At 45.0% G+C, this 230,686-nt stretch carries 208 protein-coding genes, 5 tRNA genes, 1 pseudogene and 1 CRISPR repeat array (1 of these 215 only partly in view); of the genes and pseudogenes, 127 read left to right on the top strand and 87 right to left on the bottom strand.

All coding sequences use genetic code 11. The annotated features are described in order from the left end of the window. A protein-coding gene (gene htpG, locus Q7A_RS12285) for a molecular chaperone HtpG (RefSeq protein WP_014707933.1) crosses the window boundary here: on the top strand, positions 1–777 show its 3' portion. 1,131 nt of this gene lie to the left of the window's left edge; the window shows 777 of its 1,908 coding nt (coding positions 1,132–1,908); its start codon lies off the left edge, out of view; it ends in the stop codon at positions 775–777. Between the two features lie 67 nt (positions 778–844). On the opposite strand, the gene Q7A_RS12280 is transcribed toward htpG, so the two are convergent. Beyond that, a complete protein-coding gene (locus Q7A_RS12280; protein WP_014707932.1) occupies positions 845–2,035 on the bottom strand; it encodes a Fic family protein in 1,191 nt (396 codons plus the stop codon). A gap of 263 nt (positions 2,036–2,298) precedes the next feature. Between Q7A_RS12280 and Q7A_RS12275 the strand changes: the two genes are divergently transcribed. The 8 genes from Q7A_RS12275 (at position 2,299) to Q7A_RS12240 (ending at position 16,241) form a co-directional block, all read left to right on the top strand. Continuing rightward, positions 2,299–3,183, top strand: coding sequence for an IS982 family transposase (locus Q7A_RS12275; protein WP_014707931.1), 885 nt, complete (start codon positions 2,299–2,301; stop codon positions 3,181–3,183). Positions 3,184–3,330: 147 nt separating this feature from the next. After that, entirely contained in the window at positions 3,331–4,362 is a 1,032-nt protein-coding gene (locus tag Q7A_RS12270) for a hypothetical protein (protein ID WP_014707930.1), read from the top strand. 127 nt (positions 4,363–4,489) lie between these two features. Then, positions 4,490–5,386, top strand: coding sequence for an Hsp33 family molecular chaperone HslO (gene hslO / locus Q7A_RS12265; protein ID WP_014707929.1), 897 nt, complete (start codon positions 4,490–4,492; stop codon positions 5,384–5,386). A gap of 12 nt (positions 5,387–5,398) precedes the next feature. Beyond that, the gene (locus tag Q7A_RS12260) at positions 5,399–6,670 is read left to right on the top strand and encodes an NAD(P)/FAD-dependent oxidoreductase (protein ID WP_014707928.1); all 1,272 of its coding nucleotides are present in this window, start codon (positions 5,399–5,401) and stop codon (positions 6,668–6,670) included. Between the two features lie 149 nt (positions 6,671–6,819). Then, the gene (locus tag Q7A_RS12255; protein WP_014707927.1) at positions 6,820–9,531 is read left to right on the top strand and encodes a DEAD/DEAH box helicase family protein; all 2,712 of its coding nucleotides are present in this window, start codon (positions 6,820–6,822) and stop codon (positions 9,529–9,531) included. Between the two features lie 165 nt (positions 9,532–9,696). Beyond that, complete coding sequence (locus Q7A_RS12250; RefSeq protein ID WP_014707926.1) at positions 9,697–10,860, top strand: Fic family protein; 1,164 nt, start codon at positions 9,697–9,699, stop codon at positions 10,858–10,860. A gap of 9 nt (positions 10,861–10,869) precedes the next feature. Beyond that, a complete protein-coding gene (locus tag Q7A_RS12245; RefSeq protein WP_014707925.1) occupies positions 10,870–12,891 on the top strand; it encodes a site-specific DNA-methyltransferase in 2,022 nt (673 codons plus the stop codon). Positions 12,892–12,989: 98 nt separating this feature from the next. Continuing rightward, positions 12,990–16,241, top strand: coding sequence for an SNF2-related protein (locus Q7A_RS12240; RefSeq protein ID WP_089418545.1), 3,252 nt, complete (start codon positions 12,990–12,992; stop codon positions 16,239–16,241). Positions 16,242–16,607: 366 nt separating this feature from the next. Here the strand turns inward: Q7A_RS12240 and Q7A_RS12235 are convergent, their stop codons facing one another. From Q7A_RS12235 to Q7A_RS12225, 3 genes are read right to left on the bottom strand one after another with little or no spacing between them, the layout of a single operon-like run. Next, positions 16,608–16,955 carry a DUF3325 domain-containing protein gene (locus Q7A_RS12235; protein WP_014707924.1) on the bottom strand — a complete coding sequence of 116 codons (348 nt, stop codon included), beginning with the start codon at positions 16,953–16,955 and terminating at the stop codon, positions 16,608–16,610. After that, positions 16,948–18,648 carry a PepSY-associated TM helix domain-containing protein gene (locus Q7A_RS12230; protein WP_089418544.1) on the bottom strand — a complete coding sequence of 567 codons (1,701 nt, stop codon included), beginning with the start codon at positions 18,646–18,648 and terminating at the stop codon, positions 16,948–16,950. Before Q7A_RS12230 ends, Q7A_RS12235 begins: the two co-directional genes overlap by 8 nt. 3 nt (positions 18,649–18,651) lie before the next feature. Next, positions 18,652–18,957: a hypothetical protein gene (locus Q7A_RS12225; RefSeq protein WP_014707923.1), complete on the bottom strand. Its 306-nt coding sequence runs from the start codon at positions 18,955–18,957 to the stop codon at positions 18,652–18,654. A 271-nt stretch (positions 18,958–19,228) separates the two neighbouring features. On the opposite strand from Q7A_RS12225, the gene Q7A_RS12220 reads away from it, so the two are divergent. The 10 genes from Q7A_RS12220 (at position 19,229) to Q7A_RS12180 (ending at position 28,116) form a co-directional block, all read left to right on the top strand. Next, positions 19,229–20,161: an aldo/keto reductase gene (locus Q7A_RS12220; RefSeq protein ID WP_014707921.1), complete on the top strand. Its 933-nt coding sequence runs from the start codon at positions 19,229–19,231 to the stop codon at positions 20,159–20,161. Then, positions 20,158–20,829, top strand: a complete 672-nt coding sequence (locus Q7A_RS12215; protein WP_014707920.1) for a DUF6064 family protein — start codon at positions 20,158–20,160, stop codon at positions 20,827–20,829. The genes Q7A_RS12220 and Q7A_RS12215 overlap by 4 nt, the downstream gene beginning before the upstream one ends. 17 nt (positions 20,830–20,846) lie before the next feature. Next, positions 20,847–21,305, top strand: a complete 459-nt coding sequence (locus Q7A_RS12210; protein ID WP_014707919.1) for a GNAT family N-acetyltransferase — start codon at positions 20,847–20,849, stop codon at positions 21,303–21,305. Positions 21,306–21,373: 68 nt separating this feature from the next. Continuing rightward, positions 21,374–21,970: a GNAT family N-acetyltransferase gene (locus Q7A_RS12205; protein WP_014707918.1), complete on the top strand. Its 597-nt coding sequence runs from the start codon at positions 21,374–21,376 to the stop codon at positions 21,968–21,970. A gap of 462 nt (positions 21,971–22,432) precedes the next feature. Beyond that, positions 22,433–23,614 (top strand): DUF4339 domain-containing protein, encoded by a 1,182-nt coding sequence (locus Q7A_RS12200; protein ID WP_014707917.1) that lies wholly within the window; start codon positions 22,433–22,435, stop codon positions 23,612–23,614. Continuing rightward, positions 23,605–24,528, top strand: coding sequence for a DMT family transporter (locus tag Q7A_RS12195; RefSeq protein WP_014707916.1), 924 nt, complete (start codon positions 23,605–23,607; stop codon positions 24,526–24,528). Before Q7A_RS12200 ends, Q7A_RS12195 begins: the two co-directional genes overlap by 10 nt. Before the next feature lie 401 nt (positions 24,529–24,929). Further along, complete coding sequence (locus Q7A_RS15650; protein WP_014707915.1) at positions 24,930–25,055, top strand: hypothetical protein; 126 nt, start codon at positions 24,930–24,932, stop codon at positions 25,053–25,055. A 152-nt stretch (positions 25,056–25,207) separates the two neighbouring features. Next, positions 25,208–25,528, top strand: a complete 321-nt coding sequence (locus Q7A_RS12190) for a DUF2089 domain-containing protein (RefSeq protein WP_014707914.1) — start codon at positions 25,208–25,210, stop codon at positions 25,526–25,528. Continuing rightward, complete coding sequence (locus Q7A_RS12185) at positions 25,515–26,435, top strand: LemA family protein (RefSeq protein ID WP_048480996.1); 921 nt, start codon at positions 25,515–25,517, stop codon at positions 26,433–26,435. The genes Q7A_RS12190 and Q7A_RS12185 overlap by 14 nt, the downstream gene beginning before the upstream one ends. A 61-nt stretch (positions 26,436–26,496) precedes the next feature. Then, a complete protein-coding gene (locus Q7A_RS12180; RefSeq protein ID WP_014707912.1) occupies positions 26,497–28,116 on the top strand; it encodes a TPM domain-containing protein in 1,620 nt (539 codons plus the stop codon). Between the two features lie 169 nt (positions 28,117–28,285). Here Q7A_RS12180 and Q7A_RS12175 read toward each other — a convergent pair whose 3' ends face one another. Beyond that, on the bottom strand, positions 28,286–29,455 hold the full coding sequence (locus tag Q7A_RS12175) for a PRC-barrel domain-containing protein (RefSeq protein WP_014707910.1): 1,170 nt from the start codon (positions 29,453–29,455) through the stop codon (positions 28,286–28,288). Between the two features lie 392 nt (positions 29,456–29,847). Here Q7A_RS12175 and trhA point away from each other — a divergent pair, with 392 nt between their 5' ends. Beyond that, positions 29,848–30,435, top strand: a complete 588-nt coding sequence (gene trhA / locus Q7A_RS12170; RefSeq protein ID WP_202971533.1) for a PAQR family membrane homeostasis protein TrhA — start codon at positions 29,848–29,850, stop codon at positions 30,433–30,435. Between the two features lie 60 nt (positions 30,436–30,495). On the opposite strand, the gene Q7A_RS12165 is transcribed toward trhA, so the two are convergent. The 4 genes from Q7A_RS12165 to Q7A_RS12150 form a co-directional block, all read right to left on the bottom strand. Beyond that, positions 30,496–32,712, bottom strand: coding sequence for a TonB-dependent receptor plug domain-containing protein (locus tag Q7A_RS12165; protein WP_014707908.1), 2,217 nt, complete (start codon positions 32,710–32,712; stop codon positions 30,496–30,498). Between the two features lie 182 nt (positions 32,713–32,894). Beyond that, positions 32,895–33,623, bottom strand: a complete 729-nt coding sequence (locus Q7A_RS12160; protein ID WP_014707907.1) for a copper resistance protein B — start codon at positions 33,621–33,623, stop codon at positions 32,895–32,897. After that, the gene (locus Q7A_RS12155) at positions 33,610–34,392 is read right to left on the bottom strand and encodes a multicopper oxidase domain-containing protein (RefSeq protein ID WP_014707906.1); all 783 of its coding nucleotides are present in this window, start codon (positions 34,390–34,392) and stop codon (positions 33,610–33,612) included. The genes Q7A_RS12160 and Q7A_RS12155 overlap by 14 nt, the downstream gene beginning before the upstream one ends. Positions 34,393–34,472: 80 nt before the next feature. Next, positions 34,473–34,805 (bottom strand): hypothetical protein, encoded by a 333-nt coding sequence (locus Q7A_RS12150; protein WP_014707905.1) that lies wholly within the window; start codon positions 34,803–34,805, stop codon positions 34,473–34,475. A gap of 246 nt (positions 34,806–35,051) precedes the next feature. Here Q7A_RS12150 and Q7A_RS12145 point away from each other — a divergent pair, with 246 nt between their 5' ends. From Q7A_RS12145 to Q7A_RS12120, 6 genes are all read left to right on the top strand, one after another. After that, a complete protein-coding gene (locus Q7A_RS12145; protein WP_014707904.1) occupies positions 35,052–35,294 on the top strand; it encodes a type II toxin-antitoxin system RelE/ParE family toxin in 243 nt (80 codons plus the stop codon). A gap of 10 nt (positions 35,295–35,304) precedes the next feature. Then, entirely contained in the window at positions 35,305–35,619 is a 315-nt protein-coding gene (locus Q7A_RS12140) for a HigA family addiction module antitoxin (RefSeq protein ID WP_014707903.1), read from the top strand. After that, positions 35,588–35,821 (top strand): BrnA antitoxin family protein, encoded by a 234-nt coding sequence (locus Q7A_RS12135; protein WP_331231495.1) that lies wholly within the window; start codon positions 35,588–35,590, stop codon positions 35,819–35,821. Before Q7A_RS12140 ends, Q7A_RS12135 begins: the two co-directional genes overlap by 32 nt. 79 nt (positions 35,822–35,900) lie before the next feature. Further along, entirely contained in the window at positions 35,901–36,395 is a 495-nt protein-coding gene (locus Q7A_RS12130; protein ID WP_041354678.1) for an AAA family ATPase, read from the top strand. A gap of 104 nt (positions 36,396–36,499) precedes the next feature. Continuing rightward, positions 36,500–36,778 carry a type II toxin-antitoxin system RelE/ParE family toxin gene (locus tag Q7A_RS12125; protein WP_041354677.1) on the top strand — a complete coding sequence of 93 codons (279 nt, stop codon included), beginning with the start codon at positions 36,500–36,502 and terminating at the stop codon, positions 36,776–36,778. Next, on the top strand, positions 36,778–37,071 hold the full coding sequence (locus tag Q7A_RS12120) for a HigA family addiction module antitoxin (protein WP_041354675.1): 294 nt from the start codon (positions 36,778–36,780) through the stop codon (positions 37,069–37,071). The genes Q7A_RS12125 and Q7A_RS12120 overlap by 1 nt, the downstream gene beginning before the upstream one ends. Before the next feature lie 35 nt (positions 37,072–37,106). Here Q7A_RS12120 and Q7A_RS12115 read toward each other — a convergent pair whose 3' ends face one another. Next, complete coding sequence (locus Q7A_RS12115; RefSeq protein WP_041354673.1) at positions 37,107–37,403, bottom strand: type II toxin-antitoxin system RelE/ParE family toxin; 297 nt, start codon at positions 37,401–37,403, stop codon at positions 37,107–37,109. Continuing rightward, a complete protein-coding gene (locus tag Q7A_RS12110) occupies positions 37,403–37,642 on the bottom strand; it encodes a type II toxin-antitoxin system ParD family antitoxin (RefSeq protein WP_041354672.1) in 240 nt (79 codons plus the stop codon). Before Q7A_RS12110 ends, Q7A_RS12115 begins: the two co-directional genes overlap by 1 nt. Positions 37,643–38,090: 448 nt before the next feature. Between Q7A_RS12110 and Q7A_RS12100 the strand changes: the two genes are divergently transcribed. The 6 genes from Q7A_RS12100 (at position 38,091) to Q7A_RS12075 (ending at position 42,395) form a co-directional block, all read left to right on the top strand. After that, the gene (locus Q7A_RS12100) at positions 38,091–38,795 is read left to right on the top strand and encodes an NYN domain-containing protein (protein ID WP_014707897.1); all 705 of its coding nucleotides are present in this window, start codon (positions 38,091–38,093) and stop codon (positions 38,793–38,795) included. Between the two features lie 217 nt (positions 38,796–39,012). Further along, positions 39,013–40,422: a hypothetical protein gene (locus Q7A_RS12095; RefSeq protein WP_238595911.1), complete on the top strand. Its 1,410-nt coding sequence runs from the start codon at positions 39,013–39,015 to the stop codon at positions 40,420–40,422. Between the two features lie 171 nt (positions 40,423–40,593). Then, positions 40,594–40,839, top strand: a complete 246-nt coding sequence (locus Q7A_RS12090) for an NYN domain-containing protein (protein ID WP_331231971.1) — start codon at positions 40,594–40,596, stop codon at positions 40,837–40,839. Beyond that, positions 40,829–41,128, top strand: coding sequence for a hypothetical protein (locus Q7A_RS12085; protein WP_052501231.1), 300 nt, complete (start codon positions 40,829–40,831; stop codon positions 41,126–41,128). Before Q7A_RS12090 ends, Q7A_RS12085 begins: the two co-directional genes overlap by 11 nt. A gap of 95 nt (positions 41,129–41,223) precedes the next feature. Continuing rightward, positions 41,224–41,799, top strand: coding sequence for an antibiotic biosynthesis monooxygenase (locus Q7A_RS12080; RefSeq protein ID WP_014707894.1), 576 nt, complete (start codon positions 41,224–41,226; stop codon positions 41,797–41,799). A gap of 86 nt (positions 41,800–41,885) precedes the next feature. Next, entirely contained in the window at positions 41,886–42,395 is a 510-nt protein-coding gene (locus tag Q7A_RS12075) for a DUF6653 family protein (protein ID WP_041354668.1), read from the top strand. Between the two features lie 163 nt (positions 42,396–42,558). Here the strand turns inward: Q7A_RS12075 and vapC are convergent, their stop codons facing one another. Together vapC and Q7A_RS12065 are read right to left on the bottom strand one after the other, a co-directional pair. Continuing rightward, positions 42,559–42,960, bottom strand: coding sequence for a type II toxin-antitoxin system VapC family toxin (vapC, locus tag Q7A_RS12070; protein WP_014707892.1), 402 nt, complete (start codon positions 42,958–42,960; stop codon positions 42,559–42,561). Next, on the bottom strand, positions 42,957–43,151 hold the full coding sequence (locus tag Q7A_RS12065; protein WP_014707891.1) for a type II toxin-antitoxin system VapB family antitoxin: 195 nt from the start codon (positions 43,149–43,151) through the stop codon (positions 42,957–42,959). Before Q7A_RS12065 ends, vapC begins: the two co-directional genes overlap by 4 nt. Positions 43,152–43,549: 398 nt before the next feature. On the opposite strand from Q7A_RS12065, the gene Q7A_RS12060 reads away from it, so the two are divergent. The 3 genes from Q7A_RS12060 to Q7A_RS12050 all read left to right on the top strand — a co-directional run bounded on the left by Q7A_RS12060 (position 43,550) and on the right by Q7A_RS12050 (position 45,176). Continuing rightward, the gene (locus Q7A_RS12060) at positions 43,550–43,900 is read left to right on the top strand and encodes a class II fructose-bisphosphate aldolase (protein WP_041355270.1); all 351 of its coding nucleotides are present in this window, start codon (positions 43,550–43,552) and stop codon (positions 43,898–43,900) included. 79 nt (positions 43,901–43,979) lie between these two features. Continuing rightward, positions 43,980–44,258, top strand: a complete 279-nt coding sequence (locus Q7A_RS12055) for a fructose-1 6-bisphosphatase type I (RefSeq protein WP_014707888.1) — start codon at positions 43,980–43,982, stop codon at positions 44,256–44,258. Positions 44,259–44,306: 48 nt separating this feature from the next. Beyond that, on the top strand, positions 44,307–45,176 hold the full coding sequence (locus Q7A_RS12050) for a phosphoribulokinase (RefSeq protein WP_014707887.1): 870 nt from the start codon (positions 44,307–44,309) through the stop codon (positions 45,174–45,176). 187 nt (positions 45,177–45,363) lie between these two features. On the opposite strand, the gene Q7A_RS12045 is transcribed toward Q7A_RS12050, so the two are convergent. Genes Q7A_RS12045 through Q7A_RS12035 form a run of 3 tightly spaced genes read right to left on the bottom strand, consistent with a single transcriptional unit; the run spans position 45,364 to position 47,755 of the window. Beyond that, positions 45,364–46,293 carry a 5-oxoprolinase subunit C family protein gene (locus tag Q7A_RS12045; protein WP_014707886.1) on the bottom strand — a complete coding sequence of 310 codons (930 nt, stop codon included), beginning with the start codon at positions 46,291–46,293 and terminating at the stop codon, positions 45,364–45,366. After that, positions 46,290–46,982 (bottom strand): 5-oxoprolinase subunit PxpB, encoded by a 693-nt coding sequence (gene pxpB / locus Q7A_RS12040; RefSeq protein WP_014707885.1) that lies wholly within the window; start codon positions 46,980–46,982, stop codon positions 46,290–46,292. Before pxpB ends, Q7A_RS12045 begins: the two co-directional genes overlap by 4 nt. Next, entirely contained in the window at positions 46,982–47,755 is a 774-nt protein-coding gene (locus Q7A_RS12035; protein ID WP_014707884.1) for a 5-oxoprolinase subunit PxpA, read from the bottom strand. Before Q7A_RS12035 ends, pxpB begins: the two co-directional genes overlap by 1 nt. Positions 47,756–48,137: 382 nt before the next feature. Here Q7A_RS12035 and Q7A_RS12030 point away from each other — a divergent pair, with 382 nt between their 5' ends. Together Q7A_RS12030 and Q7A_RS12025 are read left to right on the top strand one after the other, a co-directional pair. Beyond that, complete coding sequence (locus tag Q7A_RS12030; RefSeq protein ID WP_014707882.1) at positions 48,138–48,710, top strand: hypothetical protein; 573 nt, start codon at positions 48,138–48,140, stop codon at positions 48,708–48,710. Positions 48,711–48,739: 29 nt separating this feature from the next. Next, entirely contained in the window at positions 48,740–49,282 is a 543-nt protein-coding gene (locus Q7A_RS12025) for a cytochrome b (RefSeq protein WP_041354666.1), read from the top strand. Positions 49,283–49,353: 71 nt separating this feature from the next. Here the strand turns inward: Q7A_RS12025 and Q7A_RS12020 are convergent, their stop codons facing one another. Genes Q7A_RS12020 through Q7A_RS12005 form a run of 4 tightly spaced genes read right to left on the bottom strand, consistent with a single transcriptional unit; the run spans position 49,354 to position 52,548 of the window. After that, the gene (locus Q7A_RS12020) at positions 49,354–50,361 is read right to left on the bottom strand and encodes an alpha/beta fold hydrolase (protein ID WP_202971531.1); all 1,008 of its coding nucleotides are present in this window, start codon (positions 50,359–50,361) and stop codon (positions 49,354–49,356) included. Between the two features lie 51 nt (positions 50,362–50,412). Further along, positions 50,413–50,868: a DUF4112 domain-containing protein gene (locus tag Q7A_RS12015; RefSeq protein ID WP_014707878.1), complete on the bottom strand. Its 456-nt coding sequence runs from the start codon at positions 50,866–50,868 to the stop codon at positions 50,413–50,415. Continuing rightward, the gene (locus tag Q7A_RS12010) at positions 50,865–51,764 is read right to left on the bottom strand and encodes a diacylglycerol/lipid kinase family protein (RefSeq protein ID WP_041354663.1); all 900 of its coding nucleotides are present in this window, start codon (positions 51,762–51,764) and stop codon (positions 50,865–50,867) included. The genes Q7A_RS12015 and Q7A_RS12010 overlap by 4 nt, the downstream gene beginning before the upstream one ends. Then, on the bottom strand, positions 51,754–52,548 hold the full coding sequence (locus Q7A_RS12005; protein ID WP_014707876.1) for a metallophosphoesterase family protein: 795 nt from the start codon (positions 52,546–52,548) through the stop codon (positions 51,754–51,756). Before Q7A_RS12005 ends, Q7A_RS12010 begins: the two co-directional genes overlap by 11 nt. A 197-nt stretch (positions 52,549–52,745) precedes the next feature. Here Q7A_RS12005 and Q7A_RS12000 point away from each other — a divergent pair, with 197 nt between their 5' ends. After that, positions 52,746–53,528: a hypothetical protein gene (locus Q7A_RS12000; protein WP_014707875.1), complete on the top strand. Its 783-nt coding sequence runs from the start codon at positions 52,746–52,748 to the stop codon at positions 53,526–53,528. Between the two features lie 11 nt (positions 53,529–53,539). Then, positions 53,540–53,830, top strand: a complete 291-nt coding sequence (locus tag Q7A_RS11995) for a hypothetical protein (RefSeq protein ID WP_041354661.1) — start codon at positions 53,540–53,542, stop codon at positions 53,828–53,830. Positions 53,831–54,006: 176 nt separating this feature from the next. Here Q7A_RS11995 and Q7A_RS11990 read toward each other — a convergent pair whose 3' ends face one another. Genes Q7A_RS11990 through Q7A_RS11975 form a run of 4 tightly spaced genes read right to left on the bottom strand, consistent with a single transcriptional unit; the run spans position 54,007 to position 59,763 of the window. Continuing rightward, positions 54,007–54,336 (bottom strand): DUF3240 family protein, encoded by a 330-nt coding sequence (locus Q7A_RS11990; protein WP_044326399.1) that lies wholly within the window; start codon positions 54,334–54,336, stop codon positions 54,007–54,009. Further along, on the bottom strand, positions 54,333–57,419 hold the full coding sequence (locus Q7A_RS11985) for an efflux RND transporter permease subunit (RefSeq protein ID WP_014707872.1): 3,087 nt from the start codon (positions 57,417–57,419) through the stop codon (positions 54,333–54,335). Before Q7A_RS11985 ends, Q7A_RS11990 begins: the two co-directional genes overlap by 4 nt. After that, the gene (locus Q7A_RS11980) at positions 57,419–58,510 is read right to left on the bottom strand and encodes an efflux RND transporter periplasmic adaptor subunit (RefSeq protein ID WP_014707871.1); all 1,092 of its coding nucleotides are present in this window, start codon (positions 58,508–58,510) and stop codon (positions 57,419–57,421) included. Before Q7A_RS11980 ends, Q7A_RS11985 begins: the two co-directional genes overlap by 1 nt. After that, positions 58,507–59,763, bottom strand: a complete 1,257-nt coding sequence (locus Q7A_RS11975; protein ID WP_089418543.1) for a TolC family protein — start codon at positions 59,761–59,763, stop codon at positions 58,507–58,509. The genes Q7A_RS11980 and Q7A_RS11975 overlap by 4 nt, the downstream gene beginning before the upstream one ends. A gap of 156 nt (positions 59,764–59,919) precedes the next feature. Between Q7A_RS11975 and Q7A_RS11970 the strand changes: the two genes are divergently transcribed. Together Q7A_RS11970 and Q7A_RS11965 are read left to right on the top strand one after the other, a co-directional pair. Then, positions 59,920–60,603: a response regulator transcription factor gene (locus tag Q7A_RS11970; protein WP_014707869.1), complete on the top strand. Its 684-nt coding sequence runs from the start codon at positions 59,920–59,922 to the stop codon at positions 60,601–60,603. An 86-nt stretch (positions 60,604–60,689) separates the two neighbouring features. Next, on the top strand, positions 60,690–61,883 hold the full coding sequence (locus tag Q7A_RS11965) for a sensor histidine kinase (RefSeq protein WP_169712031.1): 1,194 nt from the start codon (positions 60,690–60,692) through the stop codon (positions 61,881–61,883). A gap of 375 nt (positions 61,884–62,258) precedes the next feature. On the opposite strand, the gene Q7A_RS11960 is transcribed toward Q7A_RS11965, so the two are convergent. The 3 genes from Q7A_RS11960 to Q7A_RS11950 form a co-directional block, all read right to left on the bottom strand. Next, positions 62,259–63,188: a radical SAM protein gene (locus Q7A_RS11960; RefSeq protein ID WP_014707866.1), complete on the bottom strand. Its 930-nt coding sequence runs from the start codon at positions 63,186–63,188 to the stop codon at positions 62,259–62,261. Next, positions 63,175–63,687, bottom strand: coding sequence for a pyridoxamine 5'-phosphate oxidase family protein (locus Q7A_RS11955; RefSeq protein ID WP_014707865.1), 513 nt, complete (start codon positions 63,685–63,687; stop codon positions 63,175–63,177). The genes Q7A_RS11960 and Q7A_RS11955 overlap by 14 nt, the downstream gene beginning before the upstream one ends. Positions 63,688–63,822: 135 nt before the next feature. Beyond that, positions 63,823–64,224 (bottom strand): hypothetical protein, encoded by a 402-nt coding sequence (locus Q7A_RS11950; RefSeq protein WP_048480995.1) that lies wholly within the window; start codon positions 64,222–64,224, stop codon positions 63,823–63,825. 286 nt (positions 64,225–64,510) lie between these two features. On the opposite strand from Q7A_RS11950, the gene recC reads away from it, so the two are divergent. Genes recC through recD form a run of 3 tightly spaced genes read left to right on the top strand, consistent with a single transcriptional unit; the run spans position 64,511 to position 72,938 of the window. Then, positions 64,511–67,714: an exodeoxyribonuclease V subunit gamma gene (recC, locus tag Q7A_RS11945; protein ID WP_014707862.1), complete on the top strand. Its 3,204-nt coding sequence runs from the start codon at positions 64,511–64,513 to the stop codon at positions 67,712–67,714. Then, on the top strand, positions 67,711–71,187 hold the full coding sequence (gene recB, locus Q7A_RS11940; RefSeq protein ID WP_014707861.1) for an exodeoxyribonuclease V subunit beta: 3,477 nt from the start codon (positions 67,711–67,713) through the stop codon (positions 71,185–71,187). Before recC ends, recB begins: the two co-directional genes overlap by 4 nt. After that, complete coding sequence (gene recD / locus Q7A_RS11935; protein WP_014707860.1) at positions 71,184–72,938, top strand: exodeoxyribonuclease V subunit alpha; 1,755 nt, start codon at positions 71,184–71,186, stop codon at positions 72,936–72,938. The genes recB and recD overlap by 4 nt, the downstream gene beginning before the upstream one ends. On the opposite strand, the gene Q7A_RS11930 is transcribed toward recD, so the two are convergent. Continuing rightward, the gene (locus Q7A_RS11930; RefSeq protein WP_014707859.1) at positions 72,935–73,372 is read right to left on the bottom strand and encodes a YhcB family protein; all 438 of its coding nucleotides are present in this window, start codon (positions 73,370–73,372) and stop codon (positions 72,935–72,937) included. The two genes, recD and Q7A_RS11930, sit on opposite strands and share 4 nt — an antisense overlap. A gap of 211 nt (positions 73,373–73,583) precedes the next feature. On the opposite strand from Q7A_RS11930, the gene Q7A_RS11925 reads away from it, so the two are divergent. Then, a complete protein-coding gene (locus Q7A_RS11925) occupies positions 73,584–75,044 on the top strand; it encodes a helicase HerA-like C-terminal domain-containing protein (protein WP_014707858.1) in 1,461 nt (486 codons plus the stop codon). Positions 75,045–75,052: 8 nt separating this feature from the next. Here the strand turns inward: Q7A_RS11925 and Q7A_RS11920 are convergent, their stop codons facing one another. Continuing rightward, positions 75,053–75,823 carry a lipopolysaccharide kinase InaA family protein gene (locus Q7A_RS11920; RefSeq protein ID WP_089418542.1) on the bottom strand — a complete coding sequence of 257 codons (771 nt, stop codon included), beginning with the start codon at positions 75,821–75,823 and terminating at the stop codon, positions 75,053–75,055. A gap of 259 nt (positions 75,824–76,082) precedes the next feature. On the opposite strand from Q7A_RS11920, the gene ubiK reads away from it, so the two are divergent. The 7 genes from ubiK (at position 76,083) to Q7A_RS11885 (ending at position 81,345) form a co-directional block, all read left to right on the top strand. Then, positions 76,083–76,331, top strand: a complete 249-nt coding sequence (gene ubiK / locus Q7A_RS11915) for a ubiquinone biosynthesis accessory factor UbiK (protein WP_014707856.1) — start codon at positions 76,083–76,085, stop codon at positions 76,329–76,331. A gap of 60 nt (positions 76,332–76,391) precedes the next feature. Continuing rightward, positions 76,392–76,706, top strand: a complete 315-nt coding sequence (gene ppnP / locus Q7A_RS11910; RefSeq protein WP_014707855.1) for a pyrimidine/purine nucleoside phosphorylase — start codon at positions 76,392–76,394, stop codon at positions 76,704–76,706. 195 nt (positions 76,707–76,901) lie between these two features. Continuing rightward, positions 76,902–77,756, top strand: a complete 855-nt coding sequence (gene phnC / locus Q7A_RS11905) for a phosphonate ABC transporter ATP-binding protein (protein WP_041355256.1) — start codon at positions 76,902–76,904, stop codon at positions 77,754–77,756. Next, on the top strand, positions 77,756–78,619 hold the full coding sequence (phnD, locus tag Q7A_RS11900; RefSeq protein WP_089418541.1) for a phosphate/phosphite/phosphonate ABC transporter substrate-binding protein: 864 nt from the start codon (positions 77,756–77,758) through the stop codon (positions 78,617–78,619). The genes phnC and phnD overlap by 1 nt, the downstream gene beginning before the upstream one ends. A gap of 9 nt (positions 78,620–78,628) precedes the next feature. Further along, entirely contained in the window at positions 78,629–79,435 is an 807-nt protein-coding gene (phnE, locus tag Q7A_RS11895; protein WP_014707853.1) for a phosphonate ABC transporter, permease protein PhnE, read from the top strand. A gap of 9 nt (positions 79,436–79,444) precedes the next feature. After that, the gene (locus Q7A_RS11890; protein ID WP_014707852.1) at positions 79,445–80,461 is read left to right on the top strand and encodes a phosphonate dehydrogenase; all 1,017 of its coding nucleotides are present in this window, start codon (positions 79,445–79,447) and stop codon (positions 80,459–80,461) included. Next, on the top strand, positions 80,449–81,345 hold the full coding sequence (locus Q7A_RS11885) for a LysR family transcriptional regulator (RefSeq protein WP_014707851.1): 897 nt from the start codon (positions 80,449–80,451) through the stop codon (positions 81,343–81,345). The genes Q7A_RS11890 and Q7A_RS11885 overlap by 13 nt, the downstream gene beginning before the upstream one ends. Here Q7A_RS11885 and Q7A_RS15575 read toward each other — a convergent pair. Then, entirely contained in the window at positions 81,330–81,644 is a 315-nt protein-coding gene (locus tag Q7A_RS15575; protein WP_014707850.1) for a DUF481 domain-containing protein, read from the bottom strand. The genes Q7A_RS11885 and Q7A_RS15575 overlap by 16 nt on opposite strands. Positions 81,645–81,664: 20 nt before the next feature. Continuing rightward, a complete protein-coding gene (locus tag Q7A_RS15570) occupies positions 81,665–81,844 on the bottom strand; it encodes a hypothetical protein (protein WP_014707849.1) in 180 nt (59 codons plus the stop codon). Positions 81,845–82,020: 176 nt separating this feature from the next. Between Q7A_RS15570 and Q7A_RS11875 the strand changes: the two genes are divergently transcribed. Next, positions 82,021–83,721 (top strand): methyl-accepting chemotaxis protein, encoded by a 1,701-nt coding sequence (locus Q7A_RS11875; protein ID WP_014707848.1) that lies wholly within the window; start codon positions 82,021–82,023, stop codon positions 83,719–83,721. A 2-nt stretch (positions 83,722–83,723) separates the two neighbouring features. Here Q7A_RS11875 and Q7A_RS11870 read toward each other — a convergent pair whose 3' ends face one another. Continuing rightward, positions 83,724–84,599 carry a LysR family transcriptional regulator gene (locus Q7A_RS11870; protein WP_014707847.1) on the bottom strand — a complete coding sequence of 292 codons (876 nt, stop codon included), beginning with the start codon at positions 84,597–84,599 and terminating at the stop codon, positions 83,724–83,726. 120 nt (positions 84,600–84,719) lie between these two features. Between Q7A_RS11870 and Q7A_RS11865 the strand changes: the two genes are divergently transcribed. From Q7A_RS11865 to Q7A_RS11850, 4 genes are all read left to right on the top strand, one after another. Beyond that, entirely contained in the window at positions 84,720–84,986 is a 267-nt protein-coding gene (locus tag Q7A_RS11865) for a hypothetical protein (protein ID WP_014707846.1), read from the top strand. Positions 84,987–85,367: 381 nt separating this feature from the next. Then, positions 85,368–86,870: a YifB family Mg chelatase-like AAA ATPase gene (locus tag Q7A_RS11860; protein WP_014707844.1), complete on the top strand. Its 1,503-nt coding sequence runs from the start codon at positions 85,368–85,370 to the stop codon at positions 86,868–86,870. A gap of 6 nt (positions 86,871–86,876) precedes the next feature. Next, positions 86,877–88,889 carry a DNA helicase Rep gene (rep, locus tag Q7A_RS11855; protein WP_014707843.1) on the top strand — a complete coding sequence of 671 codons (2,013 nt, stop codon included), beginning with the start codon at positions 86,877–86,879 and terminating at the stop codon, positions 88,887–88,889. 43 nt (positions 88,890–88,932) lie between these two features. Next, a complete protein-coding gene (locus tag Q7A_RS11850; protein WP_014707842.1) occupies positions 88,933–89,784 on the top strand; it encodes a YcnI family copper-binding membrane protein in 852 nt (283 codons plus the stop codon). Positions 89,785–89,865: 81 nt separating this feature from the next. On the opposite strand, the gene Q7A_RS11845 is transcribed toward Q7A_RS11850, so the two are convergent. After that, complete coding sequence (locus Q7A_RS11845; protein WP_014707841.1) at positions 89,866–90,084, bottom strand: hypothetical protein; 219 nt, start codon at positions 90,082–90,084, stop codon at positions 89,866–89,868. Between the two features lie 649 nt (positions 90,085–90,733). On the opposite strand from Q7A_RS11845, the gene Q7A_RS11840 reads away from it, so the two are divergent. The 12 genes from Q7A_RS11840 to Q7A_RS11785 all read left to right on the top strand — a co-directional run bounded on the left by Q7A_RS11840 (position 90,734) and on the right by Q7A_RS11785 (position 100,790). Next, the gene (locus tag Q7A_RS11840; protein ID WP_014707839.1) at positions 90,734–91,207 is read left to right on the top strand and encodes a cupin domain-containing protein; all 474 of its coding nucleotides are present in this window, start codon (positions 90,734–90,736) and stop codon (positions 91,205–91,207) included. A gap of 399 nt (positions 91,208–91,606) precedes the next feature. Further along, complete coding sequence (locus Q7A_RS11835) at positions 91,607–92,968, top strand: MBL fold metallo-hydrolase RNA specificity domain-containing protein (RefSeq protein ID WP_014707838.1); 1,362 nt, start codon at positions 91,607–91,609, stop codon at positions 92,966–92,968. A gap of 195 nt (positions 92,969–93,163) precedes the next feature. Continuing rightward, on the top strand, positions 93,164–94,192 hold the full coding sequence (locus Q7A_RS11830) for an IS110 family RNA-guided transposase (RefSeq protein WP_041354658.1): 1,029 nt from the start codon (positions 93,164–93,166) through the stop codon (positions 94,190–94,192). 652 nt (positions 94,193–94,844) lie between these two features. Continuing rightward, positions 94,845–95,324 carry a hypothetical protein gene (locus Q7A_RS11825; protein ID WP_041354656.1) on the top strand — a complete coding sequence of 160 codons (480 nt, stop codon included), beginning with the start codon at positions 94,845–94,847 and terminating at the stop codon, positions 95,322–95,324. Between the two features lie 199 nt (positions 95,325–95,523). Beyond that, entirely contained in the window at positions 95,524–95,856 is a 333-nt protein-coding gene (locus Q7A_RS11820; protein WP_014707836.1) for a DUF2200 family protein, read from the top strand. 40 nt (positions 95,857–95,896) lie between these two features. Beyond that, a complete protein-coding gene (locus tag Q7A_RS11815; RefSeq protein WP_089418540.1) occupies positions 95,897–96,535 on the top strand; it encodes a hypothetical protein in 639 nt (212 codons plus the stop codon). A gap of 90 nt (positions 96,536–96,625) precedes the next feature. Then, positions 96,626–96,976: a DUF2200 domain-containing protein gene (locus Q7A_RS11810; RefSeq protein WP_014707834.1), complete on the top strand. Its 351-nt coding sequence runs from the start codon at positions 96,626–96,628 to the stop codon at positions 96,974–96,976. Positions 96,977–97,056: 80 nt separating this feature from the next. Continuing rightward, complete coding sequence (locus Q7A_RS11805; RefSeq protein WP_014707833.1) at positions 97,057–97,248, top strand: AAA family ATPase; 192 nt, start codon at positions 97,057–97,059, stop codon at positions 97,246–97,248. A gap of 462 nt (positions 97,249–97,710) precedes the next feature. Continuing rightward, positions 97,711–98,349, top strand: coding sequence for a SatD family protein (locus tag Q7A_RS11800; protein WP_014707832.1), 639 nt, complete (start codon positions 97,711–97,713; stop codon positions 98,347–98,349). After that, a complete protein-coding gene (locus Q7A_RS11795) occupies positions 98,342–99,175 on the top strand; it encodes a DUF3307 domain-containing protein (protein WP_014707831.1) in 834 nt (277 codons plus the stop codon). Before Q7A_RS11800 ends, Q7A_RS11795 begins: the two co-directional genes overlap by 8 nt. 220 nt (positions 99,176–99,395) lie before the next feature. Further along, positions 99,396–100,244 carry a DUF3883 domain-containing protein gene (locus Q7A_RS11790; protein ID WP_014707830.1) on the top strand — a complete coding sequence of 283 codons (849 nt, stop codon included), beginning with the start codon at positions 99,396–99,398 and terminating at the stop codon, positions 100,242–100,244. A gap of 72 nt (positions 100,245–100,316) precedes the next feature. Further along, complete coding sequence (locus Q7A_RS11785; protein ID WP_041354654.1) at positions 100,317–100,790, top strand: hypothetical protein; 474 nt, start codon at positions 100,317–100,319, stop codon at positions 100,788–100,790. Positions 100,791–100,913: 123 nt separating this feature from the next. Here Q7A_RS11785 and Q7A_RS11780 read toward each other — a convergent pair. The 4 genes from Q7A_RS11780 to Q7A_RS11765 form a co-directional block, all read right to left on the bottom strand. Then, positions 100,914–101,989, bottom strand: a protein-coding gene (locus Q7A_RS11780) for an IS3 family transposase (protein ID WP_151903925.1) whose coding sequence is annotated in 2 segments (ribosomal slippage) — positions 100,914–101,740 and positions 101,740–101,989 — 1,077 coding nt in all. Because the reading frame shifts where the segments join, the coding sequence is not laid out codon by codon here. A 104-nt stretch (positions 101,990–102,093) separates the two neighbouring features. Continuing rightward, positions 102,094–103,377, bottom strand: coding sequence for an MFS transporter (locus tag Q7A_RS11775; protein WP_014707826.1), 1,284 nt, complete (start codon positions 103,375–103,377; stop codon positions 102,094–102,096). A gap of 257 nt (positions 103,378–103,634) precedes the next feature. After that, complete coding sequence (locus tag Q7A_RS11770; protein WP_089418539.1) at positions 103,635–103,901, bottom strand: hypothetical protein; 267 nt, start codon at positions 103,899–103,901, stop codon at positions 103,635–103,637. 59 nt (positions 103,902–103,960) lie between these two features. Beyond that, positions 103,961–104,047, bottom strand: a complete 87-nt coding sequence (locus tag Q7A_RS11765) for a hypothetical protein (protein WP_238595972.1) — start codon at positions 104,045–104,047, stop codon at positions 103,961–103,963. 357 nt (positions 104,048–104,404) lie between these two features. Between Q7A_RS11765 and Q7A_RS11760 the strand changes: the two genes are divergently transcribed. Next, positions 104,405–105,727 carry a lipocalin-like domain-containing protein gene (locus tag Q7A_RS11760; RefSeq protein WP_014707823.1) on the top strand — a complete coding sequence of 441 codons (1,323 nt, stop codon included), beginning with the start codon at positions 104,405–104,407 and terminating at the stop codon, positions 105,725–105,727. An 83-nt stretch (positions 105,728–105,810) separates the two neighbouring features. Here Q7A_RS11760 and Q7A_RS11755 read toward each other — a convergent pair whose 3' ends face one another. The 21 genes from Q7A_RS11755 to Q7A_RS11655 all read right to left on the bottom strand — a co-directional run bounded on the left by Q7A_RS11755 (position 105,811) and on the right by Q7A_RS11655 (position 124,294). Beyond that, positions 105,811–106,284: a YaiI/YqxD family protein gene (locus Q7A_RS11755; protein WP_014707822.1), complete on the bottom strand. Its 474-nt coding sequence runs from the start codon at positions 106,282–106,284 to the stop codon at positions 105,811–105,813. 1 nt (position 106,285) lies between these two features. Next, positions 106,286–106,603 carry a Na+/H+ antiporter subunit G gene (locus tag Q7A_RS11750; RefSeq protein WP_014707821.1) on the bottom strand — a complete coding sequence of 106 codons (318 nt, stop codon included), beginning with the start codon at positions 106,601–106,603 and terminating at the stop codon, positions 106,286–106,288. Between the two features lie 8 nt (positions 106,604–106,611). Beyond that, positions 106,612–106,881: a K+/H+ antiporter subunit F gene (locus tag Q7A_RS11745; protein WP_014707820.1), complete on the bottom strand. Its 270-nt coding sequence runs from the start codon at positions 106,879–106,881 to the stop codon at positions 106,612–106,614. After that, positions 106,875–107,372 (bottom strand): Na+/H+ antiporter subunit E, encoded by a 498-nt coding sequence (locus Q7A_RS11740; RefSeq protein WP_014707819.1) that lies wholly within the window; start codon positions 107,370–107,372, stop codon positions 106,875–106,877. The genes Q7A_RS11745 and Q7A_RS11740 overlap by 7 nt, the downstream gene beginning before the upstream one ends. Continuing rightward, a complete protein-coding gene (locus tag Q7A_RS11735) occupies positions 107,369–108,895 on the bottom strand; it encodes a monovalent cation/H+ antiporter subunit D (protein WP_014707818.1) in 1,527 nt (508 codons plus the stop codon). Before Q7A_RS11735 ends, Q7A_RS11740 begins: the two co-directional genes overlap by 4 nt. Then, positions 108,892–109,284 (bottom strand): Na+/H+ antiporter subunit C, encoded by a 393-nt coding sequence (locus Q7A_RS11730; protein WP_014707817.1) that lies wholly within the window; start codon positions 109,282–109,284, stop codon positions 108,892–108,894. Before Q7A_RS11730 ends, Q7A_RS11735 begins: the two co-directional genes overlap by 4 nt. Further along, a complete protein-coding gene (locus tag Q7A_RS11725) occupies positions 109,284–112,103 on the bottom strand; it encodes a monovalent cation/H+ antiporter subunit A (RefSeq protein ID WP_014707816.1) in 2,820 nt (939 codons plus the stop codon). The genes Q7A_RS11730 and Q7A_RS11725 overlap by 1 nt, the downstream gene beginning before the upstream one ends. 146 nt (positions 112,104–112,249) lie before the next feature. Further along, the gene (locus Q7A_RS11720) at positions 112,250–112,744 is read right to left on the bottom strand and encodes a c-type cytochrome (protein WP_014707815.1); all 495 of its coding nucleotides are present in this window, start codon (positions 112,742–112,744) and stop codon (positions 112,250–112,252) included. A 58-nt stretch (positions 112,745–112,802) separates the two neighbouring features. Next, a complete protein-coding gene (locus tag Q7A_RS11715; RefSeq protein ID WP_014707814.1) occupies positions 112,803–113,807 on the bottom strand; it encodes a zinc-binding alcohol dehydrogenase family protein in 1,005 nt (334 codons plus the stop codon). A 2-nt stretch (positions 113,808–113,809) separates the two neighbouring features. Next, positions 113,810–114,244, bottom strand: a complete 435-nt coding sequence (locus Q7A_RS11710; RefSeq protein ID WP_014707813.1) for a DUF1841 family protein — start codon at positions 114,242–114,244, stop codon at positions 113,810–113,812. After that, a complete protein-coding gene (nth, locus tag Q7A_RS11705) occupies positions 114,244–114,894 on the bottom strand; it encodes an endonuclease III (RefSeq protein WP_014707812.1) in 651 nt (216 codons plus the stop codon). Before nth ends, Q7A_RS11710 begins: the two co-directional genes overlap by 1 nt. 2 nt (positions 114,895–114,896) lie before the next feature. Next, positions 114,897–115,586, bottom strand: a complete 690-nt coding sequence (locus Q7A_RS11700; protein ID WP_014707811.1) for an electron transport complex subunit E — start codon at positions 115,584–115,586, stop codon at positions 114,897–114,899. Continuing rightward, positions 115,583–116,221 carry an electron transport complex subunit RsxG gene (gene rsxG, locus Q7A_RS11695; protein ID WP_014707810.1) on the bottom strand — a complete coding sequence of 213 codons (639 nt, stop codon included), beginning with the start codon at positions 116,219–116,221 and terminating at the stop codon, positions 115,583–115,585. The genes Q7A_RS11700 and rsxG overlap by 4 nt, the downstream gene beginning before the upstream one ends. Further along, positions 116,218–117,249: an electron transport complex subunit RsxD gene (gene rsxD, locus Q7A_RS11690; RefSeq protein WP_014707809.1), complete on the bottom strand. Its 1,032-nt coding sequence runs from the start codon at positions 117,247–117,249 to the stop codon at positions 116,218–116,220. Before rsxD ends, rsxG begins: the two co-directional genes overlap by 4 nt. Then, complete coding sequence (gene rsxC / locus Q7A_RS11685) at positions 117,249–118,775, bottom strand: electron transport complex subunit RsxC (protein ID WP_014707808.1); 1,527 nt, start codon at positions 118,773–118,775, stop codon at positions 117,249–117,251. The genes rsxD and rsxC overlap by 1 nt, the downstream gene beginning before the upstream one ends. Next, positions 118,772–119,332, bottom strand: a complete 561-nt coding sequence (gene rsxB / locus Q7A_RS11680) for an electron transport complex subunit RsxB (RefSeq protein WP_014707807.1) — start codon at positions 119,330–119,332, stop codon at positions 118,772–118,774. Before rsxB ends, rsxC begins: the two co-directional genes overlap by 4 nt. Positions 119,333–119,335: 3 nt before the next feature. Then, positions 119,336–119,917: an electron transport complex subunit RsxA gene (gene rsxA, locus Q7A_RS11675; RefSeq protein WP_014707806.1), complete on the bottom strand. Its 582-nt coding sequence runs from the start codon at positions 119,915–119,917 to the stop codon at positions 119,336–119,338. A gap of 249 nt (positions 119,918–120,166) precedes the next feature. Beyond that, entirely contained in the window at positions 120,167–121,234 is a 1,068-nt protein-coding gene (locus Q7A_RS11670) for a 3-deoxy-7-phosphoheptulonate synthase (protein WP_014707805.1), read from the bottom strand. 75 nt (positions 121,235–121,309) lie between these two features. Continuing rightward, entirely contained in the window at positions 121,310–122,725 is a 1,416-nt protein-coding gene (gene nhaD, locus Q7A_RS11665; RefSeq protein ID WP_407939579.1) for a sodium:proton antiporter NhaD, read from the bottom strand. Positions 122,726–122,914: 189 nt separating this feature from the next. Then, positions 122,915–123,400, bottom strand: a complete 486-nt coding sequence (locus Q7A_RS11660; protein ID WP_014707803.1) for a low molecular weight protein-tyrosine-phosphatase — start codon at positions 123,398–123,400, stop codon at positions 122,915–122,917. Positions 123,401–123,406: 6 nt separating this feature from the next. Beyond that, positions 123,407–124,294, bottom strand: coding sequence for a fructosamine kinase family protein (locus Q7A_RS11655; protein WP_014707802.1), 888 nt, complete (start codon positions 124,292–124,294; stop codon positions 123,407–123,409). A gap of 85 nt (positions 124,295–124,379) precedes the next feature. Here Q7A_RS11655 and rpiA point away from each other — a divergent pair, with 85 nt between their 5' ends. Next, the gene (rpiA, locus tag Q7A_RS11650) at positions 124,380–125,081 is read left to right on the top strand and encodes a ribose-5-phosphate isomerase RpiA (protein WP_014707801.1); all 702 of its coding nucleotides are present in this window, start codon (positions 124,380–124,382) and stop codon (positions 125,079–125,081) included. A gap of 54 nt (positions 125,082–125,135) precedes the next feature. Here rpiA and Q7A_RS11645 read toward each other — a convergent pair whose 3' ends face one another. After that, entirely contained in the window at positions 125,136–125,648 is a 513-nt protein-coding gene (locus tag Q7A_RS11645) for a peroxiredoxin (RefSeq protein WP_014707800.1), read from the bottom strand. Positions 125,649–125,796: 148 nt separating this feature from the next. Here Q7A_RS11645 and Q7A_RS11640 point away from each other — a divergent pair, with 148 nt between their 5' ends. Continuing rightward, positions 125,797–126,813: a Gfo/Idh/MocA family protein gene (locus Q7A_RS11640; protein ID WP_014707799.1), complete on the top strand. Its 1,017-nt coding sequence runs from the start codon at positions 125,797–125,799 to the stop codon at positions 126,811–126,813. A gap of 23 nt (positions 126,814–126,836) precedes the next feature. On the opposite strand, the gene Q7A_RS11635 is transcribed toward Q7A_RS11640, so the two are convergent. The 7 genes from Q7A_RS11635 to mfd all read right to left on the bottom strand — a co-directional run bounded on the left by Q7A_RS11635 (position 126,837) and on the right by mfd (position 136,409). Next, a complete protein-coding gene (locus tag Q7A_RS11635; RefSeq protein ID WP_014707798.1) occupies positions 126,837–127,895 on the bottom strand; it encodes a PA0069 family radical SAM protein in 1,059 nt (352 codons plus the stop codon). After that, a complete protein-coding gene (locus Q7A_RS11630; protein WP_014707797.1) occupies positions 127,895–128,614 on the bottom strand; it encodes an SIMPL domain-containing protein in 720 nt (239 codons plus the stop codon). Before Q7A_RS11630 ends, Q7A_RS11635 begins: the two co-directional genes overlap by 1 nt. Positions 128,615–128,633: 19 nt before the next feature. Next, positions 128,634–129,635 (bottom strand): alpha-L-glutamate ligase-like protein, encoded by a 1,002-nt coding sequence (locus Q7A_RS11625; RefSeq protein ID WP_014707796.1) that lies wholly within the window; start codon positions 129,633–129,635, stop codon positions 128,634–128,636. Further along, complete coding sequence (locus Q7A_RS11620; RefSeq protein WP_014707795.1) at positions 129,632–131,143, bottom strand: inactive transglutaminase family protein; 1,512 nt, start codon at positions 131,141–131,143, stop codon at positions 129,632–129,634. The genes Q7A_RS11625 and Q7A_RS11620 overlap by 4 nt, the downstream gene beginning before the upstream one ends. Before the next feature lie 9 nt (positions 131,144–131,152). After that, a complete protein-coding gene (locus Q7A_RS11615; protein ID WP_014707794.1) occupies positions 131,153–132,022 on the bottom strand; it encodes an ATP-dependent zinc protease family protein in 870 nt (289 codons plus the stop codon). Positions 132,023–132,111: 89 nt separating this feature from the next. After that, positions 132,112–132,879 (bottom strand): methyltransferase domain-containing protein, encoded by a 768-nt coding sequence (locus Q7A_RS11610; protein ID WP_014707793.1) that lies wholly within the window; start codon positions 132,877–132,879, stop codon positions 132,112–132,114. Then, positions 132,879–136,409: a transcription-repair coupling factor gene (mfd, locus tag Q7A_RS11605; RefSeq protein WP_014707792.1), complete on the bottom strand. Its 3,531-nt coding sequence runs from the start codon at positions 136,407–136,409 to the stop codon at positions 132,879–132,881. The genes Q7A_RS11610 and mfd overlap by 1 nt, the downstream gene beginning before the upstream one ends. A gap of 80 nt (positions 136,410–136,489) precedes the next feature. On the opposite strand from mfd, the gene Q7A_RS11600 reads away from it, so the two are divergent. The 9 genes and pseudogenes from Q7A_RS11600 to azu all read left to right on the top strand — a co-directional run bounded on the left by Q7A_RS11600 (position 136,490) and on the right by azu (position 142,773). Next, on the top strand, positions 136,490–136,699 hold the full coding sequence (locus Q7A_RS11600) for a hypothetical protein (RefSeq protein ID WP_014707791.1): 210 nt from the start codon (positions 136,490–136,492) through the stop codon (positions 136,697–136,699). A 12-nt stretch (positions 136,700–136,711) separates the two neighbouring features. Next, on the top strand, positions 136,712–138,553 hold the full coding sequence (uvrC, locus tag Q7A_RS11595) for an excinuclease ABC subunit UvrC (RefSeq protein WP_014707790.1): 1,842 nt from the start codon (positions 136,712–136,714) through the stop codon (positions 138,551–138,553). A 53-nt stretch (positions 138,554–138,606) separates the two neighbouring features. After that, on the top strand, positions 138,607–139,164 hold the full coding sequence (pgsA, locus tag Q7A_RS11590) for a CDP-diacylglycerol--glycerol-3-phosphate 3-phosphatidyltransferase (protein WP_014707789.1): 558 nt from the start codon (positions 138,607–138,609) through the stop codon (positions 139,162–139,164). A 38-nt stretch (positions 139,165–139,202) separates the two neighbouring features. Further along, positions 139,203–139,277 (top strand) — tRNA-Gly (locus tag Q7A_RS11585). 80 nt (positions 139,278–139,357) lie between these two features. Further along, positions 139,358–139,431: transfer RNA gene (locus Q7A_RS11580), tRNA-Cys, on the top strand. Between the two features lie 252 nt (positions 139,432–139,683). Continuing rightward, a pseudogene (locus Q7A_RS15745) lies at positions 139,684–139,989 on the top strand (transposase); the annotation flags it as partial. Positions 139,990–140,099: 110 nt separating this feature from the next. After that, positions 140,100–140,726 (top strand): hypothetical protein, encoded by a 627-nt coding sequence (locus tag Q7A_RS11570; protein ID WP_014707787.1) that lies wholly within the window; start codon positions 140,100–140,102, stop codon positions 140,724–140,726. Positions 140,727–140,956: 230 nt separating this feature from the next. Next, positions 140,957–141,946: a hypothetical protein gene (locus tag Q7A_RS11565; RefSeq protein ID WP_014707785.1), complete on the top strand. Its 990-nt coding sequence runs from the start codon at positions 140,957–140,959 to the stop codon at positions 141,944–141,946. A 377-nt stretch (positions 141,947–142,323) separates the two neighbouring features. Beyond that, on the top strand, positions 142,324–142,773 hold the full coding sequence (azu, locus tag Q7A_RS11560) for an azurin (RefSeq protein WP_014707784.1): 450 nt from the start codon (positions 142,324–142,326) through the stop codon (positions 142,771–142,773). Positions 142,774–142,827: 54 nt separating this feature from the next. Here azu and Q7A_RS11555 read toward each other — a convergent pair whose 3' ends face one another. The 3 genes from Q7A_RS11555 to Q7A_RS11545 all read right to left on the bottom strand — a co-directional run bounded on the left by Q7A_RS11555 (position 142,828) and on the right by Q7A_RS11545 (position 145,187). Continuing rightward, entirely contained in the window at positions 142,828–143,598 is a 771-nt protein-coding gene (locus tag Q7A_RS11555; RefSeq protein ID WP_014707783.1) for an EAL domain-containing protein, read from the bottom strand. 201 nt (positions 143,599–143,799) lie between these two features. Continuing rightward, positions 143,800–144,795 (bottom strand): PA2778 family cysteine peptidase, encoded by a 996-nt coding sequence (locus Q7A_RS11550; RefSeq protein WP_014707782.1) that lies wholly within the window; start codon positions 144,793–144,795, stop codon positions 143,800–143,802. Between the two features lie 14 nt (positions 144,796–144,809). Then, positions 144,810–145,187, bottom strand: a complete 378-nt coding sequence (locus Q7A_RS11545) for a DUF6627 family protein (protein ID WP_014707781.1) — start codon at positions 145,185–145,187, stop codon at positions 144,810–144,812. 226 nt (positions 145,188–145,413) lie between these two features. Here Q7A_RS11545 and Q7A_RS11540 point away from each other — a divergent pair, with 226 nt between their 5' ends. Further along, positions 145,414–148,233 carry a sensor domain-containing diguanylate cyclase gene (locus Q7A_RS11540; protein WP_014707780.1) on the top strand — a complete coding sequence of 940 codons (2,820 nt, stop codon included), beginning with the start codon at positions 145,414–145,416 and terminating at the stop codon, positions 148,231–148,233. A gap of 5 nt (positions 148,234–148,238) precedes the next feature. On the opposite strand, the gene Q7A_RS11535 is transcribed toward Q7A_RS11540, so the two are convergent. The 3 genes from Q7A_RS11535 to Q7A_RS11525 are packed head-to-tail and all read right to left on the bottom strand — an operon-like array spanning position 148,239 to position 152,575. Beyond that, on the bottom strand, positions 148,239–149,294 hold the full coding sequence (locus Q7A_RS11535; RefSeq protein ID WP_014707779.1) for a YcjF family protein: 1,056 nt from the start codon (positions 149,292–149,294) through the stop codon (positions 148,239–148,241). Next, positions 149,294–150,703, bottom strand: a complete 1,410-nt coding sequence (locus tag Q7A_RS11530) for a YcjX family GTP-binding protein (protein WP_014707778.1) — start codon at positions 150,701–150,703, stop codon at positions 149,294–149,296. The genes Q7A_RS11535 and Q7A_RS11530 overlap by 1 nt, the downstream gene beginning before the upstream one ends. Before the next feature lie 39 nt (positions 150,704–150,742). Then, positions 150,743–152,575, bottom strand: a complete 1,833-nt coding sequence (locus tag Q7A_RS11525) for a diguanylate cyclase domain-containing protein (RefSeq protein WP_169697794.1) — start codon at positions 152,573–152,575, stop codon at positions 150,743–150,745. A 206-nt stretch (positions 152,576–152,781) separates the two neighbouring features. Here Q7A_RS11525 and Q7A_RS11520 point away from each other — a divergent pair, with 206 nt between their 5' ends. From Q7A_RS11520 to cas6f, 16 genes are all read left to right on the top strand, one after another. Beyond that, complete coding sequence (locus tag Q7A_RS11520) at positions 152,782–153,306, top strand: MarR family winged helix-turn-helix transcriptional regulator (RefSeq protein WP_014707776.1); 525 nt, start codon at positions 152,782–152,784, stop codon at positions 153,304–153,306. Positions 153,307–153,323: 17 nt separating this feature from the next. Beyond that, a complete protein-coding gene (locus Q7A_RS11515) occupies positions 153,324–153,782 on the top strand; it encodes a YybH family protein (RefSeq protein WP_104934927.1) in 459 nt (152 codons plus the stop codon). A gap of 144 nt (positions 153,783–153,926) precedes the next feature. Beyond that, the gene (locus tag Q7A_RS11510) at positions 153,927–156,020 is read left to right on the top strand and encodes a putative bifunctional diguanylate cyclase/phosphodiesterase (RefSeq protein ID WP_014707774.1); all 2,094 of its coding nucleotides are present in this window, start codon (positions 153,927–153,929) and stop codon (positions 156,018–156,020) included. 109 nt (positions 156,021–156,129) lie between these two features. Beyond that, positions 156,130–157,569 carry a sensor domain-containing diguanylate cyclase gene (locus tag Q7A_RS11505; RefSeq protein ID WP_014707773.1) on the top strand — a complete coding sequence of 480 codons (1,440 nt, stop codon included), beginning with the start codon at positions 156,130–156,132 and terminating at the stop codon, positions 157,567–157,569. A 198-nt stretch (positions 157,570–157,767) separates the two neighbouring features. Continuing rightward, a complete protein-coding gene (gene nirB, locus Q7A_RS11500) occupies positions 157,768–160,197 on the top strand; it encodes a nitrite reductase large subunit NirB (protein ID WP_014707772.1) in 2,430 nt (809 codons plus the stop codon). Between the two features lie 5 nt (positions 160,198–160,202). Beyond that, on the top strand, positions 160,203–160,511 hold the full coding sequence (nirD, locus tag Q7A_RS11495) for a nitrite reductase small subunit NirD (protein ID WP_014707771.1): 309 nt from the start codon (positions 160,203–160,205) through the stop codon (positions 160,509–160,511). 10 nt (positions 160,512–160,521) lie between these two features. Further along, the gene (locus Q7A_RS11490) at positions 160,522–163,173 is read left to right on the top strand and encodes a nitrate reductase (RefSeq protein WP_014707770.1); all 2,652 of its coding nucleotides are present in this window, start codon (positions 160,522–160,524) and stop codon (positions 163,171–163,173) included. A 395-nt stretch (positions 163,174–163,568) separates the two neighbouring features. Further along, positions 163,569–164,801: an EAL domain-containing protein gene (locus Q7A_RS11485; RefSeq protein ID WP_014707769.1), complete on the top strand. Its 1,233-nt coding sequence runs from the start codon at positions 163,569–163,571 to the stop codon at positions 164,799–164,801. A 451-nt stretch (positions 164,802–165,252) separates the two neighbouring features. Then, positions 165,253–166,719 (top strand): NarK family nitrate/nitrite MFS transporter, encoded by a 1,467-nt coding sequence (locus Q7A_RS11480; protein WP_041354647.1) that lies wholly within the window; start codon positions 165,253–165,255, stop codon positions 166,717–166,719. 14 nt (positions 166,720–166,733) lie between these two features. Beyond that, positions 166,734–168,446 carry a bifunctional protein-serine/threonine kinase/phosphatase gene (locus Q7A_RS11475; protein ID WP_014707766.1) on the top strand — a complete coding sequence of 571 codons (1,713 nt, stop codon included), beginning with the start codon at positions 166,734–166,736 and terminating at the stop codon, positions 168,444–168,446. Positions 168,447–168,551: 105 nt separating this feature from the next. Beyond that, positions 168,552–169,514 carry a helix-turn-helix transcriptional regulator gene (locus Q7A_RS11470; protein ID WP_014707765.1) on the top strand — a complete coding sequence of 321 codons (963 nt, stop codon included), beginning with the start codon at positions 168,552–168,554 and terminating at the stop codon, positions 169,512–169,514. A 65-nt stretch (positions 169,515–169,579) separates the two neighbouring features. Continuing rightward, entirely contained in the window at positions 169,580–170,539 is a 960-nt protein-coding gene (gene cas1f, locus Q7A_RS11465) for a type I-F CRISPR-associated endonuclease Cas1f (RefSeq protein ID WP_014707764.1), read from the top strand. Further along, on the top strand, positions 170,536–173,511 hold the full coding sequence (locus Q7A_RS11460) for a CRISPR-associated endonuclease Cas3'' (RefSeq protein ID WP_014707763.1): 2,976 nt from the start codon (positions 170,536–170,538) through the stop codon (positions 173,509–173,511). Before cas1f ends, Q7A_RS11460 begins: the two co-directional genes overlap by 4 nt. 24 nt (positions 173,512–173,535) lie before the next feature. Continuing rightward, positions 173,536–174,480 (top strand): type I-Fv CRISPR-associated protein Cas7fv, encoded by a 945-nt coding sequence (gene cas7fv / locus Q7A_RS11455; protein WP_014707762.1) that lies wholly within the window; start codon positions 173,536–173,538, stop codon positions 174,478–174,480. 15 nt (positions 174,481–174,495) lie between these two features. After that, positions 174,496–175,515 (top strand): type I-Fv CRISPR-associated protein Cas5fv, encoded by a 1,020-nt coding sequence (gene cas5fv, locus Q7A_RS11450; protein WP_089418538.1) that lies wholly within the window; start codon positions 174,496–174,498, stop codon positions 175,513–175,515. A gap of 11 nt (positions 175,516–175,526) precedes the next feature. Further along, positions 175,527–176,078, top strand: coding sequence for a type I-F CRISPR-associated endoribonuclease Cas6/Csy4 (gene cas6f, locus Q7A_RS11445; protein WP_014707760.1), 552 nt, complete (start codon positions 175,527–175,529; stop codon positions 176,076–176,078). Positions 176,079–176,359: 281 nt separating this feature from the next. Beyond that, a CRISPR array of direct repeats spans positions 176,360–182,628; the repeat unit is 28 nt; unit sequence GTTCACTGCCGAACAGGCAGCTTAGAAA. A gap of 452 nt (positions 182,629–183,080) precedes the next feature. Here the strand turns inward: cas6f and Q7A_RS11435 are convergent. Genes Q7A_RS11435 through Q7A_RS11425 form a run of 3 tightly spaced genes read right to left on the bottom strand, consistent with a single transcriptional unit; the run spans position 183,081 to position 186,802 of the window. Then, on the bottom strand, positions 183,081–185,021 hold the full coding sequence (locus Q7A_RS11435; protein WP_014707744.1) for a PQQ-dependent sugar dehydrogenase: 1,941 nt from the start codon (positions 185,019–185,021) through the stop codon (positions 183,081–183,083). A gap of 33 nt (positions 185,022–185,054) precedes the next feature. Beyond that, positions 185,055–186,044 (bottom strand): zinc-dependent alcohol dehydrogenase family protein, encoded by a 990-nt coding sequence (locus tag Q7A_RS11430; RefSeq protein WP_014707743.1) that lies wholly within the window; start codon positions 186,042–186,044, stop codon positions 185,055–185,057. A gap of 23 nt (positions 186,045–186,067) precedes the next feature. Further along, positions 186,068–186,802, bottom strand: a complete 735-nt coding sequence (locus Q7A_RS11425; RefSeq protein ID WP_202971530.1) for a TetR/AcrR family transcriptional regulator — start codon at positions 186,800–186,802, stop codon at positions 186,068–186,070. A gap of 67 nt (positions 186,803–186,869) precedes the next feature. Here Q7A_RS11425 and Q7A_RS11420 point away from each other — a divergent pair, with 67 nt between their 5' ends. From Q7A_RS11420 to Q7A_RS11405, 4 genes are all read left to right on the top strand, one after another. Continuing rightward, entirely contained in the window at positions 186,870–187,862 is a 993-nt protein-coding gene (locus tag Q7A_RS11420) for a catalase family peroxidase (protein WP_041355235.1), read from the top strand. Between the two features lie 414 nt (positions 187,863–188,276). Next, positions 188,277–188,879, top strand: coding sequence for a cysteine hydrolase family protein (locus tag Q7A_RS11415; protein ID WP_014707740.1), 603 nt, complete (start codon positions 188,277–188,279; stop codon positions 188,877–188,879). A gap of 304 nt (positions 188,880–189,183) precedes the next feature. Then, positions 189,184–190,935 (top strand): pyrroloquinoline quinone-dependent dehydrogenase, encoded by a 1,752-nt coding sequence (locus Q7A_RS11410; RefSeq protein ID WP_014707739.1) that lies wholly within the window; start codon positions 189,184–189,186, stop codon positions 190,933–190,935. A gap of 178 nt (positions 190,936–191,113) precedes the next feature. Continuing rightward, positions 191,114–191,347 (top strand): hypothetical protein, encoded by a 234-nt coding sequence (locus Q7A_RS11405; RefSeq protein ID WP_169712030.1) that lies wholly within the window; start codon positions 191,114–191,116, stop codon positions 191,345–191,347. A 146-nt stretch (positions 191,348–191,493) separates the two neighbouring features. Here the strand turns inward: Q7A_RS11405 and gdhA are convergent, their stop codons facing one another. Continuing rightward, positions 191,494–192,846, bottom strand: coding sequence for an NADP-specific glutamate dehydrogenase (gdhA, locus tag Q7A_RS11400; RefSeq protein WP_014707736.1), 1,353 nt, complete (start codon positions 192,844–192,846; stop codon positions 191,494–191,496). A 466-nt stretch (positions 192,847–193,312) separates the two neighbouring features. On the opposite strand from gdhA, the gene Q7A_RS11395 reads away from it, so the two are divergent. After that, positions 193,313–194,893: a methyl-accepting chemotaxis protein gene (locus Q7A_RS11395; RefSeq protein WP_014707735.1), complete on the top strand. Its 1,581-nt coding sequence runs from the start codon at positions 193,313–193,315 to the stop codon at positions 194,891–194,893. A gap of 259 nt (positions 194,894–195,152) precedes the next feature. Here Q7A_RS11395 and Q7A_RS11390 read toward each other — a convergent pair. The 3 genes from Q7A_RS11390 to rnr all read right to left on the bottom strand — a co-directional run bounded on the left by Q7A_RS11390 (position 195,153) and on the right by rnr (position 197,696). Then, positions 195,153–195,228: transfer RNA gene (locus Q7A_RS11390), tRNA-Thr, on the bottom strand. A gap of 122 nt (positions 195,229–195,350) precedes the next feature. Beyond that, positions 195,351–195,426: transfer RNA gene (locus Q7A_RS11385), tRNA-His, on the bottom strand. Positions 195,427–195,527: 101 nt separating this feature from the next. Continuing rightward, positions 195,528–197,696, bottom strand: coding sequence for a ribonuclease R (rnr, locus tag Q7A_RS11380; RefSeq protein ID WP_014707734.1), 2,169 nt, complete (start codon positions 197,694–197,696; stop codon positions 195,528–195,530). Between the two features lie 40 nt (positions 197,697–197,736). On the opposite strand from rnr, the gene Q7A_RS11375 reads away from it, so the two are divergent. From Q7A_RS11375 to coq7, 4 genes are all read left to right on the top strand, one after another. After that, positions 197,737–197,823, top strand: a tRNA-Leu gene (locus Q7A_RS11375). 208 nt (positions 197,824–198,031) lie between these two features. Continuing rightward, complete coding sequence (locus Q7A_RS11370) at positions 198,032–198,985, top strand: chemotaxis protein (protein ID WP_014707733.1); 954 nt, start codon at positions 198,032–198,034, stop codon at positions 198,983–198,985. Between the two features lie 85 nt (positions 198,986–199,070). Further along, positions 199,071–200,141, top strand: a complete 1,071-nt coding sequence (locus Q7A_RS11365; protein WP_014707732.1) for a GGDEF domain-containing protein — start codon at positions 199,071–199,073, stop codon at positions 200,139–200,141. 18 nt (positions 200,142–200,159) lie between these two features. Then, a complete protein-coding gene (coq7, locus tag Q7A_RS11360) occupies positions 200,160–200,804 on the top strand; it encodes a 2-polyprenyl-3-methyl-6-methoxy-1,4-benzoquinone monooxygenase (protein WP_014707731.1) in 645 nt (214 codons plus the stop codon). Between the two features lie 7 nt (positions 200,805–200,811). Here coq7 and Q7A_RS11355 read toward each other — a convergent pair whose 3' ends face one another. Next, a complete protein-coding gene (locus Q7A_RS11355; RefSeq protein WP_014707730.1) occupies positions 200,812–201,117 on the bottom strand; it encodes a PilZ domain-containing protein in 306 nt (101 codons plus the stop codon). An 82-nt stretch (positions 201,118–201,199) separates the two neighbouring features. Between Q7A_RS11355 and Q7A_RS11350 the strand changes: the two genes are divergently transcribed. The 5 genes from Q7A_RS11350 to Q7A_RS11330 all read left to right on the top strand — a co-directional run bounded on the left by Q7A_RS11350 (position 201,200) and on the right by Q7A_RS11330 (position 206,759). Continuing rightward, on the top strand, positions 201,200–203,593 hold the full coding sequence (locus Q7A_RS11350; protein WP_014707729.1) for a Lon protease family protein: 2,394 nt from the start codon (positions 201,200–201,202) through the stop codon (positions 203,591–203,593). Positions 203,594–203,665: 72 nt separating this feature from the next. Further along, complete coding sequence (locus Q7A_RS11345; protein ID WP_014707728.1) at positions 203,666–204,082, top strand: hypothetical protein; 417 nt, start codon at positions 203,666–203,668, stop codon at positions 204,080–204,082. 204 nt (positions 204,083–204,286) lie between these two features. Continuing rightward, positions 204,287–205,414, top strand: coding sequence for a hypothetical protein (locus Q7A_RS11340; protein WP_014707727.1), 1,128 nt, complete (start codon positions 204,287–204,289; stop codon positions 205,412–205,414). A 73-nt stretch (positions 205,415–205,487) separates the two neighbouring features. Next, on the top strand, positions 205,488–206,129 hold the full coding sequence (locus tag Q7A_RS11335; protein ID WP_014707726.1) for an MBL fold metallo-hydrolase: 642 nt from the start codon (positions 205,488–205,490) through the stop codon (positions 206,127–206,129). Between the two features lie 3 nt (positions 206,130–206,132). Further along, the gene (locus Q7A_RS11330; RefSeq protein ID WP_014707725.1) at positions 206,133–206,759 is read left to right on the top strand and encodes a carbonic anhydrase; all 627 of its coding nucleotides are present in this window, start codon (positions 206,133–206,135) and stop codon (positions 206,757–206,759) included. A gap of 18 nt (positions 206,760–206,777) precedes the next feature. Here the strand turns inward: Q7A_RS11330 and Q7A_RS11325 are convergent, their stop codons facing one another. Continuing rightward, positions 206,778–207,356 (bottom strand): outer membrane protein assembly factor BamE, encoded by a 579-nt coding sequence (locus tag Q7A_RS11325; RefSeq protein ID WP_014707724.1) that lies wholly within the window; start codon positions 207,354–207,356, stop codon positions 206,778–206,780. Between the two features lie 77 nt (positions 207,357–207,433). Here Q7A_RS11325 and fur point away from each other — a divergent pair, with 77 nt between their 5' ends. Further along, positions 207,434–207,850: a ferric iron uptake transcriptional regulator gene (gene fur / locus Q7A_RS11320; protein WP_014707723.1), complete on the top strand. Its 417-nt coding sequence runs from the start codon at positions 207,434–207,436 to the stop codon at positions 207,848–207,850. A 6-nt stretch (positions 207,851–207,856) separates the two neighbouring features. Here the strand turns inward: fur and recN are convergent, their stop codons facing one another. Together recN and Q7A_RS11310 are read right to left on the bottom strand one after the other, a co-directional pair. Then, positions 207,857–209,530, bottom strand: coding sequence for a DNA repair protein RecN (gene recN / locus Q7A_RS11315; RefSeq protein ID WP_014707722.1), 1,674 nt, complete (start codon positions 209,528–209,530; stop codon positions 207,857–207,859). Then, positions 209,524–210,396: an NAD(+) kinase gene (locus tag Q7A_RS11310; RefSeq protein WP_014707721.1), complete on the bottom strand. Its 873-nt coding sequence runs from the start codon at positions 210,394–210,396 to the stop codon at positions 209,524–209,526. Before Q7A_RS11310 ends, recN begins: the two co-directional genes overlap by 7 nt. Positions 210,397–210,563: 167 nt before the next feature. Here Q7A_RS11310 and ndk point away from each other — a divergent pair, with 167 nt between their 5' ends. Genes ndk through pgi form a run of 7 tightly spaced genes read left to right on the top strand, consistent with a single transcriptional unit; the run spans position 210,564 to position 217,847 of the window. After that, positions 210,564–210,995, top strand: a complete 432-nt coding sequence (ndk, locus tag Q7A_RS11305; RefSeq protein ID WP_014707719.1) for a nucleoside-diphosphate kinase — start codon at positions 210,564–210,566, stop codon at positions 210,993–210,995. A 10-nt stretch (positions 210,996–211,005) separates the two neighbouring features. Next, entirely contained in the window at positions 211,006–212,112 is a 1,107-nt protein-coding gene (locus Q7A_RS11300; protein WP_014707718.1) for a bifunctional tRNA (adenosine(37)-C2)-methyltransferase TrmG/ribosomal RNA large subunit methyltransferase RlmN, read from the top strand. Further along, positions 212,109–212,864 (top strand): type IV pilus biogenesis/stability protein PilW, encoded by a 756-nt coding sequence (gene pilW / locus Q7A_RS11295; RefSeq protein ID WP_014707717.1) that lies wholly within the window; start codon positions 212,109–212,111, stop codon positions 212,862–212,864. The genes Q7A_RS11300 and pilW overlap by 4 nt, the downstream gene beginning before the upstream one ends. Positions 212,865–212,869: 5 nt before the next feature. Then, positions 212,870–213,796, top strand: a complete 927-nt coding sequence (locus Q7A_RS11290; protein WP_089418537.1) for a RodZ domain-containing protein — start codon at positions 212,870–212,872, stop codon at positions 213,794–213,796. Beyond that, a complete protein-coding gene (gene ispG / locus Q7A_RS11285) occupies positions 213,796–214,914 on the top strand; it encodes a flavodoxin-dependent (E)-4-hydroxy-3-methylbut-2-enyl-diphosphate synthase (RefSeq protein WP_089418536.1) in 1,119 nt (372 codons plus the stop codon). The genes Q7A_RS11290 and ispG overlap by 1 nt, the downstream gene beginning before the upstream one ends. Before the next feature lie 2 nt (positions 214,915–214,916). Beyond that, positions 214,917–216,185, top strand: coding sequence for a histidine--tRNA ligase (gene hisS / locus Q7A_RS11280; protein WP_014707712.1), 1,269 nt, complete (start codon positions 214,917–214,919; stop codon positions 216,183–216,185). Positions 216,186–216,209: 24 nt separating this feature from the next. After that, positions 216,210–217,847: a glucose-6-phosphate isomerase gene (pgi, locus tag Q7A_RS11275; protein ID WP_014707711.1), complete on the top strand. Its 1,638-nt coding sequence runs from the start codon at positions 216,210–216,212 to the stop codon at positions 217,845–217,847. Positions 217,848–217,898: 51 nt separating this feature from the next. Here pgi and glgB read toward each other — a convergent pair whose 3' ends face one another. Continuing rightward, a complete protein-coding gene (glgB, locus tag Q7A_RS11270) occupies positions 217,899–220,070 on the bottom strand; it encodes a 1,4-alpha-glucan branching protein GlgB (protein ID WP_041354639.1) in 2,172 nt (723 codons plus the stop codon). Between the two features lie 106 nt (positions 220,071–220,176). Here glgB and glgC point away from each other — a divergent pair, with 106 nt between their 5' ends. From glgC to gcvH, 4 genes are read left to right on the top strand one after another with little or no spacing between them, the layout of a single operon-like run. Continuing rightward, positions 220,177–221,445, top strand: coding sequence for a glucose-1-phosphate adenylyltransferase (gene glgC / locus Q7A_RS11265; protein WP_014707709.1), 1,269 nt, complete (start codon positions 220,177–220,179; stop codon positions 221,443–221,445). Next, positions 221,435–223,117: a glycoside hydrolase family 57 protein gene (locus Q7A_RS11260; protein WP_014707708.1), complete on the top strand. Its 1,683-nt coding sequence runs from the start codon at positions 221,435–221,437 to the stop codon at positions 223,115–223,117. The genes glgC and Q7A_RS11260 overlap by 11 nt, the downstream gene beginning before the upstream one ends. A gap of 3 nt (positions 223,118–223,120) precedes the next feature. Next, positions 223,121–224,578: a 4-alpha-glucanotransferase gene (gene malQ, locus Q7A_RS11255; protein ID WP_014707707.1), complete on the top strand. Its 1,458-nt coding sequence runs from the start codon at positions 223,121–223,123 to the stop codon at positions 224,576–224,578. After that, positions 224,571–224,960, top strand: a complete 390-nt coding sequence (gene gcvH, locus Q7A_RS11250; protein WP_014707706.1) for a glycine cleavage system protein GcvH — start codon at positions 224,571–224,573, stop codon at positions 224,958–224,960. Before malQ ends, gcvH begins: the two co-directional genes overlap by 8 nt. Here the strand turns inward: gcvH and Q7A_RS11245 are convergent. Beyond that, positions 224,936–226,042, bottom strand: coding sequence for an anhydro-N-acetylmuramic acid kinase (locus Q7A_RS11245; RefSeq protein ID WP_238595910.1), 1,107 nt, complete (start codon positions 226,040–226,042; stop codon positions 224,936–224,938). The genes gcvH and Q7A_RS11245 overlap by 25 nt on opposite strands. 32 nt (positions 226,043–226,074) lie before the next feature. Further along, positions 226,075–227,667: a M23 family metallopeptidase gene (locus Q7A_RS11240; protein WP_014707704.1), complete on the bottom strand. Its 1,593-nt coding sequence runs from the start codon at positions 227,665–227,667 to the stop codon at positions 226,075–226,077. A gap of 122 nt (positions 227,668–227,789) precedes the next feature. Between Q7A_RS11240 and tyrS the strand changes: the two genes are divergently transcribed. Then, positions 227,790–228,989 carry a tyrosine--tRNA ligase gene (gene tyrS, locus Q7A_RS11235; protein ID WP_014707703.1) on the top strand — a complete coding sequence of 400 codons (1,200 nt, stop codon included), beginning with the start codon at positions 227,790–227,792 and terminating at the stop codon, positions 228,987–228,989. A gap of 62 nt (positions 228,990–229,051) precedes the next feature. Here the strand turns inward: tyrS and Q7A_RS11230 are convergent, their stop codons facing one another. After that, on the bottom strand, positions 229,052–229,525 hold the full coding sequence (locus Q7A_RS11230; RefSeq protein ID WP_014707702.1) for a hypothetical protein: 474 nt from the start codon (positions 229,523–229,525) through the stop codon (positions 229,052–229,054). Positions 229,526–229,630: 105 nt separating this feature from the next. Here Q7A_RS11230 and Q7A_RS11225 point away from each other — a divergent pair, with 105 nt between their 5' ends. Then, positions 229,631–230,506 carry an AraC-like ligand-binding domain-containing protein gene (locus Q7A_RS11225; protein WP_014707701.1) on the top strand — a complete coding sequence of 292 codons (876 nt, stop codon included), beginning with the start codon at positions 229,631–229,633 and terminating at the stop codon, positions 230,504–230,506. Next, on the top strand, positions 230,507–230,653 hold the full coding sequence (locus tag Q7A_RS15565) for an AraC family transcriptional regulator (RefSeq protein ID WP_331231970.1): 147 nt from the start codon (positions 230,507–230,509) through the stop codon (positions 230,651–230,653). Positions 230,654–230,686: the final 33 nt, after the last annotated feature.

Below are 230,686 nucleotides of genomic sequence, written 5' to 3'. Positions count from 1 at the left end.
CAATATGCTGAATTCTGGAAAGAATTCGGTCAGGTGATCAAAGAAGGTCCAGGCGAAGACTTTGCCAACAAAGAAGCGTTGGCCAAATTACTGCGCTTTGCCAGCACTGAAACCGGTAATGCTGATCAAACCGTTTCATTGGAAGATTATGTCAGCCGGATGAAAGACAAGCAGGACAAAATCTTTTACATCACTGCCGAAAGCTATGCCGCGGCGAAAAACAGTCCGCATCTCGAAGTATTCCGTAAGAAAGGCATTGAAGTCCTGTTGCTCACCGACCGCGTCGATGAATGGCTGGTCAATTCTCTGACAGACTTTGATGGCAAACACCTGCAATCCGTTGCTAAAGGCGATCTGGATCTGGGTGAGCTGGAAGACGAAGCAGAAAAAAAAGCGCACGAAGAAGTCGAGAAAAACTTCGAAGATCTGGTTGATCGGGTCAAGAAAACGCTGGATGAGAAGGTCAAGGATGTTCGCATTACTCATCGTTTGACCGATTCACCGGCCTGTCTGGTAGCCGACCATTACGATATGAGCGGAAATCTGGAACGCATGCTAAAAGCGGCAGGCCAACAGGTTTCAGCCAGCAAACCGATTCTGGAACTCAATCCGGAACATCCAATGGTCGCCAAATTGAAAGACGAACAGAACGATGAACAGTTTAGTGACTGGACATCTATCCTGTTTGATCAGGCCTTGTTGGCCGAGGGTGGACAGCTGGACGATCCAGCCAGCTTCGTCAAAAAACTGAACGCGATGTTATTACAACGCGCCTAAACTGAAATCAGCCCATTACTCGGTTTGTAAGAGTAATGGGCTTTTTCATTTCAGTCTTTTTTCATGTTTATTGTTCAGGAAATAAACCTGGCATCCAACGACCGGCCAACGTGGCTGGAAAAGCTATGCGTAAAGGAGCTCGCGAACTCTCAGATTTTAAGGCACCAGATTCGATAAGTGCTGCGGTGACCCGCCGGGCTGACCGATCGCTAACCCCCAATATTTCAGAGACTTCTCCACGTTCCAGTTCCCCTCGATAGAGAATTTCTCGTAGAATTGAATCTGATTTAGGTGCAAGTCGCCCTCCCCGCATTTCCTCCTCTGCCCACAGCACAATGCGATCTTTTAATCTCTCAGGTTTCATCAGATTCTTCATGAATTGAATCTGATCGATACAGATCTGCAGAAAGAATTTAGTAAAAGCGGCTAGTGCCGCTTCACTCAATGTACCGCGTCCATCAAGATCACCATCTCTTGTTGCGTCGCAAGCTTGTAGATGTCTTTTATACTCTGATTCCTTGCGAGCGAGTCCTCTGGCAACAGACCATAATCCAGTTGTGTTTAATGAATTACATAGCATGGCATAAGACATTAGTCGTGCTGTTCTTCCATTTCCATCAATAAAAGGGTGAATCCACAGTAATCGGTGGTGGGCATATCCAGCCGCGAGGATCGATTCAATTCGCCCAGCCGTGCTGTAAACCTCATCCATACGATTCATAAATCTGGATACCGCGCCTGGGCTAATAGCGATATGGTGACCGACTTTGACGTCTCTTTCCCTGAATACCCCAGGTGTGACAGGAATACGTTCGCCCGTTTCTGGCATTTCTACAAAAAGAAGCTCTGCAGGTAACTGCTCACAAAAACGACGATGAATTTCTTGGAGCATCATTGGGGATGTCGGCGCTTCAGTTAAGCCTTCTTCATCAATCCATTTCTGCACGGCGATATGTGCTTCTGCCTCAAACTGAAGATCTCGCTTTTCTGGATCAGAACTGTAATCACCTTTTAAGGCACGTTCAATATCAATGGGATGGGTAGGATGACCTTCAATTAAGTTACTGTAATAGCAGTTCATGGAACGGATCAGTTCTACCAAAGACGATGCGATTGACTCGGGCAAACTGCTACGGAAATCAGCTGCATGGGCAACTAGATCAACTGCAAGATCATTAAGTTCTTCTTTATAAGGAGAGCTTGCGCTAACCATTAAAGGTTCAAATAATCTGGTTGATTCATTGTTATCTCTGATCATTTCACTTGCCTGTATTTTGGCCGCTTTATATGCCGGTTTTTAATGCTTGTTTTTTTAAATATAACATGTACTTGGTATGTTTGTAAGATAATTAATGGCCGGTTAAATGGCCGGTTGGATTGTAAGGCAGAAGCTGAATCGTAATTTCCTGAAAGCCACACAATATTCTTATTAACCTGAGCTGCGCATAAGAAAAGAGGAACTAAAAGCCTGAGCCACGATCGAATCGTTTGACCAAAAACGAGAAACGAAAGGGCTCAAGTATGTACAATTTAGAGAAAATGTATTGCGAAGTCGATGATTTTTGCCAAAGATTTATCCCGGCCTGGCAACACCAGCAGATAGCAGCCGGAGATAAATGCCGGAACAAGCCTGGCAAGTTGTCGGAAAGTGAAGTCATCACTATTCTGATTTTATTTCACCAGCTCCGCTTCAGAGACTTCAAGACCTTTTATACACACTATGCCCGGAAGCACTTGAAGCAAGCTTTCCCCCAACTGGTTAGCTATACCCGCATGTTGAAACTGCTGCAAAGTGTGCTGGTTCCCCTGTGTGCCTTTATGACACAACGTTACGGCAAACCAACCGGCATCGCCTTTGTTGATTCAACCAAACTGGCGGTATGCCACAACATTCGCATTCCTCGGAACCGTGTCTTTAGCGGTGTTGCAGAGCGAGGCAAGGGCACCATGGGCTGGTTTTATGGCTTCAAGCTACACCTGTTAGTGAACGAACAAGGTGAAATACTTTCAGTAAAAATCACAACGGCCAATATTGATGACCGCAAGCCCATACCGGACATGGTCAAACAGCTATGGGGCACCTTGTATGGCGATAAAGGTTATCTGTCTCAAACACTTAAAGAGCCATTAGCCGAACAAGGCATTAAGCTGGTCACCGGCATTCGCAAGAATATGAAACCGCAACTGATGACGTTATGGGACCGGTTGATGTTGAGAAAACGCTATGTGATTGAAACAATATTTGACCAATTGAAGAATATTTCTCAAATCGAACACTCACGGCACCGCAGCCCTGTCAGCTTTATGGTCCACCTCATGGCTGGATTGGTGGCTTATACCTTCCAACCCAAGAAGCCTTCTATCAAGTTGAACAGGAATGAAAAGGGCGCGCTTATGCAGATCTGAGGTTTATTAGGAATTGATTAAGAATGATCAAGCAGTACTAACCTATTAATCACACCAAAATCCGTACCACTTGATAAAACCCTGGCAGCAACTCACAATCAACCTCTTGGATATAACACACTATAACCATCGCGAAGGACAGCGCTGATGAATATTACAAAAAAACAGCTTGATTCAGCTGTTAAACAACAGCTTATCTCCCAGGAACAAGCAGAAAAGCTATTCGATTTTTTCAAATCCCAACCATCGACTGGCCCCAGCTTTGACTTTACTCATGTGCTTTATTACATGGGCGCTCTGATTGCCATTGGTGCAATGACCTTATTTATGACTTTGGCATGGGAAAACTTTGGTGGCTGGGGGATCTTTTTTATCAGTCTGGCCTATGCGGGCGTGGGACTGAAGCTGGTGAATCGTTTTCAAGCAAAAGGCTTTGCCATTCCCGCAGGGATTTGTGCGACCTTTGTGGTGGCGCTGACGCCTCTGGCGATTTACGGGCTGCAGCAGGCAATGGGCTGGTGGCCGGATGATAGTGTGTATCGTGATTATCATCGTTATATCCAGTGGCATTGGTTATTTATGGAGCTGGGCACTTTGGCAGTGGGGGCAATTATTTTCTATCGCTACCGCTATCCTTTTTTACTGATGCCGATTGCGGTGACGTTGTGGTATCTGTCGATGGATATTGCGGCAATGATTGTCGGTGGCTACGCCAATTTTGAATTACGGGCATTGGTGTCGCTGTATTTTGGTCTGATAATTACGTTGTTTGCTTTCTGGGTGGATATGCGTGGCTACAAATCCGGCGATTATGCGTTCTGGTTATATTTATTTGGAGTTCTCGCTTTCTGGGGCGGGATGACGTCGCAATACTCGGACAGTGAGCTGGCGAAGTTTTTCTATTTCACCATCAATTTATTGATGATTGGTGCTGGTGTGGTGATTTCCCGCCGCGTATTCGTGGTATTTGGTGCGATGGGATCGGCGTTTTATCTTGGGCATCTGGCCAATGTCGTTTTCAAGGATAGTTTGCTGTTTCCAGTTGCCCTGACGGCTATCGGTCTTGGGCTTATCTATCTCGGTGTTTTGTGGCAGAAACACGAACAACAAATCAGTGAGCGTATTCAAGCATATTTACCAACCGCCCTGAGGGATTTTTTAGTCAACAGAGGCCGTTGACGATTTATGGCTTGATCTTCTCAGCCTTAAACCCCACTTGTTAGCAGATACGTTAAAATGTTGCTATCATCCGGCAGCTTTATTTGCCACATAACCACCCGCTATTGAAGCAGTGTGAGGATTCATCATGCAAGACGACGCCATTCAGGCCGATCATTTACAACGTTTTATTTTTGATAACGCTGCCATTCGTGGTGAATGGGTGCAACTTAAAAAAACTTGGCAAACCGTTAAAGTCCAACGTGAATATCCACCTGCAGTGGCTGGTTTGTTAGGAGAAATGTTGGCGGCAGCGGCGCTATTGGCAGAAACCGTTAAAATGTCTGGCCGTCTGGTATTGCAATGCCGGTCAGATGGGCCGGTATCATTATTAATGGTGGAATGCACCAGTGAGCATACTCTTCGTGGTTTAGCCAACTGGGATGGCGACATTGCCGAAGACGCCACCATGCAGGAATTATTAGGTGAGGGTAACTTGGCGATCACCATTGAAAATATTGACGCTAAACAACCCTATCAAGGAATCGTCAATGTGCAGGGTGAAACCATTGCTGAAATGCTGGAAATGTATTTTGCCCAATCCGAGCAATTACAAACCCATATTTGGTTAGCCACAGACGAACAGACTGCTGGTGGTTTGATGTTGCAACAATTACCCGATCAAGATCCTGAACAACATGATGAAAACTGGACTCGAATCAACGTTCTTGCTGAAACGGTCACTCATGAAGAACTGTTAAAACTGGATGCAGTATCTTTATTATATCGATTGTTTCATGAGGAAATGGTACGTTTATTGAGTACAACGGTCTTAGAATTTTCCTGTACCTGTTCACGTCAGCGGGTGGCTGACACCATCAAATTACTCGGCAGGCAGGAAGCAGAAGATATTATTGCTGAGCGAGGTTTCGTTGAACTTGCCTGTGAATTTTGTAATACCCATTATCAGTTTGATCCAGTGGATGTAGCAGGCTTATTCAGTGACCCGCTAAACATTCAGAATGATTCAGACACTCTTCATTAAACTGGAATAACCATGTCACATATTATCATTATCGGAGCAAGCACCGGTGGTTTGCCTGCTGCTTTTGAATGCCGGGCGGCTCTCGGCAAATCACACCGTATCAGTGTGGTGTCCAATACCCCAATTTTTCATTTTGTTCCCAGTAATCCCTGGGTTGCCGTTGGCTGGCGTAAGCGCGAAGATATCAGCTTTGAATTGGCATCGGTATTATCCGACAAAAACATCGATTTCTATGCATCCGGGGTAACAAAAATAAAGCCGGAAGCCAATCAGCTCCTGCTTGGCGATAACAGCATCCTAAACTACGACTATCTGATTGTCGCGACTGGACCTAAACTGGCTTTTGATGAAATCGAAGGTTTTGGTCCAACTGCTCACACCCATTCCATCTGTACCGTGGATCATGCTGAAGACAGTTACCATGCCTGGCGTCAATTTCTGAAAAAGCCTGGCCCGATAGTCGTGGGAGCCGCCCAAGGTGCTTCCTGTTTTGGCCCAGCCTATGAATTTGCCTTTATTATGAACCGTGCATTGCGTAAGGCCAAAATACGTGATCGGGTACCGATGACCTTCATTACCCCTGAACCCTTTATTGGTCATATGGGGTTAGGTGGGGTGGGTGATTCAAAAGGATTGCTTGAATCAGAGCTTCGCAAGAATGATATCAAGTGGATCACTAATGCCCGAGTCAAATCCATTAGCAAAGATACAATGTTGGTTGAACAGGTGGATGAGAATGCCGAGGCTATCAAAACACATCAACTGGCATTTGATTTCAGTATGTTGATTCCAGCGTTCAAAGGCGTGGATTGCGTTGCCGATTTGGGTGAAGAATTGGTCAATCCCCGAGGTTTTCTTAAAGTGGATGAATTCCAGCGTAATCCTGCTTACCCGAATATTTACGGTGTCGGAGTTTGTATTGCGATTCCACCAGTTGAAGCCACAGCTGTACCGGTAGGGGTGCCAAAAACCGGCTATATGATAGAAAGCATGGCTAAAGCAGCGGTTGCAAATATTAAGGCAGCAATTGAAGATCGCCCAATCGAAACACGAGCTAGTCTGAATGCTGTTTGTCTGGCCGATATGGGACACACTGGGGCTGCGTTTGTTGCCTTGCCACAAATTCCACCGCGTAATTTGGCCTGGATGAAAAAAGGTCGTTGGGTGCAATGGGCCAAAATCGCTTTTGAAAAATACTTTCTGTACCGGATGAAGCGTGGTCTTCCCGAATCTTATTATGAACGCTGTCTGTTGCGCTGTTTTGGGATCAGCAAAATAAAATAGCTTTATTTTGTGGTTGGGGTGTGGGTTTAATACGAGGGCTTGTTTATCTTTCATCTCCGCCTTGTAGGACGAAAAAATAGCCTCCAGCAGTGGTGGATATGAAAGATAAATAAGCCCTAATGCTTTAATGGAAGGGTTACGATATTAACGTGCACTTACATCAAAAACTGACTTACTGTGTTAATGAATGGCGTGACAATAATTATCCGTCGGAACAGTATCCTGCGATTGCCGAGATATTTTCACATGCCTATCTTGATGCCGAATCAAAACAATACCGATTTTTGCGTCATGCTCAGATAGTGGCTTTGGAAACCTACTGGTATCTTCGGATTGTACTGGAGACACCGACCATTCCGGAACTTTATGAAAAGCTTTATCCAAAATTAGCTGACAGGCTCAATGCCATGGGTATTTCAGCAAAGCTTTTTGAAGAAGCAGACTATGATTACGATGCATTATTGGACAGAGTCAGAACGGATAATAAATTCGTCCGTGAGCATCATCTGGAGAGTCTCCGGGAAACGTTGAATCTCAATTATTCCAGTTATATTCTCGCCTTGGCTATGGGCGCTGGAAAAACCATATTAATGGGCACGATAGCCGCAACAGAATTTGCCATGGCCCAAGAATATCCAGACGGCCCATTTGTTCAAAATGCATTGATATTTGCCCCGGGTAAAACGATTATTGAATCGTTGCGTGAGATTGCCGATATCCCCTTTGATCGCATTCTGCCAGAACGCATGAATAAACTGTTTGCTGCAACGTTAAAGCTGACGTTTACGCGTGATGGGGATAAAGAGCTTTCCGGTGTGGTTTGGGGAAGCCGCTTTAATATCGTTGTCACCAACACGGAAAAAATCCGAATTCAAAAAAATTCTGCTCGCGGCGCAAAAAAAGCGCAATTTTCGCTTCCCTTTAATGGCGTTGAGGATCACGATGCTGAAATTGCCAACCTTCGTTTACAGGCCATAGCTTCTCTGCCACATCTCGCGATCTTTTCGGATGAAGCACACCATACCTATGGCCAGAAATTACTGGGGAAATGGCAAAAAAACAAAGACAGTGGTGAAATGGAATTTGTTGAGCAAGGGATCAAAAAAGTCCGTCGCACGGTCGACTATCTTGCTAAGGAAACCAATCTTCTCGTGGTCATTAATACGACCGGCACCCCATATTTTGAACGGCAACCGTTGCGTGACGTGGTGGTTTGGTATGGGTTGGGAGAAGGCATTCGAGATGGCATTCTTAAAGAAGTTGCCAACAATATTCAGGTGTTTGATCTTGATACCAACAACAGTGATGATCTCATCACGCGGATTATTCATGATTTTGTAGCGGATTACTGGTCAGTCACAACGGAAGAGGGTGCACCGGCCAGACTGGCACTGTACTTTCCGCAAACGGACAGCCTGGATGAATTAAAGCCGGCAGTGGAATCTGCTCTGGCTATAAAAGGCATTGATCCGACCACGGTGTTACCTGTCCACAGCAAATCACCTGAAGAAAATAAACGCGCTTTTTATCGTGTCGCTAACGATCCGCAATCGCCGCATCGTATTATTTTGCTGGTCAATATGGGCACAGAAGGCTGGAACTGCCCGAGCTTGTTCGCGACAGGGCTTATTCGACAGCTGAAAAGCAGTAACAACTTTGTATTACAGGCGGCCACGCGTTGTTTGCGACAGGTACCCGGTAACACAAAGCCGGCACGTATCTATCTCACCAAGGACAATCGCAAAATCCTTGAGAAACAATTACAGGAAACATACGGTACAACCATTCAGGAGTTACTGCACAATCAAACTGAACGGGTGGAAAAAGAGGTTAAATTAACCAAGTGGTCGATGCCGCCATTGTTATTGAAAAAGAAAATCCTGCGTTACCGACGCAAAAATGCGGCTCAGCAAAATGAAATGCTGGCTTTCAGACTGCCCGAGGTGAGTTATCAACCGAAAGCGACCATAGAAACCTGGACGATCGCTGAACCTAAATCTGGTACGACCCGGATGGCCAAGGTAGACAAGGACAGTGAATCGGTCTCATTGGAACCGGACTTTTTTGATCTGTATGCTGCCGCAACCATGTTGTCTGCAAACTATCATTTGCCACCGAATCGCGTGTTAGTTGCTTTACGTAAGATCTACGGACATGCTGGACGGATCCCTGAACACCACATCGAGCCATTATCACGCCAAATTGAGCATCAATGCTGCCAATATGAAGAAGATTGGCAAGAACTGGATGTTGCTCTGGCCCTGGTCAAACCTGAAGGTTTTGACCAGCAGTTAATCGACGGCGAACCCACTTATACTGCAAAAATAAGCTTTGCCAAACATCGCGAACATTTATACAAAATACCTGAAGATCTGCCGGATCATGAATTGGCACGACAGGTTTCGTTTCACTATGAAGGCTATAACTTTGATTCCGCCCCGGAAACGGAATATCTGCAACGTGTTATCGCGCTTATCGGCGAGCATCAGGACAATATTGAAGGCGTCTGGTTTACCGGCGGTCTGACTGACCCGAATAAAACCGATCTGTTTGCTGAATATCTGGGCGAAGATGGTCGCTGGCACCGTTATACCCCGGATTTTGTCATTCAACGTAAAGATGGCAAGCACCTTGTGGTTGAAGTGAAAAATGATCGCTTTAGTGCTGAAGTGCATACCGATTTAGCGCGTCATTCAAAAGGAGAAGAGGCGTTGAGTCAGGAGGGACGTAAAGCGGTCGCACTTAAACAATGGCAAGACCTCAATCCTGAAATACTGCATTATCAAGTAATTTTTGCTGATTCCGTTCTAGCCGTGGATGCCATGGACGAAACACGGGCATTTCTGCAAAACAACAGTTAACGTTAACGAACTGCTCATTTCTGCAAAATGAGCAGTTCATATGAAATATGGAATATCAAAACACACCCATATTTCTGTTATTGAAAATATGGGTGTAATATCAATCCCTAATTATTGTTTAGTGAAATATAGAGTGAAAAATGCAGCCATATTTCAGGGAAAGTCATGAGTCGTAGCGGCGTATATCGACAGACGCTGACAGGCTATAAGGCCTTTCACCCAACAGACTTACCACCTGAACCGCCACTCAGTTTGGACGGAGAGTTATCGTTACTACTGTCTGATGCAGACAGAGCCCTGGGCGCAATCAATACGATAGCGAGTGTGCTTCCCAGCCCCGAGCTTTTTGTGGCGATGTTTATTCAAAAGGAAGCCTTGCTCTCCTCACAGATAGAAGGAACCCAATCTTCGCTGACCGATGTATTAGGGGCAGATGAAGAACATATCCCCACTGTCGATGTTGGCGAGGTCGTCAATTACGTTAAAGCGATGCGTTATGGACTGCATAGATTGCAGCAGGATGAATTCCCCATGTCCTTGTGCCTCTTACGTGAAATTCATGATGTGTTAATGCAGGCAGTTCGTGGTGGCATGTCGACCTTAACACCTGGTGAGTTTCGTAGCGGACAAAACTGGATTGGCGGTGCTAACCTGAAAACAGCACGATTTATTCCACCGCCAGTGGAAGAAATGCAGGCGGCGCTGGATAAGCTTGAAAAGTACCTGTATCAGGAAAATGATTTACCCGTGTTGGTCCAGTGTGCGCTGATCCATTATCAGTTTGAAACGATTCATCCTTTCAATGATGGTAATGGCCGTCTGGGCCGGTTGCTGGTTACTTTCTTTCTGGTTTGGCGTGGCGTGCTGGAAGAACCGATGCTGTACTTGAGCGCCTATCTCAAAACGCACCAGCAGGAATACTATGATCGGTTGATGCAGGTTAGAAACAGCGGTAATTACGAAGCATGGGTGAAGTTTTTCCTGGAGGGGGTCATTACCGTTTCAGAGCAGGTGGTCAGCACCACCAAACGCTTGCAGCAACTTGAGCGTGATCATACCGACCGTTTGATCGCCGCCAATGCCGGGCAGGAAGGCATTCGTCTATTACGTTATTTAATGCAGCAACCTGTCGTCATGGTGAAAGACATCACCAAAGCACTGAAAATCAGTTACGGCAAAGCCAATAAATTGATTGCCACGTTTGAGTCGACAGGTTTGCTGCAACAGATAAATCACGGAAAACGCAACCGCCGATTTGCCTATAAAGACTATATCGATATTCTGGCTGAAGGCACAGAAATGACCATGGATGACACCGCTAATGGATAACAGACAACAATGAGCAACACTAACGACATCAAAATCAATAAAGCCAAAGGCCGGCCGATGCTCACCTGGGTGGGCAAACGCACCCTGGATAAAGTCACCCCCTACCCGGCGCAGAAAATTGAAGCATTCAATGTCACCTCGTCCTTATTGGGCGAAGGCTGGGGGCAAGGTGAAAGCTGGCAAAACTGGCCCGATAACGTTGATAAAGGCGGTTTACTGTTTCATGGTGATAATAAGGATGTGCTGGCACACCTGCTGGCCAATGGTTTTCGTGGTAAGGTCAAGCTGATTTATATCGACCCGCCATTTGATTCCGGCGCCGATTATGTGCGTAAAGTGCAACTGCGTGGCCAGGATGGCAGCACCAAGATTGAAGGTGAAGAATACACCTTGGGCGAACAAGTCCAGTACACCGATATCTGGGCTAATGATAATTATCTGCAGTTTATGTATGAGCGGTTGTTGATGTTGAAAGAATTGTTGTCAGAGGATGGAATACTCTGGTTACATTGTGATCATCATAAAAATTACTATTTAAGACTTCTTATAGAAGAGGTATTTGGTCCTGATAATTTTAAGAATGAAATTATCTGGGTAAGGTCAACAAATCCTAAAGGATCGCAACATGAATCTAGTAGTTTTGATATTTTTACTGACACCATTTTAGTTATAGGTAAAAGTAAAACTTCTAGGTTAAATGTTAATAGTATTAGGGTTCCACTATCTCAAGAAGAAATAATTGAAAAATATCATCGAAGGGATGAGAAAGGAATTTATTATGATGGACCAATAATTCGATCAGCATCAATGGGGGCAAGACCGAATTTAGTTTTTGAGTACAAAGGATATACTCCTCCACCATCTGGGTGGCGTGTAAAAAAAGAGAATCTAATAGAAATTGATAATAAAGGAAATTTAGGCTGGTCATCAAATGGAGCTCCATTTAGGAAATTGAGACCAGAAGAGGATAAGGGAAAGCCAATAGGTAATTTCTGGAATGATATCTCTCTCATAAATTCACAAGCAGAAGAACGTGTAGGTTACCCAACACAAAAGCCTATTCAATTGATTGAAAGAGTTATCAAAACAAGTACTTCGGACAAAGATATTGTTCTGGATTGTTTTTTAGGTTCTGGTACAACTGCTATTGCAGCCCAAAAACTCGGCCGACGTTGGATTGGCTGCGATATTAATAAAGGCGCGATCCAAACCACAGCCAAACGTTTGCAAAATGTGATGCGTGAGCAGGCGCAGACGTTGGATAAACAAAAACAGGGCAAGCTGATTGAGGAAGAGTCTGAAGCCGTTTTGCCTGCTCAACTGGCCTTTAGCAGCTGGCGGGTCAACGATTATGATTTGCAGATCCAACATAACGAAGCCGTGGCATTAGCCTGCGAGCATATCGGCATTACCCGCTCGCGATCTGATAGTTTCTTCGATGGCCGCTTGGGAAATCGTCTGGTCAAAATCATTCCGTTTAATCATCCACTGACGCCGCTGGATCTGGAAGATATTGATAAAGAACTGCAACGCCGCCCGGAAGAACAGCGGGATGTCACCGTGGTGTGTTTGGGGATGGAGTTGGCCGCCAAAGCCTGGGTCGAACAACACAACCGTAACCGACCGATTAACCGTTATCACATCATCGAACTGCGTACCGATGGTAAATACGGCGGCTTTATCAAACATGAACCCTTAATCGCCAGCATTGCGGTGAAACGTGATGGCGAGCAACTCGATATTGAAGTGGCCGATGTGTTTTCGCCCACAATTATGCAGCGACTGAATATGGAAGAAGGTTTATTCCGTGCCCATATAGATGATTGGCGGGCTGTGGTGGATTGCATCATGATCGATACCGACTACAACGGTGATGTGTTTAATGTGGCGTTATCGGACATTCCGGCAAAGAAGACCGATCTGGTCTCCGGTCATTACCAGTTGCCTGTCCCCGATAAACATGACGTGATCGTGGCTGTTAAGATTATTGATATGCTGGGAGAAGAAATCATTGTGACTGCCCAGCTATAAGGTCTGACATCAGGCCACTGGCTGGCGTTGGGTTGGTTAATGCATTAATTGCAGCAATGCGTTGCCATGCCCGAGTCGAGCGTTAGGGAGCGCGCCTTGTGAAAAAACGAGACAGCCAAAATCTGCTTTTACCGTTATTTGACGAAGAGGCAGACAGCACAAAAGGTTTGTTGGATAGCTGGCCAGATGGGCATCGTTTTCCGGTCAATGAGCAAGGGCACACCGTCGCCCAAACGGTAGAAGCCGATTTACGGGCATCTGATCAGCCCTTATTGATAACCGGATATGCTTCTCTGGATCGGTTAATTGATTTTGCCGCCAGTTGTGAAGCGTCATCCTGCATACGATTAGTGTTAGGTGCTGAGCCTTTTGATTCCCGGCGTGACAGCTTCGAACTGGGAAGCCATTCCTTTACCCGCGAAATAGAAAACTTCTGGCTGCAACGGGGCATTTCTCTGTTGTTAAGTGCCAAACTGATTATCTGCCTCGACAAACTTAAAACTGGACACTTACAGGCACGTTATCTGGCCGGTAACAAACGCCTGCATGCCAAAATATACCTTGCTGATGAAGCCGTCAGCATAGGTTCGAGCAACTTTACCTATCCTGGGTTTCAAGGACAGCACGAGGCCAATGTGCGTTTTGTGCGTAAAAAAGAATCGGCACGTTATCAGGAAGCGCGAAAGCTTGCCGAAAATTTCTGGCAATTGGGACGGGATTTTAATGACAGGCTGATCGCCTTGCTTGAGCGTTTATTGCAATTGGTGCCGTGGCCTGAAGCCTTGGCCAGAGCATCTGCCGAGTTGTTGGAAGGCGATTGGGCACGTGACTATCTGGAACGGGATAACCTGAATGATATTGAGAAGCTTTGGCCATCACAACGCAAAGGTATTGCCCAGTCACTCTACATTCTCGATAACCATGGCAGTGTGTTAGTGGCGGATGCCACCGGTGCTGGAAAAACCCGAATGGGGGTGAATCTGATTGGGGCGGTTCGCGATCATATTGTCCGTAGCAACCGCCTGAGGCAGGGTATGGCAGTGATGATCAGCCCGCCAACCGTTAAGGAAAGCTGGGAACGGGAAGCGACGCAAAGTTCAACACCATTGCGGGTACATTCGCATGGCGAACTCAGTCATTCACGCAGTCGATCACATGATCATACGATTGAATCGCTCAGAAGATCACAGATTTTATGCGTGGACGAAGGACATAATTTTTTGAATATGGGCTCGGCCAGAACCCAGCAAGTGCTCCGGAATATGGCCGATCATGTGATACTTTTCACTGCAACCCCCATCAATAAAAGTGCGTCAGATCTGTTAAGAATCGCCAATATGCTGGGGGCTGATAACTTGGATGACAAGACGGTAGACGCCTTCAGGCAAATGCTTGGTGCGAAAAAACTCAGCCGTTCTTTGACCGACTCCGAAATTGAAATGCTGAGAACAGCAATCAGAAAATTTACGGTACGCCGGACCAAAAGCCAGTTAAACCAAATGGTGGATATGGAGCCGGAAAAATATCGTGATCATATGGGAAAAACCTGTCGCTATCCGAAACATCAAGCGCAACTCTATCAACTCGGTGAGCCAAAAACCGATCAGGAGTTCGCTTTAAAAATCAGAGCATTATCAGAACAGTTATATGCCGTTTCACATTTTGTAAAACCGATTGAAATGCCCAAAATATTGCGACAGCAGGGTGTCAATGAGGAGAAATATTTACAGGGAAGATTAAACTCAGCCAAAAAAATTGCCAGCTATATCATCATGTCCTCTTTACGCTCTTCACGTATTTCGCTCGCAGAGCATATTGAAGGCACCCGAAAAGCCATAGCAGATTTTGATTTAAAGGGCTTTACCAAGCAAAACACTACTGCCGGAGCAATAGAAAAGTTAGTTGAGCTTGAGGGCAAACTTCCACAAAACAAGTTATCTATTCCTCTGCCGGACTGGTTGACCGATCCCGCAGCACATAAAGATGCGACGGCCCATGACTGGAAAATCTACAAAGCTATCTATGCGCTTATCAAAAAAATGAGCGATACCCGAGAACGAGCAAAGGCTGGCTTGGTTGTAACGTTATTAAAACAACATCATTTAGCACTGGCTTTTGATAGTCGTCCTATCACGTTGGCTTATCTGGAAAAACTGATTAAAACGATAGATAGTCGGCTTCGGGTTTTGGTCGCTACAGGGGAAAGCCAGGATAAGAAGAAACAAATGATGGAAGCCTTCAAACATGGTTCAACAGAAACACAGTTGATTGGTCTTTGTTCTGATAGTTTGGCAGAAGGTGTCAATCTTCAGCAGGCTTCGGTGATGGTGCATCTTGATATGCCTAGTGTGGTACGAGTGGCCGAACAACGTGTTGGTAGGGTAGATCGCATGGACAGTTCTCACGACCAGATTGAAGTTTGGTGGCCTGACGATGCTGTTGAGTTTGCGATTTCATCGGATGAGCGCTTTATTGAGCGATATGAAACCGTCGAAAACTTACTGGGTTCCAATATGCCTTTGCCTGAAGGCATGACTTTAAATAAGGCTGAACCTGTGGCCTATAAAGATATGTTGCAAGAATTTGAGCGGCAGATGGCAATGGATGAATGGGACGGTATAACGGATGCTTTTCTGTCGGTTAGAACATTGGTAGAAGGTGAAAACTCACTTATCAGTAAAACGCTCTACGAAAGGTACCGGCATGTCACCAGCAAGGTTTTATCTCGTGTCAGTCTGGTGAAATCCCGATCTCCATGGGCTTTCTTTTGTTTGTCATCTGGCAGTTTTGCTACACCTCGCTGGTTATTCCTTCCTACATTTTCCGCCAAACCATTACACGATTTAGATGAAATCAGTAACGCACTGCGGGAAAAATTAACCAATATCCCGATAGAGTCGCTACCACTGGATCAACATTCCTCAAAAATACTCGAGCATTTTATTAACCAGCTACCTAAAATTGAGCGTGGTCTACTTCCAAGACGAAAACAACGAGCTCTTGAGCAACTTGAAGAGGTGCTGCAACACTATATAAAAATAGCCAGTTCCACTCGAAACCAGAAAAGATTAGATGTCTATCAAGCTTTATATGCTGTTATTACACGACCTCTTCCAGACTATCAGCCTAACTGGGATGAAGTTGCTTCAAGGTGGCTGGACCTGATTCGCCCGACGTGGTACGAAAAGTTACATAGTTCGCGTTTCAAACTTTTACTGTTAAAAGATATCAAAAAAGAGTTGTTGGCAAACGAAGACACCCTTGGCCCAGCCATTATTGATGCCTTTTCAATGTTTCCCAGACAACAAAAAATTGATGAGAGGATCATGGCCTGTATCGTCGGGGTTTAGCGAAGCAAGAAAATTTGGCCTGTTAAAGTGGTTATTGAATGTTAGATGTTAGGGCTTGTTGATCTTTCATCTCCGCCACTGCTGGAGGCTATTTTTGTGTCCGACAAGGCGGAAAGCGCGCAGTGTAGCCATCCTACATAAGTGATTGACAACGCAGGCGGGCGCAAAAATAGTCCCAGCCCTACGGGTTGTGACTGAAAAAGCGCCACTTATGTCCACGGATGGACTGTATGCTGGCGCGCCAGGGAGGTGCGCGCCGGTCTGCGTTGCTCGTCGCTTATTTAGAATAACTAAAAGGCGCTCCTCGTGCCTTGATTGACGCTTTTTCAGCTCACAACAGAGGCGGAGATAAAAGATTAACAAACGCTAACCAGAACGTTTCGCCTGGCTGGTTTGGTTGAACAGCCACAATAATGGCTTCAACCAATGCTGGCGCCAAGTAAGGATCGTCGCAATGCCTTTAGCCGCTAAACTTAATAACATTACCCAGACTAAAACGGCCATCGTAGGATGATCGGCAGCAAGACACAAAAGCAATGCCACAACCAGACTGGAATAACCCAAAATACGCAGGCTAAGTTGCTCTGATCGTGAGGGGAGGCTGGTTTCAATACCTGTAACCTGCCGCCAATGATTCGGCAGGCTGAGTGAAAGCGACGCCATGCCCAACATAGTGGTAAAAATGGCGGCTATCCAACAAATGATCTCAACCATGTTTAGCCTCCAGATTTTGTGCAGAAAATTCGATGGCCTTATGTACGGCAACATTTTCACGTTTTTTCAGATATCTCGCGGCATAAATCGCAATAGCACTGCTGACCAGCAAGCTTAAATCCACCCCGGCTACCGGCCAGTAATGAAATGCAGTTTTCAACAGATGATCGCCAGTCGTGATCCAGTTAAGGATTACCGCAGCAACGGCCAGCACAGCAAATAATATACTTTGTTCACGCCATGCCGGTGAAATACGCATATGACGAACGGCAGAGCTGCGCCAGAAAGCATGCAGTAACATCACACTCCAGCTTCCCCAGAACACTACCTGCTCCCAATAACCTTTCCCCACCATTTCGGCGGGTAGTAACCGGTTAGCCACTAACATACTCACCGTAGCCACTAACATGCCGGTCACGGTCGTTACCACCAAAGCATCGACCACCTGACTGCCAGAACTGCCCTGCAGCGTATGCTGACGTTTACGTTTTTCAACAAAGAAGATAAAACCGGTGGCAATGCAGATGGCGCCAACCAGACTACCAAACACATACAACCAGCGTAACAACCAGTGTTCAAAATGCTGCAAATGCAGCCCGGTCAGAAATTCGTTGATTTCAGACACTGCAGAACGTGGCGGTTCTTCACGAATTAATTTACCGGTAGTAGCGTTAAAATGCATGCCTTCTCCGACGAGAGCGACGCGGTCACTGCCCGCACGATAAATGCTCACATAGCTATTGGCATCATCCACATGATTTATCTGTAAAAAGCCAACTTCACCTGGCATGTCTTTTTCGGCCCAGCGTTGTTTGGCCTTGGCAACCATCGCATCAATAGAGGTAATTTGAACAGGTACACCAGCACGATCATGTGGCAGACCGGTTTCATTGGCTTCGACCATTTCATGATGGTCATGCAAAGGCTGCAGTTGGGTCTGGGTTACCGGAAAAAAGAAAAAACTGGCAAAGATCAAAATGCCGGTAAAAGTAAAAAAGAAATGAAAGGGTAACGCTACCATGCCAGTGAGGTTGTGCAAATCCAGCACACTACGTTGGGGTTGTTTGTCAGGACGGAAGGTAAAAAATTCACGGAAACGCTTTCGATGAATAATCACACCACTGACCAGAGCAGCCATCATGATAAACGCCGCGATGCCAATGATATAAATTCCAATGCGATTCCAGTTCCAGTTCAAACTAAAGTGCATGGGATAGAAAAAGTCACTACCGATTTTTAATTGATCATCAGGCAGGGCTTTGCCGGTACGCGGATCAATGGTGATATTGCCGTGAATATGATTATGTCCTTCTGGATCCAGTGGGTGTGGCACCCGAAAACCAACGCCCATGATTAATACCGGATCACGATGCGTGGTGTAGGCCCAGAACTCATCGGCAGGTAATTCAGTGCGAGGCGTCATCGGCCCCTGACTCAAATCATGCAGCAATGGCATGTTGGTGTTGTAATCCTGTTCATTGGGTTGAACCGAACGCAGAATTGGTAACAACATCTCATCAAATGATGGCATTACCTGTGGTTCAAACCGGGTTTCCGGGATCGACCAGCGATCAATCTCGCGATCAAAAACCGACAGGCTTCCAAAAAAGAAGACCACCATCAGAATAAAACCCAAGGTCAGGCCAAACCAGGTATGCAGCCAAGCCATTGCCTGTCGAAAGCTACTGAACATGGTTTATATTCCTTGTAAAAATGACTGTTGTACAACACTGGCCAGTACGGTCATCACCACACCACCGCCAAACAGGATTAGCCACAACTGAATTAAGTTATCGGTGGCCATACCCCACAAAAACAGGCTTAAATAGATCAGCAAGGCCAGCATCAACATGCCCATCTCAGCATCATGAAACTCCACACCCAGCGGAATTAATCCGGCAATGGTGATGGCAATCAAACCCCAGGTGAACAAATAACCACCCACCAGACTGGCAAAAATTCGGCTGGCAATAGGCCAGGCAGGAGATGAAAAATTCGGCATGAAAACGGACCTATCTGAAAACAAAAATGCACTATGATAATTAAGCGAACCGGGATGCAAATAAAGCTCAATGCTAAATGATAATAATTAAGATTCACATTGTATAGCGATTAGTGATGTAATTCAAAATTGAGAATGTGTCTGAAAATGATAAACACAACAGGTTTGTCAGCACGGTATTTGTGCTGGTAAGGTTTGATTAAGTTTTGAGCAATTCCTCTATCGATATTTTGCATGCTGGTACGGTGCTGTTAAAGAAGGAGCGCTTACCATGAATAATCGCTTCACCCGCAGACAGAGTCTCAAGATGATCGGTGTCGGCCTGGCTACTACTTTGTTGCCGACCATACCGATCTTTGCGGCAAGTAATGAATTGCATCAGAAACGTTATTCCGGTGACAAAACGTTGCCAGTTATCGGTATGGGAACCTGGCGTACCTTCAATGTCGGTACCGACCCAAAGTTGCTTGATGTCCGAACCGAAGTGGTAAGGACATTTTTCGAACTTGGTGGTGGCTTGATTGATTCCTCGCCCATGTATGGTTCTGCGCCGGATGTTATGGGCTATGCCCTGCAGCAGCTGGGGATTCCCGACAGCCTTTTCTCAGCAGAAAAAGTCTGGAGTCCTGCTGGTGGTTCAGCACGTGAGCAGGTCGCAGACCTGCAAGCACGCTGGAATGTCGAACAATTTGATTTAGTGCAGGTACACAACCTGACAGACTGGCGCGAGCATCTGGCAGCACTGCGGGAAATGAAAGACGAAGGCAAAATCGGCCATATTGGCATTACCACCTCGCACGGCCGTCGCCACCAGGAGTTCGAGCAGATCATGGCTTCCGAAGATATCGACTTTGTTCAGCTTACTTACAATATTGCTCAGCGTGAAGCAGAAAACCGTCTTCTGCCACTGGCAGAAGAAAAGGGTATCGCAGTCATCGCCAACCGGCCCTTTGATGGCGGTAGACTGATTAAAGGGATGAAACGCCGCGATGAACCACTTCCGGAATGGGCTGAAGCAGAATGTGGCTGCTCTAACTGGGCAGAGTTTCTGTTGAAGTTTATCGTTAGTCATCCGGCGATTACCTGCGCCATTCCCGCGACCACAAAAGTTGAGCATCTGCGTGAAAACATGCATGCGGGTACGAGCCCTATGCCTTCGGCCAGCACCCGGCAAAAGATGGCAGATTATATCGAGTCGTTATGAACACCTGGTCCAGCTACACGCTGCAGGATTTTATTCCCTTTACTGCTGATATCTATTTCCGCCTGCTTGAACGCATGAGTGAAACCTTCTGGCCGCTGCATCTGATGACGCTGGCGTTAGGCGTTGCAGCAGTTTGGCTGGCACTCAAAAACCGCACCCGGCTTGCCAGTGTTCTTATGGCAGCTGTCTGGGGCTTTGTTGGCTTTGCATTTTTTATCCAACGTTATGCTGAACTTAACTGGGCTGGTGGCTATATTGGTTACTGCTTTCTTGCTCAAGCAACATTGTTGCTATTAATAGCACTGACTGGAGTTGGCTTTGGCAGCAGGCCCCGTAAAAGTCCTGCTACGGATATCGGTGTAGCCATCGCCCTTGTCGGATTAATTGGTTTGCCGTTAGTTACACCGTTCACCGGCGGTTCCTGGTTCCGGGCAGAAGTCTTTGGCATCCATGCCGATCCAACTGCCATAACCACGCTAGGGTTGCTATTGATCATGTTCCGAGGATGGGGCCTGTGGCTTATTGCTATTATTCCAGCACTTTGGCTGCTGATCTCGGGACTGACTTTATGGGTGCTGGGCGCGCCATCAGCCATTGTGTTATTTATCGTATTGGCAATAGGACTGATCGGCTTGGTTTGGAAGAGTGTTGAGTACAGATCTGTTTAAACAGGAACAAAGAAAATATGAAGCTCGAGTTTAAATGGTCTCGATTGGAGTCTTTTACAGCGTCTGAGCTTTACGAGGTTATCAAGGCTCGCGAATCCGTTTTTGTTGTGGAGCAGCACTGTCCCTATCAGGAAACAGATGAGTTGGATCCTTATGCATGGCATCTATCTGCCTTGGTAAATGGCGAGCTGGCAGCCTATGCCAGAGTGGTTGATCCGGGAATTGATAACCGCCAGCCTTCGATTGGTCGCGTGATGACCCTTAAAAAATTCAGAGGACAAAAGATTGGCCGTACACTGATGGAAGAAGCTTTAAAATTCACCGAGCAAAAATACCCGGGGAAAGACATCAAAATTTCAGCACAGGTCTACCTGCAAAAATTCTATGGGTCCCTGGGCTTTCACTCTTCCGGGGAGCCGTATGATGAAGATGGCATCCTCCATGTTGATATGATTATGTCGGTCAACAAATCTTAAGGACACACAGGTCAATGTATCCGAAGGCCTGACTAGCAGGTTGTTAGACGAAATGGAGTGCATTAACAATGGATATTCAAATCCAGAAAGGATGGAACCTCGAGCAAGCTGACTCAGCCGCCGAGCTTTACGAAGAAGCTTTCGGTGCCAAATTTACAAGGGCGATACCTGATAAATTGAAACGTATCGCCATACTTTCAAAAAGTTTTGTTCCAGTGTTTTCTTTTGCTGCAACATCTGGAAATGACATTATCGGAATAGCCGGTTTTCAAGTGTCTGACGGTTCACTTACCGGTGGAATTGGAGCAAAAAAGTTAATTCAGGAGCTCGGTTTTTTCAGCGGATTGTGGGCTTGTTTAGTCTTTAGTCTCTTTAAACGACAACCTAAAGCGCGTGAATTGGTCATGGATGGGATAGCCGTAGATAGCGGTTTCAGAGGGCAAGGTATAGGGTCTGAGCTACTAGATCAAATAATTCATTATGCTGCTGAAAATGGATTTGATTCGGTTAGGTTAGATGTTATTGATAGCAATCCAAGGGCCAGAAAGCTTTATGAATTAAAAGGATTTGTTGAAGTAAGTAGCGAGAGCTTCCCCTACTTGAAGTGGCTAATAGGGTTTTCTGGCTCAACAACAATGGTCTTAAAAGTTGAGAATATCGTATAACCAAACCAACGATTTTCCTGCTTTCGTTCGTCTTTTGAAGATTCATCCACCTGTTGAGATAAGCAAGACAAAGGAGGCTATAGATCAATAGAATTAAAAAAAGAAAAGCTAAGCTAAGCTAAAACCGGACGGATTTTTGATGTCTCCCGGAAAGTAGCGTTGTCAAGAGGTGAGATAGCTGATAAGACAAGGATAAAATAATCCTTTTTTTTTAATACCGATTTTCTTTGAAATCAAGTTTTCTGGTCAAAATATCCGCCTGATTTACGATAATTAAATTGGTGATTACGATTCTGAGTGATCATAAATATGCGGTTATGCAGGTTGCAAAAACTGAACTTGTTTATCATTCATAACTCGATTGTGTGAAACCCCAGAGCGTAAACCCAAATAATGCTAGCGAAGATTTTGATAGTATCGAGCTTGTAAGTGTCCCGCAATCAGTCAAGAGGAGATTTGCTAATGTCGGATGATGATCACCCAGCCTGGTACTATTTTAATGAAAATCGTTGGCATGGACCTGTCAGTATAAACAAACTCAAATCATTGTATTTTGGAAAGGAAATATTTGAATCAACCAAGGTGGTTAAGCATTCGGATATCGCTCAGCTATCCAAGAATGAAGTAAAAGAAAGTGATTTGTTAGTCAGAGAGTTGAGTCAATGTGACTTCTATCAAGACACAATTGCCAAGTTGAATCTGCTTTACAATGAAGAAGAAGAGATCAAAAACTGGTCTTCCAATAGTGCCATCATTCCCATTATGGGGTATGCCTTACTGGTTTTCTTTTTAATGTACATTGCCATTACCGCTTTACCAGAGAGTTTGCTGCATTTCAGATTATCCGCCTCAAGAATTGTGTATCTACTCTCGTTGAGTGTCTACATCGGATTTTGGTTAGCCTATTTCTCATCCAGTAAAAACGTGAAATTCCTCAATATTGCCACACTTAGACGAATGCTAACCGCCTCCAGCCAACAATGGAAAAGTGACGACGAGAATGCAGGTCTTGTGGATGACCCGTTTTCTGTTAAGCACCAGCTTGAAGAATCCTACCGTGAGAAGGCGCGTGCTGCGATGACGGTAATCGCTATTATGATTGCAGGGAGTTTGATTCTTCTTGTGCAGACGAACCAATATCTGGTGGCGAGGGTGGACTTCCTGACTTTACCGTTCATTTGGGAAAGCTTTTTTTTGACCTTGTCAGCTTTGTCATCATTCATCGCCTTCATTTCCTTTTTGTTATCGGTGGATGCGTTGGACTCTATGTTTAACCGATATCTGACAGACAAAATCGAACTGAGAATGGTCAGAAAATTCTATAGATTCACTCTGAACCCCAAGTATATGGGGCTCATATTTCTCATATTGGGTATTACTTCTTTTGCAGCAATACATAACGGGTTAATTGCTTCTATTATGCTGTGGATTACTATGTCGGTCGGCTATTACCACTGGTTTCCCCATCATGCGACCCTTGATGATCTTTGCTCCGATAATAACGCTGAGAATAACCACGGTCTGGGAGTGAGACTTCTGTATTCGGGCTTTGCCAGAGAGAGGCTCAGGTTAATCATTAGAATTCCATTTTTTGGGGTGTTAACACCTTGTCTAATTTATGCATACTTGGTTCTATGCAACTAATCGATATTTTCTCAAACTGGCCAGACTATGCCTTGCCCGTGATGAGCGCTGTATTGTGGGCGTTGTCCGCCCCGGTTGTTAATCTGGGCTTAAATAAAATCCCTTCAAGGCTGGGTAGTCATGGTGTTTTGTTAGGCTTGTTTGTTGCCCTAAGTTCCGCCGCGTTTTGCCTGGCGATATGGGCTTGGCTTAGTGGTGCAGCGATAACGATAAATTGGCGTCTGGCTGCGGCGGGAGTGTTCACCTTTCCCGTGGCAACCGGCATGTACTACGTTACGGCGGTTGCTTTTAAAGGTCAGGCTGAGGTAGCAGCTCAATTTGCAAAACTCAAACCATTGATCTCGATTATCTTTGCAGCGGTCTTCGTCGGTGAGGTGCTGAACGCCGATATGGTGCTTCCGATTGCACTGATCGCTGCTGGTATAAGCATTTTTATTGTCACCGCAATACGTGGAAAAATTACCATGCAGGCGGTGCTTTTGGGGGCTCTTACGGCGATGGCCTGGTCTGTAGGTGAAACCTTCATGATTCTGGGACTGACAGGCAGTGCTCCTCTGACGGATAATTTTGTCTCGTTAGTATTTGGTGCCTTAGCAATCGTCCCGGTTATGCTGATTTTTAGTAAAAAATTGTATATTGAAAGACATTCCTTGGGATGGTGGTTATTGCCTTTTGCAGTGCATGGCATTATCAGTTTTAGTTTGGCTTATGCGTTCTTTTTCGCGGCGCTGGAGTCGGTTGGAATGTTGAAAACAGTTGTAATTAATGCTTTTTGGCCAGTGCTGGCACTACTTTTTACCTATGTGATTAATCGCGTTCGAAGTGTGAATTACAAGGTTCCCTACTATGCATGGTTCGCCGGGCTTCTTCTTTGCAGTGGTAGCGCCGTACAAATATGGAATATGGCAAGTTAACTAAGTCCAGCTTGGTTTGAGAAAAGGGACTAAAAGCCTGTTCCATGATCCGATCTTTAGATCAAAAAAGAGATGGCTCTACAATGAAACAGCCTTGAAGAACGTAGTTGAATTATTTTGTGAAACCGATGATTTTTGTCACGTCTTCGTTCCACAATAGCAAAAGCAGCTGATTGAAGATGGCACACGCAACCGAAGACGTGATAGTCGTATGAGTTTGAGCGAAATCATCACTGTCTTCATCGGGTTTTACATGCCGTATCATTGCGGCTTTAAAAATTATTAAAAAGGATTCTTAGCTCGCTTGGTTCTATCGCAGTGACTTTTCCGCATGGTTAAGCAATATACGTTTTCTAGGGCTTGTTTGTCTTTCATAGCCACCACTGCTGAAGGAAATTTTTGTGTCCGACAAGGCGCAAACCAACCGTGATTTCTTCCTTGCCAGGCTGAACAAGTATGTTCGTGTGGAAGAGGGGCACAGCGGTTTTATTTACGCCATTAATGGTGGTGTTTTACCCGACTTATGATGTTGCTGTATATTAATGTATAGTAAAAATTTTACTTGTTTTAATAATTATATTAAAAATAATTAAAAGAAAATATTAATAATATTAAAAATACCTGGAAATAAGTTGGATTAATGAAACATTGTCTTGCATGCCAAAGCAGCTTAACACCCATGAAACTCAAATGTGATTCGTGCGGTGTGACCTATGAAGGTGTGTTCAGCTTTCCAAGGATTATGCGGCTTTCGACAGAAAGCCTGAAGTTGGCTGAAGCTTTTTTATTATGTAGCGGCAACTTCAAGGAACTCTCTGAGCAGCTAGGCGTGAGCTATCCAACCTTACGCAAACATGTCGATACTATGATTAATGAACTGGTAGGGCTACGACAACAGGATCAGCAGACCATCGAATCGATTTTGGATGACATTGATAAAGGAAAGCTCAAGTCTGAAGAGGGTTTGAGATTAATCAGGGAGATTAATGGTGAGCATTGAAGAAAAAATCAAAGCGATGATTGCTTCCGGCGCATTAAGTGAGGAGCAAGCAGCACAATTTCGCGCCAGTATCAGCCCATCCCCAAACATAAAATCTGCACGAGTTCGTCAAAAATTACCCGTTGCCAAAATCATTGCTGCGCTTTTTATCTTGGGCATTATTCTCATAATATCGATGAGTGGCAGTGATGTTGGCAGCCATTCGGAAACTATTCAAAACGTTGCTGAATCAATGAATCAACCAGGAGAGAGTGGAGCAATGAATAAGTCCTTACAAAATTCGCTAAGTATGATCGTCATCTTTCTGCCTGTGTTGTTGTGTGTGTTGCTGGTGATCTACTTGTATAACAATCTCGTCAGTAAAGAGGAAGACGTTTTTGTCAGTTGGTCACAAGTTGAAAGTCAATATCAGCGCCGTGCAGACTTAATCCCCAACCTTGTCAGTACCGTGAATGGTTATGCCGAGCAGGAAAAAGAAGTGCTAATGGGCGTGACAGCTGAACGAGCAAAAATTGCCGAAGCCCTTGCCGCACTGCAACAGAGCGATGCGAAAACCGAGGCGCTACGCAAAGAGGCGGCCAATCACCTTGAGGATGAAGCTTTTATGACAAAACTGGCCGCGGCACAGGAGCGGTTCAGCAAGGATATTACCGGTATCTTCGCTTTGGTCGAAAGTTACCCCGAGCTGAGATCATCAGATAACTTTATGGCTTTACAGGACCAGATTGAAGGTACTGAAAACAGAATCAATATTGCCCGTATGGTGTTCAATGAAGCTGTTCGTGATTACAACAAGCTCATCAGAATTATGCCCAGCAGCCTGATTGCGAGTACAGCTGACTTCAAACGCAAGGCTTATTTCGAGGCTGAAGATGCAGGTGATGAAAGTCCGAAGGTGTCGTTTTAGGGCTGTTGAGACTGCAAACCATGACAATGTTATGAAACGGAATTGGTAACAGGAGAAAAAAATGGATTTACCAAGAGTTCGTCTTCCTTATATCTTTATATTATTCATCGTTCTGGCCATTTATTTTCTGCAGTTATCGGCAACGAAGAATCCGGAGAAAATAGGCCTTATCAGGGATGAGGCACTCATTTTTTCTGAGGAAGAGAAAACACATATCTCCAGCTATCATCAAATGATGCTGGATAAATACGATATTGATTATCGGGTGCTTACCTGGAAAGAAAATACCGACATTGATGTACAGGCTTATAACGTCTTTAACGACAATGATATCGGCAGCCAGAGTCAAAGACAGCGTGGTTTATTGCTGGTGATTAACACCCGTAATGATGAAGTGAGGCTTGAAGTTTCCGGGAGCCTGGAATCAGTCTTTACCGATGCCTTTGTTGGTTATATCGAAAAGCGACAGATGGTGCCATTCTTCCGCCTGGGGCGGGTGGGGGACGGGGTATTTGCTACCAGTGAGCTGATTCGTATCAGAGCTGAGGAGGCTCGCCAGGGTAAAGCGTTCGATCCAACCAGTATTGAAGGCAGTTTTGGTGCGGGCGCCAGAACGGACGCCAAAATTGGTGCCGGTAAAGAGACTGCATTTGCTGAAGGAAAAGCAGATGTCATGGCTGCGGATACGCCAGAGGAAACCCTGAGCCGCCTTTTCAAGGCAATGCGAACGCGTAATGCCCGGAGTGATCTGGATATTTATACGCCAGATACCAGGACATTCATGTCAGACATGGTGGTCTCGCCAGCGCAAATGGACAATTCTGCCAAGCGCTATGATACCTGCGAGTTAGATCGTGTGGTTTATAGCGAGGATGGTCAGCGCGCTGTTTTACTGCATAACCTTAAAAACCGTAGCTGTGACCCTTTTACCTTCGACAAAGGGGATGACGGTAAATGGCGGGTGAATCTTAAAGCGATTGGTCTTGGCTTAGGGCATACTTTTGGCAATGTCTGGTACCTGCACTACGGCAGGCAGAAAGAGTCAGGACTGCACAATTATTATTTTGGCTTCAGAGATTATTTTTTCCGTCGTCCAGGTGGTGAGCAGTTCGAACATCAGGGCTTTCCTTATTATCGCAGCTGGGGGCTTACTATTAACCATGTTTTCGAGGGCAGCAGGGTCATTGAAATTCATGGAGAAGATAGTTTTGCAGCCAGGGCAGGTTTGCAAGAAGGTGATGTCATTCTTCGCTGGGAAGGCCTTGAATATCCACACAATCAAGTCATCGGCAACCGTATGGCAGAGGTACGGGAAGACCTGGATGTCGATATTGTTTTTCGCCGAGGGGAAGAAATACATCAGCTGCTGATCAAAGCGCCGTCCAGACCTGAAAAGAAAGACAAGTTGCGCTGGGGACTGACCGTTAGAAGTGATGGTCCAAAAATGCCGCTGGTCCACTACGTGACGCCAGGTTCTCAGGCAGACAAGTTGGGCCTGAAGGCTGGTGATTTCATATTACGCTGGAATGACGCCCTCACCCCATCCACATCTTATGTTTACAAACTGATGCGACAAGCTCAGCCGGGTGACCCGGTTTCAGTCGACGTTATTCGTGACAGTGGCAAAATAACTCTGGAAGGCACAGCCGGAAAGAGAAGGGAAATGGCCAAGGTTCAGTGAATATATGGGCGTTTTACGTCATATGCGAAATAGAGCCAATGTCAGTCAACTCGATTCGCCCATCTTTAGCCCCTCAAAAAAATACCCGGTGAAACAAGTGTTCCATCGGGCAAATTATGATTATCTGCAAGGTTAGATGATCAAAAAATCAATCTGATTATTCGTTATCTTAAGGCTGTAATGCCGTGCTTACTGCAGCATCACCTTCGAGTTCAACAAAGTCCTCTGTCCCATAATCGATCATCGCTTCAAGCTGTGATAGTGTTGCTTTAGCATGCAACTTATCATTTTTTTGGTTGATTTCGTCGAGTGATATTAGAATGGTTTTCGCTCCTAGACCGAGCAAGCCGCCGACAGAAATTACGGCATGAATGTCTTGGTTATCTGGACTGATAACAACTTTTTGCACTTCACCGACATCTTCTCCATCACTAGTGATTACTTCCATGCCATTCAGATCATCGGCTGACATGTCGTATAGTCCACCCCTGTTAGCTGGTGTGCCTGCACCGGTTGGGCCATGAGGTTGCTCATCCATCTCAACATCATTATTTCTATCCATTTGACCTTTCATCTCAACATCACTGTCGTTATCCATTTGTGTATTGCTGATTTCTTCTTCCTCTTCTTCTTCCTCAGTTACATTACTCTGATGATCGGTTAATGGGCGATCAGTCTCTTCTGACGCAGCTCTATTGCCTGCACTGGGTCCCTCAGCATCAATGGTTTCATTCATCTCATCCATGACGTTACTTTGATGATCGGATAATGGGCGATCAGTCTCTTCTGGATCAGCTCTATTACCTGCACTGGGTCCCTCAGCATCAATGGTTTCATTCATCTCATCCATGACGTTACTTTGATGATCGGATAATGGGCGATCAGTCTCTTCTGGATCAGCTCTATTACCTGCACTGGGTCCTTCAGCATCAATGGTTTCATTCATCTCATCCATGACGTTACTTTGATGATCGGATAATGGACGATCAGTCTCTTCTGGATCAGCTCTATTACCTGCACTGGGTCCTTCAGTATCAATAGTCTCATTCATCTCATCAATGACATTATTCTGATGATCGGTCAAAGGCCGATCCGTTTCTTCTGGACCAGCTGTATTACCTGCAGCGGGCTTATCAGCGTCAATAATTTGGTTAAACTCATCCTCATGAGTTGGCATTGCTGGATGTGTTGAAGATGAATCATTCTGCTGCATATCGCCCTGATTACTAGCGTCAGATCCATCGATGGTTTTCGAGTAATCATCGGCTGCAATGGCCCCTGTGCTGAACATCGCGGTAAGGGCGCTGGCTATTAATGTTTTGCGAAAAATAGAATTCATAAAAGTACTCCTAATCGCACTATGGATGTTTTGTATCTTCATCCCATTCCGGCGGACTGGCATCAGATTTGCCATAGCGTTTGATCAGTATTCACTGCATCAAAAACAGTGTCTGTACGTTATCGTACTAACGTCTATAATTTGAGTAGAGTAAACCATTCCTTTAGCCTCACACACAGGCCTGAATCGATTGTTTTTATTTGTGAACATAGCACTATTGAATAATGTTTTATGTCGTAACTATTCACCAAAAATTATTCCGGTAATGTTAAAAGCTCATAATTAAGTGCAAACAGTCAAATACATTCCGATAGGAGGGGGTATGCAACAAGTACTTACCAGATTCAAGCGGGATCAATCTGGCGGGGAAGAAACTGCCAACGCCATTAGTCATGGAATTAGGGCTTACAGCTGCACTGATTGGAACACCTTTTTTAATCGCACGGGCAGTACACCAAGGTGAAACAGCTTTTGTCGTTGGGGTCAGCATATTTTGTGCGACAATGATACTTCTATATCTGGGTTCCACGCTGTATCACGCATTACCTGCAGGCAAGGCAAAGCGGGTTTTTTTACGTATTGAACTTTCTGCAATCTTTCTGTTGATCGCGGGAACGTATACACCCTTCACCTTCGGCGTGCTGAAAGGCGCTTGGGGTTGGGCGCTGTTTGGCGTTATATGGGGGCTGGCGACTGTGGGAATCGTCCTTAAAGTTTTTGAAAAACAACAGCATCCAATCCTTTCAACCAGTCTTTATTTGTTGATGGGATGGGTGATAGTGATTGCTATTGATCCCTTATTGGAAAATTTACCTACTGCTGGCTTGATATGGTTAATAGCTGGTGGCTTGTCTTATACCGTAGGCGTTGCGTTTTTTGCCACCGATTCAAAACTGAAATATGGTCACTTTATTTGGCATTTATTTGTTCTGACGGGCACCACATACCATTTTTTTGCTGTGCTTTGGTATGCAGCTTAATCAGATGAAAAAAAGGACAGATTTATTCAAATCAAAATAAATCTGTCCCGTTTTTTAACCTCAGAATGTCAGCGTCAAACCAGCATACACCGATCTACCCATGCCCGGGACGGTCTGCCCCCACGGAACTGAGGTGTTCATGGTGGCACCTTGACCTACATAGGCACCGGAAAGTGGGTGACTGTAGAGACGATCAAATACGTTTTCCACGCCAACATCGACACGTGCCTGCTTCCATTCATAACTGGTACGCAGATTCACCAGTCCATATCCGGCGGTTTCGATTTCATTGCGTTCGTTATTAACTTTGTCTTTGCTGGCGACCAGCACCCATTCAACATTATTACGCCAGCCGTTTTTGCTGTGCTCCAGCGATAAGGTAGAATTCAGCGGCATGATGTTATACAAATCATCACCGGTATCACGGTTTTTACCTCTTACATAACTGATGGTGGCGGTTCCGGTGATTTGTCCCCATTGTTCTGACTGATACAGCGTTTTGAAACCCGATATATCCATACCATAGAGTTTGGCCGAGACATTCTGGTATTGCAGATAGACAAAATCATTGTCGGTTGTCAGGTTGGCAGCAGTACAAGCTCCACCGCCAGTGCTACAACGCTCGGCATCAATAAAGTCATCGACATAGGAAATATAAGGTGTGAGCGATATATGCCAGTCGTGTTGTTTGGCATCATGGAGGTTGGCTGTGAAGCTCAGTGTATGGGCGATTTCAGGATCCAGCTCAACATTGCCGACATAGCCATTACCATCCCCGACCAGATTCACCATCCGCATCGCCATACCATTGGTAGACCAGGCAAAGCGCTCGTATAAGTTCGGCGAGCGGGTTTTCTGGGCATAGCCGAATTCATAATCATGAGTATCAGCAGGTTTGAAGCGAGCCAGCAATGTCGCATCGATATTATGATCGGTGATATCACGGTCACTGGCATTAAACGCATCTGCAGCTGCCTGATACATTGCGTTGTAACCTTGCACATCATCTGCATTCATCTTCACGGTTTCATGGCGAATCCCTGCTACCGTGATCCACTGACTGTTCCAGACGGCTTCCCATTCGGCAAACACACCGTAACGATCCCGCTCGCCATTGTTGATATTCCAGAACGTGTTGGGTGCCATCATCATGCCACCTGAAGCTTCCCAGAAATCATCCAATCGATAACGTTGCAGATCGGCACCAACACGGAACAGATCGCGTTGGTTTGTATTGATTTCGGCTTTAACCGATAGGCCACGGTTATCGCCTTCGGTTTCCATGGGCATCCCCAAAGCGGTCATCATGCCAGAACCATAGAGAAACTGTTTATCATCACCAAACTGCATTTTGTGATGGGTTTTTTCACGATAAAGCGAGGTTTCCAGTGAACCCCAGTCGAACATTCCGTTATAGATCAGGTTGATTTGATTACTGCGGTTTTCCGTCATATCCATACGCTGATTTGGCCAGCCTTGATAAGGAATGTCCTGATGGGCAAATTTGAGCTGAAGCTGGTGGTTATCCAGTTTATAAGCAAAATCAATCGCATGATTACGGCTTTCATAAGCGGATGAGCCAACTTCATCTGCATCTAATGAACCGCGATCTGTCGCAGTATTTCCCGCCGGTTTGAAATTGCCACCGGCATCATAATTATTCGCTTTGGCAGTGGAACCGGTATAAGTGATACTGAAGTTTTCTGATGCCAAGGTTGTAGAAAGATGGCCGCCACGCGCGTCACCATTGCTGCGATAGTAACTGCCAATCTCACCTTTGGTGATGGTCTCGCCTTTTGCTGCAAATTCCGGTTGTTTGGACTTGGCGATAACAGTGCCACCGATACTGTCACCACCCAGGCTGACAGGGGCAATACCCGAATAAACCTGAATCTCTGAAACACGCGAGGGAGCGAGATAAGAGAGCGGGGGATTCATATGATTGGCACAGGCCGAAATCAAATCCATGCCATCAACCTTGATACGCAGGCGGTCATCGGCAAAACCACGCATAAAAGGCAAACCTGACACACCGCCGCCAGCATACATGGACATGCCAGCGACATCATTTAAAAAAGCAGCCGTATCACTTTTATAAGCTCTTTGGGAACTAAGATCGTTCTCTTTTAATGTGGTGTTGTCCATGGTTGCCACGGATGCTGCAGTGACGGTCACTTTATCCAGCATCTCATCATCGTGTTCATGGACGGCATATAAAGGAGCACTTGCCAGTCCGGTCAGAATCATCATGGCCAATGGTGAAAGACGTTTTTTCATGGTGCTGTTATTCCGGTTTAAAAAGTTAAACCAAGAATAAGCAATATGTCAGTATAAAAATTGTGGGATTTAGGGCAGTCGTGAGTGAAATCACGCACTTTTGAATAGTTGAAGATTAGGCCTGGCAAATCGGCGTTCCCACACGAAACGAGGGAACGAAATTTGTGCGTTTATGAGTGGTTTTAAAAAAGCAGTTTGATACCTACTGAAGAAATCCAGTCTTCTTCGCTTTCATCAGCATTTCTGGCGATGGACGCTGTACGGCCGAATTTGCGTTCGTATTTCAGATCCAGATAAGGCACGACTTTACGAGTGATTTCATAAAACAGTTTGATGCCCAATTCGCCCTGGCTTAAGCCCCGGTCTAATTCCTGGCGTTCAACATTATGGGCGGTGAAGTCCAGTTGGTAGTAGGGTTCAAAACCAAAACGCTGGGTGAACAACAGATGATTTTTCTGTTTCAAGCGGGCACTGACATCACCATAATCACTGATAAACAGATGTGCCTGAGTTTCAAACAGATACGGCGCCAGTCCATTAAAACCCAGCGTTAAATAGCGGGTAGATTCAGGTTGGGTATCCACACGCAGACCAATCTGTGCATCCCAAAAATCGTGCACATTTCGGCTATATAATGCCCAGACTTCACTCTCTTCCAGCTTGCCTTTGTGGCCTTCCAGTTCACCTTTCAGCCAAAGTTTGTGAGTATCGCCACCGATCCAGCCATCCCACTCTAAATGGTTTTTATCACCCTCACTGCCACCGCCATGTTGGGCTTCAAACCATAAGGCATGGAAGAGTTGTGATTCATGCTCGTGCCCTTGCCCATCATGATTATCATCGGCATGGCTGCTGGAGATAAACAGGCTCAATACGATGGAGAAAATCAGATTAGATTTAGTGATGATCATGATGACCTCCCATATCGTGAGGTGCAGGTTGAGCGGTTGGCAAATCATCTTCGTCATATTCAGCGACGACCACGGTAGACATCATGCCAGCAGACATGTGATACAACAGGTGACAGTGAAACGCCCATTCGCCGGGTTCATCCGCTGTCAGTAACACAGAATACTCAGTGCCCGGTGCAACATTAACCGTGTGTTTATTGGGCAGCTTTTCACCGGGTTGGCCATTTTCCAGCTGCACAAACATGCCATGCAAATGTATCGGGTGCGCCATCATGGTTTCATTACTGAAATCTGACAGTAGCACCACATAATCCCGATCGGCTTGCACCACCGGCTCATCCTTGAAGTAAATCATCAGCGCGCCATAATGACCATTCTGTTCCTGTAACGCACTGTGCGCGTGATGCCAGTAGTTGTCATTTTGACGACGCGGAAAACGATAGGTGAAGGTTTCACCCGCTTTGATGGCTTCATAACCTCCAAGTCCCGGCACACCATCCATTTCAGGGGGCAGCAGTAATCCGTGCCAATGAACCGAAGTCGGCTCATCCAGATTGTTTACCACATGGATAATCGCTTCATCACCTTCGGTGAATTCCATGATCGGCCCAGGAATGCTGCCATTTACCGTGATGCGTTCTACGATTTTGCCAGTGATATTGACCGGTTCACGGTCTATCACCAAGGTGTATTCGGTCACGGTTGCCATGGCAGGGTAGTGCAAAAATACAGCTGATATGACGATCAGCCAGCGAGTAAAAATTTTCATGAGATCTATCCTCAGATTGTTTCGATTGGGTATCCGTGGATACCAATTACAACTGGAGGATTAACTGCGGGGAGGGCGTTCTAGTTTTGTAGGCGTTTGTGATGAACAAGCTGCTCAGCAGCAATGTCTAGGCGGCTTTGGGAATAAAGCGACGCCATAAAAACCGGTTGAAAACCTAACACGCCAGAGGCATGACAGTTTGTTGCTACACACTGACAATTGTCACTGGCGCAATGCGAATTGGCATCTTGTTTTGCTTGAGGTTCAGCATCGGAATGACAATCATGCTGTTGCTGATTCATTTCATGATGCACAGCCATATCATTATATTCTGCATGCGCAGCAGGCATAAGCATCGACAGCATAAACAAGCCGATAAGCAAATAATGAAAAAGAGACTGTGGTTTTGTCATCAACTAATTACCAATAAATTACGTTTAGTTAAACACAGAATAAGCCAAAAGTTTTTACGATGCCAAAACTCTTAAGATAAGAGTAAATGCTGAAACGTATATCGATGGACTGCTTCAACCTTATTAACACATTGTTGGGTCTATTTCCCAATGTACGTTTCTGTATAGTAACGTTTGACGTTAATAACGTTATGCGTCACTATTGACCCCATGATCATTTCGTTCAAGTGTAAGGATACCGAGAAGTTGGCAAGCGGTCGCCGTGTCAGACGCTTTGCTAGTTTCGAGCGCGTTGCTTTAAGGAAAATTCGGCAAGTTCAGGCTGCAAGTCAGCTTGATGATCTAAAAGTACCGCCCGGTAACATGTTGGAGTCATTGCATGGTGATCGCCAAGGTCAGTACAGCATTCGAATCAACAAGCAGTTCCGGGTTTGCTTCCGCTGGACCAATACCGGTGCGGAAGATGTCGAGATTGTTGATTATCATTAGGAGGCAACTCATGCGTAATATTGAAGCTGTAACACCAGGTGAGTTACTCAAAGAAGAGTTTCTTGAGCCAATGGGGATCTCTCAATATCGTTTGGCCAAAGAAATTGGTGTACCAGCCCAGAGAATCGGCCAGATTATTGCTGGAAATCGTTCGATAACTGCAGACACTGATCTTCGTCTTTGTCGCTTTTTTGGCTTGTCTAATGGCTACTGGTTGCGAGCTCAGGCTGCCTACGACACTGAGATTGCAGCAGATGCCCTTGAGGATCAGTTGAAGCATATTCGTCCGTGGAATGCTGTATCAGAAATCGGGCATGGGACATAAGCTTCGGCTAAACGACATGCGTGATCACTACGATTTTTCTGATTCAGCCAAAAATCCATACACCAAGAGACTCAAAAAGCAGGTTACGATCCGGCTTGATGAAGATACGGTGGAGTATTTCAAGAATCTCGCTGAAGAGAAGAACCTCCCTTATCAGAGTCTTTTTAATATCTATCTTCGTGACTGTGCTCAATCGCATTAAGAGTTAAAGATTGAATGGCAATAATTATTATGAGGCCAATGACATCATTAACCTGCTGTTATGCAATAAGAGGTAAGAAATGAACAAAGGAGTATTGACGTTTCTCTGCGGGAAAATGGGATCAGGAAAAACTACAAAATCGCTCGAAATCTCTCAGAAACGAAATGCAGTACTGCTTTCAGAAGATGAGTGGCTTGCATCAATGTATCCGAATAGTATTGAAACCCTGGAAGATTACGTTAAATATTCTGCTCAGCTTAAGCCCCAAATGAAGAAACTCGTTCAATCGATCCTGACCACAGGAACTGATGTGGTAATGGACTTTCCAGCAAATACGATTCCGCAACGAGAGTGGTTTAGAAGCATTTTTTCAGAGATCCAGGCTCCCTATGAGCTAATCTACATCGACCAACCAAATGAAATTTGTCTAAAGCAGATTGCAAAAAGGCGCAAAGAACAACCACAGAGGGCGGCAACTGATACTGAACAGATGTTCAAGCTGGTTACAAAGTACTTTGTTGAGCCCACAACGGATGAAGGGTTCAACCTAACTGTAATAACGGTAAATCCATAACAAAGCGCTGCGTTGGAATAAATTACTGACTGCACTCCTAATTTAAATGTGTGCATGCCGTTATGTTAGTTGACTCTGTTGCGCAACGCGCTACACTATGACGCATGATCAAGTCTTTTAAGCACAAGGGATTGAGGCGTTACTACGAGACAGGGATCTCGCGCGGTATTCAGGTGAATCATGCCAAGCGGCTCAGAATGCAGTTGGCCGCTTTGGGTACCGCAATGGAGATTGATGATCTCGACATTCCCGGGTACGGGTTACACCAACTTAAGGGCGATAGAAAAGGTATATGGGCCATAACCGTCAGCGGTAATTGGCGACTGACTTTTGAGTTCTCGGATGGAAATGCGTACCTACTTGATTATGAGGATTACCACTAATGACTATGCACAACCCTCCACATCCCGGTGAGTTCATCATGGCAACGTATATGGAGCCATACGGGCTGAGTTGTCGTTATCTTGCCGAGCAACTGGATGTATCTCCGTCTACTTTAAATCGAGTGCTAAAGCAGCAGAGCGGAGTAAGCCCCGAAATGGCACTGCGCCTGTCAAAATCGCTTGGCCGAACTCCCCAGAGTTGGCTCGCCATGCAAGATGCCTATGACCTTTGGCAGGCAGGGAAAAACATTAAGTTGGATAGAGTTCACAAGGTCGAATTAACTGCAGCATAACCATCAATCCTGTCTGATTAAGCGAGTGTTATTCTCTAAATCAGATATCCTTCAGGCAACATGTTCTTGTGGAGGATACGGATAATCTCAATAGTACCTTCAGCGTTCTGTTGGTAGAAAATAACATGGCTGCCCTGAAGGTGTTGACGATAACCCAGACTTATTTCATCGCAGCTTTGCCCCAACTTCGGATTCTCAACCAAAAGCTTGAAGCAATGATCAAACTGAAGAATGTAGTGGTTTCGTTGATCCCGACCCCATTCACGTTCCGTGTAAAGGGCTATAGATTTGAGATCAGCTTTGGCCTTCCTGGAAAGCTTGAAACTTGGCATTAGTGTCCTTCATTATCCAGTTCACGAATAAAAGCATCATAGGAATATTCCTCGAAACCACTATCTTCGCCTTCTTTAAGCAATTTTCGAAGTGTGGTGAGTCTAGTTTCAGACTCTTCAAGCAATCGCAATCCTGCACGAACAACCTCACTTGTTGAGCTGTATCGGCCACTTTTGAGTTGTTCAGAAATGAATGTATCAAAATGTTGGCCAAGACTAACGCTAGTGTTCTTATGCATGATGCTATTCCACAAGTACCAATAATTGGTATATTGTTATCCAGCTGATATAACAATGCAAGCCAATGTAAACATGATGATTTAACCTCAATCATTTCGCCGACGACCATTACGCCTTAGAGTTTGTCTTAACAAGTAATTCACGACAACAATAGGTTGAATGTTGGTATGTGTGACCCGTCCAAACAAACTGATAACGAGCAAACGCCTGAGCCTGAAAATGCCCAGACACAAAACGAGAGCGTTGATCAGTCGCCAATAAATCCAAAGGGGAAATCAAGTGGAAATCAAGTAGGAAATCAAGGGGTCAGCCAACTTGATTTAATTGGATCTAAGGTTCAGCTCCAAATAAAACTCATTCAGTTATCATTGCTAAAGCCGTAATAAAAAATCAGACTGACTAAGAGAGAGCATTGCCTACAAATCTATATTCGCTTGAGGTGCAAACATGGATGAACTAAAACAGAAAATCGCATTATTTATTGATGCGGATAATGCGCCCGCGAGTAAGTTTGAGGATGTTCTGAGCGAAGTCGCAAACTATGGTGTGGTCACTATTCGTAAAGCCTATGGCAATTGGAAGTCACCTACGCTAAAGGCCTGGGAAGATCTGTTGCATGAATATGCCATTCAACCGATACAGCAATATGATTTAACCAAGGGGAAAAATGCGTCGGATATCGCATTGGTTATTGATGCGATGGATGTGATGTATACCAAGCAGATTGATGTGATGTGTTTTGTGTCGTCGGATTGTGATTTTACGCCGATGGTAACAAGAGCTTTAGCGGAAGGGAAGGTGGTGTTGGGCTTTGGTGAGCGGAAAACACCATCAGCTTTTGTGAATGCGTGCTCTAAGTTTCTGTTTCTGGATCAAGAAAAAGAAGTCACCAAAACAACGGTTAAGCCCAAGAACATTAAATCCGATACCAAACTGATACATTTGCTGCGACAAGCGATTGAGGCAACAGAAGATGAAGACGGCTGGGCGGCGCTGGGGCCGGTTGGAGCAAACATCTCTAATAAGACCTCATTTGATACCCGAAATTATGGCTTTAAGAATCTCAGCAGCCTGTTTAAAGCTATTGATTTATTTGAGTTAAAACGTGGCCCTGGCAATTCTTTTTTAGTTCGGAATGCACGCAATAAGTAAATTGATGAGAGCAAAGGGTAGGGCTGAGCCGGTTGCTATCAGTTTTCCAGTTTTTAGTATGTGTCATAGTTCACATTAATTTCAAAATTCATAGTGTTGTCACAATAAATCACTATCTTCATTTCCGATGTTCATTATCTGACTTGGAGGTAACGTGAAAAATACGCATAAATTAGCACTCGCTACAATGTTGGCGGCTCTGTATAACGCACCAACTATGGCGGCAACATGCATTTCTGGTGGTTCGATTGATTCACCAACTTTGATCTGCACCGCCGTAGACAGCGGCAATATCAATGACAACCGAGACAATCTGTCAGTCACCATCGAAAGCGATGCACAAATTGTTCGTGCGAACGGACGTCCAGTGCAATTGGGTGGCTCAAACCAGTCGCTGAACAATCAGGGGCTGATCGAAAGTGGTGATGATGATGCGATCCGAGGTAAGGGCGCAAACCTGACCATCGACAATTCCGGCACTATCCGTGGCGGTGACCGTGGTATTCGCCTGCAGGACGATGCGGATAATTTCACTCTTATCAACCGGGAAAGCGGAAAAATCTTCGCAGAAAAGCAGGCTGTCAGGTTGGATAATGGTGATGAACTCGAAAATGCGCATATCACCAATTATGGCCTGATCCAAAGTACCGATGGTCGTGCGATTCAAAGCCGTGGCCCAGGTGGCACTGTGATTAACCACGGTACGCTTCGTGGCGGTGAAGAAGTCATTGAAGCGCGTGAAGATTTCACGCTTGAAAACCATGGCACCATCGGTTTGAACGGATTATCTTGGGATGCTGGTACGCAGACTTGGACTAATGCCGGTGCCAATGACGATGAAGATGGTGTGCAATTCGCCAGCGGTGAAGCCAATAACTATGGTGTAATCCTTGGATCTGATGATGGGATCGATATCGATGAGGGCAAGGTGCACAACCATGCCACTGGCGTTATTGTCTCAACCGGTTCCGTAAGCGATCCTTTGGAAGGCGGTAGTGGCATCGACGTAGACGCAATGTTCGAGCCCACGCAGGGTGCTGATCGTGTCGCAGGCCCACTGACCATCATCAACGAAGGCTATATCGAAGGCGTCCGTGCAATTGGTACGGATGACGCCAGTACATCCGAGATTACTATTGAGAACAGTGGTAGCTTGGTTGGCCGCTCGGGTACTGCTATCCAGTTTGCACCCAATCAGGGTAACAGCAGCCTGTTACTGACGGGCAACAGCGAGATTATCGGTGATGTTATCTTTGGTGCCGGCGATGACAACCTGATCATAGAAGGGTTGACCTCAACTTCGGGCATGCTGAGCACCGGCATTTTTGACGGGGGCCTGGGCGATAACAGTGTTTTCTTTAACGACTTTTCGCTGTCGAATATTTTGTCATTTGATATCACTGACGCTCTGATCTATATGTCTTTCGGTATTGCGAGTAATGAATTGTTTTCAGGGAAATTCACCAACTTCTCCTCTTGGACTTTTGGTGCGGACGGTACTTTCTCTACCGAAGCGCTCGCCAGTCAGTTTACCAATCCGAGTGCCGTACCGTTACCAGCGGCATTGCCTCTTTTTGCTTTCGGGCTTTTCGGACTTTGGGCCGGACGGACGCGTCTTTTGGGGTAGTCGACGAGGGGGGAAGCTAAGCATGAGTCCGTTTATGACTTAATACCAGCTGGATTTCCCCTTTTCGTCACAGGGCTCAACGCGTAATATAGTTTGAGAATTGTTAGGGTCAGTGTCATAACTGGCCCTAACTTTTTTCTGAGGGAGGCATACTGGAGTAGCGATTGGTGAATCTATGGTAATTGGATACCATCTACGCCAAAAGATTGGGAGCATCGGTTGCATGAATATATCATTCAACCCTTACAGCAATATGACTCTACCAAGGTAAAAAATACATCCAATAGCGTATTGGTCATTAATTTGATGGATGTGATGTATACCAAGCAAATTAATGCGATATGTTATCTGTCAGCGGATTGTGGTATTGCGCTGATGATGTTCAGAATAGTCGCTGGTGGTAAGGATGTATCTTGACGGTGAAAGCAAAGCACCAGCAGCGATTGTGAACACCTGCCCAATGTTTTATTTTCTGAATCCAGAAAATGAAATAACCAAAACAACAGTTAAAGCCAAGAATATTAACTCAATAGGTGAGTTCTTCATTTGCTGCCGCAGACTTTCGAGACCACTGAAGGTGAAGCGGGCTGGGCTACGCTTGGGTCTGTTGGATAAAATATCTCAAATGAGGCCTCATTTTGGATCAGAAATTATGGGTTTAAAAACACGAGCAGCCGGTTTAAAACCATTGATTTATTTGAGTTAGAACCTGGCCCCGAGATTTAGCATGAAATTTACGAAATAACGAAAACGTGATGAATTAAGGGGCCATTGATGTACTTGATTTTTAGGAAATGAGTTATGCAACAAAACCATCCGGATCCCTTAACTGATGGCGCGACAGCCGTGATTACCCATCAGGTTGATAAGGATAAACATGCTGAATATGAAGCCTGGTTAGATGAGATCACCCCGCAAAGTAAAAGTGCGCCGGGTCATCTGGACTTTAATGTTATCCGACCAATCGCGGGATTGACCGAAACGTATACGATTATTATTCGCTTTGATACACAGTCACATTTGCGTGGGTGGATGGAGTCGGCGAAACGCAGTGAATTGATAGCCAAAGCATCGCCATTACTGGTAAAAGGGGACGATTTTTATCTTAGTAGCGGGCTGGATTTCTGGTTTACGCCGAAGCAGGCGAATACCAAAATTCCTATTCGCTGGAAACAGGCTTTGGTCACTTGGTCAGCGATCTATCCGCTGGTGTTGGTATTGCCGTTTTTGCTACCGCCACTTCACAAGCTGGGACTACCTGATAATCATTATCTGGATAACTTGATCATTACCGTTATTGCGGTTTTGCTGATGGTCTATGTGGTAATGCCGCGCTATACCAAGCTCATTCATGCATGGTTGTTTCGTGGCTGTTAGGCTTAGAAAAAGGACCTTGAGATCAAGAGGTTTCAAATGCTGGCTATTTTACTCGACCCCGATGATTACCCTATCGGTAATGTGAAATGACATTAGAACGGAAGATTGCCGGGCTTTTTAAGCTTGATGATGACAACTGGATGAGGCACGCGAATCCAATCAGTGTCTGGACCCGATATTCTGTGCTACCTGTTATCGTCATCGCGTTCTGGAGTAGAGAGTGGATTGGCTGGTGGTGTTTGGTGCCAGGGCTGGCATCGCTTCTGTGGTTATTTTTCAATCCAATTCTTTTCAAAAAACCTAAATCGACCAAAAACTGGGCATCAAAGGCTGTTCTGGGCGAGCGCGTTTTTTTGAACCGGGATATTGTTCCAATACCGGATAACCATAACACTCCGCTACATGCGATTCTTAATGGAATTTCGTTGGTAGGCGTGCTGTTGTCGGTCTGGGCGACTGTCTATTTCTCGGTATGGGGCGCTATGTTAGGTGTTGCATTGGCCTATCTTGGCAAGAGCTGGTACCTGGACCGAATGGTCTGGCTTTACGAAGATATGAAGGAGAAGAACGAGCTTTATCGAAGTTGGGAGTATTAGGGCTTGTTGATCTCTCAGAGCCACCACTGCTGGAAGCTATATTTTCGTCAGACAAGGTATAAATGATGGATGTAGTTGTTCTACATAAGGCATTTCCAACACCGTAGGCGGAAATATAGCCCCAGCCCTTCAGGTTGAGGCTGAAATTTAAGATAAACACGCCCTAGGGGTATGGCAACACCGAACGTAAACCAAGATGTTCAACGAATGGAATGAAGTCACGGTCAAGGAACAGTAACGGTATTCTTTGTTCGATACAGAAAGAGGCGATTATGACATCTGTTGTCTTACGGATGGTGATGCCTTTTTTGCGCAGTGCACGATAATTTTCAGCGCATTTTTCAGGCATGCCTTTGCCAAACATTTCAAGCCGTTCCAGCGTAAGCAGGGTCTGCTTGGTTAAACGATAATCGCGGTCGTCGCGGATACCTTGGAGTATTTCCAGGAAAATCAAATCCCCCATGGCGATAGTACCTTCGACAATCCCGGCATCGAGCGTATCGGTATGTTGGTTTTGAACACCATTGAAGTAATCGATCCAAACGCTGGTATCGACCAGTATCATTTGCCTCCTCGCATTTCGTCCAGATCACCTTCCCATTTGACCCGGCCGCGCAGCTTACGAATATCCTGCTGCTGACTTCGCAGAAGCAGGAGTTTAAGACCTTGTTCTACTGCTTCTTTTTTGGTGGTGCAACCCGATGCTTTTAGAGCCTCAGCCATCAATTTGTCATCTATAACAATGTTGGTTCTCATAAATCACCTGTGTGTATGTATTTAAGATATATACACATTATCATGAGAAAAGCGATATCACAACCAGCGGAATTCAACGATACTTACACTCCAAAAAACCGATGAAAGATGGCTGCTTTTTCCTGAGCTCCATCTCACCGAATCTTATTAAATCTCACTTCGGCTAAGCCAATAAAAAAGCCATCCAGCCAAAACAAGAAGGATGGCCGACCACTCCATCCTGTGCTGTCATGAAATGATAGTTGAAACTTAAATTATAAATTTTATTTATACCGAACATAAATAATTATGTCTTTTATTTATTGCATCCTTGGTCTAGATTAAAAAAATCAGAAATGACTGGTCATCAGTGACACGCTTTTCCACCTATGGAATTGCAAATCGAAAGGATGAATATTTTGGCATTACTAACATTACGACAACTGCTTGATTATGCCGCAGAGCATGACTTTGTAGTTCCCAGCTTCAAAGTCAATAATCTGGAACAGATGCAGGCAGCAGATGCTGGAGACAGTCCGGTTATCAAGCAAGGTTCAGCAAGTGGCAGAAATGTTGCCGGTAAATCATTTCTTCGTCAGTTATTTCTCGCGTCCATTAAACGTTATCTCCATATCCCCGTTGTTATGCATCGAGATCACGGTGCGTCACCGGCTGTCTGCGTCAGGACAATTCAGTCAGGTTTCAGCTCGCTAATGATGGATGGTCAATGCTTGAAGATAAACAAATACACCAGGGGAGATTATGCCTAGCGCATAACAATAACCAACAATCCGACAATTTAAGGTCATGAAACCATTCATTGTTATTTCGCAGAATTTGGAGCGATAAATGAGCACACATAAAACCTTAACCCCGTTCATCTTTGAACAGCAGCAATCGCTGCCTGATGAATCGGGCTATTTAAGTCTGTTGCAAAACGATCTAGCAACAGCATGTAAACAAAATTCTTTTACGGTTGGTCGAGGCGTCATTACTGGCATGTTGGGCGCCTCGAACTCAACCAATCTAAAAGGTAAAACCCAACATCAGCCCGATTTCATTGCCAATGACATGCTGCTCGATGCCTTCTCGTGGGTCGGCTACCTAGCCCGGAAATTGTGCTCGTAAGAAAGTCAAATCCGCCTCCCAATGCCTACCACCAAGGAGAAGGCTTAAATGTCTATTTCCCATCCGATTATTGCTGTTACCGGTTCTTCAGGAGCCGGTACTTCAACCGTAAAACATGCTTTTGAAGATATTTTTCGCCGGGCTAATATCAACCCCGTCGTTATTGAGGGCGATAGCTTTCACAAATATACCCGTGAAGAAATGCGCGCTGAAATCATCAATGCTGAAGCAGAAGGCCGTTCGCTGACCCACTTCGGGCCGGAAGCAAACTGCCTGGATAAATTGGAACAACTGTTCCAAACCTATTCTGAAAGCGGTCGTGGTGAAAAGCGTCACTACATCCATGATCAGTGTGAAGCAACCAGATATAACCAACCCCCAGGCACCTTTACCAAGTGGCAAGAAATCGATAATGACAGTGATTTACTGTTTTATGAGGGGTTGCATGGCGGTGTAGTCACTGATGAAGTCAATATTGCCCAGTACACCGATTTGTTGATTGGTGTGGTACCGGTTATCAATATCGAATGGATTCAGAAAATCAAACGTGACTGCGCCAACCGTGGCTATTCGCAGGATGCCGTGGTGGACGTGATCCTCAAGCGGATGCCGGATTATATTCACCATATAACACCCCAATTTTCCCGTACCCATATCAACTTCCAACGGGTGCCACTCATCGATACTTCCAACCCCTTTGTGATGCGTGAAATCCCGACGGCGGATGAAAGTCTGTGTGTGATCCGTTTCAAGAACCCGGAAGTGGCGGACTTTCCCTATTACCTGTCAATGCTGAAAGATTCGTTCATGTCACGTCCCAACAATATTGTGGTACCCGGCGTCAAGATGGGCCTGGCGATGGAAATCATTCTGACACCGTTCGTCGAAAGGATAATGGATAAACGTAAGCGTGGTTAAAGACGCTGTAAAGGTGGGACAAAAGAATATTTCATTTGCGAAATATTCTGGTTATGAAGCGTTATTTGCATTTGATGAGGGTGCTTTGGGTTAAATAGACCCTGATCTTATGTTGAATGGTCCGGATTTAGAAAGATATCAGTAAAGCCTGAGCATCAGACAACTTGACTTTTTATCGGCCTGATACTTATACGCCAAAAAAACGATAGAAATAACGCAGTTTTTCCTGTGCTTCTTCCAACGAAATCTGGGTGAATCGAATTTCGGTATTGGCTTGTTGCTGAGCCAGTAAAAAAGCATCCAACACAAACAAAGTGCCGAGTTTGGGATAGCCGCCCATGGTCTGGCGATCTTTCAGCAGGATAATGGGCTGGCCATCCGGCGGCAGCTGGATGGTGCCATAGGCGATGCCTTCAGAAATAATTCCTTGCACATTAGGAATAATCGGTTCGCCTTCCAGTCGAAGCCCCATGCGATCGCTTTGTGGTGATATACGGTATATCCGGTTATAAAGCTTTCCCAGTTCGGCTGCATCGAACTCATCAGTCTGATTGCCAGACATCACACTGAGAATTAAAGGTTGCTGATAGTCTGGAATAAATAGCGGCGGGACACGCGTAGTTAATTTTGGTTGGTGTTGACTGCAAGGCAAAAAGTCATTGGTTTTTAACGGATTGCCGTAACCGTCAATGCCGCCAATTTTTTCTCGCATGACTGTCGCGACAGAGCCAAAGCTGGGTTGCAACTCAAAACCATTCTGTATCGCCAGATAGCTACGTATACCGGATGTCGCATGGGCAAAATTCAGTTTATCGCCCACCTTGAGGGTATGCGTTTGCCAGTTTTCAATAGGGTTATCATTGATGGTGGCGTTCATCTCAGCGCCGGTTATGGCGATATTGGTATTAGCTAATACTTCAAGTTGTAAACCACCAAAACAAATCTCTAAAGCCGGGCTGTTAGGTGGATTATTAAGTAAACGGTTAGCCCATAAAAAAGCATGTTCGTCGGCAGCACCGCCGGGTGAGAGCCCGATATGTTGATAGGCAAAGCGTCCCAAATCCTGCACCAGCGTTAAAATGCCAGGTTTGAGCACTTTTAGACCGGGCTGCGTCATTCGATCTGGCCTCCTGCCAAGAGAAATTCAGCTTTGCTGACCGATACAAATTTCACTCTGTCACCAGGACGCACTGGACATAATTTAGGGCTGTTACGGTCAAACATTTTCATCGTCGTACGACCTAGAATATTCCAGCCACCGGGTGTACTGATCGGATACACCGCAGTTTGTTGATCGGCAATGGCAACTGAACCGGCCGCAACATGAGGTCGTGGTGTTTTCAGTCTTGGTGTGGCGAGTTGGTCCGATACATTGCCCATATAAGCAAAGCCAGGTGCAAAGCCAATGGCAAAGATTTGATAAATGGTTTCGCTATGCCGATGAATAACGTCATCAATGCTGATTTGATGATACTCGGCAACATGTTGTAAATCAGGCCCCACCTCAGGGTGATACCACACCGGAATTTCAACCAATTTACCCATTTCGGTAGGGCTGATATTCAAGTTGGCAAGATGCTGCTGAATTTTATGCTGAATGCTGGGGAAGTCATTCTTTCTTGGATCATAACAAAGCATCAGGGTGGTATAGCTTGGCACCAAGCCGCGAATTTCTTCCTGAAATTCTTTTTGTAGCCGTTTGGTGGCGGCACGAATGATGGGGACCAGATCCGTGTTTAACTGATCACCAAACCGGATTAACACGGCATCCGGTCCAGCATGTTCAATATGAAACTCGAGCTTCATCAGCTGCGATAAAGTTTGTTGAAGGAATTGCGGATATGTCGAACAGCCTTCACAGCTTCAGCGTTATCCCCATGTACACATAAAGTGTCAGCATCGAGCTTTAATCGCTGACCATTTCGGCTGATGACAATACCTTCGGTGGCCAGCAATAAAGCCTGTTCAAGGATTTGTTGTTCTGAATGATAAACAGCGCCTTCCTGAGTGCGGGGTCGCAGTTGGCCGTTATTCTCATAGGCACGATCAGCATAGGCTTCGAAGAGTAATTTGATACCAAACTCGGCAGCAATCGATTCGGTTTTACGATTATCAGTGGAGGCCAGTACCATTAAGGGCAAGTTACTATCGTAGGAGGTAATAGCCTCAAGCACTGCGCGCAGAATATCGGCATCACGCATCATATCGTTATACAGCGCGCCATGCGGCTTAACATATTCAACACGAGCATCATGGGCGCGGCAGATGCCGTCCAAAGCGCCAATCTGATATTGCACCATGGAAATAATTTCCAAGGGTGAGCATTGCATGCTGCGACGACCAAAGCCAATCAGATCTGGATAACTTGGATGAGCACCAATTTGTGTTTTTGAGTGTTTCGCCAATAAGACGGTTCGGGTCATGGTGACGGGGTCAGAGGCATGAAAGCCACAGGCAATATTGGCCATATCCACCAATGGCATAACCTGTTCATCCATTCCCATTGACCACTGGCCAAGACTTTCGCCCATATCACAGTTCAATAACAGTTTTTTGATTGGGAGTTGGCTATGGTTCATGGTTCAGCAAGTTCAGTAATTGAAAGGTTAGGTAGAGGATACACCCTTATTTTCATGACAGAAATTTTCCTGGTTTGCCATGTTCACTAATGTTGAAGGTACTTATTTTTGAGGAGCTATTCCTGAAGTTTGAACTTATGATAGCCTTGCAAGTCAGAGGCTTTATTCGTTTGGCGGCTGAACATAATAAAACTGAATCAGCGTGACTGCTGTGTAGAAATTAGCCAAACGTTTGAAGGTTTTGTTGTTCATCGATAGCCATTCAGCAATGGAGACTATCATTGACGAGCAGGGCTTATAAGGAGAGAGTAGTAAACGTCTACCAGACGTGCTGTTTTCTGTTCAAAAATAATTAATCAATAATAATTGAGGGCAGGTGCTTATGGTATCTAACGATCTAAATAATAGCTCGACGCCTAACTGGGCCAGTATTCTTGGCGTAGTGGCGATCATGCTGGGTGTCTTTCTGACAGCAATGCATGGCACAGAGTTAATGAAACAATCAGTAATTACTTCCAATATGCCGGCATCGGGCGAAATGCCTGAGGCAGATTGTCCATTAGGCGAACTTGATGAAGAAGGCATCACTCTTGAACAGTGTGAATTCCTTGTTGATTATGTACAAGGTGTTGTGCAATCAACCCCCGAGGGATTTCCGGGCACGATGATGGCTCTGGCATTAATCGGTACCTTACTTGCGTTTTCCTCAGTGATTATCGGTGGCGCTCTGGTGAACTACACCTCATGGTCTTCCATGGCGGCTGTAGTGATATTTGCCGGACTGGCAATAATTGATCTGCTGCAGTTTGCAACCGTGGTGAACGCGGGACCTATTTTGCGAGGCATGTACCTTTGGAGCATCCTGTTGTGGTTCATTTTGCATTTGATGCTATTGGTTGGCGCTCTCGCTGGTCGACATACCGAAGCGGCACGCATTCATCGTGAAGTTGCCTGATTCTCACAAATAATTAATTGGAAGATATTATGCAAAGACAAGGTTTTAACAGAGCGGTCGTGGTCCTTCACTGGTTGCTGGCCGTATCAATCTTTTTTCTCTTTATTTCCAGTTGGTGGATGATGGGTTTACCGTTACCATCGCAGGAACTTCAATTTCGGGCTTTTCCATTTCAATTGCACAAAAACATCGGGTTGACGCTGGTAGTACTGTTGATCGTGATGCTTTATATGCGATTAAAATACCCTCCGGCACCGCCGTCGGCACAGGATATGACGCCGTGGATGCATAAGTCAGCGATCCTGGCCCACATCGCCATTTACGGACTTATCTTTTTTGTCTGTATCAGTGGTTATCTCTCTTCGGCACATACCAAGTGGGATACCGTAGTGTGGTGGTCATTTACCTTGCCACGTATTGCTAAAGCCAATGAGGATATGAATGAATTCTGGGGTGAGCTACACACCTACTCAGCATGGATTCTGCTGGCATTAGTCACAGTGCATGTCAGTGGCGCGATTTATCATTCTTATCGAAATGACGGTATTATCAGACGCATGATGCGTTGGTAAGCATCGCTGTAATAGTTAAAATTGAAGGGTCGCTAAGCGGCCCTTTTTTTTGCAAATATCCACTGTGATTTTCAATAACGGTGTAAATTTTCAATCAACGTCTGATGAAATTTATCCGAAGCCTGAATTTGTGGCGAATGACCTAACTCTTTAAAGGTGATTAAAGTGGCATCAGGTATTTGATCAGCCACTTGCTGGCTGATTTTTGGATAGTTACCCAGCTCAGATTGTTTATCTTTTGGTGTCAGGTTTTTACCAACCGCCGTATTATCCTGTTCACCTATCAACAATAAAGTTGGCATTTGCAGATTTTTAAATTCATACACTACTGGCTGAGTCAGAATCATGTCGTAGGTCAGCGCTGAGTTCCAGGCGACAATTTCTTTTCCCGGGCCCCGAAACATGCCGGCCTGCATTTCCACCCACCGATCATATTCCGGCTGCCAGGTTCCAGCATAATAGGTATTTTTTTGATAATGACGAATGCTCTCTGCGTTGGTTTTCAGGGCATTTTGATACCAATCATCAAGTTCACGGTAGGGCACCCCTTTGGCCAGCCAATCCTCCAGACCTATGGGGTTTACCATCACTAACTGCTGAACCTTTTCAGGGTTTAACAAAGCATGACGAGTGGCCAGCATACCGCCCATTGAATGCCCCATAACCGAATAACGCTCAACCGCTAAATGATCAAGTAACTTGCTGGTGTTGGTGGATAATTGATGAAAGCTGAATTGATAATGATCAGGTTTGCTGGATTTACAAAAACCAATCTGATCCGGTGCAATAACGCGGTAACCATTTTTTGTCAGAAACTGAATAGTACCTTCCCAGGTAGCGGCGCAGAAGTTTTTACCATGCAGCAGCACCATTGCCTGACCATTGGGTGTTTCAGGCTGAATATCCAGATAGGCCATCTCAAGGGACTGACCTTGTGAATTAAACTGGAAATAGTCAACGGCAAACGGATACTCAAAACCTTCCAGTCTGGGGCCGTACTTATTTTCCGTAGCCAGAACGGGCAGGGTGAACATCATAATAACGATATAAAGCAGGTGAAACATAAACATTTTCTCCATAAACATTATCCAGTAAACGCTATAGATAATGATGGTGGTTTTATTATGACCCTAGCTGTTTATTGCTGTGACGATCAAACCAATTATCCAGCCGATCAACGCAATCATCAGCACCAGAATGCCCAATAACACGGCAATAAAGACAATGTTCTCCAGCAGAGATTTGCGATAAATCTTTTGAGGCTGTTGCTGATAATCGTTCAGCAGCATCGCATTGCGTTTATTCGCTTTCCAGACAAAATCAAACACGTCACCGGCAAGCGGAATAGCACCCAGAACCGTGTCGATCATCATATTGATAATCATTCTGCCCAGGATCATTCGCGGTACGCCCAATTGATGAGCCTTATAAATAATGACGCTGGATAACAGGCCACCTATAAAATCTCCGACCCCCGGTATCAGACCAATAAAACCATCGAGACCAATTCTATAGCCACCGGGCAGGGGGATGCTTTCATCCAGAAACCAACTTAAACATTCAACAAAACGACTTTTTGTTTTCATGATTCGATATCCTTTTCCAGAAGGCTTACCACATTTAAGCCTTGTTGATAAAACGCATATTTTAATGGGGATTTAAGTTTGACCAGTTCACCATCAACAGCGACAGTTAACCACTTGTTGCGTGAACGGACATTAACTTCGATTCGTTCAACAACGGCATTGTCCAGCTGTTGTTCACGTGAAAGTGGATTGACACCACGAAACATCGCTTGAGCCGCTACAGTTAATGCGGCAATCCGGGTACTACAACGTAACACAATGAAGTGTAGCCCCTGCTTACCACCGCGTTTATTCTGCCCCACATCTGGCAGTTTAAGCTGTCTCTCGCCCACACCAATAAAGACTAAAGGAGTGAGAAATTTGGTATCGTTAATATGCACACTTACCCGTCTGAAATTGATTAATCGTCGAACAGCAGCAATGAAGCTCGCTGTCAGATAGGGCAAGTGACGTTCAAGCTTTTCCCGGCTTTCTACAAAGTGCACATAAGCCCCGACCGAGCTGGTGTTTAGAAACAGCTGCTGGTTCACCATGGCAAATGATGTCGGTTGTGCCTGTCCGTTGAGAGCCAGTTGTAATGCTTCATCAATATCGAGAGGGATATTAAGACGCTTGGCAAAATGATTCAGCGTACCTCCCGGAATAATGGCCAATTCAGTATTACTGTCAACCACGATTACAGCAGCCAGTGACAGGGTTCCATCGCCACCAGCCACTACAATTCGTGGAAGTCCCTTATCAACAGCTTTTTGAACAGCTGCATTCAGCTCGTCTACATCCAATATATTGACAGTGACATTAGACACTGAAGACAAGGCTGCTATCACCTTATCGGCATTGCCACCATTTTTGTTGATAAATACAGGCAATGAATTGAAGCCAGGATTACTGTTCATACCAACCATCTGTTTGTTTGATAAATAACTGTCTGGTGAGATAAGCAAAATCATTACCCGACCAGTGATAACGGGAAACCAGAATCTTGTCAGGATCAACTTCAAGCAGATTGAAACTATTGGGATAGCCGGATAGTAATCGGTCTGAAGTGGTTGTTCCGGCATGAGAGATAATAATGCCACCATGAACATGACAATAATCCAAATGCACATGACCACTGAGAATAATATCCGGGCCATTTTGCTGAAACTGTTGAATAGCCGTTTCAGCGCCACCAATCAAACCGCGATGTTGGTGACCCGTGGGTAACCAAAAAGGATGATGAGCCACTAAAATCCGAATTTTCTGAGGTGACGCTGTTGTGAAAAAGTCCTGAATACGTTTGATTTGACGGGCATTGATACGTCCCCGGGACCAATCAGCAGAATAACCGACTCGCCTGGCGGTATTAATGCCGATGATCTTATATGCCTCGGTTGCAATGGTGGGTTCCAGATCCGCAGTAATAAACTGCTGCCACTTTTTCCAGGGATACAGGAACCGTTCATGCAGACGGAAGGTACTTAAATCATGATTGCCGGGGGTGATCAAATACGGGGGAATGAGTCCATCAAGAAAATTTGCGGCCTGAATAAACTCACTGGTTTTGGCTCGTTGAGTCAAATCACCACTGATAATGACCCGTTCTGGAGATAATTCAGTTATTTTCTGATTAAGTACAGACAATACTTTGGGTATCAAACGCCCAAAATGTAAATCTGAAATATGTAAAATCCGTTTCATGCACAACCTCTAGATGGTGGCGGATGCTGTTAAGACATTGCTTAACTTCTAAATACTTATTGTCCTGCCTTCTGCTTACTTAAGCCTTAATGTGAAGCAACATCATCGTAAGAAGTAATTTAAGTACTTGTCTTTTATGGAAAAATAACTTAAAAGGAAAGTTGGAATTATTTCCAGCGAATTTCAAGGAGGAGGGGATGAAACAGCTTAAAAGGGTTATTTTTACCGTTTTTTGTTTTAGTTTTATGACGACAGTTCAGGCCAATGATTTTGATATTGTCGGACTGAAATTAGGTATGAGCTTTGAAGAAGTAGAAAAGACGCTGCTTGATTATGGCGCGAAACCGGAAAGTATTCAGCAACAACATCAATTTTTTCATTACCACGACGGGGCTGAACTCCACAAAACAGAGACTTTCCTGCATAGCGTGACGGCAGGAAAAGATGTGATGGGGGAAAAAGGCCGGGATCAGGATAGCTTCATTGTGAATTTTTCGCCTCCACCGGAACAGTCTCGGGTTGTGGCGATTACTCGAATGGTCACCACACGCAATAATCCCACGACGGTAGGTCAATACATGGCGGCCCTTAACGATAAATATGGTGAACCTCAGACTATCGGGAGTCGTCTGGTCTGGTGGTTTCCAGAGGGAAAACAGAGCTGTTATTCCGCTACCAATCTGGTGATGTCGCCGGATATTGACCAGATTATGAAGAGTATCTTTTTGTCGAGTGGTAACCGTTATTTCCTGGATCGGTTTCAAAATACCAAACTTACCAGTATTGATGATTGTGCTGGTTATCTCGTATACGAAATGGGCATGTTACAACCCGATGCACCAGCCAATAGAGTCACTGCCACCATGATAGATGCACCGACGTGGGTGAAAGCTAACCTGAAATCGATGGAATGGGTTGAGCAGCTGCAAACCGAAGCGACTGAAGCAAGGTTGGCTGGTAGTAGTAAACCTACTTTATAAGGAACAATCAGATGAAAAAAATACTTATTATTAGCCTACTTTCTCTTTGGCTGACAGCCTGTAGCTCAGGGTTGGAGGGCACTTATGCTGATGACATTGGCATCTATCACTTCACGTTTGAACCCAATGGCAAAGTCATGATTCGTGAAAAAGGACAGATGCAGGAATATGAATATAGAGTTGATGGTGACCAGATATTGATTGAGTTGAGCGAAGAGGATGAGGAAATCCTGATTATTAACGATGATGGTTCGCTGTCACCTAAAGGCTTGAAAAATATTTATTTGATCAAGCAGGAATAAATTCGGTAATTTAACATCGCATTCAAAAAGGCGCTTTTAGCGCCTTTTTTTTTAACATTTGGAGTTTTTATGAATTTTCGTATAGCTACATTACTTGCTTTTATTATTCTAAGTTGCCCAAATTGATATTGAATCTCAACCGGACTGACTGAACATTATTTGCTAAATAAACACTATCAGTATTCGATTCTGCCAAAATTACTGACAGGCTGTTGCCAATAGACGATGCCACGTCCTACCGCTTCAGCCAGTCCTGAGAGAATGATCGGTATGGTCGGCGCACTCACGAGCAATTCGTATTGCGAACGCTTGCGCCTCCCCGAGACCTGCTCTGCCACGCTAAGTCCTTGCTGCTGACCATGTCCGTAAACGGTGTATGAGCTAAAGCCCACAATCTGCTCAATGGAAAGCAGGTAATCCACCAAATCTTCTTCGAGTTCCGGTGCAATGTTGAGCATCAGTATGCAGATTTCCTCGGTAGTTTGTCCGTGAGTTGACGTGTTCATACACTGTCTCCAGAGCTGTTGAGGGGACGATGAAATGCCTTATAAATGATTGGAAGCATAAAAAGGGTCAGCAGGGTGGAACTGATCAGTCCACTGATCACGACGATCGCCAGTGGACGTTGAATTTCAGAACCTGGGCCGGTAGCCAGCAGCAGTGGCACCAGGCCGAAAGCACAGATCGTAGCGGTCATCATCACCGGACGCAGCCGTCGCAGTGCGCCTTCAGTTACCACCGTGGCAATATCCAGACCTTTAGCTCGTAATTGATTGAAGTAGGTCATCATCACCACGCCGTTCAATACTGCAATACCCAGCAGAGCGATGAACCCCACCGATGCAGGCACAGACAGGAACTCACCGGTCACCCACAAACCGATCAGTCCGCCTGTCAGGGCAAAGGGAATGTTAGACAGAATTATCAGCGTCTGTTTAATGGAATGGAACGTCAGAAACAGCAGTAGTGCAATTAATGCAAGCGCGAGCGGCACCACGAGCATTAGACGTGCGGCCGCACGCTGCTGATTCTCGAACTCGCCGCCCCATTCCAGATGATATCCATCCGGCAGCTCGACATTGTCTGCGATTAGAGCCTGTGCATCTTCTACAAAGCCCACCAGATCCCGTTCTGCCACATCGGTGCGGATAACACTGAAACGCTGACCGGATTCACGGGAAATTAGAATGGGTCCTTCAACACGGGCGACAGTGGCTATCTCTGAAAGCGGAATCTTGCCACCATCAGGCAAGTCAATGAAGCTGTCGTTTAGACGCGCCAGACCATCACCTTCAATGGCTGCGTAGCGCAGCATCAGGGGTATGCGTGCACTGCCTTCAATGACATTGCCGACGTTGACACCTTCAATCTCTGCACGCAGACGAAGCTGCAGTGCATCAGCATCCAGCCCCAGCCGCCCGGCCATGATGCGATCGATGCTCACCTGTAGATACTGAGCGCCCTCGTTGAGTGTTGCAAAGGTATCAATGGCACCGGGAATGGTCTCCACTTGCGTAGCGATCTGTTGCGCAAGGGCGTTGAGTGTGGTCAGGTCGGGGCCGAACAGTTTGATGGCGACATCACCACGCGAGCCAGTGAGCATCTCCGATACGCGCATGTCGATCGGTTGCGTAAATCCATAATTAAGACCGACGAAACGATCCATTACCTCGCGAAGATGCTGTTCAAGTTCTGCCTTGGTCGCGACGCCCCATTCTTCGACGGGACGTAACTGCAGGAAAATATCAGTCTCGTTCAGTCCCATCGGATCCATGCCCATCTCATCTGAACCGATACGTGAGACGATGCGTGCAACCTCCGGTACCTCTTCGAGAATCGCACGTTCGACCTGAAGCACGATGCGAGTGTTTGCTTCGAGGCTGATCGACGGAATTGTTTCCAGTTGAATGAGGATATCGCCTTCATCCATGGTGGGCATGAAGGTCTTGCCAATCAGTGGAAACACCACAAAGCTGGCTGCCAGCAAAACCCCTGCGGCACTTAAAACCACGATGGGGTGAAGCAGTGCTTTACGCAACAAAGGCTTATAGGTTTTTGCCAGGGTTCGGCTCAGCCAAGGCTCAGCATGGGCATCAGAGCGGACAAGGAATGACGCAATGACGGGAATCAGGGTCAGGGATAACAACAGCGATCCAAGTAAGGCGAAGACGATGGTTATCGTTACAGGACCGAAAAGTTTTCCTTCCAGCCCTTCCAGTGTCAGTAGCGGCAGGAACACGATGACAATGATGATGATACCGGAGGTCACAGGGGCCGCCACATCCCGCACGGCACGGTAGATAATATGCAGGTGTGGCAGTCGGCGTGTGCCGCGCTGATGCGCAAGTGATGACACAATGTTTTCGACGATCACGATGGATGAGTCGACCAGCATGCCGATCGCAATAACCAGTCCCCCCAGGCTCATCAGATTGGCTGACATCCCCATATTTCCCATCATGAGAAACGTGAACAAGGCTGATAAGGGCAGGATGACAGCCACAGTAAGTGCGGCACGCACATTGCCAAGGAACAAACCAAGCAGAATGATAACCAAAACCACGGCTTCCAGAAGGGCAGAAGATACTGTGCCTACAGCACTTTCGATCAGTACCGTACGGTCATAAAAGACTCTGATCTGCGTGCCTTCTGGTAAGGTATCTTGCAACGCCTGCAGCCTGGATTTAACGCCCTGCACAACTTCACGGGAATTGGCTCCACGCAGCCCGATCACCAAGCCCTGTACGGCTTCCGCTCCACCATCCGCGGTAACCGCGCCGTAGCGCTCCATACTACCCGTGGTGATACGTGCCACTTCTGATAGCGGAATGCGATCGCCCTCAGCATTTACGACGTACGTATTGCTGATGTCTTCAAAGCCGTTAATCGCCCCTTCTACGCGAACCAGAATGACTTCCTCTCCCTGATCGATCCGTCCGGCACCATCATTTTTGTTGTTGGTGCTGAGTGCGTCGGCGATATCCTGCAACTTAATGCCCATTGCTCTCATGGCTTCACGAAGAGGTTTGACTTCATAGGTGCGCACAAAGCCGCCGAGCGAGTTCACATCAGCAACTCCGGGCACGTTACGCAGCGCCGGACGAATGGTCCAGTCGAGCAGGAAGCGCTTTTCCTCCAGTGTCATGGATGGATTGTCGATGGTGAACATAAACATGTCGCCCAGAGGTGTGCTCATCGGCGCCAGTCCGCCGCTGATGCCACCGGGTAGATTGTCCCAGACATTGCTGAGTCGTTCGGTGACCTGTTGGCGAGCCCAGTAGATGTCGGTACCGTCCTCAAAATCCAGTGTGATGGAGGTCAGTGCGTACTTGGAGATGGAGCGCAGCATGGTTTGGAACGGGATGCCCAACAATTCTACTTCCACAGGTTGTGTGATAAGTGACTCTACTTCTTCCGGGGTCATTCCCGGCGCCTTGATGATGATCTTTACTTGTGTCGGCGAAATATCGGGGAAGGCATCAATGGGAATATTGAGCAGTGCGCGGCCACCAAAGCCAAGTAACAGTATTGACAGCAACAAGACCAGTAGCCGTTGGCTGAGTGACCATTGAATCAGTGAAGACAACATTATTCAGCTCCACCTAATCCAAGTTGAATACCCTTGAGAACGGCGGTGCCCTGAATGACGATCTCTTCGCCAACCGCAATGCCTTCGGATGCCAGATAGTCAGTACCGATGGATTGCAGTTCCAAAGTACGTGCTTCAATCCCTGCAGCCGTTCGCACATAAATTATTGTCTCCCCGCCAGTATGCACGACCGCACGGTCAGGAATGAGCACACCCTTGCCGACCGGTGGCAGCACAAGCGATAAGACCTGCCCCGTGGTGAAGGAAGTATCGGCATCAAACTCCGCCAGCAATTTAATAGTCTGATTACTGCTGTCGATGACCAGGTCCTTCTGGCGCAACGTCAATGTCTCGCCACTATTGGCAATACTCAGCTGATGGCCAATCTCCAATGCTTCTGCTGCTTTGGCAGGAACCTGAGCGCTGATCCAGCGGCGAGTGCCTGCATTCAGTGTGGCGATGATTTGTCCAGCCTCTACATAGCTGCCGACGTTATACATGCGCTGGGACAGGACGCCATCCTCCTGCACCACCAAATAGAATTCTCCCAGGCCCGAACCCTGCTTGCGCAGCGCCTCGAGTTTTGCTCTATCGAAACCGCCTTGTGCCAGATGTGATCGCGCAGTGCGTTCAGCGGACATGGCCTGTTGTTTTAGCAGTCGGGTCTTTGTCAGACGCTGTTTCGAGATAACGCCCTCTGTGTATAGAGACTCGTCTTTGCGCAGTTCGAAGTCGGCTCCTTCCAGAGCAGAGACGGCATCGATCCAGGTATTTTGCAGTGGCAAGATGGAAGGACTACTGAAGGTGGCGAGAATAGTGCCCGCACTTGCACTCTGTCCGGGTATGAGGTTCCATGAAACCAGTGTACCGGCCCAAGGTGTTGTCAGGCTTGCAGCACTGTCCGGTGAGTTGACGACTGTCGCGGCATATCGTGCGCCGGAGCTCGTGTCCACTGGTATGGCTGGAGCAAAGACAATCCCCATCCTGGTTACATCTTCACTGTTAATAGGCACGATCTCCTGAGCACTGAGAGATGCGGAAAAAATTGCCAAAACAGCCACAATGAATTTCTTGCGGAAAAAAAAGCTCATGGCAGGACTCCAACGATTTGGTTAAATTCAGTAATCAGGCGGGCTTGTCGCAGAGTAATCACTTCAAGATCACGGGCACTCCGGCGCGTCTGCTGCAAGGCGATGACTACCTGACTTATATCGGTTTCGCCAGTAACGAAAGCGGTTTTTGCCATCTCCCACTGCTGACGTGCCAGCTGGGCCTGCTCCTTGCTGAGTGGCAGAGATTCATTCAATGTGAAAAGCTCGTGTGCAACCTCGTGAAGTTGCAGGTTCAACTCGCGGTAAGTATTGAGGTAGCGCACATCAGCGTCGACCTTGTTTCGGCGCGCCGAACTTGTGGAAGCATTGACATGTGCGCGACCACCGAAAGGGATGGTTACTGAGAGTGCCAAGGCATCTTGATAATCGTTTTGGTTACCGGCTCTTTGTCGACGTGAGCCAATGCTGAGAGTGGGGCTGCCTAGTGCATCCAATTCTGTCTTGTCGATTTCGGCGGCTGCCAGATCAATATCGCTTCTTAACAGCCGCAATAGAGGATGTTCTGGACTAACTTCTTCGGTTGTCTGGATTATTTCGACATGCGGCTTTGCAGGTCGCGTAGTTAGACCGGTCAGCATCTGGTAATTACGTTCAGCATCAACACGGGCAGCCTCTGCAGCCAGTTCATTTCGTTGCTGGGCCAGCAACAGTGTACGAGCCTGCAAAACATCACGCCGTGCGGTTTCGCCCGCAGAGTGCAAGGACTCAGCGATTGACAATAGTTGCCGAGCATCTGCTGTAGCCTGTTGTTCTGTTGCCAATAGAGTATCTGCATCCTGCATGTCTGCCAGTACCTGGCGTAGTCTTCCTGCCATACTCAAAGTAAAAGCTTCTTGCCACGCTGCTACCTGGGCATTGTATTGTTGTCCCCGGGCTTGCATGGTGTTCCTCTCACCAGATCGCCACAGGGGTAAAGTGATGCCATAAGTGAGCTCGCGTTCACCCAGGTCACTGAGCATTTGATCATCGATATAGTCTAGTTGCGCGCTTGGCCGGCCAGCAATCCAGCTTTCACCAACATCTACCATGGCCTGCGCCTGCTCTGTCCGTACTTCGGTTTCCAAAGCTTCAGGTGCGTGTGCCAATGTTTGTTCCAGCAGGGTAGTAAAATTTAAATTTTGAGTCGTGGTAAGTGGCGCATGATCGAGTTCCTGAGCATGCAGATTTGGCGTGGTCATGAGCACAACTAAAATGGTCAGTGTTGTAAGGCGTTGTATGTACGTTTTTTTCACTTTGTAAAGTTTCCCTATATAAAGTGGGAGGGTGAAAGCTTTTACGTCAGCCTAAGTCAGAGGTTGTAAAAAAATTGTCAACCCATTGAGTTGACTTTTTTTTGACATGCGCTGATGGAGACTGACAAAGTTATCGATTGGTGTAAGGAGGTGGCAGTGAAAGTGCTAGTGATCGAAGACAACCGCGACATCGCGGCGAACATTGCTGACTATCTCGAACCCAAGGGACATGTGCTCGATTTTGCTACAACCGGACCACATGGATTGAAGCTCGCGCTTAGCGAGCGTTATGACGTGATCGTCCTTGATATCATGCTGCCGGGACTTAATGGCATGGAGGTATGCAGGCGTCTGCGGAATGAAGGCAGCAACGATGTGCCGGTGCTGATGCTGACAGCCCGTGATCAGCTTGACGATAAGTTAGAAGGGTTTCAGGCGGGGGCCGACGATTATCTTGTGAAACCCTTTTCCGTGAAGGAGCTCGAAGTGCGGCTGCAGGCACTGATAAAGCGTGGCAGCTTCCACACACCACGGACGTTGATAGTGGGCGATTTACACTACGACCCGCAGACTCTCGCTGCCACAAGAGCTGGTAAGCTGTTGGAACTCAATCCAGTGCAACGCAAAGTGCTAGAGCTGTTGATGAGAAATACCCATCGTGTTGTCACCCGTGAAGAACTGGAGCAGCACATATGGGGAGATATGCTGCCCGATAATGATGTGTTGCGGATGCATATCTATAGCCTGCGCAATGTGGTTGATAAACCGTTCGCCACCAAACTGATTCACACTATTCATGGAGCGGGCTACCGACTGGTTGCCGAGCCATCACTACCATGAAATCTAAAGCATCCCTTAAATTTCGAATACTCGCTGCACTTGTACTCATCGTCAGCGTCACTAGTTTTTTGTTTGCAGGAGGGGTTTTGCTCATCAAGTCACAACTGGAGGCAAGAGTTTTCGGTGACATGGTGGCTGAGCAGTTGCGGGTGCTAACGGCACAACTGGATGATGGTACTTATCATGAAAATACATTGTTCACCGGCTGGGAGTTTCATATTGGTGAGAAAAGCACAAATATTGCCCCCGAGTTTGCTGAGTTGGAGCCAGGATCTCATCACACGGTCTCGATGGGAGGTTCGGTTTATCAGGTTGAAGTGGGCGAATGGAATGGGAGTCCTGTTTATTTGACCTACGATATTACCGAGTGGGAAGCACAGGAACATGCTGTATTACGTATGCTTCTCTATGGTCTTTTTCTGGTATTGATCGTGGCGATTGTCATGGGTTTGAGTGCTACACGGGCTATATTGGCACCGGTGCAGAATCTGTCGCGGCGACTCACTGATATTGAGCCGGGACAAACCGGCTTACGTATTGCTGATGATTATGTCGGCACGGAGATCGGTCAGATTGCTTCCTCGTTTGACAAGTATCAGGAACGTTTGGAAAAATTTGTCGAAAGGGAGCGATCTTTTACTGCAGCCGCAAGTCACGAGCTACGCACGCCGCTGACAGTGATGATGGGCGCCCTGGATGTACTCTCGGCCGATACTCATAGCCCTGCGTCGCAGCGAGCGTTGGAACGTATAAACCGAGCTTGCACAGAAATGCTTGCCTTCATCGAAGCAACGCTTCTTTTGTCGCGCGAAGAAAGCAGCCAGATCTATCAGGACAGCCCTATCGATCTCGTAGCTTTGATAGATCAATGTCTGGAAGATTATGCAGACCAGATCGCTGACAATTCAGTGCTGATAGAACGTAATTATGTGGGCTCGCCACAATTATTTCTGCCCGTTAATCTGGTGCAAATAACCATTAGCAATCTGCTGCGAAATGCCATCGAGCATACTCATGGAGGAAACATAAGGATTCACCTCCGTGACAAAGAATTTTCCGTCAGCGACACAGGTGAAGGTATCCCTGCTGACAAACTGTCACAAGTGTTTGAGCGTAGTTACAGTTCCAAGGTTGGGGGCACAGGACTAGGACTGAATATCGTTAGAAGAATTTGTGATCGATTGCACTGGACTATCACCCTAGATAGCACTCTTGGTCACGGAACAATAGTAACAGTGATTTTTCAACAAAAAGAGAGAGATGGATCCACGAGCTTATGATCAATTCGCCCGGGTTATCAGAGACGAGCTTTCTCGTGAGAGTTAGCTTATGAACAAAAGGTTGGAATATTCTCACGAAGTACGGAAATGCACCGTTCATTTGATATTAACCGCTAGACAACGATTCAGTCAGTTTTACATATATGGCCGGTGCTACTTTGAAAGTCAGCGGTGAGGTTGTCTCTGCATCATAACTATCGTTTTGATCGACCGGAATCTCACTATTGGTCGCGTCTTTGGTGTAAAGAAGATATATCGTTGTTGGTAATTTTTGACCAGCGATGGTTGGCGAACAGGTGTGCACAAAATAAATGTGTCAGCCTCATATGTGAAGTTAGGCTATTAAGTTAAGACCTCAGGGATGCTTACCTTTAATTAACTCAATAGCTTGTTTTTTATTACTTGAAGACTTTCACGGAATTTATAGCGGTTCAGCATATTACACTGATCACAAATTTCTAGGAGAAGGCCTGTTTGTTCTCTTAATAATAAAACCTGTCGAATACTCATCAAATTTATATTTGATAACACATGCTTATGTGCTATGTCATTGTAACAATATAAGTAATCCCCGCTTGCAGCAATGAACAAATCACTGTTTCTTGGTGAACATTTGAATTTGTTTTTCCACTTTTGTTTAAGGGCATCCTTTATTGATGGAACGAAATCTAACTCCTGTGAACGTAAATGGTATTCATCAATAATATTTCTTAAATTTTTGGTTGATTGCTTATGTTCACTCATTGCGCCCGCACGGTTATAGAGCGTGGGTGACATTGTGAGTAATTTAACACCATGTTTTTTTAACCATGAAATCGTTTCAGGTAAGGTGTCGATACATTCGACGAGAGGTGTAAGGCTAATGCCAAGTTGCGTATTACTGAGATACTTTTGTGCAAGTATTATGTTTTCTTTAACTTTTTCATGGTCTAAATTGACATGAACCCGCTTATATACGCGAGGATCGATACTTGAAAATGACAGCATTAAAAGTTCTAACTTGCCATCTATATGTTTTATGCGTTTTTTATCAAGAAGCTGTCCGTTGGTAACCATATCAAAGCGTGCAGGATGGTCACCTATTGCAGAGGTGTATTCCATAAACTTTGGATGGGAAGTCGGTTCCCCATATCCAGCAATTACAGTACGAAAAACATCATCAGTATTAATTCGACCAAGGGAATTATAAAAAATATCCTCTTTCATCAATTGAGGATGCTCAATTAGGCCTTGTGGACACATACTGCAACGAGCGTTGCACTTACTTGTCCACTCAAAGTTAACTGCGACTTTATACGGTTTCATGATGCTGTTTTTCAGGAACTAGTCTTGGAATATGTGCTGAGCAATTAGGAACAACCTGCTCTATTTCGACTAATATTGCACGTGGATAGGTCGGGAATAAACGTTTAACTTCCCCCTCTGTATGGATGCTTGCTTTACCATTAACCCGCAAACGTTCTCCAGTTGAGAAGTCTATAAACAAACAGCCAACATGAGGGTTTTGAATAATATTGCCAATACTCATAAAGGCACCGTTGCCATCGATGTCCGGGAAGGCAAGGTGCTTGGTATCTAACATGCGGATAAGATTAGGGCCACCACCTTTAAAGGAACAATCACATTTTCCTTGATTATCACTGGTTGCTAAAAAGAAAAACTCAGCCTGCTCTATTCGGTAGAAAAAGGGCTCAGGAATGTGGTTCCAGAGAAGTTTGTTTCGACGTGGTTTATCCCAGTAATAAGCAGTATTCCATTTTTCCTGTGCTTCGAGTTCACCACTATGAAAATTCGGATCATTCATTATAGATATTCACCATGTACTAGCTACATTAGCCTAAGAATATCAATGAAATCTTAAGACAGACTTAAAATACGGACTAATTAGACATGGTATTTTGAAGGTTAGCCCTGTTGCTGAAGGGTTGGAATATAAACCTTACGATGGCCCAGTCAACTTATTCCCAGGCAATTGAATAAAACCATCTTGAATCATCTTTTTTGTTGCTTCCTCAGGATCCTGATCATCAAAGGCAACACGCAAATAATAGGGAAGCATAGTAGGGCGTGGTGTTAGTTCAATTATATTGCTTTTAATAAGGCGCGTGATTATCGACTCAATGGTATCGACCATATTTTCTGGGGCACCATCAGGGTACTGTCTGGCCATATGCTGAATGAGTTCAGCGATAGTATGCTGACCATCTGCGAGAGTGACGATTACACCCATCCATGGTTCGAGTGGAATAGTGCTATTGCTTTCTTGAACATCTATGGCAGAGACGCTATCCGACTCGATTCTATAGACCATATTGCGTTTAAAGTAATGTGCGTGATTCAAAAGGACCTCCTTTTGAGGCTTATTTTTGGCTTAATAAAAAGCGAATTATAATAGCATCAACGGACTCCGGCATGTTGCTTTGTAATAAGTTAAAAGCGTTTCTTGTCATTAATAGTAGAGATGAACAACCGGTAAAAAGCCTTGTCGATTATATTTTTTCAATGCGTCAATCGCTTTGCAAGCAATAACCTGATTTTGACCGATCCGTATCTACTAAAATCAAGCCTGACTCGATGAATGGTAAGCTTTCAAGGATAATACTATTTTTGATTCTGGGAAGGATGCCATGCTGAAAGTGATCTACAGCAATTCGATGTCGCAGCTGGCTGCACATCTGGCGGAAACCCAGCAACAGGATCCTTTACCACCGCTGCAGGCTGAAACCGTGATGGTGCAGAGTAATGAGCTGGCGCGCTGGCTTAATTTATTCCTGGCGTCTAATCAATCGATTGCTGCACATATTGAATTTCCGTTTCCGTCTGCCTGGTTATGGAAGTTATTCCGTCAGGTCTGGCCGGATATTCCCCGCGAATCGCCATATTCAACCGATGCGATGAGCCTGAAAATCTTCGAATTGTTGCCAACGATCAAAAATCAGCCGGAATTTGAGGCGATTGGTCGTTATCTTGGCGAAGCTGATGATGCTCGAAGAATGCTGGACTTGTCACAACGCATTGCCGACAGTTTTGACCAGTATCTGATGTATCGTCCTGATTGGATTGCCCAATGGGAAGCCGGTAAAACAAATAACTGGCAGGGTGCTTTATGGCAGTTGTTAACCAGGGATGATCCTGAGCCGATGCACCGGGCACGTTTGCTGCAAAAGATGCAGCAGGCGCTTAAAAGCAAACAGTTTCCAACTTCAATATTACCCCCGCGTATTGCCATTTTCGGTCTGACAGCGATGCCACCAATCTATCTGGATTTGCTGGCAGAAATTGCTGAATTCACCGAGGTGTCGATTTATTTTCTGTCACCCAGTGAGGGTTATTGGGGTGATCTGCTGAATCAAAAATCACAGGCCAAACAACGCCTGTTGTTTGATGACGAAGATGACTTCACCGATAACGGTCATCCTTTACTGGCTAGCCTTGGGAAACTGGGCCAGACATTTTTTGAGCAGCTACAGGCGATTCCACATGAAGCGGAGATGCTGTATCTGCAACCCCAGGCCACTGACATCCTCAGCCAGCTTAAGCAGGATATCTATCAACTGGATAATGCAGATGAGCTGGTGACGGTGGCCAGTGATGATGATTCAGTGCAGATCCACAGTTGCCACAGCGCGATGCGTGAAGCAGAAGTATTACACGATCAATTATTAAATTTGTTTGAAAACTACCCTGATTTATCGCCCACCGATGTGGTGGTGATGACACCGGATATCGAAGTGTACGCTCCGGCGATAGAAGCCGTTTTCAGTAGCCAGCCAGCTGAACGGTTCATTCCGTTTAGTATCGCTAACCGTGGTGATGCACAACAGCAGACCATTATTGAGACGTTTACTGATTTACTCAGTTTGCCCCAATCCCGCTTTGATGCTGAAACCATTATGCGGCTTTTGGAGTGTGCGGCTATCCAGCGCGAGTTCAGACTGGATCATACTGATCTGGATACCATTCGTGGCTGGTTACGCGAGACCCAGATCCGTTGGGGGTTGGATGGCAAGGACAAGCAGGCATTGGGTTTACCTGCGTTGGATGCCAATACCTGGCGAGCCGGGCTGGACAGATTATTACTGGGATATGCCTTACCACCGGCAGAACGTGATCAATGGCAGTTATTTAATGCGCAGTTACCGGTCGGTGGTATTTCCGGTGATCGTGCCCAATTAATGGCACAGCTCAATGCGTTTATTGATCAAATCAGCCTGTTACGTAATGAATTAAAGCGGACGAGAACGCCGGCTGACTGGCAAATATTGCTTATGGACTGGCTGCGAAAATTTTTTTTGGTACGAGAAGAAAACGAGCAACTGCAACTGGATGCGATTTTGAAAGCGATAGATTCGCTGACCGAAGCGGCAGTGCAGGTTGGTTTTGAACAAAAAATATCGATTGAGCTGTTGCGTGACTGGCTGGATCTGCACATTGAACTGCCCAGTGCCGAGCATCAGTTTATGGGTCGTGGCCTGACCTTCTGCGATATGGTGCCGATGCGTAGTATTCCGTTTGATATGGTCTGCCTGATTGGCATGAATGACAACAGCTATCCGCGTCGTCAACCCAAACCGGGATTTGATTTGCTTTCAAGTGATTATCGGCGGGGTGACCGCTCACGTCGGGATGATGACCGTTATCTGTTTCTGGAAGCAATTCTGTCGTCTAATCGGCATCTGTATATCAGCTACGTTGGGGCCAGTATTCATGATAACTCGCCAATCCCACCTTCGGTGCTGGTCAGTGATTTTGCTGATGTAATCACCAGGCGCTTTCAGACCGTTGAAGGCACCGAGATCTGGGAGCAGTTACTTACGCGACATCCCTTACAGGCATTCAGCTCACGCTATTTTTCGGGTCAAGATGAAACATTATTCAGCTTTAATGCTGAGGCCTGTCCACCGGTACAAAAACTGTCTGAAGCGACAAACTGGTTTGCCAGACCACTGCCTGAAGCCGATGAAAGCTGGCGCTTTGTCAGTCTGCATCAACTGATCAGCTTTTTCAGTCATCCGGCACGATTTCTGGCCCAGCAGCGATTGGGTATCAACTTTGAAAATGACGATGCGACGCTGGAAATACGTGAACCATTTGTATTGAATGGTCTGGAAGCCTGGTCTGTTCGTCAGCAAATGCTGGATGGCAGATTAAACGCACTGGATAAAGCGCAAATCCAACCGGTGATACAGGCGACAGGGGTATTACCACAAGGACATTTTGCCGATTTGTTATTTGACCAGCAGCTGGAAACGGTCGATGCCTTTACGGAGAAATTACAACCGTTAACCAGCTCTCAGCCGATGCAACCATTGGCTTTTGAATTTGATCTTGATGACTTCACCTTGACCGGCCAGTTGGAGGGACTTTCAGCATCAGGACTGTTGCATTACCGGCTGGCGAAAATGAAAGCCAAGGATCTGCTGGGCTTATGGTGTTCACATCTGTTGTTGAATTGCTTAAAACCGCAAGGCGTTGCCTTACATAGCCAGCTGCAATGTGAAGACAACTACCTGCAACTGAATCCTGTGAACGAGCCGGAACAATTGCTGGGAGATTTACTGGCGATTTACTGGCAAGGCTTGCATCAACCCATTCCACTATTGCCACAAACCAGCATGGCTTATGCGTTAGCAGAGCTAAATGCCGGAAAAGCCGATCCGGAAAAAGAAGCCTATAAAGCCTGGCAATCATCAAGATTTCATCAGGGTGAAGAGTCTGATCCCTACCATCAATTACTGTTCAGCGAATTGCCTCTGAATGATCCATTCCGTGACTTGGCGCTGCGAGTCTATCAGCCTTTATGGGATGTGCTGCAGGGAGACAAGCTATGAAACAGTTTGATCTGCTGCAAACCCCGCTACACGATGTCAATCTGATTGAGGCCAGTGCCGGTACCGGTAAAACCTTCACTCTGGCGGGTTTGTATCTGCGTTTGATTCTCGAACATCAGCTCAATGTCGATCAGATTCTGGTGGTCACCTATACCCGAGCTGCAACACAGGAATTACGGGATCGTCTGCGTAAAAAACTCAGTGATGAACGCAAGCTGATTCTCAATGAACAGCCACACCGCAACGAAGATTTGAAACGACTGGATCTGGCGATTCAGAGTTTTGATGAAGCAGCGATTTACACCATTCACAGTTTCTGTCAGCAGGTATTGAAAGACTTTGCCTTTGAGTCTGGCAGTCCGTTTGAAATGGATTTGATTGGTGATGATCGTGAGTTATTACTCTCTGTCACAGATGACTTCTGGCGACAAAATGTGGTGCAGGCGGATAATGATTTCAGTGCTTATTTACTGGTCAGGAAACAAACTCCGGAAACCCTGCTGCAATCGATCCGTAATCTGGTGGCGAAACCCTATCTGCAGATTCAGGCTTTGCCGGAAGTTGACGCAGAGGCGGTCGCAGAAGCTTTAACTAATGCCTTTTGGCATGCCAGCCAATGCTGGCAAAAAGAGTCTGAACAAATCTCCGCCTTTCTTCACAGCGGTAGTCTGAGCAAAACCAGTTACAAACCTGAAAAAGTCGAAAGACTGCTGGCTCTGCTACAAATTATTTTCAATGAACAATCCTGTCCGTTAGCCTGGGATGAACTGCTGGAATTAGCCACGCTGGAAAAAGCCGAGGCCAGTTTGAAAAAAGGCACGGCGTTACCAGAGCTGAGATTCTGGTCAGCTATGGATACGTTAAAACAACGTTATCAGGATCTGGACACTGTTCGGGCATTGCAATTACAGCAGTTACGCCTGCAATTACTGAGCTATATCCGGGACCAACTGCCACAACAGAAAATCCAGCAGCAAGTGCAGTCCTACGATGATCTGCTGATCAATCTTGCTCAGGCACTGCAAGGCCCACAAGGTGAGTGGTTAATTACACGATTGCGTGAACAGTTCAAGGCCGCCTTGATTGATGAGTTTCAGGATACCGATCCGGTGCAGTACGATAACTTCCGGCGGGTATTTGCTGATAGTGGCCTGCCGGTCTTTTTTGTCGGCGATCCCAAACAGGCGATCTACAGCTTCCGTGGCGCCGATATTTTTACTTACCTCAAAGCGAAACAGGATGCTAATGAAACCTATACCTTAGGTAAAAACTGGCGCTCACATATTTCGTTGGTCGGGGCCGTTAATCGCCTGTTTATGCAAACCGCTACGCCGTTTATTTATGAGCAAATCCCGTTTGTTGAAGTAGATGCTTCGCGTGATCAAAAGCCAGCATTGCAAGTCGATGAAGGTGAGCAGGCGGCCTTGCAGTTCTGTTATGTGGAAAGCGACAAACCGTTAAACATTGACCCTATGAAAAGCACGGCAGTCGAAGTGACTACTAACGAAATTGCCCGCTTACTGATTCTGGCTGCCGATAATAAAGCCCGATTGCTGGATGAGGACAGTCAACAGACAAGACCGCTAACCGGCGGCGATATTGCCGTATTAGTGCCCAGCCATGCACAGGCCGAATTGATTCAGCAGGCATTACGGCGTCGAGGCATTAACAGCGTGCAGCAGGGTAGGGAAAATGTGTTTGCTTCCCGGCAGGCTGCCGATTTGTCCTGTTTAATGCTGGCATTGGCACAGCCCGATCATCATCAACGACTCAGTACGGTATTGGCAGGTCCATTATTTCAGTACTCTGCGGAAGAGCTGTATGCGATTCAGCAGGATGAATTGCGGTGGAATGCATTAATGGATCAGCTGCAACTTTTACAGCAACGCTGGCAGCAATCGGGTTTTATGGCGATGTTCCGGGCATTACTGCAGCTGGATAATGGTCTGCAACGGTTACTTGAACAGGCTGATGGTGAACGACAGTTAACCAACTTTCTGCATCTTGCCGAATTAATCCAGGCTGAATCCGCCCGACAGAATAATCATATTGAAGCAGTGAACCAGTGGTTTGCCAGACAGCAGGAAGCCAGTGCGACAGAAGACGAAACAGCACAGTTGCGACTGGAAAGTGATGCGGCGCTGGTCAAAATCATGACCATTCATTCCAGTAAAGGGCTGGAATATCCGATTGTATTCTGTCCCTTTAACTGGACGGCAAAATCCAATAGAACCAAGACGGATATCGTCGAATTTCATGATCCACAAAATCAGCATCAGCCCAGTGTGGCACTGGCCGAACCACTTTTATCCGAAGCTCAGTCAGTGGCAGAGCAGGAACAGCAGGCAGAGTCGTTACGTCTGTTGTATGTGGCGTTAACCCGTGCCAGAGAACGTTGCATTATTGTCTGGGGCAATGTGAGAGATGTGCAGAAATCCGCTCTGTATCAACTTTTGCACGGTGACAGTTCAGAGGGCATGCGTGAAGATTTACAACATCTGGCAGCCAGCAGTGCGGGCAGCATTGCCGTGACGCAGTATCAGCCTCAACCACCCGTGGTATATCAGTCTGCTCAGTCACGCACTGCCATTTATCAGGCGCGTCGCTTTAAAGGCGAAATCCATAAACCGTGGCGGATTGGCAGTTTCTCGTTGTTAAGTCGTGGCCATGTATCAGAACAACCGGATTATGACGCTGAACTGGTGACAATAGATATCGAGATGGTGATACAGCGTAGCAGCAAAGACCGATTTGGCTTTGAAAGAGGTCGTCAGGCCGGTAATTTTCTACACAAATGTCTGGAAAATATTGAATTTGATTCAGCTGATATCACCCAAATCAGCCAAACGGTATCACGTTTATTGCCACAGTTTGGTCTGGATCTGCAGTGGACTGAAGTGGTTACTGACTGGTTACAAGCCGTGTTGCAAACACCTTTGAATACTGACAATGGCCTGAGATTATGTGATTTACTGGCAAGCCAGCGAATTAATGAAATGGCCTTTTATTTTCCGGTGGCCGGTTTGAATATGGCCGGCTTAAAAAAGGCGTTGCAGCAGACGGCCAAAGATTCCATCTGGCAGAAACTGGCAGCCGATCTACACTTTCACGAACTCACCGGCTTTATGAAAGGCTTTATCGATCTGGTATTTGAATATCAGGGCCGTTTTTATGTGGCCGACTATAAATCCAATCACCTGGGCGCTGAGCTATCCCAGTATCAAGGTGAAGCATTGCAGAATGCGATGCTCAGTCATGGTTATCCCCTGCAATATCTGATTTACAGCCTGGCGTTACATCGACATTTACAACAACGTTTACCGGATTATGATCCGGAACAGCATTTTGGTGGAATTTATTACCTGTTTTTACGCGGCATGCAGCCGGAGTGGTCGCAAACCGGCGTATTTTATGACCGGCTGGACAGGACATTACTGGAAGCTGTGGATCAGCTTATGGCAGGTGTTCAATGAATGCCTTGAAACTACTGCGAGAAGCGGGGTTTTCCGAGCTGGCTTATCAGTTTGCAGCCTATATTAGCCGTCAGCAACAGAATGAAGAGCCAATCGTTACCCTGACGGCTGGGCTGCTTAGCGAAACCGTTAGTGAAGGCCATGTGTGTCTGAATCTGAATGACTTTCAATCACTTAATCCGGTTATTCAGAGCGCGATCCCTGAAGCGACACTGTGGTTGGACCATCTGCAAAACAGTGAAATTATCGGTGCTCCCGGCGAGTTTAAACCGTTAGTGCTGACAACCGATGGCTTGTTGTACCTGTATCGCTACTGGCAATCAGAACAACAGGTAGCAATTGCCATACAACAGCGACTGAAGGACGGGGAAACCCTGCCAGCTGCAGAAAATCTGTCGACATTTATGGCGGATTGGCAAAATCACCTACCCGATACCGACTGGCAGAAAGTTGCGGTGTTAAGTGCATTACGCCGACAGTTGTGTGTGATTTCAGGTGGTCCCGGCACCGGGAAAACCACGGTGGTGTTAAAAATTCTGCAATGTCTGCAATTAAACGACGATAAACCGCGGGTAGCTTTGGCGGCTCCTACAGGCAAAGCTGCGGCTAGACTGCAACAAGCAATCAGTCAGCATACTGGTGAGCAATATGTTGCTAAAACGCTGCATCGCTTACTGGGCATCAGTGCACGTTTTGATCAGGGGCGCTATTCAGCAGAACGGCCATTGCCGGTTGATGTGCTGATTGTTGATGAAGCGTCGATGATTGATATCAATCTGATGGCGACTACACTGAAAGTTTTACCATTGCACGCGAGGTTGATTTTATTGGGCGACAGCGATCAATTAGCCTCAGTCGAATCCGGCGCAGTACTCGCTAACTTATGTGCCGACACACCGGATTTTTCGGCTGATTTCAGATCCTGGGTGAAACAGATCAGCGAAATAGAGCTACCGGTTTCGAGGGATGACAATCTCTTGCAGGATTCGCTGGTCAAATTAAAGCACAGCTATCGTTTTGCAGCGGGAGGACTGGTCGGTCAACTGGCTCAGGCAGTCAATAGAGGAGATGCTGGTCAGGTGACGGATTTATTGGTAAATCAATCTTTATCCGCCTTAAGTGTGCCTTCAACAGAGAATATACAAACCCAGTTACTCAACGGATATCAGCGTTTTATCGAGACTATCGAAAAACGGGCAGATGCGGTGAGTTGTATTCAGGCATTTGAAGCGTATCGAATGCTTTGTGCGGTGAAAAATAGACCGCAATCGGTGTATTCAGTGAATCAGCTGATGAGCCAGTTGCTGGCAAAACGTGGCTGGCGAACAGCGCAGCCATATTATCCCGGACGGCCAGTGATGATTACGCAGAATCATTATCGGCAGAATCTGTTTAATGGCGATATTGGTTTGGTGTTGCCGAATGCCGACGGTGAACTGCAGGCCTGTTTTCTATTCGGTGAGGAGTTACGCTGGTTGCCATTAAGCCGTTTACCGGCGCATGAAACAGTGTTTGCGATGACGGTGCATAAAAGCCAGGGATCAGAGTTTGACCACGTCTCACTGTTACTACCCCAGGAAGATTCGGCCGTGTTAAGTCGGGAGCTGGTTTATACCGCGCTCACCAGAGCGCGACAAACGGTGAATATCTTGTCGACACAGCCTGTTTTGCAGCAGGCTGTTTTACGTCGACATCAACGGGAAAGTGGTTTGGCGCAGTTACTTGCCAATATCCGCCAGACGATTTCTTAATAATCCTTTTGTACAGTCGTCGGATTCACTTTACTGTAATCGGGGTTGGGTTTTAAATCTTCTGTTAATTCGGGCGGTATATGTTTATTGGCATCTGGTCCATCTAATAATGCACCGGCACGATCAGGTAATACTTTTTTTTCAGTGAAGTTACCGAGTTTGTCATAACCTTCAGTCAGATGATCAAACATTTCTTTATAAGGTGCTGCGATGGAAACAAACAGATTGGCTGTTTTTTCATGATAGCTATGTACTTCTTCTCGGTAGGCATCAAATTCAGCTTGTGTCTGCGCTAATTGACGTTCGTGCGCGTCGGTCAGTTGTTTCATCTGTTCCGGGCTGCCAACCGGTTGCCGACGACCCAACAGGAAGCCCAAAATGCCAGCAATGACTACTGCAACAATGCCGATGGCCCATATTTCGATTGATGTCATGACAAATCCCTAATGAAATCTTTTTAAAAAGCTTATTATTTAACGTTACGATGTGGCAGAAATTCTGCTGTGACTGACTACAGCATAGCTTGCATCAGAATAGTCCGCAAACCGATAAGCTGATATACAAGACCTTTAAATGTGACCAGATTAACGTGTTAAATATCCCGTTAGTACAACGTGACAGCACGGGTGCAGATAAGGAGAGCATATGGTACAACCCATGTTTGTAGGACAGGCAGAGCTGCCGTTTTTTTTATTACCACAAATGGCCAATCGTCATGGCCTGGTTGCTGGCGCTACTGGCACCGGGAAAACAGTGACCCTGCAAGGACTTGCTGAAGCGTTCAGTAATATTGGTGTCCCCGTGTTTGCTGCCGATATTAAAGGTGATTTGTCCGGTATCAGCCAGCCGGGTAAAGCGCATCCCAAAATCAGTGAACGCGTTACCTTAATGCAACTGGAGGATTTTCAGTTCTCAGGATTTCCAACGACCTTCTGGGATGTGTTTGGTGAACAGGGACATCCGGTTCGCACCACCATTTCCGATATGGGCCCATTACTGTTATCCCGGTTGATGAATCTCAACGATACACAGCAAGGTGTGTTAACACTGATTTTCCGGGTAGCGGATGATAATGGCTGGCTGGTGTTGGATCTGAAGGATTTGCGTGCCATGCTGCAGTTCGTTGCTGAAAATGCCGGCGAATTTCGGACCTTGTATGGCAATATTTCTGCGGCCAGTGTCGGGGCCATTCAACGACGGCTATTGGTGTTGGAAGAGCAGGGGGCGGACAAGCTGTTTGCGGAACCGGTATTAAATCTCGATGATTTGCTGCAAACCGATGTGCATGGCAAAGGCATTATTAATTTGCTGACAGCCGACAAAATGATGCAGTCACCGCAGTTATACAGTACCTTTTTATTATGGCTGCTGGCAGAATTGTTTGATCAGTTGCCGGAAATCGGTGATCCGGAAAAACCAAAATTGGTGTTATTTTTTGATGAAGCGCATCTGATATTTGATGATGCGCCAAAAGCCTTATTGGACAAGATTGAACAAGTGGTGCGTTTAATTCGCTCCAAAGGTGTTGGCGTCTATTTTGTGACGCAGAATCCGACTGATATTCCCGATAGTGTATTAGGTCAGCTGGGTAACCGTATTCAACATGCCCTGCGTGCTTATACCGCCAAAGATCAAAAAGTGGTCAAAGCGGCGGCGGAAACCTTTCGTGATAATCCGGCGTTTTCCACCATGGAAGTGATTACTGATTTGGGCGTTGGAGAGGCGCTGGTCTCAATGCTGGATGAAAAGGGGCGTCCGCAGATTGTGCAACGCACCATGATCAAGCCGCCTCAAAGTCAGATTGGTCCAATTACTCCCCAGCAACGTCTGCAGTTATTGCAAAGCTCTCTGCTGGCGGGTGTGTATGACAAAATTCTGGATCGTGAGTCTGCCCATGAAGTGCTAGCTGAACGCGCTGAAAAAATGCAACAGGCAGCGTTGGCAGAAAAGAATGAAGCAGTTAAGGAAACGGTGAAACCATCGCGTGCGAGCAATCGTCAATCCATTTTTGAAGCCTTTGCCAAAAGTGCGATGCGCTCGATTGGAAGCCAGATTGGTCGACGCTTAGTACGTGGAATTTTAGGTTCTTTGTTGAGGGGGAAATGATTTACTGATTATGTAGCTGACAATTTAGTAAATAACATTTTACTTTTTGTGGCATTTTTTATTTGTAACTTTCGCCATAATTTTTTGGAACGGGGTGAAAGCTTTTTTTCCTGTTGATAAGCACGGAAAAAAAACAAACGGTCTTTCTCTGACCAGTTACTATCAGAGTGCCGATAGAGTGTAATCAAATCACGATGAATAGCATTACGTTTAAAAAGTTGCCATTTGAGTTTTTCCAGATCAATAAACCGGACTCGCCATGCACCTTTTACATTTTTAACAAAGATATGTTTTGGGTAAAGGCAATTATGTTGATAGTGGTATTGATGCAGTAATTTCAGGTTTTTGGCAACTTCGGTGAGTAACGCACGTTTTTGCAGACGATCCAGTTTCAGTGCAGCAATATCCAATGGTTCATAATCATTTAATGCCGTGGTCACCAAGATGGCTTTCGTACCGCGTTGGCCAAAGAATAAAGCATTAAGAGTAGGGATGTTTTTTTTGGTTAATCGTTGGATATTACGGTATTCCTTGTAGAAAGTCGCTTCGCCTTTGAACGGATGAAATAGTGTTTTACTGAGGTGATTTTCCTGACGCTTGATAAAAACATCGACGGCTTCTGAGTCTATTTGAATGGGGTGTTTTATCACACCACTCCAACCGCCTCGACGAATGTTGGGCTCTTCAAACCAATTCGTATAAAGATGCCAAAGTAAATCAAAGTTAAGGCTGTTGTGTGGGGATGAGGACTTGTTGGTAAAAAACAATTTAAATACCATCCTGGTGCCAATAAAATTAGAATAGTAGCTGAGAATATTGCATAACCATGTGTATATTCAAGTTGTTTGTAATAATTTTGTCACATTTGTAACTGCTGAATTGTGTTTTATAACGATAGAATCAGGATTCCCAGTGATAAAACACTTTACATATCAACGGCCATTAAGCAGTAGATTATCAACAGGCCCCGACAACATAATTTCAGTCTGTTCTGCTTTACCGTAGAATATAGCTGAACTACTCAACCAAGGAATCAATATGATCGATCCGAAAAAATTCGATGAAATCGCCGACACGATCACTCGTGCCTTGCCGCCTGGTTTACTACAGATGCGTGAAGATGCTGAAAAAAATATCCGTGCTGCAATGAGCTCTACTTTTAACAAACTGGATTTAGTGACCAGAGAAGAGTTTGAGGTTCAGTCCCAGGTTTTGTTGCGTACCCGTGAGAAGTTGGAAGCATTGGAAAAACGTGTAGCAGAATTGGAACAGCTAAATAAAAAATAAACGTTTTATCTTGATCACACCAGCGTATATTTCATCACATTTTTATTTTCAGAGAAGCCAATGTCTACATTTGAAAATGTCACGGTAACCCGTGAAGCCAATATCTATTTCGATGGCAAAGTAACCAGCCGCAAAGTGACCTTTGAGGATGGCAGTTATAAAACGCTTGGCATTATGATGCCGGGTGAATATAAATTTGGCACCGAGAAAGCCGAGTTAATGGAAATTCTCGCCGGCCAGCTGCGTTACCGTCTTGATGGCGACACGGAATGGACGCCGATTACTTATGGTCAGTCATTCAATGTTCCGGCCAATTCATCATTTGATATCGAAATCATGGAATTAGTCGATTATTGCTGCAGCTATCTCGATTAAGTTTTCACTTAATATGTTTTATCAAAACCGCCGTCTGTTATGGACTGGCGGTTTTTTTATGACCAGATTTGGGAATTAACCCCCGTCTGTGTAACTAAATGGTCATCTAATCTTAATTTGCCAGTCATATTTAAACCTTAGCATTTCATTGTGAACCGCAATACTGCGGTGCTTAATATTGTGAAAGGTGATGATATGGCTACAACCAAGGCATTTCAATCGATTCTCTCCGTTGATAATCTTGGGATTACCTATCCCGGTGGGATCGAAGCATTACGTTCCACTTCAATTAGTTTCCAACGCGGCGAATTTAATGTATTGCTCGGGCTTTCAGGTGCTGGAAAGTCCTCACTGTTAAGAGCGTTGAATCATTTAGTAAAGCCTACTTCTGGAAAGGTAACTTCAGCCGAGTTCGGGGTGCTTAATAATCAACGTACTTTACGCCGGCATCGTCGAAAAACAGCCATGGTATTTCAGCACCATCAACTGATTCTGCGTCACACCGCTTTGCAAAATGTATTGATGGGACGATTGGGATACCACTCTTTCTGGCGGAGTTTGTTACCAATGCCACGAGCCGATCTGGAACTGGCTTTGCATTGTCTGGATCGGGTAGGGCTGGCAGATAAAGCGTTGAGCCGAATCGATCAGCTTTCCGGCGGTCAGCAGCAGCGCGTCGGAATTGCAAGGGCTTTGGCCCAGCAACCCGACATTATTCTAGCTGATGAGCCAGTGGCAAGTTTGGATCCAGCCACCTCGGAAAAAGTGCTTACTTTGTTGAAAAAGATTTGTGCAGAAGATGGCATCACCGCCGTGGTTTCGTTGCATCAATTGGAATATGCCAGGCATTTTGCCGATCGCATTATTGGCCTGGCGAATGCCGAAGTGGTATTTGATGCTTCACCGACACAGCTGGACGATACACAACTGGCGTTAATTTATAAACAAGCCCCTACCGACCTCAAAAAAACATCGAAAACCAAACCCGCCGAGGATTCGGCAACTAATCGTTTACCCTCAAAAACTGCTACTCAATTGGAGATTGCGTGATGAAATTTTTGAAATCCTTATTGTTGACGGCATCCTTGCTGCTGACTGTTAATGGCTCTGCGTATGCTGCCGATGCTGATCCAGACACATTGAAGATTGCCTTGCTACCAGATGAAAATGCGTCTGAGTTGATTAAGCGTAATCAGCCATTAAAGGATTACATGGAAGAGAAGCTAGGTAAAAAAATTGAGTTGATCGTTACCACCGATTATTCATCCATGATTGAAGCAATGCGCTTTGGTCGTATTGATTTGGCGTACTTTGGCCCGCTTTCCTATGTCATGGCGAAATCCAAAAGTGAAATCGAGCCGTTTGCCGCCATGATTATTGATGGCGTACCAACTTATCGATCAATCATTATTGCCAATGTCGATTCTGGCATTGAATCTTATGCCGATATCAAAGGTAAAAAAATGGCTTATGGCGACCGTGCTTCAACATCGAGTCATTTGATCCCAAAAACCGTATTGTTGGAACAAGGCGGTATTAAAGCTGAAACCGACTATGAACAACATTTTGTTGGTACTCATGATGCCGTTGCGATGAATGTTGCTAACGGTAATGCTGATGCCGGTGGTTTATCAGAAGTGATTTTCAGCTATGTCACCGAGCGCGGTCTGATTGATAAAAACAAAGTCAAAGTTATTGGTCACAGCAAAGCTTATCCACAATATCCCTGGGCTATGCGTTCTAACCTTAACGCTGATTTGAAAGTCAAAATCAAGGATGCGTTTGTCAGCCTGAAAGATCCTGAAGTATTAGAAGCTTTTAAGGCCGAGGGTTTTGCACCAATTACCGATGCCGATTATGACGTGGTTCGTGAGTTGGGCAAATTGTTGAACCTTGATTTTGCCGCGATGTAAGGAGGGGGTATGAGTTTACAAGCAACTGCTGAACAAAATTTACTTAAGCGTTACAGTCAGCGCTGGCAAAAACAAACCCTGCAGGTGATGGCCGTTTTGGCCATCATTTTGCTGGCCAGCTGGTATGTCGATCTGCTGAATTTTGAAAAGTTAGCCCAGGGTATACCAGCGATTGGCACCTTGGGGGCCGAATCTTTCCCACCAGATTTTACTAATGTCCGTAACTGGTTTTCACCCCTGATGGATACGCTGGCAATGAGTATTGCCGGGACGGCCATGGCAGTTATTTTTTCAATACCAATGGCGTTTTTGGCAGCCCGCAATACGTCACCGCATCCGCTGGTTTTTCAGGTATCAAGGGTGATTCTCAATTCCTTGCGAAGTGTGCCGGAACTGATTATGGGGATAATATTTGTCGCGGCAGTGGGTTTTGGTGCCTTGCCTGGCGTATTGGCGTTGGGTCTGCATTCTATAGGTATGGTTGGTAAGTTTTTTGCCGAGGCCATTGAGCATGTTGATGAAGCGCCAGTGGAGGCTGCCAGAGCCGCAGGTGCCTCGAAAATGCAGATTTTATATCACGCGGTGTTACCGCAGGTAATGCCTCAATTTGCCGACGTATCAATTTACCGTTGGGAATACAACTTCCGGGCTTCTACGGTGATGGGCATGGTTGGCGCCGGTGGTATTGGCTTTGAGCTGATGGGCTCACTGCGGATTATGCAGTATCAGGAAGTATTTGCGATTTTGTTGGTGATTTTGGTGATGGTTACGCTGGTTGACGCGTTAAGCGGTGTATTACGCAAAAAATTCAAGTAAAGGATGACGATGAAACCAAAACTGGTGATTACCCATAAAGTGCATGATGAAGTGCTGGAAATGCTGACGCCACATTGTGATGTGATAACCAATCAGACCACTTTCAGTTTATCGAGAAACGATACGATTCAACTGGCACATGATGCTGACGCGTTGATGGTGTTTATGCCGGACCGGGTGGATGCAGACTTCCTAAAGGCCTGCCCGAAGTTGAAAGTAATCGGTGCTGCATTAAAAGGCTATGACAATTTTGATGTGAAAGCCTGCACAGACAATGACGTCTGGCTGACCTTTGTGCCGGATTTATTAACGGTTCCTACCGCAGAATTAACCATCGGTTTGATGGTTGGCCTGATACGGCATATTAAAGCAGCAGATGAACATGTGCGAAGCGGCTATTTTAAAGGCTGGCGACCACAGTTTTACGGGCTGGGCGTTGAAGGTTCGACCATTGCCATTATCGGCATGGGAGCGATTGGTCAGGCTATTGCTCAAAGACTGTCTGGCTGGGATGCAAAATTAATATATACCGACCAACAGCCTTTGACTGCTGAACAACAAGCAGATTTGCAACTTGAGTTTCTGTCGCTGGATGAGGCACTTGCTCAGGCCGATATTGTGATTATGGCGCTGCCACTCAATTCCCAAACTCAGCATCTGATAAATGAACAACGTTTGCAGCAGATGCAACCGGGATCTTTTCTGGTCAACCCGTGTCGTGGTTCAGTGGTTGATGAGGCGGCCATTTTACGAATGCTGAATAGTGGCCATTTAGCCGGATACGCCAGTGATGTGTTTGAAATGGAAGACTGGGCTCGAGATTATCGACCCAATGAGATTGATGAAAATTTGTTAGCGCATCCGAATACCTTGTTTACCGCGCATATCGGTTCAGCAGTGAGCAATGTGCGATTGTCGATCGAAAAACGGGCTGCCGAGAATATTCTCAATGTGCTGCAGGGCGAAAAGCCATTGGATCCAGCGAATCAACTTGAAACACCAAAGGAAATGTCATGCTCAACCTAATCTGGCTGAAAAGCCTGATAACAGTGATTGAACAGCACAGCTTTCAGGCTGCTGCTATCGAGTTGGGATTGGCACAACCGACCATCACTCAGCATATTCAAAAGCTGGAAGAAATGCTGAAAGTGTCATTGATTCAGCGGGGACGAAGTGGCTGCCAGCCGACAGAACATGCCTTACGTTTGTTGCCATATGCTGAGAGCATGTTACGTCTCCAGGACAGAGCATTACTGGCAATCCAATCCCCCACGCTTAAAGTGGGCGCCAGCTCCAATATCGGTATTTATCTATTGCAGCCTTATTTACATGACTTCCTTCGTCAGCAATCGCTGGAACAGGACAAGCTGGACTTGCTGATTGATAACAATCCAACGGTTGCTGACAAACTGGAAAATGCTGAAATCGATATTGCCCTGATGGAATGGTGGTCGCCAAAAGCCGGGTTTGAATCGAAAACCTGGAAAACGGAACCGTTGGTGTTAATTACACCCATGGATCATCCGCTGGCAAAGCTGCCATCAATAAGCAAATCAATGTTAGCCGGGCTGGATTTGATCGGTGGTGAATCGGGTAGTGGAACAGGTCGGTTGCTGAAAACGTATCTACAGGATTTTCAGCAGATGCCTAAAGTCACAATGCAATTGGGCAGTACCGAGGCTGTGAAACAGGCAGTTCGGGCGGGTCTGGGCATATCACTGGTATTTGCCTCTTCCGTGGCCGATGAGGTCAGGCATGGAAGTTTGTGTGCCATTCCCATTGAAGATAATGCTTTAAAAAAGTCCATTCAACTGGTGTGGCGACAACACCCGACCGCTCTACAGAAACGGCCGGGTTTTGTCGATTACCTGCTACAGGATAATCCCCAAGGCGTTTATTCCCAATCGTAAACCAGATTCAGCCGATAATTGGTATCAGTCGTTTCTGCATCAAGAGCCGGTTGACTGTTGTACTGGCTACGTAGACTGGCCCGTAACTTCCAGGCTTCGTCATTGGTAATCGGCATTTCAGCACCAAAGTTGGTGACCAGCAGATAATTCTGTCCGGGGCTGCTAAACGAAGGGTAATAAGTTAAATCATGAAATAGATTCAGACGGCTGTTGAGGTTATAATTGGTTTCGTAGCCTAAAACACCGGTTGGATCTTTTTCAGTGGTGCCATCAGAGTAACTTTCAAACCGATAACCCACACCGGCAAAGCCTTTAAAGATTAAATCCGGTTCCTGAATAAAAAACCGCGACCCGGACTGGCGGTGGCAATTGCCCGTAAATCCAGTTCTTCAAAATCATCAATTTCAAAATCGACGCTGCCACGGGCAAAATAGTTTTCACTGATATCACATTCTAATTTTAATACCAGCCAGTCTCTCGTTTTCGATTTGTTCATCATGTGAAATGAAGGGCACTGCCCTGAGAAACTTAGACTGAATGACCGCTTTGTAATAACGTTATTTTAGGAATATTTCTCAGGTTTATCCTTTATCTGCCGTTATAATCTTCAGTCTCTTCGGCTAACACTGCATCAGTAATAGCGGAATATCAATTATTTAATTATCGGGATAATGAATGAAGTTTTTAAATAACCTGTCGATTGGCAAGAAGATTTTTACAGTGGTTATTGCTTTAACGATTGCACAGCTCTTTATTGCTGCGTTTGCAATTTTAAAGATGCGAGACATTGCCGAAGAGTTTTCGGTAATGAATGAGATGGTTATCCCGCTGGAACGACGTGTCGCGAAGACAAGCGAACTTCAGTATAAAAAATCGGCTGTTTTACAAGCACTCTTACTGGATGCGCGTTCCGGAGCACCAAGAAGTATCATCAAGTCACATTTTGCTGAGATAGAAGATATCACCGCTGAGAACCAACTTGTTTTGAGTGAAATTGTACAAATTCTGGAACAAGCCAATAGCACCGATCTGCAAGCTGATATGTTAGTTGATGTGACAAGCATGGCCGATAACACTGAAAAAGTTGTTCAGCAACAGCAGAATTATCAAACTTATGTCGATGCCGCCATCAAAATCATTAAACGCGGCGGCAGCATGTCCGGTGGTGGTTATTTGTCTGAAGAAGAACAGCGGGAACTCAAAAATATTGAAGCAGATTTATTCCTGACATTGGCAGCGATGCAGTTGAGTATTGATAATATCTCACAACGTGCTGTCAGCAATGTTGAACAGAAGCAGACAAGCGGTGTTTTCAACCTGATAGCAATTGCCGCTGTATCTTTAATTATCGGCGTGCTCATATCAAAGATTATCATTAATAACATTGTCCGCCCAATCAAGGACGTTATGAACACCCTCAGCGCAATGGCGCAGGATAACGATCTCACCAGACGAATGACCTTCACCAGCAAAGATGAAGTTGGTGCTATGGGCAGTGTATTTAATTCGTTTGTGGAAAAGCTTCAGGAGCTGGTTCTTGGAATCACTTCTGCATCAGAGCAGTTATCTACCGCCGCTGAAGAAACCTCGGTAGTCAGTGAAACAACCAATACCAATATTGCAAAACAGAAAAATGAAACAGTACAGGTTGCCACTGCCATTACTCAAATGACGGCAACGGTAGAAGAAGTGGCAGCGAATGCAGAGAAAGCATCAAATGCAGCCCACAAAGGTGAAACCGATTCAAATGTTGGAAGAAACGTTGTTGAGCAAATCATTACATCAATCAATGCGTTAGCTTCTGAGATCAATGATTCATCTGATGTGATTAGAAAGGTGAAAATGGATAGCGAAAACATCGGGCTTATTCTGGATGTCATCAAAAATATCGCCGAACAAACAAATCTTTTGGCACTGAATGCGGCTATAGAAGCGGCCAGAGCCGGGGATCAGGGGCGTGGTTTTGCGGTTGTGGCCGATGAAGTTCGTACACTTGCACAACGGACCCAACAATCTACACAAGAAATTGAATCACTTATTTCCACACTGCAGGCCGGCTCAGATAATGCGGTTCAATCCATGGAACAAAACCAATCCAGCATCACCCAGCTAGTTGCCAAAGGGACTGAAGCGACAGATTCTTTACAGGCGATCACGCAGTCAGTAAGAGCTATCACAGAAATGAACTTATCAATTACCACAGCGGCAGAAGAACAAAGTCAGGTGGTCAATGATATCAACAGGAATATCCAAACAATTCAATACGTGTCAGAAAGCACTGCAGAAGGTTCGGAACAAGTTTCCAAAGCCAGCCAGGAAATTGCCAAACTGAGTGAAGAACTTACAGCAATGGTCAGACAATTTAAAATTTCGTAACGTTAAGCTGTCTGGTTTTCAGTGTCATTCAGAATGGATTCTGTTGTTTGATGCAGCAACGCTATGGCGGTGGAAATTAACGGGTTTTCCTGATGGTTTGGATAAACAACATAAACAGGCAGCTTGAAACTCGGAGCAGCTTCTACAGAGTATAACTGTTTGTTCTGTATCAACTCAGTAACCAGCCGACGGGGAAAATAGCCTGAGCCTCCAGACTGAAGGATTCGTTGTAAACCCAGCCAACTGATTCCAACTGTCACACGAGGGCTACTCAGTTCCGGTAAGTTGACATTAAGTTGCGAACGGAATTCTGGTCCCCAGTCAACATGAACATAGTTCGCAGGATTCGGCGGATTTCCTGCAAGTTTTTCAGTGGTGACCAAAATAAGCTCTTCTTCCAGCAGTCTTTCCACCTGTAAGGTGGGTCTATGCTGGGGCGTGTACATAATACCGATATCCATACTGCCATCTACCAAGCTCTGCATCAATCCATCTTCAAAACCTGTGAGAGCCCGAATCTGACTTTGAGGTAGTTGAGTACTCAAGATATCTAGCCAATCAATTAACAGGCCCTGCCACAATCCAAAACGTCCACCAACAACCAGCGATCCGTTAAATGAAGGGGCAATACCCACTTCATACCTTGCATGTTCAAGTGTTTGGACGATATTGACCCCATACTGTAGAAAGCGTCTACCGCTCGCCGTCAGACTGGCACCCGATCTGTTGCGAACGAAAAGTTCACAGCCCATATATTCTTCCAGTGAACGTATTCTTCGACTCACGGCTGCTTGTGTCAGATGGAGACTCTTTGCTGCTGAAATAAAACTTCCAGTATCAACAATTTTCAGAAAAGTGCGGACAAACTCGGTATCCATAATCAACTCCATAAACATGTATAACAATTTGTCATATTATCGATGATAATTTTTAGTTTGTGTAATCTAAAGGGAAAAGCTTAAAGTAATGACATGATAAGTTGTGCGGGGAGAATCATCATGACAGAAAGTAATATCAGACAACCGGAATCAGTCGTTGATAAATACCTGCTCTTTGTTTTTAAAGGTGGGAATGGTCTTGGACAGATCCTATACCTGTGGGCTTTGGTGGGCTCATTATTAAGTGCACTGATACTTACCGTTTGCAGTTTCATCTACTCGAGCTGGTGGTTATTTTTACTGGTTTTGTTAGCTGTTTGCAGCTATGTCTATCTAGGAAGGCTGGGACGTGAACTGCTTGGCAGTATTTGGCCTCGTGATCGCTAGTCAGGCGAGAGAATGAGAAGTTGCGGAAAAGGGGGATTTATCGAGTTGATTTAGTTCAATAAAAATAACTGCCACGGCAGGCAAGAATCATCATTTCAGAATACACCTCATCATATAACGCAGTGAGACTTTATGACTGAACGAGCAAACCAGCATCAAACAGAATATAAAAGCAGATAAATTTTTGGACAGCTTATTGCTTGAACAAACCAGAGAACCAGAGGAAAATTGGACGCTTAACCCAAAACAAAAAATCTTTGAATTCAAAGCATTAAATATACAAAAAAATGATAACCAGTTTTGATTAAGACTGGTTTGGGTTTCATCTGATAGCGCTTATCCGCTAAAATCAAAAACACACTAATTTTCCAGGGAAGGAATATGAGTATTGCCACGGTTTACAGTCGTGCTTTGACCGGTATTTATGCTCAGGCAGTGACGGTTGAAGTGCATCTTTCCAATGGTCTGCCTAGTTTATCGATTGTCGGCATGGCGGAAACGGCGGTGAAGGAAAGCAAGGATCGCGTTCGTTCGGCATTGATAAACTCTCAGTTCACTTTTCCTCAGCAACGTATCACTATTAATCTGGCTCCGGCAGATTTGCCCAAAGAAGGCGGGCGTTTTGATTTACCGATAGCGTTGGGTATTCTGGCAGCTTCCAATCAAATACCCGTGCAATCATTAAGCAATATGGAGTTTATCGGTGAGCTGGGTCTGACGGGTGAATTACGTGCGGTTCGAGGTGTATTACCCACTGCGTTAGCCACATCTGAGGCTAACCGACAATTAATGGTGCCATTTGAGAATGCTGAAGAGGCGGCGCTTACTGAACAGGGTGAGAGTTTTGCTGCGAAGACCTTGTTGGAAGTCTGTGCACATTTGCATGACCAATTGCGGTTACCAGCCAATCTGAATCAACAGCAGCATAGTCAAAATAATTATGCTGACTTAGCCGATGTGCGTGGTCAGGCATCCGCCAGACGAGCTCTGGAAATTGCTGCAGCTGGATCACATAGCATTTTATTTGCCGGGCCACCCGGTACGGGCAAAACCATGTTGGCCAGTCGTTTGCCGGGAATTTTGCCACCAATGAGTGAGCAGGAAGCAATTGAAACGGCGACCATTCATTCAATTTCATCAGCGGGATTTCAAGTTGAAAACTGGATGCAGCGACCTTTTCGAGCGCCACATCATACGGCTTCGGCGGTGGCTTTGGTTGGTGGTGGCAGTCAGCCTAAACCGGGTGAAATTTCTTTAGCAAACAACGGCGTCTTATTTCTTGATGAATTGCCTGAATATGACCGTAAAGTATTAGAAGTTTTACGCGAGCCAATTGAATCCGGAAAAATAACTATTTCCCGTGCTGCCAATCAAGCAGATTTTCCGTCTAAATTTCAATTAGTTGCCGCAATGAATCCCTGTCCGTGTGGTTATCTGGGGCAGGCAAGATGCCATTGCACAGAAGAGCAAGTCAGACGCTACCGTGGTAAGATCTCCGGCCCGTTATTGGATCGCATTGATATGTTAATGGAGGTACCGGCAGTGGATAAAAAACTGTTGCGACCTCAGCCTGATGATGTGCCGCCTGAGTCCAGTGAAGTGGTTCGTCAGCGGGTGATTCAGGCACGGCAGATTCAACTTGATCGTGCCAACAAAGCCAATGCGTCCCTGCAACATAAAGAACTAGAGGTTTTTTGCACCTTGTCAGATCAGGATTTTCAATTAGTAGAAAAAGCTATCAGCCGTTTTGGTCTGTCGGCGCGTGCTTATCATCGTATTTTAAAAGTGGCCCGCACCATTGCTGATTTGGTCGGTTCATCTGACATTCAAACAGTCCATTTAACAGAAGCCATCGGCTATCGACGCCTCGACACAGCGAATTAATATTTAGTGAAAGATCTCAATCCGGAACAGCGGGAAGCTGTGCGTTACATCGATGGACCGTTGTTAGTGTTAGCTGGTGCCGGCAGTGGCAAGACGCGGGTTATTACCCGTAAGATTGCCTATCTGATCGAGCAATGCGGTATGAAAGCCAGCAATATCGCTGCCGTAACCTTTACCAATAAAGCTGCTCGTGAGATGAAGGAGCGGGTTGCTGATTTGATGTCTACCCGACAAGCTTCAGCGCGTGGTTTGATGGTCTCCACATTCCATACGCTTGGTTTGAACATCCTGCGTCGTGATGGCAAATCGCTAGGCTATCGTCCTGGTTTTTCCATTTTTGATGCCCAGGATTCTTTGGCGGTTTTTCGGGATCTGATGGGCCGTGATTTTGCGGCTGACAGCGATCATGCTCAGGAAGTACAAAACCTGATTTCAAACTGGAAAAACCAGCTAATTTTGCCCGAACAAGCTGCCCAGATTGCCGATGGTGCTCAAGAGGAATTTGCTGCCAGGGTTTATCCACGTTACGTGCAGGCATTGCAGGCCTATAACGCTGTGGATTTTGACGATTTGATTTTAAAGCCAGTGATTCTGTTTCGCGAACATCGAGATGTTTTGCAGAAATGGCAGGCGAAAATACATTATCTGCTGGTGGATGAATACCAGGATACCAACGGCTGTCAGTACGAGTTGGTTAAACAATTGGTTGGCATTCGTGAAAAGCTCACCGTGGTAGGGGATGATGATCAATCGGTTTATTCCTGGCGTGGCGCACGCCCTGAAAATCTGGTGCAGCTGCAAACGGACTTTCCGCGATTAAATCTGATTAAACTGGAACAGAACTATCGTTCCATGGGCCGTATCCTGCGTGTTGCCAATAAACTTATCAGTCATAACCCCCACGTGTTTGAAAAGCGATTATGGAGCGCTATGGGTGAGGGCGATGCCATTCGGATCATTGGCTGTCGTGATGACGAGCATGAATCGGAAAAAGTCATTTCCGAGCTGCTGTATCACAAGCTCAAACACCAGGCGAGTTTCAAGGACTATGCGATTTTGTATCGCAGTAATCATCAATCCCGTTCGCTGGAAAAAGTATTACGTGAACATAACGTGCCGTATTTTCTGACCGGAGGAACCTCGTTTTTCTCACGGGTCGAAGTTAAAGACATCATGGCCTATCTGCGCCTACTGGCCAATCAGGATGATGATAATGCGTTTCTGCGAGTCATTAACACCCCACGTCGAGGTATCGGTTCATCCACCTTACAGGCGCTTGGAGAATACGCTGCCAAACGCAACACCAGCATGTTTGGCGCCTGTTTTGAAATGGGACTGGCGGAAAGCCTGCCAGCTAAATCAGTGCAGAATCTGGAAGTCTTTACCCGCTGGCTGATTGATATTGCCGATCGTGCTGCCCGAGGCAATCTGCTGGACGCTATCAAGGATATGATCGAAGAAATCAATTATCGCGGCTGGCTGGAGGAGGTCAGTGGTGATCCCAATAAAGCCAATCGTCGTATGGAAAATGTCGATGAACTGGTCAGCTGGATCGAACGAATGATTGATCAGGACACCGAAGAAAAATCGATTGGTGATATTGCTGCCCGTTTAACGCTGATGGATATCATGGACCGGCAGGCTGATGAAAATCAGGCTGATGCGGTGCATCTGATGACATTACATGCCGCTAAAGGACTGGAATTCCCACATGTCTTCATTGTCGGTATGGAAGAAGAAATTCTGCCACATCGAACCAGTATTGAAGAGGATTCCATCGAAGAAGAACGGCGTCTGGCGTATGTTGGTATCACTCGGGCACAACGTAGTCTGGTGATGACGCTGGCCAATACCCGTAAACGTTATGGTGAAAAGGTGGACTGTGAAGAAAGTCGTTTTCTTCGCGAGTTACCGCCGGAAGATCTGATCTGGATGACCGAAAAAACTCAGGTAGATCCTGAAGAGCGAAAAGAGCGTGGTAAAGCGCATTTATCCAATATTCGCGATATGCTTAAGTAACTTATTAATAGAATGACCAATTAGTGGTGGCTAAGGAAAAAATATGAAAACAAAACTACTTATGTTGGCGATGTTGGTTCCCGGTATGGCAAATGCTCAAGTAATGCTGGAACAGAATCAGGCCGAAAGCGGAAGCTATTACAAAGGTGTTTTGACCGTTACGCAAGGTTGTGATGGTTCGACTACCACAGCAATAACGGTAGATATTCCTGAAGGGCTGCAATTTGCTCAGCCCATGCCCAAAGCAGGCTGGCAAGTAGAAATCGTGAAGAAACCGGTTGAACGCCCTTTCTTTCGCGATGGCATCGAGATAACAGAAGCCGTACGCCAGATCACATGGTCTGGTAATTCTTTGCATGATATTCATTTTGATGAATTTGTCTTCCGGGGACGTGTTGGTGTAGGTGCTACCAGTGTGTTGTATTTCCCGGTTACCCAAAAATGTGAAACAGGCGAATTGCATTGGGACCAGATTGCTGAAGAAGAGCCAGTTAAAAACACCATGCCCAAAGAAACCGGCCCCAAAGCGGTGAAGGATCTGATGGAAGATTTAGATGAGCTGGCTGAAGATCAAGCTGATCAGCAAAAAGCACATCAGCATCAACATGGGCAGGATACTGAAGATGCCGAACATGCTGGCGAGCATAGCCAACCCAAAGCGCATCAGCATAAACATCAACACGGCCAGTCAAAAGATGAGGATGAGGCCAAACACATAGGCAATCACGGTGAACCGAAAGCCCACCAACATCAGCATGGTCAACAGATGGAGATGATGAAAGAGGATGATGAGATGGATCATTCTGCTCACGCAGGCCATGGACAATCAACGCTGCAATATCCGGCACCGTTTGTGAAAGTTGTGGATGGTACGGGTGAACATCACCACCATTAATTCTATCTAGCTGAATAAAAATGGCCCAGTTTTTAACTCAAACTGGGCCATTTTTTTATGTATTCCTGCTTGTTTTAGAGCTTATGGAGGAGTAGGTGGCTGAGGCATAGGCGGTGCTTTTTCGGCCTCTTTCTGTTTATCATCATCCGGGTCATCTGCCGGTTGATAGGTTCCTTTTGAAGGGTTTGGAACCTGAGGCGATTTTTCAGCTTCTTTGTCGTCATATTCAGACTTTTTAGAAGCGGCGATAATAGTGAAGATACTCACTGAGCTTGCTTTATGGATTTGTTGTAGTGTCATATGTGATTTCCTTAAAGTGTTTAAAGAAGATGTCTTGCAGCAATGACAAGACTGGAATGACTAACTCGATAATTCGCAGGGTTTAACCATTCAATGTGACTAACAATATCTCAAGGTGAAAAATGAATTCGCCTAGCGAATAACCTGCTTAGAGATTTACTGAATTGAAATGCTTTAGTGTTTTCTACAGTAACTTATATAAACAAAAATACAACAACATGGGTTAAGTTGCTCCTGAATTATGTTCAGTGAATTCTGCCCGGTATTTTGGCCAACCTGGATTTGAATTAATACTAACTTTCTGATTTTTAAATAAACGGGGCATTTTTGCCCGGGATGTAATAACGCATTAAATTATAGAAATTAACCACAGGTCGAAGGTTGGGTTGAATGCAATGAAACCCAACAAATTGTAAACGACCTATAAAAATCATAGACTTTGAGCATCCGGTTTTCCCCTGTTAGACTCATTGGTGAAGGGGAATAACATGACAAATAGTTGTCTCTAGGCTTATCAAATTTTGCAACGTTCAGACCAATCTCTATCAATTGGCAGAACCTATAATCCCCTTGAATACTCAACGCAGCTTCTGTCATGTTCGGGTTCCATTATTTAATTACAAAGGGCTAACCTTTGAAGGAGCCAGTTATGAAATCGAATATTTTCACACTATTACTACTCGGTATGATGCTTATCTCATCAGGTTCGTTGGCGGGTGATCGCTATCGTGGTGATGGTCATATGATGATGACACCGGATCAACTGAATTGGGGGCCAGTCGCATCCATGGGTGAGGGGGCTGAGATCGCTTTTATTGAGGGTGATATTTCGGCTGAAGAGCCATTCAATTTTCGCCTTAGATTACAGGATGGCTATGAAATTCTGCCTCATAAACATCCTGCCTATGAACGGGTAACCGTGCTGGAAGGTACATTGCATTTTGCCCATGGTAAAACCTTCAACAAAGATGCCACCCAACGTCTGCCTGTCGGCAGCGTGGCGATCATGCCTTCCGGTGACCCCATGTTTGGCTATGCAGAAGGACAGACCATCATTCAGCTGCATGGAACGGGCCCATGGGGTATTGAATATATTAATCCTGATGACGATCCGCGTAACTGAATAACACTACAACGTTGAGGTTTAAAACCTTCTTGTTGAATAAAATGGCTCAGTTTTTTAATTACAACTGAGCCATTTTTTTGTCCGGGATTTGATTACTTATGAGCTTTTGAAAATTAACCACAGAGAGCACAGAGAAAATAAGATCTACTACCTATGTCAATCCTCAACATGAAAGACATCTCTATATTCCAGTTATTACCGAACCTTTTAAATTAGGCGATCAATGCTGGGTGCTCTTTCAGCATAAAGGCAGTCCTGGGATAGGTTGCGTCTCTGGTAAGATTGGGAAAGCATGGGTCATCAAAGATTTGACCCATATCAATTGTTAGTAAGTCCAACCCCAGTAAACTTGTTTTCTAGATAAAACAATATTTGCCAGACAAGGATCACACGCATATGAAACTTCGCTTTCTCGGTGGTACCAGCACAGTAACCGGTTCCCGCTATCTGCTTTCTGATGATAACCATCGATTGCTGGTGGATTGTGGTTTGTATCAAGGGGTGAAAACTCTGCGGCGGCGAAACTGGGCACCGTTTCCGGTAGATCCTTCAACTATCAATGCCGTGGTACTGACTCATGCTCATATCGATCATTCCGGCTATCTGCCAGCGCTGGTAAAAAATGGTTTCAAAGGCAAAATATACTGCACTAAGGCAACCCATCAGCTGTGTAATGTGTTGTTGCCCGATGCCGGTTATCTGCAGGAAGAAGATGCCAAGTATGCTTTTCGCAAGAAGTTCTCTAAACACGAGAGTCCGGAACCACTATTTACCGAAAAAGATGCCCGAGAAGCGTTAAAACACTTCGAATCCCTGCACTACCACGAGACATTCGAGCCGGTAAAAGGCTTTGAAGTCAGCTTCACACCAGCGGGACATATTCTGGGCTCATCCTGTGTTCATGTTCATCACAAAGGTTCAGACCGAACGGTAGTATTTACGGGTGATGTAGGTCGACAAAACGACATTATCATGCGTCCGCCGGAACCGTTGCAGCACGCAGACGTATTGGTATGCGAATCGACCTACGGCGACCGACTCCATGGTGAATCAGATCCAGAAGCTGTACTTGCAGAAATCATTACCAAAACCGCAGGCCGAGGTGGTATCACGCTGATGCCAGCCTTTGCCGTTGGCCGTGCACAAATGCTGCTATATGTGGTACATAAACTTATGGGAGAAGGCAAAATCCCCGAAATGCCGGTCTACCTGAACAGCCCAATGGCAATCAAGGCTACCGAGGCATTCATCAAACACCATAAAGAACATAAGCTGGACCAAAGCCAGTGCGCGCTTATTGATAATCAAACTCAATACATTCGTACCGTAGAGGAAGCCATAGAACTGGACAGCATGCGTTACCCTTGTGTAATTGTATCGGCAAGCGGTATGGCCTCCGGTGGTCGGGTATTACATCATCTCAAAACCCTATTACCCAATCCACGTAACAGTATTGTCTTCGCCGGCTTCCAGGCTCCTGGTACTCGCGGTGATGCTTTGGTTAATGGTGCTCAATCGGTCAAAATCCATGGTGCATACTGGCCGGTAAAAGCCGAAATTCATAATATGGATTCCATGTCAGCCCACGGTGATTACAACGAAATCCTCACCTGGTTGGAGCAGGGCAACCTCAAACCCGATAAAGTTTACGTCACCCATGGCGAAGTCGTTGCCAGCGACACCATGCGTAAACACATCACTGAAAAATTCGGCTGGGATGCCGAAGTGCCAGAACTGTTTGAGGAAGTTGAAATCTGAAACAAGGCTATTAATCACATCTGGCCTAATAAACTGGCTCAGTTTTTAACTAAAACTGGGCCATTTTTTGTTAGTTATTTGATAAATCATCGGGTTTCAGAAATTAACCACAGAAATGTATGGACTCCCTCCCCCTTGTGGGGATAACGTCATAAGCGAGTTAGCAGCTTGCTTTTACACATAAGGAGTCCATACATGATTGAGTCTAATGTAATCGCGATAGACCTCGCAAAAAATGTTTTTCAGGTGTGCAAGTTGTCCCCCAGAGGACATGTCATTTGGAATAAACAAGTTAACCGCTCAAAGCTGATAGCGCTATTAGTCAATGAACCTGTCTCGCTGGTAGCGATGGAGTCCTGCGGTGGAACCCATTACTGGGCACGTTACGCCAAGACGTGCGGGCACAGCATTAAAGCGATGTCTGCACGACGGGTAAAAGCATTTTTGCAAGGCCATAAAACGGATGCCAACGATGCGATAGCGATTGGTCTGGCCGCCTTGCAACCAGCGGTCAAATCAAGCCGAACCATCACACTGGAAGAGCAATGTCAGCAAGGTATCACGATGATGCGGGATTTGGCGGTTCGGCAAAAGGTTGCCCTGGCCAAACAGTTACGCGACCAGTTACTAGAGCTAGGCCATCCGATTAATAAAGGCGATGCCGCGTTGCTACGATGTGTGCCTGAAATAGTAGAAGACGCCGAAAATGGATTACCTGATTTTTACCGTGAAGCGCTCTACCACCAATACCAGCAACTAAGGGACTTGCTCGCCCATGCTGAAGCTTTAGAACAACGTTTCAAAGAAGCGGTCAGGCAAGATCCGGTGTGCCGTCGTTTAAGCGCTTTAGAAGGCGTCGGTCCGGTTGGCGCCATGCTGTTGAAACTGGCACTGAGCCAGCCGGGACATTTTAACAATGCCCGACAGGCGGCAGCCTGCGTTGGCGTCACCCCAGTACAGCACAGTTCTGGAGGAAAGGGCTCTATTAGCAAGTTGGCGGGTGATAAAAAGCTGCGTAGCGTCCTATTTGAAGGGGCATTAGCAGTTATCCGAAGCTTGGACAAGCGGGAAGCGAAAACCATCAAAGAGCAATGGTTAAAGCAATTAATCCACCGGCGAGGTAAGAAGGTCACGGCGATAGCGTTGGCTAACAAGACAGTCAGAACGGCTTATGCCATGCTGAAAAAGAATACCGACTACCAGCCAGCTTTGTTGGTTGGATAGTCCAGGATATGTTGGTCAATTAAGACGTTAGTTAACGGGTAAGACCGACCTTCAAGAGACTGTTTTGTGTCAAGGCAAAAAATGCCGCCACAGAGATGAGTCATGAAGGGGCGAATACATCATAGGGCCGAGTTCGCTACTCAATCAGAGCCCGTATATAAGCTCGCATCTATTCTCGTTTAATTGTGTAATTTAATTGACAACATTGAGGGAGTCCATATAAGACACAGAGGGCATGGAGAATAAATTTGAATTGCTGTGTGACCGGTATTTGAGCAACCTGAAGTACACAATTTCATCTTCAATTATTAACTATTTTATGCAAATCAGGGGGTTGCGATATTTAAAAAAACGGTTTAAATTGAGAACAATCTCACACTTTGGTGGTCGATATGGATATTCAGTTCGCACCAACTAAAGCCTGTTCGGGCAAAAAACTAATCGTGAATCATTCACGATTAACTCCAATCATCAAAATCATTCAAAAAAATCTATTTAGATTCGATTTCGTAAAATTATCTGTGAATTTTCGATCAATTTATGATCCCTTCACGTTAATAATTAATATGAGGTCGCAGACCTCATCAACATACTGTTAGGTTCATCAACATACTGTTAGGTTCATCAGCAAATCGAGGGAGGTGACTTGACTATGGCTAAATGTCCGAAGTGCAACGGTTCAGGCAGCGTTCTTTCACATCTTAATCTCTATGACGCGAACAAGGTCGGCGCGGGAATGGGTATGCACCGATGCGATAGATGCGCTGGCCAAGGTGTTGTTCATGGCACATCAGGAGCTGGAGGCGGTCAGGAGCTCGGAAATGGACTCATGGCGGTTATCGCGGCGCTATTCCTGCATCCGGTATTTTCGTTTGTCGGATTCTGGCTCATCTGCTTCGGACTGTTGCTGTCCATTGCGCCCGTACTGGGCTTGTCCACAACGGGCCTGAATGATCTCCCGAATTGGTACGGCTTCTCGGCCATGGCCATCCCAATTGTGCTAGCCGTGTTATTAAGGAAGATAATCCCGACAATGATGAAATGGATATTCTATATCGCCTGTGTGGGGATAACGCTAGCGTTCGTAGGCGGGATAATCTGGGGAATTATTGAAAGAACGACATCAAGCTAAGCGCTTCGGAGGCGAATCTGAAACCTAACAAAAGAATGGAGCGGACAATCAAAAGTGTCACGCGCTTTGCTTACGCAAAGGGCGCGCCAATTTTGCTTGCCGGTCATTCTCGACGTTATGTTGCGAGGAGAATCTGGTTGAGGGAAATCAAGGGGTCAGCCAACTTGATATGAGAGCAACGTTATTTGGGAATATAAAAATGACTAAACATTCAATTTTCTCAATACCATTCGCCAAGGTTTATCCACTGTATATTCAAAAGGCTGAACGTAAAAAACGAACGAAAGCGGAAGTTGATCAAATCATTTGCTGGCTGACCGGTTATGACCAAGCAGGATTAAAACAGCAAATCGAATTGGAAAATGATTTTGAAACTTTTTTTGCTCAAGCCCCAGCGATTCATCCAAATAGCTCTTTAATCAAACCAAGAAAAAAGCAGAAAAAAGGGGACAGATTTATTTTCCATACATCCCTCAGGTTCTCTAAAATAAATCTGTCCCCTTTTTTCCTGATTCATTTCCTCGTTACTTAATATCCATTGTTATTTACCTGAAGACAAACTAAGGAAAAAAATGAATAAAATAGTAATTGCCGTAACATCAACTACTCTCGGTTTCATTGTCCTAGCACTTGTCATTTCATGGCTAAGTGATAACGAACAAGTGGGCAAATTGGCGCCATCTGTTATTGATTGTCAGATTTACGAAGCTGGCGAGGCTTGTAATGACCTTTTAGAGCTTGGAGTATCACCAGAGCCATCTAAGAGTAATAAGTCTTCCCAATTGGAGATCTCTGAAATAGCTGAAAGCCATGATCCAGAAGAAATGGAGAACCCGATTGATTTAACCTATCTGCACTCAGCTGAGAACAGCATCACTTTGCCAGAAACATTTACTCAAAGATGGTCCTACGCAAAGGTATCCCAAAAACAAAAAAACACCAAACAACTGCAATTTATAGCAACTAAATGTCTTATAGCAAGGCGAGAGAATAGCCGCGAATGTCTTGAGTTATTGGAATTAGGCATTGCTCCTAGATTGTATTTGAATAATCAAACGTATCTGGAAAAGATATTCAAAACAATCGCTAGTGCAACAGAAAAATCAGACCCCAGTTTATTAAAAGATCTGGATGTGTATACGCATGAATTTGCTTCAGAGAATGGCATATCATTGCCTGAAAGTTATACTTCTCGCTGGCCTAAACCATAATTAAGTCAAAACCATTTTTGGATGTGAAATGACAGGAATATCAAGAGGTCAGCAAACTTGATATGAGACCAACGTTATTTGGGGATAAAAATGGCTAAACATCCTATCTTCACCATGCCATTTTCAAAGGTCTATCCGCTTTATGTTCAAAAGGCTGAACGTAAAAATCGAACGAAAGTGGAAGTGGATCAAATCATTTTCTGGCTAACCGGTTATGACCAAGCAGGATTAAAACAGCAAATCGAATTGGAAAATGATTTTGAAACCTTCTTTGCTCAAGCCCCTGCTATTCATCCCAATAGTTCACTAATCAAAGGCGTGGTGTGTGGTGTTCGGGTTGAAGAGGTCGACGACCCATTGATGCAGAAAATTCGTTATCTGGACAAGTTGATTGATGAGCTGGCTAAAGGCAAGTCGATGGAGAAGATTCTTCGGCAATAATCTTTCAAAAGAAACATTTCACAGTTCAATATCTATGAAATCTCCCTATGAATACGGCATCAAACTTTTAAGAGTGGCTTGTGAATAATTTTATCGTATTTACCGGTGGCCCAGGGTCGGGCAAAACTTCTGTTATCAATCGCTTGAAAGCGCTTAATTATCAGTGTGCCACAGAAGTTGGCCGCAAAGTGATTCAGCGGCAAGTTGAGATACAAGGCACAGCGTTATATTGGGGGAAAAGGGGACGGGAAAAGGGGACAGATTTATTTTAGAGAACCTGAGGGATGTATGGAAAATAAATCTGCTCCCTTTTTTTCTTTTTTTTTGCCCTTTTTTGGAAGCGTGTCAAAACCGGAGAAATGCCCTTCCGTGCTACGAGGTACATATCTATCGGGCTTTTTTCGGTCGCTATTGCGGTTGCAATTCTATACCTGTCTAATCGTATATCAATATCATGGGTGACCTAAATTACTTGGTACTATTATTTCACCCCACAGCATTGGAAATAATTACATTGCATCATTTCCGCCCTATGGGACAAAAAAATAGCCTCCAGCATTGGTGACTATGAAAGTTCGACAGGCCATAGGATCTGGTGATATATGTAATCATTTTTGGTTACATTTGCGAATGTAACCAATTTAGGTTACATTCTTAATTGTAACCGTTTTTGGTTATGGTAAAGCGACGGGGCATTAGAATTAAGCTTTACTCTGGCGCTAGGGAGGTAGTTTTTGTCAAACAACTTAAAAGCAGTTATTACTGGTGACCTAGTAAACTCACGTCAAATTAACACGGATGAGTATAGTGAGGTGCTTAATCACCTGAAAGAGCTTTTGCACAACTTGGCACAAGAACGTGAGATGAGATTTGATATATTCAGAGGCGATGAATTTCAGGTTGTCTTGAAAGATCCTGCTGAATCAGTTTTTATCGCAAGTATTATTCGGCTTTCCCTGCTATCAATTAAAGTTGATGTACGCCAAAGTATTGCCGTAGCGGAAATCGATGATTTAAGAAGTAAAGTAAAGAGCTCAACTGGGCAAGCTTTCGTGCTGTCAGGCCAAAACCTAAATAATATGAAGTCTGAATTGTTTGCATTTGCATCTTCAAACAACGTCCTTTGTAAACACCTTAGCGCTACTATTTCATTACTTGATGTCCACTTATCGTCATTAACGCCCACTAAAGCTAGCGTTTTAAGTTGTTATTTGCAGCATAGTGATGAATCTCACGAGCATATAGGCAAGCGATTAGACAAAGGACGTGTCAACACGACCAAGTTATTAAACGCAAGTCACTACACAGCAGTAAAAGGCTATTTAGATTATGTTTATGAGCTAATTAGGCTAAAAGGAGAAATAAGTGAATGAGTATCTGATTTTATCCATATTGCTGTTAGCACATTTACTAGGTGATTTTTACCTGCAAAGTGAAGGAATGGTCAAGGCAAAGTATTTCGGTTCCAAGAAAAAATGGTTTAAGTTGGGACCTCTTTCTACACACATAGCCCACGCATTAATCCATGGAGGGTTAGTGTTAGGTTTGTTGGTAAGCTTTCGAATACTCGATTTGATTGAAGTTTCAACAACTGAAGTTTGGTTGCTGTTTATTAGTTTAACCTTTGGGCATTTGTTTATTGATATCTCCAAATCATGGTTTAGCTCGCAGTGTAGCGTCTTTAAAAATAATGCTTTCCCAACGCTAATCGTTGATCAGATTGCACATACCGTATTTATCTTCTGCATTTGGATAGGGTTTTTCGATAGATTTGGAAACTGGGTGGATAGCTTAAATCTCCAAAGCCTAATTATGGTAATTGCCTATCTTTTAGTATTGAAACCAACTTCAATAATTGTGCAGCTTATACTTTTGTCTAAGGACCATAATGGCGAGACGCGGGCAGAGTTTACAGAGAAAACTGAAATGGTAACAGCTGATAATGATAAGCAACTCCCCAACGCTGGCAAAGTTATTGGCTACATAGAGAGAGTAGTAATATTGACTCTGATTTTTGCAGATCAATACACTGCCATTGGATTTATTATCGCTGCTAAATCAGTTCTCAGGTTTGGTGAAAATAACTCAAAAGATACAAAACTTAACGAATACGTGCTTTTAGGAACATTGGCTAGTTTTGCTATCGTTTTGCTAGTGGGAGTGATGACCAAATTTATAGTTGAAAATCTAACTATGTAACCCGATGAAGTTACATTTAAATTTGTAACTTTGATAGGTTACACATGAAAGAAAAACTATCTAGCGAACTGTTTCCGTCTGCGCAAATTAAAGGGCAGAATACTTGATGATAAGTATCTTTGTTAGCATAAATAGAAAATTAGGAACGACTTTTATGGTAGCTAATTTCGACAAAGCTGATGACGATAAATCCCTGCTTGGTTATTGATAAATAACTGCTATGACTAACAACTGGTCAGATTTTGAAGTTGAGGTGGCCGTTGAAGATTACTTCAATATGCTTCGGCTCGAATTGTCTGGTCAGAAATACAATAAAACTGAGCACCGTCGAGCTCTGATTGAACAACTGAATAACCGCACCAATGGATCGATCGAGTTAAAACATCAGAATATAAGTGCCGTTTTGATCGAAATGGGTATTCCATACATTGACGGTTATAAACCTCGATTTAATTATCAACGTTCCCTTTTACCTCTCGCAATAACAGATTACCTTGAAAAGAATCCTGAGATTCAGCTGCTATTTGAGAAAGATTCGGTATTTATTCCAGCTGTTCCGAAAGTAGAAGATTTCCTGGCCGCCCTGGAACAGCCTCCGGCTCCAATAGATCGCAAAGAGAGCAGCATTGCAGAACCCAAGATTATTTATAATCCTGGTGGGGTAAATTATCTGGAGCGTGAAGCTCGAAATCAGTTGTTAGGTGATGCTGGAGAACAGTTTGTTATTAACTTTGAACGTGCTCGTTTAATACGTGCGGGTAGAGATTCTCTGGCCGACCAGATAGAACAAATCTCAATAACTATTGGTCCATCTGCTGGTTATGATATTCGTTCTTTTGAGGATAATGGTGCTGAACGTTTCATTGAGGCAAAGACAACAAAGTACGGAAAGAACACGCCGTTTTTTGTAACACCAAATGAATTGCGATTTTCCCAGAAGAATTCCTCGCGTTATTATCTATATCGAATATTCAAATTTCGGGATACTCCAAGACTTTTCGCTTTACAAGGTAATCTTGAAGAGCGCTGCATCCTTGCACCGTCAGAGTATATGGCGAGAACAGCATAAAATTTAGTAATTGATCTTTGGATTAGATAGTAGATCAGTTGCATCTATCTTTATATATATAATGATATTGAAATGACAAACGAACAGAACGACTTAGAATCCATTGCCAGTGAGAGTGTTGGCAAAATAATATTCGCGTTATCCCAATTAGAGTTTAATCTTAACCTTTGTTTTCAATGGTTAATTCGTGCTGAAGATTTTCACACCGTGAACCCCCTTATTGAGAGGCTTTCTTTTAAAAGCAAGATCGATGCTTTGAATGAGATTATAGAAATAAAGTTTTCCTCTAGCCCAGAGTGTATTTCTGATTTTAGGTTATGGTCCCAAAAATTAGATAAATTTAGAGTGAAGAGAAACTCATTCATGCATGGTCGCTGGGGTTTTCAATATGGAGATCAAGCAATTCTTAATGTTGCTCCAGGAATGATTGGAACAAAGCGTTTAAAAGAAACCCGCTATAGCGTTGATGAATTAAAAGCAGAACTACTTTTAATCAAAGCTATATCAAAGGAATTTATAAGTATTAGGGAAAAATGGCAAATCTAAACTACTATGAAAATTAAGGGTCAATCTGCCCAAAGTCTATCGAGTCGGGAAAAATAATAGACCCTGAAGTTCTATGACCTTTCCCCTGAATTAGTACCATTCCTTTGATGAGATTTGGTTACTTTATGCTGCATGTTTTGCGTATTCAACTGGTGGCATGTAATTCAATGAGCTATGCGGTCGGACGTGGTTGTAATGCTCCCGCCATAAATCAATTTCATATTTGGCTTCATCCAGTGTTCTAAACCAGTGTTGGTTAAGACATTCATTCCTGAATTTGCCATTAAGACTTTCTACAAACGCATTCTGTGTCGGCTTGCCAGGCTGTATGAACCCTAAACTGATGCCACTTTCTTTACTCCAGAAAAACATCGCTTTACTAGTGAATTCAGTGCCATTATCACAGACGATTTTGGCAGGTTTATCCCGTTGCTCAGTCAGTTGGCCAAGGAACCTGGCGACTTGTCTGCCACTGATTGAAACTGAGACAAGCTGACCCACCATTTCCCGTGAATAATCATCTACTACATTAAGCACGCGAAACCGCCGACCATTACTTAGTTGATCAGAGACAAAATCCATTGACCACCGTTGATTTGGTGCTGACGGTATTTCGAGTGGTTGCTTTGGTCGGGTTAATTTCTTACGTTTCTTGGTACGAACCTGCAGTCCTTCTTCGGTATACAGTCGGTAGGTATGCTTTTTATTCACCACCAGTCCCTGCGCTTTAAGCAGCCCATGCAACATCAGATAACCATATCTTGGATAGCGTGCAGCCAATGATTTCAGCTCAAGCCTGGCAGGCATATCAGTCCTTAAACGGGATTGATACCGATAAGCAGTTCGACTTAACCCTGCCAGCTTGCAGGCCACACGCTCACTGAGCTTGAACTGTTCAGTAAGGTGTTTAACAATCGGCTTTCTTGCCGCTGGCGTTACCACTTTTTTGACAGCACGTCCTTCATTGCCTCAACTTCCAGCAGTTTGTCTGCCAGCAGCTTCTTCAGCTTGTTGTTTTCGGACTCCAACTCTTTCAGGCGTTTGGCTTCGTTCACTTCAAGGCCCGCGTATTTACTGCGCCAGTTGTAAAAAGTACCAGATGAAATCCCCATTTCACGGCAGAGGTCGTCAACTTTGGTTCCAGCCTCATGCCGCTTAATGGCTTTAATGATTTGTTCTTCGCTGTAACGTTTTTTCATTTTGAGATCTCCAACTCCTATAGTTTATTGGAAATCTCATCAATGTCATGGTCTTAAATTTGGGGGAAAGGTCATCTATTAGCATTCCTGTTTAATGGACTGTTTTACGGCGCCGTGTTTGCCGTGTGCTCCGGGTGAGGGCGATGATCTTCTACCCATTGTTCGTCCATGCGTGGATCCATTTCAGCGAGAACGCTGCCGGATGCCGCCGGAACAGCAACGTATACATTCATATGGTCTTCTGCGATACGCTCGTTCAATAATGAATAATAACCTAACGCCAAGGCAAACAACGCCAGCACAATAAAAAATGCGATCGCTGAAAATCCCAGTACAAAACCTAAAATTAACGGCGCAATAAATGAACCGAAGCCATACGAAAACAATAAGGTTCGGCTAATCTCGACCAAATCTGTGTTTTCATCAAACACATCATTGGCACGGGCTACACTCAAGGGATAAATGCTGAATAAACTGACACCCAATAAAAAACCAACCGTATACAGCAACGCCAAACTATCACGCCAAATCAAAGGCAAAATCAGCATTAGCAGAAAAACACCAACACTGAAAAATCCAGACCAGGCCAGCATTTTCCGACGTCCCAATCGATCCGATAACATGCCCACAGGCAATTGCGCCATCAGCCCACCCAGAATGGTAATGGTCATAAACAATGAGACGACTTTAGGCTGATCAAACAGATTTAAAACGTACAGCGGCAGCATGGTGTAAAACGCGCCAACAAACACTCCACCAATAAAGCTACCAACCAATGCCAACGGCGCTATCGATAACAATTTTGGCATGCTGTAACGTTCAAAGGGTTTTAATACGGGTTGCGAGACACGCGTCACCGCGACCAACACCAGCGACCAGAGCACCAGAATTGAACCCAGAATGAAAATTGTATTGGCTGACATCTCCAGCATTAATAGCAATTGACCCAATGCCAACGCTAGGAAGAAGACGATGGTATAAATTGCAAGAATTTTGCCGCGATCTTCAGATGAGCTTTTTTCATTCAGCCAGCTTTCCAACACAATCAGCATGGCATAAAAGGCAAAACCTGACACCAAACGCAATACGGCCCAAAACCAGGGATCGAACCATAAGGCGTGGCCCAAAAAGGCCATGACCATAATCGCAGAAAAAGCCGAAAAACTGCGTGCATGACCTACTGTGACGATGAGTTTTTGACTGAATATTGCGGCTAACATCGCGCCGAGGAAAAAAGCGGAATTGATTAAGCCGATGGCGCCCTCATTGAGGCCTTTCTGTTTCAGGAATATGCCGATGAACGTCATCAATAACCCATAACCCGTTGCTAATAGGGAGATTGAAAAGAACAACGAGGAAATCGGTAATAAGGCTCTTTTAAAAAACATGCGGATTCCTGAAACGAAAATAGCTTGCTGCGAGTAAACAACAAGCCACTATTTTGATTGTTGTCAAAACAAATTCAAGGAAGAGTACAGCAATCTTGGTTTAGGTGAACTATGTTTAAACCCGAGTCAGAGTAAAACTCAATATCCCAAGTGAGCTGTGTCACGGGAAAAATAATCAAACGTTTTGATATCGTTTATTCTGAGAAGTTGATTGAGAAAAGTGAAAAAAGGAAAAGGGAGGAATTTGTTATATCCCGTTACTTATGGTGATCATTTTTAGTCACTAAAAATTCCAGACCCGCACCTACATCTTCCTCGCCACAGGCGGCCATGTCATCAGGGCTGGCGGCCTGCGCATCTTCATGATTCAGTATCAAATCGCGTTCGTTTCTCGGCTTATCTTTTTTAGTTTTTTCTTTGTCACTGACTTCAACTGAGCTTTTAGGCGAGATGGTGCTATCGTCCACAGCACTTTCCGGGCCGTTAGGACTTTTCGTCGGAGTAACTTTGGATTTATTGCTCATGTTGTTTACCTCTAGTGACATCAAAAGTAAGGCTAGTTGATAACAGGGAGAATTACGACTTAACGCTTTGCCTTTTGCAACCACTTATCCAGTTGATTACCAAACGCTTGTCGATCGCGTTGATTAAAAGCTGGCGGGCCGCCCATCTGTTCGCCACTACTTTATGTAATGACCACCCCTAAATATACTAAAAATCAAAGACTTGTCACACCTAACCAAAAAGGACTAAACTGATAGGTATCTCTGATTCTGGATGGCTGAATATGACTATTCATCTCACGCCCATCTTGTTCCACATCTGCTTATGCAGAAAATTAATCGTAAATCATTCACGGTTAATTCAATACACCCCATCGACCCTGAATAAACCATCTAACTTCAATAGCATAAAGATAATCGAAACGTGTATGACATTTTATGTTTCTTTCACGTTAATAATTGTTATGCCGTCGAAGATCATATTAGCAGTTTGTTAAGTTTTACTCGAAAAACGGGAGGACTAAATGAAAAACATATCTTTTAAAAGCATTTCGGAGTGGTTCATCTTGCTACTGGCTATTAGTTTTTTGTATGGCTGTGGCGCATCAGAAAACGATGATTTGGTCGGCACTTGGGAAATCGACCACGAAGCCATGAGTGAACTGACTAAACAGCAAATAGCTGAAGCCAATAATCCCATGGAAGTTGGATTGGCGAAGATGGTCATGGCCATGATTGATGACATGCAATGGGTAGCAAGTCTTGAAGACAATGGCTCATTGTCACTTTCGATGGAAGAAACGGATTATCTTTTGAACGCCACAGGTACCTGGTCGGTAGAAGATGATAAGGTCACCATGACGTACACGGAGCAGCGTGACCAGGTCAAATCGCTTACTGGTACGGTTCGAGATGGCCGTATCTACCTTGACCCGGAGAACGAGGGCCAGCCAGGCATTATTTTAACTCGTGTTGGCCCTCCCCTTGTCGCTATCGTTGAGGAGCAGCCGCAGATTCCACCCCTCGGACCGTTACGCAATGAATGTCCGCCAACATTGGTCAGCAAACCACGTGCCGATGGTGCAGAGGTTGATGATATTGTGGGGCTGCGACCCGGTCTGTTATTTGCTGATGTACGAGCGTTGCTCGAATGTCGTGATGATATTCGTGTAATACAGACTGCGGCATTGTGGAGTGCTCAGGAAAACTATGGTATTGCCACTCGTCAACTGCTTCGTGCTTCCGATGGAATTCCTTGTACAGAGCAGCAGGCGAAAAATTGTGATACAGGCGGTGGGCATTTCGAACCACTGCGGGACATCACCCGTGAATATATTGTTGCCTTTACTGGTCTGCCGGAGCAGGAGGTTGCACGAGTTATATGGCGACGCAGCTTGTATTCGGTGGAGGATACACAGGCAATTTCAGTGCTTTCGGAGGCACTCACTAAGAAGTACGGTCAGCCACAGCTCCAGGCTACCGGTAACCATTCACGCATTAACCATGTTCGTTCTGGTTCTACCAACTTGGTCTGGTTGACTTCACGTGAAGGTACACCGCTCCCGCCGCCAACCAGTGAATTCAGCAATGCAGCCATGAACTGGGAAACTTGCGTGAATGGACTTAAGCCACAATTCGCTACCCGACAAGGATGGAGCTCAGGATGCAATTTGACCATTCGGGCTGAAATTCTTCCACAGCCGGAAAATGGTTTGCTTGCTCGCGAGCTGAATATGGTGGTTGCTAACCAGCGCGATCTTTATCATGGAGACACACAATTCAAGAATGCTATGCGAATTGTGAGTGAGGAAAAGTTGCGTAGCGAGAGTGCCGCCCCGGATCTTTGATGACTTTGGCAAGTAGGTGACCACTTTGCTGAGATACTGAAAATCGCTGCTCTTTTACAGATCACTAATATCGGGTTTTCAGTTCAACGCTTAGCTTTCAACAGCCACTTATCCAGTTGATTGCCAAACGCTTGTCGATCCCGTTGATTAAAGGCCGGGGGGCCGCCCATCTGTTCGCCGCTGTTACGCATGGTTTCCATAAAATTACGCATGGTCAGTCGGGCGCTGATAGTGTCTGTAGTATACAGTTCGCCTCTTGGGTTTAAAGCCAATGCGCCTTTTTCAATCGCTTCTGCAGCAAGCGGGATATCGGCAGTGATGACTAAATCACCTTTCAGCAGGCGTTCAACAATTTCATTGTCCGCCACATCAAAACCGGATTGCACTTGCTGAAATTTCAGAAAAGGTGAGGGCGGTAATCGTAAGCTATGATTGGCAATAAAGGTGGTGTGGGTTTCTGTTCGGGTGGCAGCACGATAGAGGATTTCTTTTATTACCACCGGGCAGGCATCGGCATCGACCCAGATTTGGGGCTTACGTGGTTCAGCTTCGGTCAATTTATTTTTCCAACTGGCGGGTGCGTTCCACCTGTTTAACTTTGATATGAATGGCGGCTTTTGCCATCAGATGTGCGCTTACCGGTGCAGTGATAAATAGGAAAAGCGTCACCAAGATTTCATGCAAGCTGACACCATCCGTTGTAAAGCTGAAATGAATTGCCGAGGCAATCAGAATAGCCCCCACGCCAAGTGTGCTGGCCTTGGTTGGACCATGCAAACGCATATAAAAATCAGATAGTTTGTACAAACCAATTGAACCAACCAGCGTGAAAAACGCACCGACTAAAATCAAGATAGCTAAGATCCACTCAAGCATAATTGCCTCTATTCCATGATATCGCCGCGCAGCAGATATTTGCTTAGCGCGAGCGTACCCATAAAACCCATTACGGCGATTAATAAAGCCGCTTCAAAATACAAAGCACTTTGCAGATTAATGCCCAGCAGAATCAGCAATGCAATGGAGTTAATGTATAAGGTATCCAAAGCCAGAATTCTGTCTGGTGTGTTCGGACCAATAATCAGCCGGATAAAGCTTAGCAAAATCGCTAAACCGACCATGACAAATGCGATTGATAAGGCCAGATTCAGCATGTGACAAATATCTCCAGCAGTGGCTTCTCGAATTTGCGATGAATTTCAGCTTTGATCGCTTCAACGTCATCAATATGCAGCGCATGAATCAGCAAATAGCGGCGGTCTTTTGAGAGATCACAACTAACCGTACCGGGTGTTAACGAAATGGTATTGGCTAACAGGCCGATACCGACAGGACTGGTTAATTGCAATTCATAATGCAGAAAGCCCGGTTTTAAATTCTTTTGCGGCCCCAGGATCAGTTTGGCTACGACAGCGTTAGCTACCAGAATTTCAAACAACACTCTAAGCACATACAGCACTAACATCCACGGATGCCGAATAATGATTTTTTCAGGCCAGTAACTGGAGGTCAACCATGGAATAAAAATCGCCAACACTGCACCCAGTACGATATGACCAGGACTGATGGCGTTATTCAATAATAACCAGATGCCCCATAAAATCAGGGTGAGCAAAGGGTGGGGAAATAGCCGCTGAAGAATCATTTGCTGTTATCTCCATAAGGAACTGTACTTAACACAGCATCAATATAAGCCTGTCCATTGAATAACTGTCCTGCAATCTGACTGGTAATATCGGTTAATGGTTTAGCAAACAGTACCATTAATGGACTGACCAGCATCAGCAGGAAAACAGCCACAAAAGCTGACTTATTTAAAGGACTGGTTTTTTGACCTTCTTCCTTTTGCACACTGTAAAACAGTAATGAACCCGAGCGGACTACCGCGATAATCATCAATAAGCCGGCAATTAAAACGACACTTAAAATTGCTGCAAACCATGGGTGGTTGAGAGCAGAATGTAAAATCATCACTTTACCGAAAAAGCCGGATAACGGTGGCATACCGGTTAAGGCGATGCCTAACAGCATAAACACTGAACCTACGACTATCGGACGATCGATCGGAATGGCTTTGGTAAACGAATCGGAATAAATGCCGCGGCCTTTCATAATCACATCGGCTATCAGGAACATCGCTGCGCCGATCATGGTGGAATGAATTAAGTAATACAAAGAGGCAGCAAGGGCGGCTTCGTTATTGATACCGATGGCAATCATTAAGGTAGCGACCGATGCTAATATCAAATAGGCGACCTGACGACGTAATGCACGGGCGGCCAGCACACCCAAGGCGGCCAGGGCCAACGTTATTAAACCAAGTAGCAATACCCATTCAATATGCACAAACGCCAAGTCACCGGCTGCTTCACCAAAGATAGTGCCATGCACCCGGATAATAGCGTAAAGACCGACCTTGGTCATAATGGCAAATAATGCGGCGACTGGAGCAGAGGTATAGGCATAAGCACCGGGCAACCAGAGATAAAGCGGGAACATGGCAGCCTTGATACCGAAGACCACCAGCAGCAAGACTGCAGCGGTAGCCACTATACCTTGATCGGCCTCTGATACATTACGCACGGCGACAGCCATATCAGCAATATTCAAAGTACCCAGAATGCCATAAAGCGTGCCGACAGCGAACAGGAATAAGGTTGAACCCACCAGATTAATGACCACGTAATGCAGACCGGCACGGGTTCTTAAACGTCCCCCGCCATGAAGTAATAATCCATAAGAGGCGATCAGCAGAACTTCAAAGAATACAAAAAGGTTAAATACATCGCCTGTCATAAATGCACCGTTCAGACCAAACAGTTGCAACTGGAATAACACATGGAAATGCTGACCATGTTTATCGGTATCGGTACGAATGGCATACCATAATGCGCCTAATGCCAGTAGGGACGTCAGCAACAACATTAATGCGGATAGACGATCCAGCACAATGACAATGCCAAAAGGCGCTTGCCAGTTGCCAAGCAGCACGACTTGATAAATATCGCTATTTGCCAGTTGGAAGCTGACCAGGCTCACACCCACCAGCAGACTAGTTAAAATCAGACTTAAAATACGTTGTGTATCAATGCCAGCCGGACGAGCCATCAGCATCAGGATGCCGCCAATCAAAGGCAATAAAACCGGCAAAATAGTAAACGGACTCATGATTCGCTCCGTTCAGTTTCTGCTTTTGTGCTGTTATGTTTAGTGGCTTTCAGTTCATCATCTGAGCGATGCAAGCCATCGACATGATCATTACCCAGCTCGCTACGGGCTTTTAGGGCCAGTACGATGAGGAAAGCCGTCATCCCAAATGCAATTACGATAGCCGTTAATACCAAAGCTTGTGGCAGGGGATCGGTGTAAGCTGCAGCGGCAGGATCAATGACTGCGGGGATGCCGATTTGCAAACGCCCCATGCTAAACAGAAAGACGTTGACCGCATAGGCAAGCAGAGTTAATCCCAGTACTACCGGAAAGGTTCTTGCTCTAAGTGTGAGATACACTCCGCAACCTGTCATCACGGAAATGACACTGGCAACTAGCCACTCCATTATTTGATATCCTCAACATTGATGAAATGTGCTGCATGACTCAGTTTGCCAAGCTCAACCAGAATCATAACGGTGGCACCAACGACCACTAGAAATACGCCTAGGTCAAAGGCAATGGCACTGGCCACTTCAAATTTGCCCACGACGGGCCAGGTCAGATAGGTAAACGCTGTTGTCAGGAATGGATAGCTCAGTAACATGGAGACGACACCTGTACCCGTAGCGATCAATAGACCCAGCCACATTATCCGATGCATATCGGTCCGCAACCGCTCATTTGTCCAGTCGATACCGTTAGCAAGATATTGTGAAATCAATGCAACCGAAGCAATCAGCCCGGCGATAAAGCCACCGCCTGGCAGGTTGTGGCCACGCAGGAATATATACACTGCAACCATCAGCATTAATGGGAACAGCAAACGGGTCAAAGTTTGCATAATCGGTGGATGTGGATCATGACTCCATTCCAGACCTTCGACATCTTTTGTTGGCGCTGCAAGCTTGAGTCCTTCCAGCATGGCAAAGACCCCGAGACCGGCCAATGCCAGCACGACTATTTCACCTAAGGTATCAAAACCACGGAAATCAACCAGGATCACATTGACCACATTGGTACCACCACCACCAGGTTTGGCATTTTCGATAAAGAAATTGGCAATCGAGCTGTATTCACGGCTTAACACCGCCATGGAGAGCAGGAATACGGCAACTGCTGCTGAGATGGAAATAATGCCATCACGGGTAAAACGAATATAACTGCGTTCCTGTGGGGTGTGCTGAGGCAAAAAGAATAACGCTAATAACAACAACACAATGGTCACGACCTCAACAGAAAGTTGAGTCAGCGCCAAATCCGGAGCAGAGAACTTCACAAAGCCTAACGCTACGACAAGACCGACTACGCCAATGGTGATCAATGAAGTCAGGCGCTGATGATGGAGAGCTGCCGTTAACAGGCTGGCAACAATCAATATTAATGCCATGAGGATCGTAATTATATCGGCTTCCATTAATGCTCGATCCCCCAATAAAGGTGAATTAAACTGGAAGAACGTTAGGATGCTGAGCACCAATGCACCGCCAATCACCCAGCTCACGGAAGGTTGTAAGGTGGTTTGATCAAAATAATCGGTTACTTTTTTGGCAAAACGAATGGTTTTCCACTGCAGCCAGTCAAACACGGCTTTACCTTCAATCCCGTGTAAACATCTGTCATGCCAGGCAAACAGACGATGTCGTACGGTATAAACTGCCACCCCTAACACCAGGGCGATAAAGCTCATCATCAATGGCAGGTTAAAGCCATGCCAGATCGCCAGACTGAATTCTGGAGCCGGGGCTTGCAGACTTGCTGCTACCGCTACAGACAGAATTGGCCCAATCAGTAACATTGGTGCCACCCCGACGATCAGACATAGCACCACCAGAATATCGACCGGTATTTTCATGAAACGCGGTGGTTCATGAGGTGTTTTGGGCAAATCAATTGGTTCGCCATTAAAGAACACATCGTGGATAAAGCGCAGTGAATAAGCGACCGAGAAGATAGCGGCCAGGGTGACTAATGCCGGAATGGTCCAAGCTGCCAGCGTAGTATCTGACGCACTGATAGCCTGTTCAAAAAACATTTCTTTACTTAAAAAACCATTTAATAACGGCACACCAGCCATGGCGGCAGCGGCGATCATCGCCAGCATTGCTGTATGCGGCATCATTTTGAACAACCCGTTCAGTTTACGCATATCACGGCTACCGGATTCGTGGTCGATGATACCGGCGACCATAAATAGTGAACCTTTAAAGGTTGCATGATTAATGATGTGAAAAATCGCTGCTACCAGCGCCATTTGGCTGCCAAAGCCAAATAGCAGGGTGATAAGACCCAGATGACTTAGGGTTGAGTAGGCCAATAGACCTTTTAGATCATGTTTGAATAAAGCGACATAGGCGCCAATTAATAAGGTCAGCATACCGGCTGTGCCGACCAGCCAGCTCCATTCCGGGGTGCCCGATAAAGCCGGGAAAAAGCGTGCCAGTAAAAAGATACCGGCTTTCACCATGGTGGCGGAATGCAGATAAGCTGAAACCGGAGTAGGGGCAGCCATTGCATGCGGCAGCCAGAAATGGAATGGAAACTGTGCTGATTTGGTGAATACCCCCAGCAAAATTAGTAGCAATGTCGGCAGATATAAATCATGGCCTCTGATTAAATCGCCCGAAGCCAGCACTTGGGTCAGTTCATAGCTGCCAACAATATGGCCTAGTAATAACACGCCGCCCAATAAGGCCAAGCCACCTGCACCGGTTACCGCTAAAGCCATTCTGGCACCTTGACGGGCATCCTGACGATGCTGCCAATAGCTGATCAGCAGGAATGATGTTATTGACGTGAGTTCCCAGAAAACGACCAGCTGCAACAGGTTTTCGGATAATACGATGCCCAGCATTGAGCCCATGAACATCAGCATGTAGGCGTAAAATCGCCCCATTGAGTCTTTGGCTGATAAATAATAGCGGGCATAGACAATGATAAGCAGCCCGATCAGCAGAATCAGCAAGGCAAATAACAATGCAAGGCCATCTAGTCTGAAGGCAATATTAAAGCCGATAGAGGGCAGCCAGGACCATTGTTGAATAATGGTTTCGCCCGAAAAAATAGTCTGAATGGAAGGAAATAGGATTGCCAGAGTTAACAGGGTCGTCAAACCGGCTACCCAGGCAGAAGCCAAGCGATTGTATCGGGTAGCCCATGCAGCAATCGGAGCAGCGGCAAAAGGGAGTAAAGCGACTAAGGGTAGATTAAAACTGAGTAAGCTCATGACGGCTGGTGTTATCCCTGGCGATGCTAGACAATAATCGGTTCAGCATGTGGCTTATAGTGATTAAAATGTACTCTATTTGATTTTACTGATCAGTAAGAACCACCGGTTCGGTTACCAGTTCCTACTGATTCAAGTTTTAACGGTTATTCTGCTGATGAAATCATGTAATCGACAGCAGCTTTAACTTCATCGTCGGTGAGTTTCGGGTTACCACCACGTTCTGGCATCATATTAAAGCCATTAATGGCATGGTCATAAAGTGTATCCATACCTTTTTCCAGTCGTGGTGCCCAATCATCGGCGTTGCCAACTTTGGGAGAGTTCATCATGCCTTTATCATGACAAACAGCACATACCTGAGTCACCACTCGTTTGCCGACGTTGTCATCGGCAGTAGTATTATCTGCTACTTCTGTTTCTTCCTCAGCTGTAGTCTCTGCAATCTGTTCTTCACCAATGTTTTCTTTGGCTACCGGTTTTAATCGTTCTGCAATTGCTTCAGCATCCATTGGTTCTGGTTCGATAACGTTGTCAGCAATAGACAGCATATTCGACAAAATCAGGTTTGCGATTACAAACAGTGCCGCGACAATAAGCAAACTGCCGATCAAGTACTTTGGTGTATTAGAAGATTGCATGGTTTACCTCTGACTCCTTAATAGAGCAAATAATTATACGGGCATATGTTCAGCCGCGCTATGCATCAGATAACGCTCCAAGTGTGATTTTTCCGACTGTTTGACCAAGGCTTAATAAATAATGGGCCTGTTCAAGTGTTTGTGGCGTTAACTGATCAAAATGTTGCTGCGAAACAGGTTGTAACTGGTTTAAATCAGCCATCTGTGCAATACGCTGCAGAATATGACCTTGTTGTTCTATATCGGTTGTTTTCATATTGGGACGGGTAAACATAAACTCCCATACCAGACCGGCGCTTTTGTTTTTTAACAGGTTCAAATCCACTGGCTGCTGGAAGCTGACCACCAGGGCAATTAAACCTTGAGGTGCAATCAACTCAACCATGTGTGGATAGTAATAATCACTGTCATTCAGACACAGAATATAATCTGCAGCTGGCAAATTTGCTGCCTGATAATTATCTTTCAACTCACCCTTGTGACTAATCACCACATCGGCACCTAATTTTTCACACCATTGTTGTGTTTCTGGCCGTGATGCCGTGGCAATCACCTTCAGGCTGGTGAGTTGTTTTGCCAATTGAATCGCCATCGATCCGACACCGCCGGCGGCGCCGATAATTAATAAGGTTTTATCGCGATCTTTATCAGCGTCAATTTTCAATCGATCAAACAGCGATTCCCAAGCTGTCAAAGCCGTTAGTGGTAACGCAGCAGCCTCATGAGGCTGCAATGATTTTGGCGCTTTGGCGATAATTCGCGAATCCACCAGTTGATGCGAGGCATAACAACCATCACGACCAATATCACCGGCATAAAAGACTTTATCCCCCACCTGAAAGTTCTGACATTGTTCGCCAACTTCAGTGATGATTCCAGCAGCATCCCAACCAATGATTTTGCCGTTGGCATCATCCTGAAGCGTTGACTTGACCTTGAGATCGACTGGATTTACCGCGACAGCTTCTACTGCGACAACAACATCGTAACCCGTGGCTTTGGGCATTGCTTTTTGAACACATTGTGCGGGCTCGGTTGCATGGTGAAATTGTAATGCCTGCATAGCTATTTCTCCGTTAAGCGTTGAAGTGCATTGAGATAAGCGGTTTCGGATGGCGGTTGTTGCTGTTGCTGGGCCCGCCACAACTGCTCTGCCAGACAATCAATCATCATGTGCTGGGCTTGATGCTCATCAGCAGTCTGGGCGATTAAGCGCTGATAGGCCTGCACGATTCCGGCTGGACGATCGGTGGAGAGCTGTTCAAGCACCGCAATATGCAGGCCCATATGCAGATAGGGATTGGTCTGACCGTTTTCCACAAAATATTCCTGACCGGATTGAATCGGTGAGGAGAGCAGGCTGTGGTATTCGGAATGCAAGACAATCACATCAGCAATCATTTGTTCGAGCGCAGTCAGTATTTGTCCGGATTGCATTTTTTTCCAGACATCATGGTATTGCTGGCGCAATGCATCGCGGTCTTGACTGAAAATGGCCATCAGGCGGTTTTCCGCTGGCGCTGAGCACGCCGGTATTCATCACATAAATCGGTAACAATACACTGATCACAATGCGGTTTTCTGGCGGTACATACATAGCGGCCATGCAGAATCAGCCAGTGATGGGCATCCAGTTTGAATTCATCGGGGATCACTTTCATCAGACGGTCTTCGACCTCCCGGACATTTTTGCCTTTTGCCAGACCGGTTCGATTCGATAATCGAAAAATATGTGTATCGACGGCCATCACCGGATATTTGAACACCGTGTTGAGGATCACATTGGCGGTTTTGCGGCCGACGCCGGGTAAGGCTTCCAATGCTTCGCGAGCATCCGGCACTTCACCACCATGTTTGTCGATTAATTGCTGGCAGGTTTTGATGACGTTTTCCGCTTTGCTGTTAAACAGGCCGATGGTTTTGATATAGCTTTTCAAACCATCCAGACCCAAGTCCAGAATGGCCTGGGGTGTGTTGGCAACCGGGTAGAGTTTATCGGTCGCTTTATTGACGCCGACATCGGTTGCCTGAGCAGACAGGATCACGGCGATCAATAATTCAAACGGCGTCTTGAAGTTCAGCTCGGTAGTGGGCGATGGATTGTGATCGCGCAGTCTGCTGAAGAATTGTTGCCGCTGCGTTTGATTCATCGTTAGCCTGTGGTGGTTTGCGGGGTCAGCGCTTCAGCTTTCACTTTCTCAGTCCGATTCGCCACCCGGGCATCAATGGCATTTTTCAATGCCACGATAAGTCCCAGACCAATAAAGGCACCGGGCGGCAAAATCGCAATAAGAAAACCACGATAATCATCAATGACTGTAATGGTTAAGCCCCGCGCGGCTTCTCCAAACATTAAATGTGCCTGACTGAATAAGGTGCCCTGGCCGAGTAGTTCGCGCATACCGCCCAGCAATACCAGCACAGCAGTAAAACCGATACCCATCATCAAACCATCAAGTAAAGACGGGGTCACTGGATTACGTGCAGCAAAGGCTTCAGCACGGGCAATAATCGAACAGTTGGTCACAATTAACGGAATAAAAATACCCAGGATCAGATAAAGCTCATGGAACCAGGCGTTCATTGATAATTCAATGGCTGTCACAATCGATGCAATGATTAACACAAATACCGGTAAACGTGCTTCATCGGGAATCTGGTGACGCAGCATGGAAATAATGCCGTTAGAAGCCACCAGAGTCAGGATAGTGGCAAGTCCCAGCCCCAGACCATTGATAACGGTATTCGTCACAGCAAGCAATGGACATAAACCCAGTAATTGCACTAAAGCCGGATTATTTTTCCACAGACCTTCTTTAATAATCTGATTGTAGATTGTCATGTGTTTTCCTCTGCCGGGATAAACAACTTACCCTTATTTGCTTCAAAAAATTCCAGTGTACGCTTGATGGCATTAACCACGGCACGTGCAGTAATGGTCGCACCGGTAAATTGATCAAATTCACCGCCATCTTTTTTGACTTTCCAACGTGATTCATCCGGTGATTCTAATGACAGTCCGGCAAATTGCAGGATCCAGTCATCACGTTGCACATCAATTTTATCGCCCAGTCCAGGTGTTTCTTTATGGCTGATAACCCGAACTCCAGCCAGCGTGCCATCAGTGTAGATGGCAATCAGAATTTTAATACTGCCACTGTAACCATCTGGTGCAACAGCAGTTAATACAGCGGCTACTGGTTCAGTATTTTTTCTGGCTCGGTAAACAACAGTTGGCTCTTCGGTGCCTAATTGTGGTGTCGGCGGAAGCAACAGCGTGTCATTCAGAATATTATTGTCGTATTCCTGCTTTGGCACCAGTACATTTATCGCTTCAAGTAACGCCAGACGTTCATTTTCTATAATCTGTTCGCGGGTACTTTCTTCGGTATAAGCCACTAATGTTGTTGCCACAATGGCAAATAAAGCCAGCATCAGGCCAACCCGAACAGCCGGTTGATTCCATAATGCTTTCATCGTGTTGCTCCACCATATACCCGTGGTTGAGTGTAATAGTCGATCAGCGGTACCAGCATATTCATCAAAATGACAGCAAAAGCCACACCATCAGGGTAGCCACCCCAGATGCGGATTACATAGGTCAGGATGCCTACCCCGGCACCAAACACAATTCGGCCTTTCAATGTAGTTGATCCAGAAACTGGATCAGTGGCGATAAAGAATGCCCCCAGCATGGTGCCACCGCTAACCAAATGAAATAGCGGTGAACCGGAAACAGTGGGATCAATTAATGTGGTTATACTGCTGATAATCAGCAAAGCCAGAATCATTGCGACGGGTACATGCCAGCTAATTACTTTACGATAGAGTAACCAGATACCACCCAAAGCAAACCAGATATTGATCCATTCCCAGCCCCGTCCACCGGCCATGCCAAACAATTCCTGGCTACTGATAAATTCAGGATGACGATCCAATACAATCTGAGTTTTCATTGCATCAAGTGGCGTTGCACCTGAATAAGCATCAATGTCCAAACCATTAAACTGACCGGTAAAAATTAATTGCAGTGAACTTAACCACCCCATTGGTTGCTCGGCCAATGATTGCACCGGCAGCCAGGTGGTCATTTCCAGTGGGAAAGAAATCAATAACAAAACATAACCGATCATCGCCGGGTTAAATGGGTTATATCCCAGACCACCATAAAGGTGCTTGGCGAAGATAATGGCGAAGGTCACGCCGATCACCGTCATCCACCACGGCGAAAGCGGCGGGACAGCTAATGCCAGTAACACAGCAGTTACCGCAGCACTGCCATCACTAAGAAAAGGCTTTAATGGTCGATCACGAAGTTTAAGCATCACCGCTTCGGTGATAAGTGCAACTATCACAGCAAGGGTGACATTAATCAGCACACCGGGACCAAAATAATAGGTCATGGCGATAACTTCTGGAACCAGAGCGACCAGCACTTGTAGCATATGTAATGTAACGCGATTCGTTCCAGCTAAAAACGGTGGGCTCAACCGAAAAATGGGCATCAGACTTTTTCCTTCGCATCGGAATCTGTAGGTTCTGGTTTTTCCGGAGAATCTTTTTTGGCTTTAGCTGCTTTGGAAGCTGCCAGTGCAGCTTTACGCTGACGCTGGCGCTCTTCTTTTTCCTGTTTTTCGCGTTCAAGTCTGGCCAATCGGCTTTCATGTCGTTCGCGAGCCAGATCGGCTTTTTGTTGCTCACGTTGCTGATTCATGATTTCGGTTTTGGAAAAACGAAAATAGGAGACCAAAGGAATTTTGCTCGGACAGACATAATCACAGCAGCCACATTCAATACAATCAAATAAATTGTAATTACGGGTTTGATCAAAATCCTTAGCCCGTGAATACCAGTAAAGTTGCTGCGGCAATAAACTTACCGGACAGGCCTCCGCACAATCACCACAACGAATGCATGGCAAAGGTTGAGCAGGGGGGGCGACGTCGTCAACGCCGACCAGAATACAGTTAGCGGTTTTAGTGATAGGCAAATCATCACCCGCCAGGCTGTAACCCATCATCGGTCCACCCTGGATAAATGGCTCATCCGGTTGACGTTTTGTTTCACAAAAATCCAGTAAATCTTTGATTGGCGTGCCAAGCAGCGTTTCAAAATTACCTGCATGCGTTACATCGGTACCGGTGACCGTTACAATTCGGGAAATCAATGGTTCGCCGTGAAGAATTGCACGTCCTACCGCATAGGCGGTGCCGGGATTATGGCAGACAATGCCGATATCAATTGGCAATTTATTACTCGGTATCTGTTTGCCAGTGACCACCTGAATTAACTGTTTTTCCCCGCCGGTCGGGTAACGCGTGGGTACAACCACTATTTCAGTTTGTGATAAATGAGGCCTATGGCTTAGAGCAAAGCGCATTGCTGTAATGGCTTCAGATTTATTGTCCTCAATCGCCAGAATGCAACGTGACGCTCTCAGGGCAAATAACATAATCTCAACACCGTCAAGAATGCCCTCGGCACGTTCGCGCATCAGCATGTCATCACAGGTGATATAGGGTTCACATTCAGCACCATTAATCAATAAGGTTTCAACGGTGTGATGTACACCCGGATTGAGTTTTATAAAGCTGGGAAAGCCTGCGCCACCTAAACCGACAATGCCGGCATCACGAATAATCTGCCGTAACTCATGGGCCGTGTGTTGACGAAAGTCGGCTATTTGCTGACGCTCTATCCACTGTTCTTCACCATCGGTTTCGATAGTAATACACGGCGCAGAAAGACCGGAGGGATGGGGTATGGCATGCTCACCGATGGCAGTAATAACGCCAGATGACGGAGCGTGCAGACAGACCGAAACATGACCTTCAGCATGGGCAATTCGCTGGCCTTTGAGCACTTTATCACCCACCTCAACGATGGGGACAGCGGCAGCACCAATATGCTGTTGTAGCGGCAGTACCAATTGTTTACTCAACGGTGTTTTGCGTATCGGCACTTGAGTGGAGCGATTTTTATGTCCAGTCAGCTTTAAGCCACCGGGGAATTTAGTTAATGGCACACTCATGATCTGGTTTTCCGTTGCAAATCAATATGTGCAGGATCTGGCCAGCGCCATGTGTGAGGGTTAGGTTGTGTTTCGACCATATCAATACAATCAACCGGACATGGTTCAACACATAGTTCACAGCCAGTACATTCATCCGCGATAACGGTATGCATGTGTTTAGCTGCTCCCAGAATGGCATCCACCGGGCAAGCCTGAATGCACAGCGTGCAACCAATGCAGCGATCTTCATCAATTACCGCCAGTGTTTTGGGCTTTTCTACTCCACATTCTTCATCCAGTGGTTTGGGTTCTACATCCAGCAGATCGGCCAGCGCCTGAATAGTACTTTCACCGCCGGGTGGGCAGCGGTTAATATCGACTTCTCCAACTGCAATGGCTTCAGCATAAGGACGACACCCGGCAAAACTGCATTGTCCACATTGTGTCTGAGGCAGGATTTTATCAATTTGATCAACGATCGGATCCCCTTCAACCTTAAATCGGATTGAAGCAAATCCGAGAACAAGTCCCAGGACTAACGCGAGCAGCGTGATAGCAATGATGGCTGTCAGCATAAGTTAGACCTTAACCAATCCGGCAAAGCCCATAAAGGCCATTGACATCAGCCCGGCTGTTATCAGCCCAATGGCCGCGCCCTGAAATGGAGTGGGTACATCGGCCGCCGCCAGTCGTTCGCGCATTGCAGCAAAAATGATTAAAACCATCGAAAAGCCAACTGCTGCACCAAAGCCATATAAGGCAGATTCAAGAAAACCATGTTTTTCCTGGACATTGAGCAATGCAACGCCCAGAACCGCACAGTTGGTAGTGATTAAAGGCAGAAAAATCCCCAGCACTTGGTACAATAAAGGACTAGTTTTATGTACAACCATTTCAGTAAATTGTACAACTACTGCAATGACAAAAATAAAGCTGATGGTGCGCAGGAATTCAAGACCCAACGGAGACAACAGGTATTCGTTGATCAGATAGCTGCTAATAGATGACAAGGTCAATACAAAAGTGGTGGCCAGTGCCATACCCATTGCTGTTTCCAGCTTACGCGATACACCCATGAACGGACAAAGGCCGAGGAATTTTACCAGCACAATGTTGTTCACCAGAATGGTGCTTATCAAAATTAGGGCATAGTCAACCATTTAATAACCTACTGATTTTCTCAGGAATTCAGTTGAATGAACGCTCACCCCTGATTCAAATACAAATTATGAACCGTATAGTATAGCTTAATAACGCTTTTTATGTAGCGCTTCGGTAGAGGTTAAGGCTTGATGGTGAAGGACTTAGGGCCAATTTATCTTCAATGCCACGACAGTGATGATTATGTAGGATCAACAGCTAAGGTTGCAATCTGGCGTGTAATCAGTCAAAAACTTCAACACTTGATATCAGGCAGCAGCGGAGTTTTTGCGACGTTGTCTGGTGGCTTTTGCTAATTCACGTAATAGCATTTCACTGTTATCCCAAGCCATACAGGAATCGGTAATGCTCTGGCCGTATACCAGTTCTTTATCTGCTTCGACATTCTGTCTACCCGCTATCAAATTGCTTTCAAGCATCAAGCCGATAATACGGTTATCACCAGAGGCAATTTGTTCAGCCAGCGAGAGGCCAACAACTTCCTGTTGCAGATGATCTTTGCCACTATTTGCGTGACTGCAATCGACCATAATACGCACTGATTGGCCACTTCGACCAATGACCTCAGCAGCTTCATCAATGCTGGCTTTATCGAAGTTAGGTTTTTTACCGCCACGCAGTATTACGTGACAATCAGGATTTCCCGTTGTTGAAAAAATAGCGGAATGTCCATCCTTAGTCAGTGACATGAAATGGTGTGGCTTTGAGGCTGACAGGCAGGCATCAACAGCAATTTGTAAACTTCCATCAGTAGCGTTTTTGAAGCCGACCGGACAGGATAAACCTGATGCCAATTCACGATGTGCCTGACTTTCTGTGGTGCGTGCGCCAATGGCTCCCCATGAAATCAAGTCTGCAATGTACTGAGGACTGATCAGATCCAGGTATTCCGTTGCAGCAGGAACACCCATTTCGGCCAAATCAAGTAACAGCTTTCTGGAGATATGCAGACCATCGTTAATTTTGAAACTACCATCGAGGTACGGATCGTTGATCAGTCCTTTCCAGCCAACAACCGAGCGAGGTTTTTCAAAATAAACCCGCATAATGATATGCAAGTCATCTGACAGTTCACGTATCAATGGCTGTAAGCGACTGGCATAGTCACGGGCGGCATTAGGATCATGGATTGAGCAGGGTCCAATAATCACAATCAGCCGATCATCGCGTTGATGTAGAATTTCCTGACAAGCTGTACGTGCATTAAACACCGTTTCAGATGCCGTATCTGAGATCGGTAGTTGTTTATGCAATTGTGCTGGCGGCAAAACTTCCTGTATGCCAACGATGCGTAAATCATCTGTGTTATAACGCATTTTCAACCTGATTTGTGTTCAAAGTAAGAACCCGCAATTGTAATACTTTGCGGGCTTTTTCGCTATTTCAAGCTTTCAGGGTAAGGCGATAGTAAATAATTCGGCATTCAACCAGAGATGCATCCAGATACTGGCAACATAACCCAGCGCAATAGCCCAAATCCATTTCAAATGTGACATAAAAGTATAAATACCGCGTGCCTGACCCATAACTGCCACCCCGGCTGCAGAGCCAATGGACAGCAATGAACCACCCACGCCTGCGGTTAATGTTGCCAATAACCATTGACCATGACTCATCTCTGGCATCATAGATAACACGGCAAACATGACAGGAATGTTATCGACAACTGCGGAAATTAGACCCACCATAATATTGGCCGTGGTGGCGCCTAACTGGCCGTATAAAAACTCAGAGCCCACACTCAGATAGCCGATTGTTCCCAAACCTCCGACGCATAAAATAATGCCATAGAAGAACATCAGCGTATCCCATTCGGCGCGTTGCAATTGCTCGAAAATATTAAAAGGTGCTTTTTGCTGTGTTTCATCTTGAATATTAAATGCAGCTTGTCCGTCAGTCTCTTGTTTAGTTAAAAGACGTTTATCACGCATTTTAAGGACATAACCATGCAACTTGAGAAAGCCGAGACCTGTCATCATGCCCAGCACGGGGGGGAGATGAAGAAAGTGATGACTGCTGGCGGCCATGGCAATGGTGAGAATAAATAATCCAACCACGACCATCGCACCAGATTTAAGCGGGGCATATTCATGTACAGCGATCGAAGCAACATTTCGAATTGCCAGTGATAATAAAACTGCAGGGATTAACCAGTTCACCAGTGAAGGAATGAATAAAGCAAAAAATTCATGGAAAGCCAGTACACCCTTTTGCCACACCATCAAGGTGGTGATATCACCAAAAGGACTGAAAGCACCGCCAGCATTGGCAGCCACAACAATATTGATACAGGCGATAGCAATAAATTTGTGATTATTACCCGCCACAGCCATAACAACCGTGGCCATCAAAAGTGCTGTGGTCAGGTTATCGGCCACCGGTGAGATAAAAAAGGCCATCACTCCGGTGAGCCAGAAAATGGTTCTTAACGAAAAACCCTTATTGATCAACCAGGCACGGAGTGCATCAAATACACCACGTTCACCCATGGTATTGATATAGGTCATTGCCGCCAGCAGGAATAAAAATAACTCGGCATATTCAAGCAGATTATGACGAATCATAATGCCCGCCGTCTCATGGAAAACCGGGTCGGTTTGTTGTGCATAAATCAGGGCAATCAACCCCCAAATCAGACCGGCTGCGACAATGACCGGTTTGGATTTACGCATATGGATCTGTTCTTCAGCGATGACCAAAGCATAAGCAATAAAAAATATTGCTAATGCCGCAAAGCCTACCCAGTGCCCGGTTAAATCAAGCAATGCTACACTTTCCATAGCCCATATGGATGGCGAGAAGAACATGAAAAAGAAAAAAAATGGCCAGCGGGGAAATGACTTGAAAAGGCCTGATACGGGCATAACGACTTCCTGAGATGATGGGAAAAACTGCTAAATGATACCCTTCATCTCTGGAATCGCAACCGTTATTTGAGGTTCTGTTTGTTTTTTATAGCTATCTCGGTTTGAGGCTCATGTTATTCAATAAGACAGCTATGATAAATTGCTGGCTCCGAGAACTGTGCGATAGAAACCTTCAGCGGCATCGGTGACCAAATCAAACACATGATTGAATCCATTCTGACCACCATAGTAAGGATCAGGAACATCCGTCTCATCACGATCTTCAGCATAATCGAGAAACAACTTAACCTTATGCTGGTATTCGACAGGACAGGCTTGCTGGAGAATCTCCAGATTGTCCTTATCCATTGCCAGAATATAATCAAAATGCTCAAAGTCTTCATAACGAAACTTGCGTGCTCTGATAAAAGACAAATCAATACCACGCTGTTTGGCCGTTTGCTGGGCCCGGGCATCAGGTGGTTCGCCCACATGGTAGGCATGGGTGCCGGCCGAGTCGATTAGAAATTTGTCACTGGTGCCTTTAGCTTTCAGCAAACTGACAAAAACGCCTTCGGCGGTGGGAGAACGACAGATATTGCCCATGCAGACAAATAAAACTTTGATTTGACTCATTTGTAACTAACTCCGTAGCTCGGCCAGTAATTGTGAAATTATGGCATCGGCCTGACCAAGGTAGCCGCCACCAAACAGGTTGAGATGATTAATAATATGATAAAGATTGTAAAGCGTTTTGCGCGTGCGATAACCGGGATCGACCGGACGAATAGTGCGATAAGCCGCATGAAAATCGCCACCAAACCCGCCAAATAATTCGGTCATCGCCAAATCGGTTTCGGCATCACCGTAATAACAGGCCGGATCAAATATTACCGGATTACCCTGTTCATCACCGGCAGCATTTCCGCCCCACAGATCACCATGCAACAAGGAAGCTTGCGGTTGATAATCGGTAAAAAAGGCGGGCAACTCATCAATAAGCCGTTCGCCATTTTTTTGCAGAGTGCCTCTGAAACCATTGCTTGCCGCAAATTCCAGCTGTTTGCCCAACCGTTGCTGTTGCCAGAATTCCACCCAGTTATTCGAGCGATCATTTATCTGGGGTGTGCTACCGATGGTGTTGTCCATGTGCCAACCAAAATAGGGTTGGGGATGTTGGTGTAGCAGGGCCAGTTGTTCACCGAGTTTGGCATTTGCTCCACCGCGCATGCCGCCCAAAGCAATATATTCCAGCACCAGATAACTATGTCCATCAGCTGTGCCGAAACAAATTACTTCCGGGACTCGAACAGCATTCAATGCTGCCATCTCCTGCAAGCCCTGTGCTTCTGCAATAAACATATCAACCAGGTCAGGGCTATTGACCTTGATAAAGAATTGCTTGTCAGGCGTTTTCAATTGATAAGCTGTATTAATACAACCTCCTCCGACGGAAGAGAGTTGATGCGGATGGCAACTTAGTCCGGTGACGCTTTCAATTTGCTGAATAATTTCATTGAGTTGGGCCATAAATCTCTCCATCAAAGATGAGCAGGCGGGTTAACCATGCTAAGCTGAAACGGTAATTTTGCCAAAACATTCAAGGAGTTTGTCAATGTCAACCAATACCAAGGCCACACCACAAAGTCCCAAACAACAAGTGGCAATTAAAGCCGCTGAAATCGTCGACAATGGCATGATTGTGGGGCTGGGGACGGGATCAACAGCAAATCTTTTTATTGATGAACTGGCGCGACGTCAACGAGAACATCAACTGGATATTCAAGTGGTCGCCAGCTCTGTGATTAGCCGGGTTAAGGCCGAACAGGCCGGACTCAAAGTTATGGCGATAGAGCACCTGTCGCATCTGGACATGTATGTCGATGGAGCAGATGAAGTCACCAGTGATATGACTTTACTGAAGGGCAGAGGTCAGGATCTGGTTTGTGAAAAGCTGCTTGCCAGTCACGCCACAGCTTTTTATGTGATGGTCGATGAAAGCAAAATGGTTAATAAGATCGGTGAGAAAAATGCCATTCCAATTGAGGTGATCCCCCAGGCTGCTCAACTGGTATTGAACCGTTTGTCCAAATTGCAGGCCAAAGGAAGTTTGAGATTAAATGCCGCGGGTGACAATGTAGCTTACAGTGCAGCAGGAAATTTGATTCTGGATATGCAGTTTACGACATTTGAAACCGCACAGATTAATGCTTTACTGACAGTGATGCCGGGCGTGGTTGAGCATGGAATTTTTGCCGATGTTGCCAAAGCCGTGTTTGTTGGCTCATCTGACGGTGTCAAGTTATTGCAGGCCTGAATAAAAAAGGGCAGTGATCAACACTGCCCTTCATCAAAAAGATACGTATTTCGTTTATTTTTTTAATTCTTCAAGAATGGTTTCGGCTTTGGATTTACCAAACTCACCAGAGCCTTCAACACCAATGTATTTCACTTCGCCATCGGTAATGATCAGCGCTGCGCGGAATGAACGTACACCCATTCCACCACCGGTTAAATCACGATCCAGACCTAATGCTTTAATATATTCTGCACTACCGTCTGCCATCATGCGAACTTTGCCATTGGCCTTTTGTCCACGGCCCCATGCCGCCATAACAAATGCATCATTAACCGCTAAACACCAGATTTCATCTGCACCAGCGGCTTTTAAGGCTTCGGCATGTTCAATAAAACCGGGTAGATGTTGAGAAGAGCATAAAGGGGTAAAAGCGCCGGGAACCGTGAATAAAACAATGGTTTTGCCTTTTGCCATTTCACGCACATCCATCGGAGATGGATTCATCGGGCAGCCATTCTGAGGATCAAACTCAACACACTCTGTGAGTTTGCCATCGGGTATTTGTTGTCCAACTTCGATCGTCATAATCTCTCCTTTGGATTAATAATCTGATTGATTAGCATAAGCCATCTGCCAGCAGATATAAACACTGATGATTACAGGGGCTTTCAAGGTTGGAGCAATCAACTTAAATCGTTATGATGGATAGCACAAATGATTGATGGAGTAAAAAATGACGGCAGATAAAAACATTCTGAATTGGGGCATTCTCGGTGCAGCGCGTGTCACTGAAAAACTCATACCAGCCATTACGCAAGCCAGCAATGCGCGGTTAATCGCTGTGGCTAGCCGTCGAAAAGGGGCTGCAGCGAAAGTGATTGAAAAACTGGCCCCGACAGATAACGATATTCAGGCCTGGGATGATCCTCAAGCTTTATTAACGCATCCTGATATTGATGTGATCCATTTGCCCATGGCCAATGAAGAACATGCGGAATGGGCATTAAAAGCGATTGCTCATGGCAAACATGTGCTAATTGAAAAACCGATGGCTCTCACCGTTAAAGATATTGATGCCATTACCCAGGCTGCGAAAGAAAAGGGCGTAACGGTGATGGAAGGGTTTATGTATCGCTTTCATCCTCAACATGATGCAGTGCGGGAGATTATTGAGTCAGGCGTAATCGGCGAAATCAGAACCGTCAGCAGCCGTTTTGCCTTTCCAATGAAACCAGCACGTTTATATCGGGTTAACCGGCCCATTGCCAATGGTGGTGGAGCAATGTGGGATATCGGGCCCTATGCCATTCATACCGCGAGATTATGGTTTGAAGACGAACCCAAAGCCGTGACCGCAGTGGCTAAACTTAATGGGCACGGTGCTGATTTAAGTCTGACCGGTATTTTTGATTATGGTGAAGGAAAATTTGCCCAATTTGAGATGAGTTTTGAACATGCCCGTCGCAGTGTCTACGAAATCATTGGCACTTTAGGCGGAGTTACCTGCCATGCCACCTGGCAACCGGCTGACGAACCCGCGAAAATTTCCTGGTGGACCGAGGCGGGGCAACATGAAACGGTTGAAGTGCCCGCTGCCGATCAGTTTGTGAACGAAATCGAACATTTTTCCAATTGTGTACTGAACGACACTGATCCCTTACTCAGCCTGCAGGATGCCCGGGCTAACTGTAAAGCGATTGTGGCTGCATTGCAGTCGGTTAAAGAAGGAAAGACAGTTTCGCTGGCATAGAAGCAGATCGTATCATTTTCTCGTTAAAATAATGTCAGCTGCCCGCCTTCTGGCTGAAACAAGTCGCACTGTAAGGGGGAGAGCCCAGTGTTTATCATGAGTTTTTTTACAATACTTCGAAAACGCTGGGCAAGTAAGTCTGCATAAATGCCTTCCCCACGCAGGCGATGGCCAAAGCGTGGATCGTTGTTTTTACCACCACGTAAGTCATGAATCCGGTTCAGAATGTGCTGGGCCTGGTCCGGTCGGTGAGTATGCAGCCACTGCTCAAATAATGGGCTCACCTCAAGCGGTAATCTGAGCAAAATGTAATTAACGTCCAATGCGCCTGCATCGACAACAGCTTTGACAATATTTTCCAGTTCGGCATCGGTTAATACGGGTATGACGGGAGCGATTAATACCGTCACGGGAATATTCGCTGCACGTAACGTTTCAATTGTTTTTAATCTTCTTTTTGGCGCGCTGGCTCTGGGTTCCAGAACCCGTGACAGAGCTGAATCCAGAGTAGTAACAGAAAGATGTACCCGAACCAGATTCTGTCGAGCCATTTGCTGCAAAATATCGATATCCCGTTCAACCATAGATGATTTAGTGACGATATGACAGGGATGGCGGGTTTCACTCAACACTTGCAGGATCTGACGTGTGATTTGATATTCGCGTTCTATTGGCTGATAGGGATCGGTGTTGGCGCCAAGCGAGATGGGCGAGCATTGATAATTCTTTGCAGCCAGTTCTTTTTTGAGCAACTTGGCTGCATCAGGTTTGGCCGTAAGTTTGGTTTCAAAATCCAGACCAGGGGAGAGGCCTAAATAAGCATGAGAAGGGCGAGCATAACAATAAATACAGCCATGTTCACAGCCACGATAGGCATTAATGGACTGGCTAAAAGGCAAATCTGGGGATTGATTACGGGTAATGATGGTTTTGGGGTGTTCAATTTCCACCGTGGTTTTGGGTGCATTTTCTGGTTCCTGAAACCAGCTATCTTCAACCAGTTCGCGCTGATGTGTGTTGAAACGTCCATCAATTTTGTCGGCAGTGCCTCGTCCTTTGATTGAAGGCTGTTTAGGAGGCATCAATCAGACAAATAATATTCCACTGTAGAAACCACCCGAACCTTTTTGATATGCGGGTTATTATTATCGCGGGCGCTGATACTGAACTGACCTTGAGACGCTTTGCGGATTTTGCCCAGATTGCTGTCTGAATCTTCGGCAAATTTTTCGGCAACTTCACGGGCATTTTCGGTGGCTTCTTCGATCATTTCAGGTTTGATTTCATTGAGCCGGGTAAACAAGTATTCCGTCTGTGCCATATAGTTATTTCCAGCTAATACCAGACCTTGTTTGCCCAGATCGGCCAAAGCCGCCATCGCTTTACGAACGGCTTCAATATTTTCGGAATAGACCGTTATGGTCTGGTTTGCGGTGTAACGAAATTCTGCTCTGGGCCCACCACCATATTGCTGGGCTGATTTATCAGTAATTGAAGGTGAATTAAATGTGATTTCAGCTTCATCAATGCCCCGTTGGATCAGAAAATCACGAACTTTACTGCTGTTATTCTCTACTGTTCGATAAAGCTCAGGTAAATCATTGTTGGCTTCAATAAACTGAATCGGCCAGATCACTACATCAGCAGGGTAGTCGCGTTCAGATAAACCTTTTACTGTGACACTGCGTTCGAACTGTTTAAAATCGATCAACGCCTTGCCGAGTTGAAATCCCAGCAGGGTCAAACCCAGAAATAATGCACCACCTAAAATCAATGCGGTCGATTTGGTTTGATTAGCCATATTCTGAGCTCCTGTATAATCAGCGATGGTCGGTAAAGTGTTCTCTTGCATAGGCGACGCGGTCAGCGACGCTCATTCTTTTCTTATGACTGAGACTTTCAATCTGGCGTAGTCGTGGCAACAGGCCTTTGCCGTTGGCAATCTGTATGGTCAGTCCTGGCCGAGCATTTAATTCGAGTAGCATTGGCCCTTTAAAACGATCCAAAACAATATCAGTCCCCAAGTATCCCAGCCCTGACATTTCATAACAAGATACGGCCAGTGTTAATACTTCTTCCCAATGCGGAACCTTTAGCGTCATCATGTTCAATCCGGTATCCGGATGTAAAAGAATCGGCTTGTCAAATTGTACGGCCCGTAGGGCATGGCCATCACCAATATCCAGTCCAACACCTACCGCACCTTGATGCAGATTGGCTTTACCATTTGAATCTGCGGTCGATAAGCGCATCATCGCCATGACTGGAAAGCCACGAAAGACAATGATTCTGGTATCCGGAACGCCTTCATAGCTAAAGCCGCTGAAACAGTCATCAAAATGAATCAAATCTTCAATAATGGCCACATCGGCACGGCCGCCTAGTGAGAATAAACCCGCCAGAATATTGCTGATATGGCGTTCCAGATCACTAATGGTAGCAAACTGGCCATTAGACTTTCGGTAACCTTCTTCGCTCTGACGGGTAATCACCATGATGCCCTTACCACCTGAGCCGTGAGCCGGTTTAATACAAAATCCACTATTACAGCGTTGCAGGATATGACTTAACTCTTTAACCGCATGCTGTTCACTGATAACGCCGATTAAATCAGGCACTTTTACGCCAGCTTCCAAAGCCAGTTCCTTAGTCTGTAACTTGTCGTCGACTAATGGAAACAAATGCCGAGGATTGTAACGGCTGATATAAGACACATTACGACGGTTCATGCCCAGTACACCGATTTTGCTCAGTGCACCGGGATGTGCGTAACGCTCACGCAGGGTTTGGAACCAGTTCATTTTTACGGCTGGCTCGCTCATGATTTGTCCAGTTTGGTTAACGGTTTAAAGCGTTTTAACTCCAGTAACCGGTAGCCGGTGTAACTCCCTGCAACCAACGTTAATGCCATCAGGATCAGCTGAATCCCCATAAAATTGAAGGTCAAGTGACGTACCCAGTCCAGATTCATTGCCATATAAGCCAAAATGGCCACCAGTAATGAACCGCCGCCCTGAATCATGACTTGTTTGGCTCCTTCTTCTTCCCACAGTATCGACATACGCTCAATGGTCCACGCCAGAATGATCATCGGGAAGAAGGTGATTTTCATGCCTTCAGTCAAGCCAAATTTATAGGCGATGATGGAGAAAATGGCGATCATGCCAATAACCATAATGATCACCGCGGATATTCGGGCTACCAGTAATAAATTCAGATAGGACAAATAAGAGCGGATCATCAGCCCCACACCGACGATTAATAAAAAGCCAATCAGACCGGTCATCAGACTGGTTTGAATAAACGCCATGGCGATCAATACCGGCATAAAGGTACCGGAGGTTTTGATACCGACCAGAATCCGCATTAATACAACGATTAAAACACCTACCGGAATTAATAATATGCCTTTGAAAATGGCTTGCTCTTCCAGCGGAAGCGTATATAACGAGAAATTCAGCCATTCGTTATCGGCAAACTTTTGATTTAACGCGATATTAAAGGGTTGTTCCTGAGAAATCATTGAGAAGGAGACTTGTGCATTTGTTGCACCGATAACTTCTAATACAGGACCGGAATGATATTGCCACAGCAACATATTTTCAGCCTGTCCCTGCTCACCGGTTTCAGGGTTGAAAACTTCATATTCTGTTTCATCAAACACCTGAAGATATTCAATCAACGATTGGCGACGACGGCCATCTTCAAGTTCCAAAGCATGAATACGTCTGGCTGGGACACCGGCCTCCTGTAGCAGTTGTGAAATCCAGGCTGTTTTGGGTTTGACCTGTGCCAGCAGCTCAGCGGTTTGTTGCTGATTGTTAAACTCGTGAATCAGTTCACGTGCCAGTGTGTAGTTGGATGATGAACGTTCTATTGCCCGATCCAGAATCATTTGTGCTGCAGTAGCATAAGGCTCTTTTTCGACATTGGGTTTGGCGCTTGGAACGATAACCTGTTCGTCTGGGATGGCAAACGGATCAACCAGCATATCCACTTTGTAATACAGCGATTGATCACCATTTGCTTCACGAATTGACCATTCAGCATAGGTACCAGTCTCACGTTCAACAAAAGATAACCCATAACCCGGGCTGGCAGTTTGTTGATTAAGTTGAGTAAAACCGGGTTGGGTGTTTGGAATGGCTAAACGGGCAGTCACCGGGTTTCCATCAGCTTCAAAATCCACCTTGGCTTCAATTGACCAAGTCTGTCTTTGCTCACCGGGAAACCAGGGAATATCAAAAGCAATATGCCGGTGCAGGGTTAATGCAGTACCAGCAAGAAACAGCAGACTGACCAGAATGTAAAAAGGCGTACGTGATGCCATGATGGATCCTTATTCTTCGTCTGATGCTTTAGGGTTAGCCTGCTTGGCTTTTTTTGGGATGGCGGATGCACGGTCTTTGAGAATGTCAGGTTTTGGCTGAACATTTTTCTTGGCCACATCGACCACCGCGATATCTTTTAAAAATTCACGCCCCAACAGAATCGGATAACTCATATGCGATCGATCGGTCAGGGTGAATTCAGCCGTATCCGTCATGTTACCAATGCGAATGGTCAGTCTTACCACGGGGCGTTTATCAAGTTCGTTGGTTGAAGACTGGCGAATATTGGCTATCCGGGCAATTGGGGCTTCTACTTCGTAGCTATTGTCGCTACCTTCTTCCGGAACAATGGTGAAACGCGCCCATTTTTGCCCATCCCGTTCCAGTGTAACAATATCTTGAGCGGTCAAAGATGATGTTGTGGCGCCAGTATCGACTCGCGCGGGAAACACCCGATTTACGGATTCAATCCATAACCACTCAGTCTGGCCCAATACCAATTTATCATTTAATGTCACTGGTGCCGCTGGCGGGCAACTGTTGGTCGCCGTTGCTTTAACAGCTTGTGCGGATTGTACAACTGCACGTTGAACCAATGTTTCGTTCAGTTCTTCAACCTGCTCATTAAGCTGATCAAGCTGTTTACGGGTAATTTGTTGTTCTTTTGAAAATGACTGCAGTCCAACCTGATGTTTGCTTTGGTTATCAATGATTTTCTGGCACTGTTGACGAATCTGATTTTCCAGTCGTGATTCAGTATTGCTAAGTGCAAATTTTAATTGTTCATTGGTAACAGAAGGTCGTGACTGGTTTTGGATGCAAGCTGTAGTCATCAGACTTGATATCACGATGATAAATGGAAGTTTTAGTTTGAGCATGTCTTTCCTAAATCTTGAAACGGATTATAAAGTCAAATGCGGTTATCAAGTTCGGCTTGATAGGGCTGCATATTATGAAGTAATCCTGGTTAACTGGGAGACTTTTTCTGGGTGAGTAAATGTACGTAACGTCCCATGTCACGATAGGTTGGCATTCGGCAATATTGCTGCTCCAATGCCAGCAATTCCTGCTCATTGGTCTGGTGGCGACTCTCAGAATTCAAATAATCACTAAACACGCGAATACCACTGTGCTGATTGATACAAAACCCATTATTTTGCAAAAACCGAATCAATTCAAATGGATATTGTGGATGAGGTGGACTGAGCTTGTTCCCTGCGCCAATATAGCGATCATTGAGAATTGGTTCCAGTCTCCAGCCACCTCGAATGATATTTTGGTAAACCATCGCGTTACGATTATAGAACATCAAAGACAGATATCCACCGGGTTTAACGCGATCCATTACCTGTTTCAGCGTCTCTAAGGGAGTTGCCAGCCATTCCACAACCGCGTGACAAATCACCAAATCAAACTCTGCCAGTTGCGGCGCTAATTGTTGAATAGAGGCATGGTGAAAACTGGCCTCCAGTCTTGCCTGAGCAAATTCGTGTCGCGCTTGATTCAGCAGTTTTTCTGAGATATCACACAGTGTCAGCTGGTGACCAAAACTTGCCAGCCATAAACTTATCTGTCCGGCACCGCAGCCAGCATCCCAGATGGTTAATGGGGTAGCCTTGCTAAACTGCTGCAGATCCTGTTTGAGGATCTGCAAACGTAACTGGCCTTTGCTGGTGTGATAAATACGTTTATTAAAACGTTCAGCCAGATCATCGAAATTTCGATCATGTTGCATCAGGCGGCCGGTTTCAACAGGTTATCCAGCAGTGTATCTATGACCATGATCCTGCTTTCAACATCCGGCATATTATCAGTAAAGCGCAATTTATCCTGACCATCCAGTTTGAAACGGGAAGGTTGTTTCTGAATCAATTGAATAATGGTCATTGGTTCTACCTGCGGCTCTTTCTCAAACAACAAACGACCGCCCTGATCATAAACATCGATTTTACGGATGCCGATAGTTTTGGCTTTAAGACGTAATTCATGGACAGCAAACAGGGTTTGTACCGGTTCGGGTAACAGACCAAACCGATCAATCATTTCCACCTGCATTTCACGTAAGGCTTCTTTATCTGCCGCCGCCGCAATGCGTTTATATAACACCAGTCGGGTATGCACATCAGGCAGATAGTCGGATGGAATCAACGCCGGAACATGCAGATCGATTTCTACGGTGTGGCGCGCCATATTATCCAGATCCGGCGTTTTGCCCGATTTCAATGCATTGACCGCACGTTCCAGCAGTTCGTTATATAAGGTAAAGCCAATTTCCTGCATCTGGCCGCTTTGCTCATCACCCAGTAATTCACCGGCACCACGAATTTCCATATCGTGGGTCGCCAGGGTAAAGCCTGCGCCCAAATCTTCAATCGACTCAATCGCTTCAAGACGTTTTATCGCATCAGCTGTCATGGCCTGTTGCGGTGGGGTGATTAAATAAGCATAAGCACGGTGATGCGACCGACCGACACGCCCACGAATTTGATAAAGCTGCGCCAAGCCTAATTTATCGGCTCTATCAATAAAGATGGTATTGGCGGTTGGTACGTCGATACCGGTTTCAATAATGGTGGTACAAACCAGCACATTAAAACGCTGATGGTAAAAGTCGAGCATGACCTGTTCCAGCTCACGTTCACGCATCTGCCCGTGGGCAACGGCAATGCGCGCTTCCGGCATTAAGGTTTCCAGTTCGCGTGCCACCCGATCAATGTCTTCGACCTTGTTATGCAAGAAGTAAACTTGTCCGCCACGTTTGATTTCACGCAGCATACCTTCGCGGATTTTGTCGGCATCCCATTGTAAGACAAAGGTTTTTATTGCCAAACGGCGTGCAGGTGCTGTGGCAATAATCGATAAATCACGAATACCGGAAATAGACATATTTAGTGTTCGTGGAATCGGTGTTGCGGTCAAAGTGAGAACATCGATTTGGGCGCGATATTTTTTCAGCTGTTCTTTCTGTGTGACCCCGAAACGATGTTCTTCATCGAGAATAAACAAACCCAGTCGTTTGGGATCAATATCCTGCTGTAATAATTTATGGGTACCGATGACGATATCGGCAGTCCCTTCGCTAATTGCTGATTTCACATCATCAAGCTGTTTTTTATTGCGGAAGCGGGACAAAACTTCCACTCGCATAGGCCAGTCAGCAAAGCGATCTTTGAAATTTTCATAATGCTGCTGAGCGAGCAGGGTGGTGGGCACCAGAACCAAAACCTGTTTGCCGGATTGAACGGCCAGAAAAGCGGCGCGCATTGCGACTTCAGTTTTACCGAAGCCAACATCACCGCAAACCAAGCGGTCCATAGGCGTTTCTGATTGCATATCGGCAATCACCGCATCAATGGCATCCTGTTGGTCTGGGGTGGTTTCAAACGGGAATGCTGCGGAGAAGGCTTCATATTGTTCATCAGGCGACTGCATCGGCGGTTTTTTGTTGGCAGCGCGTTTGGCATAAATATCGAGTAACTCTGCTGCCACATCACGTACTTTCTCAGCGGCACGGCGGCGGGCTTTTTCCCATTGCGTGGTACCAAGCTGATGTAGCGGGGCAAGTTCAGGAGCAGAACCTGAATAGCGACTGATTAAATCCAATGAAGCGACGGGGACATAGAGCTTGTCGCCCTTGGCATATTCCAATGTGACATATTCAGTAGCCACATCACCAACATCTAGTGTTTGCAGACCCAGATAGCGGCCAACACCATGATCTTCATGCACCACGGCATCACCAATGGTCAGTTCAGCAAGGTTACGGATGATGGCATCGGAGTCACGTTTTTTACGGCTGCGACGGCGACGTTGCATAACCTGTTGGCCGAACAGCTGCGTTTCAGCAACAACCGCTATATTTTCAATTTGCAGCAGCAAACCCTGTTCGAGTGGAGCTACGGTAATACATAGCGGAGCGCTTTCATTAATAAAAGCATCCCAGTTGTCGACGACTTTGGGTTGCAGCTGGTTTTTACGCAACAGGTCCAGCAGGGTTTCACGACGCCCGGCTGATTCGGCAGCGATTAAGATCCGGCCACTGAATTTATCAATAAACTGATGTAATGCTTCGCAGGGACGATCCTGCTTGGAGTTCAGCGGTAATGAGGGTGGCATCACCGTGGCATAGTTGCTGTTACCTGCCGAGCCATCCAATTCAAAGTTCTGGCATTGCAATCGTTGCCACCGTTTGAACTGACTGAATAATTCTTCTACCGGAACAAAGACATTGATAGGGGGTAACAATGGTCTTTCTGGATCGACACTATGCTGACGGTAACGGATCTGGATTTCCTGCCAGAACAGTTCAGCCGCATTAAAGGTGTCATTGAGCTGAACTAACAGCGTGTTATCTGGCAGATAGTCGGTGAGACGGGCGGTTTGCTCAAAAAATAGGGGCAGATAAAACTCGATACCACCCGGCATATTGCCGGCACTGACTTCCCGATAAATCAGACTGCGTTGCGGATCCCCATCAAAATACTGACGGAATTGTTTACGGAACAGCGCAATACTGTCGTCATTAACTGGAAACTCTCGTGCCGGTAACAGCTGTATCTGATCAATGGAGTCGATGGAGCGCTGGGTTTCCGGATCAAAGGTTCGTAGCGTATCAATCTCATCATCAAACAAATCAATACGGTAAGGATGCCGACTGCCCATTGGGAACAAATCTATAATCGCACCGCGAACCGCAAACTCACCGTGCTCAATCACCTGGGCAACATTCCGGTAACCGGATTTTTCCAGTTTCAATCGCCATTGCTCAATATCAAACTGATCGCCAATCTTCAGTTCCAGGTGATTACCATCGAGAAAGGCTCGCGGTGCAATGCGCTGCATCAGGGTGGCAATCGGCACCAGTAAAATGCCGCGTTTAAAGTCGGGCAGTTGATGTAATGTCTGCAGCCGTTCTGAAACAATATCCTGATGCGGTGAAAAGCTGTCGTAAGGCAAGGTTTCCCAATCCGGGAAATGCAATATCGGCAGCTCGGTATCGCCCAGATAAAAACGAATTTCCAGTTCAAGCCGATGGGCACTGGTAACATCATCAGTGACCACTAATAATGGACCATTATGTTGCTGAGCTGCTTTTGCTAACAGCAACCCCTGTGCACTGCCGTATAATTGTCCGGCACGAAGTTGATCTTTGGCTGAAGCTGGTAAGACAGGCTGAAGCAAATTAGCTGGCAAGAGTGATACCCTGATAGTGAAATGAGAAAGCGCGTTATTTTCCCATACTTGACCACGTACAGCATCCAGCATTTTTCAAACAGGATAATGTCCTTATAAATGATAAGTGTTAATGCTATAGTCAAAATTTTGCAACGAAGCGGAGAGGGAACATGGTAAAACGAACGGAAAATGTTGTGTTATTAAAAGTTATTGGCACTGCTGAGTTATTAGCTGCCTTGGCCATGTTTTATTTTTATCACGAAAATGTACCTGCAGTAATCGGTGGATTAATTTTGCTAGGTTTGTCTGCTAACAGTTTTTATCAGGCCCATAAATGTTATCAGCGCCAATATTCTCCACGGAAAGACGATAATTCTTAATTACGAAATTTAATGAGTCAGGCTGAAAACCCAAATATAGAATCCCAATTCGAACCGGTCAGTTTTGTAAAATCACTTACCAGTCGTCCTGGTGTCTACCGTATGCTGGATGCGGAAGGCACGGTCATTTATGTCGGTAAGGCGAAAAACCTCAAAAAACGTGTTGGCAGTTATTTTCGCAGCAGTGGTTTAACCAGTAAAACTCAGGTGATGGTGGCGCAGATCGCTGCGATTGAAACCACTGTGACGCATACTGAAAATGAAGCCTTGATTCTGGAAAATAATCTGATCAAGGAGTTGATGCCACGATATAACGTGTTATTGAGGGATGATAAAAGCTACCCTTACTTATTGATATCAGGTGATAAATTTCCTCGCTTAAGCGTTCATCGCGGTGCCAAGCGTAAAAAAGGCAAATACTTTGGACCTTATCCCAGTGCCGGGGCGGTTCGGGAAAGCCTGAATCTATTACAAAAACTGTTTCCGGTACGTCAGTGTGAGGACAGTTATTATCAAAATCGCAGCCGACCCTGTCTGCAATATCAAATTAAACGCTGTACCGCGCCTTGTGTAGATTTAGTCTCTGAAAGCGATTATCAAAAAGATGTGCAGCACACCATTATGTTCCTGGAAGGCAAAAACCAGCAGGTGATGGATGAGTTGAGCCAACAGATGGACACGGCGTCACAGAATCTGCAGTTTGAACAGGCGGCATTTATCCGTGACAAAATCATCAGTTTACGCCGGGTGCAGGAACGCCAGTATGTCAGCTCGATGCAAGGTGATTCTGATGTGCTGGCGGCGATAGTCAGAGATGGTATAGCCGTAGTAGAAGTCAGTTTTGTACGAGGCGGACGTAATTTAGGTAGCAAATCCTATTTCCCTAAAGGATCGTCGGATTTGACCGAGTCAGAATTACTGGCGGCCTTTATACCACAGTATTATCTGGGCAAAGATGTGCCGGCGGAAATCCTGCTGAGCCATGAAGTTGAAGAATCGCAGCTGTTACAGGAAGTGTTACAAACCGAATCAGGACATAAAGTCAGTCTACGTAAGCCGCAACGTGGCCATGCGACACGCTGGTTACAGATGGCTATGACCAATGCTGATATCAGCCTGACCCAACGCATCAGCAGCCGCTCCAATTTATTACAGCGTTTTGAAATTTTGCAGGATGTATTAGAGCTGGATGAAATGCCCAAACGTATTGAGTGTTTCGATATCAGTCACACCAGTGGTGAGCGCACAGTGGCTTCCTGCGTGGTGTTCGGACTGGAAGGCGCGATTAAAAGCGATTACCGCAAATTCAATATCGAAGGCATTACCGGTGGCGATGATTATGCCGCCATGCATCAGGCACTGAGCCGCCGGTTTACCCGTTTGAATAACGGGGAGGGTAAACGACCGGATTTACTGCTGATAGATGGTGGTAAGGGACAGATTAAAGAAGCGCAGGAAGTGCTGGCTGAGCTGAATTTAAGTGATCTGCCCATTTTGGGGATCGCCAAAGGTCCTGCACGTAAACCCGGTGAAGAAACCTTATTTCTGGTTGGTCGGGCTGGCGAAGTTACCTTATCCGCTGATTCACCTGCATTACATTTACTTCAGCAAGTCCGGGATGAAGCGCATCGCTTTGCCATTACCGGTCATCGTCAACGCCGTGCCAAAGCGCGTAAAAGCTCAACATTGGAAGATATTGCCGGATTAGGCCCAAAGCGTCGTCAAAAATTATTGCAGCAATTTGGCGGGCTCCAGGAGGTAAAACGCGCTGGTGTTGAAGATCTGCAGAGAGTCGATGGAATCAGTGCTGCCCTGGCACAAAAAATTTACGATATGTTTCATCCAGACAATTAAAGACGTCATAGTGCTAACATAAGCGTTATCTAAAGCTTATAACGAAACGATTTATGCTGAATTTACCTAATTTACTCAGTCTGCTCAGGGTGCTTTTAATACCTGTTCTGGTAGTACTGTATTTCCTTCCCAGTCCATATGCTCCTTTGTGGGCCACCATTGTCTTTGTGCTGGCGGGTATCACGGATTGGCTTGATGGCTACTTGGCACGACGGATGAATCTCACCTCGCCCTTTGGAGCGTTTATTGATCCAGTCGCGGATAAATTAATTGTGGTGGTGGCGTTACTGCTGATTCTCTTCAAATCGCCGGTCTGGTTTATTCTGCTTCCGGTGATTGTCATCGTATTTCGTGAAATTACCATTTCCGCATTACGCGAATGGATGGCCGAAATTGGTGCCCGTCATGTGGTTCAGGTTTCCTCCATCGGCAAGTGGAAAACCACCTTTCAAATGGTCGCTATCGGTTGCTTAATATTTCATAACAAACTGTTTGGATTACCGGTTTTCGAAATCGGCGTGGGCTTGTTATATGTGGCGGCTTTGCTGACATTGACCTCAATGATCAGTTACCTGAAGGCAGCCTTACCAGTGTTGGTAGATAAGGGTTGACAGAAAATATTAAGTGCCTATAATGCACGTCTTCCTAAGCGGGAATAGCTCAGTGGTAGAGCACAACCTTGCCAAGGTTGGGGTCGCGAGTTCGAATCTCGTTTCCCGCTCCAAGAATACAAAAAGCCGCGGTCAGTTCAAATCACTACTGCGGCTTTTTAGTCTTGGACCCTAAGAAAAAAAGACATACCCCGGCTGGGTGGCAGAGTGGTTATGCAGCGGACTGCAACTCCGTGTACGCCGGTTCGATTCCGACCCCAGCCTCCATTAAAAAGTCAATAATATCAAATAGTTAAGGCGCCTAAGGCGCTTTTTTTTATGTCTGCTATTTGGCGTTTTCTTGTGTTCAATAACGCTTAGACCAGTAATCGATCGCAAAACCATCCCCGTACACGATGTATCGAATTTGCCAGCACCTAAAAAGTGGATAAAAGTAAACTGTTTACTGCAGACAAACTCTAGTTTAAAGCGCTATCCCATCAGACTGTATTATTAATACCTGACATCTAAGCAGAATGTTATTTGTTTCAGACACTTAAAGACTCATTATCGCCGCGGGGCATCAAGCTGGTCACCGGCATTCGCCAGAATATGAAACCGCAACTGATGTCATTATGAGATAGGCTGATGCTGAGGAAACGTTATGTGATTGAGACGATTTTTGACCAACTCAAGAATATCTCGCAAATTGGGCATTCTCGGCACCGTAGTCCTGTTAGTTTTATGTTTCACCTTATGGCTGGACTGGTCGCTTATACCTTTCAACCCAAGAAGCCTTCCATCAAGCTGAACAGGAATGAAAAGAACGCGCTTAGGCAGATCTGAAGTTAATTACTTTCATTTACAATGCACATAAAGCTCTTTTCCGTACGACCTATTTATTCAAATATGCTATAAACCGTGATTATAAACGTTGATTAAGGAGTGGTGAAAACATGGATTTTTCACGAGTTACTTTCCCGATTAAAAACTTTATCAAAAAGCCTTTAGTCGCTGCTGGAATTGGTTTTATGGTGTCGGTGCCGGCTGAGAATGCTTATGAGTCGGGGATGGCGTTGATGTTTCCTGATTTGTTCGATATGAGCGTTCAGGAGGTTATTGATATTCAACAAACGCAGTTTGGTGAGTTAGAAAACTCTATTCAGGAGCTGTCTACGTTAACGATGGGTAATGCTGAAGCGCAGACGGTGATTAGTCAGCTGAGTCAAAACCTGAATCAAGCGATGCAAGCCAATCAGACTTTGACCAGTAAACTGGAAACGGTCTCGCATGATCGTGAAGTGTTGAGAAAAGAATTGTTGAACAAGAAGGGTGGGGATTTAATTCCGACAATCGCTTTACCGGAATTTCAGACGATCTATTATCCTGAGTTGGGCGTGTTGGCACTTCGAGATTATTATGCCTCGGCTCGAAGCATTGTATTTACCATTAATGATCAATCCAAACGTTTAAATGTTGGTGAAAGCGTCAAGGTTGAGCTTGATAACGAAATATGTCGGTTGGTTTATCGAGGTATGCATGATGGTAAGCACGGTGTGGAAAAAATCTGTAGCAAAGCTTGATGCTTTTCAGTTTTGATAACAATCTAAATTATACCAATATCCAGCCGGTCAATGGCCTGCTTTTTCACTCTTATAGTCTGACGATAACGTATTTTGAAGCCCATAAACAATCAGGTGATGTATTGATGATGTTTAAAATAAAGCAATCAGCTTCAAACTAAACTGGTTCGTTAATAGTCATACAGGCATACTACGATTCTGCTTTTGTATTCATTTTGTTGGAGACAACAGTGTTCAGAAAAAAAATCATTTATGTGCCTCTGCTGGTAATAGCCATTACTTTGGGGGGAGCTCATGCTGTTGCCAATAATGAGGCGAATCAGGCAGCTCAGGCGTTAGTTGATGAGCTGGTTGCTAAAATCAACCAGAATGGTGTTCATGTCGAAGTTGGGGAGGTTGTTGCCAACCCCTATACCAAAGATATTACGGTGAATGATGTACTCATCACTGATGATGCTGAGCGTAAACACCAGATAGGTTTACTGACGATAAGTGATATTGAATTGAATCAGGCGCAGGATTTCATCTATGCGATGGATATCTCAACGGAGGATGCTTTGTTTACTGTCACCGGTGGTGATGGCACGGAACAACAGGAACAATCATTAGTTGAAGCATTGCGAAATCTGGGTATTAAAGAAGACAAAATCGGTCACAATCAGCATCTGGCTTACCGCTATCATCCTGTTGAACGCCAGCTGACGCTGAATTTGCAGAATCAGTTTTATAATCCCGAGTTAACCGAAAAAGATGCGGCACAGCTGTTTTCGATGAATTTACATACCAACTTTAGCCAGATCCCGGATCTGGAAAGTCAGATGAGACGGTTAAGAAATAATGAGGATATGTCGGCTGTTACAGCAGAATGGCTGCAGACAGGTTTGATAACAGCGGCTATAGAGTTTGAAGATGCAGGTGCGTGGCAGCCTTTAGTAGAGCAAGGTGCTGAAAGTGCAGGTATGACTACAGAAGAATATAAAGCCGGCTTGAAACTGCAGATTCAGCAACAGTTTTCAGCTTTACAGGCACTTTCACCCGGATTAAGAACACAGTTGATTGAAGCCAGCAGCCAGTTTATTGATAGCGATACGCCACAAGTCGAGCTGGATATAAATTCGAAAAGTCCAGAAGGCGCTGGAATATTTCTGGTATTTATGGCGACGATGATGTCACCTAACGCACTGGAAAATTATTTTGATATTCAGGTGGCAAGCGAATAGGTCATGCTTATATAAACGGTTAGCTGAAAGATATCCAATAGCCTGTTTTTTCTGGCGTTGCACGGACAACTACAGGAACTATTCTTCAATCTATTCTGATCTATTGTTATGATTAAAACAGGCTCTTTATAATGAGAATGGTTGTTATTAAAGCACAGCATCAGGTTCAGTCATTGGAAAATTAGCTGTTAGCTATCCATGAAGCGTGTGGACTATCCGTTTGTAATGGTTCGCCTTTAATTATCCAAGCAGTATAGAACGGATGAGCATTAATGATTAATCATGTTTAACGCATATTAAACCAACTTAATTTTTCAGCTGATAAAGTTGATGCGTAGTTGAGAAGGCAATGTTGCCGGAATTATTAGGAGGCTGAGATGAAAAGAAATCGTTTGTTAGTAGCTGTTGGATTGTTAGCTTTATTTCCATTTACAGCATCTGCCGATGAATGTGATTTGGTCATTGAAGGTACCGACCAGATGAGTTTCAGTGCAAAAAAAATGTCAGTTCCTGCCAGCTGTGAAACAGTCAAAGTCACACTTAAACATACAGGTTCATTGGCAAAAAACATGATGGGCCATAACTGGGTGTTGACCAGGACAGATGATATGCAGGCAATCGTGAAAGCTGGTGCTGCTGCAGGGCTGGATAATAATTATCTGCCGGAAGAGGATGATCGCGTTATTGCTGCTACAGAGGTGATTGGTGGTGGCGAGTCAGCGAATGTCGAATTTTCTACGGAGGGATTGGCGGATGAAAAACTGACTTTCTTCTGCTCATTCCCTGGACATAGCGGAATCATGAAAGGCCGTTTTGATATCCAATAAGTTCAAAGTTATTCCTCCCTCCAAATATCATTGGAGGGAGGTTTTTGGTTTAATTTATACGTAAAGTGCTGGGTCGACTTCTGGCAAAGCTTCAAATTGAGGCTTGGCAAAATAATAACCCTGAAATAGTGCTACGCCCTGATCACGTATATATTGAAACTCTTCTAGCGTTTCGACCCCTTCAGCAATGACTCTTATCTCCAGATCCTGACATGTCATGATAGTAGATCGGACAATGGCCTGTCTGACTTTATCCGTATTAATACCCCGAATCAGCGCCATATCAAGTTTGATAATATCCGGTTGCCAGTCAGCAAGAAGGTTCAACCCGGCATAACCAGAGCCAAAATCGTCAATTGCAGTAGTGAAATTATGCCGTTTATATTCTTCAAAAATATTTTTAAGATGATTATTGTCAGTAACCTTTTCTACCTCGGTAACTTCAAACATTAATTTTTTGGTGGGAAAGTCCATAACATCAGCCGCTTCCAACGTTGCTCGAATGCAGGTTTCCGGACGATAAACAGCGTTTGGAAAGAAGTTGATGCTGAGCATACCTTGCAAATCAAGTTGCTTTGCCATTTGAATGGCTTTAACCCGAATCGTCTGATCAAAGGAGTAACGATTGGTGTCATTCAATTTATCCAAAATGGTATAAGCCGGCTCATTATTTATGCCACGAACCAGTGCTTCGTAACCAAAAATCTGTTTTTCCTGAACATTAACAATTGGCTGAAAAGCCATTGAAAAGCTGAAATCCAATCCACCACCTTCTAAACATTTATTACAACCTAAAGGTTTGAAATCGGGTAGTTGATTTGTCATTTGATACTCTTTCTTTGTGTTATTTATCGTTGGATAGTCGAACAAGCTGATAGAAATTGTGTCGTCAATATTTCAGATTAGTCTATGCCAGAGTATGCATGACGACAAGTTTAAACATGCATCTAACAGACCTGTATCACCTTTCTTGATAAGCGTTCTGTTTCTGCTGAATTCAACACCTGATGAATTCTGCCAGATTAATCAATCTGGACAGTTAATCTTGGGGCAATTGTTATGGGTCAGAGGTTCCAGCAGTAACATCTCTTGAAATGTGGACTGAATGTTTTTGTCATCAGGTGCCAAGCGTGTCGCACAAGATGCAGAAGCCAATGCAGTTTGATGGCAACCAATGTCTTTCAGGCTATAAGCCCGGTTATTCCAAAGAGCAGCGTCGTATGGGAATTGTTCGGTTAATTGACCATAAACATTATCGGACTTATCAAAGTGCTCCTGCTGATAATACAAATTGGCAAGCGCCATTCCCGCCTGCTGATGTTCTGTCCACTGCTCCATCGCGGCGATGTAGGCTTGTTCTGCTGTTTTATGCTGTCCGGTCTTTTCAGCATCATAGGCAGTTTGTAACCAGGCTGGCATGTTCGCTGTGGCAGGGATTTGTTCAGGCCTGACTATGACCAGCGCCCAATGATCGGTGCGAGCCCAGGTACGTTCAAAAGTTTTTAATGTTGTTTGCCATCGTTTGGTTTCACCAGAACGCAGAATGAGTTCCTGTGAGTTGATATCAAAACCTATCACCACGGCATAATGCCAGAAGGGTTTCCAGTTATAGCCAAGGTTCTGCATCACTAAAACGGGATTGCCATTCGCCACTTCAGTCAATAAATCGTCCATCTTTGGTGCCAAAGGGTAGGGCATCAAGCCTTGTTTTCGCGTAGCTGCAACCATCTCTATCTGCAGGCTGCCTTGTTTCTGTGGGATATAGACCTGGTCAGTTAACTGATCGGGCGTGATATCGACGCCACGATATTGCATCACGGTTGCTAAAGCCGCTGGACCACACTGATATTGGGTCTGAGGAAAAAAAGGCACATCCTCGAGCTCGGCCTGCTCTGGCTCGAATGGCTGTTGATTCAGGAGATTTGTCTGAGGTGTATGACTGCAAGCGGTCAACAATAAACTCAGTAGTATTAAAACACCCAGCTGAAGCTGGGTGTAGGTAGAGCGTTTTTCTGTATGCATAAACTTAAATCAGATTAACGAACCGGTCTGACAAATGGGAAAATATCGGTTGCACCGATAGCGTCAGTAATTACAAACACGACAAAAATAAGCACTATTGCACCGAGTATCCCGCCCGCTGGCATGTCATTAATTTGCTCATTTAACTGGGCAATTTCAAAATCAGTCATGCTGTTGACACGGTCCTGAACGGTTTCAGGTGCGACTCCCATTGATAATAGTTGTTGCTGAACATCGTCACGTTCCAACATAGACGACAATTGCTCGCGGTCATATGCAGATTGTTCAGATTGAATAATATCAGGCGTGCTGATCATTGCTGCTTGCACCGGTAAGGTGATGCTTCCAAAAAAGCCAAGCAAAGCAATCCACGCAAATACTTTTTGTTTCATACATCCCTCCATTGATTTAGTCAAAGGCCAAGAACTGGCCTGAAACTCAGCTTACCATGACTACGTTGACAAGAACTATATAAAAGCAACTCTATTAACTTCAAGTATCAAAATAAGGTTATGGGGTAATGTGATGAATTACCTTCGATTTTGACTATTTGTTAGGTAGAGTTTCTTTATCTTTTGCTTGATGGCAAACTTAAGCAAATAATGTCAACGTCAATTATTGGCTGAATTTGATATTTATCCCCTGAATAATGAGTTTGTTCATTCAACTTATGCGCTATTAATGGAGCTGGTTATTCGCACTAATCAAAGCTTATTGCTTAAACCTTTTACTTTGGTAACGTCTTTTGTGGCGTTTTTGTTTGGTTTGGTTTTAACCTTTTTCGTTGCAGGGGAAATGGCTGAGACGGAGTCTGTTCGTTTAGAGGCCGCTTATAACGTAACCTTTAATCAGGCCGTCGATGCCGTCGTCGGAAAAATAAATGCCTACGAGGAAATGTTACGGGCAACCCAGGGCCTGTTTTATGTCTCTCCTGATTTATCTCGTGAGGATTTTGCCAATTTTTACCAGAGCCTGAAACTGGAGGAAAATTATCCGGGTATTCAGGGACTGGGCTATGTGGTCGCACTCTCTCCAGAACAAAAACAGACGCATATTAATGCAGTCAGACAATCCGGGATGTTGGACTATGATATTTATCCGCAGGGAGTGCGGGATGAATATACCTCAAATCTTTATATCGAACCTGTGACCAAGAAAAATATGCTGGCTCTGGGCTTTGATATGTATACGGATACCTCTCGCAGAGAAGCCATGGATCGAGCGGTCAATACCCGCAAGGCAAGCATTACCGAAAAGGTTTTTTTAAAACAGGATGGTTCAGACTCGACTATCAATGGTTTATTGATGTATCTGCCGGTGTACATCGATGCGAGTGAATCAGATGTGGCCATTGAGCATCGAACTATTCATTCTGGCTGGGTCTATGCGGTATTTCGTATTGATGATGTATTGCAGGATGTGTTGGTTACCCATAAGAATGTTGGCTTGGTGAATATATATGATGATGGGGCCGAAAAATCCGAAAGTCTGTTATTTTCTTTGCCCGGCATAGCTTCCGAGGATTCGTTCAGTTTACAAAAAAGCTACGAGGTGGGTGGCCGTACCTGGTCATTTGTAGGCCAACCTGATCGGGAATTTGCTGATTCGATCCTGCGTAACTATACATTGATAACCTGGATAATCGGAATCGTTATTTCCCTGTTATTTGCCCTGGTGATTGCGGCCATTGCCAAAAGCCGGGCAAACGCCATCCGTATTGCTTCTCAAATGACCAAATCCTATCGACAGAATGCACGGAGACTGGCGCTGGCAACAGAGGCGGCTGAAATTGCTATTTGGGAATGGGATGTGGAAACCAATATCATTATGTTCGACAGCATGGCGAGCACGGTATTTGGTTTAACAAGCTCAACTGAGCAAATGGATTACGCGGAATTTGAAAAATTGATCCACGAAGCGGACCTGTTGCCTTTCCGAGTGGCTGTAGAACAGTCTATTCAACAGCATAAATCTTTTGAAGTTCGCTCCAGAATACATCATGGTTCCGAGATTCGAATGATACATACTTCAGCCGAACTCTATTTCAACGATGCTGGACAGCTGCTTTCTCTGGTCGGTGTCAGTTATGACATCACAGAAGATTGGCAACACCAGAAAATGATTCTGGAAACCGAACAACGTTGGAAACACGCTCTGGAGGGCAGTGGAGCCGGGGTCTGGGACTGGGATGTGGCCAATAATGTTGTGGTGTTCTCTGATAAATTACTGGATATGCTGGGGTATGCGCCAGGTGAAATCATCGGCCAGATGGAGCATTGGCTGAAGTTAATACATCCTCAGGATATCGAAAGGGTAACGGCCGATATCAACTGGATGTTCAGTGGGGAAAAACCGGAATATCGAAATGAACATCGCATCCTCAGCAAAGATGGCAGTTGGAAATGGATGCTGGGCAGTGCCACGGTAGCTGAAAGAGATACGCAGGGAAATCCGGTTCGCGTCATCGGTACCAAAACCGATATTTCATGGCGCAAACAAGCTGAATTGGCCTTGCAACAGAGTGAAGAACGTTTCCGCAATGCGTTTGATACCGCAGCGATTGGCATGGCGATTGTTGGTCTGGATGGTCGTTGGTTGGAAGTGAATGGTGCACTCTGCCGAATGTTGGGATACAGTGAAGAAGAGTTGATGGATAAAACCTTTGTTGATGTCACACATCCAGATGATTTGGACTTGGATCTTGAGTATGTGCGTAAATTACTGAATGGGGATCTCGAACACTATCAGATGGAAAAACGTTATTTTCATAAAACCGGCGATGTGATTTTTGTTTTACTGAGCGTTTCATTGGTCCGCAATGAAAATGGCGAGGTCATTCACTTTATTTCACAGATTGAAGATGTGACCGCCCGTAAATCCGAGTCAGATCGCATCCGTCAAATGGCCTATCACGATACACTTACAGGACTACCTAATCGCCGTTTGTTTGATGACCATATAAGCCATACACTGGCTCATGCCAAACGGGTGGGCTATCCGATCGCTTTGATGTTTGTCGACGTTGATCATTTCAAACAAATTAACGATACTCATGGTCATGATGTGGGCGATGTAATTCTTAAATCCGTCGCTGACAGAATGACACACTGCTTACGCCAGACAGACACCTTAAGCCGCGTCGGTGGTGATGAATTTGTTATTTTACTTACCGAACTCAAAAAGCCAGATGATGCCAAATTAGTGGCAGAGCATATTCTGGAAACGGTATCCCAGCCTTTGCATGTTAATACGCATGACTTTTGTATTACCCTGAGTATCGGGGTAGCAATCTTTCCAGGTGATGCTGAAAATGAAACGGTCAGCGAGTTGACCAAAAAGGCTGATCTGGCTTTATACGAAGTGAAATCAGCTGGACGTAATGGGGTGCACGTATTTGGTGCAAATCACCTCATGGCACAGCCCGACTTCCCAAAATAACAGAGTTAATCTGAGTCCTGTTCTGCCGTCAGCTTGGTTAGTTTGCGGCGTAACAGGTTGGCAAACATGTTCAGTTTGGGTCTTTCGTCACTGGTGAAAGCCACAGGCCGAATATGTTGCATTGCATGGATACCGATCCTGGCCTGATAGAGACCCACACCAAATCCCTGGGCCACGCTGCCCAGAATTTTGCCACCCAAGCCAATACCGACCTGTTCAGAAAAGAAACTAATGCCCGCCTGACTGGCATAACTGCCAAGTGCGATTTTGCAGACCCGAAGATTTAATTGCCATTGGGCTAAGCGATTTAATCTGACGCCATAAATCATATTGATCTGGTTAATCATTTTCAGTGTTTTCCAGACCACTAACAACGAATCCACAACGGCCAGCTGGCTGACTGCAATCATTGCGGCACTGCTGATACTGGTGCGTTCAATAATATGGATTGCGTGGCGATCCAGCTGCCGGTAGAAGTCTTCACTGATACGATAGACCACTTCACTGTCATTGAGATAGTCAGGCAGCTTGTCAACGCAGGGTTTTAATAAATCTGCCTGTGGCTGACCATCATAGAAAGTTTCTAGCGAATTCAGCCATTTTTTTGCATTGCCGAGATGTTGTTCATGGACCAGTTGAGCAGCCTGTTCGCGGATCTGATCGGCCCGTTTAAGCTGTTTCTGGTTGCGGCGATACACCAGCAATTGCTGTAATACCAGGCCTGCTAAAAAAACAGCGAAGGCACTGAAGGCTAACCCCATGGCTTTACTTTGTTGCCAGAGCATTTGAGCAAAATCGACAACATCCCAGGCCAACATACCAATTAACAGAATGAACAATGTGACGATCAGCCATTTCAAACTGCGATTACGGCGCGGCGGTATCAGCAGGGTGTCATCAAAATCAGTCAATGGATCGGTTTCCACTGAATCCGGCAGGTTTAGTTCGCTGTTGTCGGAGAGAACCTTGAAAAAGTTGTCAGTTTCCTCGGGAGATATATCCGATTTTTGCTTAGCTTCCTGTTGTGGTTTAGGTTTAAAAAAATCTTCTGTGGAAGCCATCAGAATTTATCTCCAATCAGATCCCGTAATACCTTATCCATCCGAATATGAGCCAGACGACCACCCATTATCAAGTCAGGATTAAGCGGAGCCCGAAGTACGGGGGGATTCCAGCGTGATAACTGATGCCACTGATCGGCATCAGGCAGTTTATCGGGAATAGCAGGGTGGCGTAATTCGCCATATTGTCCATCCAGCAATCTGGCGGTCAGATGATCATTATGATCATGCGTCGTTCGCACGGCGGCAGCTACCTCCGTTTCGATTTCAATACGATTTCTAACCGATTGTGGGCAGATATGGCTGATTATATCGTCGCAAAGGCGACGCAAAGATTCGTGTTGATTCATTAAAATTCGATCCGGCTTGGATGCCAGAAACAGAATTTTTTCGACCTGAGGGCTGAATAAACGGTTCAGAAACGCATTATGCCCCACGCGGTAGCAATCAATAATCCGGCTGAAAGCAATGACCATGTCATCAAATTTTTCCTTGCCTCCGCTCAGTGCTTTCAGCACATCGATCAATACCACCTGACGATCAATGCCACGGAAAAATGTTTTATAAAATGGCTGAACAAAGTTTTTCAGATAGGTTTTATAGCGCTGCTGCATGACTTTGTATAAGGAGTCATCATCGGCATTGTCCAATTGCTGTGGACTAAATGTTTGCAGGTTGAACAACGGAATAAACACCGGAAAGTCGGTGCTGTCAGGCAATAAAGCCCGTCCAGGCTGAATAAAGGTTAAACCGGCAGTTTTGCAGGTCACCAGAAAACTTCGATAACGAACAAATAACGCTTCAATTTGTTGTTCATCGATTGGGGCGAGGGGATCCAGATCATTAAACTCTTTTTGCATCTCTTCAGCGAGTTGATGACGGATGCCTTTGGTACAGAGAGCTGCAGTATCCATACTCCATTGCCGATAATCCTGTTGCAACATGGCAATATCGAGCAACCACTCCCCGGGATAATCACGTAATTCCAGCGTGAATCGACGGGTTTCTCCGGTAAAGGTCGGCAACATGGATTTCTTTTTGAATTCAATGATTAACCGGCAACCGCTGATATGAGTGGTTGAGGGCGGCCAGGCGGGTGGATCATCTGCCAACGTCTGAATTCCCTGTTGATAATCGAATAGTGGTAAATCATCCAGTGGCTGTAATTCAACATTTAACAGGCGTTCATCTCTGGCTGGCAGAAAGCCTCCCAGATGCGCATGATTGGAATATTTGAGCTGGTGAATAAGGCTGGTAATAAACGTCGACTTGCCACTACCGCTAAAACCGGTAATGCCAATACTTAAATGTTTATCGAGACTGCGTGCGACCCATTTGCTGGCGTGTTGATCAATTCCATCAAGTGTTTTGTTAAGGCGCAGACCCAGTTTTTCAATCTTTGAATTCATACGCATCAGCTTACATCAGACGCTTGCTGTCTGTCTGAGTTAACAAGCAGTTGAACGTTTGTCATGATACATACCGTTATCAGCATGCAGGATCAGCTCGTCAGCATCCTTACCATCATGAGGATAACAAGCAATACCAATGCTGGCACTGATATTCAGCATCACGCCATCATTTAATTTATAAACAACAGATAAATGCTCCCGTAGTTTTTCGGAGACTTGCAGGGCTTCTTCGAAATTACTGTGGTTCACAATAATGGCGAATTCATCCCCCGCCAGTCTGGCCGCCGTGTCTGACTGACGAATTGATTCACGAATACGTTGTGCTACCAGGATCAGCAGCATATCGCCATTCAGATGCCCATAGGTGTCGTTGACCAGTTTGAAATCATTCAGATCAATATAAAGCAGACAAAACGGCTGTTTATATCGAGCTGACTCGGTAATAGCCTGGTTCAGTCGATCATAAAACAACATGCGATTGGGTAATTGCGTCAGGCTGTCATGTGTGGCTTGCCATTGCAAAGCATTTTCAGATTTTTTACGCTCGGTTATATCAATGACGACGACGAGCATCCTGTCCTGATTAATCGCCGATGAACGTGCCATGAAAAAATGTTGTTTGCCTGACAGGGTCAGTTCGTATTCGAAATAATCACTTTCTCCGTTATTCAGGGTTTTTTGCAGCGCCAGTAAGGTCCGTTGCGCCAGAAAGTCAGGTAACGTTTCGCTAATATGCTTATGAATAAAGTCCTGTTCAGACATCAGCAAAGGCACACCATCGCCGTGCTCAAAATCGATAATTTTGCCATTTCTATCGATTGTGAACAGGAGATCCGGAATAGCTTTAATAATCGCCTGGTTACGTTGATAGCTCTGTTGTAATGCGGCCTTACTTTCGACGAGTTGCTGGTTTATCTCCAAACGTCGTCTGATTAACCAGGCCGTGGTCAGAATCAGCAAGATCAATGTAAGGGCGGTCAATATACTGTTACGTAGATGTAAAAACTGATAGATCGAAATTAATTCGTCAACCACCGTTCGTTTTTCACCAACAAAAACATGCAGTCGCCATTTGGGTAAAGTCTGATAAGCAAATTGATAATTGCCGCTGGAATGCTGATAAATACCTTCTCCGGTTAACGGTAATTTGTCTTTATCACTGCGTTCCTTAACATAATCCAGAGTTTGTCCGACTTTGAAATTTCTAAAAGGTACTCGAAATATAATTTCACCTTCTTCATGTACAATCGACGAAAATAACTGGGCATTCACACTGATACCACTAAGTGCCTGTGAAAAGGTTTTGATATCAATAACCGCCGCAATCACGCCTTGAAAAATATCGCTTGAATCATAAAGACCTCGACTGATCACCATTACCGGGTCCGTATGACCCCGACTGGGGAGCATGGGTTTTGAGGTGAAAACACTATCCGTTTTTGAGCTCTGATGTACTTTAAAATAGTCACGCCCCGATAAATCCAGCTGCCTGCGCTGATGTTTGGGATAGCGTAAAAGTCCATCCGCATTAATATGCAGTAGAGCCAGCATTTCAGGATTGTTTTGTGAATACTTCTCCAGCAGATAGGTATGTGGCGCTGGATTTTTAATAAAATCCGGATGAGAACTGATGAGTTTTAATGTTTGATCAATGGCTTCCAGTTTGGATTCCAACAGCTGGGTCTGCATCAAGGCCAGCAACTGATTACGTTGCGCGATCTGTTGGTTGACCTGTGACGAGTAGGCTGTTAACTGAGAGTGATAATTGTGATAAATAACCAGTAATGTGGCCGCAATCAGCAGAATGGTATACAGCCATAATTTGCAGTTATTCGGACAGTGAAATGTAAAAATGGATCTAATAGACACCGGAAACACCATTTAAATAATGTTCCGATTGAGATCGGAAACAATGTCCTATTGTGACGTTTATCGTAATAAAAAAGCTTGATTGGTACAAAACGATGCCATGTTCTCGTAAAAGTAAAATGATGATGTTTTTTTTCAAATATAGCACTTATTAAATGAGAAGTAGTATTGACATGATTAGGTGGCTAACTATAAGCTAGCTTACTATGTTACAAGTTAAAGATATTCCTAACGCTGAGATTTTGCAGAAGTTTGCCGATCGTTATCCGCAAACCAATATCAAAAATGTCATAACCTTTTTGAATCTGCTTCGAGTCGGTTCAGATTTATCTATAGGGTTAAACAACTATCTGGCGGAATATGACTTGTTACAAGGGCGATGGTGGGTTTTGCTATTGCTGATGCGTGAGGAGAATCTGAGTTCAACTCCTTCGACACTTGCTGAAAAAGCCGGTGTATCACGCGCTACCATGACGGGTTTGTTGGATGGATTATTACGCGAAAAATTAATCAGTCGTGTGCAGGGCAGACAGGATAGGCGTCAAATTCTGATTCGACTGACAGCGTTGGGTCAGGAAAAACTTGATGAAGTCATGCCAGGATATTATCAACGCGTAAACCATTTAATGCATGCATTGACCGAAACTGAAACAATCCAATTGATGTCATTACTGGAAAAAGTCTATCAACGGCGTCATGTGTTTGAAGAAAAATCACTTCTTAAAGACTAATCAACAAAGGAATCACTATGAACATGTTAAAACGTTTTATCCCCTTGAGTCTGCTTATACTGACAGTAACGGCGTGTAGTAATCCAGCAGCAGATTATGATGCACAGGAAGTCGTTAATTCTGCCAATGAACAATGGAATGCTGCTTTTAATGATAAAGATCTTGATGCGTTAACCGAACTTTATGCATCACAGGCAACTTTATCGCCAGGTGATGGCAATGTATTGAATGGTCAGCAGGAAATTGCTGCCTTGTTTCAGGGCTTTTTCGAGAATGGACTGCACAATCATAATATAGCCACTATCGCCACTTATTCATCAGCAGGACAGGTCAGCCAGTTGGCCAACTGGTCAGCCGATGCCGAAGGTGAAAATGGGGAAACCATAACGTTTAATGGTGTTTTGATGACTGTTCTACAACAGAATGAAGCAGGTGAGTGGCAAGTTGTTTCACATATTTGGAATATGGCAGAATAAAAAAACATTTTTCCGCTAAAGAGCTGGTCATAATGACTGGCTCTTTTTTTGTTTGAAAGCAAGTGATAAGGAAAATTTGCCTTAGCCGCAATGGCTATGCTAAAAACCCTATTTATTTTATGGTTTTTTATAAGGACTTTTCCTGTGAGTGCCTTACTTAAGTATCAAAGACTCTCGCTTCTGGAAATGCTGTTTGATCGGATTCGTGAAGGCATCATTATCACTAATGCCGATAATATTATCGTTGATGTAAACGATACTTTATCTGAAATCACTGGTTATGACAGAGATGAGTTAATTGGTAAAAAGCCGGATTTTCTTAGCTCTGGAAAACAAAATAAAGAATTTTACAAAACCATGTGGCAAAACCTGTCAGCTAACGGTTTCTGGCGGGGAGAGGTCTGGAACCGTAAAAAAGATGGGTCATTTTATGCGGAGATTCTCACCATACACCGCACGATTGATCCACGGACTGGCGAATTATTCTATCTGGGGCTGGTTTCAGATATCACGATGTTCAAGCAGCATCAGGCTGAGTTGGAACGTTTGGCACATTATGACGCCTTAACCGCCTTACCTAATCGAAATTTGCTGGTAGATCGTTTTGAACAGGCGATTGCTCACAGCAATCGAACGCAAACTCTATTAGCCGTCTGTTTTCTGGACCTGGATAATTTCAAACCCGTTAATGATGAATTGGGCCATAACGCTGGCGATGAATTATTAATCGAAGTCGCACAGCGTATCAAAGCCATGCTGCGACAGGATGATACGGTTTCACGTTATGGTGGTGATGAGTTTGTCATACTGCTTGGTGAAAGGAGCAATCGTCAGGATTGTGAATTGTTACTGCACAGATTGACTGAAGAACTGAGCCGACCCTATTTGATAGAAAACAAAACTATTCGTATCAGTGCCTCAATCGGCTATACCGTATATCCATTTGATCATGGTTCCATGCAAACTTTAATAGAACATGCGGATCAAACGCTTTATAAAGCGAAGCTGGATGGCAAGAAAACGTTTCGCATGTATGAAACCGGTAACGAAGGCTGGCAGGATGAAAGGTCCGAACAACTCTATGCTATCCGTCGTGCTTTAAGTGAGAATGAGTTTCGGTTGTACCTGCAACCAAAAATCAATATGTGTAGTGGTGAGGTCGTTGGATATGAAGCGTTAGTCCGCTGGCAGCATCCCGATAATGGACTGATGTTTCCACAACAATTTCTGCCCTTAATTAATGGTACATCGCTGGAAATACAATTAGGGGAATGGGTTATTCGCCAAGCTCTACATCATTTACAGCAATGGCAGTCTCAGTCAAAACAATGGCAAATAAGCATCAACCTGTCGGCTTACCATCTAAGCAGTAATGGTTTTTTACAAAGGCTGGCCCAGATTATTACTGAGTTTCCAGTAGTGGACTTACAGTATTTTCAGTTTGAAATTCTGGAAAGTCATGCGCTGGACGATCTGAGTCTGATTGTGGATGTGGTGCGTCATTGTCGCGATGAATTTACTATCAGAACCGTTCTGGATGATTTCGGTACAGGTTATTCTTCTCTCAGTCATATCCGAACTTTACCCGTATCAGCTGTAAAAATTGATCAGACTTTTGTGCGTAATATGTTGGTGGATGTGGACGACTGCAAAATTGTGGAAGGGGTTATTGCTTTGGCCCGGTCATTTGATTTGGAAGTCATTGCTGAAGGTGTGGAGTCACTGCACCATGGTCAGATTTTGCTTTCAATGGGCTGTGAATTGGCTCAGGGGTATGTCATTGCCAAACCGATGCCCGCTGCAGAGCTTGAGCAATGGAACCAGCAATTTGTCTTGCCCGAAGCGTGGTTACGTTATCGCAATCATCGGCATCATATGAAATGGACTCAGTTAAACCTGTTTTGTTTGTATTTGGAATTGAGTTTGGAAAACCTGGAACAGTGTTTTAAAGTGGACTCAGAAGTGCTTAATCGATGGCCTGTTATGTCGATTAAACAGTCCCATTGTGGTGTCTGGCTGGAACGTTCGGAAAATCTCCAACTTATGGAAACAGAATGTCTACAGGCTTTGAATCAAAAATATCGAAGTTTTCACCACTTGCTGACGATGACAATCAAACTTTGTCAGGCAGGTAAAAAGCAAAATGCGCGGTATAACCTTCATTCGCTCAAAATCCGTTATCAGGATATTTATCATCTTGTTGAATCCAAACTGCTGGGCATGCAATCACTCGAGTAACATACTGACCGTTCACAATGCATAACAAATATTTTTGTGTCGGATCTTTGTCGTGTTGATGAAAGTTCCCTATGATTGAAAACTTTGTACTATTAAAGAGCCAGCAGGAATGCAAAATCGGAAAAGAATTTTTACGCTGACAATCAGTGCACTGGTTTTGCTGGGATTTATGGCCACCAGTCTGATTGGCTACTTTGTTGCCCGGGATTCCACCAGTGATCAGCTGCAAAAACAAATGCTGCCTTTGACCAGTGATAATATTTATTCCGAAATCCAACGTGATTTATTACCCCCATTATTAATCTCCTCGCTGATGGCAAATGATACTTTTCTGATCAACTGGGCTGAAAATGGCGAACAGGATCCACAACGCTTATCGGAATATCTGGCGCAAATTCAACGAAAATACAACACCATTACGGCTTTCTTTGTCTCGGAAAAAACCCGTAATTATTATCACCCAAAAGGTATTATCAAACAGGTTGATGAAACTGATCCGGCGGATAGCTGGTATTTCAATACACGCAACATTACAGCCGATTACGATATCAATATTGACTGGGATACCGCAGAACCCAATCGCATGAGTATTTTTGTCAATTATCGCGTTCTGAATCAGCAAGGTGAATTAGTTGGTGTGACTGGTGTTGGCCTGTCAATGGAGTCAGTTTCTCAGCTAATTGAGAACTATCAGCGGCGCTATGGTCGGGAAATTTATTTTGTTGATCGACAGGGTGAAATTACGCTGCGGAGCAGTCAGTTTCAAGATGAGATATACCTGCAAAATAAAGCAGGCTTAGATCAATTATTTATGCAGATCCTCAGTAATCCGAGTGCCTCGGTGAGCTATGCGGCCAAAAACGGTAACACGATTTATTTAAATAGCCGTCTGGTTCCTGAATTTGACTGGTTTCTGATCGTCGAGCAGATTAATGATCCCGCTGCTGACCGGATTGAAACAGCATTATGGATCAATATTGCGGTTTCGCTGGCGATCAGTATTTGTGTGCTAATGCTTGCCCATTTCACTATCCGTGGCTACCAACGTCGTCTTGAATTAATGGCGACTAAAGATAAACTCACCGGGGCGACCAGCAGACAAGTATTCGACTGGGTCTTTAATAAAGCCCAAAAAACGGCATTACGTAAGGATTGGCCTTTATCGATGATCGTACTGGATATTGACCATTTTAAAACGGTGAACGATAAATACGGTCACCAGTTTGGGGATCAGGTGCTCAAATCTGTCACCAGACTGATAAAGCAAAAAGTACGCGATGTAGACGTTTTATGTCGCTGGGGCGGGGAAGAGTTTTTATTACTGTTGGAAAACTGTGATCAACAACATGCAGCAAAAGTGGCAGAAACGATTCGGGAAGCTATCAGTGAGCACAAGATCCGTATAAAAGATGACACTATACAAGTCACTATCAGTGCTGGCGTGGCAGAGTTTCAACTAGGTGAAAGTATGGATAATCTGATTGAACGCTGTGATCACGCCATGTATGAATCCAAAAATAAAGGGCGGAATCGTATTACCGTTTATTAATCTTTCATCGACACAAAAATAAGCAGTGATAAAAGATCAATCAACCTTAATTCACCATCTTTGTGCGTGGTGCACCGTTTTGCACCACAACATTACATATCACCTACCTGGTTCAGAATAATTACTAATTAAATCAGTACCTTGACTGTTGGCATGGTGCTTGCTCAAGCATGTTTAATCGTAATGCAGGAGCAATCCATGAAAGAAAAATTAGTGCTGATTGGTAATGGTATGGCCGGTGTCCGGACACTGGAAGAATTACTCAAGTTAGCGCCCGAAAAATATGACATAACCGTTTTTGGTGACGAACCTTACGGTAACTACAACCGGATCATGCTGTCACCTGTTCTGGCTGGAGATAAGACTATCGATCAGATCATGATCAATGATCGCCAGTGGTATATCGACAATGGTATTACCTTACATGCGGGCAAAAAAATCACCCATATCAATCGCGTAAAGCGCCAGCTGGAAACCGCAGAAGGTGAAGTGTTTAACTATGACCGTCTGTTACTGGCAACTGGTTCACGTCCATTTATGTTGCCACTGCCTGGTCGTGATCTGTCCGGCGTTATCAGCTTCCGTGATATCGCTGATGTCAATACCATGCTGGAAACAGCAAAATCTCATAAAAAAGCAGTGGTTATCGGTGGTGGACTATTGGGATTGGAAGCCGCCAATGGTTTGATGCTTCAGGGAATGGATGTCACCGTGGTACACATCGCTGATGTGCTGATGAATCAGCAACTGGACAAACCGGCATCTGATCTGATGCTGAAACAATTACAAGCCAAAGGGTTAAAGTTCCTGATGTCGCATGAAACGGCGGCGATTGAAGGCAAAAAATGGGTTGAGAAAATTGTTTTTAAAAATGGTACGGAAATCGATACCGATTTAGTGGTGATGGCAGTTGGCATCCGCCCCAATATCGAACTGGCACAATCAGCCGGAATTCATTGTGAACGGGGGATTGTGGTTGATGACACTATGCAAACCTTTGATCCCAAAGTTTATGCTGTAGGTGAATGCGTCCAGCATCGTGGTGCAACCTTTGGGTTGGTCGCCCCATTATTTGAACAGGCAAAAGTTTGTGCCAATCACCTGGCCAAGATGGGGATTGCTCGTTATGTCAGTTCAATTACGTCGACTAAGCTGAAAGTCACCGGAATTGATTTATTCTCTGCGGGTAACTTTATTGGGGATGAAAGTACCGAAGATCTGGTGTTCAAAGATGCCGCCCGTCATATTTATAAAAAGCTGGTGCTTCAGGATGACAAACTGATAGGTGCTGTTTTATACGGCGATACAGTGGATGGTGCCTGGTATTTTCAGTTAATGCGTGATGGAACCGATGTTTCCAGCATTCGCGAAAATATGCTGTTTGGTCAGCATCATATTGGTGATTCAGGTCATGGCGCGACCAACTCGGTCGATGGTTTGCCCGATGATGCAGAAATTTGTGGCTGTAACGGCGTCTGTAAAGGCGATATCGTCAACGCTATCAGTAAACACAGCCTGTTTACCCTGGATGATGTTAAAGCCCATACCAAGGCTTCTGCATCCTGTGGTTCCTGCACTGGCCTGGTTGAACAACTACTGGCCTCGACGTTAGGCAGTGACTTCAATGATACACCAAGCAAAAAAGCGATCTGTGGTTGCACCAGCATGAGTCATGGTGAAGTGAAAAACGCCATTAAAGAACAGGGTTTGAAAACCATTTCCGATTTGATGGTCGCGTTGGAATGGAAAAATGCTGATGGCTGTCACTCATGTCGTCCCGCATTGAACTACTATCTGCTGAGCACATGGCCAGATTATCAGGATGATCCACAATCACGTTTTATCAATGAACGGGTTCATGCCAATATCCAAAAAGACGGTACTTATTCGGTGGTACCACGGATCTGGGGTGGGGTGACCAATGCCAATGAATTACGCGCTATTGCCGATATCTCCGATAAATATAATGTGCCAACCGTAAAAATCACTGGCGGGCAGCGTATCGACCTGCTGGGTGTGAAAAAAGACGATCTGCCAAAAATGTGGGCCGATCTGAGTGAAGCTGGGTTTGTTTCAGGCCATGCTTACGGTAAATCATTACGTACGGTCAAAACCTGTGTCGGTTCAGAGTGGTGTCGGTTTGGTACTCAGGATTCTACCGGCCTGGGCATCAAGGTCGAAAAAATGACCTGGGGGTCGTGGACACCGCATAAATTCAAAATTGCCGTATCCGGTTGTCCGCGCAACTGTGCTGAAGCCACTATCAAGGATTTCGGTATTGTCTGCGTGGATTCCGGCTATGAACTGCATGTTGGCGGTAATGGCGGTATCAAGGTACGAGCAACCGATTTTCTCTGCAAAGTCGCCACGGAAGAAGAAGCAATGGAATATTGCGCGGCCTTTATGCAGCTTTACCGCGAAGACGCACATTATCTGGAACGCACAGCACCGTGGATTGAACGGGTGGGCCTGAAAAGCGTACAGGTCAAAGTGGTTGATGATCATGACAACCGCAAAATATTGGCGCAACGCTTTTATGCGTCACAGGAAAAATCACAAGATGATCCCTGGGCGGAACATGCTGCCAAGCAACGCGAAAACTATATTCCCATCAAACAAGTAGGTTAAAACAGATGCAAAATTGGACTGAAGTAGGACCGGTAGAGAGCGTGCCACAAAAGGGCTCACGAGTGATGACCACGCCTGATGGGGATGTGGCGATTTTTCGCACCAGTAGTAACGAGGTATTTGCCTTATTTGATCAATGCCCGCACAAAAAAGGCCCCTTATCGCAAGGAATTGTTTACGACAAACGAGTTGCCTGTCCATTACATAACTGGGTGATTGATTTAAAGAGTGGTGAAGCGACTGGCCATGATGAAGGGTGTACTCGGGCATTTGAAACAAAAATCGAAGATGGCCTGATTTATATCGCACTCTGAGGACGGACTGTTGGCACAACACGCAACACAAACAACCTGCCCCTATTGCGGCGTCGGCTGCGGCATTTTGGCTGCGCCGCAGGCGGATGGAACGGTTGCTATAAAAGGCGATCCAGGCCATCCGGCTAATTTCGGACGCTTGTGTTCCAAAGGTTCTGCCTTAGGTGAAACCGTTGGTCTTGATAACCGGTTGTTATATCCACAGGTAAATGGCAAACGGGTGGATTGGGATAACGCATTGGACCATGTCAGTGACCGGTTTAAACAGATTATTGATCAGTATGGTTCGGATGCCGTGGCGTTTTATGTGTCAGGTCAACTCCTCACCGAAGATTACTATATGGCCAATAAATTGATGAAAGGCTTTATTGGCAGTGGCAATATCGAGACTAATTCAAGGTTATGTATGTCTTCTGCAGTGGCTGCCCATAAACGTGCATTTGGCAGTGATTCGGTGCCTTGCAGCTATGAAGATCTCGAACAGACTGATCTGCTGGTGATAGTCGGTTCCAATACCGCCTGGTGTCATCCCGTGCTGTTTCAGCGTATTACCCAGGCCAAGCAAAACCGCCCAAATATGAAAGTGGTGGTGATTGATCCGCGAAAAACTGCCACCTGTGATATTGCCGATCTGCATCTACCATTACGTCCTGGTGCCGATGCGTTTCTGTTTAATGGGTTACTGAGTTATCTCAAACAGCATGATGGTATCGACTGGCATTATCTTGAACAACATGTAGAAGGCTTTGCCTTATCTCTGGATTCAGCCGCCAAAACCGCTGCCAATATTCCTCAGGTGGCACGGCAGACAGAATTATCAGAAGAGGATGTGGCAAGGTTTTATCAACTGTTTGCCTCAACCGAAAAAACTATCAGCCTGTTCTCGCAAGGGATCAATCAATCCACCAGTGGCACCGATAAATGTAATGCCATTATCAATTGTCATCTGGCCACGGGCCGGATCGGCAAACAGGGTATGGGCCCATTCTCCATAACCGGACAGCCCAATGCGATGGGTGGACGCGAGGTCGGTGGATTGTGTAATCAGCTGGCGGCTCATATGGAAATTGATAATCCACAACACTACAATCGGTTATCTCGTTTCTGGGACACTAATTGTTTAACGCAAACGGCTGGTCATAAAACCATTGAAATGTTTCAGGCAATTGAGCGGGGCGAAATAAAGGCTGTCTGGATTATTGCCACCAATCCGGTGGTGAGCATACCGGATGCCGATCAAGTCAAGAGAGCATTGGAAAAATGCGAATTAGTCATTGTCTCTGAAATTGAAAAGCAAACCGACTGTACCGAATTTGCTGATGTATTGCTGCCGGCGCTTGGTTGGGGCGAAAAAGATGGCACTGTCACCAACTCTGAAAGGCGTATCAGTCATCAGCGAGCTTTTTTACCCGCACCCGGCGAGGCCAGAGCCGATTGGTGGATGCTCAAGGAAGTCGGCAAACGCATGGGCTTTGTTAAACAGTTTCAGTTTGAAACTACGGTCGATGTGTTTCGTGAACATGCCAGATTATCTGCATTTGAAAACCAAGGCCAACGGGATTTTGATATCAGTGCCTTGGCGAATATTACCGAGCTGCAATATGCGGCATTGCAGCCGATTCAGTGGCCGGTGACAGATAATGCCCCACAGGGAACGGCCAGAATGTTTGCCGATAATCATTTTTATACCGCTTCCGGTAAAGCCAGAATGATTGCGGTGGATCCGCGTTATCCGCAAAACGAGGTGGATGATATCTATCCTTTGGTATTAAACACCGGTCGTATCCGTGATCAATGGCATACCATGACCCGCACCGGCCGTGCGCCCAGACTTAATGCCCATATCAGTGAACCATTGATCGATATGCACCCGGTAGATGCCGGGCACTGGCAACTCCAGAATAAGGCGTTGGTCCAGGTTGAAAGTAAATGGGGACGAATGATCGGACGGGTTAATCTAACTCCGAATCAACGACCGGGCAGCCTGTTCATTCCTATTCATTGGAATGGTCAAGTTGCCTCGCAAGCGCGTGTCGATACGCTAGTCGCACCGATTACCGATCCAATTTCCGGTCAACCTGAATCCAAACATACACCGGTGAATGTGCGGCCTTTCCTACCCCGCTGGCATGCTTTCATTTTATCCCGCCAGTCGTTGAATCTCACCGAAACGGCCTATTGGGTTAACGTCAAAGGGCAGCAGTTCTGGCGCTATGAGCTGGCCGGCAATAACTGGATAGAAAAGCCACTGCAATGGGTTCAGAGTATGATCGGTCAGCAGGGTGAATGGCTGGAGTTCAGTGATCAGCGGACAGGCCGTTATCGTGTCGCAAATATTGTTGATAACCAGTTACAGATCGTGATGTTTCTTGGACCCGATCATCATTTGCCGGAGCGTGGTTGGCTATCGCAATTATTTAGCGAAGAAAAGTTGGATGCGTCAGCCCGACAAAGTTTGCTGGCGGGGCGACCGGGACCTGGACAACAAGACAAAGGCAAATTGGTTTGCGCTTGTTTTGCGGTGGGTGAAACCACCATTAAAGAGGCTATCCATAAAGGTGAAGCCAAATCGGTTGATGAGATTGGCCGATGTTTAAAAGCCGGAACGAACTGTGGTTCCTGCATTCCCGAGCTAAAACAGCTATTGACGGATTATGGATAGCGAATACGGCAGAAACTATTTCTGCGGATCGGTATTTTCTCGACTGTTTTTACTCCCAGCCTGTATCCAACTTTATTGCAGCAACCCATTTATTTGGTATTTTTTCATGTTCGTTTGGCGATCTGATTTTTAAGATCACTAATCCGTCATGCTAAAAACAAGCCCTGACCACATTGCGTTAGAATGCACATTTTCATGCATAACATGACAAGCAACGTTGTAAGTTGTCGATAAAAAATGGTTTTAACTATGACAAGGCTATGAATGAGTAGAACAAGGGGAAATCACTAAGCGCTAATTGGGATGGCAGGATAGGTAAAATTACTACTCGGTAAATTAGCAGTTATTTATAATGATGGACAGTTGTCTCCCAACGCGAATTTAAAGGTATACCCATGCAGCAGACTCATGATGCTGAACAAACCAGTTTGTATGTCACTGCTGATTACCACCATTTAACTCTGACCAGCCATTTTCAGCCTATTTTCAGCATTCCACATCGTCGTCCGGTTGGTTATGAAGGACTGATTCGGGCAGTAGACCCACAAGGTATTCCGCATTCACCATTGGAATTGCTGGCTATTCCTCAGAGTGGGAAGGAAAAGCTGTCGTTGGATCGATTATGTCGTCGACTGCATATGCATAATTTTGCTAAGCAACCCAATGGCGAAACCTGGTTATTTTTAAATTTGAATTCACAATGTTTGATCTCCCAGCGCCCTGATGCTGGTTTTATGACGGCGTTATTCGAACAAACCGATATCACGCCACGCCACGTGGTCATGGAAATTCTGGAAAGTGAAATTGATGATCGTCAATACTTACTTAGCCTGATTCGTCACTTCCGACAACTGGGATGTTTGATAGCCATTGATGATTTTGGCGCTGGGCATTCCAATTTTGATCGTATCTGGGAATTGGAGCCGGATATCGTCAAAATTGATCGCAGTATGATCCGTGGTGCTGGCACTTCAAGCCGGGTAGAACGAATTCTGGCCGGTGTAGTTTCACTGATTCATGAAGCAGGCAGCCTTGTGGTTATAGAAGGCGTTGAAACCGAACGCGAAGCATTAGTTGCCATTGCAGCGAACGCTGATATGATTCAGGGCTTCTATTTTGCCAGACCCCAGCAACGCATTACACAAAACCTCAAATTTGCGGAAGATATTGACCATTTATTGGCGATCCAGCAGCGTCAGCGATTTAAAAACAATCATCAGATGAATCAGAATTTCAAAAAAATCGAGACACTGTTTCGGCAGGCAATCAGCGAGTTTTCGATTACCAATGCCTTTGATACCAGTAGCCATATATTATTTAGAGAAAAGCGTGCAGTACGCTGTTATTTGCTGGATGAGGTTGGATTTCAGATGGCACGCAACGTCTATTCTCCGCATTATCAACAAAAAATGGACACCCGTTTTACGCCTCTCTTGTCCGGAGATAATGCCAATTGGTCTCACAAACATTATCACTTCCGGGCCATTGAGCATCCCGGGGAAATGCAGGTCAGTAGGCCTTATTTATCTGTCGCTGATTCCAGAATGTGCATCACGGTGTCCCAAACGGTAATGGTTCATAACAAGCTTTATGTATTTTGTTGCGATCTAGACTGGCAAGACGATTAATTTGAAATAAACGCAAGTGGTAACAGGATGTATGAGGTAATCAGAAAGTACCGACAAAATTTTTGCTTTCACTCAGTTTGATGATGTGGTTTGTGAGCATCTTATTGGCAAATAAATGGTGATTTTTCGACGCTATAGAAAGCCAGCAGCTGCTGAAAAAAGCAAATCGATAATGGCCATTGCCAGATGGTGTTGATCTTTCATCACCACCACTGCTGGGGGAGGTCTTTCGTTCAACAAGGCGGCTATGAAAGATAAACAGACCCTTAGCGTTTGTGGCCTGAAATGCTGCACAGACCTGGTGCGACGTCAGCTGATTTGTTTTAAATAAGTGCGTGAGAGGCTTTTTCTGAGGACTTATTAATCAATAAAAACAATAGCTTATAAGTTGGCATGCTTTCCGCTTTAGTCGCTCACCAATGTTGGTGAAACGTTCTGAAGCGAGAACTTCATGTCTGCCTCAAATTTAAAATTTTTATCCTTCAGCGGCAACAGCCGCATTCTACATCTTAGCTGGATGGCCTTTTTTATCAGTTTTGTGGTCTGGTTTAACCATGCACCATTACTGGTTTCGATTAAAGAAACACTTGGCCTCACCGACCAGCAAGTTAAAACCCTATTGATTCTGAATGTCGCCCTGACCATTCCTGCCCGGATAGTGGTGGGCATGTTAGTGGATAAATACGGCCCCAAAATCATGTATTCATTGCTGCTGGGCATTTCCAGTATGTTGTGTTTCTTTTTTGCGATCGCCGACAGTTTTGAACAAATGGCGCTTGCGCGTTTTATGCTGGGTTTCGTTGGTGCCGGGTTTGTTATCGGTATCCGGATGATTTCAGAGTGGTTTCCAGCCAAACAGGTCGGTCTGGCGGAAGGCATTTACGGCGGCTGGGGTAATTTCGGTTCAGCTGCAGCGGCGATGAGTCTGCCGACGATTGCGTTGATGTTTGGCGGTGAAGAAGGCTGGCGCTATGCGGTAGCGCTGACCGGTTTAATTGCGTTGATATATGCGTTTATCTATTACAACAGCGTTTCTGATACACCGAAAGGGTCAACTTATTTCAAACCGAAAAAGTCCGGCGCGATGGAAGTCACCAGCAAAGGGGACTTTGCTTTATTAATTTTGATGACTCTGCCGATGTATGGCGCTTTGGCACTGCTGGCCTGGAAACTGTCTCCAAACGGGGTCTCATTACTGACTGAATCGGTAACCATGCTGATTTATGCTGGATTGGTGCTGTTGTTTTTGTACCAGCTTTATCATATCTATCAGGTTAACAAATCTATATTTCATACCCCAGTTCCAGAAATTCATCGTTACAAATTCAAGCAGGTCGCGGTGCTGAATCTGGCCTATCTGGCGACGTTTGGTTCTGAGTTGGCGGTGGTGTCGATGTTACCGCTATTTTTCAGTGAAACATTTGATATTACCGTTGTTCAGGCCGGGCTACTGGCATCCGGTTTTGCCTTTATGAATCTGGTCTCGCGCCCAACTGGTGGCTATTTCAGTGATAAGCTGGGCCGTAAACTGACATTAACTATTTGTCTGGCAGGCTTGGCTGTGGGCTATTTTGTTATGGGCCTGATTACGCCCGAATGGTTTATTGTATTAGCCGTGTTGGCTACCATGTGCTGCTCATTCTTTGTTCAGGCGGGGGAGGGTGCAGTTTTTGCTGTGGTACCTTTAGTACAACGTCGTTTGACCGGACAAATTGCTGGTATGGCAGGTGCTTATGGTAATGTCGGTGCATTGTTATTTTTAACGGTATTGTCAGTGGTTTCAGCGCAGTTATTTTTCTGGGTAATTGCCGCCACCGCTGTTGTTACCTTGATTGTAGTGCAATTTATGGATGAGCCGCGCGGTCCGATGGCAGAAGTGTTGCCGGATGGAACCGTGCAACTGATCGATGTGCATTAAACGGGATCGAGATCATGCTGAAAGTCCGTTGCGGACAATACTCGCGGGCCGGAGTGAAAGCCGAAAATCAGGATGCGATTGGTTTTTATGCCCCGGAGAACAGCTTGTTGCTGGAAAGTAAGGGGGCTATCTGCGCAATTGCTGATGGCATCAGTAGCAGCGAACAGGCCCGCGAGGCCAGTCATGCAGCCATCACCGGATTTATTGCCGATTATTTCAGTACGCCAGATACCTGGTCGGTTAAACAATCCGGTGGCAAGGTTTTAACGGCGATTAATGTCTGGCTGTGTGGGCAGAGTCATCAGTTTCGGGAAATGTCACGAGGCTTTGCCACTACCTTTTCTGTGGTGATTATCAAGTCAGTTACCGCGCATTTGTTTCATGTCGGTGATGCCCGAATCTATCTTTTTCGTAACAATGCACTGGAACAACTGACCCAGGATCACCGGATAAAACTGGATGAAGAAAAAGAATATCTGGGGCGGGCGCTTGGTGTCGATTACGCACTGGAAATTGATTACAAGAATGTGGCTGTCGAACGCGGTGATGTCTTTATCTTGATGACGGATGGCGTTTATGAGTTTGTTGCCGACAATGTCATTAAACAGCAGTTAAGCGACAATGCTGATCCTGAGCAGTGTGCCAAAGAATTATGCGAGTTAGCGCTGCAAAACGGCAGTGCTGACAATGTAAGTTGCCAGGTGTTTTGTATTGACGAGTTGTCTGCTCCCAAGCCAGATGAAGTCTATGCCCGATTAACGGCGTTACCGTTTCCACCAGAATTATATGAAGGTGTCATGCTTGATGGTTACCGGGTATTACGTGAGCTGCACGCCAGTTCGACCAGTCAGTTGTATCTGGCAATCGATACCGAAACCCAGCAGAAAGTGGTGTTGAAAACGCCTTCAGTGAACTTTGAAGATGATCTCGCTTATCTGGAACGCTTTCAGTTGGAAGAATGGATTGGCCGGAGAATTGACAATGCTCATGTAGTTCGCATCGTTGAGCAACAGCGCCCACGGCGCTTTCTTTATTATGTGATGGAATATGTGGCAGACAAAACCCTGCAACAGAAACTGGATGATGAAGGGCCGCTGAGCCTGAATGAAGTAAGACAGATACTGCCACAACTCATCTCTGGATTACGGGCCTTTCATCGCCTGGATATGCTGCATCAGGATCTTAAGCCCGGCAATATCATGCTGAGTGATGAAGGGGTCATAAAAATTATCGATTTTGGTTCGACCCGTATTGCTGGTATTGCGGATGTGGCTTCGCCGATAGAACGCAAAAAACTGCTGGGAACCAAAGAATTTACTGCACCGGAATATCTGCTGGGAGAACAGGCAGGGGTGCAGGCTGATCAGTTTTCTTTGGGCTCGATTATTTACCAATTACTGAGCGGACAGTTACCTTACGAAAAGCGTTTCGAAAAACACATGAATCGTCAGCAATTGAGTCGACTGAATTATCAATCTCTGACGCAAGTGACAAACGATATTCCTGTGTGGGTTGATAAAGCGATAGAAAAGTCCGTACAGCTTAATCCACAACGACGCTATGAAGCCTTATCCGAACTGCAGACGGACCTGCTAAAACCCAACCCGGCATTTTTACAAACTGAATTTGTGCCATTGATTGAACGTCATCCGGTGCGATTCTGGCAAACCTGTGCCGCTTTGAGTGTGTTATTTAACCTGATATTGCTTTATCAACTATTGGATTGAGTCCTCAGAATTCTAATCTGAAAAAGTGATGGCTAAAATGTGAAACAGTCGACAATCCATTCAGGATGGCTTACCTTCTAAGCTTGTGAAGTAGGGATGCCCTGAATGGATTTTGAACGGATATATGCACTGCACAAGTTTTTTTCCAATCGTCGTTACCCGGTGCCGCTAAACGATATTCTTAATGAGTTTGAATTCAGCAAAAACACCTTCAATATTGCTCGTAACTACCTATGTGACGTGTTGGGTGCACCGCTCAAAAACCGAAAAGGGGAAGGTTATTTTTATGACCTGAAATCCGGTGAAACCTATGAACTGCCCGGTTTATGGTTCAGCGCCAAAGAAATCGTCTCTCTGGCCCTGCTTGAACAACTCAGCGAAACACTACAGCCCGAAGTCGTTAAACAACTGCTGCATCCCGTATCAAAGCGCCTGCATCAACTGCTCGCCAAACAACATATTAGCCAACACGACTGGCAGCACCGCATTAAAGTAGCCACACAATGGCAACGCCTGTGTGAACCCGACCACTTCATCAACGTGTCACACGCCTTACTCACCAGACAACAGCTGGAAATTGATTATTGGCAATGGCAAACCGACAGCACCGAAACCCGCATCATCAGCCCGCAACGTCTCGTTTACTACCGTGATAATTGGTATCTCGATGCATGGTGTCACAAACGACAAGCCCTGCGCACCTTCTCAGTCGATGCCATTTGTCGCAGCAAACAAATAGCAAACACCGCCGAAGATATTGACAGCGAACAACTCAATGCCCACGTAACACCAGGTTACGGCATCTTTGCCGGACAAGTTCAAGGGATTGCACAGCTTAAATTCTCCAAAGCTATTTCCAAACGCGTTAGTCGCGAAAACTGGCACCCCGATCAGCAAAGCCATTGGACAGATCTAGGCGAATATCAGCTATCAGTACCCTACAGCGACACCCGAGAACTGACCCGAGACATCCTACGTTTTGGCAGTGATATTGAAGTGCTAAGCCCAGAATCGTTACGTGAACAAGTCAAACAAGAACTGGAAAAAACACTGAAAAAATATTTTTGAAAGTATCGGAATTTAGGACTTAAGGGTGAGAGTATGAAAGCTAAACCAGTTTTCAAAGGGTGGTTATGGAAGCATTAACAGACCTGAAAGCGATACTACATTCAAAACGGGCAAATATTTATTACCTCGAAAAATGCCGTGTCATGCAAAAAGATGGGCGGGTGCTTTATCTCACAGAAGAAAAAAACGAGAACCAGTATTGGAATATCCCCATCGCCAATACGACTTGTTTGCTTTTGGGGACAGGAACTTCGATTACCCAGGCCGCAATGCGCATGCTTGCCTCAGCAGGCGTGTTAGTCGGTTTTTCAGGCGGTGGAGGTACGCCTTTGTTGATGGCGAACGAAATAGAGTGGCTCACTCCACAAAGCGAATATCGGCCAACAGAATATATACAAGGATGGATGCAGTTTTGGTTTGATGAGGCCAAACGATTAGAGGCTGCAAAACAATTCCAGCAAGAAAGGATAAAGTTTTTAAAGCAGATATGGAGCAAGGATCGCGATCTGAAAGCCGAAGGATTTGATATGGCTGATCCACTTTTACAACGAGCCCTCGAAAGCAGTTTACAAAAAGTGACAGCGGCTAAGAAGGTGAGTGGCTTGATGCAAGGTGAAGCAGAACTCACCAAACAACTTTATAAATTTGCTGCTCGAACCAGTAATTACGGTGATTTTACCCGTGAACGCGAAGCAATCGACACCGCCAACACGTTTCTCAATCATGGTAATTACCTGGCCTACGGATTAGCGGCTACGACTCTTTGGGTTTTAGGAATACCTCATGGCTTTGCGGTGATGCATGGCAAAACACGGCGAGGTGCGTTGGTATTTGATGTGGCGGATTTAGTCAAAGACGCTTTGATTCTGCCGTGGGCATTTATTTGTGCAAAAGAAAAAAGCACAGAACAGGAATTTCGCCAGCAGTGTTTACAAGCATTTACAGATCATAACGCGCTGGAGTTTATGTTTAATCAGGTCAAAGAGATCGCGCTCAAGCAAGACTGGGAGACAACAGCACTATGATGGTGACATTTGTCTCTCAATGTGAAAAGAAGGCGCTAGCTCGAACCAGGCGAGTACTGGACGCCTTTGCTGATCGGATTGGTGATAACACCTGGCAAACAGTGATTACACAAGAAGGACTCAATGCCGTCAGAAAACTCCTGAGAAAAACGGCAAGTAAAAACACAGCAGTCAGTTGTCATTGGATACGTAGTCGGTCAAGGTCTGAGTTGGTTTGGGTGGTGGGTCGTACCCATGTATTTAACCATCGAGGTGTAGTGCCTGTTAACTTTACATCGAAGGAAGTCATTATGGATAGATTACCTATAGAAACTGGTGATTTGCTTGCTAATACCCGTGCTCAAGCATTAAGCAAGCATCTTTTTGCTGCCGGTTTTGTTGCTCATCAAATATTGGATGCTTTACAGATCAATAACCAAAACCTCAAGCAAGCGGTTTTTATCGCGGGAATTTTCCATGACATTGGAAAAATAGATCCAGAGTTTCAAAACTGGGTGAATAAAAAGCTCGGGAAAATTCCAGATGACTTCGTTCCCGATGATGGTGTTCACATTGATTCTCCTGCGAAATTTTCTTTTGAGAAACATCCAAGACATCATGAGCTGTCATGGATTTTTGCTGAGTCTTTGATGGACGGTTGTTCCTTAAATGATGGACAGCGCAAACAGATTGCACATGCCATCTATTGGCATCACACCAAACCATTTAGAAAGGAGGACAAATTTACTAATCCAGAAGCCATCTATGCAGTGTTTAAAAAGTCATTGGCAAAAGACAAGTTTGAGGATGTATTCAATAAAGTCCTAGCCGTTATTAAAGATGTTGGCTATATGGCTTCAAAGTTTGAAGTAGAAAATTTCCTTGTTGGCTTAAATAATTCATTTAGCCTGACGTCAAAAACGTGTCCTGATTACAAAAAATATGATGGATGGGCGGATGATATACCCGAATTTCAGAGTAATGTGCGTGAAAACGCATTGAATAATCTTGTCAGATCAGCAGTAATTAGTGCTGATCGATTGGTCTCAAGTCGTTCTTCTGAAGACTTGGAAGAATATCTTGCTGAAGGTTCTTTGGCCGAGCTTAACAATATAGAAATTACACAAGATAAATCATTACTAAAAGAAGGAATTGAACAGTGTTTATATGGCTTTATAAGTGCCTATCCAAATAGTCAACGTAACGAAGCTCAAAGTCATGCAGCAAAATCTCTGGCTGATTTAAAGAAAATAGCTAAACTCAATAACTCTGCAAATATTGGGGTGCTTCAAGGGCCTGCCGGGTGTGGTAAAACAAAAATAGCCCTTGAATGGGCATTGAAAACAGATGCTGAAAAAATTATATGGGTATGCCCACGAGTACAGGTTTGCCTTGGCTTATTGCATGACTTGACGGCAGAAGAATATTTACCTGATGGACAAATTGAGATATTTACAGGGGAATACAAAAAAATCTTAGGTAATGGCCGTAGCTTTGAAGATGTTCCCGATACCGATGAGTCGGATTACTTCAGTGGGGATATTGTGATAACCACAATTGACCAAGTGGTTAACTCAATTCGATCTCACAGCCATGTAGACACATTTATCCAATTTATGAATGCACATGTAGTGTTTGACGAGTTTCATGAATTGGTCAATATGCCTGCTTTTAACCTATTGTTTGCAGAACTTATTGAGGCCAAAAAACAGCAGGGTGAACACGCCAATACGTTGTTAGTGTCTGCAACCCCAAATTATTTCTATCTGACCCAATTTTTAGGTATTCAAAAAGAAGATATCATCACAATCGATAGCTTTAACGCCTCAAGATATCAGATTGACTTTATAAACTATGATGAAAAAGAAGAACTCAGCCCTTTAATCAGGGAATCCCAGCAGGGGAAGACTTTCGTTATCACAAATACTGCATTGGATGCACAATTGGGCTATTTGCAGCATCATGGAATTGAAAATAGTGTTTTGCTGCATTCTAAATATACAAAACAAGACAAGGCCTATTGGTTCGATGCGGTGTTCAATAGCTTCAAACGTAACGGGAGTCAGCGATACGAAGTTCTACGAAGTGGGCCAATAGTTCAGGCATCTCTGAATATCACCTGTGACCGAATGTTGACTGAAATCACCAATGCTGAAAACTGGCTCCAGCGCTTAGGGCGTCTCGACCGTTTTGGTGAGAATGAAGGGGTCAATCCATATATTACTGTGATACCAAAGAGTCTAGAAATAAATGGTAAACAGACTAGCAGTTGTGCAAGATTTTTGAATCAGATGTGTGTATGGAATAGTACCAAAGCTTGGTTGAGTTTTTTGAAAGAACGATTAGAGACTCAGAAAACAGTCACTATTAATCAGCTTTACGAGATTTATCGATCTTTTTATACCGACAAGCAGGCACAAGAATGGCTTAAGCAGGACTTTCTGCTTTCATTGAAAAAAAGTGTCGAACTTATTAACAAGAAAATTATTGACCCGATTTCGGTGCCGCCAAAGTCTAAATTAAAACAAGGCATCATCAAAATATCAGCTAACTCACTTCGTGGCGATAATCGTTTTGTGCAAATGGCAGTTTGTGAGGTGTTGGAAGATCAGCAACTATTTTTTTCTGAAAATTATGCTTCCAGTGAAACCTTTAATCCAAATCAACCACCATCGGCACTGACAGAATCAATCGAAACAATGCGTGGATATGGCAATGATGATGCGAATCTAGTTCAGTTCATGCAGAAGAAACATCACAATATCAAATCTGATGAGGGATACAAAAAAGCACGAAACGAATGGGAGTTGATTAAAGAGGCTCGTTCACCAGAAAGTCCAATTTACCTTAGTTATACACCGAAAGACCTCAGTTTAGTGAATAGTAATCCTCACCCTCAAGCCGTGTATTACGTCATAAGCAATAGACAACCCGTTGGTGCGATGTCGATTGCAAAACTTAAAAACAAGCTTAAATCACAAACAGCTGAATAGTTGTTATTCAAAAAGGAGAGAGTTATGGAAAAAATTACAGGTATCAAAAGTGTTGATTTTAAGATAACAGCATTGGGTCATGGGGTAGTGAATTGGAATGGACCAACAACACTTAGTAATGAAGGCCGTACCGTCGACAACCATACCCTGCCAAAACTTAGAGGATATACAAATCTTACAGGAAAAATAAAAGACGAGACTGGGTATAAATATAAAAAGGAAGCGACTGATATTAACTTTAAAGAAACTCCACTTTATATAAGTCAGAATTGTATTCGTCATCATTTGTTTCGTGAGCAGGCATTTGATTTGCACTTCGCAGCAGAAAAGAATCTTGAAAAAGTATTGGCTTCAATAACTGGAATGGTTCGTGGTTATGTTGTGCCATCGAGCCAGTGCAAACGAACTAGTCCACTGCTTTTGGAAGACTTTGTTGATCAGTTAGGTAATGGTAATTTTGAGCAGTTCGGACAGGCAGGAGAAAGAGATAATTCATCTTTTTTCTCTAAAACCACCTTCGGTGATACTAAATATATTTCCTACGGCTCAATTAGTATTGAACAACTACAGTTTATTTCTCTCGACAACAAGTTTGATCGTGCCGCGATGGTGATTAAAGACAATCAGGGGGAGAATGTTGCGAAAGCTGTAGAAGATTTCATTAAAAGCCTGAATCTTGAACTTAATCCCAAAGCAGTTTTTCATCCGAACTATGTTCGTAAAGGAACAATTTTTGAAGTGGGAGAAGCTGGCATTTTACTAAATGAAGATGCTGTGCAAAGTCTTATTGATACTTCGTTGGAAATGCTTCGGAATCTCTCAATTCGACAGGCAAAAGCATACATGTATGTTGACGAACTTGTTGTCGACTTTAACGACAGTAACCAGATGATGCGTATTAAACGTACGCCAGATCAGATTATGTCACACCCTAGAGAGCATTTTGCGACTTACTTCGAAGCTCAGTAAAAGGGGCGCGCAGGGATGAAAATTATTATTGATTATGAATCATCGTGGCGAAATTCTTTTTTAGATGGCAGTAATAATGAACCGCTGCCAAAAAAAGGTCGAAATTTCGTCGCTTCGATGACAGAGTTACAAAAAGTAGAAAATTTCATGCCAAAACATGTTACGAAAGATACTGTGTTGGGTGTATTGAATAGATTAATAGGCGAACAGCGAAAACTCTATCAATCTCGGAGCAGTTTTGAGGACATACCGCATTACTTCTCAAATATTGAAAGTGCCATTACCTTTGAAGATAACCCAATAGTTATAAATCAAGAAACAGCTTATATCCGTAATATGAAGGGCAGTACTGATCAAAACGCATTTACAGGAATGATTCGTATAAATGATCCAATTTTTCAATCAGATTACTCTCCTTTATTTTGGGGGGTATTAGGGTTAGACACCGAGTCGCTTTTCGATTTTATTCTAGAAGATAAGCTGTCAAAAACTGATATTTCGCTCGACCCTCTCAGTATTATGAGTCGGCTTGAATATATAAAAAAACTGAAACCATTAGAAAATTTAAATAAAGCAAATGCGGCATCTGAATTTTTGGTGAACCGTTTTGAGAAATACAAGCCAATAAATCAAAAAGGACAAATCCTTCTTCTAAGCATGTATTGCTCGGCTTTATATCTTCAGTTACAACGGTTAGAAGAACGAGGATTTAATATGATAAATGCCAAATCAAAAATGGGAGGGATTAGCGGCATTTCTAACAACGGCTTCACGCCTAAAGACTTTATGGATAAATACACAACAGGTGCAAAAAAACTAATTTATGGAAATCCTTATGTACGTGAGGAGTTTGTAAAAGGCGAAGGAAAAGTAAAGCATTTTCTGACTAAAGCATCTGGACAACTATCAATCCATTTAGACATTGACTTGGATAAGGCGATTGAATTGAAAACAATGATTGATAATGCCGGAGTCTCGGCATTTTATCTTGGGAAAAAAGGCTTAGCTTATGTTTCCCATATTGACGTTCGGTAAGGAGAGTACTTATGAATTTTTACATCGATGTACTTATAAATCCGAATGCTGAAATGCGTATTAACGTTCTATTGAACACGGTTTACACAAAACTCCACAAAGCTATTTTTGATCTTCGTGCAAAAAATATAGGTGTCAGCTTTCCAAACCACAATATTACCTTGGGAAATATTTTACGAATCCATGGTGATGAGAAAACATTGCGTGTTTTGCAGGATCAAAACTGGATTGGTGGAATGAGTGGATACTGCAATATCAGTGGGATTCAGCCAGTGCCGGACAGTGCTAAATTTTGTACTGTAAGTCGTAAACAAACCACAATGAGTCAATCCAAACTAAGGAGACTTTTGAAGCGTGGCAGTATCTCTGAAGATGAAATCCAACAATACAAAGCTAAAATGTTTGCCCGAGGGTTAGATAACCCATATTTAGAGTTGGTGAGCAGTTCAACCGGACAAAAGCATCGACGCTATATCGAATTCGGTGAACTTAAAGGTGAGGCTACGCACGGCCAGTTTGACTGCTTTGGGCTTTCGAAAAGTGCAACTGTTCCTTGGTTCTGAAAGTGATTCTAAGTAAGGAGAATGCCGAAAAGCAAACTGCAAATTTCTAAAGTCTTGGATTTAAAGTCATCGAATTCGATGGCTTTAAAATGGTGTCCGGCATCAGTGGACCGCTACAGTCAGATTCTAAATAGGTTTTATCAAAATTTAACCATTCTTTTTAGTTCTTTAAAAAAACATTTAATTATTAATAAGTTACATGTAATCGTTTTATCATTCATAAAACCTGAAGAATGAGAGTAAATGATTGTTGTAACTTATTTTTTTTGCGTTAAACTTCAGTTCACTGCCGAACAGGCAGCTTAGAAAATTAAGCCCGTAGGCATTTCAATCCTAACCCAGTTCACTGCCGAACAGGCAGCTTAGAAATCACAAATCTTGGTAGCCGCCATAACCACAGCGTTCACTGCCGAACAGGCAGCTTAGAAATTTATCACTCTGCCCGTGTTCGGCCATAACTTGTTCACTGCCGAACAGGCAGCTTAGAAACATATCTTGTTTTGAGCGCGTCCATAGCTATCGTTCACTGCCGAACAGGCAGCTTAGAAATTTCCACCTTTCTAGTGGTGAGGCTGTGCGATGTTCACTGCCGAACAGGCAGCTTAGAAAATATCCGGCATAGGCATTTGGGTCATAGTCGTGTTCACTGCCGAACAGGCAGCTTAGAAATTAGCTAGATCAATAGCGGTCGCGGTGGTTGAGTTCACTGCCGAACAGGCAGCTTAGAAAAGTCTGACTTGATGAGGTCGCGACACTTACGGGTTCACTGCCGAACAGGCAGCTTAGAAAAGACGGTCAAGAGGCGCCAGTCTCAATTGCTGGTTCACTGCCGAACAGGCAGCTTAGAAATGCCAGCCTTTATGGTTATCGGTGTACCAAGTGTTCACTGCCGAACAGGCAGCTTAGAAAAGACTCAATGAATGGGGCTGCGTCATAGCCGCGTTCACTGCCGAACAGGCAGCTTAGAAAACCAGCAACAGTTAAACGGTTTTGATTAGAGTGTTCACTGCCGAACAGGCAGCTTAGAAACATCAGTGATAGTAGAATCAGGAATAACAGGTGTTCACTGCCGAACAGGCAGCTTAGAAAACCATGAAACCATTCGTTCACGCATTGACCATGTTCACTGCCGAACAGGCAGCTTAGAAAATAAGAACACCTCATTTAATTAAGCGCCATGTGTTCACTGCCGAACAGGCAGCTTAGAAATTTCCTAAAACTTTTTCAGAGGTTCATCATGAGTTCACTGCCGAACAGGCAGCTTAGAAATTCTTCAGCTAAGCGTTTTAATCCCCGCAAGCGTTCACTGCCGAACAGGCAGCTTAGAAAATACCAGCAGCACGAGAAACAGAAAGCACAGGGTTCACTGCCGAACAGGCAGCTTAGAAACTGACCAAATCCCAAAACAGAGCAAAGAAAACGTTCACTGCCGAACAGGCAGCTTAGAAATAAACCGCTGACTGATGATGTGATTGAAAGACGTTCACTGCCGAACAGGCAGCTTAGAAAACGCCGATTGCCAATCCGCAGCGCACAGATAGGTTCACTGCCGAACAGGCAGCTTAGAAAATGAGTGAACGACTTTGGCTGTATGACCGGTTGTTCACTGCCGAACAGGCAGCTTAGAAATTGCTGGTGATGATTTTCCGGCAAGCGGTTTCGTTCACTGCCGAACAGGCAGCTTAGAAAACTGCTTAATACATCGCGCCAATTCATCCGACGTTCACTGCCGAACAGGCAGCTTAGAAAATCAGTCAGCAAGCCGATGAAGGTGCTGCAAAGTTCACTGCCGAACAGGCAGCTTAGAAATGAGCGCGTTAAACCGCCCGCTGCAAGTTGGCGTTCACTGCCGAACAGGCAGCTTAGAAATTAACTTGTATTGGGTTATGTATTCATGTGCTGTTCACTGCCGAACAGGCAGCTTAGAAATTTATGGCGTAGAAGAACACAGCGAAAAATATGTTCACTGCCGAACAGGCAGCTTAGAAATTAATGAAATGGCGTTTCAAAGAACGCTGGAAGTTCACTGCCGAACAGGCAGCTTAGAAAAAAACAGGGCAAAGAAAACAGTCCGTCATAAAGTTCACTGCCGAACAGGCAGCTTAGAAATGCGCCTAATCGAATGTAAGTGCTTATTACCCGTTCACTGCCGAACAGGCAGCTTAGAAAACCGATTTCACTTACAGGATGGGCATCACTTGGTTCACTGCCGAACAGGCAGCTTAGAAAAACCGTTGCCAGTTGAACGATGGGCATCAACAGTTCACTGCCGAACAGGCAGCTTAGAAAAATAAAAGGCCAACGCATCCAGATCGGCTTGAGTTCACTGCCGAACAGGCAGCTTAGAAAAGACATAATTAGGGACTTCAAGTTGAAATGATGTTCACTGCCGAACAGGCAGCTTAGAAATATTAAAGGATTGCTGGTTGATGGGTTTGAAGGTTCACTGCCGAACAGGCAGCTTAGAAAATGTTGACCACTTCGACCGCTTCCGGCTCTGCGTTCACTGCCGAACAGGCAGCTTAGAAAATTCACCTCTTCCCCATGGGGTTCTTCTGAAAGTTCACTGCCGAACAGGCAGCTTAGAAAAAAAAAAAGGGGGGGTCCGAAGACCCCCCTGTGTTCACTGCCGAACAGGCAGCTTAGAAAGCTTCAGTTATTGCAGTATGGGGGGTTGCCTTGTTCACTGCCGAACAGGCAGCTTAGAAATTACTTGCTGCATCTTCAAGTATTATTGATAAGTTCACTGCCGAACAGGCAGCTTAGAAAAAACTATAACGAAAGCACGCCCAAAGAGGCACGTTCACTGCCGAACAGGCAGCTTAGAAATTTCCCCGCAATTTATCAAAGGTGAACTAATGGTTCACTGCCGAACAGGCAGCTTAGAAATGAACTATATCAGTCAGCAGACAGAAGGGTACGTTCACTGCCGAACAGGCAGCTTAGAAATGAAAAGGTGGCCAGCGATGTTAAAGCAATTCGTTCACTGCCGAACAGGCAGCTTAGAAAAGCCACTCTTGACGTCGAAACAGAAGCACGCCGTTCACTGCCGAACAGGCAGCTTAGAAAAATGGCCTGTTACTGTTGAATGTGAAGTTTCTGTTCACTGCCGAACAGGCAGCTTAGAAAATCACCAGAACCCAAGTCAGAAATAAGTTCTAGTTCACTGCCGAACAGGCAGCTTAGAAATTCATCAGCTAAGCGTTTTAATCCGCGTAAGCGTTCACTGCCGAACAGGCAGCTTAGAAATGACTTGTATTTTGCTGCTGTTAGTTATCGTCGTTCACTGCCGAACAGGCAGCTTAGAAATAGTTCCAGCGTGGATAATGGAGCCGCCCCCGGTTCACTGCCGAACAGGCAGCTTAGAAATACACCGATGCCGAGGCCTCAACTGTTTCTGGGTTCACTGCCGAACAGGCAGCTTAGAAACTGATCGGAATAGCCGTGAGGGTGAGCTATAGGTTCACTGCCGAACAGGCAGCTTAGAAAAGCATCAAGCAATAAAACGTCTGTCTCAGCTTGTTCACTGCCGAACAGGCAGCTTAGAAAAGCATCAACATCAGCACGTAGCTGGTTGTTTTGTTCACTGCCGAACAGGCAGCTTAGAAAAAATCTGGCCTTTTATCGCTGCCATTGTCATTGTTCACTGCCGAACAGGCAGCTTAGAAATGTAGCAAATTCTGGCTGCCCTGCTGCTGGACGTTCACTGCCGAACAGGCAGCTTAGAAAAGGCATGCTGTAAAGCATCTAAGAAGGTCATTGTTCACTGCCGAACAGGCAGCTTAGAAAAGAAGCAATTCTTTATGTATATACATGGGGCAGTTCACTGCCGAACAGGCAGCTTAGAAAATAATAACACCTCATTTAATTAAGCACCATGTGTTCACTGCCGAACAGGCAGCTTAGAAAAACCGCCTGGAATATTCGCCGGATGCGCGGCTGTTCACTGCCGAACAGGCAGCTTAGAAAAAATCAGCGACTTGCCGAAAATGGGCGCGATTGTTCACTGCCGAACAGGCAGCTTAGAAAGCCGGGAATACACTATTGGCTGCACCGGCTACGTTCACTGCCGAACAGGCAGCTTAGAAAAGTTCCGGCACCGAACGCACCTCACTTAAACGGTTCACTGCCGAACAGGCAGCTTAGAAAATAACTGTTGGTATTCAAAGAAATGCTTTTCAGTTCACTGCCGAACAGGCAGCTTAGAAATATGCATCCTGACAACCTAGAGGTGATCCTTCGTTCACTGCCGAACAGGCAGCTTAGAAAGTTAGCTCATCACCCATCTCACGACTATCCACGTTCACTGCCGAACAGGCAGCTTAGAAACAAGTCCAGTTGTGCTATCTGCTGAGGGTGGTTGTTCACTGCCGAACAGGCAGCTTAGAAATTGGATATGCCATGTTGCACCCTTGATAGCGCGTTCACTGCCGAACAGGCAGCTTAGAAAAGTTGCGTTTTGGCTTTAGCTCGCCTTTACCAGTTCACTGCCGAACAGGCAGCTTAGAAAATTTATCATCCCCTCAAAAAATTGCTTTATCTGTTCACTGCCGAACAGGCAGCTTAGAAAGAGCATTGTACTTTGCCGTCTGCAAAGATGATGTTCACTGCCGAACAGGCAGCTTAGAAAATGCTCGATGCTTGTGGCGCGCTTATGTCGTTGTTCACTGCCGAACAGGCAGCTTAGAAATAAGCTATATCAGAATCCCGCTTTTCCACTGAGTTCACTGCCGAACAGGCAGCTTAGAAATATTCATTTAATTAACAGAAAAATTCCTGATAGTTCACTGCCGAACAGGCAGCTTAGAAAAATCACCGTTTTTTTAATCACAGTTTTACTCGGTTCACTGCCGAACAGGCAGCTTAGAAATGACATTTTCAGGGGTGGCAGGGTCTCAGGTAGTTCACTGCCGAACAGGCAGCTTAGAAATGATAGTCGCTTCTGCGGTCTATCGCTTTTTGGTTCACTGCCGAACAGGCAGCTTAGAAAAAATCAGCAACGCCTAAATGGTCGCTTTTAAAGTTCACTGCCGAACAGGCAGCTTAGAAAACTTGTGCCGTTTGCGGTTAGGGATTGCCATTGTTCACTGCCGAACAGGCAGCTTAGAAATGACTGCCATCTGACTCAAACGCAAAAACCTGGTTCACTGCCGAACAGGCAGCTTAGAAAATACAGAACGTCATTGATTGGCACAAAAACGGGTTCACTGCCGAACAGGCAGCTTAGAAATCACCACGTGTACCGTCGATAACCTTTCTGATGTTCACTGCCGAACAGGCAGCTTAGAAACACGGCATGTAAGCTACGGTAGATGCTGGCTCGTTCACTGCCGAACAGGCAGCTTAGAAATTTTACATATGGTTTTATTAATTCACTCATCCGTTCACTGCCGAACAGGCAGCTTAGAAATGTGCGGTTAAAAACGCCTGACTGATTTCGGCGTTCACTGCCGAACAGGCAGCTTAGAAAGTCAATGTATGCTGTTAAATGCAATAAACAAAGTTCACTGCCGAACAGGCAGCTTAGAAAAGAAGATGTATTATCGTAAGAAGTTCCTGCCGGTTCACTGCCGAACAGGCAGCTTAGAAATGACTTGTATTTTGCTGCTGTTAGTTATCGTCGTTCACTGCCGAACAGGCAGCTTAGAAATAGTTCCAGCGTGGATAATGGAGCCGCCCCCGGTTCACTGCCGAACAGGCAGCTTAGAAATACACCGATGCCGAGGCCTCAACTGTTTCTGGGTTCACTGCCGAACAGGCAGCTTAGAAACTGATCGGAATAGCCGTGAGGGTGAGCTATAGGTTCACTGCCGAACAGGCAGCTTAGAAAAGCATCAAGCAATAAAACGTCTGTCTCAGCTTGTTCACTGCCGAACAGGCAGCTTAGAAAAGCATCAACATCAGCACGTAGCTGGTTGTTTTGTTCACTGCCGAACAGGCAGCTTAGAAAAAATCTGGCCTTTTATCGCTGCCATTGTCATTGTTCACTGCCGAACAGGCAGCTTAGAAATGTAGCAAATTCTGGCTGCCCTGCTGCTGGACGTTCACTGCCGAACAGGCAGCTTAGAAAAGGCATGCTGTAAAGCATCTAAGAAGGTCATTGTTCACTGCCGAACAGGCAGCTTAGAAAAGAAGCAATTCTTTATGTATATACATGGGGCAGTTCACTGCCGAACAGGCAGCTTAGAAAATAATAACACCTCATTTAATTAAGCACCATGTGTTCACTGCCGAACAGGCAGCTTAGAAAAACCGCCTGGAATATTCGCCGGATGCGCGGCTGTTCACTGCCGAACAGGCAGCTTAGAAAAAATCAGCGACTTGCCGAAAATGGGCGCGATTGTTCACTGCCGAACAGGCAGCTTAGAAAGCCGGGAATACACTATTGGCTGCACCGGCTACGTTCACTGCCGAACAGGCAGCTTAGAAAAGTTCCGGCACCGAACGCACCTCACTTAAACAGTTCACTGCCGAACAGGCAGCTTAGAAAATCACATGCCCGTCAAAATACCACGCGACCAGGTTCACTGCCGAACAGGCAGCTTAGAAATGCTTTCTCGTAGCTCCGAGTTCAGGTAACTGGTTTACTGCCGAATAGGCAGCATGAAGTCATCATTAAAATAATGAGAAGCTTGTTGTTACAACTTTTAGGTATATGTAAGAGCAATATTCTGAAGCCCTCACTCCCGATGTGCCGGGCGGGCAGTGCGTTGATGCTTTTGGGGCACATCCCAGCATCTGACACCAAATTACATTTTAAACTGCCAGGCTAGTTGATGTCAGTATTCATGAGCAATCGATGTTGTGGATAGAAAATATGTATTTTTGGTGAGGGGCGGGGCGATAGAGCTAATTATTTAATCCCGTCGATTTCGACGGGTTTAAATCTGCATTGAGTTTGCTATTTAACTGATAGTGATTTATCAGCTAATGGGCTTTGGGTCTGTTTGGAGACAAAAAAGCCGGGAAGAATCCCGGCTTTTTGATTGCTTTGATACGGATTTACTTGATTGGCAAGAAATACAATTTTCCGGCTTTCATATCGGGCATCAGAATATGTTTGCCATCGGCTGATAAAGCAATATCAGCTGCGGCTTCATACTCGTCGGTGATCAGTTGTGGCGTAGCTTTCGCTTCATTTAACTGCCATACCTTGCCGTTATTCCAGTCACTGATATATAAAAATCCATCAGTATCCCGAACCAGTCCGTCTGCACCCCCAAAACCACTGTTCACTTTGGTGGCTTTTACAGAGGCAATATCAAGTTGAAATAAGTCACCAGTGCCAAAATCAGCTACCAGCATCTTGTTATAGCCATCCATTAACAAACCGTTGGGACGTTTGATACCGGACTTATGGTTGATGACTTCAGTTACCTTGCCTTTGGCGGTAACTTGATAAATACCGGCATCTTTGCCGTTATCGTCGCCACTGTCGGACACATAGATGTTGCCATGGCCATCGATTTCGACATCATTGAGAAACACTGGTTTACCTGGAAAATCACTTGGTTTAACCATCACTTCGCTTTGACCATCCAGGTTGATTTTCACCAGTTGATCAACATCGGCGACATATAAAGTGTTGTTAAACATATCGATGCCTTTGGGATCATTGAGGCCATCGACCAGCGTTTCAGTGCTGCCATCCGTGTTCACAACAGTGACTTTACCATCACCATTTTTACCAAACTCACCGATTTCAGTGACAAATACCCGTCCATCCGGATGGGCGATAGCTGATTCCGGCATCATCAGATCTTCTATCGTGTTGTTGCCATGTCTTGTGCTGGTGGTTTGAGCATCACTCTGTTTTTCACCGTAACTGACGCGGTAAATCACACCATTAAAATCATCAGAGACCAGCACCGAGCCATCAGGTAATTGCAGGACATCAGTAGGACGTCCCCACGCTTCACCATCATTTAACCAGCCATCAATAAAGGTTTCATGACCACTGACTTCATTGTTTTCATCAAACGTGACACGCATTAACTGATAGCCAACTGGTTCTGTGCGGTTCCATGAGCCATGCTGGGCAATGATGACATCACCTTTAAAGTCTTCCGGGAACATGTTGCCAGTATAAAATTTCATGCCCAGTGCAGCAGTATGGGCCTGAAATTCTGCTACCGGGAAGGTGACTTCTTTGGGCGGTGTTTTATCGGCCCAGTCTTCATGACGTTCTTTACCGCCAGCATAGTAGGGGAAGCCAAAGTGCATGCCTTTTTCAGGTGCAGCGTTTAATTCACCCGGTGGAATGTTATCACCCATCATATCGGTATTGTTATCGGTAAAATACAATGTTCCGGTGTCCGGTTGGAAATCCATACCGACAGAATTACGGATACCTTCGGCATAAATCTCAGCATCACTGCCATCCGGGTTCATCCGGATAATAGTTGCTTCCTGGCCTTTAACATCGCAGATATTACAGGGAGCCCCAACAGTGACATACAGTTTGCCATCGGGTCCAAAGTCGATATAACGCCAGCCGTGATGCGCTTTATCAGGCAGATCGTCATAAATCACTTCGCGCATTTCTTTAAAGGGCAGTGTCAGATCAAATCCGGGCGCTGCATAGCGGGCAATGCGGTTTTGTTCGGCAATGTATAAGTTGCCCTGATACATGGCGACACCGTTACCAACTTTAAGATCGTCAAGAATAGTGATCACTTCATCGGCTTTACGATCTTTATTCCGATCCACTACAGCATAAGCCTTGTCGCCACGCGTACCGACAAACACTGTACCGGTGGACTGGCCCAGTGCCATTTGCCGTGCGCCTGGCACTTCGGCATAGACTTCAACGTTAAAGCCATCAGGCACATTGAGTTTATGCAGGTTTTTTTCGACATCAGCTGCATCGGCAAAGCTGGCTGTGCTGATCATGCCAAGTGAAGAGAGTGTTAAAAAACTGAGCGTTTTGAGTGTAAATTTCATGGATATCCTCCATTAATAAAAAAATTTGCAAAGTTATGTTTTGACGATAATCTTGCCAATTTGTTGATTGGATTCCATGTACTGGTGGGCAGCAACAATGTCATCCAAGGCAAAGGTTTTGGCGATGATGGGTTTGAGATGGCCCGCCGCTAGGCCGTTTTCGATAAATTCAACACCTTTTTGTAGACGCTCGGCATCCTGGGTGAATTCAAACAGGGTATAACCACGAAAGTTCAGGCCTTTTCCCAAAGCGGTTAATAATGGAAACGGTGTGGGCTGTGGATTTAATGCACCGTAGACAAATATCTGTGCAAATTGACCACAGGCATTGGCTAGATCATTTAATGTTGGACCCGCGACCGGATCAAACACCATATCTGCACCTTTACCGCCCGTTATCAGCAGTACCTGTTCGGTTATCTGTTGTGATTCACTGATAATGACATGCTTTGCGCCATGTTTCAGTAGCAGGTCTTTTTTATTCGCACTGCGGGTTATCGCTACCGGAATCGCACCAACCTGATTGGCAATCTGGATGGCCGCCAGGCCGACACTACTGGATGCAGCAGGGATCAATAAGATCTGGTTTTTTGACAACTGGCCAATATCAATTAAAGCTCCCCATGCTGTGAGATATTGCATCCACACAGCGGCGGCTTCGCTGTCAGAAATATTAGCGGGCTGTTTAACAAGGGCATGAATGGGCACAACGGCTTTTTCTGCATAGGTTCCATATTGGTTCATCGAAAATGCTGGAATGACATTAACTTTATCGCCTACGTTGAACCGGGTGACATTTGGACCAAGATGTTCCACGACACCGGAAGCTTCATAACCCAGACGTGCAGGAAGTGTTGGTGTTTCCAGATATTGACCGCTGCGAAACATGGTTTCAGCCCGGTTGAGCCCAATGGTATTTATCTTGATAAGTACTTCATCGTTCAGTGGGGCTGATACAGTCAACTCATCCAATTGTAAAACGTCTGGGCCACCCGTTTGATGAAAACGAACGGTTCTGGTCATAAAAAACCTCCGGTATATTTTGATTAATGTTTAGGGGGTATCAATACGTGGTCAAACACGATATCAATAAAGGCCTGGAGAGGGATGATACTGGAATTCATCTTAGCGCGCAAAATGGCACCTTGCCACCCAGAAAGGATAAATTCGGAAAGCTGCTCAATATCCATTGACTCAGACAGCTCACCTTGCTCAACAGCCTGTTTCAAGCACTGATTAAACTGTTTTTTCCAGCCTTCAAAGACCCGATCCAGCCGCTTTCTGAACGTTTCATTCTGGCTGGAAAGTTCTTGTCCCAATGTACCGATTAAACAACCACGCTTGCATTTACCTTCTCGGATTGTTGCCAGCCCATCTTCCAGATATTCGCGAATACGCTTCAGTGGACGGATGTTACTGTTGCTAAGAAAGTGGGCGATTTTCTCATCGTAGGCGATGGCGAATTCATCAATGATCGCCATTCCGAATTCTTCTTTACTGGCAAAGTAATAATAAAAAGAGCCCTTGGGAACTCCTGCCATTTTTAAAACAGTATTCAAACCAGTAGGGTTGAAACCATGCTTGCCAATGACTTCGGTACCTACCTGAATCAATAATTGCCGTGTTTCAATACGCGTCATATTAGACCAATCGGCTAGAGATATGACGTCAATAATAGACCGGTCGTCTAGTAATTGCAAACCTTCATGGGTAATAACTTTTGTGTTATTAAATTGAATCGTTTCATTCAGCATGAACTTAAATTCAGGTAAAAGGCTCATAAAGGTATAAGCTGGGTTTGTTTCAAGATTTGGTCACTGAATATCAACAAGCAGAAGGTAAATGGGCATGAAAATAATCAACTATCTGCCATTGGCATTGTTTCTGGTGATGGGGATGAGTTCTGGGTTGGCAGAGGAGAGAGAAAAGTCCACCGTCGAAAAGATTGTGGATGTGCAACACGATTTATTCAATGGGCCCCGCGAAGGTTTACGTTCTAATCACACCAAAGGTGTCGTGCTGAGTGGTGAGTTTTATCCAGCCGAGTCGGCGCGTCAAATTACAACAGCAGTTCACTTACAGCAGAATGCTTCACCCATCGTCGTACGCTTTTCCAATGCAACCGGGTTTCCGGATATTGCGGATAATGACCCAAAAGGCTTAGCGAAAGGCATGGCAATGCGGATAGATTTGGGGGATGAAGGCTATACCGACATGGTATTAAGCTCAGTGCCACGATTTCCAGTGGCTACACCAGAAGCTTTTCTTGAAATGCTCACAGCGGTACGGGACTCGGCCAGCTCGGACGCTGAAATTAAACCGATCCAGCATTTTTTAGCGGATCATCCCAAAGCCAAACATTTTGTTGAGTACCCCAAGCCCTTTCCGGTAAGTTTTGCTAAATTGTCTTATCACGGCATCAATGCTTTTAAATTTACTAATGCTGAGGGTGAGTCAGTATATGGCCGTTATATTGTGATGCCATTAGGCGGGATGAAAACATTGGAGAAAGCGGAGGCTGAAAAACAAGACGAAAATTATCTGATGAATGAAATTCATGAACGACTCGCACAACAACCCGTCGAATTTCGTCTGTCTGTGCAAATTGCTGAACCAGGCGATGAGGTAAATGATGCAACGGTTATTTGGTCTGACGATCGTCAGATAGTCGAGCTAGGGACTATCGTCATTAATGCCCCGATAGCAGACGCCGCAGCCTATGAAAAAGCAACCATGTTTAACCCTCTGGCATTGCCTGAAGGTATTGAACCATCAGCTGACCCGATTTTATTGGCCAGACCCGGCGCTTATGCAGTAAGTTTTCAGCATCGTCTGGACTAGGGCTTGTTTATCTTCCATCTCCGCCTCTGTTGTGAGCTAAAAAAGCGTCAATCAAGGCACGAGGAGCGCCTTTTAGTTATTCTAAATAAGCGACGAGAAACGCAGAGTGGCGCTTTTTCAGTCACAACCCAAAGGGCTGGGACTATTTTTGCGGCCGCCTGCGTTGTCAATCACTTATGTAGGAAGGCTACACGGCGTGCTTTCCGCCTTGTCGGACACAAAAATAGCCGCCAGCAGTGGTGGAGATGGAAGATAAACAAGCCCTAGGGTCTGTTGATCTTTCATAGCCGCCTCTGTTGTGAGCTGAAAGAGTATTCGGGCCACAACAGTGGTGGTGTTAGTAATACATAAGTTTTGTCTAATGCCTAAAAGCACTGGGGCAGAATTATTTTTTCACTTTTAAAGAGGATTGTCATGACTCAGGCATCACAAACATTGAGAGAGATTGTCGGTTTAGGGCATCAGCCGGCAAATTTGAGTACGGCGGCGCTCATCATGATTGATTGTCAGAATACTTATCGCACGGGTGTAATGCAGCTTACAGGAGTGGAAAAGGCGATTATTGAAGCAAAGGCTTTACTGGAGAGGGCGAGAGCGTTAGCTATTCCGGTCTTTCATATCCAGCATGATGGTGGGACGGGTTCACCATATGATCTGACAACCAATATAGGACAGATTTCCAGTGAAGTAGCCCCTCAGGAGGGTGAATATGTCATTACTAAAAATTTCCCCAATTCGTTTATCCAGACAGAGCTGGATGAACGTTTGAGATCACTCAATATTGAGCATATTGTGTTGGCTGGCTTTATGACGCATATGTGTGTGAATTCTACGGCTCATGGTGGTTTCAATCTGGGCTATAGGCCAACTGTTGTGGCAAGTGCTACGGCGACCCGCCCACTGCTGTCGGCGAATGGAAAAATGGTTTCGGCGGAGCAAGTTCAGGATGCCGCTATTGCATCAACGCGGGATTTATATGCTGCTGTGGTCGATAGTGTGGCCGAGTTGCCTGATTAGATACAGAAGGGAAATTAACCGTTAGCATATTTTTGGGCTAATAAACTTTAAAAGCTTTCGGAATGATTGCTGCTTGTGGAATGATCTGGGCTAATACAGATATTTTTTATGTGAATATTCCTTATAGAGGACCTTTATATGTCACCTTATCCGATTCATGACCTAAGTCAAAAACTTGCTTTCAGGGTGAAAACGTATTTGCTGTTGAGGTATTGTTCTTGGTATTGAACGGGATCAGCAACTCAAGTAAACAGAGTAAGATCGTAATTGTTAACATCATCAAGAATAATCAAGAGAGAGAACCATGCATTTAAAAGACATCATCTGGATGGGAGGATTGCTGACAGTATTGTCTTTCCCTGTTTCAGCCACAGAGATTGAATGGCCGGTTTATGGTGGTGATAACCTGCATCAGCGTCACAGTAAACTGACACAAATTACTAAAAATAATGTTTCAGGCCTGGTTGAGGCATGGGAATTTGATACGGGTATAAATGCTACTTTTCAGGCGACGCCCGTGGTTCAGGATGGGGTGATGTATGTTTCGTTACCGTTTAACGATGTAGTCGCACTTGACGCTGCAAGTGGAAAACAATTGTGGCGCTATGAACATGATTTAGATGAAGATTATCCCATTTGCTGTGGCCCGGCGAATCGCGGCGTGGCAGTTTCAAATGGCATGGTTTTCACTGGTACTATTGATGCCAGGTTGATTGCATTGGATGCTAAAACAGGTGAAAAACGTTGGGATAATCGGGTTGTTGGTGACAATACTGGTATCCGTGAAGAGGTTAGTCGCTTGGATGATTCTGAACTTGGCAGTGTTTCAGGTACGTCGGGGGCGGGTATCAACATGGCACCGATGATTTATCAGGATACCGTCATTATAGGTATTACCGGTGTGGGGTATGGATTACATCTTGACGCTACGGATTCTGATTCACCCTTGGGGGCTGTCGTCGGAATTGCTGGAAAATATGGCCGTCGTGGTTTTATGGCAGGCTATGATATGAAAACCGGCAAACAAAAATGGCAGTTTGATACCATAAAGTCTAAGAACTGGGAAGGTGATTTTGTAACTAAAACCGCTGATGGTGTTGAGTTGCCTCGTGACATTGCCAAAGAAAGAGCCTCTTTAGAAAAATATAGTGATGCATGGCGTTATGGTGGTGCTTCAGCGTGGAGTACCCCAGTTATCGATCCTTATACCGGAATTCTGCATTTTGGGACTGGTAATCCATCACCACAAATGGAAGGTTCATCCAGGCCAGGGGATAATCTCTATAGCAGTTCATTGCTTGCCCTTGATGCCAACAGTGGTGATTATCGCTGGCATTACCAGCAAGTCCCACATGATAGCTGGGGATATGATGTGGCCAGTCCGCCAGTATTGTTTGAAATTACGATCAAAGGAAAGCCGATACCGGCAATTGGGCAAGCCGGTAAAACGGGTTGGTTTTATGTGCATGACAGACGTAATGGAAAGTTTCTTTATAAAAGTGAAGCCTTTGTCCCACAAAAAAATATGTTTGAACTTCCTACCAGTGAAGGCACGATTATTTATCCGGGTGTAATGGGAGGGGCAAACTGGTCTCCCGTTTCGGTAGATGCTCGCAGACGTTTGGTGTTTATTGCTGCTATTCATTGGCCGGTGGAATATAAATTACACCAACAGCCCGCCAGGAATGGGGAAGCAGCGATACGATATTCTTCAATGTCACCGTTAAATACGCCTGAAAAGCATGGTTTATTAACAGCCATTGATTTGGATAATGGTGAAATAGTCTGGCAGGTTAAAACTGAAAATCCATTGATTGGTGGCGTATTGAGTACAGCCAGTGGGCTGGTATTCACAGGAGAGGGGCGTGGCGAATTAATGGCCTTTGACGCTGATTCGGGAGAAAAACGCTGGAGTGGTAAAACCGAGGCGGGAGTGAATGCTCCACCTATCACCTACAGTATTAATGGTAAACAACATATTGCCGTAGCTGTCGGTGGCAATAGACTGTTTGGCTTTAAAACCGGGCAGAAAATCAAGGTCTGGCGCTTGCCTTAAGCTGAGCATGGCGTTATCAATTAACTTTGCTGAATTACTTGACCTGTCTGTTTCAGCCAGTGGCTGCCCAATCTTTCATGCCGCCTGCTGTGACTGAAATGGTGAGAAGCTCCGTTTGTGCTATCCATCATGTCTCTTTAGGGGCTGTTGAGCTGTAGTGGGTTAAATATTGAGCAGCATGGTGACTCAGTATAATATGCTTTACCACAAACAACGTTTACGTTTAACAACTCTGCAAAGACTCATATTAACCGACGAACGCTGGCAAACGCTATCCAGACTGATGTATCAAAACGTTCGTATCTACAACAAAGCTGAACATCAAATGACACTTGAAGGCTTTTTTGTATCGAATTCGAACCGGTTGCTCAGGCTTTCAATCACCGCATTAGGAATAGGGCTTTGTTGCTGAAAGATTATTTTTCACTCGACCGTGTCTACTTAACTTAGGTGGGAAATGTCAGGGGTAATGATGCGAATATTATGCCCGCGGTTATCCCATAATTGTCTTTCAAGGTTATCCATAAAATAGGGTCTTATTACTAAGCGCCAGTGTTGTTAAACCAATCCTTGTTCCAGCATGGCATCCGCAACTTTACGAAATCCAGCTATATTGGCACCTAGCATTAGATTAGACGGTTGATGAAATTCAATCGCTGTCTCTGCGCAACGTTGATAAATATCTTTCATAACCGTTTGCAAGCGTTGATCGACTTCAGCAAAAGACCATTGGATCATACCGGCGTTTTGGGCCATTTCCAGTTGACTTGTAGCCACGCCACCGGCATTAGCCGCTTTGGAAGGAGCATAATGAATTCCAGCCGCGAGAATCAGTGCTTGTGCTTCAGCTGTGCAAGGCATATTGGCACCTTCTACAATACAGGTAATACCATTCTGGCACAGAGCCTTCGCATCCGCTTCTGAGAGTTCATTTTGTGTTGCACACGGGAAAGCCGCCTCAGCTTTAATGCGCCAGACGGCATGGCCATCGTTTGGATAATTTTTGCGCGGTATAAACTCAGCATCGGGATGCGAATCCAGATACTCAATTAAGGAGCCACGTCGCTCTTCTTTCAATTCTCTAAGCAGAATTAAATCAATACCTTTGGCGTGATGAATCGTACCCGTACTATCAGAGCATGTTATTGGCAAAGCTCCACATTGATACAATTTTTCAATAGTATGAATAGCCACATTGCCCGCACCTGAAACCAGACATTTTTTGCTATCAAGGCAGTCATCATTTGCTTGCAGCATATTCTCGGTAAAGTAGACAAGACCGTATCCTGTCGCCTCAGGCCGAACCAGCGAGCCCCCCCAATTAAGTGCTTTTCCGGTCAGGACACCTTCAAAATGGCGATTCAAGCGTTTGTATTGACCAAAAAGGTAACCAATCTCACGCTGACTTACTCCAATATCTCCTGCCGGTACGTCAATAGTTGCACCAATATGTCGGTATAACTCAGTCATAAACGCCTGGCAGAAACGCATTACTTCATTATCAGAACGGTTTTTGGGATCAAAGTCTGAGCCACCCTTACCGCCACCAAGCGATAAGCCGGTTAATGCATTTTTAAAAATCTGTTCAAATCCGAGAAATTTGATTGTGCTGGCATTGACGGAAGGATGAAAACGAATACCACCTTTATAGGGTCCCAGGGTTGAGCTGAACTGAACACGGTATCCCTTGTTGACCTGCACCTTACCTTCATCATCCTGCCAGACAACTCTGAACATGATCTGTCGTTCCGGTTCAACAATGCGCTCTACAATATTCTGTTGCAGATAGTGCGGATTTTTATCGAGCAGTGGATAGATGGATTGCAGAATTTCTTCAGTTGCTTGATAAAATTCAGGTTGGCATGGGCTGCTGCGTTGCAGATTTCTCAGGGTTGTCTCAATATAAGACATTTAAACCTCTTTGTTTATTATTCAATTGACACTCGTATATACAATCTAACAGAAGCCAATCAATTTCTCAGAGATAACAAGCTATTTTATTAGCGTTATCGTCAAATTTTGTTGGATGAATCGAACACTATGATGTTGTAAGTGATATAGCGGTATCTAGTTTTTTAAAGTCATTATGAATGCTAGTTTGATTTGAGGCTGAAATTGTATCACTTGCAACCACGTACGGTGCCGCACCCCCAGCATTATTCCATCATATGTCAACACGCGGGTCTATGTGTCCTACATGAACCTGTGGTCGGTTTGATCTTTCATCGTCGTTGCTGTTGTGACTGAAAAGCCCAAATCAAGACTCGATTAGAGCCGTTTGTGAGAGACATCCATGTAGCTCACTATTGTTTAAACAAAAAGAGCCTTGTAAGATTCTTTACATCAATTCCCGCCCTCAAGGACGTTATAGTAGTTTATGAAGATAAACAAACCGGTTACGCAAATTGAAGAAGCATACAAAAGCGATGCAAACATATTTACCATCACAAATAGCAAGGGAATTATTACTTATGTCAATCAGGACTTTGTTGATATAAGTGGGTTTGCTGAAAATGAGCTTGTAGGTAAAAACCATAATGTAGTAAGGCATCCAGATATGCCTCCTGCAGCATTTTCCACTTTGTGGGAGGAAGTTAAATCTGATAAATCCTGGATGGGCATAGTTAAAAATCGTTGCAAAAACGGCAACCACTACTGGGTTGATGCTTATGTGACACCGAGAACCAAAGATGATGGAACACGAGAATATCAATCAATAAGAAGAAAGCCCAAAAGAGAATATGTTGATCGTGCTGCAGCACTTTATGAAAAGTTGGGTAAAGGAAAAAAAGCGGTTGAACTGAACAGCTCTCTCTCAATAATCTTCAAAATAGCTGGGTTATCAGCACTCATGATGATTATTCAACTGGTGGCAAGTTTAGCCCTTCATAACTGGTTATCCGTTATGATTATCTCGCTGTTGTGTATCAGTGTTGTATTGGGAGGGATTTACATCCTGCTAAATCCTTTGAAAGAACTTGTTATTGATGCAAGACGGATTATAAAGGATCCAGTTGCGAGGTATGTCTATAGCGGGCGACGAGATGAGCTTGGTGATATTGCATTGGCAATGAAATTTTTAGAATCTGAAACGGCAGGGCTAATAGGGCGTGTTGCGGATAGTGCTGCAACAATGGAGTCTAATACTTTTATATTGGGCGGTGCAATTAAAGCTTCAAAGGTGTATGCCGAGCAACAGTTTAATGAAACTGAACAAATTGCAGCTGCAATAAATGAAATGTCGGCGAGCATTCTGGAAGTTTCCCGAAATGCTCAAAACAGTACATTAATTGCCAATAATGGGGTTGAAGAGGTAGAGAAGGGCAAGAAGCTTGTACAGGTCAGTGTCGATTTGATGCAGGTATTACAAGGTGATGTTGAGCAGGCATCAGAAACGATCAAAGCCCTTGAAAAAAGTAGTAACGATATCGCTATCGTGCTGGATGTAATCAACGAAATTTCTGAACAAACCAACTTACTGGCTTTAAACGCTGCAATTGAAGCAGCCAGAGCGGGTGATGCAGGACGTGGGTTTGCTGTGGTTGCTGATGAGGTTAGGTCCCTTGCCAGTAGAACCCGTACTTCTACTGAAGAGATTCGTGTAATGGTGGAGAAACTGCAAAATAATTCTGCTACAGCTGTTCAGGCGATGAGTGATGGTTTGAAGCAGGCGGATGCTTGTGTTGGTCATAATCAGAACACAGTCAGCTCCTTTGCAAATATTCTTGATGTCATCCAGAAAATCAACGAAATGACCACACAAATTGCTTCTGCAGTTGAGCAGCAGAGTGCAGTGGCTGAAGAAATAAGTAAGAGTATTCATAATATAAGAGACTCTTCAGGAAATAATGTTAGGGAAGCAGATAATACTGTTTCCATCAGCTCTCACATGATGGCCTTAACAACAAATTTTGAATCCTTGGCTGCTCAATTCTGGGCAAAACAAACTAATTCATAATTAACCTCAGATCTGCATAAGCGCTCCTTTCTTATGCGCAGCTCAGGTTAAGTTAGCAGGCAGTCAGCCTGAGAGGATGGCAAAGGTTCTGCTTAGACGTTTGGCCCAGCGAGGCGAGATTAAGCCTGTTGCTGACTAATCAGCCCAGATCGTTCATGTGGCCGAAGATCGCAATTCATGTGGGCGGCCTACAATCATTTAACACCACGACCCATAAAAAAAGCCCCAGAACTTAAAAGTGCTGAGGCCTTGATTTTTATGGAGCCGGAGATAGGACTTGAACCTACGACCCACTGATTACAAATCAGTTGCTCTACCAACTGAGCTACACCGGCAACAAGAGGCGCATTATACAAACAGTGTAGGGGTCATGCAAGCATGAATCACCTGTTAAAAGATAATGCCGAATCGGTTATTTACTTTCAATGTCGCGAGGTAAATAGTCGATTTCAAAAAATGGGGTGAGTGATGGGGCTCGAACCCACGACAACCGGAATCACAATCCGGGACTCTACCAACTGAGCTACACTCACCACAGAAATCTATTCAGAAAACCACTCGAAATTAGCTGGGTGACCTTCAGGAAGTCGACAATTGTACTGCCTTTATTTTTCTGGTCAAGGGAAATTCAGCTTTAGGCCAGTTCCAGGTCGATTTTCTTTTCATCCAGATCGACTCGTACCACTTTAACTTTAATGGAATCACCCAAACGATAGGATTTGCGTGATCTTTCACCCATTAAGCGATGGCCGCTGGCATCAAACTGATAGTAATCATTTTTCAGTGCAGTGACATGAACCAGACCTTCAATGTAGATATCACTCAGTTCCACGAATAAACCAAAACCAGTCACACCACTGATAACACCTTCATGAACTTCACCAACACGATCACGCATATATTCACACTTGAGCCAGTCAGCAACATCCCGCGTTGCCTCATCAGCTCTACGGCTGGCCATTGAACAATGTTCGCCGAGTTGCACCATGGCTTCTTCCGAATAATGCCAGGTAGCCTTTTTCTGTTTAGTAATAGCATGCTTGATCGCACGATGAACTAATAAATCCGGATAGCGGCGAATCGGTGACGTGAAATGGGCATAAGCTTCGAGGCCAAGACCAAAATGACCCAGATTATCAGGAGAATAAACAGCTTGTTTCATACTGCGTAACATAACTGTCTGTAACAAATGACCATCAGGGCGTTTGCTGACCGTTTTCAATAAAGAGGCATAATGGCCGGGTTCGGGCTCATCTCCACCCCCTAAAAACAAGCCTAACTCGCCTAAAAATTCACGTAAGGCTGATAGTTTTTCAACCGATGGCACTTCATGAACCCGGTATAAAACCGGCAGTTTGCTGGCAAGCAGATATTTTGCTGCTGCGACGTTGGCGGCAATCATGAATTCTTCAATTAATCGATGCGCATCATTACGTTGACGTGGTTCGATTGATGAAATTTTCCGATTTTCATCAAACATAAATTGCGTTTCAGTCATTTCAAAATCAATTGCACCACGTTTTTCGCGAGCTTTGAGCATGACATGAAACAATTCATACATGGTTTCCAGTCCTGGAAGGACATGGGCGTATTGATTGCGTAATTCGCTATCATTTTCTTGTAGAATGCTGGCAACTTGCTCGTAAATCAGCCGTGCCTTGGAGTTCATTACTGCTTGATGAAATTTATAGGATTCAATTTCGCCGTCCTGATTGATGATCATTTCGCAGGCCATGCATAAACGATCAACCTCTGGATTTAATGAACATAAACCATTGGATAATGCTTCAGGCAACATTGGAATGACCTGACTTGGAAAGTACACAGATGTGCCGCGTTCCTGGGCATCTTTATCAAGATTATCTTCAGGTTTTACGTAATAGGAAACGTCAGCAATAGCTACCCATAAACGCCAATTACCTGAGTCCAGTTTTTCAGCATAAACCGCATCGTCAAAGTCACGCGCATCTGAACCATCTATTGTGACCAGCGGCAACTCGCGTAAGTCCAGGCGATCATGAATAGCATCCTGAGGAATGGTTTCACCGAAACTTTCAGCCTGAGCCAGTGCTTTTGGAGACCAGACATGCGGTAGTTCAAAACTGCGAAGTGCAATATCGATTTCCATACCCGGCGCCATATGATCGCCTAATACATTAACGATTTTGCCTAAAGGTGAGCGATGCTTATTTGGATGTTCAGTAATTTCCGCTTCGACGATTTGGCCGTCTTTGGCATCCATTAAGTCGGGAACAGGAATCATAATATCCTGACTGATGCGGCGATTATGCGGGATTAAATAATAGAGGCCGGCATCTTCCTGCAAGCGACCGACCACAGTCTGATTGGCACGCTTAACTATTTCAACAATCGCGCCTTCTCTTCGACCACGACGGTCGGTGCCGCTGATGCGGGCTAATGCACGATCACCATGCAAAACCACCCGCATTTCACGTTCGCTGAGAAATAAATCCTCACCGCCTTCGTCAGGTATTAAGAAGCCAAAGCCATCGGGATGCCCCATCACACGGCCACTGACCAGATTCATTTTAGAGACAATGCCGTAAGCATTTTTGCGATTGCGCAGGATCTGTCCGTCGCGCTCCATGGCGCGCAAACGGCGACGAAGTGCCTCGGTTTGTTCTTCCCCTTTGATGTCCAGAAGTTTGGAAAGATTTTTCCGGGAAACAGGGGCTTTGTGTTGTTTGAGGAGCTCGAGAATAAATTCACGGCTAGGGATGGGATTATCGTATTTCTCGGCTTCACGACCCTCAAAAGGGTCAGTTATGTTTTGTTCAGTCATTGACAGTTTTTATCTCGATCTATATGATGCGCGTCTTCTTGCCCAGGTGGCGGAATTGGTAGACGCGCTAGCTTCAGGTGCTAGTGTACGTATGTACGTGGGAGTTCGAGTCTCCCCCTGGGCACCATTCCGAATTTTTCTCTATTGTCACCAGACCATTTTAACTGCTATTGGTCCTTTCAGGTGAATCTTTCTCGTTCCACATTTCCACATTCTGATTATTAATGCTATTGAACCTGTTTTAAGGTTACGATATTGTGCAACTTAACATACCGTGTCAGGTACATTCGTAGTGTGCCCAACGGAAAATCAGCCTTTGCACAGTGAGAATGGACATGGCAACTTTTATTGACTCGATTGATGAGCGTACCAAACTAGCAGGCACAAATCACCTTGAAGTGTTGCTATTCAGTCTTGGCACCAATGATGATACCGGACGAAATGAATTGTTCGGCATAAATGTGTTTAAAGTTCGTGAAGTGCTTAATGTCCCTGAAATCACCGGCGCCCCTGAAATGCCTGATGGCATTGAAGGTTTTGTAAGCCTGCGTGGCGATATGGTGCCTATAATTAATTTGCAAAAATTTTGTAAATTAAAATCTCACGAAACCCCAAAAATCCTGATGATCACCGAGTATAACACCCATGTACAGGGCTTTCTGGTGACTTCAGTTGATACTATCCAACGTTTAAGCTGGCAGCAGGTTAAAGAACCGCCTCCGTTGATTTCCAAACGACTGGGTGGGCTGGTCACCGCGGTAGCTGAATTACAGGATAAACGTCTGGTCATGATCATGGACGTGGAAAAAGTACTGGCCGATACCGGTGACTTTTATGATGAAACTGCGTTTGAAGGCATTGAAAAAATTGAAAATGGCAAGAAATACAAAGTGTTATATGCCGATGATTCAAATGTTGCTCGTAAACAGATTACTCAGACATTAGATAAGTTGGGTGTTGGCCATGTTGGCGTAGTGAACGGTGCACTGGCATGGAAAATGCTCGATAAACTGGCGACCCAATGTGAACAGGAAAACCGGAACATTACAACGGAAATTCAAGTGGTGTTAACCGATGTGGAAATGCCGGAGATGGACGGCTATGTACTGACACAAAAAATCAAAGCGGATCCTCGCCTGGCGCATTTACCGGTCATTATGCATTCTTCCCTGACAGCCGTTGCCAATCAGGCAATGGGCCGGGGAGTAGGATCAGATGCCTATGTATCAAAATTTCAACCACGTGAATTGGCTGCAACCATTCGTGGTTTTATTGAAAGTACTCATTAGTGTTTTATACCATTTTAATATGAAGGCTGTTCAAACAGCGTAAATGAGTCTTTTCGATTATCCGAACTGTTGAAGGCAACAAATAATGCAACATCGTCATAGCAGTATACGAATTGTCGACAATCTTGCCGAAATTACCCGACATCACGATCGGCAGGTCTTGGAAAAAAGTCTGCTCAAAACGCTGAATGAATTGTTTCCGGCACAATCGCTACGTTTATTTAGAATCAGACGCCATGATCTGATGCACGATATCAGCCTGCTGGCTTTTTGTGTGAATGATGTCATTTCATCTTCTGAACAGCATCCCAAACTAAATCAGGAAATGGCGGATGAGCTCACAGCTGCAATGACTGAAGCGATTGATAAGGAAGATATTGTTTCTTATCGGCCTGCTGAAGATAATGGCTGGAATGTGATTTATCCGGCGTATGATTCACATGGTGAAATATTCGCCAGCCTGGTCCACCATTGCCAGGAATTACCGTCTAGCATTGACCAACGACTGGTTCATGGAATTCTCAGGGTATATGCCAATTATCTGGCGCTGATTGATAAATCTCAACGTGACAAATTAACCGGTTTATATAATCGGGAAACGCTGGATGAACAGATAACCAAGATTCTGGTCAATCAGAGCAGTGAACTCAACAAACTGATGGCTTCACCCAATGACTCGCGACGCCGTCGCTATGCTATTAAGCATTGGTTGGGCGTTGTGGATATTGATAAGTTTAAAACCATCAATGATACCTACGGCCATTTATATGGTGATGAAGTGATCATTCTGGTCGCCAGGCTGATGACTTCTGGTGTTATCCGCGATGATGATCTGATTTATCGTTTTGGTGGCGAGGAGTTTGTGGTGTTACTCAAAGCTGCAAATGAAACGGATGCGATGCAGGCTTTTGAAAGAATACGCAGGGTAGTGGCGGAGCATAACTTTCCTCAGCTTGGTCAGGTCACCGTCAGTATTGGTTTTGTGGAAGTTTCGGCACAATTATCGCCAACTGATGTTATTGGACAGGCAGATGAGGCGCTGTATAGCGCCAAAAACGCAGGTCGAAATCAAGTACAAAATTACCATACCCTCGTGGCCGAAGGTAAAATTAGCGAGCCGAAGAAAATAGCGAGCTCCGACGTTGAATTATTTTGAAAAAATCCCAGGAAAAATATGAGCTTCCGAAATCTATTATTGGCTGACAAAATTATTATTGAACTGGATAAAGCATTAACTACTCTGGCTGGTACCCCACCATCGAGTGGCAGAGATAACCCGGCAAGAGATATAGAAGAAACAACCCTTACCGATAATGAACGTCGGCAATCAGTTGCGTTGATGCGGGTGAATCATGCGGGTGAAGTATCTGCCCAGGCCTTGTATCAGGGACAGGCATTAACAGCGGAACTGACCAATGTCCGAGAATCAATGCGTCAGGCAGCCGCTGAAGAAAACGACCATTTATTATGGTGCGAAAAACGTATTGATGAACTGGAGGGCCGTACCAGCCTGTTAAATCCATTGTGGTATGTCGGTTCTTTCGTGATTGGTGCTGTAGCAGGAAAAATTGGTGATAAATGGAGTCTGGGGTTTGTTGCCGAAACTGAAAAACAGGTTATAGAACATCTGGATGAACATCTCCACAAGATGAGTGATGCAGATCTGCGCAGTCGTTCAATTCTGGCGCAAATGCGTGAAGATGAAAGTCATCATCAGCAAACTGCTTTAGCGGCCGGTGGCGCTCAATTGCCCTGGCTGGTGCAGAAAATCATGCAGCCAATGTCGAAAGTGATGACCCGAAGCAGTTACTGGCTGTAAGCTGACTTCAATAGATTGTCGTAAACTTCAATGAAATGTTGAAACGTTCCGCTTGTTCTTCGGAAGGTTCAACTCTGACCACTTCAGCCTGAGCAACAAAGTCAGCCAGCTCCGGATTATGACTTTTAATACTGATATCCAGTATTTCCCCCTCGCTAAGCATTTCATCCGCTATCAAACTCAAACCGCTGGCGCTTAAATCGATTCCTTCTGCCTGAAAACTTTCTGTGGAATCCGGACGCTTTATCTGTACCGGACCGTTGACGCGCATTCGGAAATAATTACGTTTTTCTTCAAAATCCTGACCTGCCATAATTTTTATCCCTTATAGATGCAGTTGCCTATCAGATGTCCCTAGCCTAAGCTAAGTTCTGTTCATTCGTCCAGAGATATCCATGTCTGTAACTCAACTAAACGCGTCACAACTTTATCACGGCTGCAATCCGGCTGATCTGCCCTTCAAAACAACCGCTACAGTGGAGCCTTTAACAGGCTTGATTGGCCAGGACAGAGCCCGCGAAGCAATTGAATTTGCAGCAAATATTCAAGCAGATGGTTATAACCTGTATGTGATGGGGGAGGCCGGAATGGGTAAAAAGTCGCTGGTCAGCGAATATCTCACCAAACATAGTGCAAATCGGCCTGATGCCGAAGATTGGGCTTATTTACATAATTTTGATTTACCTCAGCAGCCTAAATCATTGTCATTACCCGCTGGTGATGGTGCGCAGTTAAAACTGGATATCGAGCGGGTTATCAAAGCGCTACAGCAACAATTACCTCACGCTTTTGATGACGAATATTATCGGGGAAGACTGCGGGCAATTGAAGAATCCAGTCGCCAGCACCGGGTACGCCTGTTTGGTGCGCTGCAGACTGAAGCAGATAAACAGGGTGTGGTACTGCTCAGAATGGAAGATGGCAGCTACGCCTTTGCCGCTCAGCATGAAGGTGAGCCTTTATCTGGCGAAGATTTTGAAGATCTGCCCTATGCCAAGAAAATGGAAACAGAAGAGGCTATCGCGAAATTGCAGGTGTCCATGCAGGATACCCTGATTGAAATTCATGAATGGGAACATGACACGGTTAATAAGATTACCGCGCTGAATGATCAGGTTGCGTTAGAGGTTATTACCCGGCAAATCGATTTTTTACGCCATGCTTATCCAAAATCCGAAGCGTTACAGAATTATTTTGATGACATGCAATTTGATATTCAGCGGAATATCGAGATGTTCCTCAAAAATGAAGAGCGGCAGGAGGATGTCAATGTTGATAACTGCCTGAAGCGCTATCAGATTAACCTGATTGTGGATAATGCCGATTTGCATGGAGCACCGGTGGTGTACCTCAATCAGCCAAATCATCAGAATTTATTGGGCTGTGTTGAAAACATGGCGATGATGGGCGCACTGGTGACTGACTTTACGTTGATTAAGGCGGGGGCATTACATCGTGCCAATGGCGGCTTTTTAATTGTTGATGCCGAAAAACTTCTGGAGCAGCCTTTTGCCTGGGAAGGGTTGAAGGCCGCGTTAAAAGCTTCCGAAATTCCACTGGAAAACCTTGAACGAACTTATAGCCTGGTGGCAACAGTTTCACTTGAACCTGAACCCATCCCGCTTTCAGCCAAAGTCATTCTACTGGGGAACCGGGATCTTTATTATCAGCTTTATGAATTGGATCCCGAGTTTGCCGGATTATTTAAAGTGCTGGCTGATTTGGAAGATGAATTACCGCGTACAGCTGAAACACATATGCAAATGGCAAAATTGATTGCTTCGACTGCAATGAATGAGCATTTGCCCGCTTTGCAACAGGGTGCAGTGGCATTAATGATCGAATATGCCGCGAGATCAATTAATGATGGTCAACAGATGTCGCTGCATATTGCCGATATGACTGACCTGTTGCGTGAAGCCGCCTATTGGACTCGCAAATACCAACAGGCTGAAATTACCGCTGATGCGGTGAATCACGCCTGGCAGCAGCGTCTTAGACGGGTGGGTCGCGTTCGTTCAGTGGTGTATCAGCAAATCCAGCGGCAGATTATTCAACTGGATGTGAATGGCAAGCGTATCGGTCAGGTCAATGGCTTATCGGTATTGAGCATCGGCAGTTTTCATTTTGGCGAACCTACCCGCATCACTGCGAGTTGTCGATATGGTGATGATGCGATTATAGATATTGAAAGGGAAGTGGAGCTGGGGGGCAACCTGCATGCAAAAGGCGTGATGATTCTGGCTGCTTATCTGGGTTCTTTTTATGCGGCAGATAAACCGCTATCAATGGCTGCCAGTATTGTATTTGAACAGAATTACGGTGAGATCGATGGCGATAGTGCAACGGTCGCTGAACTGTGTGCTTTATTATCTTCAATTGCCAGAATTCCACTTAAACAGTCTATCGCGATTACCGGGTCAATGAACCAGTTCGGGCAGGTTCAGGCTATCGGTGGCGTTAATGAAAAGATTGAGGGCTTTTATGATGTCTGTTGTCTGGTGGGAATGACCGGCACACAAGGTGTGATTATTCCCCGCAGTAACATGCAGCATTTGATGCTAAAACCCGAAGTCAGACAATCCGTTGAGAATGGTCTGTTTCATATTTATGTTGTTGATGACATCAGCGATGCTATCAACGTGCTGAGTGAATATGAGGCTGGCACGGCAGACGAACATGGCAATTATCGTGAAAACAGTTTTAATGGCGCTGTCGCGGCAAGACTGGCCAATTGGGCGGAACTGCACAAGCATGATAAGGACAGCAGCCATGAAGCAAATGATTAGGCTATAGTTACGGTCAGGCCAGCCGTTAACCTCTACAGGCAAACACGCAAAAATTGTATAGGTATGTCAGCTATGAAAAATCAATTTTTTCTCAAGTCATTAGGTTTGATGTTTGGATTTATGGTGTTACCAGTACAGGCGTTAACACCTGTCCCCGTACCAACTGAGCCAATTTATTATGAACCGCCGGTAGTGGAAATTACTGATGAAATCCGTAAGCATAGCTGCGTTGAAATTGATGGTGCGATCAATCAGCTTCATCCATATCGTTACAGTTACAAGCCCGGCTTTTATGATGATGGCAGTAATAAACTGGCCGCGACATTAATTGCTTTTGATACGATTCCGGTTGTGGAAGGATGGCTTGGGTTGGCTTATCTGGGATATTCGTCTCTAATAGATGAAAAAGAAGCCAGACGCACTCAGCTGATTGAACAGAAAATATCGATGTTGCAACGGGTAAAGGCAGAAAAACATTGCTTTGAATAAATACGTATTCTGGATGTCTCATTGTTTCGGTTTTACTTGTGGAAGGATTCACTTCTGGGGTAGTATCGAATTGTAAAACTACCCAGAGAGGTAAACACAATGAGTAGCACAATAGATATTAAAACAAAGTGGTACGAGAGCAATCACGTAACGACAGAGAGTATTAAAGCTAAATTGCAATCCGCAAACGCAGTGAGAGATAAAATGAAAAAACTGCCTTGGTACAAAGCGGCACAGAATCCAGTTAAACATTCTGATCGGCCGTGGTATGAAGCCAATATGGTGAAGCATCTTGATACCAAGAAAAAGTGGTATGAAGCGAATCTCCGCAGTGCTGTTGCTGCAGTGCGGGCAAACCGTCATTGGTATGAAGCAAATCTGGATAATACGCCCACCGAAACTCATTGGTATGAATTTGCCGAATCACAATACAGTGATCTCAAAAAACGCTGGCAACAGGCTAATCTGGCAAAATTCCGTGAGCAGCATAGCAAATGGTACGAAGCCAATTTGGATCAAACGCCAACGGATAAACACTGGTATGAGTTCAGTGATGAACAAACAGCAAGTGATAAAAAGTGGTACGAAGCCAATTTGCAAGCCGCCCGTGAAAGCCATCAAAAATGGTATGAAGCGAATCTGCATCCCGATCCACATGCGGATATCAAAAAGAAATGGTATGAGGCTAATATCAGTCTGGCACGTACTCAACAAATCAAACGCGATTGGTTTGCCTACAATACCCATGTTGCTCGGGAAAACTCCAAATGGTATGAGGCTAATCAGCGTCCAGCCCAACAGCGTGATACGCATTGGTATGAAGCCAATATGGTGAAGCATCTTGATACCAAGAAGAAATGGTATGAAGCCAATTTGCGTTCAGCAATAGAAATGGTTAGAGCAAACCGCCACTGGTATGAGGCGAATCTTGACAAGACGCCAACGGATAAACACTGGTATGAGTTCAAAGAAGCGGGAGATACTGACTGGAAAAAACGCTTTCAAGAAGCTAATCTGGCAAAATTTCGTGAACAGCATAGCAAGTGGTATGAAGCCAATCTGGATCAGACACCAACGGATAAACATTGGTATGAATTCAGTGATGAGCAGACTGCCAGTGATAAAAAATGGTATGAAGCCAATTTGCAGGCCGCTCGTGAAAGCCATCAAAAATGGTATGAAGCGAATCTGCATCCCGATCCACATGCGGATATCAAAAAGAAATGGTATGAGGCTAATATCAGTCTGGCACGTACTCAAAAAATTAAACGTGATTGGTTTGAAAACAATATGCGTTTAGCGCGTGAAGCACAGAAAAACAAAGATAAATAACACGTCTTAAATGTCATTATTAAAACAGCTGGTTTAACCGACCAGCTGTTTTTTTTTGGGAGAATCATACAGGATGAAAATCACCTGCTTTACCGTTGGTGCATTTCAGGTGAATACCTATTTAATTGAGGATGAAACGACTGGTGATGCAGCTATTATTGATACCGGCGAAACAGATGAATTAGTGCAAAAGTTACTGTCAATCAATCCTCGACCCCGCATCCAGAAGATATTGTTAACACATGGCCATCTGGACCATGCAGGAGGCTTGGTTGCCTTACAATCGCAATTTGATGTGCCTACCTACTTACCGCGAAAAGAGCTTCCATTATTTGAGACTTTGCCGGTTCAGGGGGATTGGTTTGGTCAGCCATCATTTAATCGACCATGTGGACGAATTGATCATTTTGTCGACGATGGTGATGACATTCACTTGGGGGATACCAAACTGAGGTTTATATCGACCCCGGGACATACTCCAGGGCAGGGTTGTTATTATGACGAGCAGGATATTTTTGTCGGTGACACATTGTTTTTTGGTAGTGTTGGACGCACTGATCTACCAATGGGGAATCCGGCTATAATGCAGCAAAGTTTACAACGGTTAATGCAATTGCCCGGGCATTTACGCATGCATAGTGGTCATGGTCCGGTCACAACGCTTGCCTATGAAAAACAATATAATCCTTTTTTAACGTTTTTGAGACATGCATAAATAATGGCTAATACAGATAGATTAATTGAAGGTTTTCAGCGTTTTAAAAAACATTATTTTGGTCAGGACACGCGTCTTTATGCCAGTATGAAAACGGGACAACCCGCAAAAACCTTAATGGTTGGTTGCTCTGACTCTCGTGTTGACCCGGCCATTTTGACAGATTGTGATCCAGGCGATTTGTTTACCGTCAGGAATGTCGCCAATCTGGTTCCTCCTTGTGAACATGATGGGTTGCATCATGGCACCAGTTCAGCACTTGAGTTTGCAGTGGATAATCTGCAGGTTGAGAATATTATCGTAATGGGGCACGCGAATTGTGGTGGTATCCGTGCTTTATGGCAAGATGAAGCTCAACAGAGCTCTAAATTCATCCATCAGTGGGTTTCAATAGCTCAACCGGCAAAGGACTGGGTTAAAAGTCAAAATATGAAGGACGATGAAGCCAGTCAGTTAAAGGCCTGTGAGCAGCGTGCAGTGCTTGTGTCCCTGGAAAACCTGATGAGTTTTGAATGCGTTCGTGAGCGTGTTGAAGAGGGTCGTTTGACCTTACACGGCTGGTATTTTGATTTGGCTGCTGGAGAGTTATTTTGCTTTAATTCCCAAACCGGCTTGTTTGAACCGGTTTAGAATTTGCGTTTGAAGAACCTATTGGATATCTGGGAGTTGGCCCGCAGGCTGATTTCCCATTGAATCATCTGAGTTTTCCGGCAGTGCTTCTTTCTGCTTTTCCTCAGCTGCATCAGTTTCGTTATCATCTTCGATAATTTCTGCTTCATCTTCGCCCAGACCAAACATATTAAATATGCTGTTGAAGAGACCTGTTTTCTTCTCGTTTAGGGGGACAACTACATTTGTATCAGTCCGCTGTTCTTCAGTTAATTGAATGTTTTCAACAATCTGGGTATTGCCATCAATATAATCAAGAGTTTCTGCATCATCAAAATATAAAGTGATTCTACGCTGTTCACGAGTACCATTTCCTGGATGAAAACTGTATAGATAATCCCAGCGGTTAGGGTGGAAAACATCAATTAACATCGGTGTTCCCATCACAAAAGAAACCTGACTTTTTGTCATACCTCGTTCGAGCTTGCTGAGCATTTCCTGAGTAACCTGGTTGCCTTGCTGAATATCAATTCGATAAACACCAGGGATTTTATCTTTGCTACAGGCGCTGAGAGTGAGAATAACCAAGGAAAGGCTATAAATAAGCAGGCTTTTCATTTAGTATTTGTTTCTGTGTTGATGACCAAAGTGCGATGATACGCTATTCGTAACTATTCTACGAGGCAACAATAATAATGGAAAGACAAGATTTAAGAAAAGCGGGATTGAAAATTACTCTGCCACGATTGAAGGTGCTGGAGATTCTTGAACGTTCAAAACAACGCCATTTAAGTGCAGAAGATGTCTATAAGGCGTTGCTGGAAATGGGAGAGGAAATTGGCCTTGCAACCGTCTATAGGGTGCTTACTCAATTTGAAGGTGCGGGATTGGTTTCGCGGCTGAATATTGATGGCGGACATGCAGTTTTTGAATTGGAAGATGGTGAACATCATGATCATCTGTTTTGCGTAAAATGTAATCGCATTATTGAGTTCTATGATGAAGTGATTGAAGAGCGGCAAAGAGAGATTGCCAAGGCAAATGGGTTTGAAATGACCGACCACAGCTTGTACATTTATGGCATTTGCAATCGTGAAGACTGCAAAAAATAATATAAATTAGCTTTGTCCCTGATCCAGCATCTCTTCAGCATGTGAACGAGTTTTCTGGGTCAGGTTCATTCCCCCCAACATTCGAGCAATTTCTTCAACTCTTTGTGCGCGATCAAGTTCGCTGATTTCTGTATGTGTTTTATCTTTACCCAGAATTTTTGTGACCTGTAGTTGCTGATGGGCTTGTGCAGCAACTTGAGGTAAATGTGTAATACAAATCACCTGCTGGGTAGTTGCCAGTAGTTTGAGATGTTGGCCAACAATTTCAGCAACACCGCCACCTATTCCCACATCAACTTCATCAAATATTAACGTAGGAACGCTACGTTTTCCTGCCGTGACTACCTGAATGGCCAGGCTTATTCGCGCCAATTCACCTCCCGATGCAATTTTGCCTAATTCTCCTGCCGGCTGGCCGGGATTGGTACTGACCTGTAGTTGAATATGCTCCGCACCATGTTCACTGAATTTGCCATCTTCAAGGGGGCTGATAACAAATTCTATGCGGCCAGCTGGAATGGCCAGTTGTTGTATGGACTGGGTGATGGTCTCTGCCAGAGGTTTGGCATGTTTTACTCTGTTTGCCCGAATCTGTGCCGATAAATCCAGGCATAACTTTTCTTGGGTTTTGATTTGCTGAGACAGGTCTGTCTGATTTTGCTGGGATATGGACAGGCTGTCCAATTCATTACACAAAGCCTGATAATGGGCAGGTAATGCCTCAATTTCAACATGATGTTTACGCGCTAGATCATGTAACACGGCTAACTGATCTTCAACAGCTTCCAGCCTCGCCGGATCCAGATCCGTACTGTCCAAATAATGACGTAGCGAAGTGGCCGTTTCATCAAGATTGATTGCCGCACTATTCAATGTCTCAATGATCTCGGTAAAGCGTGGTTCGTATTGTTGTAGCTTTTCCAGCTCGGTCAGCGCTGAACCAATCAGATCATAAGCCGCACCATGCTCTTGCTCAAATAAGTTATGTAGTGTCGATTCGCTGATATGGAGAAGTTGAGCGGCATGTGCAAGCTGTTGCTGTTCCTGCAGCAGTAGGTTGATACTGTCGTCTGTAAGCTCCAATGGTTCCAGCTCACTGACCTGGTAGTTCAATAACTCTTGACGTGCCAGTTGCTGTTCAGATTGTTGACGGATTGCAGCCAGTTGTTGCTGGTTCTTTTGCCACTCGGCATAGGCTTGTTTTAACGATTTAAGGAGTGCTTTATTGTTAGCGACAATATCCAGAAGCTCGCGCTGAGTCTCAGTGCGTAACAAGGATTGGTGTTCATGCTGACCATGAATATCAACACTTAATTCACTGATGTTGCGCAGTTGGGTTAATGGAACCTGTCGTGCGTTGATATATGCTTTGGAGCGACCGTCACGGCTGATTGTGCGGCGCAGGTGACATTGATCTTCGTCATCAAGTTCTTGTTCTTTGAGCCACTGTTGAAGTGGTATGTTGTTGCTGATATCAAAACTGGCCTCAATTTCAGCACGTTCACTTCCATGGCGTACCATATTTGAGTCGGCACGATCACCCAGTACGAGGCCTAACGCATCAACCAGAATGGACTTTCCGGCACCCGTTTCACCCGTTAGTGACGTCATGCCGGATTTAAAGGTTAAGGATAAATCTTCTACTACCGCCAGCTGGCGAACGGTTAACGCTATCAACATGTCAGTTTTCGGCCCCATTCCAGTTTGGCACGCAAAATTGAATAATGATCGTGATCTTCAAGGTGCAGTAAGTCACTTCGATTTGGATGACGGAGAATACGAATACTGTCGCCAGGTTCCAATAAATGACCTGGTCGGCCATCGCAGGTGACCATAGCTGTCGTAATATTTTTTTCACTCAAGGTAATATCAATAACACTACTGGCTGCTATCACTAAAGGACGGTTACTAAGGGTATGTGGACATACTGAAGCTAAAACTAATACATCCAAGTCCACATCCAGTATAGGACCTCCCGCTGACATTGCGTAAGCGGTTGATCCTGTTGGGGTTGCAATGACCAATCCATCAGCACGTTGGCTGTTTAAAAAACGTCCGTTAATATGCGTTTCAAACTCAATCATATGCAAGCTTTGATAAGAATGTATCACCACATCATTCATCGCGATACTGATAGGCTCCTCAGCACTATTCAAATGGGCTTCTATCAGAAAACGACGATCATGACGATATTGGCCGTCCAGAATCCTTGCTAACTGAGCTTGCAGATTATTCAATATCACATCAGCTAAAAATCCCAGTCGACCCACATTGACTCCGACGATTGGTAATTCAGTACCCGCTAGTGCCCGTGAAGCCGAGAGCATTGTTCCATCACCACCAATAGCAATGGTCAAATCACATTTTAAAGGGAAATCCGCGATTGAAATCACTTCTAAACCAGGGAGAAAACTCATGGGCTCGTTACTGAATATCTGTAAATTTCTGGAGTTTAAGAATTCACTGACTTGAATCAGGGCTGTTTCCAATACAGGATCATCTTTGCGGATAAACAAGCCGATACGTTTAAATGTGTTTTTCTTCATCGAATTTGCAATTGAGTTTTATCAAAAATGGTCTGTTGATGGTAATGGTTTTGTCATCAAATCCAAAGCAAAATTGACCGCCCAATAAAAACTCACTGAACGTTACTATCACAAACACCTATAGATGCTAGAATATGTTGATTTAATCCAATCTAATGAGGAAACACATGGCGACTGAACGTACTCTGTCAATTATCAAACCGGACGCGGTAGCAAAGAATGTTATTGGTGAGATTTACTCACGTTTCGAGAAAGCTGGTTTATCTATCGTAGCTGCGCGTATGGTGCATCTTTCACAGCAACAAGCCGAAGGCTTTTATGCGGAACATAAAGCACGTCCGTTTTTTGGCGATTTGGTGAGCTTTATGACTTCTGGTCCAGTAATGATTCAGGTTCTGGAAGGTGAAAATGCTGTAGTTACTCACCGCGATCTGATGGGCGCAACCAATCCTGCGGATGCTGCACCTGGTACCATTCGTGCTGACTTTGCGCAAAGTATTGATGAAAACGCTGTACATGGTTCAGATTCAGCTGAAAGTGCAGCACGTGAAATCGCGTATTTCTTTACTGAAGACCAATTGTGCGCACGCACACGCTAATTGTTAATTGATGACTGTCGCATTGACCAATTTACTTGGCCTGGATCTAAAGGGTCTGGAAGGGTTTTTCATCGAAATCGGTGAGAAACCCTTTCGTGCGCGTCAGCTTTTACAATGGATTCACCAATATCGTGTCACTGATTTTGACCAGATGAGTAATCTGAGCAAATCATTGCGCGAAAAATTGACCCAGATTGCCGAGATACGGGTACCGGAATTGTTACACGAGCACATATCCACTGATGGAACCCGTAAATGGATCATCAAAATGGATGGTGATAATTCTATTGAAACAGTATTTATTCCAGAAAATGGTCGTGGGACTTTATGTGTGTCGTCTCAGGTGGGATGTGCATTAACCTGTACTTTTTGCTCAACCGGTCAACAAGGCTTTAATCGCAACCTCAGTGCAGCAGAAATTATTGCTCAATTGTGGATTGCCAATGAAGCATTAGGCAAAGATCCAAAAGGTAATCGAATGGTGACCAATGTGGTGATGATGGGCATGGGAGAACCGCTGACTAATTACAATAATGTGATTTCAGCGATGAACCTTATGCGTGATGATCTGGCCTATGGTATTTCCTGGCGACGGTTAACGTTGAGCACTTCAGGTGTCGTGCCCATGATTGATCGTTTGAAAGAAGATTGTCATGTCAGTCTGGCCATATCATTACATGCTGCTAACGATAAATTACGCAGCGAGATTATTCCGTTAAACGATAAATACCCGATTGCCGAATTATTAGCGGCTTGCAAACGCTACGTGACGGGTGAGCAATTGCGTCGACACATCACAGTTGAATACGTGATGCTCGCAGGAATAAATGATTCGGAACAGGATGCACGGGATTTGATCCGGATTTTGAAAGGACTTCCGAACAAGATCAATCTCATCCCATTTAATCCCTTCCCGGGCACGGATTATCAGTGCTCTTCAAGGAATGTAATTATTCGTTTTAAAGAACAATTAATAGCGGCTGGTTTGGTGGCGACTGTACGAAAAACCCGTGGCGATGATATTGTTGCCGCCTGTGGGCAATTGGCAGGTGAAGTCCAGGATAAAACTCGTCGCACTAAAAGGTTCGCCGAACAGGAGGTTGTGTTCGTCCAATGAAATCATATTTAAAAATAGGTTTTCTGGCGGCATCAATTTTTGTGCTTAGCGCATGCGGGACTACTGGCCCCCGCGAGCATATAGCACCGGATCCCAAGGCTGCCGAACTGAATATGCAGCTGGGATTGAGTTATCTGCAGCGTGGTGATTATGAAATTGCTATGGAAAAGCTCAATAAAGCGTTAAAACAGAATCCAAATTTACCAAGTGCCCATAATACAATTGCTCTGCTTTATCAGCGCTTAGGGGAAAAAGAAAAAGCAGAGAATCATTTTAAAGAAGCGGTGAGCAGGGCTCCGGAATATTCAGAAGCACAAAATAACTACGGCGTGTTTCTGTGTCAGCAAGGCAAATATGAGGATGCTGAACAGCGCTTTTTAATAGCGGTGGAGAACCCGCTTTATCAAAGTGCTGCCATGGCTTATGAAAATGCAGCGTTATGTACCAGACAAATTCCGGATCTAGATCGAGCAGAAGCGTATTTCAGACGAGCGTTACAGATTAATCCTAATCTGAGCAAATCCTTGATGGGCATGGCAGATTTGAGCTATGAGCAAGGAGATTACATGCAGGCACGGGCTTATGTTCAGCGGTTTAGTAGCGTTTCTCCATGGACTCCGCAGGCTTTGTTAACCGCAATTAAAACGGAATCCAAACTGGGAAATCAAGATGCTGTATCCAGTTATAAGTTAATTATGCGTGCTCGATTTCCGGATTCTGATGAAATGCGTATAGTCAATGAAGGTATATAACATTTATGACTGAGAGTCATACAGAAGAACCGAGTGTCGTTTCATCATCTATGGATGTAGGTCAACGTCTGCGAGAGGCGCGGGAAGAAAAAAAAATCTCCATCATTGATGCCGCAGCACAATTGAGAGTGACCAGAGACACAATCGCTCATCTTGAGAAACAGAATTGGGATAAATTGCACGGACGAACTTATGCCCGTGGTTACTTTTTGAGTTATGTAAAGTTTTTAGGGTTACCCCAAGATGAAATGTTGGCGGACTTTAATATTGAATTCACAGATACTGATAAACGAAGTCCATCAGTAGCCCCCATTCAGCAACTGAAACCGGTGAAATCCGGGTTTCCGTGGTTGGCACTACTTTTACTGATTCTTGTTGCAGGGATGACCTGGTTTGTGTTCCAGCAATGGCAACTCACTCAGATTGAGCCGGTTGAAGAGTTGTCAGATCAGCCATTGATTGAACCATTGGACACACCGGAAACGGATAGTGAATTCAATCCTCTGCCACTTTCTGAGAGAAATAATGAGCCCACCAGCAATTCCGAGGAACTGGCCGTGCTATCAAATGAAAACGACGAAGCCATTTCAGCGATTGATCCTGTTGCCGATGAAGCCTCTTCTGTTAATACCACAGAGTCTTTGACAATGGAAGAAGTTGAGCCGGTTTCAGAAGCCAGTTCCGGAGAGAAGAGCTTACTCATTGATATCAATGCTGATTGTTGGGTTGAGGTTCAAGATGCGAGTCAACAGGTTTTGATTAGCCGTGTGGTCAAAGGTGGTAATACAGTTGAACTTACAGGAATGGCCCCTTTTCAGATTTCGTTGGGTCAGGCGAATGCCGCTTCTGTCAGATTTGATGGCGATATTATCGATGTTTCTGAATACACTCGCGGTAATGTGGCTCGATTTACCTTGGGAGAAGATTCGTAATGCAAACTGCTTCACCGATAAAACGTCGAAAATCCCGTCAAATTATGGTTGGTAATGTCCCAGTAGGCGGTGATGCGCCGATTGCCGTTCAAAGCATGACCAATACCGAAACAACAGATATTGCTGCTACCGTCGATCAGATCCAGAGGTTGCAGAAAGTGGGGGCTGATCTGGTTCGGGTCTCCATACCATCAATGGATGCGGCAGAGGCTTTTGGTGCGATTCGTAAGTTGGTGGATATCCCTTTAATTGCCGATATTCATTTCGATTATAAAATTGCGCTGCGTGTGGCTGAGCTGGGTGTTGATTGTCTGCGTATCAATCCGGGCAATATTGGTCGCGAAGATCGGGTGCGGGCTGTTGTCGATAAGGCTCGGGATTTTGGTATTCCAATCCGCATTGGTGTCAATGCCGGTTCGTTGGAAAAAGAATTACAAAAAAAATATGGTGAGCCCACTCCTGAAGCTTTAGTTGAGTCGGCCTTACGTCATATTGATATTCTGGATCGGCTTAATTTCCCGGATTTTAAAGTTAGTCTGAAAGCATCAGATGTGTTCATGACAGTGCATGCCTATCGTCAGCTGGCTGACCAGATTGAGCAGCCTTTGCATCTGGGTATCACGGAAGCAGGAAGTCTGCGCAGTGGAGCAGTCAAATCAGCGATAGGTTTGGGTATGCTGCTTGCGGAAGGCATTGGCGATACCATTCGGGTTTCATTGGCGGCTGATCCCGTCGAAGAAATTCGCGTCGGTTTTGATATTTTGAAAAGTCTGCGCATTCGCAGTAAAGGGATAAACCTTATTGCCTGTCCATCCTGTTCCAGACAGGAATTTGATGTGATTTCGACAGTCAACGCACTGGAAGCCAGACTGGAAGATATTATTGAACCGATGGATGTGGCTGTTATCGGTTGTGTGGTCAATGGCCCGGGTGAAGCAAAAGAAGCGGCAATTGGTTTAACTGGCGGCTCACCCAACCTGTTGTATCGTGACGGAAAACCGCATCATAAATTAGATAACGAATCATTGGTTGATCAACTGGAAAAAGAAATTCGTCAACGGATTTCTTTGCGTAGTGAACAACCCGAAAAAATAATTCCGATAAAGGACATAAGCTAAAGGTGGCAGAGATTATCCGTTCTGTCCGGGGGATGAATGACATTCTTCCGGAAATGACGCCGTATTGGCAAGTAGTGGAAACCAGCCTGAAACAGGTTCTTGATGGCTACGGTTATCAGGAAATACGGTTACCCATTCTGGAAAAAACCGAATTATTCAAGCGTTCTATCGGCGAAGTCACCGACATCGTTGAAAAAGAAATGTATACCTTTGAGGATCGTAATGGTGACAGCCTCACTTTGCGTCCAGAGGGCACCGCTGGATGTGTCAGGGCGGCCATGGAACATAGTTTATTCAATCAACAACAACGCCTCTGGTATATGGGGCCCATGTTTCGTCATGAACGTCCTCAGAAAGGCCGCTATCGTCAATTCCATCAATTAGGTGTCGAAGCCTATGGCTTCAGTGGACCCGATATCGATGCAGAGATGATTCTGTTAACGGCCAGGTTATGGAAAAAGCTGGGATTAAAAGATATTTCTCTGCAGGTAAACTCACTGGGCAGTACAGAAGCTCGTGTTAAATACCGTCAAAAGCTGGTTGAATACTATCAAGCTAATCAAGAGCAACTTGATGAGGACAGCCAACGGCGTTTGTCGAGCAATCCTTTACGCATTCTGGACAGTAAAAATCCTGAGATGCAGGCGCTTAACCAGGCTGCACCTAAGTTGATAGATTATCTTGATGCAGAGTCAGCAGAGCACTTTGAGCAATTATGCGCTACCTTAACGGAAGCTGGAATTGCTTTTGAAGTTAACCCGCGTCTGGTCCGCGGACTGGATTATTACGGCAAAACAGTTTTCGAATGGGTAACCGATCAACTGGGTGCCCAGGGAACAGTATGTGCAGGCGGGCGATATGACGGACTGATAGAGCAACTTGGCGGCAAGGCTTCCACTGCGATAGGTTTTGCCATCGGGCTCGAACGTCTGATTTCACTACTGGAAGCGGGTGGAGTACTGCCTGAAATAGCCGGACCTGACGTGTATCTGGTCGCAGTAGGGGATGTCGCCGCCGCACAATCATTATTATTAGCCGAGAGTCTGAGAGACCAACTTCCTCAACTTCGCTTGATTAGCCACTGTGGTGGTGGTAGTTTTAAAAGCCAATTCAAGCGAGCTGATCGCAGCGGAGCGCGCTGGACCTTAATTTTGGGGGAAGAGGAAATGGCGCAGCAAACCATTGGTGTGAAAACCATGGCAACAGGCGAGCAACAAACGTTAGCCTGGTCTGAACTAGCGAATTTTCTTTCTGCTTCGGCATTCAACTAACAGTTAACAAAAATAAGTAGAAATATGACGCCACTAAATATCGCCGAATGGCAATCACTGGATAGACACTATTCCGATATCAAATACCTGTCGATGCGTGAACAATTCGCACTGGATTCAGGACGTTTTGAACGTTTCTCAATTCGCTCAGGGGATTTACTGCTCGACTATTCAAAGAACCGCATTACTCAGGAAACCATCGATAAGCTGATTGCGCTGGCAGATGCGGTGAATATTCAGGAATGGATAGAACGAATGTTTTCGGGTGATCAAATTAATCACACCGAAGGTCGTGCTGTTTTGCATACCGCATTGCGCAATCGATCCAATACGCCGGTTATGGTGGATGGTCAGGATGTTATGCCACAGGTCAATGCTGTTCTCGACAAAATGGCCGCTTTCTGCGAGCAGGTGCATTCTGGTAAATGGTTAGGATTCAGCAATAAAAAAATTACTGATATTGTTAATATCGGTATTGGTGGCTCCGATCTTGGCCCAGCAATGATTTGCGATGCTTTAGAGCCTTACGGTATTGATGGCATTCAGGCACATTTTGTTTCCAATGTTGATGGCACTGATCTCAGCACAACACTGGAAAAACTGAATCCTGAAACCACACTTTTTGTTGTGGCCTCAAAAACCTTCACGACTCAGGAAACCATAACTAACGCTCAATCAGCACGGAACTGGTTTTTGAAAGCAGGGACTCAGGCCGATGTAGCAAAACATTTTGTTGCCGTATCGACCAATGCTAAAGAAGTTGCCAAGTTCGGTATTGATACTGCCAATATGTTCGAGATCTGGGACTGGGTGGGTGGACGGTACTCTTTATGGAGTGCTATCGGGCTACCGATTGCATTGTATGTTGGTATGGATAATTTCCTTCGTTTGCTGGATGGTGGACATGAAATGGATAAGCATTTCCGTACCAAGCCATTGGCAGAAAATATTCCGCTGATTATGGGAATGCTGGGGATCTGGTATATCAATTTCTTTAATGCCCAGACTCATGCAATCGTTCCCTATGATCACTCACTGGCGCGTTTTCCAAGTCACATGCAGCAGCTGGATATGGAAAGCAACGGTAAGTTTATTAACCGTCAGGGCGCTCGTATCAGTTATAAAACGGGACCGGTTATCTGGGGTACACCTGGTACTAATGGTCAACATGCTTATTTTCAACTGATTCATCAGGGTACACAGTTAATTCCAGTGGATTTTGTGTTACCGGTAAACAGTCATTATCCTGAATGTGATCACCAATCCATTCTTTTGGCCAATGGTTTGGCACAATCAGAAGCATTGATGAAAGGTAAAACGGCTGAAGAGGTCAGAGAAGAGTTGGTCAAGGAAGGCTATGAAGGCAAAGCCCTGGATGCATTATTGCCACACAAAGTTTTCCCGGGTAATCGTCCGAGTAACGTATTGTTATTTCCTAAATTGACGCCGGAAATGTTGGGGCAGCTTGTGGCCCTCTATGAGCACAAAGTATTTGTCCAGGGGGTTATCTGGAACATCAATTCATTTGACCAATGGGGCGTTGAGCTTGGTAAACAGCTTGCAAAGGCTATTTTGCCGGATTTGCAGAGTAATGCCGAAATCTCAGTGCATGATAGTTCTACTACCGAACTTATCAGACTGATCCGTACCTTGCGCCAATAGATAAATCAAAGCGGCTCGTAACTTATTACGAGCCGCTTTCATCATCAAAAGTTAATGCTTTTTACGAATAATCAGTCCAGCCAAAGGTGGTAAGTTCAATACAATTGAGTAGGGTCTGTCGGACCAGCTTGTTGATTCGCTCTGAATTACCTGACTAACAGAATAATTACTGCCACTGTAGTACTCCGAGTCAGAATTGATGGCAACCTCATATTCACCTGCTTCAGGCACACCAATTCGGTAATTATCCCTCACTACAGGCGTGAAATTAAACACGGCCACAGCGATGGAGTCCTGTCCCTGACGCAGGTAGCTAAGTACTGACTGTTCCCGATCATTGCAATCAATCCATTCAAATCCATGCGCGTCAAAGTCATGATAATGAAGCGCAGGGCTTTCACGGTAGACTTTATTTAAATCTGTGACCAGCTGTAACAGGCCCTGATGTTTTGGGTAATCCAGTAAATACCATTCCAGTGCTTTTTCACTATTCCACTCATTGCCCTGACCAAACTCTGATCCCATAAATAATAATTTTTTGCCGGGATAGCTGTACATAAAGGTATAAAGTAACCGCAGATTAGCAAATTGCTGCCACTCATCTCCGGGCATTTTGTAGCGCATCGAACCTTTACCATGCACAACTTCATCATGGGAAAAAGGCAATACAAAGTTTTCGGTAAATGCGTACAGCAAGCCAAAGGTAAGCTGATCATGATGATAACGACGATGAATGGGATCTTGTTTCATATACTCAAGGATGTCGTGCATCCAACCCATATTCCACTTCATCGAGAAACCCAGTCCGCCCATATCGGCTGGTCGTGAAACCATTGGATAGGAGGTGGATTCTTCGGCGGCGATAATACAACCAGGATGAGACTGATGCAGTATGGTATTAACTTCCTTGAGAAAGCTGATGACCTCAAGATTCTCACGACCACCATGAATATTAGGTAACCATTGACCTTCCTGACGCGAATAATCGAGATAAAGCATCGACGCGACAGCATCGACGCGTAATCCATCTATGTGGCATTCTTCCAGCCAGAAAAATGCACTGGATAACAGGAAGTTACGAACCTCGTTGCGGCCGTAATTAAAGATTAATGTACCCCAGTCCTGATGTTCTCCACGACGGGGATCTTCATGTTCATAGAGCGCGGTACCATCAAATTTGGCCAGGCCGAAGTTGTCTTTAGGGAAATGTCCTGGCACCCAATCCAGTAAAACGCCAATATTATTTTGATGGCACTGGTCGACAAAATATCGAAAATCATCCGGTGAGCCGAACCTGCTGGTCGCAGCATAATAACCTGTGGTTTGATAACCCCAGGAAATATCCAGAGGGTGTTCGGTGATAGGTAACAGTTCAATATGGGTGAATCCCATTTTGCTGACATATGGCACCAGCTTGTCAGCAAGTTCACGATAACTGCAAAAGCTGCCATCATTGCGTTTTTGCCAGGAACCGAGGTGAACTTCATAAACGCTATGGGGCGCATGGAGCCATTTTGTATGTTCCCTGTTGGACATCCATTCTTTGTCATGCCATTGGTAATTGCTGTCAAAAATCACTGACGCTGTACCAGGCCGAAGTTCTGCCTGCTGGCAATAAGGATCCATTTTCAGATGCAGACTGCCATCATGATGGTTACGTATTTCATATTTGTAGAGCTCACCGATTTCCAGACCCGGAATAAATAACTCCCATACGCCAGTACTGTCCCTGGAACGCATGGGGTGGCTGCGGCCATCCCAACGATTGAAAGTGCCAACAACACTGACACGTTGGGCATTGGGTGCCCAGGTGGCAAACATCACACCCTCTACACCGTTTACAGTGCGCTTGTGAGATCCCAGAATTCGATAGGCATGCCAGTGTTTACCCTTGGCAAAAAGATACAGATCGTAGTCTGAAAGTTGCGGAGGGAAGCAGTACGGATCGTAATGACTCTGAATTTGATTTTGTGAAGTGGTACGATGAATCTGGTATGGCGTTTCTAAGTCATCAGAACGACCTGTCCACTCAAAAATATCTGTGCCTTCAACCCGCTTCATAGGTAGATTGTTTCCTACCGTGGCGGATTCGGTATGAGGTAAGAAAGCCCTGACATACACTCCGCTTTTGGTCGGATGACGACCCAAAACTGCAAAAGGATCATGATGTCTGGCTTCTATGATTTTAAGTTGGTCATCTGTCAAATTTTGTTCAAAAACCATAGATATACTGTCCCATAAATTTTTCTATTGCTGTCCACCTTAACGATGTGGCACGCTTAAAGCCATTACAACATATTTCATTGCATAGCTGGCTGGAGATTTGAATATGCCCAAAAATAATAGCACGCGTTTTGTCAGTCGACTGACCAGAGATACTCTGGCACTGATCCTGGCTGGCGGACGTGGTTCACGCTTAAAACAACTGACGAGTTGGCGTGCAAAACCCGCAGTACCCTTTGGTGGAAAATTCAGGATTATAGATTTTCCCTTATCTAACTGCGTCAATTCCGGGATCCGCAGGGTAGGTGTGTTAACGCAATACAAGGCACATTCACTGATTAGACATATACAACAAGGCTGGGGCTTTATGCGCGGCGCCCTGGGGGAATTTGTGGAGTTATTACCCGCCTCTCAGCGTACCGAACAGGGATGGTATACCGGCACAGCCGATGCGGTGTATCAGAACATCGATATTCTTCGAAATCATGGTCCTGAGTATGTACTAATTCTAGCAGGTGATCATATTTATAAAATGGATTACGGGGATATGTTGGCTGAACATGTTGCGCAAAATGCTGACATGACCATTGGCTGTATTGAAGTACCACTGGATCAAGCCAGGGCTTTTGGGGTTATGTCTGTTGATTTGAATCATCGAATCATTGCATTTGACGAAAAACCTGCAAACCCAACGCCCCTTCCGGGTCATGATGATGTAGCTTTGGCCTCAATGGGAATTTATATTTTTAATGCAGGCTTTCTTTATGAGCAGTTGATCAAGGATGCTGATAATCCAAAATCTAGCCATGACTTTGGTCACGACATTATTCCATCGTTAATTGAACAATATAAAGTTGTCGCTTTTCCATATAAAGATGTACAGGGCAACGACCCTGGATATTGGCGTGATGTGGGGACCATCGATGCGTTTTGGTCGGCGAACCTTGAGTTGATTGGTGTAACACCTGAGCTTAACCTTTATGACGAAGATTGGCCAATCTGGACTCATCAAGCTCAACTGCCACCTGCCAAGTTTGTGTTTGATGATGACGACCGTCGTGGCATGGCTGTGGACTCAATGGTTTCGGGCGGATGCATTATTTCCGGTTCCACTGTTCGACATTCAGTATTGTTTTCTAATGTCGAGGTTCATAGTTTCAGTCTTATAGAAGACAGTGTGGTGCTTCCGGATGTTAGTGTTGGCAGGCATTGTCGCTTGAAAAACGTAGTAATTGATAAAGGTTGCATCGTACCGGAGGGAACAGTTATAGGCGAAGATCCTGAATTGGATGCACAACGTTTTGAAGTTTCCCCCAACGGTGTTGTATTAGTAACGCCTGAAATGCTGGGACAAAATTACCGTTATGTCAGATAAATTAAAAGTTGTGCTGTGCTGGCATATGCACCAGCCTCAATATAGTGAACCAATGGGAGGAAGCTATCAGCTCCCGTGGACCTATCTGCATGCAATAAAAGATTATGTCGATATGGCCTGGCATCTCGAACAGATCCCTGAGGCTCGTGCGGTGGTTAATTTCGCACCTACCTTGCTGGAACAGATTGATGATTATGATCAGCAGCTGAAAGGCCGGTTTAAAGGGACGGGGTGTCTGAAAGATCCTTTGTTAATTGCGCTGGATTCACCGGTACAACCGGTTCATATTGAAGAACGCCAGACAATACTAAGTGCTTGTCTGCGCGCCAATGATGAGAAACTTATAGCGCCGTTTCCCATATTTGCAAAACTAGCTGAAATGGCACGCTGGGTATTGGAAGAGAAACAGCGTCTGGCCTACCTTAATGATCAATTCCTGGTGGATATGCTGGTTTGGTACCATCTGGTATGGATGGGCGAGTCGGTGAGACGCAACGATATTCGTATTCAGGCCTTAATGAAAAAAGGTCAGCAATTTAGTTTTCATGACCGCCGGCAATTGATGATCGTGATTGGTGAGTTGCTGAGCGATGTTATTCCACGCTATCGAAGACTCGCGGAAGCTAAAAAAGTAGAGTTATCGGTAACGCCTTACGCCCATCCGATAGTGCCATTATTACTGGATATCAATAGCACACTGGAAGCAATGCCAGATGCTCTGTTGCCACAAATTCGGCAGTACCCTGGTGGTGATGCCCGTACCGAATGGCATATGGAAAAAGGCCTTGAGGTATTTGAGTCATTCTTCGGTTTCCGTCCCAAAGGTTGTTGGCCATCTGAAGGTGCGGTTTCAAAACAGACCATTGAATCAGTAGCGAAACACGGTTTTAATTGGACAGCCAGTGGTGAAAATGTTTTACGAAACAGTCTGCAAAAAAGTGCTTTGCCAGATAGTAGCATTCACAAACCTTACCAGCTCGAAGCTGTAGGTCCTGCATGCTTTTTCCGAGATGATGGTTTATCCGATTTAATTGGTTTTACTTACACAAAATGGAGTGCAGAAGATGCTGTTAACGACTTTATTTATCATCTGACCAATATCAAAGCTACTACAGAGGATGATCCTGATAGAGTTGTTTCAGTCATTCTGGATGGAGAAAATGCCTGGGAACATTATTCCTATAATGGGTTTTACTTTTTGCAAAACCTTTATAAACAGCTTTCCAGACATCCGGATATAGAATTGACAACTTTCTCTGATTGTCTGGAGAACGGCGTTAAACCCGCGTTATTACCTGAAATGGTAGCCGGTAGCTGGGTTTACGGTACTTTCTCCACCTGGATTGGTGATGTTGATAAAAATCGTGCATGGGATCTGTTGAGTCAGGCAAAACAGGTGTATGACGAAAAAATTTCTGCTACAGCGATTGACGACGATCTGCTACAGGCAATCGATAAACAGCTGGCTATTTGCGAGGGATCGGACTGGTTCTGGTGGTTTGGCGATTACAACGCAGCTGATAGTGTCAGTGATTTTGAACGGCTGTTCCGTTTGCATTTATCAAATCTTTATCAAATGTTGGGAGAAGAAGTGCCTCAAATATTGTCAGAGGTTGTGTCATTAGGAGGAGGGGATGCTGAGCAGGGCGGTACGATGCGTCGTGGCGGCTAATTGATGAAACAAGCACATATTTTTGATAACCGTCGAACGGGTGTACTGCTGCATATCACCAGTTTACCCAATAGAAACTTAGGGGCTGATGCCTACCGTTTTGTTGATTTCTTGCACCAGTCAGGGGTAACAGTCTGGCAAATGCTGCCATTAGGACCTACACATGATGATGGTTCGCCCTATCAATGTTTATCGGCTCACGCTGGCAATAACAAACTATTATGTGAAGCTTATATTAAAGCTCAACCTTGGGTACACACCGAAGAGCTGGCGGGTAAAAAAATCTACACAATCGTGGCAAATGCTTACAAGCAATTCTACGAAAACGCTAATGAAGCTGACTGGGCAGCGTTTGATAGCTTTTGTCAGCGACAGGCATTCTGGCTGGAAGATTATGTTTTGTATCGTGAGATACGCAATCTGAATCATGCGCTGCCTTGGTTTGACTGGCCAGTTGAATTTCGTGACCGAGATCCGGCTGCGTTGAAAGACCTGGCTGAGCAGCGTGCCGAATCCCTGAATATTCGTCGCTTTGAACAATTTCTTTTTTTTCAGCAATGGAATAACTTAAAAACCTATGCCAATCAAAATCACGTCAAATTGTTCGGTGATATGCCAATATTTGTTGCTCATGACAGTGCAGATGTTTGGGCAGCACCTGAGCTATTTACTCTGGATGAAACAGGACACGCTACAAAAGTAACCGGTGTTCCGCCAGACTATTTCTCCACAACAGGACAACGATGGGGGAATCCGCTTTATGAATGGCAGGCGCACATTGATGAAAATTTTGATTGGTGGGTAAAACGTTTGTCGACCCAACTGGAGCTGTTTGATTTAATCCGTATAGATCATTTCAGGGGTTTTGAGTCATGCTGGGAAATTCCAGCCAGTTGCGAAACAGCAATGGAAGGCGAGTGGGGTAAAGCCCCAGGTGAAGCTTTATTTAATAGACTGGTCGCAAAATTTGGGGAGCTTCCGCTTGTTGCAGAAGATCTGGGCATCATCACTGAGGAGGTAACTGCTCTGCGTGAAAAGTTTGCTATGCCTGGCATGAAGATTTTGCAATTTGCATTTGGAGGCGATGCTGATAATCCGTATCTGCCTCATCAGCATTGCAGAGAGAGTATTACCTATACCGGTACTCATGATAACAATACCAGTCTTGGCTGGTATCATGAACTTGATGATGCAGCCCGACAGCATTTGCATCAATATATTGGAACCAGCGATGAAGCAATGCCCTGGTTACTTATTCGAGTAGCATTAAAATCAGTCTCACAGCTTGCTGTTATTCCTATGCAGGATTTACTTGAGTTAGAATCAGAGCATCGGATGAACATTCCTGGAACTACGGAGGGTAACTGGAAATGGCAATTTGACTGGAATATGCTTCCAGAATATTGCTCTGATAAGTTAAGACAATTAAATCAGCTATACGGACGTATCATTCATGAATAATACAGATGATTATTTTTTTAGTGAGTCCCATATTTGGCTGGAAGAACAGGGAGATGGGATTTTTACGCTTGGTATTACAGAGCATGCTCAGGATAGCCTGGGAGATATTGTTTTTATCGAGTTGCCTGCCGAAGGACAGCAGTTTGCAGCGGGTGAAGGATGTGCAGTGATCGAATCGGTAAAATCAGCATCCGATGTAATTATGCCGATTCATGGAGAAATTATTGCCATTAATCAGCAGTTAGTCGAAATGCCTGAACTGATTAATCAGGAGCCTTTTAACAATGGATGGATTGTGCGTTTTCGCTCTGAAGCTCCGTATGAAGAAATAGCGGCAGAATTGATGAGTGCAGCGGACTACGAGGCTTTTCTGGACCAATAGACGGCACCTAATATACTAGGTTGCCGAGCACCTGTTAAATGACGCAAATCAAGTTCATTATGTTGCAAAGTCTGTTCAGCAAACCATGCAAAGGCGGCCGACTCAACCCATTGAGGGTCTAAACCGATTTCAGCAGTAGTAGAAACCATAATCGGGGATAAATCCTTCCTTAGTTGCTCAACTAAAGCAGTGTTTTTTGCCCCACCACCACAGATATAAAGTTTGTCTGTTTGAGCAGCGTATTGATGAATAGCATCTGCAATTGTCGACGAGGTTAATGCCAAGAGTGTGGCTTGAATATCCTGTGGTGGTAGATCTTCGCAATTAGCAGTGATTATCTGCTTCATTAACCAGTTTTGGTTAAATAATTCACAACCCGTGCTTTTAGGGATCTCCCGTTTGAAATAGGGATCAGACTTTAAAGTTAATAACAGGGATTGATTAACCTGCCCACCTTCAGCCCATATCCCATCATTATCAAAAGCCTGATGTTGATGCTTTTGTATCCAGGAATCCATTAAGGTGTTACCGGGCCCGGTATCAAATCCTTGAAGTGAACTATGTGGAGCTTTCGTTAAGATGGTGATATTACTAATGCCACCAATATTGACGATGACCCTGTTTTCACTATCAGAACGAAAAATAGCTGCGTGGAATGCTGGAACTAATGGTGCTCCCTGACCTCCATTTACCATATCACGCTGGCGGAAATCACATACTGTGGTTATACCGGTTTTTTCAGCAATAACATTACCATTGCCGATTTGCATGCTAAAGGGATAAATTGAGTCAGGAGAGTGGAAAACTGTCTGACCATGACAACCAATACCATCAACTTGATGAGGTGATACATCTGAAGATTCCAGTAGATTAAGAATCGCTTCTGCATAGGCATGGCCAAGCTGGATGTCGAGCTCCCCTAATTGGGATAGCTGACATTGTTGAGAACAGATCAATGTTCTTAAAGCAGTTTGCAGATCTTTTGAAAAATCCGCACTATGAAAACCAATTAATTTCGGTTGGTCGGTCGGTGATGTCTCGATTAATGCAGCATCAATTGCATCAAGACTCGTGCCTGACATTACACCGACATAAAGTCCCATCTCTGATATAGCTAGTCTTGACGTAATGCCAATGTTGGAACTTGCAGATTATCCAAACTGGCAAGTAATGTTTGTGACTGCGTTTTGAACTCTGTCAGATATTGACCAGGGATTGGTTCAGCTTTTGGTAAAGTGACGGTTAATGGATTTTTATGTACGCCGTCGACTCGGAATTCGTAATGCAAATGTGGCCCGGTTGCCAGTCCACTGCTACCAATATATCCAATGACTTCACCTTGTCTTACCCGTTGGCCAGCGCGAATACCACTCTTGTATTTAGACATATGGGCAAATAGCGTGGTGTATCGTCCACCATGTGACAGGATAACTGTACGACCATAACCGCCCTTATTACCAACGAATGCTACTTTGCCATCGCCAGTCGCCAGAATAGGTGTTCCAGTTGCAGCAGCGTAGTCAACACCACGGTGGGGACGGTTAGTTTTTAATACAGGGTGTTTACGATTTGGATTAAAGCCTGAGCTTATACGTGAAATGGGAACAGGGGTACGAGTAAAAGCTTTACGCATGCTGTCGCCGTCTGGGGTGTAAAAACGACTTTCACCATTGTTGTCAGTGAACCGAATAGCTCGGAAGGTTTTGCCGCGATTGGTAAATTCTGCTGCCAGAATTTCACCATCAGCAATCTTCTCTCCATCCAGGAAATTTTCATTATAAATAACTTTGAAACTGTCACCTTGACGTAAATCCAATGCAAAATCGATATCCCAACCGAAAATATGCGCCATTTGCATAATTAACTTGTCTGACATGCCGGCTTTCTGGGCATCTAAAAAGAGTGAACTTTGAATTTCACCTGCAACCAATTGACGATGCTTATCAAGTTCCCGTTCAATGAGATCTGTTTCAAAGCCTTTTTCAGTTGACGTTAAGATCAATGTTTTCATGGGAGTTAATTGTAATTGCAGCTGTTTCAGTACCAGCTTCTGCTCATTATCCGTCACTGTTCCAAAACGAAGTACCTGACCGGGTTTGAGATTGAGAAGAGCTTTTGCATCTTCACCAGCTGTCTGCGCAACAAGATATACATCACGTGCCGTTAAACCTACACGGGGGAAAATCAAGGACAGGTTATCGCCTGATTTTACTTTAACTTCTTGCCAACTCAATTCATCTGAAGTGGTTACATTGTCAGCTGGAGACGCTGATAAAGCATCGTTTAGAATAGTGATGTCTGATTCATTTTCACTGGCTGCTTTCGGTTGATTCAGATGTAACCGTTCAATTTCAGCAGATTCATTCAAAGCAGCATTCGTGGTAACAGGTTGTTCTTCTTGAATGGTAACAATATCAGCTGAGGGTGTAGGTTCCGGTGAGGGCTGAGAGGGTAAGTTAATAGCTGTTTCTGATGCTGAGATCGTGGCTTCAGCATTTTCAGGTATGTTCGGGAGTTGTACTGGCAGGGTTTGACTTGTCGTGGCGCTGGGTTCGCTTGTAGCAAGTACAATCCCGGTGATGAAAATACCGGTTAATGCGAGTAACGACAAGATAGTGATATGTCGGTTTTTATGGGGAGACAGCGATTCAGATTTAAATAACTTTGATTGCTGTGATGAGCTCAGAAGTCTGTTACGTTTCTTCATGGGCATTCCCTGTTTATAGTAAATTCGTGCAATTCTCTCAGCATTTACACAGAATTGAAACCCCTTCAGGGCAAGATCTTGTGTTATATTGCCCGCCAATTTTTAAAGTGCGGAGAACGATGATGACAACTGTACAAGAAACCTTGGCAGAAATCCGTCGTGGAGCAGAAGAAATTCTGGTCGAAAAAGAACTGATAGAAAAGCTGGAAAGCGGCAAGCCACTGCGTATTAAAGCTGGTTTTGACCCTACTGCACCAGACTTGCATCTTGGGCATACGGTACTCCTCAACAAGTTACGTCTGTTTCAGGAATTGGGACACGAGATTCTATTTTTGATTGGCGATTTTACCGGGATGATCGGCGATCCAACCGGTAAAAATGTGACGCGACAGCCATTAACGCCTGAACAGGTCAAATGCAATGCGGAAACATACCAACAACAAGTATTCAAAATTCTGGATCCAGCTCGCACTCAGGTTGTTTTTAATTCGCATTGGATGAACGAGTTGTCTTCTGCGGATATGATTCGGTTAGCTTCTCACCATACCGTTGCCCGTATGCTGGAGCGTGATGACTTTCACAAACGTTACACAACCGGCCAATCTATTGCTATTCATGAGTTTTTGTATCCTTTAATTCAAGGATATGACTCCGTTGTGCTTGATGCTGATGTAGAGCTGGGTGGAACGGATCAGAAATTTAACTTGTTGATGGGACGAGAATTACAAAAGGCTTATGGGAAATCACCCCAGTGTGTTCTGACGATGCCACTTCTGGTTGGGCTGGATGGTGTGCAGAAAATGTCAAAATCGCTGGGTAACTATATTGGTATCGATGAAAGTCCGAAGGATATCTTTGGCAAGCTCATGTCAATTTCCGATGAACTGATGTGGCGTTATATTGAGCTGCTCAGTTTTAAGTCATTAGATGAAATTGCTGATTGGAAGCAATCAACAGCAGAGGGCCGGAATCCGGTTGAGATTAAAAAGTTATTTGCTGAGGAAATTGTTTCTCGCTTTCATGGCGAAGATGCTGGGCCACAAGCTCGCCAGGATTTTGAAAATCAATTCAAAAAGGGCGAAATCCCCGACGACATCACTGAAGTAACGTTGACTGTTGGAGCAGAAGGTATGCCAATAGCCAATGTCCTTAAAGAAGCCGGGCTGACAAGTAGCACCTCAGATGCAATGCGCATGATCCAGCAGGGTGCTGTCAAAATCGACGGCGAAAAAGTAGAGGATAAATCCTTAATAATTGGGGCTGGCGTCGAAGGTGTGTTTCAGGTAGGAAAGCGCAAGTTTGCCCGTATCAGCACCAACTAATTCTATGTTCTAAAGAGCTTTAATCTGCGTCACAGTGTTAGATAACTTGGCGACCACACCGCTTACAATTTTTTTGCGCATGATTCATCCTCAAGCGTAGTTCGAAATATAATGACTGCAGCTTTACCAAAGCCATAACTGGTTATTAATAGACTCGAATACAGATAGATATTAAAAGCTGTGAACCAGATACCCACTGGGATATAAGTTTCTGATAGCGGATCCAGTACAGGAAACATTGCATACAATAAAAAAAGACTGGAATTGGTAAATGCTCCTGTTACCATCGCCCAGCGAACATGCCATGGCAATCCAATCCTTGCAGCATAAAATCCCAGAATCAAAGCACTCATCAGTAAAAAGTCGATGTGTGCCTGCAGCACTCGCATAGGTTTACCCGGAAATAAAGTCTCCAGAAAGCCAATCTGGTTATAGATACCAACGAGTGACCAAGCCAGTAATAAAGCCATCAATATCCATAAGCATGCTCCTCTTATCAGCACCACATTACCGGTGTGGTTATCATTCTGTTTCATACTCTCTCCTGTTATTATTCTGAAATACAACAACAGTATGCCGAGCTTAAAATGAGTATTCTTTACTCTAACGGCAGAAATCCTTGTACATTTGGGTGATGAGTTATGACAAACGCACTGATTGCTCCTCCAGACCAGAGAGCTGATGGTCCTGATTCGCTTGTTCGTCTCGGTGGGCAGCGATTCTGTACTGAGCAACAACCCAGCGGTCAGCGGGTAGAGTGGCTGAAAGAAGTCATTGGTCGGGAATATGCTAACGTCGATATTACGCCGCCTCAGGATATGGTGTTGTTCAATGATATGTTGATTTATCCCTGGCAAGAAGGTGTAAGGCTGTCACCCATTCAATCCAATGCAATTACGTTGGAGCGGTTACCTCAAGAACCTTCCCATTCAATTCAGGACTATTATTTCATGGTCCTGCTTACATCCGGGAAGTACAAGTTAGAGCAGGGCGGGAGAGAAGTTTTTCTAAAACCAGGTGAAATGACGATTTATGACGCGACAGAGCCGCACAGAATTACCATTCCAGAAGCTTTTTCCAAGATATTGATTTCTATCCCCCGCAAGATTCTGGATCCACGGCTAAATAATATTGGAAGAATTACAGCTACCCGGATTCCTTCGGCTGAGGGCATTGGATCAGTCACCAGTAGTTTTATTCAATCTACCGTTATACAACTGGAACAATTTTCCAGACCACAGTTTCAATCATTATCGCAGCCAGTGGTCGATATGTTGACCTTGTCACTAGGGCAGATTATTCAAAATAAGCTGACAACAACCAGCCACCGTCAGATTATGTTGATACGTCTCAAACAATATATAAAGAGTGCAATGAGCGACCCAGAACTCACTGCAACAAAAATTGCCGATGCGACAGGCTTATCGAAACGTTATCTCAACAACTTATTCAATGAAGAAAATACCTCGCTAATGCGCTCCCTGACGGAAGAGAGATTGGAGTTGTGTCGGCATTGACTGGCAAGCGCTTTTTATGCTCACCTTTCGATTACCCAGATTGCTATGCAATATGGTTTTAACAATATGTCCCATTTCAGCCGGATTTTTAAAAAATATTACGGGTGTTCGCCTAGAGCATATCGTCAACTATTTACCAATTTCTAGATTTACCAGCACCAAAGTAAGTAAAAATTACCT

This window comes from Methylophaga nitratireducenticrescens, from assembly GCF_000260985.4.
Classification (GTDB): domain Bacteria; phylum Pseudomonadota; class Gammaproteobacteria; order Nitrosococcales; family Methylophagaceae; genus Methylophaga; species Methylophaga nitratireducenticrescens.
This window is presented reverse-complemented; position numbering and strand designations above follow the sequence as displayed.

Excerpts from the sequence above, each read along its gene's own strand:
- ndk (WP_014707719.1), top strand. The coding sequence starts at position 210,564 with ATGGCGACTGAACGTACTCTGTCAATTATCAAACCGGACGCGGTAGCA.
- glgC (WP_014707709.1), top strand. The coding sequence starts at position 220,177 with ATGCCCAAAAATAATAGCACGCGTTTTGTCAGTCGACTGACCAGAGAT.
- Q7A_RS11545 (WP_014707781.1), bottom strand. The coding sequence starts at position 145,187 with ATGAAACAAAAAGTATTTGCGTGGATTGCTTTGCTTGGCTTTTTTGGA.
- Q7A_RS11850 (WP_014707842.1), top strand. The coding sequence starts at position 88,933 with ATGAAAACAAAACTACTTATGTTGGCGATGTTGGTTCCCGGTATGGCA.
- Q7A_RS11470 (WP_014707765.1), top strand. The coding sequence starts at position 168,552 with ATGGATTTTGAACGGATATATGCACTGCACAAGTTTTTTTCCAATCGT.
- Q7A_RS11245 (WP_238595910.1), bottom strand. The coding sequence starts at position 226,042 with ATGTCAGGCACGAGTCTTGATGCAATTGATGCTGCATTAATCGAGACA.
- Q7A_RS12250 (WP_014707926.1), top strand. The coding sequence starts at position 9,697 with ATGAGTCGTAGCGGCGTATATCGACAGACGCTGACAGGCTATAAGGCC.
- Q7A_RS12270 (WP_014707930.1), top strand. The coding sequence starts at position 3,331 with ATGAATATTACAAAAAAACAGCTTGATTCAGCTGTTAAACAACAGCTT.
- Q7A_RS12010 (WP_041354663.1), bottom strand. The coding sequence starts at position 51,764 with ATGAACAGTAATCCTGGCTTCAATTCATTGCCTGTATTTATCAACAAA.
- Q7A_RS11770 (WP_089418539.1), bottom strand. The coding sequence starts at position 103,901 with ATGAGCAATAAATCCAAAGTTACTCCGACGAAAAGTCCTAACGGCCCG.
- Q7A_RS11405 (WP_169712030.1), top strand. The coding sequence starts at position 191,114 with ATGGTGACTCAGTATAATATGCTTTACCACAAACAACGTTTACGTTTA.
- nirD (WP_014707771.1), top strand. The coding sequence starts at position 160,203 with ATGCAAAATTGGACTGAAGTAGGACCGGTAGAGAGCGTGCCACAAAAG.
- vapC (WP_014707892.1), bottom strand. The coding sequence starts at position 42,960 with ATGATACTGGTCGATACCAGCGTTTGGATCGATTACTTCAATGGTGTT.
- Q7A_RS11715 (WP_014707814.1), bottom strand. The coding sequence starts at position 113,807 with ATGCAGGCATTACAATTTCACCATGCAACCGAGCCCGCACAATGTGTT.
- Q7A_RS11955 (WP_014707865.1), bottom strand. The coding sequence starts at position 63,687 with ATGAATGATCCGAATTTTCATAGTGGTGAACTCGAAGCACAGGAAAAA.
- Q7A_RS11995 (WP_041354661.1), top strand. The coding sequence starts at position 53,540 with ATGAAAAAAATACTTATTATTAGCCTACTTTCTCTTTGGCTGACAGCC.
- tyrS (WP_014707703.1), top strand. The coding sequence starts at position 227,790 with ATGACAACTGTACAAGAAACCTTGGCAGAAATCCGTCGTGGAGCAGAA.
- Q7A_RS11785 (WP_041354654.1), top strand. The coding sequence starts at position 100,317 with ATGACAAACGAACAGAACGACTTAGAATCCATTGCCAGTGAGAGTGTT.
- Q7A_RS12230 (WP_089418544.1), bottom strand. The coding sequence starts at position 18,648 with ATGTTCAGTAGCTTTCGACAGGCAATGGCTTGGCTGCATACCTGGTTT.
- Q7A_RS11410 (WP_014707739.1), top strand. The coding sequence starts at position 189,184 with ATGCATTTAAAAGACATCATCTGGATGGGAGGATTGCTGACAGTATTG.
- pilW (WP_014707717.1), top strand. The coding sequence starts at position 212,109 with ATGAAATCATATTTAAAAATAGGTTTTCTGGCGGCATCAATTTTTGTG.
- Q7A_RS11845 (WP_014707841.1), bottom strand. The coding sequence starts at position 90,084 with ATGACACTACAACAAATCCATAAAGCAAGCTCAGTGAGTATCTTCACT.
- Q7A_RS12235 (WP_014707924.1), bottom strand. The coding sequence starts at position 16,955 with ATGGTTGAGATCATTTGTTGGATAGCCGCCATTTTTACCACTATGTTG.
- rsxD (WP_014707809.1), bottom strand. The coding sequence starts at position 117,249 with ATGCCCATTTTTCGGTTGAGCCCACCGTTTTTAGCTGGAACGAATCGC.
- rsxG (WP_014707810.1), bottom strand. The coding sequence starts at position 116,221 with ATGAAAGCATTATGGAATCAACCGGCTGTTCGGGTTGGCCTGATGCTG.
- Q7A_RS12220 (WP_014707921.1), top strand. The coding sequence starts at position 19,229 with ATGAATAATCGCTTCACCCGCAGACAGAGTCTCAAGATGATCGGTGTC.
- Q7A_RS11635 (WP_014707798.1), bottom strand. The coding sequence starts at position 127,895 with ATGCCTCCTAAACAGCCTTCAATCAAAGGACGAGGCACTGCCGACAAA.
- Q7A_RS11415 (WP_014707740.1), top strand. The coding sequence starts at position 188,277 with ATGACTCAGGCATCACAAACATTGAGAGAGATTGTCGGTTTAGGGCAT.
- pgi (WP_014707711.1), top strand. The coding sequence starts at position 216,210 with ATGACGCCACTAAATATCGCCGAATGGCAATCACTGGATAGACACTAT.
- nth (WP_014707812.1), bottom strand. The coding sequence starts at position 114,894 with ATGAATCAAACGCAGCGGCAACAATTCTTCAGCAGACTGCGCGATCAC.
- Q7A_RS11825 (WP_041354656.1), top strand. The coding sequence starts at position 94,845 with ATGGCTAAATGTCCGAAGTGCAACGGTTCAGGCAGCGTTCTTTCACAT.
- Q7A_RS11625 (WP_014707796.1), bottom strand. The coding sequence starts at position 129,635 with ATGAGCGAGCCAGCCGTAAAAATGAACTGGTTCCAAACCCTGCGTGAG.
- Q7A_RS11640 (WP_014707799.1), top strand. The coding sequence starts at position 125,797 with ATGACGGCAGATAAAAACATTCTGAATTGGGGCATTCTCGGTGCAGCG.
- hslO (WP_014707929.1), top strand. The coding sequence starts at position 4,490 with ATGCAAGACGACGCCATTCAGGCCGATCATTTACAACGTTTTATTTTT.
- Q7A_RS11760 (WP_014707823.1), top strand. The coding sequence starts at position 104,405 with ATGAAAAACATATCTTTTAAAAGCATTTCGGAGTGGTTCATCTTGCTA.
- Q7A_RS12015 (WP_014707878.1), bottom strand. The coding sequence starts at position 50,868 with ATGAAAACAAAAAGTCGTTTTGTTGAATGTTTAAGTTGGTTTCTGGAT.
- Q7A_RS11740 (WP_014707819.1), bottom strand. The coding sequence starts at position 107,372 with ATGATTCTTCAGCGGCTATTTCCCCACCCTTTGCTCACCCTGATTTTA.
- Q7A_RS11355 (WP_014707730.1), bottom strand. The coding sequence starts at position 201,117 with ATGGCAGGTCAGGATTTTGAAGAAAAACGTAATTATTTCCGAATGCGC.
- Q7A_RS11570 (WP_014707787.1), top strand. The coding sequence starts at position 140,100 with ATGGATTTTTCACGAGTTACTTTCCCGATTAAAAACTTTATCAAAAAG.
- Q7A_RS12000 (WP_014707875.1), top strand. The coding sequence starts at position 52,746 with ATGAAACAGCTTAAAAGGGTTATTTTTACCGTTTTTTGTTTTAGTTTT.
- recN (WP_014707722.1), bottom strand. The coding sequence starts at position 209,530 with ATGTTGATAGCGTTAACCGTTCGCCAGCTGGCGGTAGTAGAAGATTTA.
- Q7A_RS11620 (WP_014707795.1), bottom strand. The coding sequence starts at position 131,143 with ATGGCATCACGTACGCCTTTTTACATTCTGGTCAGTCTGCTGTTTCTT.
- Q7A_RS12155 (WP_014707906.1), bottom strand. The coding sequence starts at position 34,392 with ATGAAAATTTTTACTCGCTGGCTGATCGTCATATCAGCTGTATTTTTG.
- Q7A_RS11700 (WP_014707811.1), bottom strand. The coding sequence starts at position 115,586 with ATGACAATCTACAATCAGATTATTAAAGAAGGTCTGTGGAAAAATAAT.
- Q7A_RS11820 (WP_014707836.1), top strand. The coding sequence starts at position 95,524 with ATGACTAAACATTCAATTTTCTCAATACCATTCGCCAAGGTTTATCCA.
- Q7A_RS12195 (WP_014707916.1), top strand. The coding sequence starts at position 23,605 with ATGCAACTAATCGATATTTTCTCAAACTGGCCAGACTATGCCTTGCCC.
- Q7A_RS11930 (WP_014707859.1), bottom strand. The coding sequence starts at position 73,372 with ATGACATCAATCGAAATATGGGCCATCGGCATTGTTGCAGTAGTCATT.
- Q7A_RS11870 (WP_014707847.1), bottom strand. The coding sequence starts at position 84,599 with ATGGATACCGAGTTTGTCCGCACTTTTCTGAAAATTGTTGATACTGGA.
- Q7A_RS12185 (WP_048480996.1), top strand. The coding sequence starts at position 25,515 with ATGGTGAGCATTGAAGAAAAAATCAAAGCGATGATTGCTTCCGGCGCA.
- Q7A_RS11300 (WP_014707718.1), top strand. The coding sequence starts at position 211,006 with ATGACTGTCGCATTGACCAATTTACTTGGCCTGGATCTAAAGGGTCTG.
- gcvH (WP_014707706.1), top strand. The coding sequence starts at position 224,571 with ATGAATAATACAGATGATTATTTTTTTAGTGAGTCCCATATTTGGCTG.
- phnE (WP_014707853.1), top strand. The coding sequence starts at position 78,629 with ATGAGTTTACAAGCAACTGCTGAACAAAATTTACTTAAGCGTTACAGT.
- Q7A_RS12120 (WP_041354675.1), top strand. The coding sequence starts at position 36,778 with ATGACTATGCACAACCCTCCACATCCCGGTGAGTTCATCATGGCAACG.
- Q7A_RS11225 (WP_014707701.1), top strand. The coding sequence starts at position 229,631 with ATGACAAACGCACTGATTGCTCCTCCAGACCAGAGAGCTGATGGTCCT.
- Q7A_RS12075 (WP_041354668.1), top strand. The coding sequence starts at position 41,886 with ATGACATTAGAACGGAAGATTGCCGGGCTTTTTAAGCTTGATGATGAC.
- Q7A_RS11435 (WP_014707744.1), bottom strand. The coding sequence starts at position 185,021 with ATGAAATTTACACTCAAAACGCTCAGTTTTTTAACACTCTCTTCACTT.
- rsxA (WP_014707806.1), bottom strand. The coding sequence starts at position 119,917 with ATGGTTGACTATGCCCTAATTTTGATAAGCACCATTCTGGTGAACAAC.
- Q7A_RS11310 (WP_014707721.1), bottom strand. The coding sequence starts at position 210,396 with ATGAAGAAAAACACATTTAAACGTATCGGCTTGTTTATCCGCAAAGAT.
- nhaD (WP_407939579.1), bottom strand. The coding sequence starts at position 122,725 with ATGTTCTTCTCGCCATCCATATGGGCTATGGAAAGTGTAGCATTGCTT.
- uvrC (WP_014707790.1), top strand. The coding sequence starts at position 136,712 with ATGAGTCAGGCTGAAAACCCAAATATAGAATCCCAATTCGAACCGGTC.
- Q7A_RS12095 (WP_238595911.1), top strand. The coding sequence starts at position 39,013 with ATGGCGGCAACATGCATTTCTGGTGGTTCGATTGATTCACCAACTTTG.
- Q7A_RS11985 (WP_014707872.1), bottom strand. The coding sequence starts at position 57,419 with ATGTTGTCTTCACTGATTCAATGGTCACTCAGCCAACGGCTACTGGTC.
- recD (WP_014707860.1), top strand. The coding sequence starts at position 71,184 with ATGAATGCCTTGAAACTACTGCGAGAAGCGGGGTTTTCCGAGCTGGCT.
- Q7A_RS11365 (WP_014707732.1), top strand. The coding sequence starts at position 199,071 with ATGCAACATCGTCATAGCAGTATACGAATTGTCGACAATCTTGCCGAA.
- Q7A_RS11835 (WP_014707838.1), top strand. The coding sequence starts at position 91,607 with ATGAAACTTCGCTTTCTCGGTGGTACCAGCACAGTAACCGGTTCCCGC.
- Q7A_RS12035 (WP_014707884.1), bottom strand. The coding sequence starts at position 47,755 with ATGAACCATAGCCAACTCCCAATCAAAAAACTGTTATTGAACTGTGAT.
- cas1f (WP_014707764.1), top strand. The coding sequence starts at position 169,580 with ATGGAAGCATTAACAGACCTGAAAGCGATACTACATTCAAAACGGGCA.
- phnD (WP_089418541.1), top strand. The coding sequence starts at position 77,756 with ATGAAATTTTTGAAATCCTTATTGTTGACGGCATCCTTGCTGCTGACT.
- Q7A_RS12055 (WP_014707888.1), top strand. The coding sequence starts at position 43,980 with ATGAGCACACATAAAACCTTAACCCCGTTCATCTTTGAACAGCAGCAA.
- Q7A_RS11645 (WP_014707800.1), bottom strand. The coding sequence starts at position 125,648 with ATGACGATCGAAGTTGGACAACAAATACCCGATGGCAAACTCACAGAG.
- Q7A_RS12030 (WP_014707882.1), top strand. The coding sequence starts at position 48,138 with ATGGTATCTAACGATCTAAATAATAGCTCGACGCCTAACTGGGCCAGT.
- Q7A_RS11460 (WP_014707763.1), top strand. The coding sequence starts at position 170,536 with ATGATGGTGACATTTGTCTCTCAATGTGAAAAGAAGGCGCTAGCTCGA.
- Q7A_RS11865 (WP_014707846.1), top strand. The coding sequence starts at position 84,720 with ATGACAGAAAGTAATATCAGACAACCGGAATCAGTCGTTGATAAATAC.
- Q7A_RS11430 (WP_014707743.1), bottom strand. The coding sequence starts at position 186,044 with ATGACCAGAACCGTTCGTTTTCATCAAACGGGTGGCCCAGACGTTTTA.
- recB (WP_014707861.1), top strand. The coding sequence starts at position 67,711 with ATGAAACAGTTTGATCTGCTGCAAACCCCGCTACACGATGTCAATCTG.
- Q7A_RS12110 (WP_041354672.1), bottom strand. The coding sequence starts at position 37,642 with ATGCATAAGAACACTAGCGTTAGTCTTGGCCAACATTTTGATACATTC.
- Q7A_RS12130 (WP_041354678.1), top strand. The coding sequence starts at position 35,901 with ATGAACAAAGGAGTATTGACGTTTCTCTGCGGGAAAATGGGATCAGGA.
- fur (WP_014707723.1), top strand. The coding sequence starts at position 207,434 with ATGGAAAGACAAGATTTAAGAAAAGCGGGATTGAAAATTACTCTGCCA.
- Q7A_RS11230 (WP_014707702.1), bottom strand. The coding sequence starts at position 229,525 with ATGAAACAGAATGATAACCACACCGGTAATGTGGTGCTGATAAGAGGA.
- Q7A_RS11925 (WP_014707858.1), top strand. The coding sequence starts at position 73,584 with ATGGTACAACCCATGTTTGTAGGACAGGCAGAGCTGCCGTTTTTTTTA.
- Q7A_RS12225 (WP_014707923.1), bottom strand. The coding sequence starts at position 18,957 with ATGCCGAATTTTTCATCTCCTGCCTGGCCTATTGCCAGCCGAATTTTT.
- Q7A_RS11260 (WP_014707708.1), top strand. The coding sequence starts at position 221,435 with ATGTCAGATAAATTAAAAGTTGTGCTGTGCTGGCATATGCACCAGCCT.
- Q7A_RS12115 (WP_041354673.1), bottom strand. The coding sequence starts at position 37,403 with ATGCCAAGTTTCAAGCTTTCCAGGAAGGCCAAAGCTGATCTCAAATCT.
- Q7A_RS11670 (WP_014707805.1), bottom strand. The coding sequence starts at position 121,234 with ATGCGTTATAACACAGATGATTTACGCATCGTTGGCATACAGGAAGTT.
- recC (WP_014707862.1), top strand. The coding sequence starts at position 64,511 with ATGCTGAAAGTGATCTACAGCAATTCGATGTCGCAGCTGGCTGCACAT.
- Q7A_RS11790 (WP_014707830.1), top strand. The coding sequence starts at position 99,396 with ATGACTAACAACTGGTCAGATTTTGAAGTTGAGGTGGCCGTTGAAGAT.
- Q7A_RS12160 (WP_014707907.1), bottom strand. The coding sequence starts at position 33,623 with ATGATCATCACTAAATCTAATCTGATTTTCTCCATCGTATTGAGCCTG.
- Q7A_RS11725 (WP_014707816.1), bottom strand. The coding sequence starts at position 112,103 with ATGAGCTTACTCAGTTTTAATCTACCCTTAGTCGCTTTACTCCCTTTT.
- Q7A_RS11890 (WP_014707852.1), top strand. The coding sequence starts at position 79,445 with ATGAAACCAAAACTGGTGATTACCCATAAAGTGCATGATGAAGTGCTG.
- Q7A_RS12050 (WP_014707887.1), top strand. The coding sequence starts at position 44,307 with ATGTCTATTTCCCATCCGATTATTGCTGTTACCGGTTCTTCAGGAGCC.
- mfd (WP_014707792.1), bottom strand. The coding sequence starts at position 136,409 with ATGCTGGATGCTGTACGTGGTCAAGTATGGGAAAATAACGCGCTTTCT.
- Q7A_RS11775 (WP_014707826.1), bottom strand. The coding sequence starts at position 103,377 with ATGTTTTTTAAAAGAGCCTTATTACCGATTTCCTCGTTGTTCTTTTCA.
- Q7A_RS11765 (WP_238595972.1), bottom strand. The coding sequence starts at position 104,047 with ATGGGCGGCCCGCCAGCTTTTAATCAACGCGATCGACAAGCGTTTGGT.
- Q7A_RS12125 (WP_041354677.1), top strand. The coding sequence starts at position 36,500 with ATGATCAAGTCTTTTAAGCACAAGGGATTGAGGCGTTACTACGAGACA.
- trhA (WP_202971533.1), top strand. The coding sequence starts at position 29,848 with ATGGAATTAGGGCTTACAGCTGCACTGATTGGAACACCTTTTTTAATC.
- Q7A_RS15570 (WP_014707849.1), bottom strand. The coding sequence starts at position 81,844 with ATGATGAACAAATCGAAAACGAGAGACTGGCTGGTATTAAAATTAGAA.
- Q7A_RS12100 (WP_014707897.1), top strand. The coding sequence starts at position 38,091 with ATGGATGAACTAAAACAGAAAATCGCATTATTTATTGATGCGGATAAT.
- Q7A_RS12025 (WP_041354666.1), top strand. The coding sequence starts at position 48,740 with ATGCAAAGACAAGGTTTTAACAGAGCGGTCGTGGTCCTTCACTGGTTG.
- Q7A_RS11810 (WP_014707834.1), top strand. The coding sequence starts at position 96,626 with ATGGCTAAACATCCTATCTTCACCATGCCATTTTCAAAGGTCTATCCG.
- Q7A_RS12150 (WP_014707905.1), bottom strand. The coding sequence starts at position 34,805 with ATGACAAAACCACAGTCTCTTTTTCATTATTTGCTTATCGGCTTGTTT.
- Q7A_RS11615 (WP_014707794.1), bottom strand. The coding sequence starts at position 132,022 with ATGCTCAAACTAAAACTTCCATTTATCATCGTGATATCAAGTCTGATG.
- azu (WP_014707784.1), top strand. The coding sequence starts at position 142,324 with ATGAAAAGAAATCGTTTGTTAGTAGCTGTTGGATTGTTAGCTTTATTT.
- ispG (WP_089418536.1), top strand. The coding sequence starts at position 213,796 with ATGCAAACTGCTTCACCGATAAAACGTCGAAAATCCCGTCAAATTATG.
- pgsA (WP_014707789.1), top strand. The coding sequence starts at position 138,607 with ATGCTGAATTTACCTAATTTACTCAGTCTGCTCAGGGTGCTTTTAATA.
- ubiK (WP_014707856.1), top strand. The coding sequence starts at position 76,083 with ATGATCGATCCGAAAAAATTCGATGAAATCGCCGACACGATCACTCGT.
- Q7A_RS12020 (WP_202971531.1), bottom strand. The coding sequence starts at position 50,361 with ATGGAGAAAATGTTTATGTTTCACCTGCTTTATATCGTTATTATGATG.
- Q7A_RS11885 (WP_014707851.1), top strand. The coding sequence starts at position 80,449 with ATGCTCAACCTAATCTGGCTGAAAAGCCTGATAACAGTGATTGAACAG.
- Q7A_RS12190 (WP_014707914.1), top strand. The coding sequence starts at position 25,208 with ATGAAACTCAAATGTGATTCGTGCGGTGTGACCTATGAAGGTGTGTTC.
- Q7A_RS12005 (WP_014707876.1), bottom strand. The coding sequence starts at position 52,548 with ATGAAACGGATTTTACATATTTCAGATTTACATTTTGGGCGTTTGATA.
- Q7A_RS12135 (WP_331231495.1), top strand. The coding sequence starts at position 35,588 with ATGCTGTATCAGAAATCGGGCATGGGACATAAGCTTCGGCTAAACGAC.
- Q7A_RS11350 (WP_014707729.1), top strand. The coding sequence starts at position 201,200 with ATGTCTGTAACTCAACTAAACGCGTCACAACTTTATCACGGCTGCAAT.
- Q7A_RS11815 (WP_089418540.1), top strand. The coding sequence starts at position 95,897 with ATGAATAAAATAGTAATTGCCGTAACATCAACTACTCTCGGTTTCATT.
- Q7A_RS11990 (WP_044326399.1), bottom strand. The coding sequence starts at position 54,336 with ATGAACACGTCAACTCACGGACAAACTACCGAGGAAATCTGCATACTG.
- Q7A_RS11860 (WP_014707844.1), top strand. The coding sequence starts at position 85,368 with ATGAGTATTGCCACGGTTTACAGTCGTGCTTTGACCGGTATTTATGCT.
- Q7A_RS11420 (WP_041355235.1), top strand. The coding sequence starts at position 186,870 with ATGAAAATAATCAACTATCTGCCATTGGCATTGTTTCTGGTGATGGGG.
- Q7A_RS11325 (WP_014707724.1), bottom strand. The coding sequence starts at position 207,356 with ATGAAAAGCCTGCTTATTTATAGCCTTTCCTTGGTTATTCTCACTCTC.
- Q7A_RS11730 (WP_014707817.1), bottom strand. The coding sequence starts at position 109,284 with ATGGAGTGGCTAGTTGCCAGTGTCATTTCCGTGATGACAGGTTGCGGA.
- Q7A_RS11480 (WP_041354647.1), top strand. The coding sequence starts at position 165,253 with ATGTCTGCCTCAAATTTAAAATTTTTATCCTTCAGCGGCAACAGCCGC.
- Q7A_RS11600 (WP_014707791.1), top strand. The coding sequence starts at position 136,490 with ATGGTAAAACGAACGGAAAATGTTGTGTTATTAAAAGTTATTGGCACT.
- Q7A_RS12280 (WP_014707932.1), bottom strand. The coding sequence starts at position 2,035 with ATGATCAGAGATAACAATGAATCAACCAGATTATTTGAACCTTTAATG.
- nirB (WP_014707772.1), top strand. The coding sequence starts at position 157,768 with ATGAAAGAAAAATTAGTGCTGATTGGTAATGGTATGGCCGGTGTCCGG.
- Q7A_RS11830 (WP_041354658.1), top strand. The coding sequence starts at position 93,164 with ATGATTGAGTCTAATGTAATCGCGATAGACCTCGCAAAAAATGTTTTT.
- Q7A_RS12045 (WP_014707886.1), bottom strand. The coding sequence starts at position 46,293 with ATGACGCAGCCCGGTCTAAAAGTGCTCAAACCTGGCATTTTAACGCTG.
- Q7A_RS12065 (WP_014707891.1), bottom strand. The coding sequence starts at position 43,151 with ATGAGAACCAACATTGTTATAGATGACAAATTGATGGCTGAGGCTCTA.
- Q7A_RS11660 (WP_014707803.1), bottom strand. The coding sequence starts at position 123,400 with ATGAGTCAAATCAAAGTTTTATTTGTCTGCATGGGCAATATCTGTCGT.
- pxpB (WP_014707885.1), bottom strand. The coding sequence starts at position 46,982 with ATGAAGCTCGAGTTTCATATTGAACATGCTGGACCGGATGCCGTGTTA.
- Q7A_RS11630 (WP_014707797.1), bottom strand. The coding sequence starts at position 128,614 with ATGGCTAATCAAACCAAATCGACCGCATTGATTTTAGGTGGTGCATTA.
- Q7A_RS12275 (WP_014707931.1), top strand. The coding sequence starts at position 2,299 with ATGTACAATTTAGAGAAAATGTATTGCGAAGTCGATGATTTTTGCCAA.
- Q7A_RS11485 (WP_014707769.1), top strand. The coding sequence starts at position 163,569 with ATGCAGCAGACTCATGATGCTGAACAAACCAGTTTGTATGTCACTGCT.
- Q7A_RS11340 (WP_014707727.1), top strand. The coding sequence starts at position 204,287 with ATGAAAAAACTGCCTTGGTACAAAGCGGCACAGAATCCAGTTAAACAT.
- Q7A_RS12215 (WP_014707920.1), top strand. The coding sequence starts at position 20,158 with ATGAACACCTGGTCCAGCTACACGCTGCAGGATTTTATTCCCTTTACT.
- Q7A_RS11750 (WP_014707821.1), bottom strand. The coding sequence starts at position 106,603 with ATGCTTGAGTGGATCTTAGCTATCTTGATTTTAGTCGGTGCGTTTTTC.
- Q7A_RS11735 (WP_014707818.1), bottom strand. The coding sequence starts at position 108,895 with ATGAGTCCGTTTACTATTTTGCCGGTTTTATTGCCTTTGATTGGCGGC.
- Q7A_RS11475 (WP_014707766.1), top strand. The coding sequence starts at position 166,734 with ATGCTGAAAGTCCGTTGCGGACAATACTCGCGGGCCGGAGTGAAAGCC.
- Q7A_RS12140 (WP_014707903.1), top strand. The coding sequence starts at position 35,305 with ATGCGTAATATTGAAGCTGTAACACCAGGTGAGTTACTCAAAGAAGAG.
- Q7A_RS11330 (WP_014707725.1), top strand. The coding sequence starts at position 206,133 with ATGGCTAATACAGATAGATTAATTGAAGGTTTTCAGCGTTTTAAAAAA.
- Q7A_RS11980 (WP_014707871.1), bottom strand. The coding sequence starts at position 58,510 with ATGAGCTTTTTTTTCCGCAAGAAATTCATTGTGGCTGTTTTGGCAATT.
- Q7A_RS11610 (WP_014707793.1), bottom strand. The coding sequence starts at position 132,879 with ATGCAACATGATCGAAATTTCGATGATCTGGCTGAACGTTTTAATAAA.
- coq7 (WP_014707731.1), top strand. The coding sequence starts at position 200,160 with ATGAGCTTCCGAAATCTATTATTGGCTGACAAAATTATTATTGAACTG.
- Q7A_RS11655 (WP_014707802.1), bottom strand. The coding sequence starts at position 124,294 with ATGGCCCAACTCAATGAAATTATTCAGCAAATTGAAAGCGTCACCGGA.
- rpiA (WP_014707801.1), top strand. The coding sequence starts at position 124,380 with ATGTCAACCAATACCAAGGCCACACCACAAAGTCCCAAACAACAAGTG.
- Q7A_RS11395 (WP_014707735.1), top strand. The coding sequence starts at position 193,313 with ATGAAGATAAACAAACCGGTTACGCAAATTGAAGAAGCATACAAAAGC.
- Q7A_RS11535 (WP_014707779.1), bottom strand. The coding sequence starts at position 149,294 with ATGGCTTCCACAGAAGATTTTTTTAAACCTAAACCACAACAGGAAGCT.
- cas7fv (WP_014707762.1), top strand. The coding sequence starts at position 173,536 with ATGGAAAAAATTACAGGTATCAAAAGTGTTGATTTTAAGATAACAGCA.
- Q7A_RS12210 (WP_014707919.1), top strand. The coding sequence starts at position 20,847 with ATGAAGCTCGAGTTTAAATGGTCTCGATTGGAGTCTTTTACAGCGTCT.
- rsxB (WP_014707807.1), bottom strand. The coding sequence starts at position 119,332 with ATGCTGACAGCCATCATTGCTATCACGCTGCTCGCGTTAGTCCTGGGA.
- Q7A_RS11505 (WP_014707773.1), top strand. The coding sequence starts at position 156,130 with ATGCAAAATCGGAAAAGAATTTTTACGCTGACAATCAGTGCACTGGTT.
- rnr (WP_014707734.1), bottom strand. The coding sequence starts at position 197,696 with ATGACTGAACAAAACATAACTGACCCTTTTGAGGGTCGTGAAGCCGAG.
- rsxC (WP_014707808.1), bottom strand. The coding sequence starts at position 118,775 with ATGAGTGTGCCATTAACTAAATTCCCCGGTGGCTTAAAGCTGACTGGA.
- Q7A_RS11960 (WP_014707866.1), bottom strand. The coding sequence starts at position 63,188 with ATGAAACCGTATAAAGTCGCAGTTAACTTTGAGTGGACAAGTAAGTGC.
- Q7A_RS11370 (WP_014707733.1), top strand. The coding sequence starts at position 198,032 with ATGGCAACTTTTATTGACTCGATTGATGAGCGTACCAAACTAGCAGGC.
- cas5fv (WP_089418538.1), top strand. The coding sequence starts at position 174,496 with ATGAAAATTATTATTGATTATGAATCATCGTGGCGAAATTCTTTTTTA.
- Q7A_RS11290 (WP_089418537.1), top strand. The coding sequence starts at position 212,870 with ATGACTGAGAGTCATACAGAAGAACCGAGTGTCGTTTCATCATCTATG.
- Q7A_RS11530 (WP_014707778.1), bottom strand. The coding sequence starts at position 150,703 with ATGAATTCAAAGATTGAAAAACTGGGTCTGCGCCTTAACAAAACACTT.
- Q7A_RS11520 (WP_014707776.1), top strand. The coding sequence starts at position 152,782 with ATGTTACAAGTTAAAGATATTCCTAACGCTGAGATTTTGCAGAAGTTT.
- Q7A_RS12200 (WP_014707917.1), top strand. The coding sequence starts at position 22,433 with ATGTCGGATGATGATCACCCAGCCTGGTACTATTTTAATGAAAATCGT.
- Q7A_RS11745 (WP_014707820.1), bottom strand. The coding sequence starts at position 106,881 with ATGCTGAATCTGGCCTTATCAATCGCATTTGTCATGGTCGGTTTAGCG.
- Q7A_RS12245 (WP_014707925.1), top strand. The coding sequence starts at position 10,870 with ATGAGCAACACTAACGACATCAAAATCAATAAAGCCAAAGGCCGGCCG.
- Q7A_RS12175 (WP_014707910.1), bottom strand. The coding sequence starts at position 29,455 with ATGAATTCTATTTTTCGCAAAACATTAATAGCCAGCGCCCTTACCGCG.
- Q7A_RS11840 (WP_014707839.1), top strand. The coding sequence starts at position 90,734 with ATGAAATCGAATATTTTCACACTATTACTACTCGGTATGATGCTTATC.
- Q7A_RS11240 (WP_014707704.1), bottom strand. The coding sequence starts at position 227,667 with ATGAAGAAACGTAACAGACTTCTGAGCTCATCACAGCAATCAAAGTTA.
- cas6f (WP_014707760.1), top strand. The coding sequence starts at position 175,527 with ATGAATTTTTACATCGATGTACTTATAAATCCGAATGCTGAAATGCGT.
- Q7A_RS12080 (WP_014707894.1), top strand. The coding sequence starts at position 41,224 with ATGCAACAAAACCATCCGGATCCCTTAACTGATGGCGCGACAGCCGTG.
- ppnP (WP_014707855.1), top strand. The coding sequence starts at position 76,392 with ATGTCTACATTTGAAAATGTCACGGTAACCCGTGAAGCCAATATCTAT.
- Q7A_RS11550 (WP_014707782.1), bottom strand. The coding sequence starts at position 144,795 with ATGCATACAGAAAAACGCTCTACCTACACCCAGCTTCAGCTGGGTGTT.
- malQ (WP_014707707.1), top strand. The coding sequence starts at position 223,121 with ATGAAACAAGCACATATTTTTGATAACCGTCGAACGGGTGTACTGCTG.
- Q7A_RS11920 (WP_089418542.1), bottom strand. The coding sequence starts at position 75,823 with ATGGTATTTAAATTGTTTTTTACCAACAAGTCCTCATCCCCACACAAC.
- glgB (WP_041354639.1), bottom strand. The coding sequence starts at position 220,070 with ATGGTTTTTGAACAAAATTTGACAGATGACCAACTTAAAATCATAGAA.
- Q7A_RS11515 (WP_104934927.1), top strand. The coding sequence starts at position 153,324 with ATGAACATGTTAAAACGTTTTATCCCCTTGAGTCTGCTTATACTGACA.
- Q7A_RS11875 (WP_014707848.1), top strand. The coding sequence starts at position 82,021 with ATGAAGTTTTTAAATAACCTGTCGATTGGCAAGAAGATTTTTACAGTG.
- Q7A_RS11345 (WP_014707728.1), top strand. The coding sequence starts at position 203,666 with ATGAAAAATCAATTTTTTCTCAAGTCATTAGGTTTGATGTTTGGATTT.
- Q7A_RS11710 (WP_014707813.1), bottom strand. The coding sequence starts at position 114,244 with ATGGCCATTTTCAGTCAAGACCGCGATGCATTGCGCCAGCAATACCAT.
- phnC (WP_041355256.1), top strand. The coding sequence starts at position 76,902 with ATGGCTACAACCAAGGCATTTCAATCGATTCTCTCCGTTGATAATCTT.
- Q7A_RS11425 (WP_202971530.1), bottom strand. The coding sequence starts at position 186,802 with ATGAGCCTTTTACCTGAATTTAAGTTCATGCTGAATGAAACGATTCAA.
- gdhA (WP_014707736.1), bottom strand. The coding sequence starts at position 192,846 with ATGTCTTATATTGAGACAACCCTGAGAAATCTGCAACGCAGCAGCCCA.
- Q7A_RS11720 (WP_014707815.1), bottom strand. The coding sequence starts at position 112,744 with ATGCAATCTTCTAATACACCAAAGTACTTGATCGGCAGTTTGCTTATT.
- Q7A_RS11555 (WP_014707783.1), bottom strand. The coding sequence starts at position 143,598 with ATGACAAATCAACTACCCGATTTCAAACCTTTAGGTTGTAATAAATGT.
- Q7A_RS12165 (WP_014707908.1), bottom strand. The coding sequence starts at position 32,712 with ATGAAAAAACGTCTTTCACCATTGGCCATGATGATTCTGACCGGACTG.
- Q7A_RS12180 (WP_014707912.1), top strand. The coding sequence starts at position 26,497 with ATGGATTTACCAAGAGTTCGTCTTCCTTATATCTTTATATTATTCATC.
- Q7A_RS12205 (WP_014707918.1), top strand. The coding sequence starts at position 21,374 with ATGGATATTCAAATCCAGAAAGGATGGAACCTCGAGCAAGCTGACTCA.
- Q7A_RS12085 (WP_052501231.1), top strand. The coding sequence starts at position 40,829 with ATGTATCTTGACGGTGAAAGCAAAGCACCAGCAGCGATTGTGAACACC.
- Q7A_RS11335 (WP_014707726.1), top strand. The coding sequence starts at position 205,488 with ATGAAAATCACCTGCTTTACCGTTGGTGCATTTCAGGTGAATACCTAT.
- Q7A_RS12260 (WP_014707928.1), top strand. The coding sequence starts at position 5,399 with ATGTCACATATTATCATTATCGGAGCAAGCACCGGTGGTTTGCCTGCT.